We start from the raw sequence: 227,974 nt of genomic DNA on the forward strand, positions 1-227,974 counted from the left end.
CAGCCCCGCCGCGAGCTCGGCGGCGATGCCGCGCAGCCGCCGGTCCTTGAGGTCGAGCCAGCTCTCGTGCGCGGCGGCGGCCGCCTCGCGGGAGCGCAGCAGGCGCTGTTCCGCGTCGGTCGCCTGCCCGGCCAGGAGGTCCCGCCGCCGGGCGGCCTCGAGCCGCTGCCGGGCGGGGGCGAGCTGCCCGGCGAGCTGTTCGGCCCGGGTGACGGCCTCCTGCGCGGCCTCCACCCGCCGCGTATGCGCCTGGCGCGCCGTCTCCCACCCGGCGAGCCACTGCCCGGCCTCCTCGATCGCCTCCTCGTCGGCACGCGCCTGCCGGTCGAGCCCCGCGACCTCGGCGGCCACTTCCCCCGCCCGCCGCTCGGCCCGCCGCGCCGCGCCCAGCGACCCCAACTCCTCCCGCAGCCGCCGCTCCTCGGCGGCGAGCCGCCCGGCGCCCGCACCCGCGAGCCCCGGCATTCCCACCTGCGCCCGGCCCCCCTGCCCCGAGCCCGCGCCTGCCGCCCCGCCGACGGACCGCTCGGCGCCGTCACCCGCAGGGCCGGACGCATCACCCCGCCACCGCGCCCCGCTCACGACGGACTCCGCCCCCGGCTCCTCCCCCACGCTCCGCTGCCCCGCGGCGGACCGCTCGGCGTCCGCCGAAGGCAGGTCCGCTGCCCCGGGTCGCCCGGGGAATCCCCGCGTCGGGGCGTCCGCGCCAGCCGCGTGGCCCGGTCCCGCATCCGGCGACTCAGTGGCCGCCTGCCCGGCGGCAGCGCCCGCCGGCGGACGCCCGGACCCCGCCGCTCCAGTGCGCGGCACCGTCCCGTCGGCGGCGCGGCGCGGGCCCGGGAGCCCGATCTCGCCGGGCGCGGGAACGTCCGCCGAGTCCGCCCCCTGAGGGTCCAGGTCGGGCTCCGCCGCCAGGTGGGTGCGGGCGGTGTGTTCGGCGGTAGCGGCGGTGGTGTGGTCGCGTTCGGCGGCGGCGTGGAGTTCCAGGGCGGGGACGACGGCGTCGGCCGCGCGGGCCTGTTCCAGGCGTGCGCGGGTCAGGTCGTACTCGGCGCGCCGGCGCTCGAGCTCGTCGGCGCGGTGGCGGGCCTCGGCGTGGCGGTGCTGGAGGCGGGCGCGTTCGCGTTCGGCGTCGGCCGCGCGGCGGGCGGCCTGGTGGGCGGATTCCGCGGCCTGGACCGCGGCGAGCGCGATGTCCTGCCGCTCGCGGGCGGTCGTACGGGCGATGGCGGCCCACTCCAGTACGGCGTCGGCCAGCCCCGGCCGACCGGGGGCGAGGTCCGGCAGCGGTTGATCGTCGGGGCCGGGGGCGGGGCCGGCGGCCTGGGACATGCGGTGGGCGAGGGCGAGCAGCCGTTCGTCGCCGCCGACGACCTGCTTCTCCGCGGCGCGCCGCAGCTCGGCGAGGCGTTCCTCGACGGCGGCGAAGCGGCCCGTGTCGAAGAGCTTGCCGAGCAGCTTGCCGCGGGCCATTTCGTCGGCGCGCAGGAAGCGGGCGAAGTCGCCCTGGGGCAACAGCACCACCTGGCAGAACTGCTCCTTGCTCATGCCGAGCAGCTGGGAGATCTCTTCGCCGATCTCCTGGTGCGAGCGGCTGAGCGCCTTCCACTCCCCGGCCCCGGCGAGATATTCGCGCAGCCGGCTCTGCGCCTTCTCGCGCGTGGTGCCGGTGCCGCGCTTCTTGGGGCGCGGCTGTTCGGGGCGCCGGGTGATCTGCAGGCGCCGTCCGCCGACGGTGAGTTCGAGGACGACCTCGGTGGAGGTGTGCGGGTCGGCGTGGTCGCTGCGCAGGGACAGCCCGCTGCCCTGCCGGGCGCCGGGCACCTGGCCGTACAGGCCGTAGCAGACCGCGTCCAGGACGGACGTCTTGCCCGCGCCCGTGGGCCCGTGCAGGAGGAAGAGCCCGGCGGACGAGAGCTCGTCGAAGTCGACCTCCTGGGTGGTGCCGAAGGGGCCGAAGGCGGTCATGGCGAGGCGGTGCAGCCTCATCGGCCCGCCTCCCCCGCGGTCCGGGCGGGCTCGGCCTCGCTGACCCGTACGGTGTCCAGCGCGGCGCCGAGCGCCGCGCGCTCGGCCTCGTCCGGGCCGCGCCCGCCGCGTACATGGGCCACGAAGTCCTCCGCGATCTGCCGGTCGGTGCGGCCGCGCAGCCGCTGTGCGTACGAGGCGAGCGGGTCCTCCGGGGCCCGCTCGGGGTCGAAGACCAGGCTCAGCAGGTGGGGGAAGCGCCGCGTCAGGCGGGGCATCGGCTCGTGGGGGCGCGCGGGGTCAGTGAGGGTCGCCTCGACCCAGGCGTCCTCGTGCCGCTCCAGGTCCGGGTCGGCGAGCAGTTCCTCGATCCGGCCCCGGATCCGGGCCAGCGGCCGGGGCACCGGGCAGTCGACGCGCTCGGCGGCCAGGGCGGCGCCGGGGCCGAGGTCGACGAGCCACATGGACTTGCGGTGCCGGGCCTCGGAGAAGGAGTAGGCGAGCGGCGAACCGGAGTAGCGGACCCGCTCGGTGATGGCCTGGCAGCCGTGGAGGTGCCCGAGGGCCACGTAGTCGACGCCGTCGAAGATCTCGGCGGGGACGGAGTCGACGCCTCCGACGGTGATGTCGCGCTCGCTGTCGCTGGGCGCGCCGCCGGTGACGAAGGCGTGCGCGAGGACGACCGAGCGGGTGCCCGGTGGCCGGGTGGCGAGGTCGGCGCGCACCCGGTCCATGGCGGCGCGCAGCACCGCGGTGTGCCCCGCCGCCTCCGCGCCCAGCGCCTCCCGCACCAGGGCGGGCTCGAGATACGGCAGTCCGTAGAGCGCGACGTCACCGTGGTCGTCGGCGAGGACGACCGGGGTCGCGCACCCCGCGGGGTCGGTGCGCAGATGGATGCCGGCCCGTTCGATCAGCCCGGCGCCGACGCCGAGCCGCCTGGCCGAGTCGTGGTTGCCGGAGATCATGACGGTCGGTACGCCGAGGTCGGCGAGGCGGTGCAGGGCGTCGTCGAAGAGCTCGACGGCGGCGAGCGGCGGCACCGCCCGGTCGTAGACGTCGCCCGCGACGAGCACGGCGTCGACCCGCCGCTCGCGCACGGTCGCGACCAGGTGGTCGATAAACCTCCGCTGTGCCGCGAGCAGGTTCACCCGGTGGAAGGACCGCCCCAGGTGCCAGTCGGATGTGTGCAGAAGTCTCACAGCCTCGCCCCGCCCCGCACGCTCGTTCACCCTTCCCGTCGCAGGCTCCCTGCCGCAGGCTCCCCGCCGGCTCATGTCGCCCAGTCCGTGTCCGGGCCGTCGGCACCGCCCTACCGTAGCCCCCTCGGCCCGCCGACCGACCATCCGCACACCCTACGGAACCCGAAGGCCCGGCCCGCCCTACTTCCAACCGCTGTCAGGGAAGTGCGGCGCCGTGAACGGATGGATCGTCTTGTAGTGATCGATCGTCCATCCCATCACCTTTCGGCCATCATCGAGGGTTTTGACCAGAATCCGCGCATCATCCGGGTTCTTGGCTCCCGGCACCCGGTATTCCTCCGAGTTCGCCCACGGCCGCTCGTGGGGAGCGTGGTCACCGGCGAACACCTTCGGATCGCCGGTGTGCGGGTCGGTCTGCCGGACTCCGTGGCCCGCCCGGATGTCCTCATAGGCCTGGACGAATTTCTTCGGCAGCCCCTGCGGGAGGGGATCCGACAGGCGTCCCGGGGACTTGTCGTAGTCGGGCGCAAGACCGAGCGGGTCGCTCCAGGTGTGGGGGTTGTGGACGTAGGTGGCCGGGTTGGGCGCGGGGGCGAGCCCCAGGGGGTCGGGGCTGGCGTAGCGCGCGGTCTCCGGATCGTAGTAGCGGTGGACGTTGTAGTGCAGCCCGCTTTCGGGGTCGAAGTACTGGCCCGGGAAGCGCAGCGGGGTGTACGCGCTGCTGCCGCGGGGCCAGGTGGTGGTGCCCCACAGGGTGGTGCGGGTGCGCCAGGCGATCGCGCCGCTCTCGTCGACGAGCTCGGACGGGGTGCCCACCAGGTCGGTGACGATGGCGAAGAAGCGCCGGTCGATCTCGCGGTGTCCGGTGGCGTCCGTGATGCGTTCCGACTGGGCAACGGGGTGGAGGCCGTCGTGGTCCCAGGTCATGACGATCCGGTCCGGGCCTCCCGGCACGGTGGTCGTCTGCTCGATCAGGGTGGTGTCGTCCCAGGTGAAATCGGTCCGCTCCAGGACCGTTTCGCCGTCCGCGGCCAGCCGCTGTTTGGCGGTGCGGCGGCCGAGGGGGTCGTAGAGGTAGCGCCACAGCGTGCCGTCGGGGGTGGTGAGGGAGGTCAGCCGGTTCTCGGCGTCCCACTCATAGCGCCAGGTGTCGGGCTTCTTCGACAGCCGGTTCTTCTGCCGCAGGGTGACCCGCCCGGCCGCGTCGTGCTCGTAGCGGACCCGGCCCGCGCGGGTGATGCGGGTGCCGGTGTACGCGCGCTCGCCGGTGGCCTCCGCGCCGGGGTGCGTGGCGGGCCAGGACGCCTGGGTCTGGTTGCCCGCCTCGTCGTAGGCGTAGGTCTCGCTCCAGCGCTGGGCATGGACCGCGGTGACCCGGCCGACGGCGTCCAACTCGAAGGTGCGGCGGCCGCGGAGGGCGTCGTCGACCGCGGCGAGGTGGCCGTCGGCCTGGTAGGTGTACGCGCGGCGCTGGATCGTCCCGGCGGCCGGCCCGGTCAGGGCCTGTTCGGTGAGGCGGCCCTTCACATCCCAGAGCTGGGACAGGGCCAGCCCGCCCCCGATGAGCCGGGTGGTCTCGCGGCCCGTGGCGTCGCGCTCGAAGCCGAGGGCGTGGCCGGAGGCGGTGAGGGTGGTGCGGCGGCCGGCGGCGTCGTAGGCGTAGGTGGTGGTGGCTCCGCCGGGTGTGGTGCGGCGGATGCGGCGGCCCAGCGGATCGTAACGGTGGGTCAGGACGCGCCCGTCCACCATCTCGCATTTCATCTGGCCCAGCCGGTCCCGCTGGAGGACGATCTCCGCGTCCGGTCCGGCGGCCGAGATCAGGCGTCCGACCATGTCATAGCCGTAGCTGGTGGTCCGTCCGGCGGCGTCCTTGGTGACGATGCGGCCGAGCACATCGCGCTCGAAGGCGATGGTCTCGCCCAGCGGTGTGGTGCGCGCGACCAACTGGCCCGCGGCGTCGTGCTCGTAGCGGATCGTACGGTCGTCGAAGTCGGTCTCGGAGATCAGCCGGCCCGCCGGGTCGTACTCATAGCACCAGCTCAGCCCCTGGGGGCCGGTGACCTTGGCCAGCCGCAGCTCGGCGTCGTGCTCGAACTCGTAGCGCGCCCCGCCCGGGCCGGTGCGCGCGGTGAGCAGGTCGAAGTGGGTGTACTCGTACGAGGTCACCCCGCCGCCCGCGTTGACGTGGTGGGTGCAGTTGCCCTCGCCGTCGTATGTCCAGGTCTCCTGGCTGCCGTCGGGGTCGAGCCGGCGCAGCAGCTTGCCCTCGACCGACCACTCCGTCCGGGTCGTCGCGCCGAGCGGGTCGACGACGGCGACCGGGCGGCCGAACGCGTCATGGCGGCAGATCGTGACCGCGCCCAGCGGGTCGGTGATCTCCACGGGCAGGCCGGCCGGGTCGCAGCGCACCCGGGTGGTCTCGCCCAGGGCGTTGCTGACCGAGGTCAGCCGGCCGAAGTCGTCGTAGGTGTAGCGGGTGGTGTGTCCGGCCGGGTCGGTGACGGCGAGTCGGTTGCCGCGCTCGTCGTAGGCGTAGGTCTGCGTGGTCCCGTCCACGCCCGTGATCGAGACGGGGAGGCCCAGGTCGTTGTGGCGGATGGTCGCCCGCTTGCCGTCGGGGCGGGTGACGGCCTCCAGCCGGCCGTGCCCGTCATAGGCGTACGCGGTGCGGTGGCCGAGGGCGTCGGTGTGGGCCAGCACCCGGCCGTGGCGGTCGTATTCGGTGCGGGAATGCGCGCCCAACTGGTCGATCTCGCCGACGACCCGGCAGGAGTCGTCGATCAGGTACTTGAGGGTGTGGCCGGCGGCCGTGGTGACGGTGGTGATCCGATGGCCGGTGCGCTGGTCGACGCCGTGGTAGTCGACGCGGATCGAGACATGGCCTTCGGTGCCGCCCTCCGCGATGCAGCGGTGAAGGTTGTCGTAGACGTAGTCGTAACGCCGGTCGTTGGTGTCGGTCCAGGAGATCACCCGACGCTCGTCGTCGTACTCGAACCGCAGCGGCAGACCGGAGGAGTTGATGACCTCGGTGAGGTTGCCGTCGGTGTAGCCGTAGCGGAGCACCGTCAGATCGGAGCCGTCGGAGGCGGCGCCCGCCAGGCGCAGGGCGGTGATCCGGCCGTCCTGCGTCCTGAATTTCAGGTGGTAGCCCGCCGAGTGCACTATCTCGGTCGGCGTGCCGTCGAAGCCGTAGTGAAAGCTGATCCGGTTGCCGTTGCGGTCGTGGATCTCCTCGATGGGCGCGATGCCGTCGGCGCCGCCCGCGGGCGCCGTGAAGCGGTGGGTGCGGCCGGTGTCGAGATCGGTGACCGTGTAGTCCCCGTCGACCGTGCGCTCCAGGGGCCAGCGCGCGACGCCCGCCTTGGGCAGGGTGGGCAGGTCGGGCGCGGGGTGCGGATAATCCAGCAGCCGCCCGTCCTCGCAGACGAAGACCACGCCCTCCGGGCCGATCTCCAGATGCTGGTCGGCCGTGCTCGACCACGACGGCCCGAACCACCGCCCCACCCGGTACCCCGACTCCACCCGCCGACGGAACTCCAGCGGCAGCACACCCGGCAGGGTGAGGTCCGTCTGCGGCAGGAACATCCGCCCCGTGGCGAAGTCGATCGGGTCCGAACCCTTCGTCTCCTTCGTGCCGTCGGGGGTGCTGCGCTGGTGGGGACCGCCCTCGTCCAGAAGGCCGCGGCCGGGCGGCTTCAGCTCGGAGGCGCGCCTGCCGAGTGTCGCGACCTTCTTGATTCCGCCGAGGCCCTTGGTGCCGATCAGCTCCGGCACCAGCCGGCCGAGACCCTCAGAGGGATCCTTCTTGAAGGTGTCCCACATGTCCCCCAACGTCCCCCACGGGTCGTTGGCCACCCGCACCAGACCGGCGACGGTGCTGTTGAGGTTGGTGACGAACTCCGCCGGGTGCGTGATGTTGTACGGATCCAGCGGGTTGATCTGCCGCGCGAAATTGGCGATACCCGCGGTCCCCTTGACGATCCCGCCGACGAAATGTGAAGCGTCCAGGTTCAGCCCTTCCAGGCCGTCCACCAGCTGCTTGCCGTACGAGGGCTTGTCCGGCGCCTTGTCACGCGCCGTCTCCACCGCCGACTTCGCCGTCGTGTGCGCCTCGTTCCGCTGCCGCCGCGCCTCGCTCAGAATGTCCTGCGCGGCCTGGACATCCGAAGTCCCCGGATCATGGAACCCCCCGGGCTTCTCCGGCAACGTGGAAGGATCACGCTCATCGGCGGGCTTGGCGTTGTACGCCTCCGCCGCCTTGTTGTACGCCGACACCTTGTCGCTGTGCGCCGACCGCGCGTCATCCGACGCCTTCTTGCCCTTCTTGTAGCGCGCGATCGCGTCCTCGGCCTGCTTCTGCGCCCACGCCACCGTCCCGGCGAAACTCTCCAGCGCCCCCGCCGCCTTCTCACACGCGTCCGCCGCCGTGAACCACTTCTTCGGCTCGACCGACACGCTCTCCCGGAACCTGTCCGCCGCCTGACCCTTGAGATGGCCGGCATCCAGCCCCTGCAACCCCTTGCCCACATTGTCGAACGCCGTCTGGAAATCCTTCAGATGGCCCGCCGTGGAACGCAGCTTGTCCGCACTGCCGTGCACCAGCTTCTTGGGGTCCTCGGTCTCACCCAGCTGCATCTCGTCGACATCCGCACCCAGCGCGTTCGCCACCGAGTCGCTCTTGTCACGGACCCAGTCAGCACCGCTCTCCCAGCCGACATCATCCAGCCGGTCCGCCGTCCAGTCCCCCACATCATCGACGACCTCACCGACATCCTCGACCCGGTCCTCGACCCAGTCCTCGACGCCATCCGGTATGAAATCCCCGAGTCCCATAAACGCTTCTCCCCCGATCAGCGGTCGTACCAGCCATGTCCCATGGCTGTCGTGCCTGCTCGCCGAGCGGCCGCGGCCCTCCGCCGCGGCCGCTCGCCACCCGCCCTCTCGCTACTCGCCCGGCTGCTGCGCCTGCTGCTGGGCGCGCTCCTCAGGAGAGGGGCCGAAAGTCTCGTCCAGCTGCTGGTTGAAGGTCTGGTCGTCGATGCCGAGCATGTTGTTCATCATGTCGGTCTGCATGCCGCCCCTGCCCTCGGTGAGCAGGGAGCGTCCAGTGTCCTTCCAGGTCTGCCCCATCTCGTCGCCGGCCCGGTCCCAGGACGCCGCGCTGTAGTCCGGCATGTCCGGGGTGAAGATGTCGCCCCAGCCCTGCTTGGCGACCTCTTCCTCCGACAGGTGCGGATTCCCGGTCGGCGACAGGGCGTTGACCGTGACCTTCAGCGTGTTGCCCCAGTACTGGTCCTCTTCCCACATCAGGCCCGCGGCCAGGCCCAGCCGGTTGGCGATCTCGTTGGCGTCCTGGACGAGCGCCCGGACTCCCCACTCCCAGCGGTCGCAGAACCCCTCGAACGCGTCGGCCAGCCCCTTGCCCCCGGCCTCCATCTTGGACATCGTCATGTCCGAGAACCCGGAACCGTGGAGCGCGCCGGTGTTGTCCCCGACGTCCTTGAGTTCACCGATCGCCGCCCGCAGACCCTTGGTGATCAGGTCCACGGACTCCTTGCCGACATTGAGATCCCCGTCGTTGCTCACTGCCCGGCCCCCTGTGCCCGCTCGTCGCCGTCCCCGATGTCGTCCCCGTTGTCGTCCACATCCACCGCGACCTCGTCCGGGACGATCCCCCGCACCGGCGGGAACATCATCGACCCGTCCTCGTCCGCCACGTCCACCGCGACACCCGCGGGGCGGCCCATCTCCGGAACCATCACATCCAGCAGCCGCGCCCCGAGCACGGCGGCGAACTCCCACTCCTGGCCGGGGTCGGAGCCGCGCGCGGTGGCGAACCGGGCCAGCGCGGACTCGTCGGTGAAGGCGTAGATCCAGCGGATGCCGCCGTATTCGGCCGTCATGAAACCGCCGTCGGCCACCGGCACCAGCACCGCCGTGCGCCGGAACTCGCCGACCATCGCGGCGGGATCACCCGCCCCCGCGCGCACCGCGGCTATGTGCTCAGCCAGTTCCATCGGCGGCCCCCCGTTCCTGGTCCGGTGCCTGTTTCATCAACGGCATCGCTCGTCACGGTACCGTTGCACGGCTCCATGATCACCACTCGCGTCGTCCACTGTTGCAAACCTCGTACAAACGGCGCCCCGCTGGACTAGCAGGCCAAACAGGTCAGCCGCCCGGAGCGTCCTGATACGCCTCGCCGCCCAGCTCAAGGGCGGCGGTGCCCGCGGTGGCGTCCGCCAGCCAGGCACGGAAGGCGTCGATGTCCGCGTCGGGGAGCCCCAGCTCGATCGTCACGGCCTCGGCGTACCGCACGCCGCGCACCGCGCGCCGGGTCGCCCGGAGGTCGTTCTCGAGCCGTCCGGCCCGCTCGTGGCCGACGGTGACGGTCGCCAGCCGGAACCGCTGCCGGGTGACGGTGCCCAGCGCGTCCAGCGCCTCGCCGACCACCCCGCCGTAGGCGCGGATCAGCCCGCCCGCACCGAGCTTCACACCGCCGTAGTAGCGGGTGACGACGGCCACGGCATACCGCATCTCGCGGCGCAGCAGCATCTGGAGCATCGGCACCCCCGCCGTGCCGCCCGGCTCCCCGTCGTCGCTCGCCTTCTGGACGCCGCCGTCGGCGCCGATGACGTACGCGTAGCAGTTGTGGGTGGCGGTGGGGTGCTGCTCGCGGACGCGGCGGATGAAGTCCTGGGCTTCGTGCTCGGTCGCGGCGGGCGCGAGGGAGCACAGGAAGCGCGATTTGCTGATCTCGATCTCGTGCACGCCCTCGCGCGCGACCGTCCGGTACCGCTCCTGCATCGGGCCACCCTACGCTCTCGGCTTCCCGGGGCCGCCGGGGGAATGGCCCAGGGCCCGTGCTCGTTGCCGAACGCAGATGACCATCAGTTCGACCATCCGGCCACAGGAGGCAGGCGTGTACGGCGATCCGGCGGAGATCCGCAAGATCCTGACCGAGCTCGGTGACACCTGGGCGGTGGTGGGGCTGTCCTCGAACCAGGCCCGGGCGGCGTACGGGGTCGCGGGCGTGCTGCGGCGCCATGGCAAGCGGGTGGTCCCCGTGCACCCGAAGGCCGAGACGGTGCACGGCGAGCAGGGGTACCGGTCGCTGTCGGACATCCCCTTCGAGGTGGACGTGGTGGACGTGTTCGTCAACAGCCACCTCGCGGGCGCGGTCGCCGACGAGGCAGTGGCCATCGGGGCCAAGGCGGTGTGGTACCAGCTCGGTGTGGTCGACGAGGCCGCGTACGGGCGCACCCGCGCCGCGGGGCTCGCCATGGTCATGGACCGCTGCCCCGCCATCGAGCTTCCCCGGCTTGCCTGACTCCTCGGGTCCGTCGTCGAAGGGGGCGCCCGGCGGGTCAGACGCCGAGGCCCTCCAGCAGCTCCGCTCCCGGCAGCGCGGCGAGCGCCTTGCCCGGCAGGATGAGCTTGCCGCGGCGGCTGCCGCTGCCGATGAGCACGTACGGGGTGTCGGCGACGGCCGCGTCGACCAGGACCGGCCAGCCGGCGGGCAGGCCGAGGGGCGTGACGCCGCCGAACTCCATGCCGGTCTCCCCGAGCGCCGTCTCCATCGGGGCGAACGAGGCCTTGCGGGCGCCGAGCCGGCGGCGCACCACGCCGTTGACGTCCACCCGGGTGTGGGAGAGGACCACACAGGCGGCGAGGGTGACCTCGCCGCCCCGCTTGCCCGCGACCACCACGCAGTTCGCGGACTGCTCCAGCAGCCAGGCCCCGTAGCTCTCCACGAGCACCGCCGTGTCGGCCTTCTCCGGGTCGGTGTCCACGTACAGCACCTGCTCCACCGGCACGGGGCCGCGCCAGGCGCGCACCGCGTCGGCCACCGGCGCGGTCAGCAGGTCAAGGCATTCGACGGCGGGACGGGGATCGTCGAAGGCGTCCATCGGCGTACTCATGCGGTCAAGTTAACAGGCCGTCCGGCTGCCCAAACGCCGCCGTCACCGCCACTCCCGCCGCCTCTGCCGACCCGCGCCCGCCGCCTCAGCGCGCCGGGGGCACCGAGACGGTCATGGTCATCTCCACCGTCTCCGCCCCGTCGTTGCGGTAGCCGTGGGGGGCGCTCGCCTCGAAGGCCGCAGAGGTGCCGGCCGGCACCCGGTGGCTCTCGTCCCCGACGGTCAGCGTCAGCTCGCCCGCCGTGACGTGCAGCAGCTCGAACGTGCCGGACGGATGCGGGTCCGAGTCGCTGCCGTCGCCCGGCATCAGCCGCCACTCCCACATCTCCAGCGGTCCGGGTGCCTGCGTGCCGACGAGGAGCGAGGTGTAGCTGCCGGCGTCGGTGGACCACATCCGCACCGCCTGGTCGGCGGGGACGAGCTGGACCTGGGGACCGCTCTCGTAGTCGAGCAGGGTGGTGATGCTCACCCCGAGCGCGTCGGCGAGCTTGACCGTGGTGCCCACGCTCGGGTTGGTGCGGGCCTGCTCGATCTGGATGATCATGCCGCGGCTCACCCCGGAGCGGGCCGCGAGGGCGTCCAGGGTGAAGCCGCGCTCATTTCGCCAGCGTTTGAGGTTGCGGGCGAGCGACTGGGTGAGCTGGTCGAGGTCCGTCACGGTCCGTCCGTCCAATATTCTGAATGGCGTAGTCGAACAAACTGAACTACGGTGTGGTGCACTCTGCACTTCTTATGGTCCACCACACTGTACGGCGAGGTCTCACCATGTCCGCACTCTTCGCTCTGGCCACCAGCCTCCTGCTGGGCCTGGCCGACTTCGGCGGAGGGCTCCTCACCCGGCGCATCCCCGCGCTCACCGTGGTCGTCGTCTCACAGGGCATCGCGGTCGTCGCCCTGGGCGCCATCGTCACGGCCAGTGGCGGCTGGGGCGAGGCCGGGCCGCGGCTGTGGTACGCCGTCGCGGCGGGCGTGGTGGGGCCGGTCGGGTTGCTGTGCTTCTACCGGGCGCTGGCGCTCGGCCCGATGGGGGTCGTCTCGCCGATCGGCGCGCTCGGCAGCGTGGCCGTCCCCCTCGGCGTCGGGCTCGCCCTCGGCGAGCGGCCCGGCCTGCTCCAGTTCGCCGGGATCGCGGTCGCGGTGGCCGGCGTCGTGCTGGCGAGCGGGCCGCAGACCGACGGCACGCCCGTACAGCGGCGGACGCTGCTGCTCACCCTGGTCGCGGCGGTCGGCTTCGGTTCGGTCATGTCGCTGATCGCCGCGGCGTCCACCACGCTGACCGGGCTGTTCCTCGCACTGCTCGTCCAGCGGGCGTGCAGCGTCGCGGTCGGCGGCGCCGCGTTGTACGCGTCCGTACGGCGCGGCAACCCGGCGCTCGACCCGGCCGCCGGGGGCGTGCGCGCGCTGTGGGCCGCGCTGCCCACCCTGGCCCTCGTGAGCCTGGCCGATGTGGCGGGCAACGGCACCTACAGCGTGGCCGCCCAGACCGGTCCGGTGACCATCGCCGCGGTGCTCGCCGCCCTCTACCCGGTCGTGACCGCGCTCGCGGCGCGCGCGGTCCTCAGCGAGCGGCTGCGCGCGGTGCAGGCGACCGGCGCCGGGCTGGCGCTGGCGGGGTCGCTGCTGCTCGCGACCGGATGAGCGGGCGCCCAGGTGAGCGTGCGCGTAGGGGCGCCCCGAGACTGAGCGGGAAGAGCGACGGTGGGGCTCCTGGGGCTACGGTGCCTCCGACCGCCGTTCGCGGCGGCGACGGATGAGACCGGGCCGAGACCGGGCCGAGACGAGGGAGTGGGCAGTGACGGAGCAGGCGTTGATCGCGGGCGTGGGCGGCAAGGAGCCGAAGGTCGATCCGGAGGCGTTCGCCGCCCCGACGTCCGTGGTGATCGGCGATGTGACGCTGGGCGCCGGCGCGAGCGTCTGGTATCACGCGGTGCTGCGCGGCGACGCCGAGGCGATCAGCGTGGGGGCCGGGAGCAATATCCAGGACAACTGCACGGTGCACGCCGACCCGGGATTCCCGGCCACCGTCGGCGAGCGGGTGTCGGTGGGCCACAACGCGGTGCTGCACGGCTGTGTCATCGAGGACGATGTGCTCGTCGGCATGGGCGCCACCGTCCTCAACGGCGCCCACGTCGGCGCCGGCTCCCTGATCGCCGCGCAGGCGCTGGTCCCGCAGGGGATGCGGGTGCCGCCGGGCTCGCTGGTCGCGGGGGTGCCCGCGAAGGTCAGGCGGGAGCTGACCGAGGAGGAGCGGGAGGGCATCCGGCTGAACGCGGAGGGTTATACGGAGCTGGCCCGCCACCACCGCGACGCCACGCTGGAGCGTGAGCGGCGGGAGCGGCGGGCCTGAGCGGACGCGGGTCAGCGGACGAATGAAGGTCAGTCGGCGGCCGGGACCGGCTCGGCCGTCTCCGGCCCGGCGCCGGGCGCCGCCTCGGACCCGGCTGCCGGCGCGGCCGCATGGGCCTTCTTCGCGCGCCGCTTCATCACGAGCATCGAGCCGAGACCGAACAGCAGGGCCGCCACGAGACCGAGCCAGGAGAAGCGCTTGAGCCAGTCCTCGGCGACCTTGCCGACCGAGTAGATGACCGCGGTGGTGCCGCCCGCCCAGACGATGCCCCCCAGCACGTTGGCGATGAGGAACTTCCAGTACGGCATCCGCAGCACCCCGGCGAGCGGGCCGGCGAAGATGCGCAGCAGCGCGATGAAGCGGCCCACGAAGACCGCCCACATGCCCCACTTCTGGAAGGACCGCTCGGCGGAAGCCAGGTTCTCGGCGCTGCAGTGCTTGGGGAACTTCCGGCTCAGCCAGGCCAGCAGCGGCTGGCCGCCCTTGTGGCCGATGAGATAGCCGATCGAGTCGCCGATGACCGCCCCCGCGATGGCGGACGCGCCCAGAATGTACGGATTGATGTGGTCTTGAGAGGCCGCCAACAGGCTCGCGCTGACGAGAATGATCTCTCCGGGGAGCGGGATGCCCAGGCTCTCCAGACCGATGACCAGGCCTACCAGCAGATAGATGCTGACCGCCGGTACGGTCTCGAGCCACTGATCGATGTGCAACGCCGATTCCTCCCCATTGCCCGTGCTCTTCCCGCCGTGCGCCGAATCGGCGCACGGCGGGAAGCCTACTCAATCAGCGCGCGGTCGCCACATCCCACATGCCGCACTGATGATCACGGGGGGCGGCACCCGTCACCGCGCTCCCTCCCTGGGAGACGGTCCGCAGCGCCAGTACGGTTCCCGGCGCGGTGTGCTGTTCCGGCATCGCGGGCCCGTCCGGCGCCCGCGGCACCCCGGTCCGCACGAACGACGTCCAGTAGGCGCGCATCTGCCGGGCGAGCGCCCGCTGCTCGGCGTTGAACGGGGCCTCGTGGCCGAAGTGGTGGAAGAGGTACTGCAACTCGTTCACATGGGTCGCGCCGAAGTCGAAGTCGGTGCCCAGGTTGCGCAGCGACTCGAACGGCGGTGAGGTGCGGTCCGCGAACTCATACGCGTAGACGGGCGCGCGCCCCGCCAGGGCCCGGTCCAGGCGCAGCGCCGTACAGGCGAAGGTCGCATCGCCGTGGACGGTGCCGTAGGCGATCGTGGGCGAGGGGAAGTCGCCGACCGGATAGCGCCCCAGCACGCGCGCGCCCTGCTCCGGCCCGAAGACGCCGGTGATCACCTGCGGGTACTGCTCGGCGGTCAGCGGTCTGCCCTGATAGTCGAAGGCGGAGAAGATGAACATCCGCCCTTCGTCGCGGTTGGCCCCGTTCAGCACCGGCACCCGCGCGGAGCGGCCGGTCGCGAACGCCTCGGAGGGTTGGACGGGCAGGAAGTCGCCGCCGGCCACCGGCGCCCAGGGGTAGCGCCCCTGAGCCTCGAGGATCTGCCGTGGGCTCTTGGCGCGCAGGCATGTGGCGGCTGTCGCCGGGTCGTCGCAGCCGAGGGACGCGGCGAAGGCGGTGCCGCTGTCGGCCGCCTCCCGGCGGGTGCTCGCCGCGCAGTCTCCGTAGGCGCCGCTCTGGATGATCGCGGCGCGGAACAGCCCGCGGGCCGGGGGCGAGGCGAGCTGGGTGCACACCGAGCGTCCGCCGGCCGACTCCCCGGCGATGGTGACCCGTGCCGGGTCGCCGCCGAAGCGGGCGATGTTCCGGCGCACCCAGCGCAGGGCGGCCTGCTGGTCGAGCATCCCGAAGTTCCCGGAGGTGCCGTCCGCGGCCTCGCCGTCCAGGGCGGGGACGGAGAGAAAGCCCATGGCGCCGACCCGGTAGTTCACGGTGACGGAGACGATGCCTCCTTCGGCGGAGAAGGTGTCGGGCACCACATCGGATCCGGCCCCGGCGGTCAGCCCGCCGCCGTGGAACCAGACCATCACCGGCGCCCGGCCGGGCCGGGCGCCCGTGGGGGCGTAGACGTTGAGACCCAGGCAGTCCTCGGTATACGTGGGCTGCTCATAGCCCGGGTCCCAGCTGACGCCCTGGACGCAGCGGCCGCCGAAGCGGGTGGCGTCGCGTACGCCCTGCCAGGCGGGCGCGGGCCGCGGGGCCCGCCACCGCAGCTCACCCACCGGCGGTGCCGCGTACGGGATGCCGAGGAACTGCCGGCCCTGGGCGTCGGCGGTGCCCTTGACCCAGCCGGAGTCGGTGCGCACCAACGGGTCCGCGGCCGCCGGCCCGGCGTGTGCGGGCGCCGCGGTAAGCGCGAGGCCTGACACCCAGACGGCCAGCAGCACGGCGGCGCGCCGCGCGCGTTTCAACGCTCTCATCGGCCCTCCCGCTCATCTGCCCGGCAGGGGCACCGCTCGGCGGTCTCAGGGCGGATCCCGCATCCAGGGCAGATACACCTATATATGCGTCCGCACGCTAAGACCGCCTCATGAGCATGTCAATAGCGGCCTGAGTTACCCCTCGGTATCGTTGCTGAGGAAGGGGCGGCCGTAGCAGCCGTCCCCGGCCCCCTTTATGGTTACTGGCCATGTGGCCAGGACAGCAGCCGCCCGGGGGCGAGCAGAACCCGCAAAGCCCGAACCCCTATCAGCAGCCGGGGTATCAACAGCCGAACCCGTACCAGCAGCCGGGTTACCACCAGCCGAATCCCTATCAGCAACCTCAGCAACCTCAGCAACCTCAGCCGGGGCAGCCGCAGGGACAGCCGCAGCCGCAGGCTCAACCGCAGCAGGGACAACAGCCGCAGCAGACGTACGACATGCCCACGCAGGCATGGGGCGCCCCCGCGGTGCAGCCCGGCCCGCCCGAGCCGCCGCGGAAGAAGAACCGCACGACCGTCGTCGCCATCGTCGCGGCGGTGGCGGTGGTCGCGGCCGCCGCGGTGACCGCCGTGCTGGTGATCAACAAGGACGACGGCAAGGGCGACGCGGCGAAGGGCGACAAGAAGCCCTCTGCCGCCGCGTCCTCGTCCAAGGACGCGCCCTCGCAGGGCGGCGGCAGCGGCGGCGAGGACAACCCGCGCGCGAGCGAGACCGTCAAGCCGGTCATACCCGGCTGGAAGACGGTCATCAACCCCAAGCGCCACGACGTCTTCGACGTCCCCGCCGGCTGGTACGTGGCGCCCCCCGACTCCATGAGCTCGTTCTCCAAGGACGGCAAGCCGCTCATCTCGATGACCGGCCCCGCCTATTACAAGGAGGACAACTGCACGGTCAAGGACAAGAAGACGGGCGTCACGCTCTCCAGCCCCCTGGCCGGCACCGGCACCAAGGGCGCCCAGGGCGCCAAGACCCAGGCCGAGGCCGCCAAGAACGAGGCGCTCAACTGGGTCTACGCCGCCTTCGACCAGGACAAGACCGGCACCTTCAAGTACACCAAGCCGAAGAAGTTCACCAGCGACCACGGCATCAAGGGCTACTCCTCCTCGGCCACCGTCACCGGCGTGAAGAAGACCGGCAAGTGCTCGTCGGACGGCAAGTCGTTCACCGTCACCTACACGGATGTCAACGGCGACTTCGCGACCTGGGTCCTCTACGCGGCCAAGGGCGTCAAGGACGAGGTCCCGGACGAGACCATCAAGAAGATCATGAGCACGCTGCGGCCGCTGAAGTCCGGTTCCTGAGCCGGCCCTGCTGCCGAGCCGATCCTGTTCCTGAACCGATCCGGCCGAAATCCGCTTGGCTCCGGGGCCCGCCCCCAGGGATAGTCCGCTGGTGACCATCCCCTCAGCCCCGCGCCGCCCCGCCTGGGCCGGCCGTAACTACACCCTGCTGACCGCCGCCGCCGTCGTGACGGGCCTCGGCAACGCCGGCGCCCTGATCGCGGCGGCGTTCGCGGTCCTGGACGCCGGCGGGGACGGCGGCGACGTCGGCCTCGTCGCCGCGGCCCGCACCATCCCGCTCGTGGTCTTCCTGCTGATCGGCGGCGCGGTCGCGGACCGGCTGCCGCGGCACCGCGTGATGGTCGCGGCCAACACCCTCAACTGCCTGTCCCAGGCAGCCTTCGCCGCGCTCGTGCTGTCCGGCGAGGCACGGCTGTGGCAGATGGCCGTGCTCTCCGCGCTCGGCGGCACCGGGCAGGCGTTCTTCTCCCCCGCCGCCGAGGGCATGCTGCTCTCCAGCGTCGACGGCGAACACGCCGGCCGCGCCTTCGCGTTCTTCCGGATGGGCATGCACGGCTCGCAGATCGGCGGCGCGGCGCTCGGCGGCGCGCTCATCGCGGCCTTCGGCCCCGGCTGGGTCCTGGCCGTCGACGCCGCCGCCTTCGCCCTCGCGGGAGCCCTGCGCGCCTTCCTCCACGTCGGCCAGGTGGCCAGGCGCGAGGGCGGCGGGCTGCTGCGGGATCTGCGCGAGGGCTGGCAGGAGGTGGCCGGCCGGGCCTGGCTGTGGAGCATCGTGGTGCAGTTCTCGGTGGTCAACGCCGTGGTGGCGGCGGCCGAGGCGGTGTACGGGCCGCTGGTCGCCGAGGAACACCTGGGCGGGGCGCGGCCCTGGGGGCTCGCGCTCGCCGCCTATGGCGTCGGCACCGTCCTGGGCGGGCTGCTGATGACGCGCTGGAAGCCGCGGCGGCTGCTGCTGGTCGGCACGGTGTGCGTCTTCCCGTTCGCCCTGCCGTCGGCCGCGCTCGCCGTCCCGCTGCCCATCCCCGCCCTGTGCGCGGTGATGTTCGTCGGCGGCGTCTCCATCGAGGTGTTCGGCGTGTCCTGGATGACCGCGCTGCATCAGGAGATCCCCGAGGACAAGCTGTCGCGGGTCGCCGCGTACGACTGGTTCGGCTCGGTGTCCATGGTCCCCCTCGCCACGGCGCTCACGGGCCCGGCCGAGAGCGCCTTCGGCCGCACCACCGCGCTGTGGGGGTGCTCGGCGCTGATCCTGCTGCTGACCCTGGCCGTGCTTGCGGTGCCGGAGGTACGACAGCTGCGGCGGCGCACCGCCGGGCCCGCCCCCGCCGAGCCCGCCGAGCCCGCCGCGGAGAGGGTCGTTCCCGGCCAGGCGGACGGGCCGGAGCCGGTCAGCCGATACTGAACGCGCCGCCCGGCGGCTCGGGCGAGGGCACCGCGTCCACATCCCGTACGGGCGCGGCCCGTTGGACGAAGCGTTCCAGCGCCGCCCCGTGCTCGACCCGCGCGGGGAAGGCGTCGGCGGCGGTGCGGCGCGCCAGGGCGTCGACCGGCAGTTCGTCATCCGAGGCCACGAGCACCGCGTTGCCGAACCGGCGGCCGCGCAGCACCGCGGGCTCGGCGATCAGGCACAGATGGGCGAAGGCCGTCTGGAGCGTGGCCACTTGGGAGCGGAGGAAGGTGAAGGGCGCGCCGTCGGCCAGATTGGCCGTGTAGCGGCCTCCCGGGCGCAGCGCCCGGGCGGCGGCACGGGCGTACTCGACGGAGGTGAGGTGCGCGGGGACGCGCGAGCCGCCGAAGACGTCGGCCACGATCACGTCGGCGGACGCCTCGGGTGCAGCCTCGAGCGCGGTACGGGCGTCCGCCCGGCGCACCGCGATCCCCGACCCGGCGGGCAGCGGCAGCCGCTCGGCGACCAGCTCCAGCAGCTTGCCGTCGGCCTCGATCACCTCCTGGCGTGAACCGGGGCGGACGGCCGCCACAAAGCGCGGCAGCGTCAGCGCCCCGCCGCCCAGGTGCAGCACGTCCAGCGGGGTGCCGGGGGCGCCGGTGAGCTCCAGGACGTGCGCGAGCCGCCGCGCGTACTCGAACTCCAGGTGGGTCGGGTCGTCCAGGTCGACGTACGACTGGGGGGAGCCGTCCACCGTGAGCAGCCAGGCACGCGGGCGGTCCACGTCGGGCATCAGCTTGGCGGTACCGCGGTCCACGTCCCTGATCACGGGTATCGGCTCGTCCACGCTCACATTGTGCCGCGTGCGGCGCGTGGTCACGGCCGCCCCGGTACGCGTACCGGGGCGGCCGCGCGCTCACGGCTGGTCCGCCACCGCGGTCACCGTGCCCGCGCCCACCGTGCGCCCGCCCTCGCGGATCGCGAAGCCAAGGCCGGACTCCAGCGGCAGCGCGCGCCCGAGCTCGACCTCCATGGCGACGGTGTCACCGGGCCGGGCCACGCCCGTCGCGCCGAGGTCGACGTCGCCGACCACATCGGCCGTACGGATGTAGAACTGCGGGCGGTAGCCGGTGGAGACCGGCGTGCGCCGGCCGCCCTCCGCCGTCGACAGGACGTACACCCGCGCGGTGAAGCGCCGCCGGGGCACCACACTGCCGGGGGCGGCGACCACGTGGCCGCGGCGCACCGCGTCCCGCGCGACGCCCCGCAGCAGCAGCGCCACGTTGTCCCCGGCCTCGGCGAACTCCATCGGTTTGCCGAACGTCTCGACACCCGTGACCACCGTCGTGGTGTCGGCGCCCAGCACCTCCACGCGGTCGCCGACGCGGACCGTGCCGCGCTCGACGGCACCGGTGACGACCGTGCCGCGCCCGGTGATGGTCAGCACGTTCTCCACCGGGAGCAGGAACGGCGCGTCGGTGTAGCGCACCGGCATCGGCACATAGGTGTCGACCGCGTCGAGCAGGGCCTCGATGGAGCCGGTCCAGCGCGGGTCGCCGGCCAGCGCGCGCAGCCCGGAGACCCGTACGACGGGGGTGGCCTCGCCGGGATAGCCGTGCGCGGACAGCAGCTCGCGCACCTCGAGCTCGACGAGGTCGGTGAGCTCCGGGTCGCCCGCGTCGGCCTTGTTGAGGGCGACCACGATGTGGTCCACACCGACCTGACGGGCGAGCAGCACATGCTCGGCGGTCTGCGGCATGACGCCGTCGAGCGCCGAGACGACGAGGACCGCCCCGTCGAGCTGGGCCGCGCCGGTCACCATGTTCTTGATGAAGTCGGCGTGGCCGGGCATGTCGACGTGCGCGTAGTGGCGGGTGTCGGTCTCGTACTCGACGTGCGAGATGTTGATGGTGATGCCGCGCGCCGCCTCCTCCGGCGCCCGGTCGATGCGCTCGAAGGGGACGTACGTGCCGCCGGCGCCGCGCTCGCTGAGCACCTTGGTGATGGCGGCGGTCAACGTGGTCTTGCCGTGGTCGACATGGCCGATGGTGCCGATGTTCAGATGCGGCTTGGTGCGCAGGTAGGCCTGCTTGGACATGCTCCCGTTCCTCCTCGGAACAGCAATGGGCGGTAAGGCGGTAAGGAGGACCCCAGGGCCCGACCGACCCTCCCCTGATGGGGTCCGTCGGAGCTGTCCGAGGAGGGTCAGAGTCGGGCGCCGTCGAGGCAGGCGGATGCGCAGGCTGCGGCGGGGAAAACGATGTGGAGGACGGCAGCCTTCGGCGCGTCCGCGACCGCGGACGTGAGCTCGAAGAAGGGCTGCCGGAACATGACATGGATCGTCGCGTATCGCGGCACGTCCGTCGAATGGTTTTCCGCGGCCTGGGATCCCGTGGCCGGGCTTCCCACGACCAGGCTTCCCGTGGCTTGGATCCCCGCGAGCCGGCCTGGTAGGTCATGCCGGTCGGTTACGCTCCTTCGATGCTCGATGCCGCCGCCCCGCCCGCGCCCGCGCCAGCCGCACCGGCTGTGCACCGCGCCCGCGCGCTGTTCTCGCCACGGTTGCGCCTGTGCCTGCTGGTGGCTCTGCTGGCGGGCGCGGCGGGCGCGGTCTGGGCGTGGCAGCCGCACCGGCTGCTGGCCGAGGGGTGGCCGCCGCAGCTGTCCGGTGGTACGGCCGTGGCGGTGTTCACGCTCGCGTACGGGGGGTGTGCCGCGGCTCTGGTGCCGCGGCCGCTGCTGAACCTGGCGGCCGGCGCGCTGTTCGGGGCGTCCACGGGGCTGGTCGCGGCGGTGGCCGGCACGGTGCTCGGCGCCGGTGTCTCGTTCGGCCTGGGCAGGCTGCTGGGGCAGGACGCGCTGCGGCCGCTGCTGCGCGCCCGCTGGCTGGCGGCGGCCGACCGGCAGCTGAGCCGGCACGGGTTCCGGTCGATGCTGGCGATCCGGCTGTTCCCGGGCGTCCCTTTCGCCGCCGCGAATTACTGCGCCGCCGTGTCGCGGATGGGCTGGCTGCCCTTCCTGTTGGCGACCGGCCTCGGCAGTGTGCCGAACACCGCCGCGTACGCGGTGGCGGGCAGCCACGCCACCACCCCGACCTCGCCGGTGTTCCTGGCCGCGCTGGCGTGTGTCGCGCTGCCCGCCCTCGTGGGCTTCGTGGTGGCCTGGCGCAGGCGGGGCCGGCTCGGCGACACCGCTCCGGAAACCGGCCCGCCGGTGGCCGGAAGACCAGGGTCTTAGTGGGGCTCTTACCCAGGGACGGTACGCTGCCCGACGACCGGCGTTGATCCACAGCGGCCGGTTTCCCGCCGGCCACCCCGCCTGACCCGCCGCTGCGCCGGTCAGTGCATGATCAGCCTTGGATAGCGTAGACGCGATGTCGTGGTTCGAATCATTCATTCTCGGACTGGTCCAGGGGCTGACCGAGTTCCTGCCGATCTCCTCCAGTGCCCATCTGCGGCTGACCGCCGCCTTCGCGGGGTGGCACGACCCCGGCCCGGCCTTCACGGCCATCACCCAGATCGGCACCGAGACCGCTGTGCTGATCTACTTCCGCAAGGACATCGCCAACATCGTCTCGGCCTGGTCCCGCTCGCTCTTCAACAAGGAGTGGCGCGGCAACCATGACGCCCAGATGGGATGGTTGGTGATCGTCGGCTCGATACCGATCGGTGTGCTCGGTGTGACCCTCAAGGACCAGATCGAAGGCCCGTTCCGCGATCTGCGGCTGATCGCCACCACGCTGGTGGTGATGGGCCTCGTCCTGGGCTTCGCGGACCGGCGGGCGGCGCGCGACGAGACCGGCGGCAAGCACCGCGCCCCCGTACAGCGCAAAACACTGCGCGAACTCGGCGTCAGGGACGGCCTGATCTTCGGTGTCTGCCAGGCGATGGCGCTGGTGCCGGGCGTGTCCCGCTCCGGCGCGACGATCAGCGGCGGTCTGCTGATGGGCTACACCCGCGAGGCCGCGGCCCGCTACTCGTTCCTGCTCGCGGTGCCCGCGGTGCTGGCCTCCGGAGCGTACGAGCTGAAGGATGCCTCGGACGGGCATACGGCGTGGGGCCCGACGATCTTCGCGACGGTTATCGCCTTTGTCGTGGGATATGCGGTCATCTCATGGTTTATGAAGTTCATCAGCACCAAGAGCTTCATGCCGTTTGTGATCTACCGGGTGCTGCTGGGCCTGGTGCTGTTCGCGCTCATCGGGTTCGGCGTGCTGAGCGCGCACGCGGCCGAGTCCGCGGGGTGACCGAAAGCGCCTCCCGAGATCGGAGCGGCAGCGGTTCTGCGGGGTTCGATCCCCGCACGCGCGAACGCGTTTCCACCACAAAGAAGTAACCGCAAGCCTGCGCACCGGGAGGCGCGGCGCCTACTCTAGCCGCCCGCGTCGCCGGGGACGATCGGATTACCGATCCGCCCCCGGCGACGCGGGCGGCTTCATGCCCAGGGAGGGGGGTGGGCCGCCGGCCGAGGAGGGAGGGAGTCCGGCGGCCCCTTCGCCCAGGTCTGGCACACCTGAGCGGGCTGTAGGAAGACTCAATCACCACGCCGCCGATCGCGGGAGGGTGTGCGATAGATATATGCATGCACTCTCATCACACGGGGTGTGAATCCGTCACACTCCGTGCGAGCCTTACCCAACGCTGCGCGCCGCCCCGATCACCCGGGCCAGCTCGGTCAGCGAGTCGACGCGCCAGTCCGCCATCGCCGCGTCAGCCGAGTGCGCCCATAGATGCCCCCACGGACCACGCCGGATATGCGCCGCCCGCAGCCCGGCTGCCTTGGCGGGACGGATGTCCAGCGCCGGGTAGTCGCCCACGTACACAGTCTCGTGGGGCGCGGCTCCGGCCAGGTCCACGACCTGGCCGAAGAAGCGGGGATCGGGCTTGGCGACGCCCCACTGAGCGGAGGTGGCGACCTCGTCCACCGGAAGCTCCAGCGCGCGCAGCAGCTCACCCGCGCGCTCCGTCTGGTTCCCGGCCACGACGACCCGGGCCCCGAGCCCCCGCAGCGCGCCCAGGGCCGGCCGTACGTCCGGATACAGATCCGCCTCGTCCAGGCACTCCCCCAGCCCGGCCTCCTCGCGCGCCCGCCACGCGGCCCGGACATCCACCCCCGGCCGCGCGAGCCGGATCGCCTCCGCGTCCTCCCACCCCTGCGCGACCACGGCCCCGACCAGCGCGGACAGCGTATGCCGGGGAACCCCCAGCCAGTCGGCCCACGAGGCCCAGTACCGGTCCTCACGCACCAGAGTCGAGCCGACGTCGAAGACGATCGCCGCCGGCACGGACCCCGCCCTACGAACCACCCGGCCCGCCGAATCCGTCGCCGCCCGCGCCGCCCTCCCAGTCCGCGTACCGGATCCGGGGCCGCTCCAGCACCTCCCCGAGCGTCGCCCACTCGTCCTTGCCCAGCCGGGCCAGCGGACGCAACCTGGTCACCTCGGGGTGCCCGTCGTCCATGACCTGCTCATCGACCGCGGCGTGCACCACCCGGCCGAACACCACGGTGGAATCCCCGAGCCGCACCGTGCTGTGCAGCTCGCACTCCAGCGCCACCGCCGAAGCCGCCACCCGCGGCGGCTTCACCCGCAGACTCGGCTCCCGCGCGATGCCCACCGCCTCGAACTCCCCGACCTCAGGCGGAAAGTCCGTCGCCGTCTCGTTGATCTGCTCAAACAGCTGCTCGGGCGCGAAGTTCACCACGAACTCCCCGGTCTCCTCCACATTGCGCAGCGAGTCCTTGCGCCCCACGGAGGTGAACTGCACGATCGGCGGGGCCACACAGGCGACCGTGAAGAAGGAGTGCGGCGCCAGATTGCAGATCCCGGCGGCCGAGACGGTGGACACCCAGGCGATCGGCCGGGGGACGACCACGGAGGTCAGCAGCTTGTAGAAGGGAGTGCGGCCCACGGCCTCGGGGTCGAATTCGATACGCATACCGCCCAGTATCCGCATATCCGGCGGCCCATCCCAACGACGGCTCGCGGTCTCACCCGGCCCGTGGGGACATCACGGCAGGCCGTGCCCCTAAAGGGTCCACCTGCCGATGCGTTCCGTGTCGACCCCCATGGCATCCATCTGGTACGTCACGGCCGAGATCTTCGCGTCCTTCGGCACCTCGTAGAGCACCCAGCCGGTGATCTGTTTGCCCGCCTGAAGATTCAGCATGTTTGTCAGGGAGTCGCCGACGGTGGGGGACCCGGCTTTGCCGCGGTAGGTCTTTCCGGCCGTGTCGACGACCGTCGACTCGGCGTACCCGCTGTCGTTGTAGGTGCTGTTGCCGGTGTTCACGATCGTGAACTGGACGGTGACCAAGCGGTTTCCGTCGGCTGCCCCGAAGTAGTCGACCGAGGGCTTCGCGTTGTCCACGAACTTCTTCAGCGTGATGTCGGCCCGGTGCGGGCTCGTGTCACCCAGGCCCACTATTCCTTCGAGTGCGAGGGTGTCGCCGAGCTTGCCGACCAACGGGTTCGGGTTGCCGGTCGTGGCCTCCGGCGACTTCTCGCTGCCTGGTTCGGCAGCGCCGCTGGAGCGGGTGTCCTTCGTCGGCCCGCCCTTGCCACCGTCCCCGTCCGAACCCCCACATGCGGTAAGGACTGCGGTGAGTGCGACGACCGCCGCGGCGGCAGCGATGGAACGGTGGTGCATGGAATCCCCCGGGATATTCCGTGAAACCAGGTCAGCGGCGACGTTCCTGATCCTCGTACAGAACAGTGAACCTGGCCATGCTGGTTCTGTAACCAAACGGTGCCAAGCTGAGGCTGTGCGGCCCTGTCGGTTGCTCCGTACCGAAAATGCGGGCGATCGACGTCGACCGGCCCGTGGATCATACGATGTGTCCATGCCACACGAGGAACACGACAAGGCGGTCGCCCTCCCCGACGCGGAGCCGCGGCGCGGCACGCCGCGGCCCGCCGCCTGGGTTCGTATCCTCGCGGTCGTCGCCCTCGTGTCGGCGGCGGTCAATCTGCGGCCCGCCGTCACCAGTCTCGGCCCCGTACTCGAGGAGGCTCGCGACGCCCTCGGGATGAATGCCACCGTCGCCGGGCTGCTCACCTCGGTACCGGCGGTGTGCTTCGCGCTGGTCGGCTTCGGCGCGCCCCGGTTGGCCCGCCGGTACGGCTCCCACGGCGTCATCGCGGCCGGTCTCACGGCGATCACCACCGGTCTGGCCCTGCGCTCCTTCGCTGCGGACACCGTCCTGTTCGTCACGCTGAGCGCCCTCGCGCTCGCCGGGATCGCGGTGGTCAACGTCCTGCTCCCGGTCGTGGTCAAGCAACGCTTCCCGGACCGGGTGGGCGCGATGACCGGCCTGTACGCCATGGCGCTCAACCTCGGCGCCTCGACCGCCGCCGCCGTCACCGTGCCGCTGGCCCGGATGTCCGGGGGCGGCTGGCGGGTGGGGCTGGGTGCCTGGGCGGCCCTGGCCGCCGTCGCCGTACCGGCCTGGGTCGCCCTCGCCCGGGACCGCACCGGATCCGCCGCCCGAACACCGGAGGCCGGGTCCGCGGCGCCGGACTCCCCGCCCGCCGTCCCGCTCACCCGCCAACCGACCGCCTGGGCGCTGGCCGCCTACTTCGGTCTGCAGGCCACCGCCGCGTACGTCATCATCGGCTGGCTGCCGCAGATCTTCCGGGACGCCGGGGTCTCCGCACAGACCGCCGGCCTGCTCTTCGCCGTCACCTCGGTGCTCGGGGTGCCCCTGTCGTTCGTGCTGGCCGCTGTGGCGGGACGGCTGCGTCACCAGAGCGGAATCGCCGCGGCCCTCGGGGTGTTCGGGCTCGCCGGATATGCCGGCCTGTGGGCGGCGCCGGCCTCCGCGCCCTGGCTGTGGGCCGTCCTGCTCGGCGTCGCCAACTGCTCCTTCCCGCTCGCCCTGACCATGATCGGGATGCGGGGCCGGGACAGCGCGACGGTGATCCGGCTGTCCGCCTTCGCGCAGAGCGCCGGCTATCTGCTGTCGGTCCCCGGCCCCATCCTGGTCGGGGCGCTCTACCAGCACAGCGGCGGTTGGCGGGCGCCGCTCGCCTGCATGGCGCTGCTCATGCTGCCGCAGCTCGTGGCGGGTCTGCTCGCGGGCCGCGACCGGCAGATCGGCTGACCTGCTGACGCGGGTGCGCGAGAGCGCCGGGGCCCGGCCCGAGGGCTCCCGTCATCCGGGCCCCGCCGCGCCGGCCCGCTCACGGGCGGCGCGCTCGCGATGGCGGGCCGCGGGATGGTCGGCGGGGACCCTGGCTCGGCCCACACCCTGGAGGCCTTCGCGCAGTGTGGAGCCGTCGTAGGCGTACGGGACACGGCCCCGGGCGCGCAGGAAGAAGAAGTCCTTCTGGCCCGCGGTGCCCTGACGGCGCAGCACGTTGACGTAGACGAAGTGGCTCTGCGGGATCTGAGCGAGGCTGGCGTCGGCGGAAGCGAGCAGGCGGAGGGAGCCGACGCCGCGCGTCCCGCTCGGCGTCGTCAGCGATCACGGACACGGCGCTCACCGCGCTCATCCGGTGGCCGCCAGCAGGGTCGTACGACCGCCGAGGGCGGCGGAAAAGCGGTCGACGACCTGTCGCAGGGCCTCGGCGGAGCCGGGGGCGACGGTGAGTGTGCCGTCGCCGCCCGCCACGATGTCCTTGTCGAGGGTGAACCACCCCTGCGCGATGTGCGCGGCGCCCATGGAGCTGAGCACCGGGCGCAGCGCGTAGTCGATGGCCAGGACGTGGGCCGTGGTGCCGCCGGTGGCCAGCGGGAGCACGGTCTTGCCGTCGAGGGCGTACTGCGGGAGCAGGTCCAGCAGAGCCTTCAACAGGCCGGAGTAGGCGGTCTTGTAGACGGGAGTGCCGATCACGATCCCGTCCGCGCGGGCGAAGAGGGCCGTGGCCCGGGCGATGACGGGGTGCCGGAAGTCGGCTCCGAGCAGCGCTTCGGCGGGGATGGTACGGACGTCCAGCGGGATCACCTCGTGCCCCTGGGCCGCCAGCCGGGCGTCCAGGTGGCGCAGCAGCCGGGCGGTGCGGGAGGTGGCGGCAGCAGTGTCGTCCGCGACTCGATTTCAGCGGATCGGACAGCGCGCGGACACCGCCGCGGCGGGGTACGGGAGCCATGCGCCCCCGTACCCCGTGGCGGTCACTTGTTGGTCTTGGGCAGGCCGGGCGGGTTGATCTCCGACTTCTTGAGGGCCTCGGCCGACAGGCCCCAGCGCTTCAGCACCTTCGCGTAGCTGCCGTTGTCGATGATCTCGTTGAGCGCCGAATTCAACGCCTTGACCAGTCCGTTGTCCTTCTTGGTGGTGGCCGCGATCAGACCCTGGAGGGTGGCGCCGGCGCCGGAGTAGGTGCCGACGATCTCGGTCTGCCCGGCGGAGGCCACATGGTAGGCGGCGGTCGGGTTGGGGCCGAGGAAGAGCTCGATCCGGCCGGAGGCGAGCGCGAGGTAGGTGTCGCTCTGGTTCTGGTAGTACTTGATCTTCACCGGCTTGCGGCCGGCCTTCACGTTCTCCTTGCTCCACTCGACCAGAAGCTTCTCCTGGTTGGTGCCGGTGTCCACGGCGACGGTCCTGCCCGCCACGTCCTTGGGCCCGGTGACCTTCAGGCCGCTGCCCTTCTTCGACTCGAAGGCCAGGTCGTCCTTGCGGTAGGTGGCGAAGTCGTACTTCTCCTTGCGCTCCTCGGTGTCGGTGATGTTGCTGAAGCCGACGTCGTACTTGCCGCTGTCCAGGCCGACGAACATGTTCTCCCAGGAGACGGTGTTGAGGTGCGGCTTGAGGCCCAGCACATTGGCGACCAGATAGGCCAGGTCGGGCTCCACGCCGATCATCGTCTTGTTGTCGGTGGCGTAGAAGGTCAGCGGCGCGGAGGAGTCGGAGGAGTCGACGATCTCCAGCGTGCCTCTCTTGCGTATCTCCGCGGGCACCTGCGCGGCGATGGAGCCGACTTTGGGGGTGGTGACGCGCTTCTGGTCCGCACTCAGGTTGATCTTCGTACGGGTGCCGTTCTTGGCCTTGACCTCGGTCGTGCCGCCGTCCGAGGGGTTGCTGCAGGCGGCGAGGACAAGGGCCGCGGCGAGCGAGAGGACGGCCGTGGCGGAACGGCGGCTGAGGCGGGTGGACACGGGGGGATCTCCTTGCTTCGGGGGAATTTCGGGGAATTTCCGGGGAATGGCGGATGGCCGCAAGAGGGCGTCGGTCACAGGACCTTGGAGAGAAAGGCGCGGGTTCGCTCGTGGCGCGGGGCGTCGAGGACGGCCGTGGGTGTCCCCTGCTCCACGACGACGCCACCGTCCATGAACACCACCGTGTCGGCGACCTCGCGGGCGAAGCCGATCTCGTGGGTCACGACGATCATGGTGGTGCCGGACCGTGCCAGGTCCTTGATCACATCCAGTACCTCGCCGACCAGTTCCGGGTCGAGTGCCGAGGTGGGCTCGTCGAACAGCAGCACCTTGGGTTCCAGGGCCAGCGCGCGGGCGATGGCCACGCGCTGCTGCTGGCCGCCGGACAGCTGCCGGGGGTAGGCGCCCGCCTTGTCGGCGAGCCCGACCCGCTCCAGCAGCCGCGTGGCGCTCGCCACAGCCTCCTTGCGCGGGCGGCGAAGCGCGGAGACCGGGGCCTCGATGAGGTTCTCCTCCACGGTGAGGTGCGGGAAGAGGTTGAAGTCCTGGAAGACGAACCCGATATGGGTGCGCTGCCGCAGAACCTCCCGCTCCTTCAGCTCATGCAGCCGGTTCCCCGATCTGCGGTAGCCGATCAGCTCGCCGTCGATGCTGATCCAGCCGCGGTTGACCTTCTCCAGGTGGTTGATGGTCCGCAGCAGCGTGGACTTCCCGGATCCGGACGGCCCGAGGATCACGGTGACCTCACCGGCGCGCACCTGGAGGTCCACGCCGCGCAACACCTCCAGCGGCCCGAAGCTCTTGTGGACCCCGCGCACCTCCACCATCACCTCACTCATGACCGGCTCCCAGAGGTGCGGCCGGCCGGCGCTGTGCGGCGGCGGCCCGCAGGTTCGCCGCGAAGCGCCGGGCGCGCTGGAGCGGAGTGGGGGGCGGGGTGCGCTCGGCGCCCCGGGCGAAGTGGCGCTCGACGTAGTACTGCGCGATCGAGAGCACGGAGGTCAGGAACACGTACCAGGCGGTGGCGACCATCAACAGCGGAATCACCATGCCGTTGCGCCCGTAGATGACCTTGACCTGGTAGAAGAGCTCGCCGATGGCCATCACGTACACCACCGAGGTGCCCTTGAGCAGGCTGATGATCTCGCTGCCCGCGGTGGGCAGGATGGCCCGCATGGCCTGCGGCAGGACGATCCGCCGGATCTGCCGCAGCTTGGGGATGCCGAGCGCCGCCGCGGCCTCCAGCTGGCCTTGGTCGACCGAGAGGACGCCGCCGCGGACGATCTCCGCGCAGTAGGCCGCCTGGTGGAGCGACAGGCCGATGAGGGCCGCGCCGATGGTCCCGATCAGGTCGTTGCTGCTGACGGACCAGAACACCGGGCCGAAGGGGATGCCGATCCCCAACTCCCGGTACAGAGCGCCGAGGTTGAACCAGAACACCAGCTGGACGATCATCGGGATGGAGCGGAAGATCCAGACGTATGTCCAGGCCACGGTCCGCAGCACGGGGTTGGCCGACAGCCGCATGAACGCCAGCACCGTGCCGAGGGCGAAGCCGAGCAGCATCGAGTAGGCGGTGAGTTGTAGCGTCACCCCCACGGCGGTGACGATGGTCTCGGACAGTACGTATTCGCCGAAGACCTCCCACTGCCATACGGGGTTGGTGGCCAGCCCGTGGAGAAACTGGACGCTGAGGACCAGGACGGCGAGGGCGGCGGCCCAGCGGCCGTAGTGGCGGGTGGGCACGACCTTGAGCGAGGCCAGGTCGTCGTGGTCGGTGCGGGCGTGGTCGATGCTGGCGTGGTCGGTGCGGGGCTCGGTGGCGAGGTGGCTCTCGTGCCGGTTGGTGAGGTGCTTCTCGAACGGGAGCGGGCCGATGGTCTCCGGGTCGGCCTCGGTGTCGAACAGGGGCGTGTAGCCGGTGGCCAGATACAGCCCGCGGGCCTCGGGCTGGCGCGGCCCGGTGGTCAGGTAGATCCGCCGGTAGCGCTGGGTGCTCGCCTCGCGCTCCAGTTCGGCCACGACCCGGCGGGCGAGTCCGCGTCGCCGGTGCGCGGAGTGCGTCCAGATCCGCTTCAGCTCGGCCGTGTTCTCGTCGTACCGGCGGAAGGCGCCGCCCGCGACGGGCTCGCCGTGCTCCAGCAGGAGCAGCAGCACCCCACCGTGCGGCGCGGTGAACTGCTCGTCGGGATAGCGGGAGAGCTCGGTGTGGGCGTCCTTGCCATAACGGGTCGAGTACTCGTCACCCAGCTCGCGCAGCAACGGCTGCACACGCGGGTCGGACACGGGGACCTGGACGACCGTCAGCTCGGGCAGTGCCGGCTCGGACGGCGGCAGCTCGGAGGAGGGCGGTTGCGTGACGAAGGTCATCCCTGCTCCCCCAGGGCCGGTTCCCGCCGGGGGTCGTTGGCGGCGGTGCGGAGGATGTCCACGGACATGGGAGTGCCTTTCGGGGAGGTGGACGGGGAGCGCACACGGATAGCCCGCGGCGGCCCTGGGTTCCGGGCGAAGTGGCGGCGGAACAGGGACATGAGGGAACACGTGGGTGACCCGGACATGACGGTGCCGAGCGTCGGCGTCCGCGCGGGTACGGGCTCACGGCGGCGTCCGCACGCGAGTCAGCGCTCACCTACGGGGACGACGCACGGTGGGAAGGCTCGGACCGCGACGGGTCACAAGCGCAGGCGGACCGCTTCAGCGGTCCGCTGCCGAGTCAGGCGCAACACGCCGCGGACCACACCCGACCGAAGTCGATGTGGCCGCGAGTGACCAAACGCTGCTGGGCAGTCATGGCAATCATTCAGCAGTAGATAGCGCGCCACGTCAACCGCCGGTCGCATACTGGACCGCCGCGATTGCCTTCGTACACCCCCCGTAGGGCCCACGGCTACGGGCGGGGGCCCGCGCCGAGGTCATGGGAGAAGACGGCGGTCTTCAGCGGTCGGCGCCGGTTCTCCCGTCGCTCCCGGTCGTGCTGCCGGACGAAGCCGAGCCGCTGGTAGACCCGTTGGGAGGTGAGGTTGTCCCGGCCGGTGTCCAGGACCAGGGCGCGCACGCCCCAGCCCCGGACCCGCTCGATGGCCTCGGCCAGCAGGGCGCCCGCGACCCCGCGGCCACGGTGCTCGGGCAGTACGGCCAGCAACCGCAGCTCGGCCTCGTCGGGCAGCGCGAGACGTGCGTACGCGGTGCCCGCGCGCAGCAGGCTCGCGGTCCCGATCGGCGTACCACTTCGCTGGTCGACGGCCACCAGCAGATGCCCGGCCGTGGCCCGGCCGCCCGCGTCGCGCAGCAGGGCCAGCCGCTCGGGGCTCGGCGCGCTGTTGCGGGTGCGGAAGCTCTCGACGGTGAGGGCGGCGACCCGCTCGTACTCGTCCGGACGGGCGGTACGGACGGCCACGCCGACCGCCCGGGCGGCGGATGCGCGGGGCGGGCTCGTGGCGGTCACAGTGCCGGCTCGCGGCGCCGGGCCGGTGCGAGGCCGAGGTGTTCGCGCAGCGTGGTGCCGCGGTAATCCGCCCGGAAGACGCCACGCTCCTGGAGTCGCGGGACGACCGTGTCGACGAACTCGTCCAGGCCGGTGGGGGCGAGGTGTCCGGCGAGCATGAATCCGTCGCAGGCATCGCTCTGGACATAGGTGTTGATCTCTTCGGCGACCCGGGCCGGGGTGCCGACGAACGCGTGCCGTCCCGTCATCTCGATGACCAGCTCGCGGATGCCGAGCCGCTTCGCCTCGGCGACCTCCCGCCACCGGCGGGCCAACGCGAGCGGGTCGCGGTGGTGCCGGGCCCGGCCCCGGGTGATCGTGACACCGTCGGCGAGCGGCTCCACGTCGGGCAGTGGCCCCTCGGGGTCGTGGTCCGAGAGGTCTCGCCCCCACACCTGTTCCAGGTGCGCGATCGCTCCCTGCGGGGAGACCTGCTGCAGCCGGATGTGGCGGGCCCGCTCGCGCGCCTCCGCCTCGGTGTCGCCCAGCACGAAGGTGGCCTGGGGAAGGATCTTCAGCTCGTCACGGGCTCGACCGTACGTCGCGAGCCGGTCCTTGACGTCGGCGTAGAAGGCCTGACCTGCCTTCAGCTCGGCGTGGATGGTGTAGATGGCGTCCGCGGTGGCGGCGGCGAACTCCCGCCCGTCGGCGGAGTTCCCGGCCTGGATCAGCACCGGGTGGCCCTGCGGGCCGCGCGGGAGGGTCGGGCGCGCGGTGATGTCGAACTGCGGCCCCTGGTGCCGCACCTCGGCGATGGCGCCGTCCTTGACGAAGACTCCGGCCCCGGCGTCGGCGACCACCGCGTCCTCGGCCCAGGAGTCCCACAGCGCGCGGGCGACCTCGACGGACTCGGCCGCGCGGGTGTAGCGGTCGGCGTGGTCCAGGAAACCACCCCGGCGGAAGTTCTCGCCGGTGAAGGCGTCCGAGGAGGTGACCACGTTCCACGCGGCGCGCCCGCCGGAGAGGTGATCGAGGGTCCCGAACTGCCGGGCCAGCTCGAAGGGTTCATTGAAGGTGGCGTTGATGGTCCCGGCCAGGCCGATGCGATCGGTGACCGCCGCCAGCGCGCTCAGCACCGTCAGGGTGTCGGGCCTGCCGACCACGTCCAAGTCGAAGATCTTCCCGCGGTGTTCGCGCAGCCGCAGCCCCTCGGCGAGGAAGAAGAGGTCGAACTTGCCGCGCTCGGCCGTCTGCGCGAGGTGGCGGAAGGAAGCGAAGTCGATCTGACTTCCCGACCGCGGGTCGCTCCAGACGGTGTGGTTGTTGACTCCGGGGAACGCGGCGCCGAGATGGATCTGCTTGACGGGTTCGCTCATGTGGTGCTCCGGGTGGTGGCGAAACGGGTGGTGGCGTAATGGTTGGCGGAGCGCGGCCGGTGCGCCGGGCTCATACGACGGTGACGGGGTGGCGGACGACCGCGTCGAAGAAGTAGCCCTGGGTGTTGTACGTCGCGCGGTCGGGCTGGGTGCGGCCGGCGGTGTCCGTGGCGCGCGCGAGCAGTTCGGCGGGGCCCGGCGTGGCGGGCCGCCACGGGACGCTCCAGCGCACCCAGCCGTCGCGGCGCGGGGCGTCGTGCCGCCGGGCCCGCCGCCAGGTGGCACCGCCGTCGGTGCTGACCTCCACATCGCGCACTCCCCCGGCGCCGGACCACGACCTGCCCTGTAGGACATACGCGCCGCCGGCCGCGAAGGTCGCCCCGCTCGCCAGCTCGAAGGCGCTCTTGACGGTCTGTCGGGTCAGCGGCGGGCTGCCGCCGTCGGGGTGGGCGGGGCCGAACAGCCGGTAGAAGTCGGTGTTCCAGGGCGAGTAGAGCGGTTCGGCGGACACCTCGATGTCCCCGACCCACTTGATCGAGGCGATGCCCACCCACGAGGGGACCAGCATCCGCACCGGGTGGCCGTGGTCATACGGGAGCGGCTCGCCGTTCATCTCGTAGGCGAGGATCACATCGTCCAGCGCCTTGGCCACGGGCAGCGGGCGCCGCACGCGCCCCAGGCCGACCCCGCCCGTGACGTACTCGTCGTCCAGGCCACGCGGCATCACGTCCACCGCGCCCCGGGTGATCCCGGCCCGCCGCAGCACCTCCGCCAGCCGCGCCCCGCGCCACCGGGCGACCCCGACGGCGCCCAGGGTCCACGCGGTGCCGGAGACGGTCTCGCCCTGCTGCGTGGTGTAGTACGAGCGACCGTTGCCGGCGCACTCGACGAACGCCGAGTGGCTGACCGCGGGCAGCGCGCGCAGGTCGTCGAGACCGAACTCGACCGCCCGGTCGATGCCGGGCGCGCCGCGCAGTCCGCTGCCCCACAGCTTCAGGCGCCATCCCGTGGCGTCGATGACCGGGGTGGAAGTGTGATTGCGGACGAAGAAGCGGTCGGCCGGCGTGTGGTAGCCGGTCTCGCGCAGAGCCTCCCACTTGGTCTCGGCGTTGGTGCCGCGCACCGTGAACCACGCGTCCGGCAGCGGCTTGACGATTCCGGCACTGGTGGCGGCGGCGGCCCGGGACAGCGGAGGGAGGGCGGTGGCCGCCGACGCGGCGGCGAGCAGCGTGAGCAGATGGCGGCGGGACACCCCCTCCGCTCGAGCCTGTCCGGCGAGCCACTGGCGCAGCCTTCGGCGGTCGTAGGAGGCTTCGTCAGGGATACGGGCGGCATGGGGGACATGGGTCATGGGGTCCTGCTTCCTGGGGAGGGGGGAACGGGACGTCGGGCCGCTCAGCGGCGCCGCCACTCCTCGGCCAGCAGTTCGTAGGAGCGCACCCGGTCGGCGTGGCGGTGGGTGATGGTGGTGATGATCAGCTCGTCGGCGCCGGTGGCCTGCCGGAGTTGTTCGAGCTGGTCCGCGACGCGGCGCGGCGAGCCGACGAACTGGGTCTCCACACGGTCGGCGACCAGCGCCCGGTCCTCATCGCTCCAGGGGTGGGCGCGGGCCTGCTCGGGGGTGGGGAACTCGATGGCGCCCTCGCCGGGGACGGCGCGCGCTTCGACGCCCTCCGCGGACCGGTAGTCACCGCGCAGGAGCGCGAGGATGTCGTCGATCTGCTCGCCGTAGTCCTGTGGCCCGGCCCCCGGCTGCCGCATCAGGCGCTGCTGGAGGGCGACCCGTGGCGAGCCGAGCAGGCGCTCGGCGGAGAATCGGGGCGGGATCCTCAGCCCGCCCGGCGTGCGCAGCACGACGGCGGGCGAGGTCCCGGCCACGCCCGGGTTGAGGTGGTGCTCGGCGATCCAGTAGCGGGCGTGGCCGAAGCGCTCGGTCTGCTGGGCGAGGCCGATGGTGTGGCGCAGCGCCTCGGCCGCGGTGGAGCCGGAGGGGATCGGGACGAGGTCGAGGACCGCGAGCGGGATGCCGGGCATGCCAGGGTTGCCTTCCTGATCGACCGTATGGGACGCCGCACCCCGGGGAGGGTTCGGCCGCGGAGGAACAGGTCAGGGGCAACAGAGCGCGCCGGCCACCCGCTTCAGATCGATATGGGGCCGGGAGTACAGCAGGACGCAGCCACGTGGGGCGAGGATCGGGGCGGGCGGGCAGCACACCGGTCGCACCACCGTCACCTCCGCCTTCCAGCCCGGCGGCCTCGGGGCCGCACCGGCATCGCGGTTGCACGGTACGCGAGGCCAAAAATCCGCGCAATCGTCGGACCACCAGTTGGGACCAGCGGCTGGGACCTCCGGCGGATCCCGGTGCCATGAGCCGCCGTCAACCGGCTTCTTGACGGCCTCGCGGAGCACCGCGACACTGTTGACGACGGTCTCGCGACTCGCGAGCCTCGATGATGGGACCGGTGGAGATGCCCTGCACTGTCGGCACAAGCGGGGAAGCCCGGCGGCTTCTCCAGTCGACGCTCCCGCCCCGCCCTCGCTCCCTGACCCGACGCCTGCACATCGACTTGTTGCGCGTCTGCACCGCCTGCAGTCCGGCTGTCTGACCGAGAGCCCGGCCGAGAGCCTGGCCGAGAGTCCGGCCGAGACCGGTCAACGGAGACCGGTCGGCGGCACTCTTCGGAGAGCGCGGTCACCGAGCCCGGGCCGGATGCGACCGGACACCCGGCTTTCCTTCCCTCCCGTTCACCCCCTCCACGCCATTCGCCACCGGCGCCGAACAGGCCACGGGGGTTCCACCACGCATCAGGAGAGCCATGCCCGAGACGATTCCGTACAGTTCGGGCCCGGCGGCGCTGCTCGACCGCCGCCCGCGCCACACCTTCCGCAGCCGCATCGGCGTCGACGTCGCCGGCGGCTTCTATCCGGCGCCCCACCGCTATCAGGTGTTCCTCTCCCAGGGCTGTCCGCGTTCGCTGCGCGTCTCCATCACCTTGGACCTGCTCCAGCTCAACGACTCGGTCACCACCGTCTTCCTCCCCTCTCCGGCCGCCGCCGGGAGCCTGCGCGGGGCGTACGAAGCCACCTGGCACCGCTACGACGGTCCGCTGACCGTGCCCGCGCTGTGCGACCGTTGGAGCGGGCGTGTCGTCAGCAACCACACCCCGGACATCCTCCGCGACATCGCCGACCACTTGAGCGAACCGGGCCGCGCCCACCTCCCCCGGCTGCGCCCGCCGGCCCTCGCCACGGACATCGACGCCATCGGGGAGCTCATCGAGTCGGACCTCACGCCGGCCGGCCGGCGCACGACCTCGCTCGCGGCGCTCGGCCTGCTCGACCGCCGGCTGATGTCGGGGCCGTACGTCCTGGGCGAGAAGTTGACCGCGGCGGATGTGGATCTGTGGGTGGCGCTGGTCCACCCCGACACCGCGGCTCTCCTCTCCCGGTACGACCGGCTTCGCTCCTACGTGCGCCGCCTGGGCGGCCACCCGGCCTTCCGCGGCCGGGCCGCTCGATGATCAGGTCGTCCTGCTCGGGTACGCCGTCGGCCGGCCGCGATCCGTGGCTGGTGCAGGCCGGCGAGGTCCAACGCGGGCAGGAAGCAGAGGTGTCTTCGCTCGAGAACCCTACTGCGCGCCACCGACACTCCGGCGGTCGGCGTTCACACAGGATTCTCCCCGGATTCCGCCGCCCGCCGTGACGCGGCCCCGCCGGGCGGGCGACACTGCCCCGGTCCCCTGCTCCACCCCGGACGCCGAGGAGAGTGGCCGTTCATGTCTTCCCTGGACCGTAGACGATTCATGCAGCTGGCCGGCGGCGGCGCCGCCGCTCTGTCCCTGCTGTCCGACAGCATCGCGCGAGCCGCGGAGATCCCCGCGAACCGCCGCACCGGCAGCCTGCGGGACGTGGAACACATCGTGGTCCTGATGCAGGAGAACCGCTCCTTCGACCACTACTTCGGCACCCTGCGCGGGGTACGGGGATTCGGCGACCCGCACCCCGTGTCCCTCCCCGGCGGCAAGCCGGTGTGGTACCAGCCGGACGGCGCGAAGGACGTGCTGCCCTTCCGGCCCGACGCGAAAGATCTCGGCCTGCAGTTCCTCCAGGGTCTCAACCACGACTGGAACGGCGGCCAGGCCGCCTTCCACCAGGGCGCCTACGACAACTGGGTGCCGGCCAAGACCGCCACCACCATGGCGTACCTCACCCGTGAGGACATCCCGTTCCACTACGCGCTGGCCGACGCCTTCACCATCTGCGACGCGTACCACTGCTCGATCATCGGCTCCACGGACCCCAACCGCTACTACATGTGGACCGGCTACACGGGCAACGACGGCGTCGGCGGCGGTCCGGTCCTCGACAACGCGGAGGCCGGGTACTCCTGGACGACATACCCCGAGCGCCTGGAGAAGGCCGGGATCTCCTGGAAGGTCTACCAGGACGTCGGCGACGGCCTCGACGCCGCGGGCAGCTGGGGCTGGATCGAGGACGCCTACCGGGGCAACTACGGCGACAACTCGCTGCTGTACTTCACGCAGTACCGCGACGCCGCGCCCGGCGACCCGCTCTACGACAAGGCCCGCACCGGCACCGACGCCAAGAAGGGGGACGGCTACTTCGACATCCTGCGGGCCGACGTCAAGGCCGGCAGGCTCCCGCAGGTCTCCTGGATCGCGGCGCCCGAAGCCTTCAGCGAGCACCCCAACTGGCCGCCGAACTACGGCGCCTGGTACCTCGCCCAGGTACTGGACGCGCTGACCTCGAACCCGGAGGTGTGGAGCAAAACCGCGCTGCTCATCACCTACGACGAGAACGACGGCTTCTTCGACCACCTCGTGCCGCCGTACCCGCCGTCCGCCGCGGGGCGTGGGGCGTCGACCGTAGAGACCACCGGGGAGCTGTTCCCGGGCTCCTCCTCGAAGGTCGCGGGCCCCTACGGCCTGGGGCAGCGGGTGCCGATGCTCGTCGTGTCGCCGTGGAGCACCGGCGGCTGGGTCTGCTCCCAGACGTTCGACCACACGTCGATCGTCCGGTTCATCGAGCGGCGCTTCGGGGTAGCCGAGCCGAACATCTCGCCGTGGCGGCGGGCGGTGTGCGGCGACCTGACCGCGGCGTTCGACTTCGCGCGGACCGACGCCCACGTCCCGGCCCTCCCGGACACCAGCGGCTATCTGCCCCCGGACCGCGAGCGCCACCCCGACTACAAGCCCAAGCCCCCGGCGCACGGATCGCTCCCCGGGCAGGAGCCCGGCACCCGCCGCGCCAGGGCGCTGCCGTACGACCTGGCCACCGACGCCACGGCCACCGACGGCGGCCTGCGGATCGGCTTCGCCAACCCGGGCCGGGCGGGCGCGCACTTCCACGTCACCTCCGCCACCGACGCCGACGGCCCCTGGGGCTACACGGTGGAGGCGGGGAAGCGGCTGTCCGGCAGCTGGAGCACCACGGAGCGGGAGCAAGGGGCCTACGACTTCACGGTCCACGGGCCCGGTGGCTTCCTGCGGCGCTTCACGGGCCACACCGCCGCCGGCCGCCGGGGGCCCGAGGTGAGCGCGCGCCACGACCGGAAGACGGGGCTGGTGCGGCTGACCCTCACCAACGAGGGCGCCACGCCCGTGACGCTGACCGTGACCGACGCGTACGGCAAGGCCGCACCGGCCACTTACCGGCTGCGGCCCGGTGCGCACGCCGTCCACACGGCGGACCTGCGGCGCAGTCACCAGTGGTACGACCTGTCCGTCGCGTCCGACCACGACCGGGGCTTCCTGCGCCGTCTGGCCGGCCATGTCGAGACGGGGCGGGCAGGGGTCAGCGACCCCGCGATTCAGGCGGGCTGACGCCTCCGGCCGCCGTGGCGCCCGCGCGTCCGGCCGACGGCTTTCCGTCGGCCGGACGCGCGGCGCAAGGGCGCGGGCGTCAGGCGCGGGCGTCAGGCGCGGGCGGCGTCCATCAGCACCTCGGCCGCCTCGCGGGCCTGGCGGGCCGGTTCGGGGGAGCCGGATATGGCGGCCGTGGTGATCGCGCCCTCGGCCAGCAGGGCGAGGTGGGCGGCCAGCGGGGCGGGCAGGCCCGCGGCGGCGACGAGGCCGGCCACATATCGCTGGAAGGCGTCCTTGTGTGCGCGGGCGGCCGCGGCGACCTCCGGTGCGGTGGCGCCGAGCTCGCCGTAGGAGTTGATGAAGGCGCAGCCCCGGTAGTCGGGCTCGCTGAACCACTCGTACAGCCAGTCGAAGATCGCCGGCACCCGCTCCCCGGGCGGCCCCGGCACCGCCTCGACGTACTGCGCGAGCCCGTGCAGCAGGCGGGCGTCGCGGCGCCGCAGATACGCCTCGACCAGGACGGCCTTGGAGGGGTAGAGCTGGTAGAGCCGCTTGAGGGAGACGCCCGAGGCGGTCCGTACCGCGTCCATGCCGACCGCCTGTACGCCGCGGCCGTAGTAGAGCTCCTCGGCCGCGTCGAGGACCCGCTCCTTCGTCTCTTCGAGATCCACCGTCATCCGCCCTCGCCACGCCGCGCATTACCACCCGAGAACCATCGTTCTCCCACTGTACCTCAGGGCCCCGGCGGCGGGAGGTGCGCATGGACCGGCGGTGGGGGCGCGGGCCCGTCGTACGGCTCCACCTCCACCCGGGCCAGCTGGCCGGTGCAGCCCTGGGCCAGCCGCGAGGTGCCGATGTCACGGGTCAGCGCGTTGGGGTTGCCGTGGACGCAGGTGGCCACCTCGGGGGCGGACGGGTCGAACCACGCGCCGGTGGCCAGATGCACCGCGCCGGGCCGCAGCGCGTCGCTGATCACCACCCCGGCCAGCAGACTGCCCACGGCGCTGCGCACCCGCGCCACATCCCCCGCCCGCAGCCCGCGCGCCGCGGCGTCGGCGGGGTGGAGGCGCACCGGCTCACGCCCGGCGACCTTGGAGGCGGCGCTCAGCGCGCCGTGGTCGAGCTGGCTGTGCAGCCGGGTCGCCGGGTTGTTGGCGATCAGGTGCAGCGGGTAGGCGGCGCCGTCCTCCGGTGCGGGAGGGAGCCAGGTGGGATGGCCGGGGCAGTCGTCATAGCCGTAGGAGGCGATGGTGCGGGAGTACAGCTCGATCCGGCCGCTGGGGGTGGGCAGCGGATGGACGTCCGGGTCGGCGCGGAAGTCGGCGTACAGCGTGTGGTGTTCGCGCCGGCCGCGCAGCGCGATGCGGCCCGCCCGCCAGAAGGCGGCGAAGTCCTCCTGGGGCGCGTACCGGGGGTCGAGCCCGGCCCGCCAGCTCTCATAGAGGTGCTCGAGCCACGCGTGCTCATCGCGGCCCTCGGTGAACGCGGCGCCGACGCCCAGCTCGGCGGCGAGGTCGCCGAGGATCCGGTAGTCGTCGCGGGCCTCCCCCACCGGCTCGGCGATCCTGTGCATGGCGATCAGCGCCGTGTCCTCCTTGGCTCCGCCCATGTCCTCGCGCTCCAGGGTGGTGGTGGCGGGCAGGACGATGTCGGCGTGGCGGGCGGTGGCCGTCCAGTGCGGCTCATGGACCACGACCGTGTCGGGGCGGGCGAAGGCACGGCGCAGCCGGGCCAGGTCCTGGTGGTGGTGGAACGGGTTGCCGCCGGCCCAGTGGACGAGGCGGATGTCCGGGTAGACCAGCCGCTGTCCGTCGAAGTCGCAGGTCCCGCCGGGGTGGAGCAGCAGATCGGCGATTCTGGCGACCGGGATGAAGTCGGCGACCGGGTTGGTGCCCTGGGGCAGGGTCGGCAGCTTGTACGGCAGGCTGCCGGCGCCGATCCCGGCGGTCGCCCCGTAGCCGTGGCCGAAACCGCCGCCGGGCAGGCCGATCTGGCCGAGCAGACAGGCCAGGGCGATGCCCGCCCACAGCGGCTGTTCGCCGCGGTGGGCCCGCTGGAGCGACCAGCTGAGCGAGATCATGGTGCGGTGGCGGGGCAGTTCGCGGGCAAGGGCGGCGACCCGGGCGGCGGGGATGCCGCAGATTTCCTCGGCCCAGCGCGGGGTCTTGGCGGGCGATCCGTCGTGGCCGAGGACATGGCGGCGGAAGGTGTCGAAGCCTTCGCAGTGGCGGCGGCAGAACACCTCGTCGTAGCGGCCCTCGTCGATCAGGACATGGGCGAGCGCCAGCATCAGCGCGGTGTCGGTGCCCGGCACCGGGGCCAGCCACTCCGCGTCCAGCTCCGCCGCCAGATCGTCGCGCAGCGGGCTGACCAGCACGAAGCGGGCGCCCCGGGCGCGGGCCGCGCGCAGCGCCGCCGCGGTGTGGTGGCGGCTGACGCCGCCCGCGTTGACCTGGGAGTTCTTGGCGGGCATCCCGCCGAAGCAGAGGAAGAGGCCGGTGTGCTCGGCGAGCACCGGGAAGGTGGTGGGGGTGGAGATCGGGGCGTCGTCGCCGACGACATGGCGCAGCAGCGTACGGGAGGCGCCCAGGCTGTAGGTGTTGACGGACCGGGTGTAGCCGCCCAGGCAGTTCAGAAACCGGTGGATCTGGCTCTGCGCGTGGTGGAAACGCCCGGCGCTGCCCCAGCCGTACGAGCCGCCGAAGACCGCCCGGTTGCCGTGCTCGGCGCGGACCCGCTCGAACTCACCGGCCAGCAGCGGGATCACGGTGTCCCAGGAGACCGGCACATACGTGTCGGCGCCCCGGGCCGGGTCGGGCCCCGGGCCGCGCTCCAGCCAGCCGCGGCGGATGTGCGGCCGCAGCACCCGGGCGCGGGGGTCCAGGGCGGCGGGGAGGTTGCGCAGCAGCGGCGAGGGGTCGGGGTCGCCGGGGTCGGCGGTCACCTCGAGGCCGCCGCCGGGGCGGGTGGCGGCGGCGAAGGCGCCCCAGTGCGAGCTGTGCGGGCGGGGCGCGTCGGGCGCGAGGGGGACGCCGCGCCCGGCGCGCCCGCTGTGCGGCGGGCTTGTCGTCCCCTCTTCGTTCACGCCCCCGTCACCCCGCCTCGCCGTCGACCGTCCCGAGGCTGAGCATAAGGCGGTTGGCCCAGCCGAAGAACGCCGCGCAGTGCACGAGGTCGACCAGGGCGAGCTCGGAGACCCCCAGCTCGCGCAGCGCCTGAACGTCGGCGTCGGGGGCCGTGGCCGGGACCGGGGCGAGCCCGGCGGCCAGCCGGACGATCAGCTTCCAGCGGCGGCCGAGGACGGCCGTGCTGCCGTGCTTCAGGAGGCGGTCCACCGGTTCCGGGTCGCCGTGCAACTGGGCGGCGCGCCGGGCGTGTACCGAGACGCAGTACACGCAGCCGCTGTGCAGCGAGACCGCGGTGGCGGCCAACTCCCGCTCGGCGCGCGGCAGTCCGCCCTCGGCGGTGAAGGCGGCCAGATCGATCGCGGTCCGTACGGCCAGGATGCCGAGGTCGTGCCCCAGGGTGCGGAAGTACGGCGAGTCGGGGCGCTTGCCCGCCAGCGCGGTGCGGTGCGCCTCGGTCAGCTCCTCCCGGGCCAGCGGGCGTACGGCGGGGCGCCAGGTCAGCACGTCCGTCGTGAACTGAGGGCCGCCGGCCACCGTCGTGGACGGCGCGCCGGGGTCGGTGCCGGTGCCCGACTCGCCGGTGGCCAGCAGTTGCAGCCCGGCGGCCAGCTGCATCTGGTGGTGGGCGAAGGCGGCGGCCTGGGAGAGGGTGACGATCTGCGGGTCCGTGAACCCGGCCGTCCGCAGCGGGTCCAGGCGTGTCTCGGCGGGAGCGCGGGTGAGCTGCCGGGCGTGTGCGACGGCGGCGGCGGTCCGTGGGGGCGCGTGACCGTCCAGCGGAGCGCGGGCGGCGATTCGGTCCGCCAGGCCCGGGCCTTGCGCCGCCTCGGTGAGCAGCGCCCGGTAGTGGGCGACGGCGGGGGCACGGCGGTGGTCGACGGCCACTGCCAGCGCGGCGGCGGCGCGTTCGGCAGCCGACACGCCGGTGCCCGGGGAGGTGTGCGGGTGGAAGAGCTCGTCGTACGCGCGCTGCTCCAGGCCGACGAGCTCGGGGCGCAGCGCGCGCAGCCGGGTCACGTCCGGGGCGGCGCCGGCGAAGTGGTCCAGGACGTCGTGGCCGGCGGCGGTCGGGGTTGCCTGGGGGGTCGCGGTTGCCCGGGTGGTCGGGGTTGCCTGGGGGGTCGCGGTTGCCTGGGGGGTCGCGGTTGCCTGGGGGGTCGCGGTTTCGGGCATGGCGGGACCTCTCATACCGGGCGGTGGGCAGGGGCGGGCATCGCGTCCAGCAGCGCGCGCGTGTGGTCGCTGGCGGGGCGCTCCATGATCTGGTCCCGCTCCCCGACCTCGACGATCCGGCCCTGGTGCAGCACCGCGATCCGCGAGCACATGTGCCGTACGACGGTCAGGTCGTGGGATACGAACAGCATCGCCAGGCCCCGGCTGCGGCGCAGTTCGGTGAGCAGGTTGAGCACCTGCGCCTGTACGGAGACGTCCAGCGCGGAGACCGGTTCGTCGGCAACCAGCAGCCGCGGCTCCAGCGCCAGCGCGCGGGCGATGCCGACGCGCTGGCGCATCCCGCCGGAGAGCTCGTCCGGGTAGGCGTCGGCCAGCGCGGGATCGAGGCCGACCTCGGCGAGCAGAGCGGCGACGCGCTCGCGGCGCTCGGTGCGGGAGAGGCCGGTGTGCAGAGCGAGCGGGGCGCCGACGGTGTGGCCGATGCGGCGGTCGGGGTTGAGCGAGCCGTACGGGTCCTGGAAGACCATCTGGACGGCGGGCGCCCGGCCGCGGCGGCCGGCGGGGCGGGTGATGTCCTCGCCCTCGAAGACGACGCTGCCCTCATCGGGGCGCCGCAGGCCCAGGAGCACGCGGGAGATGGTGCTCTTGCCGGAGCCGGACTCGCCCACCAGGCCGAAGGACTCGCCGGGGGCGATGTCGAAGCTGACGCCGTCCACGGCGCGGAGGGGGGCGCGGCCGATGCGGCCGGGGAAGGTGACGGTGAGGTCGCGCACGCGGAGGAGGGGGGTGGGGGTTTTCTCCCCGCCCCGCCCCTTCCCGACCCATGGGGCTCCGCCCCCCGCGTCCCCGGCGTTGTGGGCCGCTCCCGGGCTCCGCCCGGAGGGGGCCCGGGGCCCCGGTACGTCGGCCCCGGCCGTGTTCTCCGGGGCCTCGGTGTCGTCGGCCGCCGAGTCGCCCGGCGGCGCCTCCCGCGCCGCCGGCACGCGCAGGGTCGGGTCGGACAGGGTCTCTTCGTCCAGGGGGCCCACCAGGGACGCCACCGTTTCGGGGACCGTGGGCAGGCGGCTGCCGGGGGTGTCGTCCATGCGGGGGACGGAGGCGACCAGGGCGCGGGCGTACGGGTGGCGGGCGGCGGTCAGGACCTCGGCGGTGCTGCCCTGTTCGACGACGCGGCCCCGGTACATGACCACGAGGCGCGAGCACATCTGGCCCACCACCCCGAAGTCGTGGGTCACCAGCACCACCGCCATGCCCATCTCCCGCTGAAGCTCGGTGAGCAGTTGCAGGACCTGTGCCTGGACGGTGGCGTCCAGGGCGGTGGTCGGCTCGTCGGCGATGACCAGATCGGGCTCGTTGACCAGCGCGGCGGCGATCATCACGCGCTGCCGCATGCCGCCGGAGAACTGGTGCGGGTAGTCCTTCGCCCGCCGCCCGGCGCGGTCGATGCCGACGCGTTCGAGCAGTTCCACCGCGCGGGTGCGGGCGGCGGCCCGGGACACGTCGTGGTGCAGCCGGTACGCCTCGGCGATCTGGGCGCCGACCGGGCGGTAGGGGTTGAGCGCGTCGAGCGCGTCCTGGAAGATCATCGAGATCCGGCGGCCGCGGATCCGGCGCAGCGCACGCTCGTCGGCGCCGACCAGTTCCTGTCCGTCGAGCCGGACGCTGCCGGTGATCCGCGCCTGCGGCCCGTGCAGGCCCAGGACGGCGAGCCCGGTGGCGCTCTTGCCCGAGCCGGACTCCCCCACCAGGCCGATGGTCTCGCCGGGGCGTATCTGCCAGGACACGTCACGAACGGCCTGGACGCCTGCGCCCGGGAAGGCGACGCTCAGGCCGGACACCTCCAGCAGCGGATTCACCAGTGCCGTCCTCTCAGTTCAGTGGGGGTCAGACCTGTATCAGGTCGCGTCGGGTGTGGGTGAGGAACTCATGGCCGTCCTCGGTGATCACCAGGGTGTCCGAGTGCTGGAGCCCGCCGAAGCTGGGGATGCGCAGGTTCGGCTCGAAGGTGAGCGCCATGCCGGGTTCGAGCACCAGGTCGTCGTGCGGGCCCAGGCTCGGCTGCTCGTGCGGGCCGAGGCCCAGGCCGTGGCCGATACGGCCGGGGAGGTAGTCGCCGTATCCGTGGCGCACATAGCTCTCGCGGGCCGCTTCGTACACCTCGGCGCAGCTCAGGCCGGGCCGCAGAGACGGCTGGACCTCCTCGCGGATGGCCAGCAGCGCCTCGAAGGCGCGCTGCCGCTCGGCGGGGAGCCGGCCCACTGCGACGCTGCGCTCGTTCTCGGCGTGCATGCCGTCGATGGCCGTCCAGATGACGGTCCACTGGATCTCGCCGTCGACCGGGCGGCGGGAGGTGGGCGGCGCGGAGTTCATCGGGACCCGGTCGCCGATCAGGGAGTACGACCACAGGGCGTTGAAGACGCCGCCTTCGAGGTTGCCGAAGTCCATGGCGAGCCGGTCGGGGTAAAGGCTGCTCCACACCTCCTGCATGGTGCGCATGGCCGCCGAGGCGACCTCGACCTCGCTGCGCCGCGCGGCGACCGCCTCCAGCGCCGCGTCCATGCCCGCGTCCGCGATCTCGCTCGCGACGCGCAGCGACTCCAGCTCGGCGGCGTCCTTGACGTAGCGGGCGCGCATCAGCGCCTGGCCGGTGTCGGTGAAAGTGGCGCCGGACAGCGTCTCGGCCAGCTTCCGCTGGTAGTTGTACGGCAGGAACTCGCCCTCGATGCCGATCCTGGCGCCGGTCAGGCCGCGCTCGGCCATCACCTCGGCGAGCACCTGCCACCAGTGGTCGGGGCCGATCTCCTTCGCCCAGCGCCCATAGGGGCGGATGTCGGTGATGGCGGACACCTTGCGGGAGCTGTGGGCGCGCAGCGCGTGCAGCACGAAGACCGGCTCGCCCTCGGCGGGCAGCACGACCAGCACCGGGTGGGAGTAGATCATCGGCGTGTAGCCGGAGAGGTAGAAGGTGTTCTGCGGTTTGACGACGACCATGGCGTCGGCGCCCTCGGCGCGCAGGTTGGCCTGGACGCGGGCCCAGCGGGCGCGGACGGTGTGGGTGTCGGGGGTCATACGGTGGTGGCTCCTTCTCAAGGCTCGGTTCGCCTCACGGTGTTCTTCACGGTCCTGGCCGGGCGGCGCCCCGGTCCGCGCCCGGCGAACCGCTCGCCGAGCAGATTGGCGCCGATCACCAGCGCCACCAGGCACAGGCCCGGCAGCACGGCGACCCACCAGGCGCCCAGCAGCTGGCCCTGTCCCTCGGCCACCATCAGCCCCCAGTCGGCGGCGGGCGCCTGGGCGCCGAGGCCCAGATAGGTGAGGCCGGCCTCCATCAGCACCGCCCGGGACAGGTCGAGGGTGGCGGTCACCGCGACCAGCCCGCGCACGCCGGGCAGCAGGTCGTACAGCAGCACCCGCCAGGTGGGCACGCCCTGGGTGAGGGAGGCCTCGACGTACGCCATGGTGCGCAGGCTGAGCACGCGCGAGCGGACCAGCCGGAAGTAGGCCGGCCAGCCGGTGAGCGCGATCACCAGCACCAGCACGGCGGTGCTCTGCCCGCCGAACGTCAGCACCAGCAGGGCCAGCAGGACCGACGGCAGGGCGAGTTGGATGTCGGCGAGGCGGGAGAGCACCTGGTCGGTCCAGCCGCGGGCGAAGCCGGACACCAGCCCGAGCAGGGTGCCGAAGGCGCCACCGCACACCACGGCGACCACGCCGACCAGCAGCGGGGTGCGGGCGCCGTACAGCAGTCGGCTTACCAGGTCGCGGCCGAGCTGGTCGGTGCCCAGCAGATAGCCGTGCTCGCCGGGCGCGGCGTTGGTGTGCGCCAGGTCCTGGGCGAGGGGGTCGTGCGGGGCGAGCAGCGGGGCGCACACGGCCAGCAGCGCGACGAGCGCGAGCAGCACGGCGCCGACCGCTCCGGCGCCGCCGAGGCGCGGGCGGCGGCCACGGGCCGCGGGCGGTGCCTGCGGTGGCGTCGGCGTCATCAGTTACCCCTTCCCTCGTGGCGGACCCTGGGGTCGAGCACTCCGTAGAGCAGGTCCACGATCAGGTTGACCAGGACGAAGGCGAGGATCAGGAACGTCAGGTCGGCGAGGACCAGCGGATAGTCCTGGTTCTGTAGCGCGGTGACGGCGAGCTGGCCGACGCCGGGCCAGGAGAAGACGCTCTCCACGATCACGGTGCCGCCCAGCAGCGCGCCCGCCTCCAGGCCGAGGACGGTGACGGTGGGCAGCAGCGAGCCGTACGCGGCGTGGCGTACCACCCGGGCTCGGCTCATGCCGAGCGCGGTGCCGGTGCGGGAGTACGGGCGGGCGAGTTCGCCGCGCAGATTGTTGCGGAACACCCGGGCGAGCGGCGGGAGTACGCCGCAGGCGAGGGTGGCCGCAGGCAGCACGATGCTGGTGGCGGTGGTGGCGCCGGAGGTGGGCAGCCAGTGCAGCCGCACTCCGAAGATCCACACCAGCAGGACGCCGATGTAGAAGCCGGGCACCGACTGAGCCAGGAACACCAGCCACATGGGCCACTCGCGGCGCGCCCCGCCGTCTTCGCCCGACCCGGTCCACAGGCCGACGGCCAGGGCGGCCACCGCGGCGGCGGCGAGCGCGACACCGGCCAGCAGCACCGTGGCACCGAGCCGCTGGAGGACCACCTCCATGGCCGGCTGCTGGAAGGTCAGCGAGTCGGGGAAGTGGCCGCGCAGCGCGTCGCCGAAGAAGGAGAGGTACTGCTCGGCGAGCGGCCGGTCGTAGCCGAGGGCGTGGCTGAGCTGCGCCACCTTCTCGGGCGGGGCGCCGATCGGGGCCATCATGACGGCCGGGTCGCCGGAGGAGTGCAGCACGCAGAAGACGGCCGACAGGGCGCCCCAGACCGCCAGCAGCGTCAGGGACAGGCGGCGGGTGAGGAAGCGGATCATCCCGCGGCTCCCTTCCAGGACATGTCGGCGGGGCGGACCCAGTCGTCGGGCCGGGCGCGCCAGTTCAGTTCCTCGGCGGTGGCGTAGACGCCGGGCTGCGGGAACAGGAAGAGCACCGGGGCCTGGTCGCGGGCGCGCCGCGCGGCCCGCGCGTACAGGGCGTCCCGCGCCGCGCGCCCTTCGGTGCGGCGGGCCTCGGTGACGGCGCCGGTGAACTCCTGGTCGTCCCAGTAGGCGTACGGGCTGTCGGAGACGAACAGGCCGTAGAGGCCGCCGGCCGCGAGGGTGGGCCAGGCCTGGGTGATGTACTGCATGTCGGGCATCGCCTTCTCCTGCAGATACTTCTGCATGTAGACGGTGAACGGCACGCTGTCGATCCGGACGCTCACGCCCGCCTCGCTCAGCTGCTGGGCCACCGCCTGGACGACGAGCTCGCCCGCCACGTACTGGCCGCTGGGCACGCGGAGCGTCACCTTCAGCGGGTGGCCCTTGCCGTAGCCGGCCTCGCGCAGCAGCGCCCTGGCCCGGTCGGGGTCGTGGGGGTAGCCGGTCAGGCCGTCGGTGTAGCCGGAGTAGTAGTCGGTCATCAGCTGGCCGGGGCTGGGCCGGACGGTGTTCTTCAGCAGGCTGGCGGTGATGGCCCGCTTGTCCACCGCGTAGTTGACGGCCCGCCGCACCCGTACGTCCCGCATCGGGCCCTTGAGGGTGTTGAGCTTGATGAACGCCATCCGGGTGGTGTCCAGCCGCTGGGTGCGCAGCGCCCGGTCGGCGCGCAGCCGGTCCAGGTCCTGGGGGTCGAGTCCGGCGACGGCGTCGAGTTCGCCGGAGAGCAGGCCGGAGACGCGGGCGGGCTCGGAGGGGGTGATGCGGTAGGTGACGTGCCGGATGGCGGGCTTGCGGCCCCAGTAGTCGGCGCGGGCGCGCAGCTCGACGGTGCCGCCGGGGCTGTAGCCGGTGATCTCGTACGGGCCGGAGCCCATGGCCTGGGTGGCAGGCTGGTGGCGGGCGCTCCACCGGGGGCTCAGCAGGTAAAGGAACGACAGCGCGCCGAGCAGGTCGGCGTCCGGGGTGGTGGTGATGAGGTCGACGGTGTGCCGGTCGACCTTGCGCGCGGCCTTCAGGCTGGGGAAGTTGGAGGTCATGCGCAGCGCGTTGGCGGCGTTCAGCAGCCGTTCGACGTTCCAGACCACCACGTCGGCGTCCAGCGGGCTGCCATCGGCGAAGGCGGCCTTCTCGTGGAGCGCGAAACGCCAGCGGGTGGGTTCGACGCGCCGCCAGGAGGTGGCGGCGTCCGGGCCGATCGTGAGGTCGGGGCGGCGGGTGACCAGCGAGGAGTAGACGCTGGAGAGCACCGACAGATCGGTGCCCACCGAGGTGGTGTTCATCGGGTCGAGGGTGGTGACGGCCGCCGACAGGCCGATGGTGACGCGTGAGGCGCCGGCCCGGCCGCGCGGGGTGTCGCCGGGCAGGCAGCCGGCCAGGGCGGGGGGGAGCGCGAGCCCCGCGCCGAGGCCGAGCGCGCCGCGCCGGGTGAGGCGCCACGGGTTCGGTGCGGGCGGGTGCGGTGCGGGGGCGTTCATATCGTGGCCTCCTGGTGTGCGAAGACCGTGCGGTCGGAGGCGCAGGGGTTGCCGAGGGTGACGTAGAAGGCGCGGTCGGGCAGCACCGCGATCGACGCGTAGGTGGTCTCGGACCCGGCCCCCTCGACCTGGTGGCGGCACAGCGAGTCCTGCGGGTAGCCGTCGTGGTCGGCGAGGAGTCCGGCCAGGGCGCCGGGGGTCAGCCCGCGGGCGGCGTCCAGGGCCCGGCCCGCGGTGTCGGCGCGGTGGTACGAGGAGGAGTTCTCGTCCGGGCCGGGCGCGAGCGGGGCGGTGGCCGGACACTCGTAGTGGTTGGTGAGCACGTAGTGGTCCGCGTCGTCGCGCACGGTCACCCCGGTGGCGGTGGCCTCCAGTGCGAGCCGGCGCTCCGGGTCGGCGAGCGCGATGTTGAGCCCGCTGAGCCTGGGCTGGGCGCGCAGCAGGCCGGCGAACTCCTCGGCGGTGCGGGCCCGGCGCAGCAGGTCGTGGGAGTTGATGAGGATCCATCCGGTGGCCGAGGCCCGCCAGTCGACGTTCGTGCGCTCGCTCCACACACCGGAGGTGGACATCGCGAGCCCTGAGTCGTTGATGCCGCTGCCCGGCCACAGCACGCTGCCCGCGACGGTGACCTCGACCAGGCGCCGCCCGTCGGGGTAGCAGCGGCGCAGCACGACGTGTTCGACGAAGTGGCCCGCCATGTCGCGGGTCTTGGCGAGCAGGGTGCGGCCGGCCGTGGCGCGGTCGCCGGCGGCCACGAGCTGGCTGCACTCCTGGGGGACCCAGCGCAGCACCATGTGGGCGGGCAGGTTGAGGGCGAGGATGTCGTCGAGCGGGGCGTCGGCACCCTCGGCGATGCCGAGCAGTTCGGCCCACTGCCCGGGGTCGGTGCGGCGGACGAAGTCGGCGTTGGCGTCGAGACACTCGCGGTAGCGGCTGACGGACGCCTCGTCGGCGCAGAGCTCGGCGATGTCACGGCGTACGGCGGCGATGTTGGCGGCGATCGCGGCCCGGGCGGCGCGCCCGTGCTGCCGGCCCTGTTCGGCGGGGTCGCCCACCAGGTCGAGGTAGCCGGGGTCGGCCGCGGCGGTGGCCGATCCCGGGGTCAGGCCCCACTCCTGCCAGCGGCCGGGGTGGGCGGCGGGGACGGCGGCGGCTGCGCGGGTCACGGCTGGCTCTCCTCGGTCAGGGGGTGTCCGGCGGGGGTGGCGGGCGCATGCGGTGGGCCCGTTTCCTCCCGGCCGGAAATCTGGTGTGCGCCATGGTTGGCACGGGCCTCCGCCGGGGCGTGCCCGGTCCGTGTGAGGCCGCGCAGCAGCTCCTTGGCGACGCGGTCGGTCTCGTGGAAGAAGTCGGCGTCCGTTCCGGGGCGGGCGCCGATCGCGGTGGTCCAGCGGACCCCTTCCAGCGGCACGCCGACGGCGAACAGCGCGTCGTGCACGGTGCCGTCGGGGCGCCGCACCCGGCCGTCACGGGCGCGGACGTCGAGCGCGCCGGTGGGCAGCGGCGCGGCGCATGGCTCGGCCGCGGGCAGCCGGTGGGCGCGGCCGACGCCGTCGGCGATCAGGCGCCGGACCGCCCCCGGCCCGTCCGCGCCGACGTCGGTGCCCGGCAGCCAGGCGTCGATCACGGCGTCGGGCCGTACCGCGAAGTCCTCGACGACCGCGGAGGTCCCCCGGGTGCCCGGGCGGACCGGGCCGAGCAGGGCGACCACGCCCGCCGCCAGCAGTGCGCGCAACTGGCGGACGCGCAGCGCGGGCGGGCCGCCGGAGACGAAGTTGGCGAATCCGTTGAACCAGCCGAGCACATCGCGCCGGTAGGACTCGCCGCTGAGGTTGCCGGCGGTGATCAGGGTGCGCAGCGCGGGGCGCGCCTGGCGTACGGCGACGGCGAGGGCGGCGCTCGGCGGCAGCCGCGGATCGGTGGCCGCGGCCAGGTCGGCGTCGAGGTGCCGGGCCCACCAGGCGCCCAGTTCCGCGGGGTGGGCGAAGCGGCGGCCGCGCAGCGGCTCGGCGATCGCGTCCAGGTCCAGCCGCAGCGGCTCGGGCACGGCGGCGCCCAGGGCGGCGTCCCGGTCCGGGCCGGGCGGTACGGAGAGGGCGCGGCGCAGGGCCTCGGGGTCGGCCAGTTGGCCGACGTGCAGCGCCAGCACCCGGTCGTACCAGGCGAGTTCGAGGTCGGCGGTCAGCGAGGGCAGCACGTCGGCGCGGAAGTCGAGGCGCTCGCGGGCGGCGAGGGCGGCGACCCGCTCGGGGGTGAGGAAGGCGGTGGGGACTCGGACGCCGGGTGTGTCCACGCGGGCGTGGAAGGGGACGCCGCGCCTGGTGGTGATCCAGATGCGCGGCTCGCGGCCGCTGGGGGTGTAGCCGCGGTCGTCGAAGCGGCCGCCCCGGCCGAGGGTCAACAGGGCCAGGACGTCGAAGGCGTTGAGGCCCCCGCCGCGCAGCAGCACCTCGGCGCCGGGGGCGATGGCGTCGAGGGCGTAGTCGGCGGGGTGGCCGCCGGGCAGGTGGAGCACGTCGGACGGCGGGCCCGGGATGGGGGGACGCGGCGCCTCGAGGTGGCCGGTGGCCAGGACGGCGGCGCGCGCGGTGATCCGGGTGCCGTCGTCGAGCGCGATGTCGTAACCACCGTCGAAAGAGCTCGAAAGGCCCGCAGCGGCCGAAGAGCCGGCCGTTCCCGGGGAGTCCGGCGCGGCGGCCACACTCCGCGCGGCGGCGGTACGGACCTCGATCCGCACCCGGTCTCCGCCGAGGGCCCGTATCCGCTCCAGGGCGTCGACGAGATAGCTGCCGTAGACCCGGCGGGGCGCGTAGTCGCGGTCATCCGCATGCGCGGCGAATTCCGTGGCCGCGGAATCCCGATGGCCCCTCGCGGCGATGTCGCGGAGCCATTCGGAGAACGTCGGCCCGGTGGCGACGGGCGCGTCCAGACGGACCGAGTCGTCGGGGAAGACGGTGTTGTCGGCGACCATCGTGTTCATCAGGAGTTGCGGCGGCTGGCCGCGCCACCACACCCGTCCGGCGCCCGGCGGATACGGGTCGACCAGCGTTACCCGGAGCGCGGGTCCGGTCGCCGGAGCCCGTGCCACCAGCCGTTCCAGCACCGAGACACCGCGCGGGCCGGCCCCGAGCACCACGGCGTCGGCCGTGACACGGGCGGGCCCCGGGGGCGGTGCGGCGGAATCGTTCATAAAGATGTCACATTTCAGGGGCTGTTCGAGAAAGGCGGCAGGCCAGGAAATCTTGCGGGCGGCCCACGCGGGCGTCAAATGGCCGCTTGGGGAATCTCAAATGCTGACTTGGGGGCCGCTGGAAAAACCGAGGAGATCGCGCGCTAATCTGATGCACCAGATTTCCCGCCCGCCGGGAATGGCGCGATGGCCCCTGGCAGTCGGCCGTGCGTCGGCCGCCGCACGGACGCACCTGGTGCATCAGGCCGGCGGCTGTGTGGTCGGTCACAACGGCCGTCGCAACCGCCGTGTCACAGCCGCCGCGCGGCCACGTCGGTCCCCGAGGCCGGCATGAGCCCGACACGAGGGCCCGGCACGAGCCCGCCCCGAGCCCGGAGGAGACGGAAGAACCGCGATGACCGAACCACCGGCCTACCTGCGGGTGGCCCAGGACCTGCGCCGTCAGATCGAGGACGGCCTGCTGCCCGCCGGGGAGCGGCTGCCCTCCCGCGCCCGCCTCGCCGAGAAGTACGGCGTGGGGCCCAATGTCGCGGTGGCCGCGGTGCGGGTGCTGATGGCCGAGGGCCTGGTCTACGGCCGCGCGGGCAGCGGGGTGTACGTACGCGAGCCCGCGGCGCTGCGGCGGATGCTGCGCTCCTGGCACGACGGGAGGCTCAGCGGCACGCCGTATGTGCTGGACCTGCCGGACCACGGCGCGGGGCGGCGCGAGGGCAGCTCCACCACGGTGGCCGCGCCGCCGGGGATCGCCGAGCGGCTGGGGCTCGCGGCGGGCGCGCAGGTGGTGCGCAGCGCGTATGTCTTCTGGACGGGCCGCGACCGCAGCATGGTCTCCACCAGCTGGGAGCCGCTGGAGCTGACCGGCGGGACGCCGGTCGCGCTGCCCGAGGCGGGTCCGCTGGCGGGGCGGGGGGTCGTGGCGCGCATGGCGCATATCGGGCTGCCGGTGGACCGGGCGGTGGAGGCGGTGGTGGCGCGCACGGCCTCGGCGGAGGAGGCGGGGCTGCTGGAGATCGCGGCGGGCTCCGTGGTCGAGGCACTGGAACGCACGTACTACAGCGGCGACCGGGCGGTGGAGACGGCCGACATCGTGGTCGCGGCCGGGCGTTATCAGCTGGTGTACGAGTTTCCGGTGGGTTCCTGAGGGCCTTCGCCGGGTGTTCACCGCCGGTCGGGTATTCACTGGAAGGAACTGGAGAGAGCCGGACGGACAGCCGGTGTCATACTGGAAGATGATTGAAGATGTGAGTATCTGGGCGCTCTTCCGCCGGGGCGCGGCGGTGCGCGCCTGAGCTCATGGCTTCGGCCGGATGTACCAGGCAGCGTGAGATGAACGAACATGAGGCGAACGGACACCGCGCGGGACCAGCCCGTCCGGTCCGACGACCTCTTTGACGAGGCGTCCACGGCCAGAGCCACCATCGATGAGCGGGGCATCGTCACCGGGTGGAGCGAGGGGGCCCGCAGGCTCCTCGGTCACCCGGGCGCGGCGGTGGTGGGCAGGCCCGCTTCCCGGCTGCTCGCCGACGGGGCGGCCGGGGCACTCCCCGGCTCCCTGGCGCGGCTGACCAGGTGGAGCGGGGAGCTGACGCTGCGCCACCGCGACGGCCGTCCCCTACGGGTCGGCCTGCTGGCGCACCACCGGGCGACGGCGGACGGCGGGGCCGAGTGGCTGCTCGTCTCCCCGCTCGACCGGACGGAGCCGGCCGCCACCGACGACGAGCTGATCAGGACCTCCTTCGCCCAGGGGCCGTGCACGATGGCGGTCTTCGACACCCGGCTGCTCCTGCGCTGGGCGAACGCGGACATGGAAGGCGCGTTGGGCCTCGGTCAGGACCAGATGCGCGGGCTGCGCATCTCGGAGATCGTGACCGACGCGCGCGGCGCCGAGGCCGAGCGGCTGATGCGCCTGGTGCTCGAGACGGGCCGGCCGCAGCATCTGCGCCTCCCGCCGACACACGGCAGGGCGGCCTGGTCGTCCTCGCTGGCCCCGCTGCGCGGCGACGACGGCCGGGTGCTGGGCGTGATCCTGGCGGGTCACGATGTCACCGTGCGGTACGAGGCGCAGCGGCGGCTGGCGCGGCTCAACGAGGCCAGTCTCCGGATCGGCTCCACGCTGGACATCGTGCGCACCGCGCAGGAGCTGACCGATGTGGCCGCCCCGGAGTTCGCGGACTTCGCCGTGGTGGATCTGATCCCCTCCGTCCACCCCGGCGGCGACGAGCCGCCCCCCGGCCCGGTGCCCGGCACCGTCGTACTGCGCCGCGTCGCCGCGCAGTCGGCGCTCGAAGGCAAGCCGGACATGGTGGTCGCGCTCGGCGACCTGGCCGTCTACCCGGAGCACTCGCCCGCGGCCGAGTGCCTGGCCGCGGGGCGGGGGGTGCTGGTCAAGGTGACCCCCGAGACCATCGCCCGGTGGGAGCGGGACGATCCCGCGCGGGCCGCGAGGATGCGTGAATACGGCTTCCACTCCACGATCGCCGTCCCCCTGCGCGCCCGCGGAACCACGCTGGGCGTGGCCGCCTTCGCCCGCCACCGGCGCCCGGAGCCGTTCGAGGAGGACGATCTGCTGCTCGCCGAGGAGATCACGGCCAGGGCCGCGGTGTGTATCGACAACGCCCACCGCTACACCCGCCAGCGCGAGGCCGCCCTGACCCTTCAGCGCAGCCTGCTGCCGCAGACCCTGCCGCGCCACGCGGCGGTCGAGACCGCCTGCCGCTATCTGCCCGCCGGGTCGCGGGCGGGGGTCGGGGGCGACTGGTTCGATGTGATCCCGCTGTCCGGCGCCCGGGTCGCGCTGGTGGTGGGCGATGTGGTCGGCCACGGCTTCCAGGCGTCCGCCGCCATGGGCCGGCTGCGGACGGCGGTGCGTACGCTGGCCGATGTCGAACTGCCCCCGGACGAGTTGCTCACCCATCTCGACGACCTCGTCAACCGGCTGTCGGCCGAGGCGGAGGGCGAGCCGGGGGACGCCGGGCGGGCCGCCGGGGACATCGGCGCCACCTGTCTGTACGTGGTGTACGACCCGGTCTCGCGGCGCTGCTGTCTCGCCCGCGCCGGCCATCCGCCGCCCGTGCTGACCCGGCCCGACGGCACCGCCGAATACCTCGACCTGCCCAGCGGGCCGCCGCTGGGCCTGGGCAGCCTGCCCTTCGAGTGCCGCGAGGTGGAGCTGGCGGAGGGCAGCCTTCTGTCCCTCTATACCAACGGACTGATCCAGGTCCCCGACCGCGATGTCGACGAGGCGGTGGACGCGCTGCGCGCGGTGCTCTCCCGGCCCGCCGAGTCCTTGGACGAGCTGTGCGGCACGGTGCTGAGCACGCTGGTCCCCGGCCGCCCCGCCGACGATGTGGCCCTGCTGGTGGCCCGCACCCGGGCGCTGGACGCGTCCCAGGTGGCCACCTGGGACCTGCCCTCGGATCCGGCCGTCGTGGCCCAGGCCCGTAAGGACACCACCGACCAGCTGATGGCCTGGGGCTTGGACGAGGCGGTCTTCACCACCGAACTGGTGGTCAGCGAGCTGGTCACCAACGCCATCCGGCACGCCCGGGGGCCCATCCAGCTGCGCCTGATCCACGACCGCAACCTCATCTGCGAGGTCTCCGACGGCAGCAACACCGCCCCGCATCTGCGCCGGGCGCGCGTGTTCGACGAGGGCGGCCGGGGGCTGCTGCTGGTGGCTCAGCTCGCGCGGCGCTGGGGCACCCGGCACAGCGCCACCGGCAAGACGATCTGGGCCGAGCAGGCCCTGCCGGGCCCGGCCGGGTGAGGGCTGGCCATACAATCGCCGCAGAAACAAAGCCAGTTCGGCCGAGGCGCGCGGCACCCAAGGAGCGAAAGGCCGCATCTCCATGCGTAGTCAAGGATCGCTCGGCACCGGCCCGCTGGCCGGCCTGAGCCCCGCCGAATCGGCCCGCCTCATGGCGGTCATGCGCGAGGCCGCCCTGAGCCGGGGCCGGCTTCCGCTGCCCGCACGCCCGGTGATCGGGCAGTCCTGGGACCGCATGCTGCGCCTGGGCCTGGACCCGGAGCGCGGCAGCGCCCCGCGACTGCTGGGCATCGAGGAGCTGGAGCGGCGGCGGCAGCAGACCCGGCTGGCGGATGTGCTGCCCACCTTGCACAGCGGCCTGCTGGAGGCGGCGGAGGCGGCCGGGCACATCATGATCATCACCGATGGGGACGGCCGGGTGCTGTGGATCGACGGCCACCGCGGGGTGCGCAGGCACGCCGACGGCATCGCGCTCACCGAGGGCGCCCACTGGGCCGAGGACGTCGCCGGCACCAGCGGCATCGGCACCGCGCTGGCCGTCCGGGCGCCCGTACGGGTGCACTCCGCCGAACACTTCGTCCGCGCCTTCCACACCTGGAGCTGCGCCGCGGCCCCGGTCCGCGACCCCCGGGACGGACGGCTGCTGGGCATCGTGGACATCAGCGGCCCGGCCGCCAGCGCCCATCCGACCGTACTGTCCCTGGTCACCGCGACGGCCCGGTGGGCGGAGGGCGAACTGCGCCTGGCCCACAGCCGGGAGCTGGACCGGCTGCGCGCCGTCGCGGCGCCGGTGCTCGCCCGGATCCGGGGCAAGGCGGTCGCGGTCGACCCGCACGGCTGGATCGCCGGTGTCACCGGGGTCACCCCGCGGGACCGCCGGCTGCTGCTGCCCAAGTCGACGTGCGACGGGCCCGTGTGGCTGCCCGCGCTCGGCGCGTGCGCGGTGGAGCCGCTGCCGGGCGGGCATCTGCTGCGGGTCCTCGGCACCGGGGCGGACGAGGCGGGCGAGCTGTACGGGCCGGAGGGCACCGGCCGCGTGGTGCTGGACGTACGCCGCCCGCACGAGTGGTCGCTGACCTTCTCGGGGCCCTCGGGCGCCTGGACCCACCAGCTCAGCGCGCGCCACGCCGAGGTGCTGCTGGTCCTCGCCGCGTCCCCCGGCGGGCGGACGGCGGCGCAGCTGGCCGACGACCTCTTCGGCGACCCGACGCGGACGGTCACCGTGCGCGCCGCCATGTCCCGGCTGCGCCGCAGCTTCGGGGCGGTGCTCGCGCACCGCCCCTACCGCATCGCCGACCAGCTCCGCGTCGACGTACGGAAGCCGGACCACCTCCAGGACCTGCTCCCCTTCAGCGCCGCGCCGGCCGTCGCCCGGCTGCGGGGGGCTGGTTAGCCGCGTCCGGCGACCTCTTCCGGGCGGAGGACGGCCGCGAGCCGGTCGGCGGGCAGCAGGCCCTTCTCCAGGACCAGTTCGGCCACGCCGCGGCCGGTGGCCAGGGCCTCCTGGGCGATGCTGGTGGCGGCGCTGTAGCCGATGTGCGGGTTGAGGGCGGTGACCAGGCCGATGGAGTTCTCCACCGTCGCGCGCAGGTTCTCGGCGTTCGCGGTGATGCCGGAGACGCAGCGCTCGGCGAGCGTCAGGCAGGCCGCGCGCAGATGGGTGATGCTCTCCGACAGGGAGTGCAGGATGATCGGCTCGAAGGCGTTGAGCTGGAGCTGTCCGGCCTCGGCGGCCATGGTGATGGTGACGTCGTTGCCGATCACCTCGAAGGCGACCTGGTTGACCACCTCGGGTATGACCGGGTTGACCTTGCCGGGCATGATGCTGGACCCGGCCTGTACCGGGGGCAGGTTGATCTCGTTCAGCCCGGCGCGCGGGCCGGAGGAGAGCAGCCGCAGGTCGTTGCAGCTCTTGGAGAGCTTGACGGCGATGCGCTTGAGGACGCCCGACAGATGGACGAAGGCGCCGCAGTCCTGTGTGGCCTCGACCAGGTTGGCGGCGGTGACCATGGGCAGGCCGGTGATGGCGGCGAGGTGGCGGCGCGCGGCCTCGGCGTAGCCGGCGGGGGCGTTGAGGCCGGTGCCGATCGCGGTCGCGCCGAGGTTGATCTCGTGGACGAGGCTCTGGGCCTCGAGCAGCCGGCTCTGGTCCTCCTCCAGCATCACCGCGTACGCCGAGAACTCCTGGCCGAGCGTCATCGGCACGGCGTCCTGGAGCTGGGTGCGCCCCATCTTCAGGATGTCCCGGAACTCCTCGGCCTTGGCGGCGAACGCCTCGCGCAGGATCTCCATCGCGGCCAGCAGCCCCTGCACGGCGAAGATGGTGGAGACCTTGACGGCGGTCGGGTAGACGTCGTTGGTGGACTGGCTGAGGTTGACGTCCTCGTTCGGGTGCAGATGGGTGTAGTCGCCCCTGGCGTGGCCGAGGATCTCCAGGGCCCGGTTGGCGATCACCTCGTTGGCGTTCATGTTGGTCGAGGTCCCCGCCCCGCCCTGGATCACATCGACCACGAACTGGTCGTGCAGCCGGCCCTCCCGGATCTCCTGGCAGGCGGCCGCGATGGCGTCGGCCTTGCGCGGCTCCAGCAGCCCCAGGTCCTGATTCGCGCGGGCCGCGGCCTCCTTGACGGCGGCCAGGGCGCCGATGAGGTGCGGGTAGGCCGCGATGGTGGTGCCGGTGATGGGGAAGTTCTCCGTGGCGCGCAGGGTGTGGATGCCCCAGTACGCGTCGGCCGGCACGTCACGGTCGCCCAGCAGGTCGTGTTCTCGGCGGAAGCCGGTGGCAGTCATCGGTGTGCGGTGTCCCTTGGTGAGGCGGGGTGAGGGTTGAGGTGGGGGGTGACGTGGGCCGGAGCGCGTCAGGCGAACCGCCGTGAAAACACTTCCGTGGCGCGCAGGCTACCGACGGGCCGGCCGCCGCCGAGCACCGGGGCCTCGGCGAACTCGGTGAGCAGGTCGGGGTCGACGCCGAGGTGGGCGAGGGCCGCGGCGGTCACCGGCATCCGGGCGCGGTCCCCGCCGTCGGCGATCTTCACGGCGAGCGCCCGCCCGTCGGGCAGCGCGGCCACCTGGACCCCCTCGAAGCCGTCCTTGGCCACGAGGCCGGGCACCGCGCGCATCAGGCGGGCGACGTCCCGCCCGGTCCCGGCGACCATCTCCGGGTACTCGCGCATGGCGGCCGCGACCCGGCCCTCGGGGGTGTCCGCGGGGGCGGCGGCGATCCGCGCGAGGGCGCGGGCCAGCCCGATTGGGGAGACGGCGAACAGGGGCGCGCCGCAGCCGTCGACCGTCACCTGGGCGACGCGCTGCCCGGTCAGGTCCTCGACGGTCTCGGCGATCAGCTGCTGTAGCGGGTGCGCCGGGTCGAGGTAGCCCTCCAGGGGCCAGTCGCACAGCTGGGCGGTGAGCAGCATCGCGGCGTGCTTGCCCGAGCAGTTCTGGGCGAGCCGGGAGGGGCCGTGCCCGGCCCGCAGCCACGCCTCGCGCTCGGGCGCTCCGTAGGGCAGGTCGGGGACGTTGCGCAGCAGGTCCTCGGCCAGCCCGCCGTGCGCGAGGATGCGCCGCGCGCCGGCCAGGTGGCGCTGCTGGCCGGAGTGGCTGGCGGCGGTGAGCGCCAGCAACTCGCCGTCCAGCGGCAGCCCGGCGCGCAGCATGGCGACGGCCTGGACGGGCTTGAGCGCCGAGCGGGGGTAGAACGCGGCGTCGGGGTCGCCCGCCCGGAGGAGCACCTGGCCGTCGGCGGCGAGCACGACGGCGGAGCCGTGGTGGACGCCTTCGACCAGGCCGCCGCGGATCACCTGGACGAGCGGTACGTGACGCACCTCGCGGATCTCGGGCGGCTCGGCGGGCAGGGGGCGGTCCGCGTCGGGACGCATATGGGGGGAGGCGTTCACGGGAGAGGGGGCCACAGGAGAGGGGTTCACGGGAGAGGCGTTCTCAGGAGAGGGGTTCACGGGGGGAGTACTCAAGGTGATGGCCGGGGTGTGGTGCCGTTCGGGGGCGGTCATCGCCGTCCGCTCACCCGGCCCCGTACACCGAACCAGCCGATGACCAGCGCCACCACGATCGCGGGGAGCGCCATGACGGTCAGCCGGCTGGGCCCGCCGTCGGCCCACATCAGGACCAGGACGGAGGCGAGGAAGCCGATGGTGACGATCTCCGTGTAAGGCGAACCGGGGAGCCGGTAGCCGGGGCGGCTGACCAGCCCGGCGCGGGCCTTACGCCAGAAGAGCAGGTGGCACAGCATGATCATGGCCCAGGTGGAGAGGATGCCGATCGCCGCGAAGTTCAGCACGATCTCGAAGGCCTTGCTCGGCACCACGTAGTTCAGGCCCACGCCCAGCACACAGAAGAAGGCGGTGAGCAGGATCCCGCCGTAGGGGACGTGGGTGCGGCTCATGACACCGGTGAACTTGGGCGCGGAGCCCGACATCGCCATCGAGCGCAGGATGCGGCCGGTGGAGTAGAGCCCGGAGTTGAGGCTGGACATGGCGGCGGTGAGCACGACGAGGTTCATCACCCCGCCGGCCGAGGGCACGCCGATGTTGGACAGCACGGTCACGAACGGGCTCTGATCGTGCGAGTAGGAGGTGAACGGCATCAGCATGGAGAGCAGCACCACGGAGCCGACGTAGAAGAGGGCAACGCGCCACATGATGGAGTTGATCGCCCTGGGCATGATCTTCTCGGGGTTCTCGGTCTCCCCCGCCGCCACGCCGACGAGCTCCACGGAGGCGTAGGCGAAGATGACGCCCTGGATGACCAGCAGCATCGGGAGCACGCCGTGCGGGAAGACGCCGCCGTTGTCGAAGATCAGCCCGGGGCCGGGGTCATTCCCGTCGACCGGGTGGCGGGTGACCAGCAGGAAGATGCCGATCGCCATGAAGACGACGAGCGCGCTGACCTTGATGATCGCGAACCAGAACTCCATCTCGCCGAAGAGCTTGACCGAGATGAGGTTGACCGCCAGCACGACGGCGAGCGCGATCAGGGCGATCACCCACTGCGGGATGTCGGTGAACATGCCCCAGTAGTGGGTGTAGGTCGCGACGGCCGTGATGTCGGCGATACCGGTGGTGGCCCAGTTCAGGAAGTACATCCAGCCGGCGACGAAGGCCCCCTTCTCGCCGAGGAACTCGCGGGCGTACGAGACGAAGGCGCCCGAGGAGGGGCGGTACAGCACGAGCTCGCCCAGGGCCCGTACCACGAGGAAGGCGAAGACGCCGCAGACCGCGTAGGCGATGAACAGGGATGGTCCGGCGTCGTTGAGCCGCCCTCCGGCTCCGAGGAAGAGCCCGGTGCCGATGGCGCCACCGATGGCGATCATGTTGACATGCCGGGCCTTGAGGGACTTGCTGTACCCGGCGTCGCCCGCGTCGACATGTGCGGGCGGGGTCTTGGTGGGCTGCTGACGGCGTTCTTCCTGCCGGAGGGACTGCTCGCTCACTCCTGCTGGCCTTCCGTTGCTGTTCTCGTGGGTATCGCGGCAAGGCCTGCCTCGGGGGCGGGCCGCACGATGGTGGTGAGGGTTTTTTCGACGCGCTGGAGGTGATGTGTCATCGCCGCCACCGCGTCGGGCTCCGAGCCGTCGGACAGCGCCTCGACGATCGCCCGGTGTTCTCGGTTCGCCTGCTCGCGCCGGTCGCCGAGTTCGGTGAGGAACGCGGACTGCCGTGCGAGGGCGTCGCGGATTTCCTCGATCACCTTGCGGAATACAGGGTTCCGGGCCGCTTGGGCAATGGCGAGATGGAAAAGTGTGTCCATCGCCACCCAGGCGGTGGTGTCGGTCTCCCGCTCCATCCGCTCCAGCAGATGGTTGAGATGGTCCAGGTCCTCGGCGGTGCGGCGGCCGGCCGCGTACCCGGCGACCGGGATCTCCACGTGCCGACGCACCTCGAGCAGGTCGCTCGCCGTGTAGTCGCCGAAGGTGGGGTCCTCCACCGGGCCGTTGGAGATGACGAAGGTACCCTTGCCGGTGCGCGACACGGTGAGCCCCATGGTTTGCAGGGCCCGCAGCGCCTCCCGGAGCACCGGTCGGCTCACCTCCAGCCGACGGCAGAGCTCCGCCTCGGACGGGAGCTTGTCCCCGACCGCGTATTCGCCCTGTTCAATGGCGTGGCGGAGGTGCGTGAGCACGGCTTCCATGGCACTGACACGACGCGGGATCGACGAGCCCGCCGCGCCTGTCTGGCTGTCTGACAAGTTCACGGGCAGATACTCGGCTGGCCACGGAACCATTGTCAATAGTTCCGCGACAAAGAGAGCCCAACTGCACAAGGTGAGGCTTTTGCCCGGTTTATGCTCTATGTGGAGTTTCTTCTCATGGGCTGGAGGCTCCGGCCGGGACATGGGCGACGGGTGCGTGATCAGGTATGACGCAGCAGCTGACGAAGGCACGTATCACGGCCGTCGACACCCACGACATCCGCTTCCCCACCTCGCGGCGGCTCGACGGCTCGGACGCCATGAACCCCGACCCCGACTACTCGGCCGCCTATGTGACCATTCACACCGATGCCCCGGACGGCCTGGCGGGCCACGGCTTCTGCTTCACCATCGGCCGGGGCAACGAGGTGGCGGTCGCGGCGATCGACGCCCTGCGCCCGCACCTGATCGGCGCGGAGTTCGACGGGACCCCGGCCGACCTGGGCGGCCACTACCGCGCACTGGTCGGCGACAGCCAGCTGCGCTGGCTGGGCCCGGAGAAGGGCGTCACCCACATGGCCATCGGCGCCGTGATGAACGCCCTGTGGGACCTGTGCGCCAAGCGGGCGGGAAAGCCGCTGTGGAAGCTCCTGGCCGACTTCACCCCCGAGCAGCTGGTGGCCCTCGTGGACTTCCGCTACCTCGCCGACGCGCTGACCCCCGACGAGGCGCTGCTGATCCTGCGCCGCGCGGAGCCCGGCAAGGCCGAGCGCGAGGCCCGGCTGCGGGCCGAGGGCTATCCGGCCTACGCCACCTCCCCCGGCTGGCTCGGCTACTCCGACGCCCACCTCGCCTCGGCCGCCCGCCGGGCCGTCGCCGACGGCTTCGCCCAGATCAAGCTGAAGGTCGGCGCCGACCTGGAGGACGACATCCGGCGCTGCCGGATCGCCCGCGAGGTGGTCGGCCCGGACATCCGGATCGCCCTGGACGCCAATCAGCGGTGGGAGCTGGGCGAGGCGGTCGAGTGGACCCGCGCGCTGGCCCGGTTCGACCCGTACTGGATCGAGGAGCCCACCTCCCCCGACGAGATCCTCGGCCTCGCCGCGATCCGCCGTGCCGTTGCACCTGTGAAGGTCGCGGCGGGCGAGCATGCCGCCAACCGGGTGATCTTCAAGCAGCTTCTGCAGGCTCAGGCCCTGGACATCCTGCAACTGGACGCCTGCCGGGTCGGAGGGATTCCCGAGCATCTGGCGATCCTGCTGCTCGCCGCCCAGTTCGGGGTTCCGGTGTGCCCGCACGCGGGGGGCGTCGGGCTCTGCGAGCTGGTGCGGCACCTGGCCATGTTCGACTATGTGGCAGTCTCCGGAACGCTGGAGGACCGCACGATCGAGTACGTCGACCATTTGCACGAGCACTTCACCGATCCCGCGGTGATCGCCCGGGGGCGGTACACGGCCCCCTCCGCCCCCGGGTTCAGCTCCACCCTGCGGCCCGAGTCGCTGCGCGCGTACGCCTACCCCCACGGCGCCGTCTGGCTCGCCGAGCGGGCACAGGGGGTGGCATGAGCGTGTCTTGGCGCGCTGCGCGGGCTGGACTGAGGAGCCGCGCAGCGACGAAGGAGCGAGCAGTGACGAGGGAAGCCCGCGCGTTGGAGCGCGGCGGGACTGAGCGGGACAGGGCAGCGTGAGCACGATGGGCCGGGGGGTACGGAGGGGCGCGGTGCGCCACCGCACCGCCGCCGTCGCGGTTCTCGCCCTGGCCCTGGGCCCGGCCGCCGCGGGCTGCGGCGGCCACCCGGCCGGCGGTCGGGTCGGCGTCATCGTCCCGTTTCTCACCTCGCCGTTCTGGCAGGCCTACAACCACGACATCCCGCGGCAGGCCGCCGAGCAGGGCGTCCGGGTGCTCCCCACGGTGAACTCCAACTCCGACACGGGCAAACAGATCAGCGACATCCAGAACCTGCTGTCCGAGGGCGTCAAGGGCCTGGTGGTCTCGCCCATCGACTCCGCCGCCATCGCCACGGGCCTGCGGGCCGCGCAGCGCGCACACGTCCCGGTGGTCGCGGTCGACGTGGCCCCGCGGAAGGGAAAGGTGGCCATGGTGGTCAGGGCCGACAACCGCGCGTACGGCCGCAAGGCCTGCCAGGTCCTGGGGCGGGCCGTGAAGACGGGCAAGGTGGTGCAGGTCCAGGGCGATCTGGCCTCGGTCAACGGCCGGGACCGCTCGTCCTCGTTCTCCGGGTGCATGGCGCGGCGCTACCCGGCGATCAAGGTGCTGAACATCCCCGCCAGATGGCAGGCGGACAAGGCCGCGGCCGGCCTGGAGGCGCTGTACACCGCCAACCCCGGCATCAAGGGCATCTATCTCCAGGCCGGCGGGGTGTATCTGGCGCCCACCCTGCGGACCCTCCAGCGCCACAACGCGCTGGTCCGCGCCGGCAGCCCCCGGCACATCACGATCGTCTCCAACGACGGCATCCCGCAGGAGCTGACCGCCATCCGCGAGGGCCTCATCGACGCCACCGTCTCCCAGCCCGCCGACCTCTACGCCAAGTACGCCATGTACTACATCAAGCGGGCGATGGCCGGGAAGACCTTCCACCCGGGCCGCACGGGCCACGGCAGCACCATCGTCGAGCTGCCCGGGGGCATCCTCCAGGACCAGCTCCCCGCGCCGCTGGTGACCCGGCGCAACGTCAACGACCCGGCGTTGTGGGGCAACCGCCGATGAACACCGTCCGGCCCCCGCTCGTCGAGGCCCTGGGGATCACCAAGCGGTACGGGCCCACGGTGGCCCTGCTGGACGCGGGGGTCACCGTCGAGGCGGGCGACTCCCACGCCCTCGTCGGCCGCAACGGGGCGGGCAAGTCGACGCTGGTGTCGGTCCTCACCGGGCTGACCCGGCCGGAGCGCGGCACGGTGCGGTACGACGGCGAGCCCGCGCCCGCCTTCGCCGACCGGGCGGCGTGGCGCCGCCGGGTGGCCTGCGTCTACCAGCGGTCGACGACCATCGACGAGCTGTCGGTGGCGGAGAACCTGTTCCTGGGCCGTCAGCCGGTCACCCCGCGCGGCCGGGTGATCAGCCGGCGGCGGATGCGGCTGCAGGCCCGCGCGCTGCTGGACGCGTGGGGCGTGCCGGTGGACGAGACGGCCCGGGCCGGCGGGCTGAGCGTCGAGGACACCAAGCTGGTGGAGATCGCGCGGGCGCTCTCGCTCGGCACCCGCTTCATCGTCCTGGACGAGCCGACGGCCCAGCTCGACTCCCGGGCGACCGGCCGGCTGTTCGCCCATATGCGGCGGCTCCAGGAGGCCGGGGTCACCTTCCTCTACATCTCCCACCACCTGCGGGAGGTGTACGAGGTGTGCCAGGCCGTCACCGTCCTGCGCGACGCCCGCCGGATCGTCACCGCCCCGGTCGGCGAGATGCCCCCGGGGAAGCTGATCGCGGCGATGACCGGCGAGCCCGGCGGCCTGCCGGTCCCGCGCGCCGCACCGCCCCGGCCCTCGGGCCCGGCCGCCCCCGCCGCCGTACGTCTGGAGCACCTCAGCAGCCCGCGCTTCCACGACGTCAGCCTCACCGTCGCGGCCGGTGAGGTGGTCGGCCTGGCCGGGCTGGCCGGCTCCGGCAGCCATCAGCTCGGGGCCGCGCTGGCCGGTCTGCACCGCGCCTCCGGCGGCCGCGCCTGGATCTTCGGCCGCCCGCTGCGCACCGGCAGCGTCCCCGCGGCCCTGGCCGCCGGGGTCGGCTGTCTGCCGCGCGACCGGCACCACGAGGGGCTGGTCCCGCTGCTGTCGGTGGCCGAGAACATCACCATGCCGGTCCGCGGCCTGGGCCCGCTGGGCCTGATCAGGCCCGGGGCGCGGGACGCCGTCGCCCGGCGCGCGATCGCCGACCTCGGCATCGGCACCGAGGGACCCGCCCAGCCGCTGAGCGAGCTGTCCGGCGGCAACCAGCAGAAGGTGGTCCTGGCGCGCGCCCTGGCCACCGACCCCAGGGTGCTGGTGCTCATCGACCCGACGGCCGGGGTGGACGTACGGGCCAAGCGCACCCTGCTCGCGGCGGCGATCCGGGCCAGGGCCGAGGGGCGCGCGGTGCTGGTGGTCTCCGACCAGCTGGAGGATCTGCGCGTCTGCGACCGCGTGCTCGTCATGTTCAACGGCTTCGTCACGGCCGAGTACCCGGCGGGCTGGCGGGATGGCGACCTGCTCGCCGCCGTCGAAGGGGTGACGGCCGGCCATGGCTGACCCGCCCGCTTCCCCGGCCGGCCCGGTCCGCCGTGCCGCCCTGTTCCGGATCCGCGATCTCGCGCTGCTGCCCGCGGTGCTGCTGCTGCTGGTGATCGGCGCGCTGGCCAACGACACCTTCCTGGAGCGGGAGAACCTGATCAACATCCTGGGCGCCTCCTCGGCGCTCGGGCTGCTGGTGCTCGCCGAGGCGATGATCCTGATCAGCGGCCGGATGGACCTGTCCCTGGAGTCCATCGCGGGCCTGGCGCCCGCGCTCGGCTTCCTGGTCGTCATCCCCGCCGCCTCCGGCGGCTTCGGCACCCGCTGGCCCGCCTGGCTGGGGCTGTTGATCATCCCCGTGGCGGGGGCGTTGATCGGCGCGGTCAACGCCGCCCTGATCGTGGGGCTCCGGCTCAACGGCTTCATCGTCACCCTCGCGATGAACATCGTGCTGCGCGGGGTCCTGATCGGCCTGGTCTCCGGCAGGACGCTGTTCGACGCCCCGGCGGCCTTCTTCGCCCTGGGCTCCGAGAACTGGCTGGGCCTGCCGATCTGCGTCTGGGTGAGCGCCGGGTGCTTCGCCGTGGCCGGGTTCGCTCTGCGCTATCACCGCTTCGGCCGCGCGGTGTACGCGGTCGGCGGCAACGCCCCGGCCGCCCGTGCGGCGGGCATCCGGGTAACGCGGGTGGGCTGGGCGGTCCTGATGGCCGGCGGGGCGCTGTCGGCCGTCGCGGGGCTGGTCATCGCCGGACGGGTCGGCGCGGTGGACGCCAACCAGGGCAGCGGCATGATCTTCACCGTCTTCGCGGCCGCGGTGATCGGCGGCATCAGCCTCAGGGGCGGCCGCGGCTCGCTGCTCGGCGCCCTGCTGGGCACGCTGCTGCTGGGGATGCTGGAGAACCTGCTCACCCTCGCCCAGGTGTCGTCCTTCTGGATCCAGGCGATCTACGGCGGCATCATCCTGCTCGCCCTGATCGTGGCCCGCCTCACCACCGGCGAGGCACAGGAGTCATAGTATTAAGGGAAATCTCTCCGCAGATGGGACGGGCGATGACCAGCCCCGAGGGAATCGTTCCAACCGAAGCGCACGTCCCGTTCGACATGGCCGACGCGGCGACCGCGGTGGTCGACGCGGCGGGCACCGTCGTCGGATGGACCACCGCCACGGAGCGCCTCCTCGGCTACCCGGCTGCCGAGGTGTTGAACACGCCTGCCTCGAAGCTGATGGCGGCGGCCGAGGACGCGGCGAAGGCGCGGAGCATCGCGGAGCAGTGCCGCGACCAGGACAGCTGGGGCGGTCTGGTGACGCTGCGGCACCGCTCGGGCCACCAGGTCGAGGTCGGTGTGCGGGTCTCCGGGATCTCCGGGATCTCCGAGTTCTGCGGGCGCGGGTGCTGGCTGATCTCCGCGATCGACCTGTCGAAGATCCCCTCGTGGGCGCTGAGCGGATCGCTGCTGGAGGCGTTCCTCGTCCGCTCGCCGATCGGCATGGCCGTCCTCAGCCCGGACCTGCGGTACGTATGGATGAACGACATGCTGGAGCGCTACGGCGGGGTGCCCCGGGAGCAGCGGCTGGGCCGCCGGATGGCGGAGTCCCTGCCCGGCCTGGACACAAACGCGCTCGAAGCGCAGATGCGGGATGTGCTCGAGACCGGCAAACCGGTGGTCGACTACGAGTACCGGGGCTGGACCATGGCCGATCCGTACCGCGAGCACGCGTACTCGACCTCGTTCTTCCGGCTCGACAACGCCGACGGCCACCCGGTGGGCGTGTGTTACATGGGCATGGACGTGACCGACCGGTGGCGGGCGCGCGAGCGGCTGGCCCTGCTCAGCGAGGCCAGCGCGAAGATCGGCAGCACGCTGGACGTCATGCGAACCGCCCAGGAGCTCGCCGACTTCGCCGTGCCGCGGCTTGCCGACTTCGTGACCGTCGACCTGCTGGAGTCGGTGCTGCGCGGCGAAGAGCCCGAGCCCCTGGCCCGGTCGCAGCGGACGCTGCCCGCGTTCCGGCGGGCGGGGCAGGCCTCCATCCACGAAGGCACGCCCGAGTCCATCGCCGCGCTCGGGGACCTCGTCTCCATCTCCCCGACCTCGCCCTTCGCCTCCTGCTTCTTCTCCGGCGAAGCCCTCCTGGACCCGGCGATGAACGTCTCCGTCACCGCGTGGACCGGCGACAACCCGGACCCGGCCCGGGCCCGGAAGGTCCGCGAGTTCGGGATGCGCTCTTTGATGGTCACGCCGATCCGTGCGCGCGGCACCATCCTGGGCGTGGCCTCGTTCGTCCGCTCCCGCGACCCGGACCCGTTCGAGGAGGACGACCTGGTGCTGGCCGAGGAGTTGGTCGCACGGGCCGCGCTGTGCGTGGACAACGCCCGCCGCTACACCCGCGAGCACACCACGGCCCTGGCCCTCCAGCGGAGCCTGATGCCGCACAACCTGCCCGGCAGCCCGGTCCTGGAGGTGGCGTCGCGCTATCTGCCGACCGACGTCCGCGACGGCGTGGGCGGCGACTGGTTCGACGTGATCCCGCTGTCCGGGGCCCGGGTGGCCCTGGTGGTCGGCGACGTGGTGGGGCACGGCATCAACGCCGCGGCCAGCATGGGCCGGCTGCGTACCGCGGTGCACACGCTCGCGGACATGGACCTGCCGCCGGAGGAACTGCTGGCCCACCTCGACGACCTGGTCATCCGGCTCGGCGAGGAGCGGGTGGGCGAGGAGGACATCGCCGCCGCGCTCATCGGCGCCACCTTCCTGTACGCGATCTACGACCCGGTCACCCGGCGGTGCACCATGGCCCGGGCCGGGCACCCGGCGCCCGCCATCGTGGCTCCGGACGGCGAGGTCACCTTCCCCAGCCTGCCCGCCGGACCGCCGCTGGGCCTGGGGTCGCTGCCCTTCGAGTCGGCCGAACTCGAACTCCCGGAGGGCAGCCTGATCGCCCTCTACACCGACGGCCTCATCGAGACCTGCGACCCGGACATCGATATCGGCCTGGGCCGCCTGAGCAATACCCTCGCCCAGCCCGGGCTGCCCCTGGAGGACCTCTGCTCCGCGGTGGTCGACACCCTCCTCACCCGCCCGCCGTCCGACGACGTCGCCCTGCTTCTGGCCCGTACGCACTCCCTGAGCCCCGGCCATGTCGCCTCCTGGGACCTGCCCACCGACCCGGCCGTGGTCGCCAGCGCCCGCTCCCTGACGGTCCGCCAACTCGCCGAGTGGGGCCTCGATGAGCTGATGATGACCACGGAGCTGGTCGTCAGCGAGCTGGTCACCAACGCCATCCGCCACGCCACCGGACCGATCCGGCTGCGGCTGATCCGGCACGACGTGCTGATCTGCGAGGTCGCCGACGCCAGCAACACCTCGCCGCGGCTGCGCCACGCCCGTACCACCGACGAGGGCGGCCGCGGCCTGTTCCTCGTCGCCCAGCTGACCCGCCGCTGGGGCACCCGCTACGCCGAGGGCGGCAAGCTCATCTGGGCCGAGCAGGACCTTCCGGCTCCGGCATGAGGCGCACCCCGGCGCGCCCGCGCCCTGTTCATGATCGGCTCACTCCCGCACACTGGATGCTGGCCACAGGGAGGGGGCACGGCGTGCGCGAGTCGGTGGGGCGCGGGGGCCGGTCGACGGGCCGGCGGCAGTGCCTGCTCACCTCCCCGTGGACCCGCGGCGCCGCGGCGGTGCTGGCCGGGGCGCTGCCCGCGCTGGCGTTTCCCGAGCCGTCGCTGTGGTGGCTGGCGTACGGGGCGCTGGTGCCGTGGATCCTGCTGGCCCGCTCGGCCCCCACCGGCCGGCGGGCGGCCCTGGACGGCTGGCTGGGCGGGGCGGGGTTTCTGCTGGCGGTGCACCACTGGCTGATGCCGAGCCTGCATGTGTTCATCGTGGTGCTCGCGGCGCTGCTCGGGCTGTTGTGGCTGCCGTGGGGCTGGCTGGTGCGCAGGCTGCTGCACGGCCGGCCGGGGCCGGGCCGGGCGGCGGCGGCCCTGGTGCTGCTGCCCTCCGCGTGGCTGCTGGCCGAGCTCGTACGGTCCTGGCAGTACCTGGGCGGGCCGTGGGGACTGCTGGGGGCGAGCCAGTGGCAGGTGCCGCCCGCGCTGCGGCTGGCGTCGGTGGGCGGGGTGTGGCTGGTCAGCTTCCTGATCGTGGTGGTGAACGTCTCGCTGGCCCTGCTGGCCGCGGTGGCCGGCTCGCGCCGGGTGGCGCTGGCCGGGGTCACGGCGTGTGCCGCGGCGACCGCCGGGGTGTGGAGCTGGGCGCCGGTGCCGGGGCCGGCCGGCACGGTGCGGATCGCGGTGGTGCAGCCGGGGGTCATCAACGTCCCCGGACCGCGCTTCGACCGCGGCGAGCAGCTGACCCGGCAGCTGGCCGGCCGCCACCTCGACCTGGTCGTCTGGGGCGAGAGCAGCGTCGGCCAGGACCTGGCCGCGCGGCCGGACCTGAGCCGGCGGCTGGCCGCGCTGTCCCGGCAGGTCGGCGCGGACCTGCTGGTCAACGTGGACGCGCGGCGCAGCGACCGGCCGGGGATCTACAAGAGCTCGGTGCTGATAGGCCCGCACGGCCCTACCGGTCAGCGGTACGACAAGATGCGGCTGGTGCCGTTCGGCGAATACATCCCGGCCCGGTCGCTGCTGGGCTGGGCCACCTCGGTGGGCAAGGCGGCGCCCGAGGACCGCAGGCGCGGCACGGAGCAGGTCGTGATGCGGCTGCCGGACCGCCTGCGGATCGGACCGCTGGTCTGCTTCGAGTCGGCGTTCCCCGACATGAGCCGCAATCTGGCGCGGGACGGGGCGCAGGTCCTGGTCGTACAGTCCGCGACCTCCACGTTCCAGCACAGCTGGGCGCCCGCACAGCACGCCTCGCTGGCCGCCCTGCGCTCCGCGGAGACCTGGCGGCCGATGGTGCACGCGACCCTGTCCGGGGTGAGCGCGGTCTTCGGGCCGCGCGGCGAGCCGGTGGGCGGGCGGATGGGCACCGACACGAGTGCGGCCATGGTCTACGAGGTGCCGCTGGGCCGGGGCACCAGCCCGTATGTGCGGACCGGGCCGTGGACCGTGTACGGGTCGCTGGCCGCGCTCGCCGCCTTCTGCGCGGTGGAGGGCGTGGGCGCGCTCAGGCGCTCGCGGGGCTCTGGTTCTCCAGCGCGTCCTTGACGACCCGCTCGCACAGCTCGTGGGTGCGCAGCGCGTCCTCCGCGGTCAGCAGGGTGCCCGCGCGCACGGCGTCGAGGAAGGCCTGGGTGATCTGCTCGATGCCGCGCTGCCGGGCGACCGGCACCCAGTCGCCGCGGCGGCGCACGCTGGGCTGGCCCTTGTGGTCGACGATCTCCGCGAGGTTGAGGACCTGCCGCTTGGTGTCTCCCCCGGAGACCTCCAGGATCTCCTCGGTGGAGCCGCTCATCCGGTTCATCGTGCCGAGCGCGGTGAACCCGTCTCCTGACAGTTGCAGGACGACGTGGTGCATCAGGCCGCCGCGGATACGGGCCCGCACGTCGATGTGGTCGACCGGGCCGGGCGCGAGGAAGCGCAGCGTGTCGACGACGTGGATGAAGTCGTCGAGGACGAGGGTGCGCGGATCCTCCGGGAGGCCGACGCGGTTCTTCTGCATCAGGATCAGGTCGCGCGGGTGGTCCAGGCACTGCGCATAGGCGGGGGCGTAGCGCCGGTTGAAGCCGACCATCAGGCTGACCCGGCGGCTCCGGGCGAGGTCGACCAGCCGCTCGCTGTCCGCCGGCTGATAGGCGAGCGGCTTGTCGACGTACGTCGGCACCCCGGCCTCGATGAGCCGGGTGACAAGGGTGGCGTGCGCGGCCGTCGCGGCGTGGACGAAGGCGGCGTCGAGGCCCACCGCGAGGAGTGTGTCCAGGTCGGTGTGGCGGTGGGCCTCGGGGACGCGGTACGCGTCGCCGACCCGCTGAAGGGTGGCGGGGGTGCGGGTGAGGAGGTGCGGCTCGAGCCCGGGCCGGGCCATGAGCACGGGCAGATACGCCTTCTGAGCGATATCCCCGAGCCCGATGCAGCCCACCCTCATGCCGTCTCCCTGGTTCGTCCCGCCCCGGCAGCATACGGGGGCCGGGGCGGGGCGAGTCGGCGTGAGGAGAGCGAGCGGGACGGGCGAGCCGGGGACGCGGCATGACCGGCGGGGACGACGCCGACACGCAGGCCCCGGGCGAGCCCGGGAGGATGGACCCGAAGAAGTCGGCGTGCTCTCGGTGCCCGGGAACCTGGACGCGCTGAGCCGGCTGCTGGCCGACGGTTCCGTGTGGGGACTACCCACGGACCGGATCACGCTGGTGCGACCCCCATACTCGCCGTCTCCCTCCAGCGGTTCTGACACCTGTCCTCACCTCGGCGGGCCCCACCCCGGCGGGCCTCCCTCCACCGCACCACCCAGCCGCAGCGCGAGCCGGTGGATCGCGGCGCGTACGCCGTCGCCGTACGGGCCGTCGACCAGCCCCCGGGCGCTGGCCCGGGCCAGGGCGAGCTGGCCACGGGCCGCCGCCCGTTGGCCGAGCTTCGCGTAGTCGGCCGCGAGGCTGAGGTGGAGGCTCGGGTAGAAGGCGCGCACCTTCGTGGCGGCGGGGCGGCCGTCCGCGCCGGCGATCCGGTCGGCCGCGGCGAGCGCCAGCAGGTCCCACATCAGCTCGTCGGCCGGGTCGTCCTGGGTGTCGGCCAGGTAGTGGGCCAAGGCGCAGCGGTGGAAGGGGTCGCCGCCGTCCCGGAGCTCTCGCCACAGCTCGGCCAGGCGGTTGCGCGCCTCCTCCCGGTCGCCGCCGCGGTGCAGCATGACCGCCTGCCCGATCCTGGTCGGCACCGCGTCGTCCTCGGACGCCTTGCGCCGTGCTCCCGCCATCGCGGCCTCCCGCTGGCCTCCGCTGTTCCGGCACTCCTTCGAAACTAGCCGCCGCCGGCGGCGATCCGGGGCAGCGCGCTCACGCGCTCAGCCCGACGGGGCGTAGCGCTGGGCCAGTTCGGTGACAGCGCGCGCGACCGCCTCGCGCAGCTCGGGCGGGCCGAGTACGTCGGCCTCCGCGCCCAGCCACAGCAGGTCGTGGGTCGCGACGGGCAGCGACTCCACGGGCAGCACCACCCGCACCCGGCCGTCCGCGTCGGGCGGGCCCGCGGCCGCGGCCGCCGCCTCTCCGGACGCGCCGAACTTCATCGGCAGCAGCCGCAGTCCACGCGGGGTGAGCAGCAGTTCGGCCTCGCCCTGGAAGCGCATCTCCTCCAGCCGCCGGGACGACTCCGCCCAGTAGGTGGCCAGGTCGAACCCGGTGGGCCGCTCGAAGGTCTTCTCCAGGACCTCGGCGGTCAGGATCCGCGACACGCGGTAGGTGCGCACGCTCGCCATGCTGTCCGTGCTCGCCACGCGCGCCACCAGGTACCAGATGCCGCCCTTGAGGACCAGGCCCAGCGGGTGGAGCTCCCGCCGCACCTCGCCGCGCCAGCGGCGGTAGTCCACGCGCAGCACCCGCGGCCGCCACACCGCCTCGGCGACCGCGCCGAGGTGGGGCACCTCCTCGGCGTCGCGGAACCAGCCGGGCGCGTCCAGGTGGAAGCGCTCCTGGATGCGCCGGGACCGTTCCCCCAGCTCCGCCGGGAGCGCTGCCCGCAGCTTGAGCTGGGCGGTGGCCAGGTCGGCGCCCAGGCCCAGCTGGGTGGCCGGGCCCGGCATCCCGGCCAGGAAGAGGGAGTCGGCCTCGTCGCCGGTGAGTCCGGTCAGCCGGGTGCGGTAGCCGTCGAGCAGCCGGTAGCCGCCGGCCGGGCCGCGGTCGGCGTACACCGGGATCCCGGACGCGCCGAGCGCCTCGATGTCGCGGTAGACCGTACGGACCGACACCTCCAGCTCCGCGGCGAGCTCCGGCGCGGTCATCCGGCCCCGGTTCTGCAACAGCAGGAGCAGCGAGAGAAGGCGGTCGGCGCGCATGGCTCCCATTGTGCCGCCGTACCTGACAAGGGATGTCAGGTACGGCGGGCAAGGTGCTCCTCACGCCGCGCGGCACGGACCGCGCCGCGGCCTCGGAACCATCGGAAGGAAAACCGCATGACCACGCACGCCACCGGCACGTTCACCTTCGCCAACTGGGACGAGACCACGGTCGGCGAGGCCGGTGACGGCCTCAAACTGGCCCGCGCCACGGTCACCAACAGCTTCTCCGGGACCTTGGAGGCGGAGCGCACCACCTGTGAGTACGCGATCACCTACTTCACCGACAAGACGGGCGTCTGTGCCGGCTACGAGCTGGTGACCGGCGCCCTCGGAGGGCGCGCCGGCAGCTTCGTCTTCGTACAGCACGGCGCCTTCGGCGAGGACGGCAAGATCCACTGCTCGCTGGAGGTGGTGCCCGGCTCCGGCACCGGCGAGCTGGCGGGCCTCACCGGCAAGGGCGGCTTCGTGGCCATGACCGGCCAGTCCACCACCCCGTACAGCTTCGAGTACGACCTGGGCTGAGGCCGGTCACCCCGTGAGGGCGGTCACCCGGCCTGGGCGCCCAGGTTCGGGATCCGCCAGTCGATGGGCGTGTGCCCCTGGGCCTTGACTGCCTCGTCGATCTGGGTGAAGGGGCGGGAGCCGAAGAACTTCTTCGCCGACAGCGGCGAGGGGTGCGCGCCCTTGACCACGGCGTGCCGCTCCTCGTCGATCAGCGGCAGCTTCTTCTGCGCGTAGTTCCCCCACAGCACGAAGACGGCCGGGTCGGGGCGCGAGGCGACGGCGCGGATCACCGCGTCGGTGAACTTCTCCCACCCCTTGCTCTTGTGGGAGTTGGCCTCGCCGCCCCGGACCGTCAGCACCGCGTTGAGCAGCAGCACGCCCTGCCGGGCCCACGGCATCAGATAGCCGTTGTCCGGGACCGGGTGGCCGAGCTCCTCCTTCATCTCCTTGTAGATGTTCCGCAGCGACGGCGGGGTCTTGACGCCGGGGCGCACGGAGAAGCACAGCCCGTGCCCCTGCCCCTCGCCGTGGTACGGGTCCTGCCCGAGGATCAACACCTTCACCTGGTCGTACGGGGTGGCCTCCAGAGCGGCGAAGACCTCCTCACGCGGCGGGTAGACGGGACCCTTGGCCCGCTCCTCCTCGACGAACTCGGTGAGCTCCTTGAAGTAGGGCTTGTCCAGCTCCTCGCCGAGGACGCCGCGCCAGGACTCGGGCAGCATGTCGGTCACGTCAACAACCTCCGGTGTTTGTTCCCTTGACGTGCCCCAGAACCTACCGGTGACCACCGACAACGCCTCAAGCGGCATCCAGCTTCGCCCGCACCTCTCTTCACACAGAAGTCTCAGGTGCCGGACCCGGTCGGATCCGGCACCCGAGACTGTCCTCTGTCCTCGTCGGAGTGCGCGCGAACGCAAGCCCTCAGCGGACTCCGGCATTGAGGAAGATGCCGCCGTCGACCACGAGCGTCTGCCCGGTGATCCAGGCCGCCTGGTCGGAGGTGAGGAAGGCGGCCGCGCCGCCGATGTCCTCGGGCACGCCGAGCCGCCCCAGCGGGTAGACCGCGGCGGCCTCCTCCTCGCGCCCCTCGTACAGCGCGGCGGCGAACTTGGTCTTCACCACGGCCGGGGCGATGGCGTTGACCCGCACCCCGGGCGCGAACTCCTGGGCGAGCTGCGCGGTGAGGTTGATCATGGCAGCCTTGCTCACCCCGTACGCCGCTATGAAGGGCGAGGTCGAAAGGCCGGCGACCGAGGCGATGTTGACGATCGCCCCGCCGTTCTCCTGCTGCCAGGCCTTCCACACCTTCTGGGCGAGGCCGAGCGCCGAGACGACATTGGTCTCGAAGACCTTGCGCAGCACGCCCAGGTCGAGGTCGGCGATCGGCCCGAAGACCGGGTTGGTGCCGGCGTTGTTGACGAGGAAGTCCAGCCGCCCGAACGCCTCCATCGCCCGCTCGACGGCCACCGCCTGGTGCGCCTCGTCGTGGGCCTTGCCGGCCACGCCGATCACCCGGTCGGCGCCGAGCCGCTCCACGGCCTCCTTGAGGGTGTCCTCGTTGCGTCCGGTGATGCACACCCGGTCGCCGCGCGCCACCAGCGCCTCGGCGATGCCGTATCCGATGCCGCGACTGGCGCCCGTGATGAGCGCGGCGCGGCCGCTGTCCGAAGTTCCCGCGGTCATGTGGTCGGTGTCTCCCGTCAGTTGAGCGGGCCGCCGGCCACGTACAGGACCTGGCCGGAGACGAACCCGGCCGCGTCACCGGTGAAGAAGGCGATGGCTCCCGCGATGTCGTCGGGCGTGCCGACCCGGCGCACCGGGATCTGGCTCGCGGCGGCCTCCTGGAACTCCTCGAATCCCATGCCGACGCGCTCGGCCGTGGCGGCGGTCATGTCGGTGGCGATGAAGCCGGGCGCCACGGCGTTGGCGGTGACGCCGAACTTGCCGAGCTCGATGGCCAGGGTCTTGGTGAAGCCCTGGAGGCCGGCCTTGGCGGCGGAGTAGTTGACCTGTCCGCGGTTGCCGAGGGCCGAGCTGCTGGAGAGGTTGACGATCCGGCCGTACTCCGCGTCCACCATGTACTTCTGGCAGGCGCGCGACATCAGGAACGCGCCCCGCAGATGGACGCCGATGACGGTGTCCCAGTCGCTTTCGCTCATCTTGAAGAGCAGGTTGTCGCGGAGCACGCCCGCGTTGTTGACGAGGATCACCGGCGCGCCGAGCTCGTCGGCGACCCGCCCGACCGCGGTCTCCACCTGGGCCGCGTCGGACACGTCGCAGCCCACGGCGATGGCGGTGCCGCCCGCCTCGGTGATCTTCTTCACGGTGTCCGCGCAGGACGCCTCGTCGAGGTCGAGCACGGCGACGGCGCGGCCCTCCTGCGCCAGGCGCACGGCGGTGGCCGCGCCGATGCCGCGGGCGGCGCCCGTCACGATGGCAACGCGCTGCTCGGTGGTGGACATGCGGGTTCTCCTCGCCTCGGTGGGGCCCACCGCCCGGACGACGAAGACGGTGAGCGACCGCTTAGTCGCTTCAGCGTACGAGACGCTAGAAGGCCCACTACGCCATGTCAACGACCCCCTTTTTTTGTGCTCGGCGACCCGAGCACAAAAAAAGGGGGCTCAGCGCACCAGCAGGTCCAGCAGGCGCTCGACCTCCGCCTCGGCGTCACGGGTCAGGCCGGTGTGCACCGGGCCCGGCTGGACGACCGTGGAGCGGGGGGCGACCAGCCAGCGGAAGCGGCGCCCCGCGTCGTCACCGGCGGCCTGCCCGGCCCGCTCCCCGCCGGAACACACGTTCTCCACGGCCGCGAGCGCCGCCCGTACGCCCGCCACGTCCGCCTCGGAGTCCAGCGCGAGCAACCGGGCCTCGTCCAGGTGGGTGCGGGCCGCCACGAAGGACTGGGCCCGGCAGTACACCACGACGCCCGCGTTGATCTGCTCGCCGCGCTCGACCCTCGGGACCACGCGCAGCAGCGCGTACTCGAAGACCTCGCGGCCGTCTGTCCGCCCGCTCACTCCGACGCCTTTCCCTCGACCCAGATCCGCAGCCACTCCGGAGCCCGGGACGGCTTGTCCCCATTCGGCGGCCGCTGGTCGCCGAGGGTGATCCGGTCGCTGATCGTAGCGGCGCGCTCCAGCAGCAGTTCGACATAGCGACGGCGCACCGCGTCCGGGCCGTCGAAGCCGGGCTCGTCGACCAGCCACTCGTCGGGGACGTCGGCCGCGACCTCGGTCAGCAGCTGCTCGGTGATCCGCGGCGCCAGGGCCTCGGCGGCCGCCGCGAGGTCGGGGTCGAAGGGCGCCAGGACGTGGTCGGAGGCGTCGTACGGCTTGGCGGCCACCGCGTCGGCGCCGCGCCAGCTGTGGTGCCAGATCATCGTGGCGCCGTGGTCGATGAGCCACAGCCGGCCGTGCCAGACCAGCATGTTCGGGTTGCGCCAGGACCTGTCGACGTTGCCGATGAGCGCGTCGAACCACACCACATGCCCGGCCTCGGCGCGGCCCACCCCGAAGGCCAGCGGGTCGAAGCCCAGCGAGCCGGGGAGGTAGTCCATCCCGAGGTTGAGCCCGCCGCTGGCCTTGAGCAGGTCCTGGACCTCCTCGTCCGGCTCGGCCAGGCCGATCACCGGGTCCAGCTGGATCCGCACCAGGTCCGGGACGCGCAGCCCGAGGCGGCGGCCCAGCTGCCCGCAGATGACCTCGGCGACCAGGGTCTTACGGCCCTGCCCGGCACCGGTGAACTTCATGACGTAGGTGCCGAGGTCGTCGGCCTCGACGATGCCGGGCAGCGATCCGCCTTCACGCAGCGGTGTGACATACCGGGTGGCGGTGACTTCAGGGAGCATTCGCCCACCCTATTGAGCGGCGCAAACCCTTTTCGTGGCGGCTGAACGCTCGGGGTGCCGCGCACGTATGGTCTTGGAAACGTACCCTCATCAGGAGGCACCACCATGGCGGAACCGGCAACCACCGGGCGAGGCGCCACCACCCGCCGCGCCTTTGTCACCGCGTGCGGAGCGGCCGGGCTCGCTGCCGCGCTCGCGGCGTGCGGCAGCGACGGCGACTCGAGCTCGGCGGAGCCGTCGAAGAGCGGCGGAGCCGGCGACTCGGGCCAGACCGGCGGGGGCGACGGCATGGAGCTGGCGAAGACCTCCGACATCCCCGAGGGCGGCGGAAAGGTCTTCAAGGACCACAAGATCGTGGTGACCCAGCCCAAGGCGGGCGAGTTCAAGGCGTTCTCGTCGGTGTGCCCCCACGCGAATAATCCGGTCGGGGACGTCTCCGGCGGCACGATCAACTGCCCCTTCCACAAGAGCAAGTTCGACATCACCGACGGCAGCGTGAAGAGCGGCCCGTCGCCCAAGCCGCTGCCCCCCGCGGAGATCAAGGTGGAGGGCACCTCGATCCTGATGGGCTGATGACCTGACGGCCATGGGCCTCACCGCGGCCGGGGCCGGCGCCAGCAGGCGATGACCTCCTCGGCCGTGGTGACGGTGGCGACGAGGGCGAGGGTGTTGCGGATCATCGCCGGGGCGTAGTCGACGGGCACCCCGGCGATGGCGTCGGCGGGGACCACGGCCGTGTAGCCGAGGTTGACCGCGTCGAAGACCGCGTTGGGTATCGCCACATTGGCCGACACGCCGGTGATGACGAGGGTGCGGCAGCCCAAATTGCGCAGCAGCGCGTCCACGTCCGTCCCGGCGATCGGCGAGAGGCCGTGCAGCCGCCGCACGATCAGGTCCTCGGGCGCGACCGGGATCGGCTCGGCGATCCGTACCGCCTCGCTGCCGGTCAGCTGCTGGACCGGCAGCCGCTCGGCAGCCCGGAACAGCCGTGCGTTCCGGCTCGCGCCACGCCCGTCGGCGCGCCGCTCGGCCACCGCGTGCAGGACCTGTACGGGCGTGTCGTGCGCCGCCGACACCAGGCGCGCGACCGTGTCGAGCGCGCCCGAGTCACGGGCGGCGGCGGCCAGTTCGGGCAGGGCGCCGTGCGGTCCGACCACGCCGCGCTGGCACTCCACGGTGAGCAGCGCGCAGGTCGCGGGGGTCAGCAGCTCGGACAGGGCTGCGCGGGCGTACGAGGGCATGGTTGGCCTCCTGCGGGCGGCGGGCCGTTTTCCGGCCGCGCGAGGCTAGCGACCATTGCGCATGGAAGGAAGAGGCCCCATCCTGTGCCGCACACACCAGTCACCGGGAGGTGCCGGGACCGATGGCCGTTACCCAGCGGCGAGGCCGCCGCGTCATGATGACCCAGGCAGAGCTGGACTCCTACCTCGCCGAGCAGCGCACCTGCCGGGTGGCGACGGTCTCGACGGACGGGCGGCCGCATATCAGCCCGCTGTGGTTCGGCTGGGACGGCGGCTCGCTGTGGCTGTACTCCCTCACCCGCAGCCGCCGCTGGGCGCAGCTGCTGCGGGATCCACGGGTCGCCGTGGTGGTCGACGACGGGCATGAGTACGGGGAGCTGCGCGGCGTCGAGCTGGCCGGCAGGGTGGCGATCGTCGGTGAGGCACCGCGTGCCGGCGAGCCGTGCCCGGAGCTCGACACGCCCGAGCGGGTGTTCGCGGCCAAGTACTTCGGGCTGTCCGCCATGCCGCACGACGGCCGCCACGCGTGGCTGCGGCTGACGCCCGACACGATCAACTCCTGGGACTTCCGCAAGCTCCCCTAGGACCGTGCGGCACGACGCGGGGCAGCCGGATTCGCCGACTGCCCCGCGTCAGGTCTCGAGAGTAAGAGCAGGACTCACGGGCCCAATGTGTCCCCGGGCATCGGGGTCGTGCGCAGAACCCAGGTGCCGCAGGACGTGATCACCGACCCCGTGCGGCTGCAGGTAATGCCGTGCACGGTCCCCGACGTGGTGATGACGTCGATGAAAATGTCACTGCCCTGGCCGCCGGGGCCGACGTCAATGGACACACCGCAGGCACCCACGGGTACCGCTCCCCCCTCATCGGAGAGGTCGTCCCAGTCGATGATCCCGCCGGGACTGGTCTCGTCTCCCACGTAGGGGATTCCGAAACTGGTGGCTGCGTAGAAGCCCCCGCCGCCGGCGGCTTCCTGACGAACGGTGTCGATTTCGAAGCACCCGTTTTCAACCCCGGGGGGCCTCGGGGGCTTCACCTCACCGGGCTTACCGGGCCGGCCGGGTTTGCCGGGGCCGGGGATGGAGTCGGGGTCAGGGACAGGTTCAGGGTCATCCATGGAGACGGCCCGGTCCGTGGAGACGACGTCCGAAGCCGACTGCGATTTCGCTCCGGGGCCTCGTGCCTCGGCGGGCAGGACGCCCAGTACGCCTACCAGCGAGACGGCGGTCAGTGAGATGATGCCGCCGAACGCCAGTCGTGAATACCGCACTCGCGGCGATGCGGCCCTGCTTTGAGGACGCATTCAGTACTCCCTTGGACTTGAGCCGGGAAATCTCCCGGAAACGTCTTCTTATCCTGAGGAGCCTTCCACCCAAATCCCGGTGTTTATGTGACGAATCATTCGATCAGCCCAATGCGCGACAATGACGCCGCGGCTCAGCCGCCGGACCGCTCCCCCACCTCCCGCAGGACGTCGACCGCCGCCCGGATCGAGGGCCGGCGGTCGGCGTCCGCGCGCCAGATGGCGTAGACATGGCGCCGCATGGTGTGCTGGCGCACCGGCACCACCCGCACCCCCTCGGGCACCACGCCGCGGCCCAGCCGGGGCACCACGGCGACGCCGAGCCCGGCGGCGATCAGCGCGAGCTGGGTGTGGTGCTCCCGCGCGGTGTGGCAGATGCGCGGTTCAAGGCCCTTGCCGCGCAGGGTGATCATCAGCCAGTCGAAGCAGAAGCCTCCCTGAGGCCAGGAGATCCACTCGTCGTCGGCGAACTCCTCCGGGTCCACCGCGTCCCGGTCGGCCAGCGGGTGGCCGGCGGGCATCGCCAGATCCACGGGGTCGTCCAGCAGCGGCGCCTTGACCAGCCCGTCGGGCATCGGCAGCGGCTTGTTGTACCAGTCCAGGACGACGGCGAGGTCGATGTCGCCGCGCACCACCGCGGGCACCGACTCGTCGGGCTCCATCTCCTGTAGCCGGGGGCGCAGCTGGGGGTGGTCGACGCTCAGCTTGGCCAGCGCGGCGGGGAAGATGCCGCGGACGGCGGTGGGGAAGGCGCCCATCATCAGCTCGCCGACCGCCTGGCCGCGCTGCGCCTCGAGGTCGGCCTGGGCGAGCTCGACCTGGGAGAGGATGCGGGCCGCGTGGTCGGCGAGCAGCCGCCCGGCGTCGGTGAGCCGCACGCCGCGGCCGTTCTTGGCGAGCAGTTGCTGCCCGGTCTCGCGCTCCAGTTTGGCCAGCTGCTGGGAGACGGCCGAGGTCGTGACGTGCAGCCCTTCGGCGGCGCCGCTCACGGAGCCGTGGCGGGACACGGCGTACAGCGTACGGAGGCGTTCCAGGTTCAACATGTAAGCGATGCTACGCGATAGCGCGTACGAAATCTCGCTTGTCCTAAGAGGTCGGCAGGCGTCAAGGTAGCGTCATGACCACAGCGACCGCCTCGCGCACCGCCGCCACCAGCCACAACGCGGCCACCACCGCCCCGGCCGCCCCGGCCCGCCGCCCGCTCCTGGACTGGCGGATCCGGTTCGGCGCGCTCACCCTGATCTGGGGCTTCAGCTTTCTGTTCATCAAGGTCGGCACCGAGGCGTTCGCGCCGCTGTACGTCACGTTGGGGCGCATGCTGTTCGGCACCGCCGTCCTGGTCGCGGTCCTGGTGGCGAAGCGGGAACGGCTGCCGCGGGGCGCCCGGGTCTGGGGCCATCTGGCCGTGGCGGCCTTCTTCCTCAACGCCCTGCCGTTCTCGCTGTTCGCGTACGCCGAGCTGACGATCCCCTCCACCCTGGCCGGCATCTGCAACGCGACCTCGCCCCTGTGGGGCATGGTGCTCGCCGTGGTGGCGGCCTCCGACGACCGGCCGAGCCGGCAGCGCGTCGCGGGCCTGGGCATCGGCTTCGCCGGCGTGCTGGTCGTGCTCGGCGTCTGGCAGGGCTTCTCCGGCCAGGACCCGGCGGGCACCGCGATGGCGCTGGCCGCCTCGCTCAGCTACGCGATCGGCTGGCAGTACGTCCGGCGCACACTGAGCGGCTCCGGCCACTCCCACCTGGCGATGTCCGGCGCCCAGCTGCTGATGGGCACGGCTCAGCTGGCGGTCGTGGCCCCGCTGTTCGCCCCGGCCCCGGGCTCCTTCCCGGTGCTGCCGCTGCTGTCGGTGGTCGCGCTGGGCGCGCTCGGCACCGGCTTCGCCTTCCTGGTGCAGTACGGCCTGGTCGAGGAGGTCGGCCCGACCACCGCCATGATGGTGACGTACTTCGTCCCGGTCATCGCGACCGCGGCGGGCGTGGCGATCCTCGGCGAGCACCTCACCTGGAACACTCCGGTCGGCGCGCTGATCGTGCTCGCGGGCGCGGCGCTGACCCAGACGCGGCCGCGCGCCAAGGCCTCTCGGGCCTGAGTGCCGTGACTCGATCGCCTCAGCCATAGCGCCCCGCCGGGGCCGGTCCCGTCGCCGACGCGAGCGCGTCCGCGACGGGACCGATGTCGTCCGTGCCCAGCGATGACACGGTCAGCCGTACCCCCGGCGGCGAGGAGATCCTGAACCGGGCCCCGGGCGCTACCGCCCAGCCGGACTGCAGCAGCCGGGCGACGGCGCCGGTCTCGTCGGGGACCGGCACCCATACGTTCATCCCGCTGCGGCCGTGGGCGGCGATCCCGCGCTCGCGCAGGGCCCGCACCAGCGCGTCGCGCCGCCGGCCGTACGAGGCGGCCACCGCCGCGATGTCCACCGCGCCGGTACGCCACAGCCGCGCCAGCGCGTCCTGCAGCAGATGGCTGACCCAGCCGGGGCCCAGCCGCTGTCGGCCGCGCACCCGGTCCACGGTGACCACGTCGCCGGTCAGCACGGCGACCCGCAGATCGGGTCCGTACGCCTTGGCGGCGGAGCGGACCAGCACCCAGTGCTCCGTCCCACCCGCCAGCGAGTGGAGCGGCAGGTCCACGATGCCGTGCCCGTGGTCGTCCTCGATCAGCAGCGTTCGCGGGTGGCGGTCCAGGGCCGTACGCAGCTCCCGGGCGCGCGCGGCGCTCACCGCCGCGCCGGTCGGGTTCTGCGCCCGGCAGGTGACGATCAGCGCCCGCGCCCCCTTGCGCAGCGCGTCCTCGACCCGCTCCGGCAGCGGCCCGTCGTCGTCGACCGCGACCGGGACGGTGCGCAGCCCCAGGGCGGGGACCAGGTCGAGCAGGCTCCCCCAGCCCGGGTCCTCGACCGCGACCGCGTCGCCGGGCTTCAGGTGGGCGGCGAGCACGCGCTCGATCGCGTCCAGCGAGCCGGAGGTGACGGCGACCGGGCCGCCCGGCACCCCGTCCGCGTCGAGGGCGGCGCGGGCCGCTCGGGCGAGCTCCGGGGAGACCTCGGGCGCGCCGTACAGCGCCGGGCGTTCGGCGTTGCGCGCGGCGGCCGCGGCGAGCGCCTCGCCGAGCGGCGGCAGCAGGGCGGGGTCGGGGTTGCCGTCCCCGAGGTCGCGCACGCCCTCGGGGGCCTCGACGCGGACCAGCTCGCGGGAGGTGGTGGCGGGGCGCGGGCGCACCCGGCTCCCCTTGCGGCCCGCGGTCTCGATCACTCCCCGCTCCCGCAGCGAGCGGTAGGCGGCGGCGACGGTGTTGGGATTGACGCCCAGCTGGGTCGCCAACTCCCGCATGGGCGGCAGCAGTTGGCCGGGGGCCAGGTCACCGGCGCCCACCGCGCGCTCGACGCTCGCGGAGATCTCAGCTGCGCCACGCCCTTCGATCCGATACTCTCCTAGCACAAAACAGATTTTGCACTAGTTCAAAGGAGTTGGCAAATGACCGCCGCGAGCACCACCCCGGACGCCTACCAGCCGACCGACCGGACGGTGCCCACCCGGTCCCGCGAGCGCGCCTCGTACGACCGGGAGCTGGTGCACTCGATACTCGACGAGGGTTACGTCTGCCATCTGGGCTTTGTGCGCGACGGCGCCCCGGTGGTCCTGCCGACGCTGTACGCGCGGGTGGGCGAGCGGCTGTATGTGCACGGCTCGACCGGCTCCCGCCCGCTGCGGATGGCGAGCGGCGCGGACGACCCGGGCTTGCCGGTGTGCCTGACCGTCACCCATGTCGACGGGCTGGTCCTGGCCCGCTCCGCCTTCCACCACTCCCTCAACTACCGCTCGGTCGTGGTGCACGGCGCCGCCCGTCAGGTGACCGACGACACCGAGCGCGCCACGGCCCTCGACGCCCTGGTCGACCACGTCGTGCCCGGCCGGGCCGCCGACTCCCGGCCGGCCAACGCCAAGGAGCTGGCCGCCACCGCCGTACTCCGCCTGGACCTCGCCGAGGTGTCCGCGAAGGTCCGCACCGGCGGCCCGAACGACGACCCCGAGGACCTGGCGCTCCCCTACTGGAGCGGGGTGGTGCCGGTGGCGCGGACCTACGGCACGCCGGTGCCCGCCGACGACCTGGCGGCCGACACGCCGGTGCCCGCCTACCTCACCCGCCTCTGACGAAGCCGGACGCGTCGGCCGCCTCCCCCGCGGAGAGCGGCCGCGCCCCGGCCACCGGCTCGGCCACGGCCGTCTTCGGCGCCGAGGTCTGCGCGATGAACGCCCCCGCCAGCACCACCGCGCCGCCGACGATCTGCGGCAGCGACAGGTGCTCGTCCAGCAGCACCCAGGCCAGCACGGTCGCCACGACCGCCTCCAGGCAGGCGACCACCCCGGCCACCTGAGGCGACAGCCGGCGCACCGAGAGGACCCCGGTGAGGTAGGCGACCACCGTCGCGACCAGGACGACCCACCCGAGCAGCAGCACGGCGGGCACCCGCGCGCCGGCCAGGTCGGCCCGGCCGGCCAGCACCGCCCAGTCCAGATCCCAGGGGCGCGACACGACGGTCAGCGCCACCGTGCCGACGAGCAGCCCATACGCGATGACGCCCAGCGGGTCCGCGGCGTCCTCGCCGTCGCTGCCGTGGTCGGACAGGACGAAGTAGCCGACCTGACAGCAGGCGGCGGCCAGGGCGAGCAGCAGCCCCATGGCGTCGAAGCTCAGCCCCGACCACACCTCGACCACACAGGCCAGCCCGCCGACCGCGAGGACGACCCCCACCGCCGCGGCGCCGCTCACCGGCCGTCGCTGGACGAACCGCACCCAGCCCAGGACCAGTGCCGGGGCCAGATATTCGACAAGGAGCGCGACACCGACCGGGATGCGCGAGAGCGCGCCGAAGTAGCACGCCTGCACCCCGGCGACGGCCAGCAGGCCGAACCCCACCAGCAGGGCGGGGCGGCGGGCGGGCAGACCACGGTGGTTCCAGGCGACCGGGAGCATGATCAAGGCGGCGCCGGCCACCCGTAGCCAGGTGACATGGAGCGGTTCGAGACCCGCCTCGATCAACGGTTTGGCGGCCACCCCCGACCCGCCGAAGGCGAGTGCCGACGTGAGCGCAAGCCCCAGCCCCGCGCCTCTCGTCCGTCCCGGACCCTGCCCCTGAGTGTCGTGCATCGGATCATCATGTCAGCTCGCGACAGGACCGTCATGTCGTTGACTGCTGGCGCAATGCCCCGTCCAGGGCCGCGACCAGCAGTTCCGCATCGACACCCGCCCGCCGCAGCACCTCCACGGCGCGGCACTTGGGGTCGCCTGCGAGAGCAGCGAGGAGGTCGGGCCCGTCGGCCCGGGACGCACCGCGGGCCCGGGCCCGGGCGGCCGCGGCGCCCATGGCCGCCATGGCGGCGGGCGACCAGCCGGACACGCCGCCGACTTGGGTGCCCTGGAGTCCCTGGAAATCCCGGGGGCGCCCCCGGGACCCCGCGCCGGAGTCCTCCACCGAGCCGCTCCACTGGACGCCGTAGCCGATGGCGCGCTGTGCCAGATAGCCGAGCAGCCGCGCGACCTGGGGCGGGCCGCCCATGAACGCGGCCCGCGCCCGGGGGTCCGACTCCAGCAGGGTGTGCAGCAGATGGGCCGTGTCGATCTGCCGGTCGCCGTCCCGGAAGGCCCGTCTGCGCGCCCCCGCGACCACGGCGTCCAACTCCTCGCCGAGCCGGCCCTCGTCACCGGCGCCGACCGGGCCGGTGAGGCCGGTGTCGCGGGTGCCGCCGGCGCCAGAGGTACTTTTTCGCACGCTCTCACCCCATCAGTCCCCGGAGTCCGGAGCATCCACGCCGGGGAGCATGTGGGCCTCCCACGATGGTTGGGCATCGATGGCCGGATCTCCTCCTCACGGAGGAGCCCTCGATCGTTCCTATGTGCCAGTCATCCCGGCCAGTTGCCCCAGACCGGCCGTCCGAGCGGGTCAACGGCCGACCAGGGGGCGCGCGATCATTTCGCGCGCCCCCTGGTGCAACCGTCGCGGGTCCCCCCACGTCCCCCACTCACGACCGCCCCGCACCCCTCCATCCCCGGCGACAGCCAAGGAGTTCAAGGAGTTCGATGACCGACCGGCCGCTGCTCTTCCTGGACATCGACGGTGTACTCAACCCGGTGCTGCCCGCCGACGGGTTCACCGCGTACGACGTGCTCGACTTCACCGTGCTGCTGTCGGCCCGGCACGCCGACTGGCTGCGCGAGCTGTCCGCCGTGTACGAGCTGGTGTGGGCCACGACCTGGGAGCACGACGCCAACCGCCATATCGCGCCACTGCTCGAACTCCCCCAGCTTCCGGTGGTCGAGTTCACCGGCTACCGGGCCCGGCCCGACGACCCCAAGCTGCCGGTCCTCGACCTCTTCGCCGGCCGGAAGTGGGCCCCGATCCTGCGCTTCGCCGAGGGCCGCCCCTTCGCCTGGGTGGACGATGTGATCCCGGAGCGGCTGGTACGCCGGGCGCGGTGGCGCCGCGACCGGCTGCTGTTCCCGGTCGACCCCGCGCATGGGCTCGGCCGCGAGCACATCGACCGGCTCCTGGAGCGCCCGCCCGCGCCGCGCCGCCAGCACCGGCTCCGCCCTCCGGCCCGCTACCGAACGAGAACTGACGGTCCGTCAGTATTGAATGTTCGAGACTCCGGGGCTACGTTGCGCGACACCGCTGAGGCGCCCGGGCCACAGCGCCCGACCTGAGCGATCCGAACGATCCGAGCGATCCGAGAGTCGCGGAATTCCGCGGAAGGGGTGGCCCCATGGCCGAGGTCAACGCCCAGGCGCGTATCGAGGCACCGGCCGAGAAGGTGTGGGCCCAGCTGACGGACTTCACCTCGTGGGGCCAGTGGAACGTCACCCACACCGGCTTCCCGGAGGGCGGCCCCACCACGCTCGAGGTGGGCGCGACGTACCAGGAGAACATGAAGCTGATGGGCTTTCCGGCGGAAGTGGCCTGGACCATCGAGGCCAGCGAGCCCGTCCGGGTGCTCACCACCCGGGGCAAGGGCCCCATGGGGGTGAACCTCGCCATGCGCTATGCGCTGACGCCGGAGGGGGAGGCCACGACGGTCCGCGTCGACGGCGAGTTCACCGGCCCCGCGGTCTCCCTGATGGCCGGGAAGCTCAAGGACTCGGCGACCGCCGCGCTCAACGAGTCGCTGCGCAAGCTCAGCGGACTGGTCACCTGAGGCGCCCTCGCACGCCCCTCGCCCTCCCCTTTCAGTCCTCGCCGCCCCGCTCGTCCTGCTCGGCGAGGATCAGATACAGCCGCTTGCGGGAGTCGTTGATGACCGCGACGGCCTTCTGCCGCTGCTCGGCGGTACCGGTCTTCCAGACCTGCGCGAACGCCTCCATCAGGCCGAAGCCCGCCTGCCGGACCTCCTGCATCGACTCCCAGTCGACGCCGCGCCCGACCTCCTCCCACGGGGCCCGCGATCCGGCCTCGGCCTCGGCGCGGCCCTCGTCCGTGAGGGCGAACAGCCTCTTCCCGCCCTCGCTCTCACTGCTGATCAGCCCCTCGTCCTCGAGCAGCTGCAGCGTCGGATAGACGGAGCCGGGGCTCGGCCGCCAAGCGCCGGAGCTGCGCTCGCCGATCTCCTGGATCATCTCGTAGCCATGCATCGGGCGGTCCCGCAGCAGCGCCAGGATCGAGGCGCGCACATCGCCGCGGCGCGCGCGGCCACGCGGTCCACCCCGGCCGCGGCCGCCGAACGGGGGGCCGAAAGGCGGGCCGAACGGACCGAAGGCCTCGCGCCGCCCCTCGGAGTCGCCACGGCCGCGATGGCCGGGTCCGCGGTGTTCATGTCCATGGTGACGCATATGACGTTCCTTCCATCGTTGATCTTTCGCGATACCTCAACGATATATCGGAACCGATCGCAGGGCAATACCCCGGCCGGGCCACGCCCGGTCCACGCGCTCGCAATTGGCCATCACCCAGGGCCCGGACGGCCCTCTACGGTCGGCGCATGCGCATCCGAATCGTCGACGCCTTCACCGACCGCCCCTTCGCCGGCAACCCGGCCGGGGTCCTCCTCCTGGACACCGACGCGTTCCCCGACGACGACCGGCTCCAGCGGATCGCCACCGAGGTCAACCTCTCCGAAACCGCCTTCGCCCACCCCCTGCCCGAGGGCGTGGAGGCCGACTGGGCGCTGCGCTGGTTCACCCCGGCCACCGAGGCGCGGATGTGCGGCCACGCCACGCTCGCCACCGCCCACGTCGTGCGCACCACGGGCACCGCGACCGGCACGATCCGCTTCGCCACCCTCAGCGGGGTGCTCTCGGCAACAGCCGACGACAGCGGCCTGATCACCCTGGACTTCCCCACCGCGCAGCTGACCGCGCTCGACGTGCCCCAGGGCGCGACCGCCGCCGCCGACGCGCTCGGCACCCGGATCCTGTCCGCCCACCGCACCAGCCCGTACATCGACTACCTCCTCGTGGAGGTGGCCGACGAGACGACCGTGCACACGCTGTCCCCGGACCTCGCCGCGCTCGCACGGACCGGCCACCGCGGCTGCGTGGTGACCGCGGCCGCCGCGGACCCGGCGCGCGGCTACGACTTCGTCTCGCGCTTCTTCGCCCCCGCCGTCGGCATCGACGAGGACCCGGTGACCGGCAGCGCGCACACCGCCCTCGCGCCCTTCTGGTCCACGCGGCTCGGCCGCACGGACCTGACCGGGCTACAGGCGTCCGCCCGCGGCGGGCTGGTCCGTACGGCGCTGCGCGGCGACCGCACCCTGCTGACCGGCGCCGCGGTCACCGTCATCGACGGGGAACTGCTGACCTAGGGTCGGTTCGGCGGTCAGAGCCATGCGTGAGGCGACTCGTACGCGGCAGGTTCGACGCCGCGGCCGGGGCGCGCGGGGGTCAGGCCGTGGGCAGCCAGTCCACCCGACCCGCCAGCAGGGCGTATCCGACGAAGGCCACGATGTCGATCAGGGCGTGCGCGGCGATCAGCGGCCCGACCCGCCCCCAGCGGCGGTAGAGCAGTACGAACACCACGCCCATCGCCACATTGCCGAAGAAGCCGCCGATGCCCTGATAGAGGTGGTAGGAGCCGCGCAGCACCGAGCTCGCCAGCAGCGCGGCCATCGGCGTCCAGCCCAACTGCCCGAGCCTGCGCAGCAGATAGCCGACGACGATCACCTCCTCCAGTACGGAGTTCTGCACGGCGGAAGCGATCAGCACGGGGATCTTCCACCACACGTCGGGCAGCGCCTCGGGCACCACCGTCAGATTGGCCCCGGCCGCCCGCGCGCCCAGGTAGAGCAGCAGCCCCGTGCCACCTATGCCGGCCGCCACCGTGGCGCCCCGGCCCAGGTCGAAGACCGGTCGTCGTCGGTCGAAGCCGATGGCGCGCAGCCCGGCGCCCTCCCGCAACAGCAGATGGGCCACCAGCGCGACCGGCACCAGCGCGGTGGTGATGCCGAAGAGCTGCCAGGCCAGATCCAGCCAGGGCCTGCCCGGCGCCTCCGAGGCGTTGAGCGTGGCCGCCTTGTCCTTCAGCCCGCCGGGCGCGGTCACCGAGCCGATAAAGCTGATCAGCGCCGATACGCCGCTCGCGCCCAGCGACAGCGCCAGGACCAGCAGCGTCTCATGGCGCAGGACGCGTTCCGGGAGCCTGCCCTCCGAAGGGGAAAGCTCCATGTCCCGCGCGTGTGACTGCACCCCTGCCTCCAGTTCCGCTTTTCCGCCTCATAGGTGGACGTGTGCCGCTAGGGTCTCGAAAAGAGTTCCGAAGATCGCGCAACGGTCAGGGGAGGCGCCATCCTGCTGGCGCGCCTCTCTCCTGACAGCTTCATCTTCACAGGAGACGCAGCACATGGGACGCCACAGCCTGCCCGAGGACTCAGTCGGCCCTGTCCACTCACCACGGCAGGACCCTACGGGGTCCCGGTCCGCCGCCCGCCGCCGGGCCGTCGCGATCTCCACCGCGGTCGTGCTCGCCCTGGCCACCGGTGCGGCGCTGGCCCTGCGCGGCGAACTGCTGGGCCCGATGGAGTCCTGCGCGAACGAGGCCGTGCGCATCGGGGTGGCCGCCTCACCGGACATCGCCCCGGCGCTGCGCGCGGTCGCCGAGCGCGCCCGGTCCGCCCACGTCCGGTCCGATGGCCGCTGCCTCGATGTGAAGGTCACCAGCCGGGCGCCCTACGAGGTGGCCGACGCGCTCGGCGACGACAGCCGCGACCCGGGTTTCCAGGTGTGGCTGCCGGACTCCAGCGTGTGGGTCGACCGCGCGGCGTCCTCCCCCAGCAAGCCCGTCCCCCTGGACACGCTCGGCGGCGTCGCGTCCTCACCGGTCGCCGTGGCGGCGACCCCGTCCGCCGCCAAGCGGCTCGGATGGCCGGAGAAGACGTACAGCTGGGCCCGGCTGACCGGGGCCGCGACCGGAGACGAGGATCTGCGGCTCGGGGCCGCGGACCCGGCGCGCAGCGCCACGGGGCTGCTCGCCCTCGCCCGCGTCAACGCCTCGATAGCCAAGGAGAGCGGCGGGTCGGGAAAGGGCGGCGGGGCCGACACGCGGGCCGCCGCCACCGCGAAACTCCTGTCCCAGCGCGTCTCCGACAGCGACGACCAGGTGCTGACCACGCTGCCGCGCGACGGCTCGGGCACGGAGGCGGGGAATCCGCGGCGCAATCAGGCGCTGTTCCTGTCCGAGCAGGCCGCCTACCGCCACAACGCGGCGGCCGCGGGGGCCCCTCGGCTCCAGCTGTTCTACCCCGAGGACGGCGCCGCCGAGCTCGACTATCCGTACACGGTGCTGAACGACGACGCGCTCACCACCGTGCGGGCCCGCGCCGCCACCCGGTTCATGACCTTTCTCTCCGACCCCGGGAACCGCCGGATCCTCGCGCAGCACGGCTTCCGGCCGGCGAGCGGCAAGGCGGTCGAGGCGGTGACCCGTACGGCGGGCGGCAAGGCGCCCCAGCCGTACGCGGCGGTCCCGGCCTCCGGGCCGTCGGGCGCGGAGCTGGACACGGCGCTGGGCATGTGGACGATCACCGTGCAGAGCGCTCGGCTGAACACGGTCGTCGACGCCTCGGCCTCCATGTCGGCCCCGGTGGCCGGTCGGCGCGGCGAATCCCGGATGGCCGTCACCAGGGCGTCCTTGCTGCGGGCGCTGGCGCAGTTCACACCGGAGGACGAGATCGGGCTGTGGGAGTTCTCCCGGCGCCTCGACGGCGCCCGGGACTACCGGGAGCTGGTCCCCACCCGGAGGCTGGGCCTGCGCACCTCGGACGGGTCCACCCAGCGCGACCGGCTGACGGCCGCCTTCGGCGCCCTGGAGCCGGTGCCGGACGGGGCGACCGGGCTGTACGACACGACGCTCGCGGCGTACCGGAAGGCACGCGACGGCTACGCGGAGGGCAAGTTCAACGCCGTCGTGCTGCTCACCGACGGGTCCAACCAGGACGAGGGCAGCATCTCGCGCAAGTCGCTGGTCCAGGAGCTGGGCCGGCTCGCCGACCCGAGCCGCCCGGTGCCGCTGATCGCCATCGCGGTCGGGCCGGACGCCGACCTGTCCGCGTGCGAGGACATCGCGGAGGCGACCGGCGGCTCGGCGCAGCAGGTGGCGGACCCGGCACAGATCGACAGCGTGATCCTCAAGGCGATCGTGTCGGCGAGCCGGGCGGGCGCGGAGAGCTCGGGCTGAGACACGGCCCCCTTTTTTTACGGCTCGGCTCTCCCCCGGCCGTGCCGGTCAGCCGGGGAGTCCGGCCGGCCAGGTGTGGACCGGTTCGCCGGTGCGCATCAGCTCGCAGTAGCGGCGGGTCATCGCCGCGAGCGCGGCGTCCCGCCCGAGCCCGCTCTCCCGGGCCCGGTGGTACGCGGCGGCCTGCCAGGACGCGCCGTTGACCCGCCGCCGGCAGCGCTCCTCGATGATCCCCAGGTAGCGCTCTCGGTCGGCGGGCTCGACACCCCAGGCGTCGAGCCCGGCGGCGGCCAGCGGCAGCAGCTCCTCCTGGACGAGCCGGACGGCGGGGATCCGCACGGTCGAGGAGGAGCGGCCGCCCGGCTTGGGCCACCGCAGGACCGCGTCGATGCCATGGCGGCAGGCCGTGTCGAAGTTGGCCGCCGCGGCCTCGAACGGCAGCCGCTTCCACACCGGGCGCGGCTCCTCGGCGAGCGCCCGCACCAGGCCGTAGTAGAAGGCGGCATTGGCGATGACATCGCTGACGGTGGGCCCGGCGGGCAGCACCCGGTTCTCCACCCTCAGGTGCGGCACGCCGTCGGCGACCGCGTACACGGGGCGGTTCCAGCGGTAGATGGTGCCGTTGTGCAGCACCAGCTCGTTCAGCAGCGGCACCCCGCCGTCGTCCAGCGCCCGCAGCGGGTCCTCGTCCCCCGCGGTCGACAGCAGCGGCGGGAAGAAGCGCAGATTCTCCTCGAAGAGCTCGTACGCGTCGCTGATCCAGCGCTCGCCGAACCAGGTCCGCGGGCGCACGCCCTGGGCCGCGAACTCCGGCGGGCGGACGTCCGTGGCCTGGAGGAACAGCGGTGGACGGGACTCGCGCCACACCTCCCGGCCGAACAGGAAGGGGGAGTTGGCGCCCACCGCGATCTGCGCGGCGGCCACCGCCTGGGCCGCGTTCCACACGGCCGCGAACCGGCCCGGGGTCACCTGTAGGTGCAACTGGACCGAGGTGCAGGCGGCCTCGGGGGCGATCGAGCCGGAGGCGTAGCGGAACCGCTCCTCGCCCTCGACATCGATCAGAAAATCCTCGCCGCGGGCGGCCAGCATCTGTTCGTTGAGAAGTTTGTAGCGGTCGTCGTAGGAGAGGTTCGTGGAGCCCAGGTCGCGGGCGGCAAGGGTCGGAAGAATTCCGATCATAACGATCTCGGAGTCCACTTCCCCCGCCTTGCGATCGGCATATGACAACCCCGTCCGGAGCTCTTCCGCCAACTGGTCGAGAACCCTTCCGTGCAAACGGTGGGGCACGATGTTTACTTCAAGATTGCACTGCCCGAGTTCGGTCTGGAAATCATGGCTGGCGATTCTCTCCAGAACCTCGGTGTTCATCATCCTCGGCATCCCGTCGACCCCCGCGAGATTCAGCTCGATCTCCAGCCCCATGAGATTCTTGGGGCGATCGAAACGCTTCTCGGCCAGGAGCCGGGCCAGCGCCTCGAGGCCCTGCCGGAGCCTCGCGCGCTGCCGCTGCCGCCCGGACGGATCGAACTCTCCGGCTACGACCTTGTCCCCCATCGAAGCGTCCCTTCCTCGAGTGGATCAACGGCCCCCGGCCGCGTACATCACGCTCGATGATGCCCAGCCAATGAGATCGATAACGCCACGCGCGGACCACCCAACCGATAGGCTCTGCACAGCGCCGCATTGCCGTGATGAAAAACACCCACCAGATCAAGCCTACCCGGGTTGGGTTAAAATGCCAGGTCATATCCGTGCATATGACAGAGAATCGGCGAAAATCCCCTCGCCCTGGCGGGCCGGATAAGTGCTTGCCCGCAATGCCGGGGACAGGTACATGAAACACGACGGGAACACTTGTCGTATAAACTCGGCAACCGAGGCAGAGAGACAGCGTCCTGACATCTCGTCAGGCCCCCTCTGACCCGCGTACACCGACAGCGCCATCCGCACCTGGCACGCCAGCGCTCCACCGTGTCTCCGAAGTGAGAGGCGACCCACCATGCCGCTGCACGTCCCCTCGGCTCCAGCGCCTGCTCTGAACAGCATCCGCACGGCCCTTGGCTCTCCCACCGCCGTCCGCACCCCGCTCCTCGGCGCCCTGGACGGGCCCTTCGAGCTCGAACTCCCACTGCCCGTCCACGTCCTGGACGACATCACCGCCCCCGACGGCCCGCCGCGCGCGCGGCTCAGCGGATGGCGGTTCCTGATCCGCGACAGTGAGCGTACGGTGGCCTCCGCCGAGGCGATGCTGACCGCCGACGGCTGGGTCTTCTCACACTTCTCCGAAGGCCCGTATGTGTCCTCGGCCGAACTGGCGCTGAGCCAGGCCGAGTCACTGCCCTCGGTGTACCAGCCACGGCTGCTGTCCATCCCGGAGCTGTACATGCTGACGCTGTGGCTGCGCGGCGACCCGACCGCCGACGCCTCCGAAGGCCATCTCGCCGCGGAAGACCTGCTGGTACCGCTCACCCCGGCCCCGCCGGGCATCGCCGCCCACCGCGCGCACCGCGCGGCGGATCTGCTGCCGGTGCTCACCCTCCGGCTGACGCGGACGCCGCTGCTGGGCTCGTCGGCCTGACGACCCGCGGCACCCGCCCCCACGCCCGAGCGCCCCGTGATCCCAAGGATCACGGGGCGCTCCGCTGCGGGCTCGTAACAGTCCCGTCGCGATGAACCGTCGGCCGTGTGGATGCGTCATTATCTAGCGAGTACCGGTGCCGTGAAATCCATGCGGAAACCGGCCTGTAGGGCAACACTTGGAGCAACCGACCGACTGACCAACGGGGGGCGGCCATGACTGCCGCAGCAAGCCACAGGACACTCACCACACCCCAGCGAGAGATCCCTTCCATGTGCCAGCACCAGCCATCGTGCCCGTCAGCCGACTCCGCCGACCGGGAGGCCGCCCATCTCGTGGCGCACCACCCCGAGCAGGGCTGGAGCCTGCTGTGCAACGGCGTCCTCCTCTTCGAGGACACCGGTGAGCTGCTGCCGGACGGGAAGATCATCGCCCCGCGCCGGGCGCTGGACACCGAGCGCGTCGTCACCGCCGCCTAGGCCCTGCCCAGGCGAATTCTCAGGGGCCGGCCCGGCGCTTCCGCCGCACCGGCCCCGTACCCGACCGGGCCCGCCCGGTCAGCTCTCGTACGACTCCAGCGGCGGGCAGGAACAGACCAGGTTGCGGTCGCCGAAGGCGCCGTCGATCCGCCGCACCGGCGGCCAGTACTTGTCGGCCGGCGACACCCCGGCCGGGAAGGCCGCCTCCGCCCGGGTGTAGGGGTGCTCCCACTCCCCGCTGAGCGCGGCCGCCGTGTGCGGGGCGTTCCGCAGCGGGTTGTCGTCCTGGGGCCACTCCCCGGAGCCGACCTTCTCGATCTCCGCCCGGATGGCGATCATCGCCTCGCAGAACCGGTCCAGCTCCGCCAGGTCCTCGCTCTCCGTCGGCTCGATCATCAGCGTGCCGGCGACCGGGAACGACATCGTGGGCGCGTGGAACCCGTAGTCGACCAGCCGCTTGGCCACATCGTCGACGCTCACGCCGGTCGCCTTGGTGAGCGGCCGCAGATCGACGATGCACTCGTGGGCGACCAGGCCGCCGGGGCCGGTGTAGAGCACCGGGTAGTGCGGCTCCAGGCGCCTGGCGATGTAGTTGGCGCCGAGCACCGCCACCTGGGTGGCCCGGCGCAGCCCCTCGGCGCCCATCAGCCGGACGTACGCCCAGGAGATGGGCAGGATGCCCGCCGAACCCCAGGGCGCGGCCGCGACCGGGCCCACGCCGGTCGCCGGGCCCGCCGCGGGCTGGAGCGGGTGGTTGGGCAGATACGGCGCCAGGTGCTCGCGCACCGCGACCGGGCCCACGCCGGGACCACCGCCGCCGTGCGGGATGCAGAAGGTCTTGTGGAGGTTCAGGTGGGAGACATCGCCGCCGAACCTGCCCGGCCGGGCCAGCCCCACCAGGGCGTTGAGGTTCGCGCCGTCCACGTAGACCTGGCCGCCCGCGTCGTGCACGGCCGCGCAGATCTCGCTGATGTGCTCCTCGAACACGCCGTGTGTGGACGGGTAGGTGACCATCAGGACGGCCAGTTCGTCGCCGTACTGCTCGATCTTGGCGCGCAGGTCGTCGGCGTCCACCTCGCCGTCCTCGCCGGTCCTGACCACGACGACCTTCATGCCCGCCATCACGGCGCTGGCGGCGTTGGTGCCGTGCGCGGAGGACGGGATGAGGCAGACGGTGCGCCGCTCCTCGCCGCCTGCCCGGTGGTAGGCGCGCACGGCCAGCAGCCCGGACAGCTCGCCCTGCGATCCGGCGTTCGGCTGCAGGGAGACCTTGTCGTAGCCGGTGGCCTCGGCCAGCCGCTCCTCCAGCTCGCGGATCAGCGTCAGGTAGCCCTGGGCCTGCTCGACGGGCGCGAAGGGGTGCAGCTCCCCGAACTCCGGCCAGGTGACCGGCTCCATCTCGGTGGTGGCGTTGAGCTTCATGGTGCAGGAGCCGAGCGGGATCATGCCCCGGTCCAGGGCGTAGTCGCGGTCGGCCAGGCGCCGCAGATAGCGCAGCATCGCGGTCTCGGAGCGGTGCCGGTGGAAGACCGGGTGGGTCAGGTACACGTCGCCGCGCAGCAGGTCGGCGGGGAGCGCGTCGGCCGCGGCGGCGTCCAGCTCGTCGATGGCGGGCAGCCCGCCGTCCACGCCGAAGGCCGACCACACGGCGGCGAGCTGGGCGCGGCCGGTGGTCTCGTCGCAGGCGATGCCCACATGGTCGGCGTCGGTCAGCCGCAGGTTGACCCCGGCCTCGCGGGCCGCGGTGACGACCTCGGCGGCCCGGCCCGGGACATACACGGTCAGGGTGTCGAAGAACGCGCCGTGCACGGTCTCCACACCCCCGGCCCGCAGGCCCTCGGCGAGCACGGCCGCGTAGCGGTGGGTGCGCCGGGCGATGGTCTTGAGCCCGTCCGGGCCGTGGTAGACGGCGTACATGCCGGCCATCACGGCGAGCAGGACCTGGGCGGTGCAGATGTTGCTGGTGGCCTTCTCCCGGCGGATGTGCTGCTCGCGGGTCTGCAGGGCCAGGCGGTACGCCTTGTCGCCGTCGGCGTCGACCGAGACGCCCACCAGACGGCCCGGCAGGCTGCGGGCGTAGGCCTCGCGGACGGCCATGAAACCGGCGTGCGGCCCGCCGAAGCCCATCGGCACACCGAACCGCTGGCTGCTGCCGACCGCGATGTCGGCGCCCAGCTCCCCGGGCGAGGTGAGCAGGGTGAGGGCCAGCAGGTCGGCGGCGACGGTGACCACCGCGCCGAGCTCATGGGCCCGCTCGATGACCGGGCGTGGGTCGCGCACCGCGCCGGAGGCGCCCGGGTACTGGAGCAGCACGCCGAACACCCCGCGCTCGGCCACCTCGGCCGGTATGCCCGTCGAGAGGTCGGCGACGACCACCTCGACGCCGGTGGGCTCGGCGCGGGTCTGGATGACCGCGACGGTCTGCGGCAGGGTGTCGGCGTCGATCAGGAACACGCCCTGCTTGACCTTGCCCACCCGCCGCGACAGCGCCATGGCCTCGGCGGCGGCGGTGGCCTCGTCGAGCAGCGAGGCACCGGCGGTCGGCAGCCCGGTGAGGTCGGCCACGACGGTCTGGAAGTTGAGCAGCGCCTCCAGCCGGCCCTGGGAGATCTCCGGCTGATAGGGCGTGTACGCGGTGTACCAGGCGGGGTTCTCCAGCACATTGCGCAGGATCACCGGCGGGGTGAAGGTCCCGTAGTAGCCCAGGCCGATCATCGGGGAGAGCACCTGGTTGCGCTCGGCCAGGCCGCGCAGCTCGGCCAGCACCTCGGCCTCGGTGCGGGCCGGGGGCAGCCCCAGTTCCCCGGCGCTCTTGATGACCTCCGGCACGGCGGCCTGGGTGAGCTCGTCGAGGGAGCCGAAGCCGACCTGCGCGAGCATCTTGGCCTGGGCCTCGGCGTCGGGTCCGATATGGCGCCGCTCGAACGGAGTACCGCGTTCCAGCTCGGTCAGTGAGGTGCGGTTGGCGGTCATCTGCGAGGCCTCCTGGTCTGTACGACCGACGAGGGGCACCACGGTGCGGGTGCCCGAACGGCCTCCCCCTCTGTCATCTCGACCTGAGAGCTTCACCGGGCCCGCGGACTGCGACCCGGCTTTCACCGTCGGTGAGGAGGGGTTCCGGAGCTGTGCTCGCCCGTGGCCCGCCCTGCTTTCCAGAGTGACCTCACCCGCGCGGTACGTGTGCCTGAGAGATTCCGGGGAGGATTTGCTCCTTCGGCGCCTCCGACGACGTCGGCGGAGAGCTCTCCCGCACGGGGTCTGCAGCCACCGTCAGCCTACCAGCGAGCCTGCCGCCAGGGTTTTTGGGCAAGCGCTCGAGTGGACGCGCGCGGCGTTGTGGCTTTTCTTAGATATCACGGGTATTACGGGACAAATCGCCACGTGTGGGAGAGAGTGTGCAGACCGACATCGATCCGCGGACCCTCATCGGCCGCAAGGCCTTCGACCGCGATGGCGCGAAGATCGGCACCGTGGACGAGGTCTACCTCGACGACGCGACCGGCGAGCCGGAATGGGCGGCGGTACGCACCGGCCTGTTCAGCCGGGACGTGTTCGTGCCTCTCGAACCCAGCGAGATCGTCGACGACTCGCTGCGAGTGCCGTACGAGCGGGCGCTCATCAAGGACGCGCCGGACTTCGGGGTCGGCCGCCACCTGTCGCCCGAGCAGGAGCTACAGCTCTACCACCACTACGGCCTGGACGTGACCGGCTGACCTTGGCGCCGCTCCTGGCCCGAACCCCGGTCCTGGCCCGAGCCCTGATCCGGCCGCTGGCCCTGAGCGGCGGCGTCGGTGTCGGTGTCGCTGTCGCTGTCGCTCACAGCGGGCCTGACCAGCGGCAGCGGCTCCGCGGGCTCCAGCGCCTGGTCGTCGACCGCGAAGGTCCGCACCCGGCCCGGCTCCGACCAGGGCTCCTCGAACCGCACGGTCACCCGGCCGACCCCGCTGCCCTGCACCCACCCCGCCCCGTACTCCGCGTGTCGTACATCGGAGCCGGGCAGCCAGCGGCGCGGCCGGCCGGCGTCCTCGCCCTCCTCCTCCAGGCCCGCCGGGGCGGGCTCCGGCGCCCCTCCGGCCTCGCGCGTCCCCTCCGCGGCCTCCTGAGCCTCATGGGCGGCCTGGGCCGCCTGGGCGAACAGATCCTCCTGGGTGTAGTCCGCCAGCCCGCTCACGCCCACTCCCAGCAGCCGCACACCCGCCGTGGTGTCCACGCCTTCCAGCAGCCGCGCCGCGGCCTCCCGCACCACTCCCGGATCGTCCGTCGGCCCGCGCAGCGTCTCGGACCGGGTCAGCGTGGAGAAGTCGTAACGCCGCACCTTGAGCACGACCGTGCGCCCCGAACGGCCGGCCCCGCGCAGCCGCCGCACACACCGGTCGGCGAGCCGCGCCACCTCCACCTGCACCCGCGTGCGGTCGGTGAGGTCGACGTCGTACGTGTCCTCCACCGATACGGACTTGGCGTCCCGCTCGGCGACGACCGGCCGGTCGTCCCGCCCCCAGGCCATGCCGTACAGCGACGCGCCATGGGCCTTGCCCAGCAGCCGCACCAGCTCCTCCTCCCCCGCCTCCCGGGTCTCGGCGACGGTGTGGATCCCGGCCCGGCGCAGCGCCTCCGCGGTGGCCGGGCCCACCCCGGGGAGCGTGCGCACCGGCAGGGGCCCCAGCAGCTCCCGCTCGGTGCCCGGCTCGATGAGCACCAGCCCATCGGGCTTGGCCTGCTCGGAGGCGATCTTGGCAAGCATCTTGGCCCCGGCCAGGCCCACCGAGCCGGTCAGCCCGGTCGCGGCCACGATGTCCGCGCGCAGCCGCTCCCCCACGGCCCGCGCCGCCTCGGACGTGGCCGGGACACCGCCCGCCTCCAGATCCACGAACGCCTCGTCCAGGCTCAGCGGCTCGACCAGCGGGGACAGGGCGGCCAGCAGGGCCATGACCGTGTCACTCACCTGGCGGTACAGGGAGAAGCGGGGGGTGAGATACGCCGCGTTCGGACACAGGCGGCGGGCCTGGGCCATCGCCATGGCCGAGTGGACCCCGAACACCCGCGCCTCGTAGGAGGCCGTGGCCACCACGCCTCGCGGCCCCAGGCCGCCGACGATCACGGGCTTGCCGCGCAGGCTGGGCTTGGCCGCCTGCTCCGCCGCGGCGTAGAAGGCGTCCATGTCCAGATGGAGAATCGTCGGCGCACCCCTCACACCTACAGATGCTGCCGCATGCCACTGACAATCGGGCGAGTGACCATCGGATGGGGCAGTCAGCCGAGGCAGTCCGCGGTCTGCGGCCCGCGGCCCGCAGGCCGCAGACGCCGCCGAGCCCGTCGCATCCCCGCGAGCCGGGCTCCGCGCTCAGCCCGCGGTTGCCGCGCCGCGCTCAGCCCGCGCGGTTGCGGCGCCGCGCGAGCTCGTCGGCGGGGTTGTGCCCCACCAGCGTCTCGCCGGTGTCCACGCGCTCGCCGTGGAGCTGCGCCAGCGCGCTCTCCACGTCCCGCCACACCACGCCCACGGCGATCCCGAAGACGCCCTGGCCGCCCTGGAGGAGCTCGACCACCTCGTCGGGCGACGTGCATTCGTAGACCGTCGCCCCGTCGCTCATCAGCGTCATCTGGGCGAGGTCGTCGAGGCCGCGCGTGCGCAGGTGCTGGACGGCGGCCCGGATGTTCTGCAGGGACACACCGGTGTCCAGCAGCCGCTTGACGATCTTGAGGACGACGACGTCCCGGAAGCTGTAGAGCCGCTGACTGCCCGAGCCGTACGCGGGCCGCACACTCGGCTCCACGAGCCCGGTACGCGCCCAGTAGTCCAGCTGGCGGTAGGTGATGCCGGCGGCCGCACAAGCGGTCGGCCCGCGGTACCCCACCTGCTCGGGCTTCGCCACGGCGCCTTCCCGCGGCGGCGCGGCCTGTGCCGCTACCCGAGCCTTCAATGCCGGTTCGGCCGGTGCGCTCCCGTGGAGCGTGTACGGACCGCCTGCCGCCGTGCCGTCGCCACTGCTTCTCACGCCGACCTCCGTCCTCGACCTGCCTTCTCGACGGTAGGCAGTCACCCGGGGTGCGTCAACGATCGCCACACTCGGCACGCCGAGTGATAATCACCCTAAGGGTGGTTTCCCGTATCCCTCTTCCGGGAAAGGCTACTCGAATGCGCTGGCGAGGACCGGCAGACAGCTCAGCTCACTGTCCGCCGCTCGTTGGCCGCTGATGACTAACTGGCCGCTGATGACTCACTGGCTGCTGGTGCCGAAGTCCTCGGGCGAGATCTGGTCGAGGAACTCGCGGAACTTCTCCACCTCGTCCTCCTGCTCGTCCGGGATGGCGATCCCCGCGTCGTCCAGCACCCCGTCACTGCCGTAGATCGGCGTGCCGGTGCGCAGCGCCAGCGCTATGGCGTCGGACGGCCTGGCACTGACCTCCACGCCGCTGGCGAACACCAGCTCCGCGTAGAACACACCCTCGCGCAGGTCCGTGATCCGGACCTCCGTGAGCTGCTGGCCGACCGCGTCGAGCACGTCCTTGAAAAGGTCGTGGGTCAGCGGGCGCGCCGGAGCCATGCCCTGCTGAGCGAAGGCGATCGCGGTCGCCTCTCCCGGTCCGATCCAAATGGGGAGGTAGCGGTCGCCTCCTACCTCGCGCAGGAGCACGATCGGTTGGTTGGAGGGCATCTCCACCCGGACACCCACGACGTCGAGCTCGTTCACACAGCAACCCTAGGACGTGCCCGGCCGGTTTGGATAGTCGGGACCGCGCCGGTCACCGGGAACCGGCCCGCAGAGCGGACTGGACAAAGGCCGCATGAAGCCGCACGGACAGCTCGGCCAGCTCCCGGGCGCTGGCCTCCGCATAGGCTCTGGTCTGCGGATTTCGGTGTCGCCGCAGGGGTGCGACCACCTGCTCGAGCAGTCCCGCCTCGCGCTCCGCGGCGGCTTTCATGATCCTCAAATGACGTGGTTCCAGACCGAAACGACCCAGGTCCGCGACGAGCCTGGCGACGGTCACCGCCTCGATGTCGTACCCGCCGTCCGCACCCGGGCCGATCAGCCCGAACGACTCCCACTCGGCCAGCCTCCCCTCGTCGATCCCGGTGGCGGCCAGCAGCTCGGCCCGGCCCACCCGGGCGGCCGTGGGGCGCTCCAAGGCGCTCTCCGGCCCTTCCTCGGCCGATCCCTCCGGCAGGGCGCCGGAGGCCGCGGCGGGCAGCTCTGGCCGCTCTCCCCGCTCCAAGGCGTCCAGATGCTCCCGAATGACCTTCAGTGGCAGATAGTGGTCACGCTGCATGCGCAGAACATGGCCGAGCCGCTCCACGTCCTCCGGGCTGAATTTGCGGTAGCCGGAGGGCGCGCGCCGCGGCTCGACCAGGCCCTCGGCCTCCAGGAAACGGATCTTGGAGACGGTGACCTCGGGGAATTCGTCCCGCAGCAGATTCAGTACGGTGCCGATGCTCATCGCCCGGCCGCCCGCGGGGGCGGTGCCGGTGTCGGCACCGCCCGACGGTGTCTGAAGCATGGACCTCCCCTGACGGGTCAGATGCCGAAGCCTCGCTGGCTCGGGTAGAAGACCAGCCGGTACTTGCCGATCTGCACCTCGTCACCGTTGTTCAGGATGGCCGAGTCGATCGCCTCGCGGTTGACATACGTCCCGTTCAGGCTGCCGACGTCCGCGACGGTGAAGGAGCCGTCCTGGCCGCGCCGGAACTCCACATGGCGACGCGAGACCGTCACATCGTCCAGGAAGATGTCGCTCTGCGGATGACGGCCGGCCGTGGTCACATCGCTGTCCAGCAGGAAGCGGCTGCCGGAGTTCGGCCCGCGGCGGACCACCATCAGCGCGGACCCCGGGGGCAGCGCATCGACGGCCGCCTGGGCCTCCGGGGAGAGCGAGGGCAGCGGAGTCTGCCCGGTCACCTCGGAGTCGTACGCCTCCAGCCCGGAGATCGAGATGGTGGAGGTGGTCTCCGAAGCACGCTCGGAGGGCGCCTGGCCCCGCAGCGGCGCGCCACAGTTGGAGCAGAACCGGCTGGCCTCGGCGTTCTGATGGCCGCACCTTTGACATACCGGCAAGCCGAACCCTCCGCCCGTGTTCGCGGTCGATGGCTCCCCGAAACCTATGCGTCCGGATGCGGAGGGGTCAACAGAAGACGCGCCCTGACCACCCGGAATGCCGCCGCCGTCCCGGAACAGCGGACGCTCCTCGCTCACCCCGCTCTCCTCCGCAGCACGCGGGGCGCGGTGGCGGGCGGTGCTGCTGCCGCCGTCCTGGCGCGCGCTCTTGCCGAACAACTTCCCGAACAACTTCACGGGCGATTCCCCTTGACTGAAACAGACCCGCCCGTGGGGCAGGGCAAACCCTCGATGCACACACCAGACGGTCCGGACATCCTCACAACGTCCGTGACCACCAGACAGTTTCCATCACGCGCGACTCTTCCGGTGCGCCGACCCCCCGCGTCCTCATTGTCTCGCCGCGAGACTCCCATACCTAACCACCTCACCGCGATGACGACCGAGCGTAGTCAGGCCGCTTCGCCGACCGCAAGGCGTCGACGACGATCTCCTTCGAGCGCTCGATGGACACGGTGGCCTGCTCCTTCTCCAGACTCTGCACCACTCCGCCCGGAATGTTCAGGGCCGGCTCCAAGTCCTCCGGCTTGCCGATGACCTTGATCACGTACGGCTGCGTCACTTTCCGTCCATCGATTTCCACCGCGCCGCCGACGTCCGCGAAGTACGTGCTCGCGACCACCCGCACCTTGCCGATCTGGATGGCCTCGGCCCCGGCGGCGCGCAGTTCCTGGACCGCGTCGAGCAGCATGTCCGACTCCACAGTGCCCCTCGACACGTCGATCTTCATGGTGATGCCCGGCCCCTCGGCGGCGACGGTGCCCGCGAGCACACCGAGCTGCTGCTCCTTCTGGGCCGTCTGCTTACGGGCCTCCTCGGCCCGGTCCGAGCTGTTCTCCAGCTCGGTCCGCTGGGTCTCCAGCCGCTGTTTCTCGTCCCGCAGCCGCTGGGTGCGGTTGTCCAGCTCGTCGAGGATGCGTACCAGATCCTCCTGCCGGGCGCCGCGCAGCACGCTGTTCTCATTGGTCGAGCGCACCTGGATGGCCAGACCGAGGCCGAGGCCGAACAGCAGGAGCGCGACGATGAGTTGAGCCCGCGTCAGCCGTGGCGGCCACAGGCCCTGCACCAGCCGCTGACGGCCGCTGGACGGCTCCTGGACCGCCTCGGGCTCCCCGCGGCCCTCTGGACCGCCTCCGGGGCTCTCGCCGGGCTCTTCGCCAGGACCCTCGCCCTGCTCATCGGCCGCTGCGGTGCCCCGCCGCTCTTCCGCGGGCTTCTCCCGTCGCACCTCGGGCCTCGTCTCGGGCTTACGGGACTCTTCCGGCTCACCGGACTGTTCTGGCTTACGGGACTGCTCGGGCTTATCCGATTGCTCGAGCTTACGGGGCCGCTCCGGCTCGCGGGGCTGCCGCTGGGGCTCCTCCGGGGTGTCGTCGGTCGTCATCAGCTCACGCCCGGAAGACATGGCGGCGGATGGCGGCGGCGTTGGAGAAGATCCGGATGCCGAGCACGACCACGACGCCGGTGGACAGCTGGGCGCCGACCCCGAGCTTGTCGCCGAGGAAGACGATCAGCGCGGCGACCACCACATTGGACAGGAACGAGACGACGAAGACCTTGTCGTCGAAGATCCCGTCGAGCATCGCCCGGAGACCGCCGAACACCGCGTCGAGCGCGGCGACGACGGCGATGGGCAGGTAGGGCTCGACCACCGTCGGCACCACGGGTTGGACCACAAGTCCGACCACGACTCCCACGATGAGGCCCAATACGGCGATCACGATGTGCCCTTCCCTGTGTCGGTGCCGCCCTTCCCGGCGCCACCGGCTATCGGCTCTGCGGTTCGTACGATCAGACTCGGCGCGGCCGGAAGCCGCACCTCGTCCACGGCGGAAATGCTCGTGCGGATGCCGTAGTTTTCGTGCAGTACATGCAGGTACTGTCCGTCGGCACTGTCCTGGAAGGCCGTGCTCAGCCGCCGTCCGTCCCCCACCGCGAGCACCGTATACGGCGGCACCAGCGGCTTGTTGTCGACCAGTATGGCGTCTCCCGCGGCCCTGATCGCCGACAGGGCCGTCAGCCGCTGTCCGTTGATCGACACGGCCTCCGCGCCGGACTCCCACAGGCCATTGACGACCCGCTGCAGATCACGGTCGCGCACCCGGCCCGTGTCGGAGAAGCCGGTGCTCTCCCGTGGTCCCCCGCCGCCCTGGTCGGCCTCTTTGGCGTCATTGACGACCAGCTTGACCCCGGGGCCCTTCACCTCGGTCGCCCCGGACAGCAGCGCGAGCAGCTCGCCCTTGTCCCCGCCGTGCTTCTCCAGCGCCTGCCGCTGCCGGTCACCGACCTCCTTACGGAGCCTGTCCAGGCTCTTCTGGAGGTCGTCCGCGTTCGAGTTCCCCGACTCGATGCGGTCGATCAGCTTTTCCCGGTCCTTGGCCAGCTTCGGCGCCGATATCCGGGCCTCGTCGGCGCCGATGGTCACAATGCCCGCGGCCAGCACCAGCCCGGCGGCCAGCACCAGCTTGCCGCGCAGGCTGCGCGGCAGACCCCGTCGGCCCTCCTTGCCATGGCGCGCGGCGGCCTCGGCGTACCCCTCGTCGAGACTGTGGTCCATCACATTGGTCAGCAGCGACATGGACGCGTCGAGACGTGGACGAGGGCTCGGCGGAGCTGTGCTCCGAACGGGGGGCTGCTGCGGCATGCCGCACATCGTCGCACGTCGGGGGCGCAGCCGCCGAATGGCCCCACCGGCGCGCCGGAAGCGGGCCGTGGGCGGCTGCGCCCCCGTGTGCTTCCGGGGACTGCCTATGGGCTCTCAGACGCCCCCCACCAGGGGGAACGGGTCAGTGCCCGGCGCTCTCCACCACGGCGGACCACTCATCCAGCAGCGCCTGCGCGGACGCGTCGTCCGGTCCTTCCGCCCACAGATGGGTGACCGCCTCGGCTGGGTCGGGCAGCACCATGACCCAGCGCCCGTCGGCCTCGACCACCCGCACCCCGTCGGTGGTGTCGACTGACCGGTCGCCCGCCGCCTCCACCACGCGGCGCATGACGAGACCCTTGACCGCCCATGGGGTCGCCAGATCCCGGCGCAGGACATGGGCGCGCGGAATGCGGGCGTCGATCTGGCTGAGGGTGAGCTGGGTGCGGGCCACCAGCCCGATGAGGCGTACGAAGGCGGCCGTGCCGTCGAAGACGCTGCTGAACTCGGGAATGATGAAGCCGCCGCGCCCGTCGCCGCCGAAAATGGTGCCTTCGGCCCTGGCGACGCGGGTGAGATCGTCGGCCGCGGTCGTCGTCCACTCCACCTGCGTGCCGTGGTACGCCGCCACCTGTTCGGCGATGCGCGTGGTGGTCACCGGCAGCGCCACCCGTCCGCTGCGGCACTCGGCGGCCACCAGGTCCAGCATGACCAGCAGGGCCCGGTCGTCCTCCACGATGCGCCCGCGCTCGTCCACCAGCGAGAGCCGCTCGCCGACCGGGTCGAAGCGCACACCGAAGGCCGCGCGGGCCGAGGCCACGATCTCACCCAGCCGCACCAAACCCGAGCGGCGCGCCTCCGCCGTCTCGGTCGGACGCGATTCGTTCAGGCCGGGATTGATGGTCAGAGCGTCGACGCCGAGCCGGCCGAGCAGGCTGGGCAGAACAAGTCCGGCGCTGCCGTTGGAGGCGTCCACGACCACCTTGAGGCCGGATTCGGCGATGCCGCTGGTGTCCACGGCACGCAGCAGGGAGCCCGTGTACGAGTCGAAGACGCTCGAGGGGAAGCTGAGGTCGCCGATCTCGCCGGGGAACGCCCGCCGGTACTCCTGACGCGCGTACACCCGGTCCAGCTTCCGCTGCCCGGCGGCGGACAGATCGGCGCCGCGCTCGTCGAAGAACATGATGTCGACGGAGTCGGGAACGCCGGGCGAGGTACGGATCATGATCCCGCCGGCGCTGCCGCGCGCGGTCTGCTGGCGGGCCACGGGCAGCGGCACATTCTCCAGATCCCGCACATCGATGGCGCTGGTCTGCAGGGCCGAGATCACGGCTCGCTTGAGCGCCCGCGCACCACGGGAGTGATCACGCGCGGTGGTGACCGTCGAGCCCTTCTTGAGAGTCGTCGCATAGGCGCCGGCGAGCCGCACGGCGAGCTCCGGGGTGATCTCCACATTCAGGATCCCGGACACGCCGCGGGCCCCGAAGAGATGGGCCTGGCCGCGCGACTCCCAGATGACCGAGGTGTTGACGAAGGCGCCGGCCTCGATTGTCTTGAACGGGTACACCCGGACATTGCCCTGGACGATCGATTCCTCACCGATCAGGCACTCGTCGCCGATGACCGCGCCGTCCTCGATCCGAGCCGCCCGCATGACGTCGGTGTTCTTTCCGATGACGCAGCCGCGCAGATTGGCCTGCTGGCCGACGTACACATTGTCGTGGACCACCGCTCTGTGCAGAAAGGACCCGCTCTTCACGACGACATTGGACCCGACGACGGTGTGCTCGCGGATCTCCGCGTCCGCCTCCACCTTCGCGTAGTCGCCGATGTAGAGCGGACCGCGCAGCACGGCGTCCTGATGCACCTCGGCGCCCTCGGCGACCCACACCCCCGGGGAGATCTCGAAGCCGTCGATTTCGACGTCGACCTTGCCCTCCAGCACATCGGCCTGGGCCTTGACATAACTCTCGTGGGTACCGACGTCCTCCCAATAGCCCTCGGCGACATAGCCGCAAATCAGCTTGCCTTCCTTCATCAGCTGCGGGAAGACATCACCGGACCAGTCGACCGGCACATCGGGCTCGACGTAGTCGAACACCTCCGGCTCCATCACATAGATGCCGGTGTTCACGGTGTCGGAGAAGACCTGCCCCCAGGTGGGCTTCTCCAGGAAGCGCTCGACCCGGCCGCCCTCGTCGACGATGGTGATCCCGAACTCGAGGGGATTGGGCACGCGGGTCAGGCAGACCGTGACCAGCGCCCCCTTCTGCTTGTGGAAATTGATCAGCTCGGTGAGGTCGAAATCCGTCAGGGCATCACCCGAAATCACGAGAAAGGCATCGTCCTTGAGTGCCTCTTCCGCGTTCTTGACGCTGCCGGCGGTGCCGAGTGGCTTTTCCTCATTGGCGTACGTGAGCTCCATGCCGAGCTCCTCGCCGTCACCGAAGTAGTTCTTGACCAGCGACGCGAGGAACTGGACCGTCACCACGGTCTCGCACAGACCATGCCGCTTGAGCAGCCGCAGCACATGCTCCATGATCGGCCGGTTGACCACCGGCAGCAGCGGCTTGGGCATGGTCGAGGTCATCGGGCGCAGGCGAGTACCCTCGCCTCCCGCCATCACGACGGCCTTCATGTCGGAAGCGTCCTCCTTGAAGAGACGACGGTCATGCCGACTGACGCACCCCGATGGCCCACATACCTATCGCATGACGAGCAATCCGCCACTACGGGCCGCTACATCATCAGCGAGCTCAGTCGGCCGCAGCGTCCGCCTTGACGAGTCGGCGGACCTGAACCATGTAGAGGACTCCTGCCCACCAATAGAGCGTTGTACCCCATCCCGCGAACGCCCATCCGAAAATAGCAGCGATTGTGTGAACTGGGCCACTTCCATCACTCAGAAGGAGCAACGGGAAGGCGTACATCAGGTTGAAGGTCGCTGCCTTGCCGAGGAAGTTGACCTGGGGCGGGGGATAGCCATGGCGCCGCAGGATGCCGAGCGGGACCAGCATCACCAACTCACGAGCGAGAAGGACCGCGGTCAGCCAGATCGGCAGGATGTCGCGCCAGGTCAGGCCGACGAGTGTAGACAGAATGTAGAGGCGGTCCGCGGCCGGATCCAGAATCCGGCCAAGGCTGCTGACCTGGTTCCAGCGGCGGGCCAGCTTCCCGTCGAGATAGTCGCTCGCGCCGCTGAGCGCCAGCACGAGCAGGGCCCATTCGTCACTCTTCGGCCCGCCGAACTCGGGCCGCAGGATCAGCCACAGGAAAAGCGGGACGCCGACCAGACGCGCGGCGCTGAGGATGTTCGGGATGGTGAGCACGCGGTCGGTCTGGACGCGTGTCTCCTGGACCTCCACCCGGGAGCCTCCTGTGGGAACGGTGCCGATGGATGCCCCATGACCTTACCGGTAGGGTATGGGGCCCCGGCACGGGGCCCCGGGCACGACAAAAAGCTCCGGGCGGAAACCAATGGTTCCGCCCGGAGCTTTTATCAAAGATTGTTCGGCGGTGTCCTACTCTCCCACAGGGTCCCCCCTGCAGTACCATCGGCGCTGAAAGGCTTAGCTTCCGGGTTCGAAATGTAACCGGGCGTTTCCCTAACGCAATAACCACCGAAACACTATGAAGAAAACAACCAGAACCCTCGCAGGGCTCAATGGTCGTTACTTCAGAACAACACAGTGGACGCGAGCAACTGAGGACAAGCCCTCGGCCTATTAGTACCAGTCAACTCCACCGGTCACCCGGCTTCCATATCTGGCCTATCAACCCAGTCGTCTACTGGGAGCCTTACCCCATCAAGTGGGTGGGAGCCCTCATCTCGAAGCAGGCTTCCCGCTTAGATGCTTTCAGCGGTTATCCCTCCCGAACGTAGCCAACCAGCCATGCCCTTGGCAGGACAACTGGCACACCAGAGGTTCGTCCGTCCCGGTCCTCTCGTACTAGGGACAGCCCTTCTCAAGACTCCTACGCGCACAGCGGATAGGGACCGAACTGTCTCACGACGTTCTAAACCCAGCTCGCGTACCGCTTTAATGGGCGAACAGCCCAACCCTTGGGACCGACTCCAGCCCCAGGATGCGACGAGCCGACATCGAGGTGCCAAACCATCCCGTCGATATGGACTCTTGGGGAAGATCAGCCTGTTATCCCCGGGGTACCTTTTATCCGTTGAGCGACGGCGCTTCCACAAGCCACCGCCGGATCACTAGTCCCGACTTTCGTCCCTGCTCGACCCGTCGGTCTCACAGTCAAGCTCCCTTGTGCACTTACACTCAACACCTGATTGCCAACCAGGCTGAGGGAACCTTTGGGCGCCTCCGTTACTCTTTAGGAGGCAACCGCCCCAGTTAAACTACCCACCAGACACTGTCCCTGATCCGGATCACGGACCCAGGTTAGACATCCAGCACGACCAGAGTGGTATTTCAACAATGACTCCACCATGACTGGCGTCACAGCTTCACAGTCTCCCACCTATCCTACACAAGCCGAACCGAACACCAATATCAAGCTATAGTAAAGGTCCCGGGGTCTTTCCGTCCTGCTGCGCGAAACGAGCATCTTTACTCGTAATGCAATTTCACCGGGCCTATGGTTGAGACAGTCGAGAAGTCGTTACGCCATTCGTGCAGGTCGGAACTTACCCGACAAGGAATTTCGCTACCTTAGGATGGTTATAGTTACCACCGCCGTTTACTGGCGCTTAAGTTCTCAGCTTCGCCACACCGAAATGTGACTAACCGGTCCCCTTAACGTTCCAGCACCGGGCAGGCGTCAGTCCGTATACATCGCCTTACGGCTTCGCACGGACCTGTGTTTTTAGTAAACAGTCGCTTCTCGCTGGTCTCTGCGGCCACCACCAGCTCCGAGCGCAAAGCCCATCACCAGCAATGGCCCCCCTTCTCCCGAAGTTACGGGGGCATTTTGCCGAGTTCCTTAACCATAGTTCACCCGAACGCCTCGGTATTCTCTACCTGACCACCTGAGTCGGTTTAGGGTACGGGCCGCCATGAAACTCGCTAGAGGCTTTTCTCGACAGCATAGGATCATCCACTTCACCACAATCGGCTCGGCATCAGGTCTCACCCCTTATGAGGGACGGATTTACCTACCCCTCGGGCTACACCCTTACCCCGGGACAACCACCGCCCGGGCTGGACTACCTTCCTGCGTCACCCCATCACTCACCTAATACAGGTCTGGTCCGTCGGCTCCACCACTCCCCTTCACCCGAAGGATCCAGGGCGGCTTCACGGACTTAGCATCGCCTGGTTCAGCGCTGGCGCTTCAAAGCGGGTACCGGAATATCAACCGGTTGTCCATCGACTACGCCTGTCGGCCTCGCCTTAGGTCCCGACTTACCCTGGGCAGATCAGCTTGACCCAGGAACCCTTAGTCAATCGGCGCACACGTTTCCCACGTGTGAATCGCTACTCATGCCTGCATTCTCACTCGTGAACCGTCCACAACTCGCTTCCGCGGCTGCTTCACCCGGCACACGACGCTCCCCTACCCATCACAACAGCCGTTAGGCCTTATGCTGCAATGACACGACTTCGGCGGTACGCTTGAGCCCCGCTACATTGTCGGCGCGGAATCACTTGACCAGTGAGCTATTACGCACTCTTTCAAGGATGGCTGCTTCTAAGCCAACCTCCTGGTTGTCTCTGCGACTCCACATCCTTTCCCACTTAGCGCACGCTTAGGGGCCTTAGTCGATGCTCTGGGCTGTTTCCCTCTCGACCATGGAGCTTATCCCCCACAGTCTCACTGCCGCGCTCTCACTTACCGGCATTCGGAGTTTGGCTAAGGTCAGTAACCCGGTAGGGCCCATCGCCTATCCAGTGCTCTACCTCCGGCAAGAAACACACGACGCTGCACCTAAATGCATTTCGGGGAGAACCAGCTATCACGGAGTTTGATTGGCCTTTCACCCCTAACCACAGGTCATCCCCCAGGTTTTCAACCCTGGTGGGTTCGGTCCTCCACGAAGTCTTACCTCCGCTTCAACCTGCCCATGGCTAGATCACTCCGCTTCGGGTCTTGGGCGCGCTACTCAACCGCCCTATTCGGACTCGCTTTCGCTACGGCTACCCCACACGGGTTAACCTCGCAACACACCGCAAACTCGCAGGCTCATTCTTCAAAAGGCACGCAGTCACGACGCAAGAACAAAGTCCTTGCGCGACGCTCCCACGGCTTGTAGGCACACGGTTTCAGGTACTATTTCACTCCGCTCCCGCGGTACTTTTCACCATTCCCTCACGGTACTATCCGCTATCGGTCACCAGGGAATATTTAGGCTTAGCGGGTGGTCCCGCCAGATTCACACGGGATTTCTCGGGCCCCGTGCTACTTGGGAAATACACAAGAGAGCCGTCATGATTTCAGCTACGGGGGTCTTACCCTCTACGCCGGGCCTTTCGCATGCCCTTCGCCTATCACAACGGTTTCTGACTCTCCGACCAGCCGGCAGACTGATCAAGCACACTCCCACAACCCCGTATGCGCAACCCCTGCCGGGTATCACACACATACGGTTTAGCCTCATCCGGTTTCGCTCGCCACTACTCCCGGAATCACGGTTGTTTTCTCTTCCTGCGGGTACTGAGATGTTTCACTTCCCCGCGTTCCCTCCACATACCCTATGTGTTCAGGTATGGGTGACAGCCCATGACGACTGCCGGGTTTCCCCATTCGGACACCCCCGGATCAAAGCTCGGTTGACAGCTCCCCGGGGCCTATCGCGGCCTCCCACGTCCTTCATCGGTTCCTGGTGCCAAGGCATCCACCGTGCGCCCTTAAAAACTTGGCCACAGATGCTCGCGTCCACTGTGCAGTTCTCAAGCAACGACCAGCCACCCGTCACCCACCCACAATCAGGGCAGTTCACCGGGACCGGCGTCAATGAGGAAGCAGGCTCTCGCCCGTGCCCTCAGACACCCAACAGCGTGCCCGACACAACCCGATGATCAAAACCCTGTTCCACGCCCCCGAAGGAGCAGTACTAGAGGCTTTCACACCTGACTGTGCCGAGTAGTCAACGTTCCACCCATGAGCAACCGTGCGAGTCATGCGCTCGCAGTCGGCTATGTGCTCCTTAGAAAGGAGGTGATCCAGCCGCACCTTCCGGTACGGCTACCTTGTTACGACTTCGTCCCAATCGCCAGTCCCACCTTCGACGACTCCCTCCCACAAGGGGTTGGGCCACCGGCTTCGGGTGTTACCGACTTTCGTGACGTGACGGGCGGTGTGTACAAGGCCCGGGAACGTATTCACCGCAGCAATGCTGATCTGCGATTACTAGCGACTCCGACTTCATGGGGTCGAGTTGCAGACCCCAATCCGAACTGAGACCGGCTTTTTGAGATTCGCTCCACCTCACGGTATCGCAGCTCATTGTACCGGCCATTGTAGCACGTGTGCAGCCCAAGACATAAGGGGCATGATGACTTGACGTCGTCCCCACCTTCCTCCGAGTTGACCCCGGCAGTCTCCTGTGAGTCCCCATCACCCCGAAGGGCATGCTGGCAACACAGAACAAGGGTTGCGCTCGTTGCGGGACTTAACCCAACATCTCACGACACGAGCTGACGACAGCCATGCACCACCTGTACACCGACCACAAGGGGGCACCCATCTCTGGATGTTTCCGGCGTATGTCAAGCCTTGGTAAGGTTCTTCGCGTTGCGTCGAATTAAGCCACATGCTCCGCCGCTTGTGCGGGCCCCCGTCAATTCCTTTGAGTTTTAGCCTTGCGGCCGTACTCCCCAGGCGGGGAACTTAATGCGTTAGCTGCGGCGCGGACAACGTGGAATGTCGCCCACACCTAGTTCCCAACGTTTACGGCGTGGACTACCAGGGTATCTAATCCTGTTCGCTCCCCACGCTTTCGCTCCTCAGCGTCAGTATCGGCCCAGAGATCCGCCTTCGCCACCGGTGTTCCTCCTGATATCTGCGCATTTCACCGCTACACCAGGAATTCCGATCTCCCCTACCGAACTCTAGCCTGCCCGTATCGAATGCAGACCCGGGGTTAAGCCCCGGGCTTTCACATCCGACGTGACAAGCCGCCTACGAGCTCTTTACGCCCAATAATTCCGGACAACGCTTGCGCCCTACGTATTACCGCGGCTGCTGGCACGTAGTTAGCCGGCGCTTCTTCTGCAGGTACCGTCACTTTCGCTTCTTCCCTGCTGAAAGAGGTTTACAACCCGAAGGCCGTCATCCCTCACGCGGCGTCGCTGCATCAGGCTTTCGCCCATTGTGCAATATTCCCCACTGCTGCCTCCCGTAGGAGTCTGGGCCGTGTCTCAGTCCCAGTGTGGCCGGTCGCCCTCTCAGGCCGGCTACCCGTCGTCGCCTTGGTAGGCCATCACCCCACCAACAAGCTGATAGGCCGCGGGCTCATCCTGCACCGCCGGAGCTTTCCACCCAGTAAGATGCCTCACCAGGTAATATCCGGTATTAGACCCCGTTTCCAGGGCTTGTCCCAGAGTGCAGGGCAGATTGCCCACGTGTTACTCACCCGTTCGCCACTAATCCCCAGCCGAAGCCGGTTCATCGTTCGACTTGCATGTGTTAAGCACGCCGCCAGCGTTCGTCCTGAGCCAGGATCAAACTCTCCGTGAATGCTTCCGGGCTATCCCGGCAACACCACGAGAGCGGAGCGGAACCGGAGGAATAATCCAGCCCGCTCACAGCGTCCTCGCTGTGTGTTTTCTTCAAAGGAACCTCGTCCGACCAAACCGATCCGGATCGAACCGGCCGATCGTACGGGGTATCAACATATCTGGCGTTGACTTTTGGCACGCTGTTGAGTTCTCAAGGAACGGACGCTTCCTTTGAAACCGTTTCACCGGTTTCTCCGGGCGCTTCCCTTCGGTGTTTCACACGCTATCAGACCGATTTCGTTTCTCCGAATCCGTGCTTTTCGCGGACATGCGAAAGCTGATCCGAAGATCTGTCGTCAGGTGACTGATGGCGCTGCCTCGACCTGGATGTGTCCGCAGTGGACTGCGGCGCTTCATCCGGGGCAGGGGTACGACAGTACAACCCTCGCGCAGCCGTGGCAAATCGATTCGGTGCCCCATAGGTGCCCTTCGGCCTGCACAGCTTGTGCGGAATCCGCAGTTCCTATGACTTACGCTTCTGGGCAGTGCGCTGCCCGGGACGGGCAGTGACAGTGCGTGACGATTTCTCCACCCCCTGGGAGGCTTCCTATGACCACCGTGACCTCCCCGCTCGCCGGGCGTGTGATCGGACTCGCGGCGGTGCCCGATCCGGTGTTCTCCGGGGCGATGGTCGGTCCCGGCACCGCGATCGATCCCGTGCTCGAGCCCTCCGTGGCGGTGGCGCCGGTCGATGGCATCGTCGTCTCGCTCCATCCCCACGCGTTCGTCGTCGTCGACGGGGAGGGGCACGGTGTGCTCACCCACCTCGGTATCGACACCGTTCAGCTGGCCGGCGAGGGGTTCGAGCTGCTGATCAACAAGGGCGACACCGTGCGGCGCGGCGACGCCGTGGTGCGCTGGGACCCCGCGGCCGTGGTGACCGCAGGGAAGTCGCCGGTCTGCCCGGTCGTGGCGCTTGAGGCCACCGCCGAGTCGCTGGCGGACGTCAGTGCGGATGTGGATGTGAAGTCCGGCGACACTCTCTTCAGCTGGGCATGAGCTCAGCGCCGGTCGGAGCCGGTCTGATCGGCCGTTATGGCGAGTAGACAACCACCGCGGCGGGTGATCCCGCCGCATCGAACCGGAGACGGGTGTAATGGAGACAACGCTGCGAGGCGTCGGCGTGAGCCACGGGGTGGCGATCGGCGAGGTCCGGCACATGGGGACCGCGGTTCTGGAGCCGCCGGCGAAGCAGATTCCGTCGGACGAGGCACCGCGCGAGCAGGGACGTGCCCGACAGGCGGTTGAGGCTGTGGCCGCTGATCTGATGGCGCGCGGCAACCTGGCGGGCGGCGAGGCGCAGGCCGTGCTCGAGGCGCAGGCCATGATGGCGCAGGACCCGGAGCTGATGGCCGATGTCGAGCGGCGTATCGCCGTGGGCAGCACCGCCGAGCGCGCGGTGTACGACGCCTTCGCCGCGTACCGGGCGCTGCTGGCCGGGGCAGGTGAGTACCTGGCCGGACGAGTGGCCGATCTGGACGATGTGCGGAACCGGATCGTGGCCCGGCTGCTGGGGGTGCCGATGCCCGGTGTGCCCGACAGCGACCAGCCCTATGTACTGATCGCCCGGGACCTGGCCCCTGCCGACACGGCGCTGCTCGACCCCACCCTGGTGCTCGGGTTCGTGACCGAGGAGGGCGGGCCGACGAGTCACAGCGCGATCCTCGCGCGCGCCTTGGGTGTGCCCGCGGTGGTGGCGCTGCCCGGCGCCGGTGAGCTGGTCGAGGGGACCTTGATCGCCGTCGACGGCAGCACGGGAGAGATCTTCGTGTCCCCGAACGCGGAGAAGCAGGCCGAGCTGGCCCGGGCCGCGGAGGAGCGAAAGGCCGCGCTGGCCGCGTCCTCCGGGCCGGGTGCGACATCGGACGGGCACAAGGTGCCGCTCCTGGCGAACATCGGCGGCCCGGCGGATGTCGCCGCGGCCGTGGAGGCCGGTGCCGAGGGCGTGGGGCTGTTCCGCACGGAGTTCCTCTTCCTCGACGACAGCGCCAAGGCGCCCTCGGAGGAGAAGCAGGTCGAGGCGTACCGCAAGGTGCTGGAGGCCTTCCCCGAGGGCCGGGTCGTGGTGCGGGTCCTGGACGCGGGCGCCGACAAGCCGCTGGACTTCCTCACCCCGGCCGACGAGCCGAACCCGGCACTGGGTGTACGGGGGCTGCGGACCCTGCTCGACCACCCGGATGTGCTGCGGACGCAGCTGACGGCGCTGGCCAAGGCCGCGGCGGGGCTGCCGGTCTATCTGGAGGTCATGGCCCCGATGGTGGCCGACCGGATCGACGCCAAGGCGTTCGCCGACGCGTGCCGGGAGGCGGGGCTGCGGGCCAAGTTCGGCGCGATGGTGGAGATTCCGTCCGCCGCGCTGCGGGCGCGCTCGATCCTCCAGGAGGTGGAGTTCCTGTCGCTGGGCACCAATGACCTGGCGCAGTACACCTTCGCCGCGGACCGCCAGGTCGGCGCTGTGTCGCGGCTGCAGGACCCGTGGCAGCCGGCGCTGCTCGATCTGGTGGCCGCTTCGGCCGAGGCCGCGCGGGCCGAAGGCAAGAGCTGCGGCGTGTGCGGTGAGGCCGCGTCGGATCCGCTGCTCGCGTGCGTGCTGACCGGCCTGGGCGTCACCAGCCTCTCCATGGGCTCCGCGGCGATTCCGTATGTGCGCGCCACGCTGGCCAAGCACACGCTTGCCCAGTGCGAGCGGGCGGCTGCCGCGGCCCGCGCGGCGGACACCGCCGAGGACTCGCGCGTCGCCGCGCAGGCGGTGCTGTCCGGCGAGTGAGCCGGTGATGTGAGGCCTGTCCCCTGGGGGCGTCCCGCCGCGGTCTGCGCGGTGGGGCGCCCCTTGGGCGTCCGTCCCCTGTGGCCCCTGAGCGGCTGTGACAGCTGGGCGTCTGTGCCGGGTGGGTCAATCCCCTTCCGGGTCGGCGGGCTTCGGTTCCTTGGGCCCTCCGTCGTCCGAGCTGTCCGGGGTGTCCGGGCCGGGCAGCGGGATGCCGGGCCGGTACTCGACGCCGTGCTCCGGCGGGACCGGCTCGCCGGTGTCCGCGTCCGTGCAGTACGCGCTGAAGACCTCCGCCTCGCTCAACGGCCGCAGCCAGCCCTGGTGCAGCGACCAGCCGCGGACCGTGTCCGGGGCGCCGGGCACGGTGGTGCGCAGCACGACGCCGCCAGGGCTGTTCGTGGCGATCCCGCACGCCAGCACGGTGCTGAAGATCAGAGCCTCGGTGCTGTCGAGCTCCACCGGCCGCTCCCCCGTCGCTTCCGCGTGCACCACGGCCACGAGCGGGGCACCGCTCGCCGCGACGCTGCACACCACGTGGTGGCTGCCGGGCCCGGCCGCCGTAAGCAGTCGCCGCAGCGCGGCCTGGGCTCGGCGGAACGCGGCGTGGCCCGGGTCGTCCGGGCACCCGCAGCCGCCCGCGCGGGACAGCAGGGCCGTGGCGTACTCCCAGGTGGCCTGCTGCTCGGCCGCGCCGATGAGCCGCTGGAGAAGCTGGTCGAGCGGCTGGCCCTCGTAGGTCACGGTCGGGCCCGCGGCGGCCACCTCGGCCGTGTAGCGGGTGCGGGCGGCGGAGGTGTCGGGGTCGATGCCGGAGTCCGCGCAGAACTCCTCGAACTCGACCGGGTCGAACAACGCGATGGACGTGTGCACGCCCTGTGACGCGAGCATCCGCAGCAGCCCCTCCGTCTGCCGCAGATACGCGGTGTGGTCGTCGAAGGCGAACGACGCGTACCGCCGCATGGCCGCGAAGTCCTCCTCGTCGGCCAGCAGCGCCACGGTGCTGGGCGCTTCTCTGCGCAGCGCGCGCCGCGCGGTGCGCTCCCTCCGGTGCGTGCCGCCTTGTGTGGTGTGCGCCATGACTCCCCCTCAGCGCGGTCGATCAGTGCTCACTCACCGTAACCGGGGGCACTGACAACGCTCCGCCGACGCGGTCTTTGACCAGGTGGCGCTGGGCGCCGCAGACCACGGCGAGGCCCGCACCGAAGCCGAGCCAGCCCAGCGGGCCGGCCGCCATCGCCGCGGTCACCGCCAGCGGACCCGCGCTGCGCTGGGCGGCCTGGGCGAGGCCGTGCACGCCGAGGTACGCGCCTTGCGCGGTGGGTGGGGCGAGGGAGACGGACAGTTCCCAGGACGCGGTGGCGTGCAGCATCTCCGCGACGGTGAACGCGCCGGCGGCGACGATCAGTGCGGCGGTGGCGGCCCACCGCGCGTCGGCGACCGACACGGCCAGCGCGGCCCCGCCGGTCAGGAAAGCCGCGGCCAGGGGCAGGAGGGTGTTGCGGGCGGCGTGCGGGGTGGCCCCGAAGCGTGCGAAGGGGACCTGGAAGAGCACCACGAGCACGTTGTTGAGGACCAGCAGCAGGGGCACCAGCTGGTGCGGGGCGCTCGTGGCGGTCACGGTCCACAGGGCGAGGCCGATCTTGAACACGGAGTCGTCGAGGAAGAGGACGATTTCGCTGGCGGTGTAGGCGAGGTAGCGGCGGTCCCGCCAGGGGTTGGGCGCGCGGGTGGCCGCGGCCGCCCGCGCGGGGTCAGGACCGGGCTCGGGTCCAGGCTCGGGTCCGGGTTCGGTTTCGGGTTCGGTCTGCGGCGCGGACGCGCTGTGGGTGACGACGCGTGAGTGCGACGGCGGCTCCGCGCAGCGCAGGGTGAGCAGGGCGGAGGCGACGAAGGAAACGGCGTCGCCGATCAGGAGCCAGCGGTAGACGGCGACGTTGCCCACGGTGAGCGCCGCGGCCGCCGCGAGCCCGCCGACGGCCCAGCCGCTGTTGGCGACCGTGCGGTTGATGGCCTGGTAGCGGGCGCGGTCGGGGCCCGCGACACGGGTCGCGTACAGCTTGGTGAGGACCGAGGACGCCCGGTCGCCGAGGCTGCCGACGGCCTGGATGACCAGCAGCAGGCGCAGATCCACGGTGGTGAGGAGGGCGAGCGAGGCAGCGGCGCGCACGGCCTGTACGAGGGCCAGGAGCGGGCGCAGCGGGACGCGGTCGGCGAGGAGGCCGCCGAGGGGCGGGCCCGCGATGCCGATGGCGCCGGAGACGGCGAGCAGGAGGCCGATCTCGGCGGTGGTGAGGCCGGCGGCGTAGGTGAAATAGAGGGCGGCCGTGGCCGCCCACAGCCCCGAGCCGACCCGGTCGACGAAGGTGACCAGCAGCATGCGGCGGCCGTCCGTGCCGCCGGGTATGCGCTTGAGCGGATTGGTGAGGCGGCGTTGCCCGGTCACCCTGTTCCCCCCTTGTCTCACGATGTTCCCCCTGTCTCACGGTCTTCCGGTCTTCCCTTGACCCGGCTTTTGTATTGGTACAGAATTTCTTCTGTGGCGACACAATATGAGATCACTGGTGGCACAGCCAAGGGGATTGCCGCGTCGATAGAGCAGGGAGTCGTGGAGGGTGCGCTGCCTCCCGGCACCGTCCTGCCCCCGGTGCGCCGGCTCGCCGAGCGGCTCGGGGTCAGTCCGGGCACCGTCGCGACCACGTACAAGGAGCTGCGGCGGCGCGGGATCGTGGTGACGCAGGGGCGTGGCGGCACGGTGGTCTCGGAGGCGCCCGCGGTCGCCTCGCGCCGGCCGCCGCCGGTGCCCGAGGGCGTACGCGACCTGGCCGGCGGCCATCCCGACCCCGCCTTCCTGCCCACCCTTCCGGCGCCCGTCCAGCTCTCCCCCGGCGCCCGCTCGCACCGCTCACGCCCCCGGCTGGCGGCCCTGGAGGAGCTCACCCGCGCCTGGTACGAGCGCGACGGGGTCCCGTCCGGGCAGGTCACCTTCGCGCACGGCGCGCTCGACTGCGTCGCCCGGCTGCTGTCGGTCGAGCTGCGGCCCGGCGACGCGGTGGCGATGGAGGACCCCGGATACCACCATCTGCTCGACCTCGTCCCCGCGCTCGGGCTGCGGAGCGTGCCGGTGGCGGTGGACGACGAGGGGATGCGGCCGGAGGCGCTGCGGGCGGCGCTGCGGGCCGGGGTGCGCGCGGTGGTGTGCAGCCCGCGGTCGCAGAACCCGTACGGCGGGTGCTTCTCGGCCGAGCGCCGGGACGCGCTGCTGGAGGTGCTGGGCGCCGCCTCGGAGGTGCTGGTGGTGGAGAACGACCACGCCTCCGACGTCGCGGGCGCGCCGCTGTACTCACTGACCGCGGGCGGCCTGCCGCGCTGGGCACAGGTGCGCACGGTCTCCAAGCACCTGGGCACGGACCTGCGGTGGGCCGCGCTCGCCTGCGACCGTACGACGCTGGCGCGCCACGACGGCCGGATGCTGCTGACCTCGGGCTGGGTGAGCCATGTCCTACAGGAGACCGTGGCGCGGCTGATGACCGACCCCGCGACCGAGGATCTGGTCGCCGAGGCGCGGTCGGCCTACGCGCGGCGGCGGGCGGCCCTGGTCGCGGAGTTGACGGGGCGCCGGATCGCCGTGCACGGGGCGAGCGGGCTGAATGTGTGGGTGCCGGTTCGGGACGAGGCGGCGGTGATCAACGGGTTGCGGACGCACGGGTGGTGGGTCGCGGCCGGGGCCCGGTTCCGGCAGGCGTCAGGGCCCGGGGTGCGGATCACCACGGCAGGCCTGGAGGTGGCCGAGGCCGCGCGTCTGGCCGCGGACTTCGCGGCCGTGCTGGACGAGTCGCAGCCGACGTACGGCGGGTGAGGGGTGGGGGCGGTGCCGGTGCGGCCGGAGGCCGACGGCACCCGTACCCACACCAGCGCCCTCACCCGCGGCGGCGTCAGGCACCCGGCCGGGTCGGCCTCTCGCGCGCCAGGCGCTCGTAGAAGCGCAGCAGCTCCACGTCGTCGACCGAGCCCGGGTTGACGGCCTTGTCCAGGGCGGTGCCCTGTAGCAGGCGCTTGACCGGCACCTCGATCCGCTTGCCGGTGAGGGTGTGCGGCACGCCGGGCACCTCGATGATCTCGTCGGGCACATGGCGCGGGGAACACTGTTCGCGGATGGTGCGCTTGATGCGGTCGCACAGCCCCGCGTCGAGGGTGGCGCCCGGAGCGAGGTGGACGAACAGCGGCATCCAGTAGCCGCCGTCGGGCTGTTCGACGCCGATGACGAGGGATTCGCGGATCTCGGGGAGGCGCTCGACGGCCTCGTAGATGTCCGCGGACCCCATCCGTACGCCCTGCCGGTTGAGCGTGGAGTCGGAGCGGCCGTGGATGACGACCGAGCCGCGCGAGGTGAGGGTGATCCAGTCGCCGTGCCGCCAGACCCCGGGGAACATGTCGAAGTAGCTGTCGCGGTAGCGGCTGCCGTCCGGGTCGTTCCAGAAGCGGACCGGCATGGACGGCATGGGTTGGGTGACCACCAGCTCGCCGACCTCGTCGAGCACCGGCTCGCCGCCCGGGTTCCAGGCCTGTAGATCCGTGCCGAGCCCGGGGGCCTGTAGCTCCCCGATGTGGACCGGGAGGGTGGGGACGGCGCCCGCGAAGCAGCTGCACACGTCCGTGCCGCCGCTGACCGAGGCGATCCACATGTCGCCCGGGCCGGCGGCGAACTCGTCGTGGATCCAGCGGAAGCCGTCCGGCGGCAGTGGGGAGCCGGTGGTGGCGACACAGGCGACGCGCGAGAGGTCGAAGTCGCGGGCCGGGTGGACCCCGGCCTTGCGGCAGGCCATGACATAGGCCGCCGAGGTGCCGTAGAGCATGGTCCCGGTGCGTTCGGCGATACGCCACTGGGCGGCGGTGTCCGGGTAGCCGGGGCTGCCGTCGTAGAGGACGACGGTGGTGCCCACCAGCAGGCCCGACACCAGGAAGTTCCACATCATCCAGCCGGTGGAGGTGTACCAGAAGAACCGGTCGCCGGGCCCCAGGTCGCAGTGCAGGCCCAGCTGCTTGAGGTGCTCGATCAGGATGCCGCCCTGGGACTGGACGATCGCCTTGGGCAGTCCGGTGGTGCCCGAGGAGTAGAGCACCCACAGGGGGTGGTCGAACGGCACCTGCTCGAAGACCGGTTCCGCCTCCTCGCGCACGATGGCGTCCCACTCCAGCGCGCCCTCGGGGGCGGGGGTGCCCAGCAGCGGGATGTGGACGACGGCGCGCAGGGTGGGCAGTTCGCGGCGCAGCTCGGCGACCGTCTCGGTGCGGTCGTGTGCCTTGCCGCCGTAGCGGTAGCCGTCCACGGTGAACAGGACCACCGGCTCGACCTGCTGGAAGCGGTCCAGGACGCTGCGCGCGCCGAAGTCGGGGGCGCAGGAGGTCCATACGGCGCCGACGGCGGCGGTGGCCAGGAGCGCGACGACCGCCTGCGGGATGTTGGGGAGGTAGCCGCTGACCCGGTCTCCGGGGCGTACGCCCAGCCGGCGCAGTTCGGCGGCGGCCGCGCCGACCTGGCCGCGCAGCGCGGCCCAGCTGACGGGCCGCGGCTCATGGCTCTCGTCGACGTGGAGCAGCGCGGGTCCGGCGGCGCGGGCGGGGTCCTCGGCGGCGCGCAGCGCGTGTTCGGCGTAGTTGAGGGTGGCGCCGGGGAACCACTGGGCGCCGGGCATGGCGGCGTCGCCGAGCACGGTGTCGTACGGGGCGGCGAAGCGCACCTCGAACCACTCGGCGACCGCCTGCCAGAAGCGTGCGAGCTCCGTGACGGACCAGCGGTGCAGCGCCGCGTAGCTCGCCGCCGGGTCGCCGGGGTCGGGCGCGGGGGCGCCGTGCCGCTCGGCCGCCCAGGTGTGGAAGCGGGTGAGCTGCGCCCGGGCGATCCGCTCGGGGCCCGGCTGCCACAGGGGTCGCGGCAGGTGGTCTGGGTGCGCTGCGGTGGTCATCTGTCGGCTCCCGGCTCCCGGCGGTGCGCGCGGCTACGCGTGGTGTGTCCGTGCAGGACGATGCCATGTGATCGACTTGGGCACCAGGGCCGCCACTCCACATCGGGGGTGGTGGGGATGTGTGGGGACCACGGGTGAACGGCAGTTGAACGCCGCACGCACGGGGCGCCGTCAGTGGCAAGGTGATCATCATGGATGCGCGTGACCTGGTGCGGTCGGTGAAGGTGGTCAGTACGGCGCAGGGGCTCAGGTCGCTGCGCTCGGCGTGGCGGCGGCGGCGTTCCGACGCGGTCGGGCTGCCGCGGCGGGGGCCGGAACGCGCGCGGGTGCCGGGCCTGGTGCGGGGGGCGGACCCGGAGCCGGGGGGTGGGGTGGTGTGGTTCGCGCGGTCCTCGCTGCGGGTGCGGGTGACCGTGGGCGGCGCGGTGTTCTGCGGCTGGGACGGCGCCGAGCCGGAGCCCTCGTACGCGCTGGACGGGCCCTGCCCGGACGCGGACGAGCGGGTGCGGCTCGAGCCGGACACGGACGGCGGCTGGCGGGTGGTCGCCGAGCGGGTGACGGTGACGGTCTCGCGGAACGGGGCGGTGGAGGTGCGCACCCCGGGCGGGGTGGTGCTGCGGCGGGATCTGCCGCCGCGCTGGTGGGAGCCGGCAGGCGGCGACGGGCCGGGCGCGGACACCAAGGGACAAGCCGATGGACAAGCCGATGGACATGCCAAGGTACAAGCCGATGGTCACGGGGCGGGCGGTGACGTCCCGGGCACCGGCGGCGTGGCGGCGCGGTGGGAGCAGCGGTCGCAGGTCGCGGCGGACGCGCGGTTCTTCGGGCTCGGCGGGCGGGCGGCCGGGCCGCGGCTGCGGGACGGCTCGTACCGGCTGTGGAACACCGATCCGGGCGGCAGCTTCGAGCCGGGGGACGACCCTCTGTATCTGACCATTCCGGTGCAGCTGGTGGTGGCGGACGCCGGCACCCATCTGGTGTTCCACGACAACTCGTGGGACGGCACGGTCACCCTGCGGGAGGGCGAGGAGGGCGCGGGGTCCGGGCACGACCGGCCGGGCGGCTGCCGGACACGGATGGAGGGCGGCCCGCTGCGCTACTGGGTGATCGTGGGCACGCCGGCCCGGGTGCTGCAGGGCTGGGCGGCGCTCACGGGCGCTGCCGCGGTGCCGCCGAGCTGGGCGCTGGGCTACCACCACGCCCGCTGGGGGTTCGGCGGCCAGGAGGAGGTGCGGCGGGTGGTCGCGGGCTACCGGGAGCGGGGGCTGCCGCTGTCGGCGCTGCACCTGGACATCGACCACCTCGCCGGGCACCGGGTGTTCACGGTGGACACCGCGCGGTTCCCCGATCTGCCGGGGCTGGCGGCGGAGTTGCGGGAGGGCGGGACACGGCTGGTGTCGATCGTCGATCCGGCGGTGAAGGCGGAGCCGGGCGACGCGGTGTACGACAGCGGCGCGGCGGAGGACGTGTTCGTACGCGACACTCGCGGGCGCGAGGTGCGCGGGGTGGTCTGGCCGGGCGAGGCGGTGTTCCCCGACTTCACCGATCCGCGGGTGCGCAAGTGGTGGGGCGGGCTGTACGCGGAGCGGCTGGGGCAGGGCTTCTCCGGGGTGTGGCACGACATGAACGAGCCGGTCTCCTTCGCGGCCTTCGGCGATCCGACGCTGCCGCGCTCGGCCCGGCACGCGCTGGAGGGCCGGGGCGGCGACCACCGCGAGGCGCACAACGTCTACGGCCTGGAGATGGCGCGGGCCGGCTACGAGGGGCTGCTGGAGCTGCGGCCCGAGGAGCGCCCGTTCCTGTTCTCCCGCTCGGGGTGGGCGGGGCTGCAGCGGTACGGGGGCAGCTGGTCCGGGGACGTGGCGACCGGCTGGCCGGGGCTGCGCGCCTCGCTGTCCCTGGTGCTGGGGCTGGGCCTGTCGGGGGTGCCGTTCTCCGGTCCGGACGTCGGCGGGTTCACCGGCAGCCCGTCCCCCGAGCTGTATCTGCGCTGGTTCCAGCTGGCGTCGTATCTGCCGCTGTTCCGCACCCATTCGGCGATCTGGGCGGGGCGGCGGGAGCCGTGGGAGTTCGGGCCGCGGGTCCTGGAGCACGCGGCGGCCGCGCTGCGCGAACGGCAGCGGCTGCTCCCGTACTTCGTCACGCTGGCGCACGAGGCCCGGCGTACCGGGGCCCCGTACGCGCGCCCGGTGTGGTGGCGCTGGCCCAAGGACCGGGCGCTGCGCGACTGTGAGGACGCCTTTCTGCTGGGGGACGCGCTGCTGGTGGCGCCGGTGCTGGAGGAGGGCGCCGAGCGGCGGTCGGTGCGGCTGCCGCGTGGCCGCTGGTACGACACGGCGACCGGCCGGGCGTACGAGGGACCGGGGCGGGTGGTGCTGGACGCCCCGCTGTCGCGCGTCCCGGTGCTGGCGCGGGCGGGTGCGGTGGTGCCGGTGGCGGGCGCGGACGGCGGGGTGGAGCTGGAGGTGTGGGCTCCGGCGCAGGAACGCGGGCGCGGCGGGACGCTGGTCGTGAACCCGGGCGACGGGTGGGACAAGCCGGAGGTGGTGCGGTTCACCACGCGGCTGCGGGACGGTGAGGTGGTGGTCGAGCGGCAGGGCGCGGCGGAGCCCGGGTACCCGGTGCGGGTGCGCGGTCAGGCGGCCGGGCAGCGGCCGGGCGGGCAGTAGCGGCCGCGGGGCAGTGAGTGACGGGCTGGAGGAGGGCGGCCGGGCCCTCCCGGGGCGTGTTCGAGGCCTGGCGGGTCCCGTTCCTGACCGGCCAGGGCTTGTTCCGGACCCCCACACACTGATATCTGAGGTGGCCATGCCGAGATTCACTGCCGCGCTGCGCGCGCTCGCCCTGCCCTTCGCCGCCCTCCTGGCCGTCTCCGCCTCTCCCGCCCCGGCGCAGGCGCGGGCCGAGCCCAAGGCCCCGAAGGAGTTCGTGGCGCTGAGCGACGTGGACCCGACGATCCTGCAAGAGATCCGCTACTACACCCCGCACAACTTCACCGGCCACCGCGTGGACGGCTACCGCGAGCCGCTGTGTGTCCTGACCCGCCCGGCCGCCGAGGCGCTGCACCAGGCGCAGCGCTCCCTGCTGCGGCGGGGCTACACGCTCAAGGTGTACGACTGCTACCGGCCGCAGCGCGCGGTCAACGACTTCGTCGAGTGGGCGAAGGATCTCGACGACCAGTCGATGAAGGGGGAGTTCTACCCGGACGTCGACAAGACGCGGCTGTTCGAGGACGGTTATATAGCCGAGAAGTCCGGGCACAGCCGGGGCAGCACCATGGATCTGACCATTGTGAAGCTGCCCGCCGTGCCCACCCGTCCGTACGAGCCGGGCGAGAAGCTGGTGCCGTGCTACGCGCCGAAGGGCGAGCGGTTCCCGGACAACTCGGTGGACATGGGCACCGGTTACGACTGTTTCGACACGCTTTCGCACACGCTGGACCCGCGTATCCAGGGTGCGCAGCGAGCGAACCGGCTGCTGCTGAAGGACACGCTGGAGGGTCTGGGCTTTGTGAATCTGGCCGAGGAGTGGTGGCACTACACCTACAAGCCGGAGCTGTTCCCGGACACCTACTTCGACTTCCCCGTCTCGCGCCGGTCGCTGCACGGCCACTGAGACCGCTGGTGCGTCCGCGCCCGGTGGGCGGCACGGCTCACAGCCGTCCGCCCGCCGGGTCGGAGGAGAGCCGCTGCGCCACGTAGACGGGGAGCACGGACAGGGCGATCAGCAGCGCGGCGACCACGTTGACGACGGGGGCCTGGTGGGGCCGGGCCAGGTTTTCGTAGATCCAGATGGGCAGGGTGCTGGTCCCGGGCCCGGCGGTGAAGGTGGTCACCACGATCTCGTCGAAGGACAGCGCGAAGGCGAGCAGCCCGCCCGCGAAGAGCGCCGAGCGGACGGCCGGGAACGTGACGTACCGGAAGGTCTGCCAGGGGCGCGCGCCGAGGTCGGCGGAGGCCTCGGCCATCGAGGGCGCGACGCGGCGCAGCCGTGCCCCGACGTTGTTGAAGACCACGACGACGCAGAAGGTGGCGTGCCCGACGACCACCGTGAAGAGGCCGAAGCCGACGCCGATTGGGTCCAGGACGGTGCGGAAGGCCGCGTTGAGGGCGATGCCGCTGACGATGCCGGGCAGCGCGATGGGCAGCACCAGCAGGAAGGACACGGTGCGCCGCCCGAAGAAGCGGTGGCGGTGGACGGCGAACGCGGCCATGGTGCCGAGCACCAGGGCGATGGCGGTCGCGGCGAGCCCGGCCCGTACGGAGGTGAGCAGCGCCTCCCGCGCGCCCTCGCTGTGCAGCGCGGTGCGCCACCAGCGGCCGGTCAGGCCGCGGGGCGGCCAGCCGAAGGACCGGTCGGAGTTGACGGAGTTGAGCAGGACCAGCAGCAGGGGCGCGTAGACGACGGCGAGCCCGGCGGCGGTGACACAGCCGAGGGCGATACGGGCGGTGCGCGACAGCCGCACGGGCGGTACCTCCTTGAACAGGCTGTTTTTGAACAGGCATGGCGGGCAGGGGCCTCAGAGCGAGTCGAGGGCGCCGGCCCGGCGTACGGCGGCCAGGTAGCAGACGATGAGGACGACGGGCACCGCGGAGAGCGCGGCGGCCATGGGCAGGTCGAGGGTGACCTGCGAGGCGATGACGTTGCCGATCAGCTGGGTCTTGCCGCCGACGATCTGCACGGTGATGTAGTCGCCGAGGCTGAGCGAGAAGGTGAAGACCGACCCGGCCAGCAGCGCGGGGCGCACGGCGGGCAGGACGACCGAGCGCAGCGTGCGCCAGGGCCCGGCGCCGAGGTCGGCGGAGGCCTCCAGCGCCCGTTCGGGGATCCGTTCCAGGGCGCCGTACACCGGCAGGATCATGTAGGGCAGCCAGAGATACGCCAGCACGATGACGACGGCGGTGGTGCCGTATCCCGGTCCGTGCAGCCCGAGCGGTGCCAGGGCCGCGTTGACGACGCCGTCCTGGCCGAGCATGACCCGCCAGGCGTAGGCCTTGACCAGGTAGCCGGCCCATAGCGGGGTGAGGACGGCGACCAGCAGCGGCCGCCGCCACCGGGGGCCCGCGACGCGCGCCATGAAGAAGGCCATGGGCAGGGCGAGGAGAGCGTCGATGAGGGTGACGGCGACCGCGATGGACAGGGTGCGCAGCGCGACGGTGCGGTAGACGGGGGTGGTCAGGAGCTCGTGGAGGTTGTCGGTGTTCCAGGTGTGGACGACGTCCGAGGTGAAGGAGTCGGTGGTCCAGAAGGCGGAGATCAGCAGGACGCCGAGCGAGCCGAGGTAGGCCAGGGTCAGCCACAGCAATGGCGGGCCGAGCAGGGCCGCGAGGCGCAGCCGGGCGGCGGCGCGGGGGCCTGAGGCAGGACCAGGGGTGGGGTGGGTACCTGAGGGTGGGCCGGGGGCGGGGCGGGCCGCGGGGGCTCGCATCTCAGCCCTTGATCTCGGTCCAGGCCCTGGTCCATTGGGCGTAGTCGGTGCAGGTGGTGTTCTTGCGGCCGTCGAGGCACTGCTTGATGGGGGTGGTCCAGAAGTGGACCCGCTGGTAGTAGCTCTCGTCGGCGGCGTGGTAGACGGCGCAGTGGCGGGGGTCCGCGGTCCGGGCGCACGCCTTGGCGTTGGCGGGGGCCTCGCCGAAGTACTCGGCGACCTGGGCGTTGACCTTAGGGGAGACGATCCAGTCGAGCCATTTGTACGCGCAGTTGGGGTGTTCCGCCTTGGTGGAGACCATCCAGGTGTCGGACCAGCCGGTGGCGCCCTCCTTCGGCAGCACGGCCTTCACCGGTGCCTTGTCGGCCTGGGCGAGGTTGGCGATGACCTGCCAGGTGGTGCCGATGACGCTGTCGCCGCCCTTGAAGGCGGTGATCTCCTTCTGGTAGTCGCTCCAGTACTCCCCGACCGCCTTGTGCTGCTTCTTGAGCAGGGCGACGGCGGCGTCGAGCTGGGTGCGGTCCAGGGCGTACGGGTCCTTGATGCCCAGGGACGGCTTGCTCTGCATCAGGTACAGGGCGGCGTCGGCGATGTAGATGGGCGAGTCGTACGCGGTGACGTGCCCGCGGTAGGCGTCGGCGTCGTCGAAGACGGCCCGCCAGGAGTCGGGGGCGGGCTTGACCTTGTCGGTGCGGTACATGAGGAGGTTGGCGCCGCGGCCGTGCGGAATGCCGTACATCTGGCCGTTCTTGGAGTTGAACGGGCGCATCTTGAGGCCCGGGAAGATGTCCTTGTAGTTGGGCACCAGCTTGGTGTTGACGGGGGCAGCGTCGCCGGAGGCGATGAGGCGCAGGGTCGCGTCGCCGGAGGCGGAGACGGTGTCGTACTGCCCGGTCTTCATGAGCGAGACCATCTCGTCGGAGGTCCCCGCGACTTTGGTGTTGACCTGGCAGCCGGTCTTCTTCTCGAAGGGGTGGACCCAGTCGGCCTTCGGGTCGTTGGAGCCGTCCTCCGCGTAGCCCGCCCACGCGATGATGTTGACCTTGCCCTCGCCCTTGCCGAGCCTCTCCGGGGCTTTCGCCCGCTCGCCGCCGTCGTCCGAACCGCAGGCCGTGACGGCCAGCAGCAGGGCGCATACCGCGGCCGCGGACCTCCCCACAGATGTCATCCGCATCTTGGTCCTCCCCTACGACATGGCTGTCCGGGATCTCGCCAGTATCGGCGGGGGGATTCCGCCTCGCCAGAGCGCCTTGAGCCATCTCCAGGTCACCTGCGCCGGCCGGCTCCGCAGATCAACTCGGCACCGGGAAGGCGTCGTCGTCATCCCATAGCAGCCGGATCTCGGCGTCCGGGCGGACGGTGCGCGGCAGGTCGGCGAGGTTCTGCCGGATCACGGTCAGCCGGTCGCCGTCCGGAAGCGCGACGGTGAAGCGGGTGTGCGCCCCGGCGTGCACGATGTCCGCGACGCGCCCGGTCACGGTCCGCTCCCCGTCGGCGGGCGGCTCGGCGAGGCCGGCGAGCCGGATGCGCTCGGGCCGGATGCTGTAGGCGCCGGGGCGGCCCACCACACGGACGGCCGCCGGGCCGCGCAGCAGGTTGGTGGTGCCCATGAAGCCCGCGACAAAGGCGGTGGCGGGGCGTTCGTACACCTCCACGGGCGGGCCGACCTGTTCGATCCGGCCGTCCGAGACCACCGCGACCCGGTCGCTCATGGTCAGCGCCTCCTCCTGGTCGTGGGTGACCAGGAGGAAGGTGATGCCGGTGGTGCGCTGGAGTTCCTTCAGCTCGGTCTGCATCTCCCGCCGCAGGCCGAGGTCGAGCGCGGCGAGGGGTTCGTCGAGCAGCAGCACGGCGGGCCGGTCGACCAGGGCGCGGGCCAGGGCGACGCGCTGCCGCTGGCCGCCGGAGAGCTCGGCGGGGCGGCGCGGCCCGAAGCCGTCCAGACGGACCGTGGCGAGCGCGTCGCGGGCGCGGGCGAGCCGCTCGGCCTTGCGCACGCCGCGCACCGTCAGGGCATAGGCGACGTTCTGCTCGACGCTCATATGCGGGAAGAGGGCGTAGTCCTGGAAGACGGTGCGCACATCGCGGCGGTGGGGCGGCAGGGCGGTGACATCGCGACCGGACAGCTCGACGCGGCCCGTCGTGGGCTGCTCGAAGCCGGCAACCAGGCGCAGCAGGGTGGTCTTGCCGGAGCCGGAGGGGCCGAGGAGGGAGAAGAACTCGCCTTCCGCGAGGGAGAGATCGACGCCGTCGACCGCGCGTACGGAGCCGAAGTCCTTGGTCACGCCTACCAGCCGGACCGCCGCTTCCGTCATGGCCACGCCTGCTCCCTTCCTGTACCGGGGTTACGTGCCCCGCAGCCGCCGTGTCACACTTCTGACGTACCGTCAGCTCCGCTCATCACGGCGTTGGGGAGGCATGGTGCCACGCACCCGTACACCGGTGGTCCCCGGGTGGTTCACCACCGAGGGCGAGGAGTTCCGGCTGCTGGGGACGCGGTGCCGGGCCTGCGGCTCGGTGTTCTTCCCGCGGGAGGACTCCTTCTGCCGCAGCCCCGGCTGCGCGGGCACCGAACTGGACGAGGTACCGCTGTCCCGGCGCGGCCGCGTCTGGTCGTACACCGACGGGCGCTACCGGCCGCCCGCGCCGTACGTCAGCGACCCGGACGCCGAGTGGCAGCCGTACACGCTGATCGCCGTGGAGTTGGCGGCCGAGCGGATGGTGGTGCTCGGGCAGGGCGCGCCCGGGGTGACCCTGGCCGACCTGGCCGTGGGGATGGAGGTCGAGGCCGTGCCCGGGGTGCTGAACGAGGACGCCGAGCACATCTGGACCACCTGGAACTGGCGGCCCGTCAGGCCCGGCCGGGAGGTGCGGCCATGACCGGCGCGGGCGGCGATGTGGCGGTGCTGGGCGCGGGGATGCACCCGTGGGGCAAGTGGGGCCGCGGCTTCGTCGAGTACGGCACGGTGGCCGCGCGCGCCGCGCTCGCCGATGCCGGCCTGGACTGGCCGGCCATCGGGTCCGTGGTCGGCGCGAACACCTTGCGGTGCGGCTACCCCGGGCAGGTGGCGGGCGCGACCTTCGCGCGGGCGCTGGGCTGGCAGGGGGCGCGCGTGACCAGCGTGTACGCGGCCTGCGCCTCCGGTGCGCAGGCCATCAACACCGCCCGCACCCAGATCCTCGCCGGCCTGGCGGACACCGTGCTCGTCATCGGCGCGGACGCGGCGCCCAAGGGATTCTTCGCCCCCGCGGGCGGCGACCGGCCCGACGACCCCGACTGGCTGCGCTTCCGGCTGCTGGGCGCGACCAACCCCGCGTACTTCGCGCTCTGGGCCCGCCGCCGGATGGCCGTATACGGCGACACGCCCGAGGACTTCGCGCGGGTCAAGGTGAAGAACGCGGCCGCGGGAGCCGCCAACCCCCACGCCCGCTACCGCACGGCCGTCAGCGCCGAGGACGTCGCCGCCTCCCCGGTCGTCGCCGACCCGCTGCGCCTGCTGGACATCTGCGCGACCTCCGACGGCGCGGCGGCGCTCGTGCTGAGCAGCGTGGACTTCGCCCGGCGGCAGGGCGTCCGGCAGCCGGTGCGGATCCGCGCGGTCTCCACCGTCACCCCGCGCTTTCCGCGCACCGCGCTGGACCTGCCGGACATCGCGACCGACTCGGCGGCGGCCGCCCTGGACCCGGAGCCCGACACCTTCCGCGCCGCCATCGCGCGGGCGGCGTACGAGGAGGCGGGGCTCGGGCCCGAGGACCTGTCGCTGGCGGAGGTGTACGACCTGTCCACCGCGCTGGAGCTGGAGTGGTACGAGGACCTGGGGCTGTGCGGGGCCGGGGAGGGCGCGAAGCTGCTGCGCGAGGGCGCCACCGCGCTCGGCGGGCGGCTCCCGGTCAACCCGAGCGGTGGCCTCGCGTCCTTCGGCGAGGCGGTCCCGGCGCAGGCCATCGCCCAGGTGTGCGAGCTGACCTGGCAGCTGCGGGGCCTGGCCGGGGAGCGGCAGGTGGACGGGGCGCGGGCCGGAATCACCGCGAACCAGGGGCTGTTCGGGCACGGGTCCTCGGTGATCGCGGTCCGCTGAGCGGTGTGGCGTGTGGCCGTGATCGCGGTCCGCTGAGCCGTGCCCGACTGCCTGAGCCGTGCCCGAGTGCCTTGGCCTGGTCTGAGTGCCTGGGCCGGGTCTGAGCCGTCCCCGGAGCGTGCCGTACGTCAGGCCAGCGACAGGAAGAGCTTCTCCAGCCGCGCTCGCGTGCGCTCCCGCGTCTGCGGCCGGGCGCCGTTCTCCTCGGCGAGACACTGCTGCAGACCGCTGGCGATGATCGCGAAACCCGCCCGGTCCAGCGCCCTGGACGCGGCCGCCAACTGCGTGATCACCTCTTCGCAGTCCCGGCCGTCCTCGATCATTCTGACGACCCCGGCGATCTGCCCCTGGGCCCGGCGCAGCCGGTTCAGCACCGCGGTCAGCTCCTCGGCCGCCAGCGCCAGCTCCAGTTCCGGCTCCACAGCCCCTCCTTCCAGATACCCGGCGGGCGACCTGCCCGGCCGGAGAAGACCCGAGACACACCGCGGCCCGCACCCCGGACGGCGGGGTACGGGCCGTATCGCCGACGCCGGCCTGGCGGCGCCCCTCTAGCGCCGGGCCGCGGAGGCCATCATCGCGTGCTCGACGACCGAGATGAGCACGTCCTTGACGGATTCCCGCTGCCGGGCGTCACACAGGATGACCGGCGTGCCCGGGTCGAGGTCGAGCGCGTCGCGCACCGCGTCCTCCGGGTAGCGGCCGGCGCCCTCGAAGCAGTTGACCGCGACGGTGAAGGCGATGCCGCGCCGCTCGAAGTAGTCGACCGCGGCGAAGCAGTCCTCCAGCCGCCGGGTGTCGGCGAGGACGACGGCACCCAGTGCGCCCGTCGCCAACTCGTCCCACAGGAACCAGAAGCGGTCCTGTCCCGGGGTGCCGAACAGATAGAGCACCAGGTCCTCGCGGAGCGTGATGCGCCCGAAGTCCATGGCCACGGTGGTGGTCGTCTTGGCCTCCACCCCCGCGATGTCGTCGACCGGCCGACCCGCCTCAGTGAGCAGCTCCTCGGTGCGCAACGGCTTGATCTCGCTCACCGCGCCCACCAGAGTCGTCTTGCCCGCGCCGAACCCGCCCGCCACCAGAATTTTCAGCGTGACCGGGTCGACGACATGAGATCGGCCCGGGTCAGAGTGCCCGTAGACCATTGATCACCTCGCGCAGAATCCTCTCGTCCGGCAGTTCCGCCGGAGGTACGGGCCGAGACACTCGGACGAGTGCCGCGTGCAACAGGTCTCCAATGAGCACCCGGACGACGCCGACCGGCAGGTCGAGTTCGGCCGCCAGTTCGGCGACGGACTGAGGGGAGTCCCGGCTCAGCTCGACGATGTCGATGTGCTCCGGGGACAATGTCTGGTCGGCGACGGGCACGTGGGTGACCCTGTCGGCGACGACCACCGCGATGAGGTCGAGCTTTCCCTCGGCGGCGCTGCGGGTGCGGCCCCGTGTCATCGCGTAGGGCCGGACCACCGGTCCCGCCGCGTCGTCGAACCAGCGGGCCGCGCCTTCACCGTCTGCGGTCATCTCCCCCCTCCCCCGTCACCCGCCGGATCGCGGCGCGCTGCCCAGATGCACGCCCACCCGCTTGACCAGCAGCGTCATTTCGTAGGCCACCTGCCCGACGTCCGAGTCGGCGTCGGCGAGCACCGCCAGGCAGCTGCCGTCGCCGGCCGCGGTGACGAACAGGAAGGCGTCGTCGAGCTCGACGATGGTCTGGCGGACCCGCCCGACGTCGAAGTGACGGCCGACTCCCTTGGCGAGGGAGTGGAAGCCCGAGGCCACGGCCGCCAGGTGCTCGCCGTCCTCGCGGGACAGGTCACGGGATCCGCCGGTGGGCAGGCCGTCCCCGGAGAGCACCAGCGCCTTGCGGATACTGCCGACGCGTCCGACCAGTTCGTCGAGCAGCCAGTTCAGCTCGCCCGATGCTCTCGGCGAGACGTTCCGTGCTGCGTGCGGTGCGGTCATCGACCGTCCCCCTCATATGTTGTTCCAGGTGCTGTGTCCGCCCCGCCGTTCCCGGTGGCCGTCTGGCGCCGGCCGCGCTGCCATCCCCGTTGGAGCGAGGCCATGGTGGCCCGCGCCTGTTCGGCGTCGCGCTCGGGGTCGGTCTCGGCAGGGTATCGGTCCGCCTCGGTCTGCGGAGCGGGGTCGTTCTTCAACTGGGGTGCCAAGCTGGCCTGCCGCACCCGCTTGGGGAGACCGGACGCCGACCGCTGGGCCGGCACGGTGCGCTCCGGTCTGGCGGGCTCCCCGTTCCAGGCCGTCGGAGCCTGGTGCTCGGGGGCGGGGGCGGCGGGGCGACCCGCGTTCCAGGACGCGGACCCGCCCTGGCCGTCGGCCGGGCCCGGGCCGTCGCTGCGGCCCTCCCTCTGGGCCCAGGACGGCTGCGCACCGACCTGCGGACGGACCTGCGATTCGCCGCTCTGAGAGCGGGCCGACCGCTCACCGTTCTGGGCGCGGGGCGACTGGCCGCCGCCCTGCTGCGGACGGGCGTGCCGACCGCCGCCCGGGGGGCCCTGCACCGGGCGGCCGTGGTCGGAGACCAGCACCGGCGGGACGCGGCGGGGCAGCGGCGCGGGGCCCTGGTCCCGGGTGCCCGGCGCGCCGTCCCGCGCCTGCTGGTGCTGCGCCTCGGGCACCCGCTGGTGCGGCACGGGCCCGGTGGGCCTGGCGGCCGCGGGCGGCGTCTGCGACAGGCCGCGGGCGCGGAAGATCGCGCCCACTTCGTCGTCGTCCTCGACATCGGCGCCGGCCTGCGCGAGCGGCGCGGCGGACGGCTCGAGTTCGACCGGCCCGTCGACCACCGACACCTTGCGGCCCGCCCGGTCGGAGAAGGCGACCGGCGCCTCCTCGACGGCCTGCAGCCTGCTGTCCGGGCCCATCCTGACGTCGGAGACGCCGCGCTCCCGGCCGCTCTCGTACGTGCCGCTCTCGTACGGGTCGTCAGTCTCCTGGCCCGTCTCGCCGGTGTCGGTGAGCAGGGCCGAGGGGATGAGCACGATCGCGGTGGTGCCGCCGTACGGGGAGGGCTGGAGCGAGACCCGTACGCCCTGCCGCTGGGCGAGCCGGCTGACCACGAACAGGCCGAGCCGGTCGGTGTCGGACAGCTCGAAGTCCGGGGTCTCGGCGAGCCGCTGGTTCGCCTCCAGCAGCGCGTCGGGCGTCATGCCCAGGCCCCGGTCGTGGATCTCCAGCGTGAACCCCTTGGCGACCCGCTCGCCGTGCACCTGGACGGCGGTGTGCGGGGGCGAGAAGACGGTGGCGTTCTCCAGGAGTTCGGCGATGAGGTGGGTGAGGTCACCGACCGCCGGGCCGTTGACCGCGAGCCGCGGCATGCGCCGGACCTCGATCCGCTCGTAGTCCTCGACCTCGGCGACCGCGGCGCGGACGACGTCCATCAGCTGGATCGGCTTGCGCCACTGCCGGGAGGGGGCCGCGCCGGAGAGGATGACCAGACCCTCGGCGTGCCGCCGCATGCGGGTGGTCATATGGTCCAGGCGGAACAGGTCGGCGAGTTCGTCGGTGTCCTCGGTGCGCCGCTCCATCGAGTCCAGCAGGGTCAGCTGGCGGTGCAGCAGCACCTGGCTGCGGCGGGCCAGGTTGACGAAGACGTCGGAGACGCCCTGGCGGAGCTCGGCCTGCTTGACGGCCCCCTCGACGGCGGCGCGCTGCAGGGTGTTGAGGGCCAGACCGACCTGGCCCATCTCGTCCTGGCCGTATTCGAGGCGGGGCGCCTCGGTGTCCACGTCGATCTGCTCGCCCGAGGCCAGGCGGCGCATCACGCTCGGCAGCCGCACGCTGGAGGCCTCCTGGGCGTCCTTGCGCAGCTGGGACAGGTCGCGGATCAGACTACGGCCGATCCGGAACGACACGAAGATCGAGACGATCAGGGCCAGCAGGCCGAGGATGCCGGCGGCGCCGGCCCTGAGCATGACGTCGTTGGCCACCGGGTCGATGCGCTTCTGGAGACGGTCGGTGGCCTCCTTGCCCAGCCGGTCGTAGTCGTTGAGCATCGGCTGGGCGGCGGCCTCCCAGTGCTTCTCGTCCAGGGCCCGGAGCGCGTCGGACGGCTTGCTCGACGCCATGAGCTTGCCCTCGGCCAGGCGCAGGGCGGCGGGGGCGGCGTTGGTGCGCCGGTAGTCCGAGAAGATCTTCTGCTCCGAGGCGGGCAGGATCGGCAGGCTGGTCTCGTACAGCAGGTTGCGCTCGGCAATGAGGTCGGAGATCGCGTGCAGGTCCTCCGGGCTCATCTTGCGCGCCGTCAGCGCCGAGGCATACAGCGCGTCCTCGCGGGAGAGCGCCTCGCGGGCACGGATCATGGCGACCAGCGCACGGCCCTGCTTGTCCAGGTCCGTGTCGGGCACGGCGTGCAGCGAGCTGCGGAAGGTGTAGCAGAGGTCGACGAGTTTGTTGTAATACTCATATGCCGCCGCGCGGTTGGTGCCGCGGTCCTCCACCTTGCGGCGCAGGGCGTCCAGGCCCTCGGCCGCCTTGAGGATGGCGGAAAGCTGATCCTCCGTATCGGAGTTCATCATGTCGCTCACATCGCCGTCGGCGGCGGCGCCGCGGAGAACGGCGATAACCTCGTCGGTCTTGCGCTGCAGCGCGTGGAGCACGGGAAGCGCGTCGGCCTGGCGCGGATCAGCCAGGAGGACGAGGGTCTGCCGGCGCTCCTTCTGAATGGCGTGAACGGCCTCCTCGGCCGGCTGACCGGCCTTGTCGATGATGTCGGAGGCGTCCAGGAGCCGAATCGCCTCACGACTGGTGATCACTGTAGCGAAGGCCCAGATTGCCGTCAGCGAGACAAGTGGCACCAGCAACAGCGCCACGATCTTCCGGCGGATCGATTTCCCGCGAAAGCGCATGGCCTCCCCAACGTCAACCCCGTTATACGGGGGCGGTGTTCGAGTTCTGACAACAAGCGGCGCGAGCCTACTACTGCCCGTTCGACAACTCGAAGGCCTGTCCGCTTGATGCCGGGGACCGGCCACCCTGGCGCCATCATGAGTTGTCCGGTGATGGCCTGACTTACCCCCCGCCGCCCGGCCGCCTTTTGTCGGCCGCGACAGGCTGGAATGAGTCAACCCTTGGCTGGTTTTCCCCTCTCTCCGGGAACCTCCCGCCGCTGTTATTCGTGCACTGAGGGGGCACACTAAGGGGGAATACGACCCATGTCCCGCTTTTTGAAACCGCCGGACTTGGGCAGCCGCTGAAAGGTGTAGGGGCTTCATGGACGCCATGGACAAGGATCGCGACATCCCGCAGCGCGCGGTTCGGCCGCTGTGGACCGAGGAGCCGGCCCGAAGGCGCCGACTGCCCGATCCGGTCCGCACTGCGGCGGTGCGCGCGGTCATCATCGTCGCGGTGACCTTGGTGCAGGCGATGATCGCGGTGCTGAGCACGCTGGCGGGCTCGTGGCTGGCGTTCCCCTCGGTGCTGGCCACCGTGGCCAGCACCGTTCTGGCCACCTGGGGCGTGCTGGACGTATGGGTGACGCGGCAGGTGTGGAACCAGCGTTACGGGGTGGTGTCCCGGCCCAGCAGCACGGCGCGGGAGCTGCGCCGACAGCGCCGCCGGGCCCGGAAGGCGGCCCGGAAGGCGGGGCCGATCAGCTCGCCGCGGGCCGCGGAGCGCGGGCCCGCGCGCGGCGCGGCCGCGTGACGGGTTGGGGCGGTTGACGGGCCGGGGCGGTTGGGGCGGTTGACGGTGCCGGCCCCGGCTACCCGGCCGGGGTCTCCGCCGGGGCCGGGGCATCCGGGCGGCGGTACATCCGGGTCGCCGTGATCTGCCCGTGCACCTGGCCGTCCTCCGGGTCCCGCTCGGGCAGCCCCGGTCGCAGATGTTCCTCGACGCTGATGTACTTCAGCCCCGCGCGCAGGTCCGCGTCATTGCGCAACCGGATGACCAGAGGGAACTCGGCGAGCGCCGTCGTGTCGAACAGGCCCGTGGTGTAGAGCAGTTGGACGCCCAGCGCATCCGCGACCGCCCGCTGTAGCTCCAGCAGATACGTCGCGTTGGCGCGCCCGATCGGGTTGTCGAGGAACAGCGTGCCCGCGTGGCGGTGCCGGTCCCGGCCCCGGTCGTTGCTGCGCAGCGCCGCCATCGTGCAGTACAGGGCGATGGCGGCGGTCAGCAGCTGACCGCCGGAGAACACATCGCCCATCTGCCTGACCGGCACCCGCTCGGCGCGCAGCACCGCGTCCGGCTTGAGGATCTCCACGGCCACGCCGCGCGGCTGGAGCGCCGCGTGCACACCGCGCAGGAGCAGCGACATGCCGTCGCGGCGCAGGTCGGAGTTCTTCCGCACGGCGGAGCGCGTCGCCTCGTCGATGACCTCGCCGAGCCGCTCGGCGAGCGTCGCCTGGTCCGGGTCCTCGAAGCGAATCCGCAGGAACTCCTGCCCCGACCACTCCCCGAGCCCTTCGGGAAGCCGGGAGAGCCGCTGGGCCGACCGCAGCGTCGTCAGCGACGACTCGGCCAGACCGCGCAGCCGGTCCACGATGCTGTCCCGGTTGCGCTCCAACTGGGCCAGCTCGTCGGTCAGCACCCGCAGCCGGGGCGCGAACGCCTCGGCCCAGGCCGCGGCGTGCTCCGGCAGAGCGGAAGCGGGCAGCTCGCGGATCTGCTGCCGGGCGGGGGTGCGCACCTGCTCGTAACGGTTCGCGTTGGCGTGCCGTACGAGCACATCGCTCGCCTCCCGGACGGCGGTCTCGGCCGCCGACAGGTCGCCCGCGCAGCCGCGCAGCGAGCGGCGGGCCTCGGCGGCCGCCTGCCGGGCCTCCGCGAGGCTCCCGGCGTACGCCTCGGGCTGATCGTCTCCGTCGGCGTCCTGGTGGTCGCGGAGCAGGTCCCGCAGCAGCGCGGCGGTCTCCTCGAAGCCGCCCGCCGCGTCCTCGGCGGCGCGGTGGGCGCGCAGCAGCTCGCTGTGGGTGGTGCGGGCGGTCTCCAGCGCGTCCGTACGGGTGCTGAGCTCGACGTTCGCCGTGCGCAGCAGCTCCTTGGCCTGCTCGGCGTCCTGCGGGACCGTCCCCTCCGACAGCTCGGTGTGCGCGTCGCCGTCCGCCGGCGCCAGCCGCTCCGCCTCGCCGCGCAACCGACCGAGCTGCTCGCTCGCCGCCGACGCGCGCGCCTCCAGCATGTGCACCAGCGACTCGGCGCGGGCGGCGGCCGCCTGGCGGGACGGGCCGTCCGCGCCGTCCGTGCTCTCCAGGAGCTGCGCGGCACGGGTGCGGACCTTGTTGGTGAGCCGATCCAGGGAAGCCAGCGCGGCGCTCTCGTCGCTCTCCGCGCGGGCCTGCTCGGCGCGCAGGTCGGCGCCGACCCCGACCTTCTCGTACACCTGCGAGGCCGCGCGATACGCCTCGCGGAGCGCGGGCAGCGAGGCGGTGGGCGGCGCGCCGTCCGCCACGTCGTCGGGCGCGCCCGCGATCTCGGCGCGCTCGGCGCGCAGCGCGCGGGCGGTGCGGTGCGCGTCGTCGGCCGCGCGCTGGGCGGCGCGCCGGTCCTCGTCCGCCGCGCGCGCCCGGTCCACGCACGCGGCGGCCCGCTCCTCGTACTCCGCGGCCTCGTCGGCCAGTTCGCGCAGCCTGCTCTGCCAGGCGGCGCGCTCCCGCAGCCGGAACGCGAGCCCCGCCAGTGCGTCGGCCGCCCGGCGGGCCCGCTGCGCCGCCTCCTGCCGCTCATCGCGCACCCTGGCCGCCTCGCCGGCCGCCTCGTCCGCCTCCACCCTTGCCGTACGAGCCTCCGCCAGCTCCCGCTGCGCGGCGGCTGCCGCCTCGCGAGCCGCCTCGGCCGCCTCCGCCAGCTCCGCGAGCCGCCCGGGCGGGCAGCCCGTACGCCACGCCGACAGCCGCGCCGACAGCGCCCGGTCCCCCGCCAGCCGGGCCGCGAGCGCCCGGATCTCCTCGTCGCGCGCGGTGGCCCGCGCCCGCAGCTCCCGCCGCTCGTCGTCGGCGGCCCGCTCGTCGTGCATCGCCGGGTTCGGCGGCACCAGGAACACCCCGCTGTCCTGCGCCCCGGGCGGCGGCGTCGGCGCGAGCAGCGCGGCCGCCGTCCCGACAGCCACGGCGGAGCGCGGCAGCAGCGACGCCGTGCCGAGCACCTCGCGCGCCCGCGCGTGCGTGTCGGGGTCGGTGATGACCACCCCGTCGACCAGCTCCGGGCGAGCGGCCAGCACCGCGGCGTGGTCGACGGGGTCCACGGCCTGCGCCAGATACCGCCAGCCGGGCAGCGCGGGGATGCCGTGCTCGCCCAGGTACTCCACCGCCGCCAGCACGTCGGGGCTCGGCGGCAGCAGCCCGCCGTCGCCGAGCGCGCCAAGGATCCGCGCGTCGTCGGCCGCGGCCGTACGCAGGTCGAAGAGCTGCCGCTCGGCGGAGGCGACGCTCTCGTCGAGCAACTCCCGCAGCGCGTCGGCGTTCCGATCGAGCTCCTCGGCGCTCAGCGGCCCGTCACCGGCCGACCGCCGCGCGCCGCCCGCGCCCCGGCGCGCGGTGGCCTTGTCGGCCGAGCCCTCACCGCCGCGGGCCGAGTCCTCCCGACGCCCGCCGCTCGCGCCCCGGCGCACGCCGGCCCCAGGCGTGCTCCCGCCACCGGTCGCGTCCCCGGCCTGGCCGACGGAGCCGTCCGTCGCGCCGTCGCCCTGACGGTCCGCCCCGCCGCTCCCATGCTCCGTGGCGCGCTGCCCACCCGTACCCTGCACGCCACCGGCCGTGCCGCCGTCGCCCTCGGCACGGCGAGCCGCGGCGCCCTCCATCTCACGGGCCAGGCCGCCTTCCGGGCTCTCCGCACCGTGGCCCGCGCCGCCGGTCACTTCCCCGGCCTGGCGGGCCGCGCCGCCAGTCGCGCCCCCGGCGCCAGGACGCGCAGCCCCAGGCACGTCGTCAGCCGCGCCGCCCGCCGCGCCCTCGGCCTCACGGGCCCAACCGGCGTCCCCACCGCGCCGAACCGCACCATCCGTCACGCCCTCAGCCGGGCGCCCCACACCGCCCGCCAACCGCTCAGGACCGGCACCCACACCATCCGCCGCACCCCCGGCGCCACGGGTCACCCCTCCGGACGCATCAGCTGCGCCGCGAGCCGTGGTGCCCCCTGCCGCGCTGTCGGCCGTGGCGGCGTCGCCCACTTCGGGGTCCCAGCAGTCCTCGGCCTCGTCGGCGGTCGGTGCGCTCCCGTCGGGGTCTCCGACCGGCGGGGCGTACGGGGCGTCAGCCGCTTGCGTGTCGCTCTCCGTCCCGTCCACGTGGGCGGAGACGCGGCCGGGCGGGTGGGCGTCGGCGCCCAGTGAGCGGGCGGGGCGGCCGGGGCCCGGGGCGCCATGCGCGGAATCCGGCTGCTCCAGCTCGTCGACGCGCATCGTCACCCTCCTCGGCTGCCCGGCCTCGGCCGCCGACGGGCGCCCGGCGCGCGGGGCCGGGACGGACGGGGCGGCCATGGGGAGGCCGAGGAGTTCGACGAGGCGCTGTTCGGAGCCGAGTGACTCCGCCGCGCGGCGCTCCGCGTCGTACGCCGCCACGGCCGCGTTGGACGCGTCGGCCGCGCGGGCGGCGGCGAGTTCGGTGCGGGACTGCTCGGCGGCGGCCGCCTTGGCGGCATCCGCGGTGCGGCGGGCCGCCTCGCGGGCGGCGTCCCAGGCGGCGACGGCGGTCTTCTCGGCGTCGCTGGCGGCGAGGGCGGCGCGGGCCGGGTCGGCGTCGGGGGCGGAGTCGTCCAGCCAGCCGGCGCGCACCGCCTCGGCGGTCTCCTGCTCGACCTCCGCGAGCCGCTGCCGCAGGTGCTCGGTCTCGCTGCGGGCGCGCTGGGCGGACGTGGCTGCCGCCGTGGCGTCGCGGTGGGCGGCCTCGCCCGTCTCCTGGAGGGCGGCGGAGCGCTCTTCCTCCTCGTTGGCCAGGCGTTCACCGTCCTCGGCCGCCGCGTGCAGGGCCCGTACGAGGTCGGCTGCGGCCTTGGCGCGGGCGGCCAGCGCGGGGGCGGCGTCCCGCTCGGCCTCGCGGATCGCGGCGGCGACGCGCGCCGAGCGGTCGGCGGCGGCGCGGTGGCGAAGCACCGTCTCGGCAGCCTGCCACGCGGAGTGCAGCGTGCGGGCGTCGTTGACCTCGCGGCGCTGCGCGGCCGCGCCCTTCTCCGCGGCGGCGAGCGCCAGGGAGGCGTGCCGGTAGGCGAGTTCCGCGGCGACCAGGGAGCTGCGCCCGCGCGCCTCCTCCGCCTCGGTGACGGCGTGGGCCGCGGTGGCGACCTGCTGGGCGAGCTCGGCGGCGCGCTCGCGCTCCTCGGCGCCACGCCCGGACAGCCGCCTCGCGAGCGCGCGGGTGCGGCGCTCGGCGCCCGCGTGCACCCCGCGGGCCTGCTCGCGCCGCTCCGCGGCGTCCGCGATGCGCGACAGCAGGTCCAGCGAACCGGCCGTGAAGTCGCGCTCGGCGGTCAGCTCCGCGCGGCGGCCCAGCTTGTGGGCGAAGCCGTGCACGAGGTCGGCGAGCCCGTCCGTGTCGCGGGTGTCGGTGACGGCGCGCAGCAGCAGATCGGTGAAGTCGGAGTCGTTCTTGACGGCGAAGAGGCCGGCGGCCTCGCCCTCGTCGGCGTTCATCTCCCGCTGGTAGCGGAAGAGTTCGGGGTCGAGTCCGAGCTCGCCGAGGTGCTCGTTCCAGCGCTCGTGGATCTCCACCCAGGACACGTCGAGGTGCGGATAGGCCTTGTCCGCCTCGGTGATGGCGTCGCGGAAGCCCTTCATGGTGCGGCGGCGGCCCCGGGCGGTGGAGGTGCCCTCGACGATGGGCCGCACCGCCGCGGACTCGGCCACCGGCAGGGAGTCGAGGCTCAGGCCCGGCCCGGGGCGGAAGGAGTACCACGCCTCGGCGAACTTCCGCGGGTCGTTGGACACCTGGCGGCCGCGCCACTCGCTGACCTTGCCGACAACGACGGTCTCGCCGGTGACCGTGTGCTGCCACTCCAGCGCGACGTGCCCGCAGTCGTCGGCGAGCAGGAACTTGCGCAGCACGCCGGAGCTGGCGCCGCCCAGGGTGTTGCGGTGGCCGGGCAGCATCACCGAGAAGATCAGCTTGAGCAGGACGGACTTGCCGCCTCCGTTCTCCAGGAAGAGCACGCCTGCGGGCGCGGGACGGCGCGGCGGGCCGACGGGCTCCTCCTCGAAGAACTCCGCCTGGGTGGGGGCGGGGCTGGGCACCGGCTCGCCGACTCCGCGCAGGTCCAGCACGGTGTCGGCATAGCGCGCACCGGCCGGCCCGATGGAGTAGAGGCGGACCCGGGACAGCTCGTACATGGCGGCGGACTCTCGTTGTCGTGAAGGCGGTCGGGAAGTCGGGAACGGAAATCGGGGATGGAAAGGGAAGGGGCGGAAGCCGGGTCGGGTCGTGCCTCGTCAGGGGGCGTGGAAGGGCAGACCCGCGTCGGCGACCAGGTCCAGGTCGTCACCGTCGCGCGGCGGCAACAGTGTCGCGCTGCCGTCGCTCATGGGTACGACGCCCAGTTCGAGCAGCTCGGCCATGGCGGCGCTGCCCGCCATGTCGCGCACCTGTAGCTGGTAGCGGGCGGTCGTGCGGTACGCGCCTCCGGCGTCGTCCCCTGTGCGCTGTAGAAAGCCGGAGTCGACGAGGAAGGCGACGGCCTTGCCGACGATGCCGGTCGTCGAACCGGCGAGCCGCCGCGCGTCCTTGGTGGCGCCGGTGGCGCTGCGCCGCGCGTACACCCGCCAGGCGGCCTCCAGGCCGGGCGCGTCGGTGGTCGGGTCGGTGTTCTCCCCCTGCTCCTCGGCCCGCTCCTCCAGGCGGCGGCAGGCCTGCCGTACGAAGGCGTCGATGCCGTTCACCGTGACCCGGCCGATGTAGCCGTCGTCGGCGAGGTCCTCGGGGCGCGGGAAGGCCATGGCCGCGACGGCGAGATGGGCGAGGCCGTGCAGGAAGCGGTCGGCGGAGTCGGTGGAGGCCCGGCGGGCGTAGTCGCCCATGCGGACGGCGAAGACGGAGTCCTCCGCGGCGGCCAGGGCCATCCCGGCCCGGGTGGAGACCTCGAGCACGATCAGGCCGAGCCCGGCGGCCACGGCGTCGGCCAGCCGCGCGAACGGCGGGTCGTCGCGGTGGCGGCGCAGCAGCTCGGCGTACTCGACGTCACGGGCGGGCAGCAGCTTCGGCTGTAGCCCGAAGGCAACCAGGCGCGCCGCGTCGGCCGCGTCGGCGGGGGTGAGGGGAGCACCTCCCGCCGCGCCCGACACGCTCGACGCGCCGCCCGACGCGCCCGGCGTGCCGTGCGCCGAGGACGTCAGCTCCTGCTGCCCGGCGTCTTGGGGTTCGTACTCGCTCACGGGTGAAGCTCCTTGTGGGCCGCGGCCTGGTCGGGGCCGCGTGTCACGGTGGGTGAGGTGGCGCCGGCCGGCGCCGACCCGGTGGCTCGCCGGCGCGGCGGAGGGTGCCCGGCTCCAGCTCCGGGGCGCGGCGGGGCGGCGGCCGGGCCGCCGCGGCGGCACAACGCGCGCACTACGCCACCTCCGCGCGGTCCGCCGCCATCCCGGCCGCGTCCAGCAGGGCCATGCCCAGTATCAGGTCGGCGCCGCCGAACTCCGGGTCGTCCAGCTCGGTGCCGTCGTCGACGGCGAACAGCAGCCGCTCCTCGCCCTGGCGGTAGGCGGTGCCGACGGGCGGGCTCGCGGCGTGGACGGCCAGCAGGGCGATGAGGTACGGAAGTTCGGGGTCGCGGCGGCGGGCCTCGGCCAGGAGGCCGGAGAGCCGGCGGGGGGCGTCGGCCGGAAGGTCGAGCAGCTGCATGGCGACGCTCAGCTGCTCCTCGCTGAAACGGCTGTCGTCGGGGGTGGCGATCAGGTCCGGCTCGGGCATCTCCGCGCCCAGGTGCTCACGCTCCACGGGCGGGGTCAGAAGCATGTCCACAAGGTCGCCGACGCGCACGGACGTCGGGGTGCGCAGCCCCGTGCCGCGAGCGAAGAAGGCGTCGGTGACGCGGAGGGCGCGGTCCATGGGAAGCGGCAGGACGGGCGCGAGGAGCTGTCCGTACAGGTCGAGTCCGGCGTGCGCGGCCGGTGTGGCGAAGGCCTGGCGGTCCTGCTCGGCGCGGAACAGCGGCCCGGCCTCCAGCAGCCGGGACTGCAGCTGGGTGTGGCGGCGGATGCAGTCCTTGACTATGTCGACGAGCTCGGCGGCGCGGCGCTTGTTCTCGGCGCTCTCCGCCTCGTCGCGGGCCTTGCGGATGTTGGTCAGGATCGCGTTCTCATGGCGGTAGCGGTCGGCGACGTGGTCCAAGGCCTCGCTGATCAGGTCGGGGACCGTGCGCAGCCAGTCGACGGCGCGGACGTTGCGCCGGGTGGCGTCGAGGGTGCGGCGCAGCGTCTCGGAGTACTGCACGGTGCGGTAGCGGGCCTGTTCGGCGGCGAGCTGGGCGTCGGCGAGGCGGCCGCGGCTGACCAGCACCTCCAGCTTCACCTCGGCGGCGATCTGGGCGCTGGTCACGTCCGTGTCGAGCGCGCCGACCAGGACGTTGACCGCCTCGTCGGTGGTGCGCAGATAAACGCTGCCGCCGGGCCCCGGCACCTCCTCGACCAGCTTGAAGTCGTAGTCACGGCGCACATAGACGCCGTCGGGGCCGAACGTGCCGTATACGGCGCGGAAGCCGCGGTCGACACTGCCGACGTTGATCAGGTTTTCCAGCACCCAGCGGGCGACCCGCTCGTGCTCGGCGGTGGGCCGGCCGGGGGCCTGCGCGGCGACGCGGGGCAGCAGCCTGGCCACTATCTGGTCGTGGTCGGCGCCGGTGTCGAAGTCCATGTTGAGCGTGACCAGGTCGATGGCGGCGAGGGCGACCTCCGCCATCGCGTACACCGAGTACTCGCCCGCCAGGCTGCCCTTGCGCGCGTCGAGGTCGTGCAGCGGCGCGGTGCAGGCGAGCGCGCGCAGCCGCCGGGCCAGGCCTTCGTCTGCGGCCGGACCCGGGGCCGGGCGTGCGGCCCCGGCGTACCCGTTGAGCTGGGGCGCGGCGGCTCCAGGCGGTGGAGAAGTCACGACGCACAGATTAGGCGCTCGCACCGACAACGGACGAAACGGCGCGGAGCGGCCGGGCGCGCGGACCGATCCATCAGTCTACGACGCGCCCCGAGCCGCTTTGCGGACCCCTGTCGGCCACTGCGCGGACCCCCGTCAGCCGCCTTGCGGGCCCCCGTCCAGGGCGAGCGCCGCGAAGGTGGCCAGCCAGTGGTCGCCGGTGAAGTCTCCGGAGACCACGTGCGGCAGCCCGGCGGCGAGGTGGTCCTCGGCCGCCGAAACCACGACGGCGCCGCGCGGATCGCCCTCGGGCAGCGCCGCGGCGAGCCGGCGCAGGGCGGCGGCCCTGCTGAGCGAGAGCCCGACGAGATGGCCGATCTGCGGGTCGGCCGGGTCGGAGACGACCGGCGGGGTGAGCAGCGCGGCCGGGGCGCCGCGTTCGAGGCCGGGCAGGAAGCCGTCCAGCCAGGCGGCGAACCCGGCCCGCGGGAGCACCCGGCAGACCGCTTCGGCCTCAACCAGTGCTGGTGAGAGGAAGTCCTGTCCGGAGGGCTCCCAGTGGGCCGGGGCGTCGTGGTCGTCGCCGAACCAGCGGACGATTGCCGCCGCGACCGGCTCGGCGAGTGCCGCCCGCCCGGCCGCGGCGGCGCTGTCCAGGATCAGGCCGAGGGCGAAGGCGCTGTTGGTGTGGACGCCGTGCCGGACCGGGTAGGTGGCCCGCCCGAGCCAGTCGCGCAGCAGCGTCTCGACCGCGGCGGCCGCCGGCTCCAGGGCGGCCGCCCACCGGCTGCCCGCCGGGCCCAGGGCCCGGCATTCGGCGGTCAGCGCCAGCAGCCAGGCCCAGCCGTAGGGCCGCTCGAAGGACGGGTGGGCGCGCAGATAGTCGGCCTCGGCCGCCAGGTGCGCGGCCGTGAGGTGACGGTCGAGCACCTCGGTCACCTCCTCGGCGCGGACCCGGTCGGGGAAGCGGCGCAGCAGCCGGACCAGCAGCCAGTGCATATGCACGGAGGAGTGCCAGTCGTACGAGCCGTAAAAGGCGGGGTGGTGGCGGCGCGGCGGCACCAGGTCCTCGGGGCCGCGCAGCAGATGGGCCGGGGTGTACGGGTAGGGCCGGATCACGTTCGCCGTGGCCACGGCGGCGAACCGGCTGGCGAGTCGGGCGAGTCCGGCGCGTTCCGGGGCCGCGGCGGCCGTCTCGGGCCGGGGCGCCTCGGGCCGCGCCGTATCAGGTCGGGTCGTATCAGGCCGGCCGCTCAATGGGTGGCTCCCTCGGCGACTCGGAGGTCTTCGCGGGTGGTCACGGCCGCGGTGATGATCGCCCGCAGGGCCTGCGCCACCGTGTCGGTGGGCAGCGAGGGCTCGGTCCGGTCCACGACCTGCTCGGGGGCGTACGGGACGTGGACGAATCCGCCGCGCAGGGCGGGTCTGCGGGTGGCGATCAGGTGGGCGAGCCCGTAGAAGACGTGGTTGCACACGAAGGTGCCGGCCGTCTGGGACACGGAGGCGGGAATTCCGGCCGCCCGCACCGCCGCGACGCACGCCTTGACGGGCAGGGCGGCGAAGTAGGCGGCGGGGCCGCCCGCGACGACCGGCTCGTCGATGGGCTGCCGCCCGGCGTTGTCGGGGATACGGGCGTCGTCCACATTGATCGCGACGCGTTCCACGCTGATACCGGTGCGGCCCCCGGACTGCCCCACGCACAGCACCAAGTCGGGGTCGGCCTCGTCCACGGCGGCGGCCAGCTCTTCCAGCGCCGTGCCGAAGACACAGCTCAGCCGGGCGGCGGTGACCTGGATGCCGGGCGGGGGTCCGGCGGCGACCAGCGAGACGGCCCGCCAGGAGGGGTTGACGTCTTCGCCGCCGAAAGGTTCGAAGCCGGTGAGGAGCACGCGGGTTACAGGGGTCACTGGGGTCACTGGCATCACGCGGGCCCCCTCAGAAGGCGAAGAGCGAGATGATGACGATGTTGCAGGCCAGCAGCGCCCCGGCCGTGGGGATCTGGGCCTTGATGGGCCCGTACTGGTCCTTGAGTTCGAGCAGCGCGGCGGGCACGAGGTTGAAGTTGGCGGCCATAGGGGTCACGAGGGTTCCGCAGAAGCCGGCCAACATCCCGACGGCGAGGACGACCGCCGGTTCACCGTGCATCTGCTGAATGAGCACGGGCCAGCCGATGGCGGCGGTCATCACCGGGAACGCGGCGAAGGCGTTGCCCATGATCGTGGTGAACAGGGCCATGCCGACGCAGTAGACGGCCACGGCCACGTACTTCTGGCCGTCCGGCAGCAGCTGTTCGGTGATCTTGCCGACCTGGGTGCCGACCCCGGCCACCTGGAAGATCGAGCCGAGCACGGCCAGCAGTTGGGGCAGCAGCAGCGCCCAGCCCATGGACTCCAGCAGGCCGCGCCCGGCGTGCAGCGGCACGGCGGGGTTGCGCTCGCGGACCACGAGCATGGCGACCACGAGCCCGGCGACGGCGCCGAAGCCGAGACCGAGGACGGTCTCGCTGCCCGGCTCCAGGACCGGTTCGCCGCCGACACGCCAGTGCTTGAGGGCGGAGGCGCAGACCACCGCGACGACCGGGATGGTGAGGGCGGGGATGAACAGCTTGCCCCGCAACCGCGCGGCGAGCGCTGTGCGCTGCTCTGTGGTGGTGGTGCGCGGGGTGCCGCGCCCGGTGCGGCCGAAACCGGCCAGGCAGACCATGACCAGCACGGCGAGGCCCAGCGGCTCGGCCGGTGCCTGCTTCTTCACCACCCAGGTGCTGTAGAGGAAGCATCCGCCCAGCAGGCCCCAGAAGGCCGCGGAGCCAAGGCGCTTGGGGTTGCTGCGGTCGACCGTCATCTGTGCGGCCATGGCGAGGAAGACGGCGCCGACGAGCCAGTAGAACCACTCGACCTTGATCACTTGGCATCCTCCGGGGTGCGGTCGCCGGCCTGGGCGGAGTGGGAGGCCGCGGCCGCCAGGTCGCGGTCCAGGGTGCGGTCCAGGCGCAGCAGCCGGGCGCCGTGGATGAGGAAGGCGCACACGGCGGTGGGGATCGCCCACAGCGCCAGTTGCAGGGGCTCCAGGTGGGTGTCGTAGGTGGTGTTGACGAAGCCGGTGATCAGCAGGATCGAGCCGATGGCGAGAAAGCAGTCCTCGCCGAAGAAAAGGCCGACGGTGTCGGCGCTCGCGGCGTACGAGCGGACGCGCTCGCGCACCTGCTCGGGCAGCGGGCCGTGGCGGCGCTCGGCGGCCCCCTCGGCCATCGGCGCGACCATGGGCCGCACGCTCTGCGCGGGCCCGCCGATGCTGGTGAGGCCGAAGGCCGCGGTGAGCTGACGGAGCCCCAGGTAGAGGGCGAGGAAGCGGCCGGCGGTGAGCTTGCCGAGCCGGCCGATGAGAACGCGGGCCTGCTCCTGGAGGCCGTTGCGCTCCAGGAGGCCGATGACCGGGAGGGTGATGACGAAGATCGTCACCGAGCGGCTGGAGGCGAAGCCGTTGCCGAAGGCCGCGAGGACCTCTTGCGGCGAGAGTTTGCCCAGCAGCCCGGTGACGATGCCGGAGACCCCTACCACCAGCAACGGGTTGCGACGGGTGGCGAATCCGAGGACCACCACCAGGACGCCGAGGAGAACGATCATGCGTCCCGCCTTCCATGAGCAGGACCTCACGGGGGCCGTGAGGAAGAATGCACCGGAGGCTAGGCGATCGTTGAACGATCCGACAAGACTTCGATACGCAGTTGTTCCTCGGCCCCGGGATCGTTTACGACTCGGAAACCCGCTGGGCGTAGGCGTCGGCCAACTGGAGCCGGGAATCCTCGAGATAGGACGCGAGCAGCCGCTCGGCCTCCGAGGCGTCCCCGGACTGCAGCACCTCCAGGATCTGCCGATTGCGGATCAGATACGGCGCATGGAAGCGGCGCGGGTCGTCCATGACGTGAAAGACCAGGCGGAGTTCGGCCAGCACGCCGCGCATCAGCTCGTCGGCGCGCGGGCTGCCCGCGAGCGCCACGATCCCCTGATGAAAGCGGATGTTCGCGGTCGACAGGTCCCGCCAGGCCCGCGCCTGCGCGGCCCGTTCCCCGGCCAGTACGGCCGACTCGACCGCCTCCAGCGGGTACGGCGGCCCCCCGAGGCCGCGTACGGCGCCGCACTCCACCAGCGCGCGCACGCGATAGATGTCGTTCAGGTCGTCCACCGTCACGACGCGTACGAACACGCCGCGGTTGAGCTCGTGCACCAGCAGCCGCTCGTGCGTGAGCAGACGGAACGCCTCCCTCAGGGTGTTGCGCGAGACGCCGAGCGCCCCTTTGACGCTGTCCTCGGACAGCCGGGTGCCGGGCGGGAAGAACCCCTCGGCGATGCGGTCGCGCAGGACGTCCGCGACGCGCTCGGCGGTGCTCGTCCGCCCCAGCAGAGCCCGGTCGCCCTCCAACTCGGCCAGCGCGGACGCCTCCACGAGCTGCCGACCCGCCCCGTTTTTCACCCTTGCTCCCTTTTGTTGCTTCTGAATCCCGTATGGCGAGAAGTCAATCTCAGAACCCCTGTCGAAACAACACTCTTCTTGTCGGATCGTTCAACGATCGCCTAGGTTGTCATGCCATGGCGGACCTCACCATCGATCTCAACGCCGACCTCGGCGAAGGCTTCGGCCGCTGGCAGCTCACCGACGACGACGCCCTGCTGTCCGTCGTCACCAGCGCCAACGTCGCCTGCGGCTTTCACGCCGGCGACCCCTCGACCATGCGCCGGGTGTGCGAGTCGGCCGCCGAGCGCGGTGTGCGCATCGGGGCCCAGGTCTCCTACCGGGACCTGGCGGGCTTCGGCCGCCGCACCATGGACGTGCCGCCGCGTGAGCTGACGGACGAGATCGCCTACCAGATCGGCGCGCTGCGGGTGTTCGCGCGGTCCGCGGGGGCGGACGTGGCCTACGTCAAGCCGCACGGCGCGCTGTACAACCGCTGCGTACACGACCAGGCCCAGGCCGCGGCCGTCGTCGAGGGCATACGGCTGGCCGCCGACGCCCCGCTGCCCGTCCTGGGGCTGCCCGGCTCCCGGCTGCACGAGGCGGCCGGCGCGGCCGGGCTGCCCGTCGTGCGCGAGGGGTTCGCCGACCGCGCCTACACCGCGGCCGGGACGCTGGTCCCCCGCGGCGAGCCCGGCGCCGTCGTCACCGACCCGGACACCGTCGTCAAGCGCTCCCTCACCTTCGCCCGCGACAGGTCGGTGACCTCGATCGACGGCCGGCGGGTCGAGGTGGACATACGGTCCCTGTGCGTACACGGCGACACCCCCGGGGCCGCCGACATCGCCCGCCGGGTCCGGGCCGAACTGGAGGGCGCCGGCGTGCGCGTGGAGCCGTTCGCATGACCGGCTCCGGCGGGCGAGTCCGTGTGCGCGGCCTGCCGGTCGGGGACCACGCGCTGCTCCTGGAAGTGGACAGCGGCGAGGCCGCCCTGGCCCTCCACGCCGAGCTGCTGCGCCGCGCCGAGGCCCGGACGCTGCCCGCGGTGCGGGAGATCGTGCCCGCCGCGCGCACCGTGCTCCTGGACGGGGTGGCCGACCCGCGCCGCCTCGCGGCCGAGGTGGCCCGGTGGGACATCCCCCCACCGGCCGGCGGCTACGGCGCCACCGTCGAGATCGCGGTGCGCTACGACGGCCCGGACCTCGCCGATGTCGCCGAGCTGTGGGGGGTCGCCCCGCAGGAGGTCGCGCGCATCCACTCGGGCACCGAATTCCGGGTCGCCTTCTGCGGTTTCGCCCCCGGCTTCGGCTATCTGACCGGCCTGCCGGAGCGCTGCCACGTACCGCGCCGCGCCACCCCGAGGACCAAGGTTCCAGCCGGCTCGGTCGCCCTCGCGGGCCCGTACACCGGCGTCTACCCGCGCTCCTCCCCCGGCGGCTGGCAGCTGATCGGCACCGCCGACGCCGTGCTGTGGGACACCGCGCGCGCCCCGGCCGCGCTGCTGTCCCCCGGCACACGCGTCCGCTTCGTACCGGAGCGCCCCGCCAAAGAACCGGAAGAAGCGGAACAGCCCATAGGGGTATGGAAACAGCCTGCACGGAAAGAGACTTCCGCATGACGGACAGCGCCTTCGCGGTGGTGCGGGCCGGCGCGCTGACCACCGTCCAGGACCTCGGCCGGGTCGGCCACGCCCACCTCGGCGTGCCGCGCTCCGGGGCGCTCGACGGGCCCGCCCTGCGACTCGCCAACCGCCTGGTGGGCAACCCCGAAGGGACCGCGGCCCTGGAGACCACGCTCACCGGCTGCGCCGTACGGCTCCGCCGCGCCGCGACGGTGGCGGTAACCGGCGCGCCCTGCCCGGTCACCGTCGACGGCCGCCCCGCCGCGTGGGGCGCGCCCGTGCGGGTGCGGGCGGGCGCGCTGGTGGAGGTGGCCGCGGCCACCCACGGCGTGCGCGGCTACCTGGCGTTCGACGGCGGAGTGGAGGCCGAGCGGGTGCTCGGCAGCCGCTCCACGGATCTGCTCTCCGGCCTCGGCCCGCCCCCGCTCACCGACGGCGCGGTGCTACGGCTGGGCGCGCCGTGCGGCCCGGCGCCGGCTTTGGACGCGGCGCCCTGTCCGGGGCCGCCGCGCGAGCTGGTCCTGCCGGTCGCACTCGGCCCGCGCGACGACTGGTTCACCCCCCGGGCGCTGCGCACTCTGGCGACCGGCGAGTTCCGGGTGTCGGCCGCGAGCAACCGCATCGGGCTGCGCACCGAGGGGCCCTCGCTGGAGCGCGCGAGGGACGGCGAACTGCCCAGCGAGGGCATGGTCCTGGGCGCGCTACAGGTCCCGCCGGACGGCCGCCCGGTGCTGTTCCTCGCCGACCACCCCACGACCGGCGGCTACCCCGTCGTCGGCGTCGTCCCCGAGCCCTGTCTCGCCGCGGCCGCCCAGGCCGTCCCCGGCACAGTGGTGCGCTTCACGCCACGCGAAGCCCGGTAGACGCCGGCGCAGGGCGGTACGCCCGGCGTGCCTAAGGCTTATCCCGTAAGTGATTTCCGGGCAGTCTGAAGAAGGCCATGACTTCATCGGATTGTCGTCGTCCTCATGGTGGGCTGCAAGAAGCCCCGTCGAGTCAACCACGGCGAGACTCCGCACCTTCGGGCCGCGAGTCACGTGGCAGCCCGCCGACCACGCATCCAGCCTGGTGGCGCGCCTCTGCTCGACAGATTCCGGACATGCACCGCGACAACCCCGGATGAGACCCGACCCGCGAACGAGCGGCCCAAGGACCACGCCGGAGCGCCGCGACCGCATACCGGACCATCCCTCCAAGACTTACGGGATGGCTCTTAGGGGAGGCCCGCCGTGCGGCCGAGTGTCGCCACGGCCCGGGCGAAGAACTCCTCGCGCGCCTCGACGAGGTTGTTGAACTGGCCGAAGAGCTCAAAGCTGACCAGGCCGAACAGCTGCGCCCAGGCCGCGACGAACTGCGCGAGCACCGCGTCGGGCAGTTCGATCCCCAGAGTCCCGGCCAGGGCCCGGGCGTCGGCCCGCACCGCCTCGGGGACCTCGCTCTCCCCGGGGACTCGCAGGGTGCCCGCGGCGTGCGCGTCGCGGGTGATGGCGAGCAGGGCGAGGCCCACGCGGGAGGCGGGCACGACGGTGGCCTGGGGCGCGGAGTAGCCGGGCACCGGGGAGCCGTAGATCAGCGCGTACTCGTGCGGATGAGCCAGCGCCCACTCCCGTACGGCCCGGCAGACCGCGCTCCATCGCTCGATGGGCTCCTGGCCGTCCGCCTTCGCCAGGGCCTGTTCGGCGGCCGCGCCGATGGCGTCGTACGCGTCCACGATGAGCGCGGTCAGCAGGTCGTCGCGGCTCGGGAAGTAGCGGTAGAGGGCGGACGAGACCATGCCGAGCTCGCGGGCGACGGCGCGCAGCGACAGCTTGGCCGCGCCCTCACCGGCGAGCTGGCGGCGCGCCTCTTCCTTGATGGCGGCGGTCACTTCGGCACGGGCCCGTTCCCTGGCCCCTCGGATCGCACTCATGACGGACAGTCTCTCATCTGATGGAGCACCGGCCAATAACGAGAGCGGCGCTCTTGCCACGACCGCACACCTCGTGCACACTGATCTCAGGCGAGAGCACCGCTCTCGAAACAGAACACGGGAGGCCGTCATGTCGCAGCACCACATCAAGCCCAGCCGGTTCGACGGCGCCATGAACGCCACCATCACCTGGCTCGCCCGGCGCGGGGTGAGCTTCTTCGGCACCGCCGAACTGTCCGTCGTCGGCCGGAAGAGCGGCGAATGGCGGCGTGTGCCGGTCAACCCGCTGTCGCTGAACGGCGAGCGCTATCTGGTCTCCCCCCGCGGCGCCTCCCAGTGGGTGCGCAACATGCGGGCGGCGGGCGGCGGGCGACTGCAGCTCGGGCGCCGCAAGCAGACCTTCACCGCCACCGAGCTGCCGGAGGGCGCGGAGAAGACCGAGGCGCTGCGCGCCTACCTCGACCGCTGGGGCTGGGAAGTGAAGAGCTTCTTCCACGGGGTGACCGCGAAGTCGTCGGACGAGGAGCTGGCGCGGATCTCCCCGCTCCACCCGGTCTTCCGCATCACCACCGCCGACGCCGACGCCACCGTCGCCGAGGCCCCGGCCGCCAGGGCGTGAGCGGCCGACGGCCGGCGGCGGTGACGCCCGGGCGGCAGGCCGTCCGCGGCGCTATCCGCGGTCGAACGCGGTCAGCGCCCGTCGCGCCGCCGGGTGGGTGCGGACGATCTCGGCGAGCGTCGTCGTGCCGCGCGTGATCTTCGTGAACGCCCGCCACGCCGGCCTGAAGCCCGTGAGTGCCGCGTGGAACATCCCGGGGCGGCGCGCGAACACCGAGTACAGCCGCCGCCCGACCCCCATCTCCACCCCGAGCCCCGCCTTGATCGCGAAGGCGTAGTTCAGCGCCTGCCGCCGGGCGTCGACCGCGTCATGGGCCTCGGCGATCCGCACCGCCCACTCCCCCGCGAGCCGCCCCGAGCGCAGCGCGAAGGAGATGCCCTCGCGGGTCCACGGCTCCAGCAGCCCCGCCGCGTCCCCGCACACCAGCACCCGGCCACGGGACAGCGGCGAGTCGTCGGCGCGGCAGCGGGTCAGATGGCCGGAGGAGATGCTCGGCTCGAACCCGGCGAGCCCGAGCCGGGCGATGAAGTCCTCGAGATAGCGCTTGGTCCCGGCGCCCTCGCCACGGGCCGAGATCACGCCGACCGTCAGCGTGTCGCCCTTGGGGAAGACCCAGCCGTAACTGCCGGGCAGCGGGCCCCAGTCGATGAGCACCCGGCCCGACCAGTCCTCGGCCACGGTCGGCGGTACTGGGATCTCCACCTCCAGGCCGAGGTCGACCTGGTCGAGCTTGACCCCGACATGGGCGCCTATCCGGCTGGCGCTGCCGTCCGCGCCGACCACGGCCCGGGCCAGCACGGTCTCGCCGTCCGAGAGCACCACGGCCACCGTGCGCCGGTCGGGCACGGACGGGCCGTGCTGCTCGACGCGCGCCACCGCGGTGCCGGTACGCACCCGGGCGCCCGCGTCCTTGGCGGCCTCGACCAGCCCGGCGTCGAACTCAGGCCGGTTGATCAGCCCGAACAGGGCCTGCTTGGAGCGGCGAGTACGGGTCAGCCGGCCGTTCAGCGAGAACGTCACGGCGTGTACGCGCTCACGCAGCGGGAGTTCGAAGCCGGGCGGCAGCGCCTCACGCGAGGGGCCGATGATGCCGCCGCCGCACGTCTTGTACCGCGGCAGCTCGGCCTTCTCCAGCAGCAGCACCCGACGGCCCGCACAGGCGGCGGCGTAGGCGGCGGAGGCACCCGCCGGGCCCGCCCCCACCACCACGACGTCCCATACCGACTCGTCCGCCGACTCTGCCGGGGAGGCCCCGTTCCGGGCCGCCTTGTCGCTGCTCACGTGTGCTTCCGCTCCCACTCGACCGACCTGATCGCCCTGCGCCGCCACTGCCGCGGGCCACCGTCGCATCCTACGGCTCACCTGGGGGCGACCCCGCTGTGGGATGATCAGCAGCACATCATCAAGCCGTACACACGTGCCATCGCGCGCATCCCACAGGAGCGTCCCCACATGGAGCAGGCACCTCACGCCCGACCCGACGGCCCCGCGGCCGCCGCCCCGGCCGACCGCCGGGCCATCGCCGCCACCGTCGCCGCGCTGCAGCCCCGCGCCAAGGCCGAACTGGCCGAGCTCGTGGCCTTCAAGTCGGTCGCGGACCCCGCGCAGTTCCCCAAGAGCGAGTGCGAGGCCGCCGCGCGGTGGGTCGCCGACGCGCTGCGCGCCGAGGGGTTCACGGACGTGGCGCTGCTGGACACCCCTGACGGCACCCAGTCGGTCTACGGCTTTCTGCCCGGCCCGGCCGGGGCCCCGACGGCGCTGCTCTACGCCCATTACGACGTCCAGCCGCCGCTGGACGAGGCCGCCTGGATCTCCCCGCCCTTCGAGCTGACCGAGCGCGAAGGGCGCTGGTACGGGCGCGGCGCCGCCGACTGCAAAGGTGGCTTGATCATGCACCTCACCGCGCTCCGCGCGCTCAAGGAGCACGGCGGGGTCCCGGTGAACGTCAAGGTGATCGTGGAGGGCTCCGAGGAGCAGGGCACCGGGGGCCTGGAGCGCTACGCGGAGGCGCACCCCGGGCTGCTGGCCGCCGACACGATCGTCATCGGCGACACCGGCAACTTCCGCGGCGGACTGCCCACGGTCACCGCGATGCTGCGCGGCATGGCGCTGCTGCGGGTCCGGGTGGACACCCTGGAAGGCAATCTGCACTCCGGCCAGTTCGGCGGCGCCGCCCCGGACGCGCTCGCCGCGCTGATCCGCATCCTGGACTCGCTGCGGGCCGCGGACGGCTCCACGACCGTGCAGGGCCTGGCGGCGGACGCGACCTGGGACGGGCTCCAGTATCCGGAAGAGGACTTCCGGAAGGACGCCAAGGTGCTGGACGGAGTCCAGCTGATCGGCTCGGGCACGGTCGCCGACCGCATCTGGGCCCGCCCCGCGGTCACCGTCCTGGGCATCGACTGCCCTCCGGTGGTCGGCGCCACCCCGTCGGTGCAGGCGAGCGCGCGGGCGGCGGTGAGCCTGCGAGTGCCGCCGGGGGTGGACGCGGGCCGGGCGGCCGAGCTGCTGACCGCCCACCTGGAGTCCGCCGCGCCGTGGGGCGCGCGGGTCTCCGTCGAGCAGGTCGGCCAGGGCCAGCCGTTCCGCGCGGACACCGCCAGCCCGGCGTACGCGGCGATGGGGCAGGCCCTGAGCGAGGCGTACGACGGGCAGGAGATGGCGATCGCGGGCGCGGGCGGCTCGATCCCGCTGTGCAACACGCTCGCCGCGCTCTACCCGGAGGCGGAGATCCTGCTGATCGGACTGAGCGAGCCGGACGCGCAGATCCACGCCGTCAACGAGAGCGTCTCGCCGGAAGAACTGGAGCGCCTCTCGCTCGCGGAGGCGCTGTTCCTGAGGACGTACGCGGAGAGGGCGGCGGCCGACACGACGCGGTAGCCCCCGCCCCTTCCCGCAGTGCGGCGAGGCAGGCCCCGGCCCTCCCACGCCGCCCCCGCCGGGCGCCTCCTGAGCCGACGCCCCCGCCCGCCCCCTGCCGCAATCGGCCGGGGCGCCGGGCCGGGGCCGGGAGGCCCGGCCCGAGGCAGGCCGGAGCGGCGCGGGGCCGGCTCTCCCCCGGCGCAGGGCCGGCCGAGGCAGGGCCAGCCGAGCCAGCGCCGGCCCGGCTCGGGGCCTGCCCGAGCCGGGCCCGTTCCGGCGGCCGGACCGAGACAGGGTCGGAGCGCCCGGGGCCGGTCCGGCCCTGCCCAAAGCCGCGACCGGCCCTTGCCGGAACCGGCTGAAGCCCAGCTCGGGCCGGACTCATGGCCGTGCCTGCTGCGGAGAACCAGTCCGGCGCAGGCCGGGCCGATCCGACTCGGGCCCGGTCCGGCACCGGGCCGAACCGGGACCGGGCGCCGCCGGACCGGGAGCCGGACCGGGAACCGCCGGACCAAGCACCCGACCGAAGGCAGGGCCAGGAGCCGCCCCGTACCGCAGCGTGGCACGGCGCCGTGCCACGCCCGCTTCCCGCCTCTCGCCTCTCGCCTCCCGGCGTTCAGCCCGTCGGCGTGCCCGCCTCGAGGTACAGGGGGCGCCCCTGCTCGCGGGCCCGCAGGGCCCACCGCAGTCGGCTCAGCCGTACCGGAGGCAACAGCTCAGCGGCCTCCCCCTCCGTGACGAAGCGCCAGCCGCGCAGCTCGGACGCCGGGAGCAGGACCTCGCGGGCCGCCTCGGCGGTCAGCCGCCCGCCGTCGAAGAGCAGCCGCAGGCCGCCGTAGCCGGGCGGGCAGGGCTGCTCCCAGTCGACGACCAGCAGCCGCAGCGGCTCGGCCGGCCGGAGGCCCAGTTCCTCGACCACCTCCCGGACGCCGGCGCGGGTGGGCGGCTCGCCGGGCTCGACGACGCCGCCGGGGAACTCCCAGCCGGGCTTGTACGTGGGGTCGACGAGCAGCACCCGGTCGTTCTCGTCGAAGAGCAGAACCCCGGCCGCCATCGTCTCGGCCCTGGGCTCCGGGGTCTGCACGATGTCGCAGCTGCCGGCGCCCTCGCGGACGGCGTCGGCGATGTGCTCGGCGGTCTGCCGGGGGGTGAGCCCGGTGGTGTCCACGACATACGCGTCGTCGACGAGCCACGGCAGGGCCGAGCGGTAGGGCGCCAGGTGGTCCAGGCACCACTGGCGGACGGATTCGCTGGCGTCCGCATCGCCCGGTATGGCCTCGCGCTCCGCTATTCGCTCGCGCAGTATCGTTTCATCGGTGTGCAGCAGCACATGCCGCACGGGGATGCGCCGGGCCGCGAAGGCGCCGAAGATCTCATCGCGGTACTCCTGCCTCAGGACTGTCATCGGCACCACCAGCGGGCCGCCGACCTCGGCGATCAGCGCCGCGCCGGTGTCCACGACCAGCCGCCGCCAGGACGGCAGGTCCTGGTAGCCGGTCACCTCGTCAAGGCGCTTGCGCGGCAGCATCATCCGCAGGCCGTCGCCGACCAGCTCCGGGTCATAGAACGTGCTGCCGGGCAAGAAGTCCACCAGTTCGCGGGCCGCGGTGGTCTTGCCCGCGCCGAACGCACCGTTCAGCCAGACGATCACATTTCCCCCTAATCCATCGCCCCCTGTCAGTTGCCCGCATCACCCTGTTGCGGAAACGCCCGGGGGCCGGGGAGTGACGGATCGCGCCGCCGCCGGGGGCGGCGGCGCGCGTCCCGCGCACCGCGGCGCGGGCCTTCAGCGCACCGCCGCGTGGAACGTCAGCCCTTGCTCGCGCCGAGGGTGAGACCCGCGATGAAGTGGCGCTGGAGGAGCAGAAAGACCAGCACGGTGGGCAGCGCCACGATCACCGAGCCGGCCGCCAGCAGGTTGTAGTCCGTGAAGAACTGCCCGCGCAGATTGTTGAGCGCGGACGTGATGGGGAGCTTGTCGCCGTCGGAGACGAAGACGAGGGCCCACAGGAAGTCGTTGTACATCCAGGTGAACTGGAGCGTGCCGAGCGCCGCCAGCGCCGGGCGGCACAGCGGCAGGGTGATCCGCCAGTACTGCGTCCACACCCCGGCGCCGTCCACCACCGCCGCCTCCAGGATCTCCAGCGGCAGGGTGCGCATGAAGTTTGCCAGGACGAAGACGCAGAAGCCGATCTGGAAGGCGACCTGGACGCCGATCACCGCCCAGTAGGAGTCGTACATCGTCATCGACTCCGACATCCAGTACGGCAGGTTGATCTTGGTGAAGAGCACATACAGCGGGGTGACGATCACCTGCTGCGGCAGCAGGTTCCCGGCCGTGAAGACCATCAGGAGGATCAGCCCGCCGCGCATCTTCAGCCGGGAGACGGCGAAGGCGACGAAGGAGGCGAAGAAGAGCGTCAGCAGCACCCCGGGCACCGCGATGATGAGCGAGTTGACGAAGTACTTGCTCATGCCCGAGTCGTTGAACGCCTGCTTGTAGTAGTCGAACGACAGATGGCGGGGCAGTGAGAAGTAGCCGTGCTCGGCGGTCTCCTCGTACGGGCGCAGCGAGGCGTAGACGGCCAGCAGCAGCGGGGCGAGGAAGGCGAGCGAGACGGTCATCAAGAAGGCGTGCAGCCCCAGGCGTGCGGGGCGCGTCCGGCGGCGCCCGCCCTGTTTCGGCGCCGCCGGGGCGGGGGTCCGCGCGGGTGCGGTCCGGGTGCTCGTGGTCATCCCTTCTTCTCCCCTCGCAGCTCCTGGACCAGGTAGGTCACGATGAATCCCAGGGACACGGTGAGCAGGACGACGGCGATGGCGGACCCGAAGCCGATGCGGCTGGCCTCACCGATGATGTTGTCCGTGACGAGCACGGAGAGCAGTTCCAGGCCGTTGCGTCCGTGGTTGATGGCGTAGACGATGTCGAAGGCGCGCAAGGCCTCGATGACGGTGATGACGCCGACGATGACGTTGACCGGCCGCAGTGTGGGCAGCACGACCCGGAAGAAGGTCTGCCGCTCGTTGGCCCCGTCGAGGGCGGCGGCCTCCTTGAGGGAGGGGTCCACGGACTTCAGCCCGGCCAGGTAAAGGATCATCACATACCCGGTGTGCCGCCAGGCGGCGGCCAGCAGCACCACCCAGATGTTGAGGTCGGGGTCGCCGAGCCAGTCCACCGGGTCGTCGGTGTTGCCGAGGATGGCGTTGAGCACGCCTTGGTCGCGGGAGAAGACCAGCTGGGCCATGAAGCCGACGATGGCGAGCGAGAGCACCACCGGCATGTAGAGGGTGGACTGGTAGAAGCGGCTGAACCGGACGCCCCTGTCGAGGAGTACGGCCAGCAGCAGCCCGAACGGGGTCGCGACGAACCCCAGGAACGCCAGCCACAGCAGATTGTTGCGGGCGGCCGGCCAGAACGGCGGATAGTCGGTGAACAGGGTGCGGTAGTTGTCGACGCCGACCCAGTGGATGTCGCCGATACCGTCCCAGCTGGTGAAGGACAGGCCGATGGAGGCGAGGGTCGGACCCCAGACGAGGGTGAGGTCGAGCAGTACGGGTATGCCCAGCAGCACGCCGATGACGGCGAGGTCGCGGGTGGTGAACTTCCGCGGGCCCCGCCGCCTGGCACGCCGCGCGGTGGTGTGCGGCACGGCGTGTGTCTCCTAGTTGCTGGTGAAGATGGTCTTCTTCTGGGACTCGATGCTCTTCGTCAGGGAGTCGATGTCGTCCGGGTCGTTGATGAACTGCTGAATGGCCCGGATCATCACCTGGGACGCGAAGTCGGGGCGGGTGTCGCGGTCCATGAACTGCGAGATCTGCTTCGCGTCGGCGATGAGCTTGACGGCCTTCTTCTGAAGCGTGTTGTACGAGGAGGTGGACGCACCCTCGTTGACCGCGATGTTGTTGGGGTCCCGCTTGAGGTAGATCTCCTCGGCGGCCGGAGTGGCGAGGTACTTCAACAGCTCCTTGCCCTGCTTCTGCCGCTTGGACTTCTTGGACAGCAGGAAGCCGTCGATCGGCGCCTCGACCGCGTCCTGGCCGTAGGCGGAGTCGATCTCGGGGAAGGCGAAGAAGTCGAGGTCGTCCCGGTCGGCCTCGGGGAACTGCTGGCCGGGGTGCGGAAGGCCGAAGACGGCCATGCCCGACTTCTTCTGTGCCAGGCTCTGCGCGGCCTCCTGCCAGGTGCGCCCGTTGGCCCCCTTCTGGTGGTACGGCATCAGACCGCGCCACAGGTCGAAGACCTGCTTGACCTTGGGGTCGGTCCAGGACTCCTTTCCACCCATCAAGGAGACGTGGAAGTCATAGCCATTGGCCCGCATATTGAGGTAGTCGAAGGTGCCCATGGCGGGCCAGCCGTCCTTGTCGCCGAAGGCGATCGCGTCCAGGCCGTCCTTGTCCATCCGCTTGGCGAGCGCGCGGTACTCGTCGAAGGTCTTGGGGATCTCGTAGCCGTGCTGCTGGAACACGCTCTTCCGGTAGAAGACGGCCCAGGGGTAGTAGTAATACGGCACGAAGTACTGCTTGCCGTCCTCGCCGGTGGACTGCTGCTTGAGCGCGTCGGAGAAGCCGTCGAAGCCCTTCCAGACGTCGCTGATGTCGGCGAGCAGCCCCTGCTTGGCGAAGAACTGCATGCGGTACCCCGCGAACCACATGAAGACGTCGTCCGGGGTGCCCTTGAGATAGCGGTTGATGTTCTCCTGAAAGGACTCGTGGTTGACGGTGTTGACCTTGACCTTCTTGTCAGATTTCTTCTCGTAGGCGTCGAACACCTCGGCGAACGCCTTGCGCGGTACGGCGTCCGAGGCGTTGGACCCTATCTTCACCTCGTCGCTGGGGCCCCCGCAGGCGGTGAGCAGCGCCGGGAGGGCGACCGCGCCGGCTCCGACCGCGGTACCCCGGAGCAGAGCGCGACGGGAGATCCGATGTTCTGACGATGACTGTGCCACGTGCCCCTCCAAGGAGGTTCAATCAAACACAACCGAACGCGAGTGAGTGGATCTCAGCCCGTCGAGCGGGGCCCAGTCAAGAGTTATGACGAGATATCGAACAACCGTTATCGGTTCTCTTCCAACAGACTCCAACACGGTCTACCGTAAACGACCGCGAGTAACGTGCTTTGACGCAGCGTCACCCCGTCGAGAACGGAGGACCCGCCTCATGCGCCATGTCTCTTCCCTGGCCATCCGCCGAAGAATCATCGGAGGAGTGGCCGCCGCACTGCTGGGTACGACCGGGGCGGCCGGGCTGACCGTCCCGGCCGCCGCCCAGCCCGCGACCCGGCCCGCCGCCCAGCCCGCCGATGCCGTCGCGGACGCGGCACCGGCCGCCGCCGCGCCGGACGGTGGGCTCGCCCTCACTCCCCCGATGGGCTTCAACAACTGGAACTCGACCCACTGCCGGGCCGAGTTCAACGAGGCGATGGTCAAGGACATCGCCGACATCTTCGTCACCAAGGGCCTGAAGGAGGCCGGATACCGCTACGTCAACCTCGACGACTGCTGGGCGCTGCCCCAGCGCGACGCGGACGGCAAGCTGGTCCCGGACCCCGTGCGCTTCCCGAACGGCATCAAGGCCGTCGCCGACTATGTGCACTCCAAGGGGCTGAAGTTCGGCATCTACACCAGCGCCGGCACCAAGACCTGCAACAGCGCCGGCTTCCCCGGCGCCCTGGGCCATGAGCGCTCGGACGCCCAGCAGTTCGCCGACTGGGGCGTGGACTACCTCAAGTACGACAACTGCAATAACCAAGGCGTGGACGCCAAGCAGCGCTATCTGGCCATGCGCGACGCCCTCCGGGCGACCGGCCGCCCCATCGTCTACAGCATCTGTGAATGGGGCCAGAACAAGCCATGGGAGTGGGCCTCGGACATCGGCCAGCTGTGGCGTACCACCGGCGACATCAGCGACAGCTGGGGCAGCATGCTCTCGATTGCCAAGAAGAACCTCCCGCTCGCCCCGTACGCCGGGCCCGGCCACTGGAACGACCCCGACATGCTGGAGGTCGGCAACGGCGGGATGACGCCCACCGAGTACCGCAGCCACTTCTCCCTCTGGTCGATCATGGCGGCGCCGCTGCTCATCGGAACCGACCTGCGCAAGGCAACCCCCGAGACCTACGAGATCCTCGGCAACCGCGAGGTCATCGCCGTCGACCAGGACCGGCTCGGCAAGCAGGGCGAGGTGCTCTCCTCCGAGGGCGGTGGCCGGATCGTCGTCAAGGAGCTCGCGGGCGGCGACCGGGCGGTCGCGCTCTTCAACGAGACCGACCGGCCCCGGCACATCGCCACCACGGCCACCGCGCTCGGCCTGCCGAAGGCGGACGCATACCGGCTGCGCGACCTGTGGCAACACCGGAGCTACAACACCGCGGGAGAGGTGGCGGCCACCGTCCCGGCCCATGGCACCGCGCTGTTCCGCGTCTCGGCCGACCGGCGCTGGGCCGCCTACCCACCCGCCGTGGAACTGGGCACCGACGCGGCCGCGCTGGCCGAGGCCGGGACCACCGCCGAGGTCGCCACGACCGTCACCGACCTCGGCCGCAGCCCCGCCCGCCGGGTCTCGGTCCGCCTCACCGGCCCCGACGGCTGGCGCGTCGAGGCCACCTCCCCGACCAGGGCCGCCACCCTGCCCACCGGCCGAAAGCTGACCACGCGCTGGCGGGTCACCGCGCCCGTCGGCACCCCGGCCGGCGCATACGAACTGAAGGTCTCGGCGGACTATCGCTCCCCGCGGGGCACCCGGGCAGCGGCGGAGCTGCCGGCTCCGGTGCATGTGGTGGTGGCGCCGCCCTCCGGGACCTCGTACGCAAGCGACCTGCCGTGGCTGAGCGCGGTCAACGGCTGGGGTCCGGTGGAGAAGGACACCAGCGTGGGCGAGAACGCGGCGGGTGACGGACATCCGATCACCATCGGCGGCACCGTCCACGCCAAGGGCCTGGGGGTGCATGCGCCGAGCGAGGTGACGTACTACACCGGCGGCCGGTGCACGAGCTTCACGGCCCAGGTCGGCGTGGACGACGAGGAGGACGCCGCCGGGACGGTCGCCTTCGAGGTCTGGGCGGACGGCGAGAAGGTCGCCGCGACGGGGACGCTGACCAACGCCGACCCGGCCACGGCCGTCAAGGCCGCCCTCGGCGGCGCGACGACCGTCCGGCTGGTGACCACCGACGCCGGGGACGACGTGACCAGCGACCACGGGGACTGGGCGGAGGCGGCCTTCAGCTGCTGACGCCGCCGGACGGGCGGAGCCACCGCGCTTCGCTCCGCGACCGACCGGCCCCTCCTCGCTCACCCGTCAGCACACGGGCAGCCCGGGGAGGGGCTGGTCGTTGTCCCCGCCCTTGATGTAGACGTCACTGACGAACACGTTGGTGTGGCCGCTGTCGTCGTCCGTCTTGGCCCACCACACGTTCGTCCACTTGCCGTAGGTCTCCCGGCGGCCCAGGTTCTGCTGGCAGTAGAAGTAGTTCAGGCCCTGGTTGAGAGTGCCGACCGGCTCTCCGGCGGCTGTGTACGACGTGGCGGTGCGCCACACCTCGCAGTTGTACTTCCCGCCGCCGGCGTCACGGCAGACCGGCGAGGGATCGGGATCCGGGGAGCCGCCACCGCCGCCGGCCCCGCTCGCGCCGGCGGAGCCGTCGTGGTCGCCGCCTCCGCCTCCGCCCGAAGGCCCGCCGCTCCCGCCGCCCTTGCCGCCGTCCGAGCCGCCGGACGCGCCATTGCCGCTGCTACCGGGCTCGCCCGAGGCGGACGGGGAACCGGAGCCCGAGGGCTCCGCGGTCTTCTTCCCGCCTTTGTCGCCCTTGTCGCCCTTGCCGTCCTTGCCGTCCTTGCCGCCCGTACTGCCCTTGTCCCCGGTCTTCCCGCCGTCCGGTGTAGCGGAGTGAGAGGGGGACGCCGATGTGTCCTCCTGACGCCCGGCCGCGGCCTTGTCGCCGTCGCCGCCGACGAGCGCGTATGTCACGCCTCCCCCGGCGAGCAGAACGGCGACGACCACGGCCGCGATCAGCGCCTTCTTACGCCCCGGCTGACGACCGGGCCCCGGCGGCACCCCACCGTCCGGAGCCCCGCCGCTCACCAGCGGCTCCTCGGGGGCCTGCGGCGGCCCGAAGCCGGACGGGGCCGAGGACAACAAGGGGGAAGACGGCTGAATGGGCGGCTGAGAGGCGGAAGGCAGCGGGGCAGACGGCTGCGGAACGGAGGGCTGCGGCTCGGCGGACCTCGGGCCGGCGGGCGGGCCCGCGGACGGGTCGCCAGGCCGTGTGTGCGGCGGCGGCGCGGAGCCCAGCACATCCGGCACCGTCGGCGTCCGCCCGACCCACCCCGCGGCGGCCCACGGCTCCTCCCCCGCCGCGACGGCCTCCAGCATCGCCCGCGCCTGGGCCGCGGACGGCCGAGCCGCCGGGTCCTTGTCCATCATCGCGTGCAGGACCGGCGTCAGCGGCCCGGCCCGCCTCGGCTCCGGAAGCGGTTCGGTGACGATCGCCGTCAGCGTCGACCACACCGACGTCCGGCGGAACGGGGACGAGCCCTCCACCGCCGCGTACAGCGTCATGCCGAGCGCCCAGACGTCCGAAGCCGGGCCGGGCTCCTGGCCCTGGGCGCGCTCCGGCGCGAGATAGTCCAGGGAGCCGATCAGCTCGCCGCTACGGGTCAGTTTGGTGGTCGCGTCGTCGCCCGGCGCCTCCATGCTCGCGATGCCGAAGTCGGTGAGGACGACCCGGCCGTCGTGGTCGAGCAGCACATTGCCCGGCTTCACGTCCCGGTGCAGCACGCCGACGTGATGGCCCGCGCCGAGGGCGTCCGCCACCTTCGCGCCGATCGCCGCGGCCTCCAGGGGCTCCACGACGCCCTGCTCGTCTATCACGTCGTCCAGCGACCGGCCGTCAATGAGCTCCATGACGATGACCGGAAGCCCGCTCTCCTCCGTCACGTCGTGCACCGTGATCACACCGGAGTGCCGGATCCGCGCCGCGGCCCGGGCCTCCCGCTGCATCCGGACGCGCAGATCGGCGAGTTCGGGCCCGGAGGAGTCGGTGTAGGCGCGCAGCACCTTGACCGCGACCTCCCGGCCCAGCACCTCGTCGACGGCCTTGCAGACCACGCCCATACCGCCCCGGCCGAGCGTGCCGGTCACGCGGTACCGACCGCCGAGCAGCCTGCCGGTCAGGTCCCCGCTCACGTCCCCCGATGACACCGTGCCTCAGTCCCCCTTGTAAGCCGTGGTCACGCAACAGCTTAGGGGCAAGCACCGACAGTCCCGCTCAACTCGCGGGCGTGCAGGCCCTGTCGGGTCGATGGGAGGTGCCCCTCCGGGGCGCCAGAACCGAGCACTAGGAGAAGGGGCCGAAGCCGTCCACGTGCACCTGCTGGGCGGCCGCGGCGGCGGCGCCGACCAGTCCGGCGTCCGTGCCCATCTGCGCGGGGACCACCTCCAGGCCACCGACGAACGACAGGGTCGCGTAGTCGCGCAGCGCGCGCCGCAGTGGTGTGAAGAGCACGTCCCCGGCGCCCGCCACCCCGCCGCCGACCACGGCCACCTCGATCTCCACGAGCGTCGCGGTGGCCGCGATCCCGGCGGCCAGCGCCTGCGCGGCGCGCTCGAAAGAGGCCCGTGCGACCGGGTCGCCGGCCCGGGCCGAGGCGGCCACGGCCGCCGCGCTGGTGTCGCCGCCGGGGCCGGGGCGCCAGCCGCCCTCCAGGGCCCGTCGGGCGATGTTGGGGCCGCTGGCGATGCGCTCGACACAGCCGCGCGCGCCGCACGGGCACGGGTCGCCGTCGAGGTCCACACTGATGTGGCCGATGTGCCCGGCGTTCCCCGTGGGGCCCGGGTGCAGCCGGCCGTTCAGCACCAGGCCGCCGCCGACGCCCGTGGACACCACCATGCACAGCGCGCCCGTACGCCCGCGCGCCGCGCCCTGCCAGTGCTCGGCCGCCGTCATCGCCACCCCGTCGCCGACCAGCGCGAGCGGCAGTTCGCCGACCGTCTCCCGGACCCCGGCGACCAGGGGGAAGTCTCGCCAGCCGGGGATGTTGACGGGGCTGACGGTGCCGACGGAGGCGTCGACCGGGCCCGCGCTGCCGATTCCGACCGCGGCGACCCGCGACCACTGCGCGGTGCCCGACAGCTCGTCGAGCACCGCCGTGACCTCGCGCATCACGGTCTCCCCGGACTCCTGGGCGGGGGTGGCGCGCCTGGCCCGTACGACCAGCTTGCCACTGCCGTCCACCAGGGCACCCGCGATCTTGGTCCCGCCGATATCCAGTGCGGCGATGAGGTCACGTGGCATATGAGTCGACTCCCCCGGCAGGCCTGAACGTATCGCTGTGAGGCAACAGTCTTCCCTGCCGCTGACAACGTTGTCCAGGGGCTATGCTCGGACACCCTTCCGCACGACGACCAGCGAACGACCAGCGACGGGACAAGCGCACCGTGACCGACACCGCTCCGGGCACCGCCAGCACTTCGCGCCGCTACGGCACCCGGCCCACCATGAAGGACGTCGCCGCGCGCGCCGGGGTCGGTCTGAAGACGGTCTCGCGAGTGGTCAACAGCGAGCCGGGGGTCACACCCGACACCGAACGGCGCGTCCAGGAGGCCATCACCGCGCTCGGCTTCCGTCGCAACGACAGCGCCCGCATCCTGCGCAAGGGCCGCACCGCCAGCATCGGACTGGTCCTCGAAGACCTCGCCGACCCGTTCTACGGGCCCCTCAGCCGCGCCGTCGAGGAGGTCGCCCGCGCGCACGGCGCCCTGCTGATCAACGGTTCGAGCGCCGAGGACCCCGAGCGCGAGCAGGAGCTCGTGCTCGCCCTGTGCGCCCGGCGGGTCGACGGCCTCGTCGTCATCCCGGCCGGGCGCGACCACCGCTACCTGGGCCCGGAGATAGCCGCGGGCGTCGCCACGGTGTTCGTGGACCGCCCGGCGGGCCGTATCGACGCCGACGCCGTGCTCTCCGACAGCTTCGGCGGCGCGCGCGACGGCGTCGCCCACCTGATCGCCCACGGCCACCGCCGCATCGGCTTTCTCGGTGACCAGCCGGGCATCCACACCGCCGAGGAGCGGCTGCGTGGCTACCGGGCGGCGATGGCCGAGGCCGGGCTGCCGGTCGACGACGCGTGGGTGTCCCTCGGCCCCACCGACCCCGAGCGGGTACGGGTGGCGGCCATCACGATGCTGAACGCCCCGGAGCCGGTCACCGCCCTGTTCGCGGGCAACAACCGTGTGACGGTCACCGTCGTACGGGTCCTGGCCGGGCGCCCCGGACCGGTGGCCCTCGTCGGCTTCGACGACTTCGAGCTCGCCGACCTCCTCTCCCCCGGCATCACCGTGATCGCCCAGGACTCGGCCCAGCTCGGCCGCACCGCCGCGGACCTGCTCTTCCGCCGCCTGGACGGGGCGGGGGGCGAGCCTCGGCGGGTCGTACTGCCGACGCGCCTGATCGCCCGCGGCTCCGGCGAGTCGCCGCCGGCCACGTAACCGCCACCCCGGGCCCGGCCCCGGATGGACCATCCGGGTCGCCGCGTCGTCCTTCTGTCGTCAGAGTGGGTCCGACGGCGGTGCCCCGAACAAGTGCGACACGGTGCGGACGGGACGAGGTGAGGCACGATGACCCAGTGCCGGATACGGACGTTCTGCGCGGGAACCCTGGTGGCGGCCACGGTGCTGGTGTCCGCCGGCTGTTCGAACGGCGGTGGCTCATCGTCCCCGGCCTCCCGGGTCTCCAAGGCCGTCGCCTCGGCGACCGCCTCCGCGAAGGCCGAGTTGGACAAGATCAAAAACGGCGTGAACGCCAAGGGCGATGTGAAGGCCGGCACCGTCTCGATCGCCCATGACGGCCACGCCGTCGCACCGATCACCGTGACCAACAAGAAGGACAACGTGGCGAAGTACGCCGTGGAGGTGAACTTCCGCGATGCGAAGGGGAGCCTGCTCGATGTGACCGTTCTGACGGTCTCCTCGGTCCAGCCCCGCTCGTCGAAGAAGGCCACCGCCCGCAGCCACCGCAAGCTCAGCGGTCACCTCACAGCGCAGGTCGGCGCGGCGGTGCGGTACTGACGCAGTGCATACGGTCCGTCAGGCCGCGAGCACCTTGGCCTTGGCGCGCTCGTACTCCTCGGTCGTGATGTCGCCGTGGTTCTTGAGCTCCACCAGCTTGGAGAGCTCCTCGGCATGACCCGTCGCGGCGGTCTCGCGCACGAACTCCTTCAGATCCGCCTCCGCCTTCAGGGCCGCCTTCGCCTCGCGCTCGCCCATCCCGCGGCCCCGTGCGATCAGGTACACGAAGATACCGAGGAAGGGCAGGACGACGACGAAGAAGCACCAGCCCGCCTTGGCCCAACCGCTCATCGAGTCATCCCGGAAGAGATCGCCGATCACGCGGAAGAGCAGTATGAACCACAGGATCCAGAGAAAGACCCAGACAGTGGTCATGAACACGTTCAGCAATGGATAGTCCATCATCCGCCTCCCGTCGGACGCGCCCGGCGAGACCGACGAAGGCTCCCACCAGGGCCGCCTGCTTCAAGCGTACGGCGCGCTCTCGGGTCCGGTCGGCGCAGCACCGGATGCCGTAGGGGCGCGGGCGCGTACGAATGGAGAAAGCGAAGCCGTCTGGAGGAAGCGAAGCCGTCGCGAGCCGGAGGCCGGAGAGGGCAGCCCATGGACCTGCAGATTCTCCCGCTCGCCGTCACCATGATGGCGGGGCCGCAAATCGTGTCCGCCGTCATCCTGGTGACCGTGCCGCGGCCGGTGCGGGTGTCGCTGGCGTTCCTCCTCGGGGTGGCGATCGCGACGGCGGCGGGGGTCACGATCGCCCGGGGGATCTTCGCACTGCTGGGCCAAGTGGTCGCGCCGGGCAGCCCGTCCGAGCGCGGATCGGCCGGGACGGTCGTCCAGATCGTGCTGGTGGCGCTGCTGGTGTTGGCGGCGGTGAAGGCGTACGTGAAGCGGGAGACGGCCGAGCCGCCGAAGTGGCTGGGCTCGCTGATGGAGGCGGGGCCCGGGAAGGCCTTCACCGTCGGCCTCCTGGTCATCCTGGTCATGCCGTCCGACATCATGGTCATGCTGACCGTGGGGGCGTCCCTGGAACAGCACGGCGTGGGTGTGGCGGCGGCGCTGCCGTTCATCGGGCTGACGGTGCTGGTCGCCGCGTTGCCGCTGCTGGTCCTCCTCCTGGCCGGCCGGCGCGCGCGGGAGGCCATGCCTCGCCTCCGCGAGTGGCTGACCTCCCACAGCTGGGTGGTCACCATCGCCACCTGTCTGCTCTTCATCGTGCTCATCCTCACCCCGTAGCGGCCCCGGCTACCGGCTGCCCCGCCCGGTGGGCAGCCGGGGCCGGGCCGCGCGGGTCCTGGCCTCTCGGCCGGTCGCGGCCAGCAGCGCGATCGCCGTGAGCGCGGCCAGCAGAACCAGCACCAGGAGCAGCACCGTCAGTGCGGTGGGGTGGTTCCAGGCGCCGAACGCGCCGGCCGTCGGCAGCAGCACCCCGAAGGTCAGCCCCCGGCGGTGCCGCGCGGCCCAGGTGCCGGCCCGCCCGGTACGCAGCCCGCGGGCCGCGCTCCAGCGCGCGGCGGAGTCGGCCGCGCGGTCGGCGCCCTTCCGCGCCGCGCGGGGCAGTCGGCCGGGTCCCGCCAGGTAGGCGCCCAGCGCGATGACGAGGCCGAGCACCCCCGTGGTGCGGACGGTGATCCACAATCCGCGCAGCAGTGTGTCGCAGACGGCCGCCGCTGCCGCCCGGGACAGCACGCTCGGCGGCAGGTGGTCGAGGTAGTACTGACGGGCGGCGGCCATGCCCGCGGCCAGGGCGAGAGAGGTGACGGCGGTCCCCAGCGCGGCGCGGGCCAGGGCACGGCGGCGCCGACGCGCGAGCAGGACGCCGGATGTGCCGAGCAGCGCGGTCAGCCCGGGCAGCCAGGCGCCGGCCAGGTCCAGCAGGCGCGCCCCGAATCTGACCCGGCCCAGTTGGGCGGAGTGGAACAGGACCATGCGCCGGTCGACGTCGGGGATGGCGCTCGCCGAGGGGAGTCCGGCGTCCAGCAGCTGCCGCTTGACCTTTTCGACGGCCGCGCCCACGTCCAGGGTCACCGTGTCGCCGTCCACCCCGACCGGTCCACGCCCCTCGCCGGTGAGCACATGGACGAGAGCGGAGTGGACGGCCCGGTTGGCGCGGACCCACACCGCGGGGAACTGGTCGCCGCGCACGACATGTGCCGCCACCCTCGTCAACGCCTCGTCGATGGCCGGGTCCAGCTTCGGCCCGAACCCCTCGACCGCGTCGGCTGCCGCCGGCGGCAGCCCCTGGCGGCGCAGCCAGGAAGCGATGTCCGAGGTGAGGTCCCGGCCGCTGCGGCGGGCATCCAGGGCCCGGCGGACGTGCCGCAGCGCGGCGTCCTGGATCGCGGGGTCCTTCGCGAGCGGGGAGACCGTCGCCACGTAGCGGTCGGTGTCGAGGACGACGTCGTGGAGCCACGCTGACACCAGGGACACCGGGACGAGCAGACAGGCGAGCGACATCAGCAACCCCGACGCGGCACTCCTGGCGATCCCCCCGAAACCCCGGCCCCCGCGACGGCGCACCCGGCCACCGCCCGCCCCCGCGGCGGAGTGGTCGTGCGGCGGCTTCGGCGGCTTCGGCGTCGCGGGGCTGCCCGGTGACTCGTCGGGGGCGCCGGTCATGACAACATCTCGCGCCTTCCCCGGCGGCACCGCATCCCGGGTGAGGCGTCAGAGTGAACTCATTGGCGCCAGAGTTCAGCTCGTGGCGGGGGCCCGGCCCGACAGGGTGTTCAGGGTGGCGCGGTCCAGGCCGGTGAGGCGCTCCACCTCCGCGCCGTCCACCGCGCCGCAGTCCAGGCCGCGCAGCAGATAGCCGCTGAGGGCCTTGGCCGTGGCCGGTTCGTCGGCGATGGCGCCGCCCGCGCGGTTGACGTACGCGGCCAGGCGGGCCGCGGCCTGCGGCAGGCCCTCCCGGTAGAAGGCGTAGACGGCGGCGTAACGGGTCGGCAGATGGCCGGGGTGCATGTCCCACCCCTGGTAGTACGCGCGCGTCAATGACCGTCGGACCAGGCGGTGGTGGAGCCGCCAGGCCTCGTGGACCTGCTCGGGCGAGCCGACGGGCAGGACGTTGGTCGAGCCGTCGGAGAGCCTGACGCCGGTGCCGGCGGCGGCGACCTGCATGACGGCCTTGGCGTGGTCGGCGACGGGGTGGTCCATGGACTGGTGGGCGGCGCTGACCCCGCAGGAGGCGCTGTAGTCGAAGGTTCCGTAGTGCAGCCCGGTGGCCCGGCCCCCGGCGGCGTCGATCATACGGGCGACGGTGGCGCGGCCGTCGGGGCCGAGGACGGCCTGGGTGGTCTCGATCTGGATCTCGAAGCCGATCCGGCCCGCGGCCAGGCCGTGCGCCTGCTCGAACGCCTCGCACAGCCGGACCATGGCGGTGACCTGCTCGGCGTAGGTGACCTTCGGCAGGGTGAGGACGAGTCCGCCCGGCAGGCCTCCGGCGTCCAGCAGCCCGGTGAGAAAGATGTCGAGGGTGCGGATGCCGCGGTCGCGGACGGCGGCTTCCATGCACTTCATGCGGATGCCGACGTACGGCGGCGCGGCGCCTTCCGCGACGGCGGCGGCGACCAGGGAGGCCGCGCGGGCGGCCGCGGCGTCCTCCTCGGCGTCGGGGCGCGGGCCGTAGCCGTCCTCGAAGTCGATGCGCAGGTCCTCGATGGGCTCGCGCGCCAGCTTGGCGCGCACCCGCGCGTAAACCGGCTCGGCGAGGTCGTGCTGGATGCCGAGGACGGCGGCCAGCGCGGCGGGGTCGGGGGCGTGTTCGTCGAGCGCGGCGAGGGCCTGGTCGCCCCAGTCGCGGACGGTGCCCGCGGTGAAGAGGTCGGCGGGGACATAGACGGTGTGGACGGGCTGGCGGGTGCCGGGGTCGCCGGGGTAGCGGCGGGCGAGTTCGGCGTCGACGCCGGCGAGGGAGGCGGCGATCCCGTCACGTACGGCGCTGGGAAGGCTGGTCGCGAACGTCTCTTGCTGCCCCATCCGCGCTTCCTCCACCATGCCGCTTCCATCTTTCCGCAGTACGGAATCAATAATCCGTTCAGTGAAGTTATCCGCGGCTCGGCCGCAGGTCAACACCTCCCTGAACACGCGCACGGCCCCCGTGCGCGGCGCATCGTCCGCACACGGGGGCCGTCCGGCGAGGCGTCAGCCCTTGCGGGTCTTGATCTCCTCGGTCAGCTGCGGGACCACCTCGAAGAGGTCGCCGACCACGCCGTAGTCGACGAGGTCGAAGATCGGGGCCTCGGCGTCCTTGTTGATGGCCACGATGGTCTTGGAGGTCTGCATGCCGGCCCGGTGCTGGATCGCACCGGAGATGCCGGTGGCGATGTACAGCTGCGGGGAGACCGACTTGCCGGTCTGGCCCACCTGGTTGGTGTGCGGGTACCAGCCCGCGTCCACCGCGGCGCGCGAGGCGCCCACGGCGGCTCCGAGCGAGTCGGCCAGCGCCTCGACGAGGGGGAAGTTCTCCGCGCCGCCGACGCCGCGGCCGCCGGAGACCACGATCGCGGCCTCGGTCAGCTCGGGGCGCCCGGTGGACTCGCGCGGGGTACGGGCGGTGACCTTGGTGCCGGTGGCCTGGTCCGAGAAGGTCACGGACAGCTCCTCGACGGCGCCGGCGGCCGGGGCGGCTTCCACAGCGGCCGAGTTCGGCTTGACGGTGATGACCGGGGTGCCGTTGCTGACCCGGGACTTGGTGGTGAACGCGGCGGCGAACACCGACTGGGTCGCGATCGGGCCCTCGTCGCCGGCCTCCAGGTCGATGGCGTCGGTGATGATGCCCGAGTCGACCCGGACGGCCAGGCGGGCGGCGATCTCCTTGCCCTCGGCGGAGGACGGGACCAGCACGGCGGCCGGGGAGACGGCCTTGTAGGCGGCCTGGAGCGCGTCCACCTTCGGTACGACGAGGTAGTCGGCGTACTCCGGGGCATCGTGCGTGAGCACCTTCACCGCGCCGTGCTCGGCGAGCGTGGCAGCGGTGTCGGCGGCACCGTTGCCGAGGGCGACGGCCACCGGCTCACCGATTCGGCGGGCCAGGGTCAGCAGCTCGAGGGTGGGCTTGCGGACGGCGCCGTCCACGTGGTCGACATAGACGAGGACTTCAGCCATGGGAATCGATCTCCTGCGGAAAAAGTGCGGGCGGTTGGCGGTGCGTCGGGCGCGGCCGGGTCAGATGAACTTCTGACCCGCCAAGAACTCGGCAAGTTGCTTGCCGCCCTCGCCCTCGTCCTTGACGATCGTGCCCGCGGTGCGGGCCGGGCGCTCCGTGGCGCTGTCGACCGCGGTCCAGGCGCCCTCCAGGCCGACCTCGTCCGCCTCGATCTCCAGGTCCTCGAGGTCCCAGGAGGTCACCGGCTTCTTCTTGGCGGCCATGATGCCCTTGAAGGAGGGGTAGCGGGCCTCGCCCGACTGGTCGGTGACGGACACGACGGCGGGCAGCGAAGCCTCCAGCTGCTCCGAGGCCGTGTCGCCGTCGCGGCGGCCCTTGACCGTGCCGTCCTCGACCGAGACCTCCGACAACAGCGTGACCTGGGGAACTCCGAGGCGCTCCGCCAGCAGCGCGGGCAGCACGCCCATGGTGCCGTCGGTGGAGGCCATGCCACAGACCACGAGGTCGTAGCCGGTCTTCTCGATCGCCTTGGCCAGCACCAGCGAGGTGCCCAGCACGTCCGTGCCGTGCAGGTCGTCGTCCTCGACGTGGACGGCCTTGTCGGCGCCCATGGACAGCGCCTTGCGCAGCGCGTCCTTGGCGTCCTCGGGGCCGACGGTCAGCACGGTGATCTCGGCGTCATCGGCTTCGTCGGAGATCTGGAGGGCCTGCTCGACCGCGTACTCGTCCAGCTCGGAGAGCAGGCCGTCCACGTCGTCGCGGTCGACGGTCAGGTCTTCGGCGAAGTGCCGGTCGCCGGTGGCGTCGGGCACGTACTTCACACAGACAACGATCCTCAAGCTCACGCCGGCTCTCCTACTGCATCGTCTCGTCAAGCTGCCTTGTGCTGGCAGCATAGGCGCCTTCGGGTGCGGATTCCGGCCGGTCGGCGACCGGGGCGGCACCTGCACCGATCAAAATATTACTCGTCAGTACACCCAGCGTGTTCCCCGTAGGCAACCCAGTTGAACTGTGACGTTGCCAACGGGCGCCGGCGGCGGCTCAGACCGCCGCGCCGAGCGCCGCGATCACGTCCGCCCTGCGCGGCTGCCCGGCGGCGCGGCGCACGATGCGCCCCTCGGCGTCGAGCACCAGCACCGTGGGGGTCCGCACGATGCCCAACCCGCGCACGAGGTCCAGCCGCGCCTCGGCGTCGATCTCCACATGCGCCACGCCGTCCACCATCCGGGCGACGTCGGCGAGAATGCGCCGGGTGGCCCGGCAAGGCTGGCAGAACGCGGTCGAGAACTGCACGAGCGTCGCCCGCTCCCCCAGCCTCGCCCCGAGTTCCGCGGCGTCCAGCCGCCCGCCGTAGCCCGCCTCGCCCTGCCCGCTCCGCACCAGCTGCCCCTTCGCTCGCCTCGATCACCTCGATCGTCCCTCGCCGGGTGCAGCGCGGAAGCACCCACGCACATTCCTCTCCGCGCCCCCTTCGGCGTACGCCCGGCCCCGACGTGATGAGGATCTCCCGGCCCCAGCGGTCCGCCCGGTAGGCAGAAAGGCGCGACATGGGGCACCATCTGCCAGAAGCCCGAACCTACGGCCGCGTAACTTCCGTCGGGAGAGCCCTCCCAGGAAAAGAGAAGGGTCCCCCTATGGCAGAGCTCGTCTACCCGCCCGTGATCGGTGCCGCCCGCACCATGTTCAAGGCGCTGGACCTGCGCTTCGACATCAAGGGCACCGAGAACATCCCCAAGCGGGGCGGCGCGGTTCTGGTGAGCAACCACATCGGCTATCTCGACTTCGTCTTCTGCGGGCTGACCGCGCGTCCGGGCAAGCGGCTGGTCCGCTTCATGGCCAAGGAGTCGGTCTTCCGGCACAAGGTCGCAGGGCCGCTGATGCGCGCGATGAAGCACATCCCGGTCGACCGCGCGGCGGGCATGGACGCGTACCGGCACGCGCTGAAGGCGCTGCGCTCGGGCGAAATCATCGGGGTGTTCCCCGAGGCGACGATCTCCGAGTCGTTCACCCTCAAGAACTTCAAGACGGGCGCGGCCCGGCTGGCCCAGGAGGCGGGCGTACCGCTGCTGCCGATGGCGCTGTGGGGCACCCAGCGGCTGTGGACCAAGGGCCACAAGCGGGATCTGGGCCGCAACCACTTCCCGATCACGATGCGGGTGGGCGCGCCCATGGAGGCCGACCCGACCGAGCCGTCGGACACGCTCACCGAGCGGCTGCGCGCCCGGGTGCAGGAGTTGCTGGAGGCGGCGCAGCGGGCGTACCCGGTGCGGCCCAAGAACGCGGACGACACCTGGTGGGTCCCGGCCCACCTCGGCGGCACCGCGCCCACCCCGGCCCAGGCGGCCGGGCTCGACCGCCGCTGAGCGCTCTCCACTCGGGCCCTGTCCGACCGGGGCCGCTCCGCCGGGACCCTGTCCGACCGGCTGTTTTCTCGGCCGGACAGGGCCCGGGAAGGCACTACACCTTGCCCGTCTCCTCCCGGAGCGCGGCGACGAAGCCGTCGACGTCCTCCTGTGTCGTGTCGAAGGAGCACATCCACCGCACATCGCCCGCCGCCTCGTCCCAGAAGTAGAAGCGGTAGCGCTTCCGCAGGCGTTCGGCCACATCGTGCGGCAGCCGGGCGAAGACGGCGTTGGCCTGGACCGGGTGGAGGATCTCCACCCCCTCGACCGTACGGACCCCCTCGGCCAGCCGCTGGGCCATCGCGTTGGCGTGGCGGGCGTTGCGCAGCCACAGGTCGCGGGCGAGCAGCGCCTCCAGCTGTACGGAGACGAACCGCATCTTGGACGCCAGCTGCATGGACAGCTTGCGCAGGTGCTTCATGCCGCGGACGGCGTCCGGGTCGAGGACCACCACGGCCTCGCCGAAGAGCATGCCGTTCTTGGTGCCGCCGAAGGACAGCACGTCCACGCCCACCACATTGGTGAAGGCGCGCATCGGCACATCCAGGGACGCGGCCGCGTTCGCTATCCGGGCCCCGTCGAGGTGGACCTTCATGCCGCGCTCGTGGGCGTGGTCGCAGATGGCGCGGATCTCGTCCACGGTGTAGACGGTGCCCAGCTCGGTGTTCTGGGCGAGGGAGACGACCTGGGGCATGGCCCGGTGCTCGTCGTCCCAGCCGTACGCCTCGCGGTCGATGAGCTCGGGGGTGAGCTTGCCGTCCTCGGTGGGCACGGTGAGCAGCTTCAGCCCGCCCACGCGCTCGGGAGCGCCGCACTCGTCGACGTGGATGTGCGCGGTGTCGGCCGTGATGACCGCGCCCCAGCGGTCGGTGAGCGCCTGGAGGGCGACCACATTGGCACCGGTGCCGTTGAAGACCGGGAAGGTCTGCGCCGTGGCCCCGAAATGGCTGCGCATCACCCGCTGCAGATGCTCGGTGTACTCGTCCTCGCCGTAGGCGACCTGGTGGCCGCCGTTGGCGAGGGCGAGCGCGGCGAGGATCTCCGGATGGGCTCCCGCGTAGTTGTCGCTGGCGAATCCGCGCAGATCGGGGTCGTGGTGGCGGCGGGCGTCGGTACGCCCTGGGTTCACGGCTTGGGGGTCAGCCACAGACGGGTTCCGTTCACTTCCCGGGCGGGCCGGTCCCAGAGTCCGGCGATGGCCTCGGCCAGCTCCTTGACATCCGTGAAGCCCGCGAACTTCGCGTTGGGGCGCTCCGCTCGCATGGCGTCGTGCACCAGCGCCTTGACCACCAGGATGACAGCGGCCGCGGCCGGGCCGCCCTCGTCCCCCAGCTTCCGGAAGGAGTCGGCGAGCGCGAGGGTCCAGGCCTCGGCGGCGGCCTTGGCGGCGGCGTACGCGGCGTTCCCGGCGGTGGGCTGGGAGGCGCCCGCCGCGCTGATCAGGACATAGCGCCCCTTGCCGCTGCGCAGCAGGGCGTCGTGGAAGGCGAGCGAGGTGTGCTGGGCGGTCCTGATCAGCAGGTTGTGCAGGGTGTCCCAGTCGGCGAGCGGGGCGTCGGCGAAGGTCTTGCTGCCGCGCCAGCCGCCGACCAGGTGCACCAGGCCGTCCACCCGGCCGAACTCCTTCTCGGTGCGGTCAGCCCATTCGCGGGCCGCGCGCAGGTCGAGCAGGTCGACGGTGTCGCCGGTGACGGTGGCCCCGCCATGGGCGTAGCGGGCGGCGTCCACGGCTTCGGCCAGCCGGGCGGGGTCCGCGTCGGAAGCGATGACGGTGGCCCCGGCCTCGGCGAGGCGGAGCAGCACGGCGCGGCCCGCGGGGCCCGCCGCGCCGGCCACCGCGACCACGGCTCCGTCCAGGGGCCCCTTGCCGTTCGGCTCGTTCGGCGTGGGGCTCGACGTCAGTGTGGTCATGGTCGTGGCCTCCTCGTGCCCTCCGCTCACCCCGGCCACCGGCTTCACGCCGCCGCCCGTACGTCGCTGTCGGCCGTGATGCCCCTGGTGGAGGCGACCACGTCGCGCAGCTTCTTGGCGAGCGCCTCGTAGAACATGCTGAGCGGGAACTCGTCGGGGAGCACGTCGTCCACCAGCTTGCGCGGCGGCTGGGTGAGGTCAAGGGCGTCGGGGCCCTTGGCCCACACCGAGCCGGGGTGCGGGGCCAGGTAGGACGACACCAGCTCATACGCCTTGAACCAGTGGACGAGCTTGGGGCGGTCGATGCCGTCGCGGTACAGCTTCTCGATCTCGGCGCACAGCTGGTTGGTGACCTGCGGGGCGCGGACCCAGTCGATGTGCAGGGTGTTGTCCGTCCAGCGTACGACGTCGTGCTGGTGCAGGTAGGCGAAGAGCAGCTGGCCGCCGAGCCCGTCGTAGTTGCGTACGCGGTCGCCGGTGACGGGGAACCGGAACATCCGGTCGAAGATCACGGCGTACTGGACGTCGCGGGCCTGCGCGATCCCCTCGGCCTCCAGCTTCACGGCCTCCTTGAAGGCGGTGAGGTCACAGCGCAGCTCCTCCAGGCCGTACATCCAGAACGGCTGGCGCTGCTTGATCATGAACGGGTCGAAGGGCAGGTCGCCATGGCTGTGGGTGCGGTCGTGGACCATGTCCCACAGGGCGAACGCCTCCTGGCAGCGCCGCTGGTCGGCGAGCATGCCCTGGACGTCCTCGGGGAGTTCGACGCGCAGCGCCTGGACGGCGGCCTCGCTCACCCGCCGGAAGCGGGCGGCCTCGCGGTCGCAGAAGATCCCTCCCCAGCTGAAGCGCTCCGGGACCTCGCGGACGGCGATGGTCTCGGGGAAGAGCACCGCGGAGTTGGTGTCGTAGCCAGAGGTGAAGTCCTCGAAGGCCAGGCCGATGTAGAGCGGGTTGTCGTAGCGGGTGCGCTCGAGCTCGGCCAGCCACTCGGGCCACACCACGCGCACCACGAGCGCCTCGAGGTTGCGGTCCGGGTTGCCGTTCTGCGTGTACATCGGGAAGACGACCAGGTGCTGGAGGCCGTCGGCGCGCCCGCGGGCGGGCTGGAAGGCGAGCAGCGAGTCGAGGAAGTCCGGCACCCCGAAGCCGCCCTCGGCCCAGCGGCGCAGGTCGGCGACGAGCGCCCGGTGGTACGCGGCGTCGTGCGGCAGCAGCGGGGCCAGCTCCTCGACCGCCCGCACGACCCGGTCGACGGCGGCCCGGGCCCTGACGCGGGGTGGAGCGCCGTCGGCCTCGAAGTCGATCGAGCCGTCCTTGGACTGCCAGGGCCTGATGGTCTCCACGGCGTCCTTCAGCGCGGGCCAGGACGGGTGCTCTACTACGCAATCCATACGCTCCGCAGGCAGAATGACACCCTCCGCCACCACAGACGAAAGAATTTCCGCCATAGCCACACCTCCACCGAAGAAACTCGCGTAAAGACACCGTATCCATCGATGGTTCTCCGGCTCAAGTGGGGCCACCGGAAATTATCCTGCACCACCCCCTTCGCGCCGATGTTTTTCCTGCGATACACGCCCCCGTAGCCGCCCCGCGCCCATGCCGCGGCCCCGTCTTAACCCCCGCGTCGCGGTTGGCCGTTACGCTGAGCGCCGGTCCGGGCAGCCGCCTCAGCACGACCAGCAGAGCCGACAGAAGAGCGAGACACCGTTGACCTTTCTCACCATCGGACACCGCGGAGTGATGGGCGTCGAGCCGGAGAACACCCTCCGGTCCTTCCTCCGGGCCGAGCATGAGGGCCTGGACGTCATCGAACTGGACCTGCACCTGAGCAAGGACGGCGCGCTCGTGGTGATGCACGACGCCGACGTGGACCGCACGACCGACGGCCAGGGGCCCATCAGCGACTTCACCCTCGCCGAGCTGCACGAGCTCGACGCCGGGCAGGGCGAGCGCATCCCGGTCTTCGAGGAGGTCGTGGACGCCGTGCGGGCGCCCCTCCAGGCGGAGATCAAGGACACCGCGGCCGCACGGGCGCTCGCCGAGGTGATCACCCGCCGCAACCTGCTGGACCGCGTGGACGTGCTCTCCTTCCACGACGAGGCCCTTGCCGAGATCCGTACCCTCCTGCCGACCGCCCGCACCGCGCTCGTCGCCAGCCGCTACGGCCTCGATGTGATCGACCGGGCACGGGCGGTCGACGCCGGGATGCTGGTCCTCAACATCCGCCGGCTCACCCTCGAGCTCGTACAGCGCGCCCACGCGGCCGGCCTCAAGGTCATCGGCTGGACGGTGAACACCCCGGACCACCTGAAGCTCGCCCGCGGCCTCGGCCTGGACGGCGGCACCACCGACTACCCGGAGATCAGGCGAGCGGCCCGCTACACGGCGTGACCGGGCCCATTCCCATTCAGGCGGGCGCCGCCCCCGGCGGCATGACCACGCCCGCTCCCGTCCGGACGAACCTCACCCCAGCGGCTTGACCAGCAGCTCGAACTCGAGACCGGCGCGGCGCGGGATGCCGAAGCGCTCGTCCCCGTACGGGAACGGCGTCATCTCCCCCGTGCGGGCGTAGCCGCGCCGCTCGTACCACGCGATCAGCTCCTCACGGGCCGAGATCACCGTCATGCGCATCTCCCGCGCACCCCACTCGGCCCGCACCCACCGCTCCGCCTCGGCGATGATCACCTTGCCGAGCCCGTCGCCCTGCAGCGCGGGCCGCACCGCGAACATCCCGAAGTAGGCATGGTCACCGCGGTGCTCCAGCTGACAGCAGGCCACCAGCTCGCCACCCTGCTCGACCACCAGCATCCGGCCGTTCTCGCCCTTCACCACGGCCGCGACCCCCTCGGAGTCGGTGCGCTGCCCGCCCAGGATGTCGGCCTCCGTCGTCCAGCCCGCCCTGCTGGAGTCCCCCCGATAGGCCGACTCGAGCAGCGCGACCAGCCCCGGCACATCAGCCTCGGTCGCGGCCCGGAAGGTCGGCTCGGCGGTGGGCCGGGCGGCGTCCACGATCTCCATGACGTCGGATGTCCTTTCCCTGCGATATGCGGCACCGTCCTGCGACGGCAGTCGACCCTAACTCGCCCCCGATGCGTAAGGTCACGTCATGGTGCATGTACTGAGCAGCCGCACCCTGCTGCGGCCAACCGACCCCGAACGCTCCCGTGCCTTCTACGGCGAGGCCCTCGGCCTCGCCGTCTACCGGGAATTCGGCGAAGGCCCCGAGCGCGGGACGGTCTACTTCCTCGGCGGCGGTTTCCTCGAACTCTCCGGCCGCTCCGACACCCCTCCGGCTCCGGGCCTCCAGCTGTGGCTGCAGGTCGCCGACGTCGAAGCGGCCCACGAGGAACTCACGGCGCGCGGTGTCGAGGTGCTGCGCCCACCGGTGAAGGAGCCCTGGGGGCTGATCGAGATGTGGATCACCGACCCGGACGGCGTACGGATCGCGGTCGTGGAGATTCCGGAGGAGCACCCCCTGCGCTACCGGCCGGGGATCTAGGACCGGGACGGGGCCGGCCGGCGCTCACGTCAGGCTCCCGCCTCGTAGCCGCCTCCGGGACCCCTCCCGCATCGGGGGCGACAGGTGTCGTGTCCACCACAGCCACGTATTCTCGGCCGATGGACAACATCGCCGCGCAGTTGGAAGCGGAGGCCACCCCATCGGCGCCCGCCCTCGTCCTGCGCCCCTGGGGCCCGGCGGACGCCGCCGACCTCGTCGAGCTGTGCCAGGACCGCGCCCTGCGCCGCTGGACGAATGCGGCCGTGGACGACGAGGCGGGCGCGGCACGATGGATCCAGGAACAGCAGCGGGGACGGGAGGCGGGGGACCGCTTCAGTTTCGCCGTTGTCGAAACCCAAAGCACCGTGTCCGAGGGGCGGTTGGCGGGCCATGTGGTGCTCAAGAACGTCACGTCCGGCGCGCCCTCGGCCGAGGTCGGTTACTGGACCGCGGCGCACGCGCGCGGCCGGGGAGTGGCTCCCCGTGCGCTGCGGGCGTTGACCGACTGGGCCTTCACCACGTTCGCCGGTGACGGACTGACGCGTCTTGAGCTGCTGCATCAAGTGGACAACGTGGCGTCATGCCGCGTCGCGCACAAGAGCGGGTACGAACTGGCCACGCTGCTGCCGGCGGCACCGCCCGCGTTCCCCCTCGACGGCCATGTGCACGCACGGTCTCGGCCAGCGCAGGTAACCGCGTTCGTCGACGCGACGCGTCGGTGAGCCCAGGAAGATGTCCGGGGCGGCGGGACCGTACGCGACATTGAGGGTGTCGAGCCGGTAATGCCACTCCCCGCCGCAGAGGCCGACGAACCGGTGGTTGATCTGCCACCGCAGCCACTGCCCGGGGGCGAGCCGCACCGAGGGCGGGCGGCGGTGACGGCGCGGCATGCCGAACATCGACACCTGGGGCGGACGGACCCGCAGGAGGCCCCCGTCCTCCTGGAGCGCCACTCCGGGGTCCGGCAGCTCCCGTACGGACGCGCGGGGCTCGAAGGAATCCGCCTCCCGCATCGCGACCTCGTGCACGGACGACGCCAGACCCGGCGGCAGCGGGAACGCGACGGGGGTCGCGTTCCGCCGCGCGGCTTCGGGGCCGCCACGGGAGGACTTGGTCCACTCGGTGCGCACCCACTGAACGACGGCATCCACGACGCCGATCATCGGACACGGGCTCGCTCCGCCGCCACCGGCTTTCCACCACACGTTCCCACGGTGCTGCGAATCCGCGGGAGGATGCCCCTTGCACAGCGGCCCGTACGGCGCAGGAGGCCGTCATAGTGGCGTTCGCATGGTGACCTGGCCGATGACGGCACGCATGAGACGTCGTGCGCGCGCTGCCGCCGTGTCGTCGCCGAGCAGCTGAATCTCCTGATTGGCGGACATGGCGATTCCCGTCAGAAGTGGCAAGAGATCTTCGACATCGAGCGCCGTGCTGATGTCGCCCGCAGCCTGAGCGACCACGATCTGCTCACGCAGGAAGTCCTGCCAGCGGGTCACCCTCTCCTGGAGATAGGTCCGCAACTCGCCCGGTTGCCCGTCCAGCTCGCAGGACGAGGCCGTGACGAAACAGCCGTTCGGGAACGGGCTGTGGGCGAGGTAGCCGCACCACGTATCGATCACCGTGTGCAGGCGGGGCAGGCCCGGATCGGCCGTCAGGCTCGGCGCCACGACGGCTTTGGTGAACATGTCCACCGCCTTGGTCAGGACGGCGAGCTGCAGGTTGGCCCGGGAGCCGAAGGGGCCGACGACCCCGGCTTTGCTCATGCCGAGCGCTTCAGCCAGCGATCCGATGGTCAGTCCGGAGAGTCCCGCACTGGAGGCGTGCGACACGGCGGTGCTGACGATGCGTTCGCGGGTTCGCTGGGCATCACTGGCGGATTTCCTCATGCCCGGAGTTTAGCGAACGGCCGTATGCTAACTTTTGCCGAACGATCGTACGGCAAGACGGGGGTGGACACACATGCGTATCCGGTGGCTGGGGTGGGCCGGAGTGGAACTCGAGGCGCAGGGCGAGAGTTTGGTCATCGACCTGCTCGGCCGGCCCGAGGGGGTCCTGGAGGGAACCCCGCTCTCGGCCCCCCTGCCGAGGGTCACCCCTCCACACGCGGAGGGGGACGTGCTCGCGGGGCTCTGCACGCACCTGCACCGAGACCACACCGATGCAGCCGCGCTCGCCCGGACCCTGCGCCCCGAAGGAAGGGTTCTGCACCCCCAGTCCTTCGGTGGCGACGACCACGAGAACCTATGGACACTCAAGGCCGACGGCGAGCTCACCCAGTGGAATCTGCCCCGTCAGTCGGTGGGGCTGTGGGAGACGACCACGATCGGACCGTTCACCATCGCGGCCGTTCCGGCGGTCGACGCGCTCGGAGATCCTCAGGTGTCCTGGGCGGTCGAGGCGGGAGGCAAGCGCGTGATCCACCTGGGCGACAGCATGTTCCACGGCTACTGGTGGCGCGCGGCCCACCGGTTCGGCCCGTTCGACGCCGTACTGACCCCCATCAACGGACCGGCCGTGTGCTTTCCGCACTGCCAGCCGGCGAGCCCCTATCCGGCCTCGCTCGACGCCGAGCACGCGGCCGTGGCCGCGCGATTGCTGGGAGCGAGGATCGCGGTGCCGATCCATTACGACGGCTTCCACATCGACGGCTTCTACACCACTCAGCCCGATGAACTGTCCCGTTTTCTCGACGCGGCCTCTGCCGAGGCGTACGAGATCCTCACTCCCCGGCAGGGCGAAGACGTGATCATCTAAGAAACCATCCCGCACTATCTGGGAGAGTCATGACAAGTAGGTTCACCGAGTTGGTCGTTGACTGCCACGATCCGGAGAGGCTCGCGGCCTTCTGGTGCGAGGTCCTGGACTTCAAGGTGATCGACCGGAGCGAGGGCAAGGTCGAGATCGGCTCCTGGGTGCCGACCGTCGAGGAGGTCCGGGCCCGCCAGATGCCGCCCACCCTGCTGTTCATCCAGGTGCCCGAGGGCAAGACCGTGAAGAACCGGCTTCACCTCGACGTCAGCCCCATCGACGGCAGCACCGAGGACGAGGTGACCAGATTGCTCGGCCTCGGCGCCACCAAGACGGACGTGGGCCAGGGCTCAGACCGAAACTGGGTGGTCATGGCAGACCCCGAGGGCAACGAGTTCTGCGTCCTGCGCACCCTGGCACCGCAGAACTAGGCCGTGTTATGGCTCGGACATGACGGAGGCGGAATGTCGCCTGCTCATGCCCGCCTACCTCGTGGTTGCCATGGTCGCGTTCATGGTGTGCCGACGTACGAGAAGGCGCACGGGAAGACGGGCCCCCGCAAGTGGGCCCGTCTTCTCACATATACGCCCGCGCCGGGCTCAGTCGATGCACCGCCATGTCTTGGGGCCGATGATGCCGTCGTCGTCGATGTTGCACTCGTGCTGAAGCGACACGGTCGCGTCGTAGGTCTCCTGGCCGAAGATGCCGTCTATCGCGACATGGCGTCCCCATTTGCCGAGCTTGCACTGGGCATGGCGCACCGCGTTCCCCGTGCTGCCCCACCGTATGGTGGGGTGATTCTGGCTCCAGCCCTCGGAGCAGTAGTCCGCCGCACTCGTGGACGCTGCTGCCGTGACCGCTTGAGCCGCAGCCGGGCTCACCACGGCACCAAGCGCGGCCAGGGGCAGGGCGGAGAGCGCCACGGCGACCCTCCGGGTGATGGTCATGGTTTCTCCTGGGACTCGTCGTGCTCAGGATGCCGGACGGTGTCGCAGTGGCGGTGCGGGAGCCGCGGGCCCGTATTCCTGGGCCATCCGGCTCCCTGCGTCGACGAGGTCATCCGACAATCGGCAAACTATCCACCCGTCGCAACAGTGTCGTTAGCAGTGAGCGCCAGCCCTTTGGCTCTGCGCGCCAACCGGCCGTCGCAGGTGCTACGCATACGAATCCAGCCCCGTGAGTTCGCTGGACAGCTCCCAGAGCCGGGCGGCCGCGGCGGGGTCCACGGCCCAGGGCTTGACCCCGCCGGTCAGCATGTCGTCCGTCGTGGCGGGCTCGGCGATGTCGCAGTCCTGGCAGTAGGCCCCGCCGTGGCCGTCCAGCAGGGGCGAGGTGGCGGCCCACACGGCCGTCGCCGCGCCTTGGGCCGGGGTCTTGAAGCCGTCCGCGGGCCTGCCGTCGGCGGTGATCCAGCCTTGGGCGATCTGCTCGTCGCGGGGGATGTGCCGTTGGAGGGGGGTGAGGATGCTGCCCGGGTGGAGGGCGAAGGCGTGCACTCCGCTGTCCGCGCCCAGCGTGTCGAGGTGCAGGGCGAAGAGGGCGTTCGCGGTCTTGGACTGGGCGTAGGCCAGCCACCGGTCGTAGCCCGCGCGGAAGTGGAGGTCGTCCCAGCGGATGCCGGAGAGGAAGTGGCCCGACGAGGCCACGGACACCACCCGCGCCCCGCCGGGGGCCAGCGCCGGGCGGAGTCGGTTGACGAGGGCGAAGTGGCCCAGGTGGTTGATCGCGAAGTGCGCCTCCCAGCCGGCGGGGCCGACGCGGGTCTCGGGGCAGGCCATGACGCCCGCGTTGTTGATGAGGATGTCCAGGGCGCGGCCGGTCTCCAGGAAGCGGTCGGCGAAGGCCCGTACGCTCTCCAGGTCGGACAGCTCCAGCTCCCGCACCTCCGTCCCCGCGATGCCGCGCAGGGCCTCCTCTGCCGTGGCCGGCCTGCGTGCCGGGACGACGACGTGGGCGCCGGCCCGGGCGAGGGCCCGGGTGGTCTCCAGGCCGAGGCCGGAGTAGCCGCCGGTGACCAGGGCGGTCCTGCCCGACAGGTCGATACCGGTGAGTACGTCGTCCGCCGTGCTGTGCGCGCCGAAGCCGCTGCCGATCTTGTGTTGCTCGGTCGTCATGTCCCGGGACGCTAGGACTTGGAGTGCGCGCAAGGTCAAGATCGCGGCTTCGGGCCCGGACACATGGATCGCGCTCCCCCGTTGCCCCCGTGCGCTCCCGTGTGCCGGGCGCTCGCTGGGCAGCCTCCGGGGGATCCGTCCGCCCCGGGAGGTGCGCCGTGCACGGACCGCCGCTCGCCGGCTGGCTGCTGGTCGCGCTGTGCGCGGCCACCGGGTCGTACTGCCTGCTGCGGATGCGCGGCGAGCCGCCCGGCCGGATGCGGCGGGCCGCGGGGGCCGAGGCGCTGATGGGGTGGGGGATGGCGGTGATGGCGGTGCCCGCCGCGGTGCTGGATCCCCGGCCGTGGGGCCCTCCCCTCCTCGCGGCGGTGTTCGCCGTGGCGGCCGTATGGGCGCTGCTGCCCGCGCGGCGCGGCGGCAGGGCGCTGGGGCATCATCTGCACCATGCGGTCGGGGCGTTGGCGATGGTCTACATGGCGCTCGCGATGGCGGTGGACGCCCCGGCGGGGGGCCACGGCCACGCCGGACATGCGGCGCAGGGGCGGATGCCGGGCGGGGTGCCGCCGCTCACGGGTGTACTGCTCGTGTACTTCGCGGTGTATGTGGTGTGGTCGGCGACGCGGCTGGCACCGGCCGGGGCGGACGGCGGGTCCGGCGGTGGTGCGTCCGGCGGGGCGTCCGGCGGCGCGGGCAGCCGGGCGGGCGGCGTCGGTGACCTCGCCTGGTCGCGGCGGCCCGAATTGGCGGACGCGTGCAGGCTGTCCATGGGGATCGGGATGCTGGCCATGCTGCTGACGCTCTGAGCGGGAGGGTCAACACCAGGGGCATTGCTCTCCCATCTCCCCTGGGGTGCACCTGGGGGTAAGCAGAGCCCGGGTCGGCCGTCAGACATGAGTGCCCCTCGCCGACGGGGGATGCGGCGAGGGGCTGCCTCCAGTGTGGCACGGAACAAGCTCCGAAGCGCCCGATCCGGGCGACACACATCACATATATCTACAAACGGAGTCCCGATCACCTCAACGGCCTCCCTGGCCGGCAGCTTCGGGCCGAGAGTGGACCTTCACGGGCGGAGCAAGATCCCCTACGCCCTCTCCCCCGCGACTCCTCGCACCGGACGCCCTCGACCGCCGGTTGGGGGTAGACGCCTCATGAGGCTAAGCCGTCAACCTCATGAGGCTAAGCCGTCAAACGGAGACCGGTCCCTGGCGGTAATCGGCTACTCGCCGCGGATACAGCCTGCGAGGCTGTGGAGGTGACTGAGACGACCCCTTACGACGCCGACCGTGCCCGATTCACCCGCCAGGCGCTGGCACGCCTGGTCCTCTGCGATCACGCCGTGGACGTTGCGGATGGCGCCGCCGGCCTGGTCGCCACCGAGAACGACCCTGACACCGGTCCCGGGGGCCGGGTAAGCCAGGCATTCCAGCTCATCGAGCTCGCAGAGCGCGCTCTGGCCTCGGCCGTGATCTACGAACGCGAACGGGGCAGTTCCTGGGCGGAGATCGCCCAGTACCTGGGAATCGGTCCAGCGGAAGCGGAAGAGCGTTTTGCCGCGTACCTGGACGGCTGGAACACGGCCTTCGACGTTCCCTACCGCCTTGACGAAACCGGCCGCAAGCGCATACCGCAGCTGCCCACGGCGGCGTACGACCCCGCCTGGGCCTGCGAGAAGCTCGACCGTTGGGCCTCCCTCCAGCGCATTGGGATCGACGCCGTGAGCTCCGGTTTGGTCATGGCCGCGCCGGAGGAAGAGTCCCCGTCAGTCACCCCGTAGCGGCGTTCGCTGGAAAAGCGGGTTGTTCTTCACGAAGCGCCGTCCGACGTACTTGCGTTTGCCCGAGGCCCGAGTGATCGGGGCCGCTCGACCGCCTTGGCAAGCTCGTCGACGGCCTTGCAGACTGCGTTCAGCTGGACCAGCAGGGCCTTGGCCTGGATGCCCATGGCCTCCTCCACCGCGGGCAGCCGGCGGGCGGCCTGCTGCCGGAACAGTGTGTGGATCCTTGTGCCGCCATGCCTCCAGAGCCGCCGGGTAGTACTCGCGCAGTAGCGAGCGGAGCTGGTTGGCGATCTGCTGCCGGTTCCGGACGGCGTCCTGGTGGGCGCGGGCGAGGACAGCGATGGTCTGGGCAAGGTCGCTGTCGGCGGGCAGGGGCCGGTGCATCGGCATGTCCGTGCGGATGATGTTCGCCAGCACCAGGGCGTCGCCGCGGTCAGACTTCTTGCGGGAGACGCCGTGCCGGTCGCGGTAGCGGGAGGCCGCCATCGGGTTGATCGCGAAGACCTGCCGGGCCCCAGTCCGCAGGGTAGCGACCAGCAGGCGCGGCTGGTCTCGATGGCCACCGGCATCGGCGTCTCGGGGCTGTCGCCGTGATCGGCCATCAGGTCCAGCAGCAGCTCGTAGCCGTCCAGATCATCGTTGACCAGGAACTTGGCCAACAGCTTGCCGCTGTTGTCGGTGATCGCGACGTCGTGGTGGGGTCGGCGGGGAGCGCGGTACTGGGATTCCTCCCAGCCCGTCTCTCCACGCCGCCCTCCCGAACCGGACGGGCGAGTTGGCCCCGCATCCGGCTCTCCACAAGCCCCGTTGAGCAGTTGCCTTCCTCAGATCGTGCTGGGCCGGGGCGACGGGAAAGTCGTTCCCCTGGGCCGGTATCGCGTGGTGACTACCGAGCCCGGGTTGAACAGGACGACTTCGCCGTCGTGCGGCCACCATCCGCCGTCGCAGTAGCGGCGACGGAGCTCTGATCGCGGCCAGGAGCGCCACCTCTTCACGCCTGAGGCCGGCCACACGCCGGCGCTGCCCGTCCTCGGGCAGCCCCGCCTCGGCAGGAGTGACCTCGGCACGCCGGGCTTTGAGAAACTCTCCCAGCTCGTTCAGACGCGGTTTGCGGCTCATGGCCTCCAGCATCGGACCCACGTGCCTGACAGCGACGCAGCCGATGGTGCGCCGCGGCGTCGCGTTCGTGTCCGACGCCGAGCCGCCCTACGTGCCCGGCACGGAGGCGGCAGGCGTCATCGAGCAGATCGGTCCGGGGGTGCAGAGCGATCTCAGCGTCGGGGACCGGGTCGTGGCGGTCGCCGTGGTCTCGGGAACGCACGGCGCCTACGCGGAGCACCTGGTCGTTCCCGCCGAGTCGGTCGTCCGTGCTCCCCGGGGCGCCAGCGACGCCGAGGCCGCCACGCCGGCGATGAACGGCCTGACCGCCCGGATGGCGCTGGACCCGCTCCAGCTGCCGGCGGGTGCGACCGTGGCGGTGACCGGGGCGGCCGGCGCGGTCGGCGGCTACGCCGTGCAGCTAGCCAAGGCGGACGGCCTGCGGGTGATCGCCGATGCCGCGCCGACCGGTGCCGGGATCGCACGGGGCGGGCGGCAGCGGCCGGAGCCACGTGAGGGCGCGGCAGACACGCCGTCGATGCCCTGGTGCTGCGGCGCTCATCCGTCCTGTTGGCTGCGGGATGTCGGCCTTCCGGTGGGCCGGTCGGCTTCGGTGGCGGCCCAGGCGGCCAGGAGCTGAAGGGTGTCGTGATCGGGTGTGCCGGGGGCGGCGCTGTAGGCGGTGAAGGTCAGGCCGGGCTGGGCGGGCAGTTCCATGGCGTCGAAGTCGAGGGTGATCACGCCGATGGCGGGGTGGCGGAAGGACTTGCGGCCGGTGTGGTGAAGGCGGACGTTGTGCTTGGCCCAGGCGGTGCGGAACTCCTCGCTGCGGGTGACGAGTTCGCCGATCAGGCCGGTCAGCTCACTGTCGTGCGGGGCGCGCCCGGCCTCGGTGCGCAGCAGGGCGACGGTGGTGTTCACGGACTCCTCCCAGCGTGGGAAGAAGTCCCGGCCCCCTGGCAGGAGGAACTGGGAGTGGGCGATGTTGGCCGTCTGCGCGCTCGGGTCGGGGAAGAGGGGCGCGTACAGGGCGCGGCCGAGGGTGTTGGTGGCGAGGATGTCCAGGCGGCCGTTGCGGATGAAGGCCGGCGAGTCGGTCATCGAGTGCAGCACGCGCAGGACGCTGTCCGGGAGCGGACCGCGGGCGCGCCGGGCGCGGCGCGCGGGGCGCTTGGCGGCAGCGCGGGCCAGGTCGAAGAGGTGGGCGCGTTCGGCGTCGTCCAATTGGAGGGCGCCCGCGACGGCGTCGAGGACTTCCTCGGAGGCGCCGGCGATGTGGCCGCGCTCCAGGCGGACGTAGTAGTCGCTGCTGACCCCGGCGAGCAGGGCGACCTCTTCGCGCCGCAGGCCGGGCACGCGCCGGTTGCCGCCGAAGGCGGGCAGCCCGGCCTGCTGCGGGGTGATCTTGGCGCGGCGGGAGGCCAGGAACTCGCGGATGTCGCTCTCGGTACTCACGCCTTCCAGGCTAGGCCGGACGGTCCCTATGTGGGGGGTTCTGTCAGTACCTGTAACAGCAGACCCTTCCTCACCACTATGAGCTGCGATTTCCTCGATACCGGCAGCCGCTGACGCCTTCGGAAGCGGCCCGGCCCACAGGGTGGGGCGGCTGCCGGGAGGCCGCCCCGCCTCACAGCGGGTCATGGCCGGTCCCCCTCGTTTCGATCAATTCGATCAAGGAGTCGCCCCTCATGCCGAAGCAGTCCGTACCCCCGGATTTGGCCGAGATCGCGCCGAAGCTCGTCGAGGTCACCAACGAGGTCCTCTTCGGTGACATCTGGGAGCGTCCCGGACTGTCGCCGCGCGACCGGAGTCTGGTGACGGTGACCGCATTGGCCGCCCTCTACCGCGGCGAGCAGCTCGGCTACCACCTGGGCGTCGCTCTCGACAACGGCCTGAGTGTGCAGGAGCTGTCCGAGGCGATCACGCACCTGGCCTTCTACGCGGGCTGGCCCAACGCCATGTCGGCGATCACCCAGCTGAAGAAGATCGCCGACGAGCGCAGCGCCTGACCGCCCGGCGCCGCCACCGGTACCGAACCCTTCCCTTCCGATCCGATCCGATCCAATCCGATCAAGGAAAGCTGTCGTGGAACACACCACTGAGACCCCCACCGCCAAGGCTCCGGCCGAGCGTTTCACCGGCGACGTCTACCTCAACCCGATCGAGACGCCCTCCGGCCCGGCCCGCCTGGCCTCCGCCCTGGTGCGTTTCACTCCCGGGGCCCGCACCAACTGGCACTCCCACGCCAAGGGCCAGGTCCTGTACATCACCGACGGCGTCGGCCTGGTCGGCACCCGCGACGGCCACGTGGTGCGCGTGAGCGCGGGCGGGACCGTGAAGTGCCCGGCGGGCGAGGAGCACTGGCACGGGGCCACCGACACCACCCTGATGGCCCACATCGCCATGGTCGTCGGCGACGAAAGCGGCGACGGCACCACCTGGCTGGAGCCGGTCACCGACGAGCAGTACACGGCAGCCCTCGCCACCGTCGGCCGCTGACCCCGAAGGCGCGGCCGACCCGCCCGACCGCCCTCGCCGGCCACGCCGGCGGTGCGGTCCCACCCCCACGACGATCAGAAAGAGCTGAGTCCCATGCGGGCAGCATTCATGTACGAAGCCGGCGATGTCCGCGTCGAGGACGCCCCGGACCCCACCATCGAGCGGCCCACCGACGCCATCGTGCGCGTCGTGCGCTCCTGTGTGTGCGGCAGCGACCTGCACCCCTACCACTCCCTGACCGCCGCCGACGGGCCCGTCCCCATGGGGCACGAGTTCCTGGGGGTGGTGGAGGAGACCGGCTCCGACGTGTCCGGTCTCAGCCGCGGTGACCTGGTGGTGTCCCCGTTCGCGTTCGCCGACAACACCTGCGAGTTCTGCCGCGAGGGCCTGCACACCTCCTGCCCCAACGGCGGCTTCTTCGCCAACGGTGTGGGCGGTGCCCAGGCCGAGGCCGTCCGTGTCCCCCAGGCCGGGGGCACCCTGGTCAAGCTGCCGAAGGGCGTCGACGACAAGCTGCTGCCCTCGCTGCTGACCCTGGCCGACGTGTACGGCACCGGCTACCACGCCGCCAAGCAGGCCCACGTCAAGCCCGGTGACAGCGTCACCGTCATCGGTGACGGCGCGGTCGGCCTGCTCGCCGTCCTGTCGGCCAAGCAGCTCGGCGCGGAGCGGATCATCCTGATGGGCCGGCACAAGGCGCGCACCGACCTCGGTGTCGCCTTCGGCGCCACCGACGTCATCGCCGAGCGCGGCGAGGAAGGCATCGCCAAGGTCCGCGAGCTGACCGGCGGCCACGGCACCCGTGCCGTGCTGGAGGCCGTCGGCCACATGCCCGCCTACGAGATGGCCGTCGGTTCGGTCCGTCCCGGCGGAGTGATCAGCCGGGTGGGCGTGCCGCAGTACGAGGACGCGCCGGTCGGCTTCACCAGCCTGTTCGGGCCGAACGTCACGCTCACCGGCGGGCCTGCCCCGGTGCGGGCCTACCTCGAACAGCTGCTGCCCGCCGTCCTGGACGGCAGTGTCGACCCGGGGCGCGTCTTCGACCGCACCCTCTCCCTGGAGCAGCTGCCCGACGCCTACCGGGCCATGGACCGGCGCGAGGCCCTCAAGGTCCTCATCACCCCCTGACCCCGAGGCGGGCCGGACACCGGGGCGGGCCCGTGGTCCGGCTGCCGCCCGGACGCAGACCGAGGAGACCGGGCTGTCTGCCGGTCACCGGTGCCGGATTCGGATCGGGGATGTCCCGGCAAGGGTGGTGAGGGCGTCATCGGGCCGGCACGACAGTGATCTCCACGTCCGGGCATACCGCTGACGCACAGGGGCGATCTCGCCGGGCGCCAGGCCGCCCCGGCGACCGTGGCGTACGTCACTTCCGGCCGCAGGACCGTACCTGCCCCGACATCGCACTCATAAGGTAACGGCCATGATGGTCCCGCTCGCGCTGATGGGCCTCGGCGCTCTGGCGGCGGCAATGGCGCCCCGCCTGCTGGCCCGGTCCGACTGGGCCGACCGCGAACCTGTGCTCGCCCTGTGGGTGTGGCAGTGCGTGGTGGTCGCCGTGTTGCTGTGCTGCGGGCTGACCATGGCGCTGACCGCGGCGGCCGCCTCGCAGGCCGTGCGCGGGAATGTCTTCGCCCCCGCGCCCCAGGGCGTGGTGGAGGCGTACGCGCTGTCCGCGTACGGGCCCTGGGCCGCCCCCGTCGCCGTCGCCCTGGCCTGCGGGGCCGTGTGGACGGCGGTGATGCTGACGCGGGAGATCGGCCGGGCGCGGGCGCGGCGCAAGCAGCGGCGGGCCGAACTGCTCGACCAGTGCCCGGCGTTGCCCGGCGAGGAACCCACCGGGGACCGTCTGGTGGTGCTGGAGGGCGAGCGGCCCGAGGCTTGGTGGCTGCCGGGCACTCCGCCCCGGCTGGTCATCACCACGGCGGCGCTGCGCCGCCTCAAGGGCCGTCGGCTGGACGCCGTGCTGGCGCATGAGCAGGGGCATGCGCGGGCCCGCCACCACTGGCTGCTGCACTGTTCGTCCGCGCTGGCGACGGGCTTTCCGCAGGTGCCGGTGTTCGCGGCCTTCCGCGACCAGGTGCACCGGCTGGTGGAGCTGGCCGCCGACGACTCCGCCTCACGCCGCTTCGGGCGGCTGACGACCGCGCTCGCGCTGGTCGAACTGAACGAGCACCGCGGGGTGTTCGGGCCCGTCCCGGCCCAACTCGCGGAGGTCCCTCGGCGGGTGGACCGGCTGCTCGCCCCTGCCGCGCGACTCTCGCCCGGGCGCCGGTGGCGGCTGACGGCCGCGGCGGCACTGGTCCCCGTCGTGCCGCTCGTGGTCACGCTGGTCCCGGCGCTGCGGGTGCTGGGCTGAGCCGGGCGGAATCCATCGCCAGGCCGGAGGCCGCACGGCCACAGTCGCGGGCTGTCACTCGCGGCGCGGCCGCCCGCGACGAGCCGGGGACCTGGGACACCGGGGCCGGGGCGCTCGAGCACGGCGAGTCCTTCGAGGCGGCCGTGGCGCATGAGGTCCGTGAGGAGTACACCGCGGAGGCCCGCAAAGTCGAGACCGCCGGGGTCCGCAACATCCCGCGCGGCGATCGTGGACCCGGCCCGTGTCGCCATCGGCGAGCCGCACAAGCTCGACGCGCTCGGCTGGTTCACCATGGATGACCTGCCCGCCCCGCGCCATTCGCAACTGGCGGAGACTCTCCCCCCTCTTCCGCGCCCGGGCCCGGCAGCAGCCCTGGCCGCCCCGCGCGCCGGCCGGTGCGCGATCATCGACTCATGCACGCCTCGAAACTCCATGCCGCACGCGTCGCCGCCGTACTCGTCGTACTGTTCGTGATTCTGCTGGTGCTGGTCGTGGCCGCGTGGAGACCACTGGAGGACGCGGACCAGGACATCGCCGAAGCCCTCAACCGGACGGCGGTGACGCACCACGGCTGGACCGAGGCGAACAAAGTGCTGACCGACTGGGTGTGGGACCCCTGGACGATGCGTGCGGGGATGGCGCTGCTCGCCGGGTGGCTGCTGTGGCGCGGGGAGCGGCTGCTCGCGCTGTGGGTCGTGGCCACCACCGCCATGGGGACCGCGCTACAACAGGGCGTCAAGGCGGCGGTCGGCCGGGAGCGCCCGCACTGGCGGAACCCGGTGGACTCGGCGCACTACGCGGCCTTCCCGTCCGGCCACGCGCTCACGGCCACCGTCGCGTTCGGGCTGCTGCTCTGGGTGATGGCGCGGTGCGGGGCGCGGGCGGTGTGGCTGAGGGCCGCGGCGCTGCTGGCCGTGGTGTCCGTGGCCGGCGTGGGGTTCACCCGTGTGTATCTGGGGGTGCACTGGCCCACCGATGTGGTGGGCGGCTGGCTGCTGGGCGCCGCCCTGGTGTACGCGGCGGCGGCCGCGTACCCGTACCCGCCGGAGCGGAAGGACGAGTCGGTGGGGGAATCGCCCGGTACGCCCCGGTGAGGGGGCGCGCCTGGAACGATGGGGGCATGACGATCAAGGGTGCGCTCTTTGACTTCTCCGGGACCCTCTTCCGTATCGAGCCGACCGAGGCCTGGCTGCGGGCCGTGCTCGACGCATCGGGCACGGCCGTGCCGGAGGAGGACATTCCGCGGTACGCGCGGCAGCTGGAGGACGCGGGGGCGCTGCCGGGCGGTGCCCCGCCGCAAGCCGTACCGCCGCAGCTGACCGAGGTGTGGGGCTGTCGGGACCGCAGCGCCGAGGAACACCGTGCCGCCTACACCGGGCTGGCCCGCGAGGTGCCGCTGCCCCGCCCGGAGCTGTACGACGCGCTGTACGACCGCCAAATGGAGCCGGCCGCCTGGCGGCCGTACCCCGACGCGGCCGAGGTGCTGGGCGAGCTGCGGCGGCGCGGGGTGCGGATCGCGGTGGTCAGCAACATCGGCTGGGATCTGCGGCCGGTGTTCCGGGCGCACGGGCTGAACGAGCTCGTGGACGCCTACGTGCTCTCGTACGAGCACGGCATCCAGAAGCCGGACCCCCGGCTGTTCCGGGTGGCGTGCGACGCGCTCGGGCTGGCCCCGGTCGACGCCGTGATGGTAGGGGACGACCGGCGGGCGGACGCGGGGGCGGCGCGGCTGGGGTGCCGGGTGCATCTGGTGGACCATCTGCCGGTGGAGCGGCGGCCTGACGGGCTGCGGCCGGTGCTGGACCTCACAGGCGCGGCCGAAACGCCATGACAACGCCGCGACAACGATGTGACGTCCGGTCACGGAGACAGCGAAACCGTCGATTTCGGGCGATCCCCCGCGTCGCCCGAAATCGACGGATCATCGGGGCCGCCCAGGGCAGGGTGGCGGACAACCCGAGACCGCACTGAGTATATTGGCCAAGAGCCAGTCAACGCAGGAGTTACAGCATGTCCCCCCGCAGCGCTTCGGTCAATGAGCAGTTGCGCCGCCGGTCCCAGGAGCGTCTGCTTCAGGCGACGGTCGAGCTGATCGGCGAGCGCGGCTATGAGGCGACGACACTCGCCGATATCGCCGACCGGGCGGGGGCCGCCCGCGGCCTGGTCTCCTACTACTTCCCCGGCAAGCGGCAGTTGTTGCAGACGGCCGTGCACCGGCTGATGCATCTGGAGCTGGCCAAGGGGCTCGAACGCGAACCGCGGCCGGACGGCGAGGACGCGGGCCGCGAGTGGCTGGCGCGGGCGATCGACGCGATCCTGGGGCTCGCCGTGGAGCGTCCGCGGCTGATGCGGACGCATATGGCGGGCATCCTGACGGCCGAGGGGTTCATCCAGTGCCCCGAGCAGCAGCGGCTGGCCGCGCTGCTTCGCGAGACGATGGTCCGGTACGGATCGCCGGAGCCGGACGCCGACTACGTGCTGCTACGCGCGCAGCTGATGGGCGCGGTGGTCGCGGTGTTGCTGCCGGGTGCTCCGGTGCCGGTCGAGCGGCTGCGGGCCGAGCTCTTCAACCGCTATGAGCTGGACTGGGCGTTGGGCGCCCCGCCGGGCGCGGAGGCGGGCACCGGGGCCTCGGCGGACGACGCGACAGACGGCGGAACAGCCAGCGGAACAGCCGACCGAACAGACGACGAAGCAGCCCGCGGAACGGACGGAGACGGGGCAGTCTCCCCGGGCGGCCAGAAGCCGCCCGGGGCGGACGGTCAGCGGTAGTCGGGCTGCGTCTGCACGTTCAGCTCGCGCAGCCGCACCGACCGGGCGCCGTCGGTGCGCCGGTCGTCGATCTTCAGGACGTCGAAGCCCTTGGCGATGTCGTTCGAGTAGATGTAGCCGTTGTAGTAGTACGCGGACCAGGAGCCGCCGCCGACCGGCGTGTCGGCGGAGATGGGACCGCGCTCGAAGTAGCCGATCTCCTTCGGGTGCCGCGAGTCGGTGAACTCCCAGATGGACACGCCGCCCTGGTACCACGCCTGGACCATGATGTCGCGGCCCTTGACCGGGATCAGCGAGCCGTTGTGGGCGACGCAGTTCTCGGTGTTCGCCTGGTAGCGCGGGATCTTGTAGTAGTTCCGGAAGACCAGCTTGCGGTGGTCGCCCTTGCCGACGATGTCGTAGATGCCGTCGGCGCCGTGGTCCGGGCCGACCTCGGCGTTGCAGGTCGCGGCCCCGCCGCCGCCGAGTTCGTCGGTGAACACGACCTTGTTGCCGCGCTCGTTGAAGGTCGCCGAGTGCCAGAAGGCGAAGTTGACGTTGTCCTCGACACGGTCGATGACCCGTGGCCTGGCGGGATCGGCGATGTCCAGCAGGATGCCGTCACCCATGCAGGCGCCGGCCGCCAGCTTCAGCTTGGGGAAGCTGGTGATGTCGTGGCAGCCGGTCGTCTTGGAGACACCCGGGTTGGTGGGCTCGCCCGGGTTGCCGCCGTCCGGGAAGAGCACCGGGAAGTCGACGACGGCCGACTTCTCGGGCGTGCGGCGCGGCACCTTGATGACGGAGATCCCGTCGTGCGGCGGTCGGCAGTCCGGGAACGTGGCGTCCGGGGAGTACGAGGAGACGTAGACGTAGACGTTGTCCCGCTCGGGCACCAGGGTGTGGGTGTGCGAGCCGCAGGAGGTCTCGATGGCGGCGACGTACTTCGGCTCGGTCTTGTCAGTGATGTCGAAGACCTTCATGCCCTCCCAGGACGACTTCTCCGTGGCGGGCTGCGTGGTGCTGTTGCAGGAGTTGTCGCTGCGCGAGGAGTCCGTGGAGAGGAAGAGCAGGTTCCCGGAGACGCTGATGTCGTTCTGCGAGCCCGGGCACAGCACCTGGCTGACGGTCTTCGGCTCCTTCGGGTTGCTGATGTCGTAGATGACGAAGCCGTCGTAGTTGCCCGCGAAGGCGTACTTGCCCTGGAAGGCCAGGTCCGAATTGGTGCCCTTGAGTGCCTGCTTGGGGATGTTCGTCAGATGGCTGACGTTGTCGCTGTGGACGATCTCGTCCACACCCGGTATCTCGCCGTCCTTGATGGCCGCCTTGACGTCATCGGCCTGCCCCTTGGACACCCGTTCACTCTTCGGGGTCGCTCCGGGGTCGGGCGTCGCGGCCGCCGGGCTCGCGGCGAACAGCGAGGCGAGGAGGCCGAAGGCGGCCACGGCGGTACCGAGGCGCCGGGGTCGCAACGAGGATCTGTGGCGCACCTGGAGTCTGTGCCACGGCTTCAACTGCGTCCTCCCTTCTTTCCCGTTCGGGGTTGAACGATGCGTGGATGTGGGCCCTGGGCAGTATCGCTCGTTCCATGTACACCTCAACAGTCGGCAATGAATATGTAACGAAGTTTCCTTGCAGGGATCAGCCACTTACGTGCTAATACGGTCAGCACAGCTCGCAAACGTCTCTGGAGGTCAGGGTGTTGATCCGGCGTACGACCACGACCGCCCGTGCCGCACGCGCCGCCTCGCTCGCGGTCGCGGCGGTGACCGCGGCCCTGGCGCTGGTCCTCACCGGCTGCGAGGCCGAAGGCGGCGACAAGGCCAACAGCAAGGCCAAGGACCCCGGGCCTTCGGTGATCGCGCCGGGGAAGCCCGGGGAGGCCGCGAAGAAGCTGACGGCCGAGGAGGCGGCGAAGGCGAAGGACGACGACTCCCCCAACTCGGCCGACTTCAGCTACGTACGCATGATGATCGAGCACCACCGGCAGGCCCTGGTGATGACGGCCCTGGCCCCCGACCGCGCGAAGTCGTCGAAGATCAAACGACTCGCCGAGCGCATCTCCGCCGGGCAGAAGCCGGAGATCGAGGCGATGAAGGGCTGGCTGCGGACGAACAGCGGCACTGACGGTGGTACTGACAGCGGTGCTGATGGCGGCGCTGACCGCGATACAGGCGGCGATACGACGGGCCACCAAGGCGGGCACCACCAAGGCTCCATGCCCGGTATGGCCACCCAGAAGCAGCTGGATCAGCTGCGCGCAGCCGACGGAGCCGACTTCGACAAGCTCTTCCTCAAGCTGATGATCACCCATCACTCCGGCGCGATCTCCATGGCCACGGACGTCCTGGCCCAGGGCAACAACGTCAAGGTGGAGGAGATGGCCGACGACGTCATCGCGCAGCAGGGCGCCGAGATCCGGCGGATGCAGCAGCTCGGATAGCTCACGGCGGGCCCGGCGCCACCCCCGGGGCCCGGGCGCCGGCCTCCGGCCCGGAACGTCAGCCTCCGGCCCCGGCCGTCACCCGGGAGCCTGTCACCGGCGCGTAGTGCCGGACCGGAGCCCCCCTCGGGTGCGATGCTGGAGACATCCTGCGGAAGGAGCTCCGCCGTGCTTCGCGTAGCAGTCGTCGGATCCGGGCCGAGCGGGGTCTACGCCGCCCAGGCGCTCGTCCAGCAGCAGGCCGTGCCCGATGTGGCCGTGGATGTGCTGGACCGGCTGCCGTGCCCGTACGGCCTGGTGCGCTACGGGGTCGCCCCGGACCACGAGAAGATCAAGTCGCTTCAGAACACCCTCCGCACGGTCCTGGAGCACCCCCGGGTCAGCTTCCTGGGCAATGTGCCGGTGGGGCCGGCGCCGCTGGCGCCCGAGCGGCTGCTCGGGCTGTACCACGCCGTCGTGTACTGCGTCGGGGCGGCGACCGACCGCCGGCTCGGCATCCCCGGGGAGGAGCTGCCGGGCAGCTTCTCCGCCACCGAGTTCGTCTCCTGGTACAGCGCCCACCCCGACTCGGCGATCGACGCCTTCGCACTGGGCGCGCGCTCCGCCGTGGTCATCGGGGTCGGCAATGTCGCGGTCGACGTGGCGCGGGTGCTCGCCCGCGGGGCGGAGGAGCTGCGCCCCACCGACGTGCCGCACGCCGCCCTCGGCGTGCTCGCCGACAGCCGGGTGAGCGACGTGCACATGATCGGCAGGCGCGGTCCGTCGCAGGCCAAGTTCACCACCAAGGAGCTGCGCGAACTCGGCGCGCTCACCGGCGCCGATGTGCTGGTGCGGCCCGAGGAGCTGGCGATGGACCCGGCGTTCGCGGACCCGTCGCGGCTGCCGGGGCCCAGCCGGCGCAATATGGAGGTGCTGCGCGACTGGGTGCGCCGGGAGCCCGTCGGCCGGCCGCGCCGGATCCACCTTCGTTTCTTCCTGCGTCCGGCGGCGCTGCTCGGCGAGGGCGCCGTACGGGCGGTGCGGTTCGAGCGGACCGCGCCGGACGGGATGGGCGGGGTCGCCGGGACCGGCGACTTCGAGGACGTGCCGGCGCAGCTGGTCCTGCGGTCGGTCGGCTACCGGGGCGTACCGCTGCCCGGGCTGCCGTTCGCCGCGGACAGCGGGACGGTCCCGCACGAACAGGGGCGGGTGGTGCGCGGCGGCGCGCCTTCGCCCGGCGAGTACGTCGCGGGGTGGATCAAGCGGGGCCCGACCGGGGTCATCGGGACCAACAGGTCGTGCGCCAAGGAGACCATCGCCTCCCTCCTGTCCGACGCGGCCGCCCTCGCCTCACGCCCGGTGGCCGAGGACTCGCGGGCGGCGCTGCGCGCGATGGGCCTGGAGCCGGTGGAGTGGCCCGGCTGGCTGCGGATCGAGGCGGCTGAGTCGGCGCTCGGGCGGACGCTGGGGCGGTCGCGGGTGAAGATCCCGGACTGGCCCGGGCTGCTGACCGCGGCCCGCGACGCTCAGGGCTGAGCGCCGGCCGGGCTGCAGTGCGTGGGGCTTTGCCCTCCTCCATCGCCAGGGCCCCCGGTCCGGGGGTGGGCGGTGCTGTGCTGGCTTGGTTATCGCTCAGCACGCCAAATGCCGTACCAGCTGTGGGTGGGCGGGGAATCGCCCGGCGGCGATTCCCTGTTCGCGGCGGTCACCCCGATGGTGCTGATCGGCACCGGAGGCGGCGGGCTGCCGGCGATCTACGGTTCGGTGCTTGTCGCGGGCCTCGCGATGATCCTGCTCGCACCGGTCTTCGGGCGGCTGCTGCGCTTCCTCCCGCCGCTGGTGACCGGCACGGTGATCCTCGTCATCGGTCTGTCGCTGCTGCCGGTGGCGGGCAACTGGGCGGCGGGTGGCCAGGGTTCGGCGGACTTCGGGGCGCCGAAGAATCTGGGTCTGGCCGCCGGGGTGCTGATCACCGTTTTGGCCGTGCAGCGCTTCGCCCCCGGTTTTCTGGGCCGGGTCGCGGTGCTGGTCGGCATCGTGGCCGGGACGGCGGCGGCCGTGCCGCTCGGCTTCACCGACTTCTCGGGGGTGGGCGACTCCGACTGGGTCGGCGTCTCCACGCCCTTCCACTTCGGCGCCCCGACCTTCGAGGCGGCGGCCGTGGCCTCGATGCTGCTGGGCGGGGTCTTCAACACCTTCCCGTACACCGCCTTCGCCCAGAACGTCGGCCTGGGGGGATGACGCGGGTGCACAGCCGGTGGGTCGTGGCCGCGGCGGGCGGGATTCTGGTGCTGCTGGGCCTGGAGCCCAAGCTGGGCGCGCTGGTCGCGGCGGTCCCGGCGCCGGTGCCGGCCGGGGCCGGGCGGGCCTCAGCCCCGGTCGCCGACGACGCCCGGGTCCTGGCGGGCGGCGGCGAGCAGGACGCTGTCGAGCAGCCCGGGGAACAGCGCGTCCAGGTCCTCGCGGCGCAGCGCGTTCATCTTGGCGGTGCCGCGGTAGATCTGGCTGATCACACCGCTCTCCCGGAGCACCCGGAAATGGTGGGTGCTGGTGGACTTGCTCACCGGCAGGTCGATGTCCGAACAGCTCAGCCCGCGGGCCTCCGTCGCCAGGGCCCGCACCACCCGCAGCCGCATCCCGTCGGACAGCGCGTGCAGCACATCCTCGAGGCGGATGGCGGCACGCGCGGGGTGCTCGAGCAAGCGGGCGGTCGGCTGTTCTGGGGCGGGGGTCTGCGTCTGCACGGCTGCTCCTCGGTGCCTCGTTAGCAGGCCCCATTGTACGAAATGCTTCGTAGTTTGACACCTGGCGTACTACGAGGTTTATCGTACGAGCACCCCCGTGGACGACGCGAGACGGAGCCTGCCATGAGCGCACTGTTCGAACCCTGCACCCTGCGGTCGCTGACCATTCCCAACCGGATCTGGATGTCGCCCATGTGCCAGTACTCCGCGGAGGCCACCGGCCCGGACACCGGCGTGCCCGGCGACTGGCACTTCTCGCACTACACCTCGCGGGCCGCCGGCGGCACCGGCCTGATCCTGGTCGAGGCCACCGCCGTCAGCCCCGAGGGCCGGATCAGCCCGGCCGACCTGGGCCTGTGGAACGACACCCAGACCAAGGCCTTCCGCCGGATCACCGCCTTCCTCAAGGAGCACGGCACCACGCCGGGCATTCAGCTGGCCCACGCCGGACGCAAGGCCTCGACCGACCGGCCGTGGCTGGGCGGCGCGCCCGTGGCCGAGGACCGGGGTGGCTGGCAGCCGGTCGGGCCCAGCCCGGTGCCCTTCGACGAGGGCCACCCGGTGCCGGAGGAGCTGACGGCCGAACAGATCCACGAGGTCGTCGGCCAGTTCGTGGACGCGGCGCGGCGCGCGCTGGCCGCCGGGTTCGAGGTCGCCGAGATCCACGGCGCGCACGGCTATCTGATCGGCGAGTTCCTCTCGCCGCACAGCAACCACCGGACCGACGAGTACGGCGGCTCGTTCGAGAACCGGACGCGCTTCGCGCTCGAGGTCGTGGACGCCGTACGCGCGGTGTGGCCGGACGAACTGCCGCTGTTCTTCCGGATCTCGGCGACCGACTGGCTGACCGAGGACGACTCGGACGAGCGCCAGGGCTGGACCGCCGGGGAGACCGTACGGTTCGCACGGGAACTCGCCGCGCACGGCGTGGACCTGCTGGACGTCTCCAGCGGAGGCAACGCGCCGCGAGTGCGGATCCCGACCGGCCCGGGCTACCAGGTGCCGTTCGCCGCGCGTGTCAGGGCGGAGACCGGGCTGCCGGTCGCCGCGGTCGGCCTGATCACCGACCCGGAGCAGGCCGAGAAGATCCTCTCCAACGGCGAGGCGGACGCCGTGCTGCTCGGCCGTGAGCTGCTGCGCGACCCGTACTGGGCGCGGCGCGCGGCGCGCGAGCTGGGCGCGGTCGCCACGGTCCCGCGGCAGTACGGCCGGGCCGTCTGAGCTGCGGTGACGTGGTTGGGCGGGCCGTTGTCAGTGGTGGGGTGCAGACTCTGTGATGCTGGCTCTGTGATGCCGGACACATCGCAAGGAGTGATACGCCATGGATGACGTCCTGCTCGCCATCGGCACCCGCAAGGGGCTGTTCCTCGGACGCCGCCGGGGCGGGGGCTGGGACCTGACCGGTCCCCACTTCCCGATGCAGGCTGTGTACTCCGTCGGCATCGACACCCGTCGCGCCGTGCCCCGGCTGCTGGCCGGGGCGGACAGCTCGCACTGGGGCCCGTCGGTCTTCCGCTCCGACGACCTCGGGCGCACCTGGCACGAGCCGCCCGCGCCCGCGGTGCGGTTCCCGGAGGGGACCGACACCTCGCTGGAGCGGGTGTGGCAGCTGCACCCGGCCGGGCCCGCCGCGCCCGACGTGGTGTACGCGGGTACCCAGCCGGGCGCCCTCTTCCGGTCCGACGACGGCGGGGAGACCTTCGCGTTCGTACGGAGCCTGTGGGAGCACCCGCAGCGGCCTGAGTGGGGCGCGGGCTTCGGCGGGCAGGCGGTCCACACGGTCGTCACCGACCCCCGCGACGCGGACGTGGTGCTGGCGGCCGTGTCCTCGGGCGGGGTGTACCGGTCCGCGGACGGCGGGGCGAGCTGGGCCCCGTCCAACACCGGGCTGAAGGCGGAGTTCCTGCCCGACCAGTACCCGGAGTTCGGCCAGTGCGTGCACAAGATCGCGCCGGACGCGGTGGACCCCGACCGGCTGTACCTCCAGAACCACGGCGGGGTGTACCGCAGCGACGACGCCGGGGCGACCTGGTCGGAGATCGGCAAGGGGCTGCCGGCCGACTTCGGATTCGCGGTCGCCGCCCACCCCCGGCGCGGCGGGGTGGCCTATGTGTTCCCGGTCAGCGACGGCTCGGACCGCTATCCGCCCGGCTACCGCTGCCGGGTCTTCCGCACCGAGGACGCGGGGGCGTCGTGGTCCGAGCTGTCCGCCGGGCTGCCGGAGGCGAACCACTACGGGGTGGTGCTGCGGGACGCGCTGCGCACGGACGACGCCGACCCGGCGGGTGTCTACTTCGGCAACCGCAACGGCGAGGTGTACGCGAGCGCGGACGAGGGGGACAGCTGGCGGCTGGTCGCCGAGCACCTTCCGGACGTGCTGTGCGTGCGGGCGACGGTGGTGGGGTGAGGCGGTGGGGTGAGGCGGTGGGGTGAGGCGGTGGGGTGAGGGGCGTGCTCGGGTGAGATGGCGCACGGCCACGCGCCGAACCACTAGAGTGCCGACGTGGCTGCACGACCCTTGAACGAAATCGTAGAAGCAGGCTGGGCCAAGGCACTTGAGCCGGTCGAAAGAGGCATCGCCGCGATGGGCGACTTCCTCCGGGCCGAGATAGCGGCGGGGCGCACCTATCTTCCGGCCGGACAGAATGTGCTGCGCGCTTTCCAGCAGCCCTTCGACGAGGTGCGGGTCCTGATCGTCGGCCAGGATCCCTATCCGACGCCGGGCCATGCCGTGGGGCTGAGCTTCTCGGTGGCCCCGGAAGTGCGCCCGCTGCCCGGCAGCCTGGAGAACATCTACCGCGAGCTGCACACCGACCTCGGCCTGCCTCGCCCGTCCAACGGCGATCTGACCCCGTGGACCGCGCAGGGGGTGCTGCTGCTCAACAAGGCTCTGACCACCGCGCCGCGCAAGCCCGCCGCACACCGCGGCAAGGGCTGGGAGGAGGTCACCGAGCAGGCCATCCGGGCGCTGGCCGCGCGCGGCCGCCCCCTGGTGTCCATCCTGTGGGGCCGCGACGCCCGGAATGTTCGGCCGCTGCTCGGCAGCCTGCCCGCCGTCGAATCCGCGCATCCCTCCCCCATGTCCGCCGACCGTGGCTTCTTCGGCTCGCGTCCGTTCAGCCGAGCCAATGAGCTTCTCGTACAGCAAGGGGCCCAGCCGGTGGACTGGCGCCTTCCCTGACGGCTTCCTTCCTGGTGAGCGGCAGGTAGTCTGCCCGCCATGACGACACATCCGAACACCCCTGCGGGCTGGTACGCCGACCCGCAGGGCACGCCCAACCTGCTGCGCTGGTGGGACGGCGCACAGTGGACCGAGCACACCCACCCGGGCCAGCCGGGGCAGGTCCCGCAGCAGCAGGCGCCGGTCGCCGACCCGGCGAAGATCCAGCATCAGGTGCAGCAGCAGGCGGGCGTCGCCCCGGTCTACGCCGGCAGCGGCACGCTCTTCAGCGAGCCGGTGCTGGTGGTGAACCAGAAGGCCAAGCTGATCGAGCTCACCAACGAGTACAGCGTCTTCGACCAGCATGGGCGCACCGTCGGGTCGGTGGTCCAGGTCGGTCAGAGCACCCTCAAGAAGGTGGCTCGGTTCGTCTCGAGCCTCGACCAGTTCATGACCCACAAGCTCGAGATCCGCGACGCTCAGGGGCAGCCGCATCTGGTGCTCACCCGCCCGGCGAAGTTCATCAAGTCCAAGGTGTTGGTGACGCGCCCGGACGGCCAGCCGGTCGGCGAGATCGTGCAGCAGAACGCCATCGGCAAGATCAACTTCGCCATTCAGGTCAACGGCCAGCAGATCGGCGCCATCAAGGCGGAGAACTGGCGGGCCTGGAACTTCGCCATCGTCGACCACACCGAGACCGAGATCGCCCGGATCACCAAGACCTGGGAAGGTCTGGCGAAGACGATGTTCACCACCGCGGACAACTACGTCCTCCAGATCCACCGCCAGCTGCCCGACCCGCTGCTGAGCCTTGTCGTGGCCACCGCGCTGACCGTGGACACGGCGCTCAAGCAGGACGCGCGCGGATTCGGCTGAGCCGGTGCGCGACCGTGCGGAGCAGGGATTCGTACTCGGCATCGACTCGGGCGGCTCCGGCGTCCGAGTCGCGCTCGCCCGCGCCGACGCGCGCGCCGACGCCCCGTCCGAGAGCGGCGGCGACGACGGCGAGGAGGAGTGGGACGGCAGCTGGGGTGACGGCCCGGCGAACGGCCTGACCTGGTCCTCGCCCACGCCCGCCGTGGTCGGCGAACGGGGCATCGACGCGGACAGCCTGCTCGCCCGGGTGCTCCCCGCCGCCGACGCGCTGCTGCGCGAGGCGGGGGCGGACCGTGTGGCGGCGGTGTGTGTCGGCGCCGCGGGCATGGCCTCGCTCGGCGACGATCTGCGCGCCAAGCTGCCGGAGGCGCTGGCGAGTTCGGTCGGCGCCCGGCGGCTGGCCCTGGCGGCCGACGGGGTGACCGCCTACGCCGGCGCCCTCGGCCAGCGACCCGGCGCGGTGGTCGCGGCCGGCACGGGCCTGATCGCCCTGGGCGCCCTGCCGGGCAGTACGGCGAAGACGGACAGCGCGGACAGCGCGGACGGTGACGCCGGAGAGGAAAGAGCGGACCGTTCGACTGCCGGTGCCCGCGGCGGCTGGCGTCGTGCCGACGGCTGGGGCCATCTCCTCGGCGACTGCGGCGGCGGGGCCTGGATCGGCCGGGCCGGTCTCGAAGCGGCGATGCGCGCGTACGACGGGCGCGAGGGCGGCTCACGGCCGCTGCTGGCCCGCCTGGAGGCGGTCTTCGGCCCGGCGGGCGAGCTGCCGGGGAAGCTGTATCCGCGCCCCGACCGGCCCGCCGTGCTGGCCTCGTTCGCGCCCGAGGTCGGGCGGTGCGCGGAGCGGGACCCGGTCGCGGCCGCGATCCTGCGGGACGCCGCACGGCACATCGCGCAGGCCGCGGAGGCGGTCTGCCCGGATGCCGAGGGGCGCGTGGTGGCACTCACCGGCGGCCTCTTCCGCATGGGCGCCCCCCTGCTCGTACCGCTCCGCGCCGAGTTGGCCGAGCGGCTGCCGAACGCCCGTGTGACCGAGGCGGCCGGGGATCCGCTGACCGGGGCGGTGCGCATCGCCGCGGCGCTGGCCACGGACTCGCTGCGGCTGCCGCAGGACGCGGCGCTGCTGCGCGTCATGGACGTCGGCCCAGTCTCACCGAAGCCTTGAGCCTGCCATCGCCCGGCGTCAAGCCAAACAGCGTCAAAGCAAACAGTGTCGAACAACACGACTCGGCAAATGGGGACAGATGACCCCGCGTCGCACCCTCCCGAACAGCCGATCACAACAAGCGACTAACATGCGGCGCCATGAGCTCCCCCACTGGGCCCGCGTCCGGCCTGCCTGTACGAATGCCACGTCCCCGCCAGCCCGGACGGCACCGCCGACCGGAGCCCGCAGCCGCCCCTGTCGGCGCCCCTCCCCTGGTACTGGCCGTCCCGGGCTCCCCTGACGACGCCACCCGGAGCCTGGCCGAAGAGGTCGTGAGCATCGCCCGCTCCGAGCTGCCCGGTCTCGACGCCCAGATCGGTTACGTGGACTGGGCCGGCAACGGGGAAGGCGCCGACGAGGACTTCCCGGCGCTGGAGGCCGTGCTCACCCGCGCCGCCCAGGAGCGCGGCGAGCGCGCCCGCCGGGCCGCCGCGGCCGCCAAGGCCGAAGCGGAGGCGCTCGGCGAGGAGGGCGCGGCCGCGGCCGCCGAACCCACCGTCACGGACGAGACCGCCTCCGCCGTCGTCGTGCCGCTGCTCGCCGGGCCGGACAACGCGCTGCTGCGCCGGATACGCCAGGCCGTCAAGCACAGCGGCTCCGCCGCCGAACTCACCGACGTCCTCGGCCCGCACCCGCTCCTCGCCGAGGCCCTGCACGTACGGCTGTCGGAGGCGGGCCTCGCCCGCGCCGACCGCGCCCGCCTCTTCACGGTCGCGACCGCCGCGGACGGGATCATCCTGGCCACGGTCGGCGGCGCCGAGGCGGCCCAGGCCGGTGGCATCACCGGCATGCTGCTCTCCGCGCGCCTGGCCGTACCGGTGATGGCCGCCGCGCTGGACGAGGACGGAGCCGTCGTCCGCGTCGCCGAGCAACTGCGCTCGGCAGGCTCCTCCCGGCTCGCCCTCGCCCCCTACCTCATCGGCCCCGAGGTCGCCGCCGACCTCCCCGCGGCCGCCGCCGAAGAGGCGGAGTGCGCGGCGGCGGAGCCGCTCGGCGCGTACCCGGCCGTGGGCAAGCTGGTGCTGGCGAAGTACGCGACGGTTCTGGGCATCAAGCTCCAGCCGAACCCGGCCATGCGCTGACGCTGCGCGCTGCGCCGACCCGTACGGAGCCGCGGCGGCCCCCACCGCCGGGGCCGCCACCCGCCCCCGTACGGCCCGGGCCGTCGGCCGGCCTCGCCCCGTACGGCCCGACCCCGTCGGCCTGAGGCCTCGCACCCCGTACGGCCCGACCCCGTCGGCCTGCGCCCGGCACCTGGACCGCGCGGCCCGTGCAGCCAGGGCCCGTCGCAGTCGTCGCACCCCCAACGGCCCGACCCCGCCAGCCCTGCCCGGGCCCCTTGAAGCCCACGCCGCGCCCGTACGGCGCATGCCCGTCGACAGACGTCGCGCCGGTACGGCTCGGGCGGTCGGTCGCCTGTTCAGGCGAAGATCACGCACGAGGCCGCGGGGGCGTCGAGTGAGCCCGCGCGGGTCGGCACGCCCGACGACGGGTCGATCCGGAACCACGTCACGTCGCCGGAGCGCTCGTTCGCGGCGTAGAGGTGGCGGCCCGAGGGGGCGAGGGTCAGGTCGCGGGGCCAGTGGCCGCCGCAGGGAGTGGTGGTGACCAGCGTCATCGTGTCGCCGGACGCGTCGAGGGCGAGGGTCGCGACGCTGTCGTGACCGCGGTTGGCGACCCACACGAAGCGGCCGTCCGCCGACACGACGATTTCCGAGGGGAAGTTGGGGACGTCCGTGCCGCTGGGCAGGACACGTACCTCGCCGAGCGCGTCGAGGGTGCCGGACGCCGCGTCCCAGCGGCACACCGTGGCCGTCGAGTCCAGTTCGTTGATGACGTAGGCGCGCTTGCCGCGGGGGTGGAAGGCGAGGTGGCGCGGGCCGCTGCCGGGGCGCAGCCGGGCCTCGCGGTGGACGCGCAGGGGCACGTCCCGCGCATCCTTCGCATCGCCCGTGCCCGTGCCCCTACCCGTGCCCGTGCCCAGCGTGTCCGTCGAGCCCACCGCGTACACCCACACCGAGTCCGTCCCCAGGTCGACCGCCAGCACCCACCGCCCCGACGGGTCCGGCACGACGGCGTGCGCGTGTGGGCCCTCCTGTCGGGCGGCGTCGGGGCCGCGGCCCTCGTGGCGCAGCACCGTCGGCGGTGCGGCGAGCGCGCCGTCGTCCCGGACCGGGAGCGCGGTGACGGTCCCGGAGCCGTAGTTGGCGGTGAGGAGATGCCCGGCGGCGAGCGCGAGGTGTGTCGGGGCAGCGCCGTGCACGGGTACGGGTGTGCCGAGCGGGGCGGGTGGCTGGGTGGGGTCGGCGACGCGGAAGGCGGCGGCCGCGCCGTCGTCCGTCTCGCTCACCGCGTAGAGGGTCTCGCCGCCGGGGGCGAGCGCGAGGTAGGAGGGGTTGGGCACGGTGTCCGTGCTGTGCAGGGCGCTCAGCGCGCCCGTCTCCGCGTCCACGGACGCGACCGTGACGCCTGCGCCGCCCTCCGAGGTGAACGAGCCGATGTACGCCCGCTGGCCACTGCCTGTTGTGCTCACCGCACTGCCCTTCCGCCGACTTACGGTTGCGGGGCGGGCCACAGGGGCTGAGGCGCCCCGGAGGCGAACCGAGCCCCGAGAACGGTAACGCAGCGGTCTAGACCAACCCCCGTACATGCGCCCGCTCGCGCGCGTCACGCCCCCCGCGAGCGGCGCCTCCGGGCCGTGCGGATGGGCGAGGGCGGGTGGCGCGGCTCGGCGCCCGGGACCTGTGGGTGCGCAGCAGCGGGGCGATCTGACCGGGCCGCCTACGCCTGGGCCACGAAATCGAACTGACGCCCCGGCGTCTGCCCGTCCGTCACCCAATGGCATGATGCGCTCGCCCGCGAAATTCCGAGGAGATGGAGGGCATATGAGGAGATTAGGGGGACCCGCGGTGCGTCGCTGGGGAGCGGCCGTCATCGCATCCACGGCGGCCTTGTCGGTCGTGCTGCCCGTGTCGAGCGCCCAGGCCGCCGGTGGTCCGTCGGGTATCAGCGCCAAGGGCGCGTATCTGCTGGACAACGGCGCCAACCAGCAGCTGTGGGCCAAGGCGGCCGACACCAAGCGCCCGATGGCGAGCACCACGAAGCTCATGACCGCGATCGTGGTGCTGGACACCAGGGGGGTGAATCTCGGCAAGAAGGTCACCGTCAAGCAGTCGTACATCGACTACACCGCCCGGGTCGGCGGTAGCAAGGCGGACCTGAAGAAGGGCGACAAGCTCACCGTCAAGCAGCTGCTGTACGGCCTGATGCTGCCGTCCGGCTGCGACGCCGCCATGGCGCTCGCCGACACGTTCGGCACGGGTGACACCACGGCCAAGCGCACCAAGTCGTTCATCGCGCAGATGAACAAGAAGGCGTCCGCGCTGGGGATGACCAAGTCCCACTACGACACCTTCGACGGCATCTCGGACGGGGGGCAGAACTACACCACGCCCCGCGACATGGCCAAGCTCGCCCGGCACGCGCTGGGCAACGCCACCCTCGCCACGGTCGTCAAGTCCGTCGACACCATCCAGAAGGCCCCGGCGGCCAACGGCAGGACCAGGTCGTACTACTGGAACAACACCAACCGGCTGCTGGGTTCGTACAGCGGCGCGATCGGCATCAAGACGGGCACCGGCACCGCGCCCGGCAGGTGCCTCGTCTTCGCCGCCAAGCGCAACGGACGCACGGTGGTGGGCGTGATACTCAACGCCCCGAAGCGGTACCCGGACGCGAAGAAGATGCTCGACTGGGCGTTCAACAGCAGCACCACGGTGAAATGGCGCCAGCTCCCCGAGGGCGCGCAGCAGGACTGAGCCTCTCCGGTTCCGTCCCGTAGCGCCTGACAGCCCGCGACGCCCCGCCCGGACCGGTTCCGGGCGGGGCGTCGTGCCGTTCCCCGGCGTCCGTGTCGGGACCGGTCCCCGCCCCGCCTGCCTACGGTGACCGGCATGCGGATCACCTGGAATCATGTCGTCGGCCTTCTCGCGATCTCGGTTCTCGCGCTCCTGATCACGCTGTCCGGGCCTTGGGCAGGCGGGCGGGGCGCCGAGGCCGGTGCCGCGTCGCCCCCGGCGTCGCCGACGTCCTGGGGAACCTCGGTGCCGTTGGCGTCCTCGGCGTCCGCCCGGTCGGAGGCGGCCGCGCGCTGCACCCGGCGCGCCGCCGCCCCCGAGGACGCGGCGCGCTCGGCGCGGCCGGGCGATGTGGTCTGCTTCGACGGCGACCTCTCCCGGCGCCGGCTGGTCATCACCGAGGGCGGGACACCACGGCACCCGATCGTCTACTCCGGCGGCGGGGACACCGTGAACGGGATCACGGTCGAGGCCGACGACGTGGTCGTCGAGGGTTTCCGGGCGGTCCGTCCCCAGGCGCCGGGGATCGAGCTGACCGGCGACCGGATCACGCTGCGGAACAACACCGTGATCCGTCCGAAGGGCGGGGACGGCGACGGCATCCGCTTCTTCGGCGACGACCTCACCATCGTGCACAACACGGTGCGCGACACCGACAACAGCGGCGGCCGCCACGCCGACTGCATGCAGACGTTCGCCGGCGACACCCCGCCCAGCCACCGGGTGCGCATCGAGGGCAACCGCTGTGAACAGGTGGACAACATGTGCCTCATGGCCGAGGGGCCCAACGACGGCGAGGGCGATGGGAGGGGCACCACCTCGGACTTCGTCATCAAGGACAACTTCTGCGAGACGCTGCGCGCTTCGCAGGCCCTGATGTTCGAGGATGTCCAGAACGCGACCATCACCGGAAACACCTTCGCCGCGCCCACCCACCACGCCGTCGGGCTCGCCATCCACTCCACCGGAGCCCATGTCGGCGGCAACACGCTGCACGCCGGGATCCGCTACGAGGTCGGCATCGACGCCTCGTCCCGGCGGGGTTACGAGGGCCCGGAGCCCGGCGGAGAGCCGTAACAGCCCCGGGGAGGGGAGGAGCGGGCGGGGGACGCGATCCACGGGGGTGGCCGCGTCCCCCGCCTCGCCGTACGCGCCCCTCCCGGCCTCCTGGCCTCCACACTTGCGGGGGTTTTGTAAGTGCGCCCGAATCGCCGTGTGCCCAACCCCTCACGCAGTAAGTTCGGTGTGCGCCCGGGAAAGGGGCGGATCCGGTCTTGTGTGAGGGGAAGTGTCCGAAGTGCGCCCGGGCGAGATGGTCGGCAAGTACCGGCTCACAAAGGGGCCGGTCGGGGGAGGCCGAGGTGTGGTCTGGTTCGCTGTCGAGCCGGAGCTGGACCAACGCGTCGTCCTGAAACGGGCCAAGGTCGAGGACAACAGCCAGGCCGCCTACGAGGAGTTGGTGGCCGAGGCCCGCGCGCTGGTGAAATTCGACGACCATCCGAACGTGGTCACCCTGTACGGCGTCGAACGCACCGGCTGGGGGCCGAAGACCACCTTCTGGCTGGTCATGCAGCATGTGACCGGCGGCAGCCTCGACGGTTCGGTCCGGCTGCCCGTGAAGCTCGCGGCGCATATCGGCGCGCAGATCGCGAACGCGTTGGTGGCGCTGCACGACAAGGGCATCGTGCACTGCGATATCAAACCGCACAACGTCGTGATCACCGAGGACGGGGTGGCCAAGCTGGCCGACTTCGGCGCCGCCTACCGCATCGAGGGCAGCGAGACGGTCTCCCCGAGCCGCCCGCTCAGCCTCACCCCCGCCTACGCCGCCCCCGAGGTTTTCAAGGGGTCGCCGGAGCGGGCGTCTGATGTGGCCTCGCTCGGGGCCACCGTGTACGCGCTGGTCATGGGGGAGGCGCCGCCGCGCGGCCCCGGGCGCACGTTCCGGACCGAGGCGCTGGACGACGAGTTCGGGCCATTGCGCGAGGTGCTCACCGCGATGCTCCAGCCCGAGACAGGACGGCGGCCCAGCGCGGCGGAGGCGCTGCGGGCGCTGCGGGAGGTCGCGGGGCCGGAGGAGCAGCTGCCCCAGGTTCCCGTCGACAAGGTGACCAAGCGACTTACACCTTTCGAGGACGCGGAGGAGGTCTCGAAACAGGGGTCGCCCCGGCGCCGACCGCTGCTCATCGGGGGCGCGGCCGCCTCGGTGATGGCGGCCGCCGTCACGGCGGCGATGCTGTGGCCGAACGATCCGCCTCTGAAGAAGCCGTCCCCGCCCCACGGCAGCTCCTCCTCGGCGACCGGTCAGCCGACGGCGACGTCGGCCGGCGGCTTCGGCCTCGGGGACCCCCGCACGGTCGATCCGTGCGCGCTGCTGAAGACCGGCGCGTTCGAGCGGTTCGCACACGCCGCCCAACTGGACCCGCAATACGGCAATTACGATCGCTGCGACGTCGTGCTGAGCTCGGACGAGGACGAGATCGTCGATGTGATGGTGGACCTCAACAGCGACGATCCGCCGAGCGCCACGGCGGCGCAGACCTCGGGGAGGGTCGGCGTCGTACCGGAGCCCGCCGAGAGCAGGCAGTGCGGTCGTCAACTCGTGCTGTCCGGTGCGCGCGACACCGTCATCAGGATCACGGCGGAGCTGATCGACGACGCCAAGGCACCGCTGTGCGACATCGCCGACGCCGCCGTCGAGCACGCGGTCACCGTGCTCAACCGGGGCGAGGTCCCCCGCCGCTCGCCGAAGCTCCCGGCCGACTCGCTGGCCCAGCAGGACGCCTGCGGGCTGCTCGACGCCCGCACGCTGGAGGTCGTCCCGGGCATCGACGCCCGCGACCCGGACGTCGGTTTCGGCCGATGGACGTGCGACTGGGAGAGCACCACCAACGACATGACGGTGCGGCTGGTGTTCGACCAGGGCATCCTCTCGCCCCCGGACAACAGCCGGTTCACCGAGCTCGCCGGGCACGACGCCGTCGTGATGCCGGAGTACGAGGGCGATGGCACCTGCACCGTCGATGTGTTCCACCACCCCCATCAGAGCCACGACGACGGGCCGACCGAGCGGCTGCGCCTGGCGATCGGCGGGGCACGGGACAAGGACCGGGCCTGCGAGACGGCGACCGACCTCGCCCGCTCGGCCACCGCCGGGCTGCCGGTCACCTGACCCGAGCCCGAGCGGGAGGGGTCCCGCAGCCGGTGGCGCACAGTGGACCCTGCTCAGCACGACTCAAGGAGGCCAGCGATGCACAGCCACCGCCCCGAGACCCTGGCGCGCGGCGCCGAATCCGCCCGTCCCGGCACGCTCCACGCGCGCTCGGTCGTCGCCGACATCAGCGTCCCGCCGGTGCCCGGCCGCGTCGTGCGGTTCGGGCGCGGCGGCCGGCCCGATGTGGATCTGTCCATGGCCGAGGGCGATCTGCGGGTGAGCCGCCGCCACGGCGAGCTGACGTACCGCGAGGGCAAGTGGTGGCTGCGGAACACCGGGCAGCAGTTGGTCCGGCTGCCGCGCGGCCGGATGATGCACTCGAGCTCGGGTCCGATCCCCCTGGAGACGGGGTACACACCGCTGTTCGTCAGGGGCTCGGGCTACCGTGAGCACCTGGTCGAGCTGTATGTGACGGACCACGACGAGCGGGGCTCCGGGGCGCGGCAGCAGGACGTCACCCTGCCGCCCAAGCGGTGGCCGCTCGACGACGACGAGCGGCTGCTGCTGGTCGTGCTCGGCCAGCACTATCTGCTCTACGAGGAGTGCCCACGGCCCCTGTCGTACCGGCAGGCGGCCGTGGAACTGGCCTATGTGTGCGGCGAGGGCGTCTGGGGCGAGCGCCGGATCGAGCGCAAGGTGGGGGCGGTGCGCCGCCGGATCGAGCGCGGCGGGGAGTTCCCGTACTCGGTGCTGCGCGAGGACGACGGCGCGGGGCCGAGCGACCACAACCTGCTGCACAACCTGCTGCGGGGGCTCGTCGAGTCGACGACCCTGGTGCCGCCGGATCTCGAACTGCTGGACGGCGATCTCGACGACTGAGCTCCCCCAGCTGTCGCTGGGGCGGCACCCCCCTGATCGTTAAACCCCAGCGATCCCACGATCATCCGATCTGATGAGTCGCCTCCGCCGTCCGGCTCCTCGCCGCTCAACGCCCCCTAGCGTGCTGGGTGTTCGCCATGAACCCCCGATTCCCCCGCACGCAAAGGAGACACGGCTGATGTCGGTAGACGCGGCCAGCGAAGCGCAGCCGGATCGGCAGGAGCAGCTCAGCCTCGGCACCGCCGCCGCACGCAACCTCGCCACCACCACCAAGTCCGTTCCGCAGATGCAGGGGATCAGCTCCCGCTGGCTGCTCAAGGTGCTCCCCTGGGTGCAGACCGACGGCGGGGTGTACCGGGTCAACCGGCGCCTCACCTACACCGTCGGGGACGGCCGCATCGAGTTTGTGAAGACCGGTTCGCGCGTGCAGGTCATTCCGCGTGAGCTCGGCGAGCTCGCGGTGTTGCGCGGCTTCGAGGACGTGGGCGTGCTGACGGCGCTCGCCGACCGCTTCGTCCAGCGGGACTTCGAGGCCGGTGAGGTGCTGGTGGAGGAGGGCACCGCCGCCGATCACATCTATCTGATCGCGCACGGCAAGGTCCAGAAGACCGGCAACGGCCCGTACGGCGAGCCGACCCGCCTCGGCGTGCTGGGCGACGGCGACCGGTTCGGCGAGCAGAGCCTGCTCAGCGCCGATTCGACCTGGGAGTACACCGCCAAGGCCGCCACCGGCGGCACCCTGCTCGCGCTGCCCCGGCGGGAGTTCACCTCGATCCTGGACGGCTCGCCCGCCCTCCAGGCGCATGTCGCGGGGTTCGCCGCGCTCCCCCAGCAGCGGCAGAACAAGCGCGGCGAGGCCGAGATCACGGTGGCCTCCGGCCACGCCGGCGAGGTCGACCTGCCCGGCACCTTCGTCGACTACGAGCTCCATCCGCGCGAGTACGAGCTCAGCGTCGCCCAGACCGTGCTGCGCGTGCACACCCGGGTGGCGGACCTCTACAACAAGCCGATGAACCAGACCGAGCAGCAGCTGCGGCTGACCATCGAGGCCCTGCGTGAGCGGCAGGAGCACGAGATGATCAACAACCGCGAGTTCGGCCTGCTGCACAACGCCGAGTACGCCCAGCGGATCCAGACCCACTCCGGCCCGCCGACCCCGGACGACCTCGACGAGCTGCTGAGCCGCCGCCGCGGCTCCCGGTTCTTCTTCGCCCACCCGCGCACCATCGCCGCCATCGGCCGCGAGCTGAACTCCCGCGGCCTCTACCCCGACCATGTCGATCTGAACGGAAACAAGGTGCCCGCCTGGCGCGGGGTGCCCATCCTGCCCTGCAACAAGATCCCCATCACCAAGGAGCGCACCAGCTCCATCATCGTCATGCGTACCGGAGAGGACGACCAGGGTGTCGTCGGGCTGCACCAGACGGGGCTGCCCGACGAGTACGAGCCCGGCCTGTCCGTGCGGTTCATGGGCATCGACGAGAAGGCGCTGATCTCCTACCTCGTCACGGCCTACTACTCCGCGGCCGTCCTGGTCCCGGACGCGCTCGGCGTCCTGGAGAACGTCGAGATCTCCCACGGGCGCGACTAGGGCCTGTTGCGAAGGTCCCGAACACGACGAGAGGTGAGGTGAGAGGCGCGGATGTCACAGCCCTTCGAACTGCCGGACTTCTACGAGCCGTACCCGGCCCGGCTGAATCCCCATCTGGCGGCGGCCCGCGAACACTCCAAGCGGTGGGCCCGCGAGATGGAGATGATCGAGGGGTCGGGTGTCTGGGACGAGGCCGACTTCGACTCCCATGACTACGCCCTGCTCTGCGCCTACACCCATCCGGACGCGCCGGCCGAGGTACTGGCCACGGTGACCGACTGGTACGTCTGGGTTTTCTTCTTCGACGACCACTTCCTGGAGAGCTTCAAGCGCAGTCAGGACATGGCCGGCGCCAAGTCTTATCTCGACCGGCTGCGGGCCTTCATGCCGGTGCACACCGGCGGCCGGGCCCCCGGAGAGCCGGCGAACGCGGTGGAGCGGGGTCTTGCCGACCTGTGGGCCCGTACGACACCGGCCATGTCCCGGGGCTGGCGCCGGCGGTTCGCCGAGGCCACCCGCCATCTGCTCGAAGAGAGCATGTGGGAGCTGTCCAACATACGCGAGGGCCGGATCGCCAACCCCCTGGAGTACATCGAGATGCGCCGCAAGGTCGGCGGCGCCCCCTGGTCCGCCGGGCTCGTGGAGTACGCGGCGGGTGCCGAGGTGCCCGAGGGCGTCGCGGCGAGCCGTCCGCTGCTGGTGCTTCGGGACGCCTTCGCCGACGCCGTGCATCTGCGCAACGACCTCTTCTCCTACCAGCGCGAGGTGGAGGACGAGGGGGAGCTCTCCAATGGGGTGCTGGTCTTCGAGCGGTTCCTCGGCTGCGACACCCAGGCGGCCGCCGAGGCCGTCAACGACCTGATCACCTCGCGGCTACAGCAGTTCGAGCACACCGTGTTCACCGAGCTGCCACCGCTGTTCATGGAGTCCGGCCTGGACCCGCGGTCCTGCGCCGACGTCCTCACCTACGCCAAGGGGCTACAGGACTGGCAGTCGGGCGGGCATGAGTGGCATATGCGCTCCAGCCGCTATATGAACGGCGGCGGGGCCGGCGACCCCGGTGGCCCGGCGCCGGGCGGCCCGCTGGGCCTGGGCACCTCGGCGGCCCGTATCGCCACCTCGCTGGCGGCCACCCTGCCCTTCCGGCTCAGGAGCCATGCGCATCCGCCGCGCCGGGTGGTCGGGCAGGTGCGGATTCCGGATCTCCATATGCCCTACCCGGCGCGGCTGAGCCCCCATCTGGACCGCTCCCGGAAGCACATCATGGAGTGGGGGTGGCGGACGGGCATGCTGGATGTGCCGCCCGGCCTCCCCGGCTTCGGGGTCTGGGACGAGCACAAGCTGAGGGCCTTCGACTTCGCGCTGGCCGCCGCCGGCGTCCACCCGGACGCCACCCCCGAGGAGCTGGATCTGACCACGGGCTGGCTGACCTGGGGTACGTACGCGGACGACTACTACCCCGTGGTCTTCGGGCGCACCTTCGACCTGGTCGGCGCCAGGGTGTGCAATGAGCGGCTGTCGGCCTTCATGCCGGTGGACTCCACCGCCGTCCCCACCCCGGTGAACGCGCTGGAGCGGGGCCTTGCCGACCTCTGGTCGCGTACGGCGGGGCCGATGACGGTGGACGCGCGCCGCGCCTTCCGCGCCACCGTCGAGGAGATGACCGGCAGCTGGATCTGGGAGCTGGGGGGCGAGATGGAGCACCGCGTCCCCGACCCGGTCGACTACATCGAGATGCGCCGCAAGACCTTCGGGGCGGACCTGACCATGGCCCTGTCCCGGCTGTCCCACGGCCGGACGCTGCCGGCCGAGGTGCGCCGGGCCCGGCCGGTCCAGGCCATGGAGCACGCGGTCGGGGACTACGCGGGGCTGCAGAACGACCTCCACTCCTTCCGCAAGGAGGTCGAGTTCTCGGGCGAGATCCACAACTGTGTGCTGGTCGTCCAGGACTTCTTCGGCTGCGGCACCTCCGAGGCCCTGCACATCGTCGCCGACCTGGTCAACTCCCGGATGCGCGAGTTCGAGCGGATCGTCTCCACCGAACTGCCCGCGCTGGTCGAGGACCTGGCGCTCGACGCCACGGTCCGAGCCACGCTCGACGGTTACACGCGCGAGCTGCAGAACTATATGTCCGGGGTCCTCGCCTGGCACCGGCAGACCCGCCGCTATGCGGAGTCCGAGCTGCGCCGCCCCGTGAGCCTGCCGCCGCGCACCTCGTACGGCCCCACGGGCCTGGGCACCGCGGCCGCCCGCCTCGCCACGGCGCTCGGCGGCGCCCGGGCGACGTAGCCGCCCGGCCCCGATAGCCAGGGAAGATCCGAGGTCTCGTCCGCCTGGCGGCCTTTCGTCCGGGTATCGGACCGTCTCCAGCCCTTGTCCATCCGATGTTTATCGTGCGCGAGGGGTTCCGGTTCCCTTCCGGGGACTGCATCATGCCGAAGGGTTCAGAGTGTCGAACTGGAGGCATGTACGTGACCACGTCTGCGATGTCACCCACACCGTCCAGAAGAACGGTCCTCGGCGGCGCCCTCGCCGCCTCCGCCGGTGCCGCCGGGCTCGCCGCGGCGCCCGCCGCGTACGCCGCCGAACCCGCCGCGCCGAGCGCCCGCGACCCATGGGCGGACGTCCTCGACGACGCCGACATGGTGTGGCAGAAGATGCCGACGACCTGGTACGAGGGTCCCTTCCTCGGCAACGCCCGCCTCGGCTCCGGCATCTACGCGGAACCGGGCGGCGCGAACGCCATCCGCTTCAACGTCCAGCACAGCGAGGTCCAGGACCACCGCCCCGAGTTCGGCTCGCTGTTCGGCCTGGCCCGGCTGCCCATCGGCTGGTTCACACTGGAACCCGTCGGCACCATCACCGCCGTCGACTGGCGGCTGCGGCTGCGCGACGCCGAGCTGACCGGCACCGTCACCACCGACAAGGGCACCCTCACGCTGCGCGCCCTGGTCCACAACTCCCGCTCCCTGATGGCCGTCGAGGTCACCCCGAGCGCCGGTGAGACCGCCTTCCGCTGGGTCTTCCACCCGGCCGAGGCGATCAGCCCGCGGGTCGCGTTCAAGCCGATCCCGGACGGCTACACCGGCAACCCCCCGGCCGTCGTGGCGGAGCGCGAGGGCGTGCACACCGCGGTCCAGTCCCTGCTGGCGGGCGGGCAGCATGTGACGGCCTGGCGGGAGCGCAAGGCCCCGGGGCGGCGGACCCTGTATGCGACGGTGGCGCACTCCTTCCCGCGGACCACCGCCCTGGGCCGCGCGCTGAAGGCCGTACGGTCGGCCTCCGCGCTCTCCTACGACACGCTCGCGGACACCCACCGCCCCTGGTGGCACGCCTACTACCGCAAGAGCTTCCTGTCCCTCCCCGACGCGCGGCTACAGCGCTTCTACTGGATCCAGCTCTACAAGGTCGCCGCGGCCGCGCGCGCCGACGCGCCCGTGATGGCCACCTGCGGGCCGTGGCTGGAGTCCACCCCCTGGCCCAACACCTGGTGGAACCTCAATGTGCAGCTGGAGTACTGGCTGATCCACGGCTCCAACCACCTGGAGCTCGACGCGGTGACCCGGGCGCTCGGCGAGTTCCGCGACAACCTCTCCAACCAGCTCGACACCCCGTACCGCAAGGACTCGGCGGGCATCCCGCGCACCACCGACCCCCAGCTGGTCAACGGCGGCGACGCCGCGAACGGCGGCTACGCCGTCGGCATCCCCGGCCAGGACCCGCCCACCCCCGAGGTCGGCAACCTCACCTGGGCGCTGCACAACGTCTGGCTCAGCTACCGCCACACCATGGACACCGCGATCCTGCGCGACGTCCTCTTCCCCCTGCTGCGCAAGGCCATCAACTACTACCTCCACTTCCTCACCCCTGGCAGCGACGGCAAGCTGCATCTGCCCGCCACCTTCTCGCCCGAGTACGGCGTGAACGCCCCGGACTGCAACTACGACCTGATGCTGCTGCGCTGGGGCTGCACCACCCTGCTGGAGTCGGCGAAGACCCTGGGCGTCGACGACAGGCTGGCGCCGCGCTGGCGGGAGGTGCTCGCCAAGCTCACCCCGTACCCGGTCGACGAGAACGGCTACATGATCGGCGCCGGGGTCCCCTTCGCCAAGTCCCACCGCCACTACTCGCATCTGCTCGCCGTCTACCCGCTGTACGAGGTGACCTGGGAGGACCCGGCACACCGCGAGCTGATCGAGACCTCGCTCAACCACTGGGTCGGCTTCGAGGGCGCGCTCCAGGGCTACACCTTCACCGGGGCCGCCTCCATGTCCGCCCAGATGGGGCGGGGCGAGGAGGCGCTGAAGTACCTGGGCGAGCTGATGCGCCGCTTCATCCAGGCCAACACCATGTACAAGGAGTCCGGCCCGGTCATCGAGACCCCGCTGTCGGCCGCCCAGTCGCTGCACGACATGGTGTGCCAGAGCTGGGGCGGGGTGATCCGCGTCTTCCCCGCGCTGCCCGAAGCCTGGCGCGAGCTGGTCGTGCACGACTTCCGTACGCAGGGCGCGTTCCTGCTGAGCGCGGCGCGCGAGGGCGGGGCCACCCGCTGGGTGCGGCTGCGCAGCGAGGCGGGCGCGCCCTGCGTCGTACGCCACTCCCTGGGCGGGGACATCGAGGTGCGCGACGGGCACGGGCGGCGCCTGCGGTACGAGCCCGCGGGCGACGGCACCATCCGGATCCGGCTGGCCCGCGGCCAGGAGGCGGTCATCACCGCGCGCGGTGACCGGCCCGATATGAACGTGCGGCCGGTCCGGCCCAACGAGGCGGCGCCGCGCTGGGGGATGCCGGCCTCCTGAGGCGGGGTCCGGAGGAGCGTACGGAGGGGAATACGGAGGGGCGGACCGGCTGTCCGCGCGCACGGGAGTGGCGTGCGGGCGGCCGTTCCGGATACCCATGTCCCATGAGATTCATCAGCGATCTTGACCGACGGCTGTTCGCGCGGGTCGCGGCCGGCCGGCTGCGCGGCGCCCACCCCCTGCTGCCGGGGCTCACCCACGCCGCCAACCACGGCCGGCTGTGGTTCGGCACGGCCGGGGTGCTCGCCACCGTCGGCGGCCGGACCGCGCGGCGGGCCGCGCTGCGGGGCGTCGGGGCGCTCGCCGCCGCCTCGTTCGCGACCAACACCGTGGTCAAGTGGACCGTGGACCGCCGCCGTCCGGTCATCGACGGCGTGCCGCTGATCCGCCGGCTGACCAAGCAGCCGTGGTCGAGCTCCTTCCCCTCCGGGCACTCGGCCTCCGCGGCCGCCTTCGCCACCGGGGTCGCCCTGGAGTCCACCGGGTACGGGATCCTCGTCGCCCCGCTCGCCGCCGCGGTGGCCTTCTCCCGGGTGTACGTCGGCGTGCACTACCCCAGCGACGTCCTCGCGGGGCTCGCCCTGGGCGTCGGCGCCGCCGCGCTCACCTGCCGCTGGTGGCCGCCGCGGCCGCAGACCCCGGCGCGGGCCCGGCCGCGGGTCTCGGCCCCGGCGCTGCCCCAGGGCGACGGGCTGGTGGTGGTCGTCAACCGCCAGGCCGGCATCGGTGTCACGGGGGCCGCGCTGACCCCCGCCGAGCAGCTGCGCGCGCTGCTGCCCGCCGCGGAAATCCTGGAGTGCGAGCCGGAGAAGGACCTGGGGGCGCTGCTGGACCGGGCCGCCCGGCGCGCCACCGAGCGGGGCGGGGCGCTGGGGATCTGCGGCGGGGACGGCAGCGTCAACGCGGCGGCCGCGCTGGCCGCCGAGCGCGGGCTGCCGCTGGCCGTCTTCCCCGGCGGCACCTTCGACCACTTCGCCCTGGACGTGGGGGTGCCCGCCATCGAGGACACGGTGCACGCCGTGACCGAGGGCGACGCCGTCGCCGTGGACCTGGCCCGCGTCACCCCGCTCCCGGGCGACGGGCCGGACGGCCACTTCGTCAACACCTTCAGCCTGGGGATGTATCCCGAGCTGGTGCGGGCCCGCGAGAGCATGGAGGGCCGGCTCGGCAAGTGGCCGGCCGCCGCGGTCGCGCTCGCCCGCGTGCTGCGCGCCGCCACACCCATGGAGATCGAGGTGAACGGCCGCAGGCGGCGGCTGTGGGTGCTGTTCGTCGGCAACTGCCGCTACTCCCCCGAGGGTTTCGCCCCGGCGTACCGCGAACGGCTCGACGACGGGCTGCTGGACGTCCGGGCCGTGGACGGGGACCAGCCGCTGGCCCGCACCCGGCTGCTGGCCGCGGCCCTCACCGGCACGCTGGGGCGGTCCCGGGTGGTGGCGACCCGGCGGCTGCGCCGGCTGAACCTGTCGGGCCTGCACGGGGTGGACGTCCGCGCCTACGACGGCGAGGTCGCCCCGTTCCCCGCCGAGGCGTTGGTGCTCGAGAAGCGGCCCGGTGCCCTGACCGTCTACCGCCCGGCCGCGCCCCAGAACGAGCTGGCGCAGCGCGCCCGTACGGCGGCCGCGACGGCGCGCTTCCGGCGGGCCGTACTGCGCCGGTAGTACGCACAATGGGGGCTCAGGGACGACGACGCGGCGGGCGAAACACGTCATCGTGAGGGACATGGACGACGACCGACCGGCCCTGGGGGCCCTGACGTGACCTCCCTGGCTCTCTCCGTGCTCCTGGCCCTGGTCTCGGCGGTCTGCTACGCCGCCGGCGCCATACTCCAGGAGCACGTCGCGGCGACGACGCCGCCCCGCCCGTACGCAGCGCTGCGCCGCGGCCGCTGGTGGACCGCGGTGGTGCTCAACGGGACCGGTGCGGTCCTCCATGTGGTGGCGCTGGCGTACGGGCCGCTGAGCGTGGTGCAGCCGCTGGGCGCGCTGACCATCGTCTTCGCGCTGCCGATGGCCGCGGTGTTCGTGCGGCGCCCGGTCGGCGCGGCCGGGTGGCGGGGCGCGGTGCTGGCCACCGCGGGGCTGGCCGGGCTGCTCTCGCTGAGCGGTTCGTCGGGGGCCACGGCGCTGGCGGAGCACGACCGGATCGCGGTGGCCGTGGTCACGGTGAGCGTGATCGCCGTGCTGGCCCTGGCCGCGCGCTGGTCGCGCCGCCCCGGTGTGCGCAGCGTGCTGCTGGCCGCGGCCGCGGGGACCGCCTTCGGCGTCTCGTCGGTGTTCACCAAGAACGTCGCCGTGGAGCTGGAGTGGGAGAAGCTGGAGTTCGGCGGGTGGGCCTCGGCGCTGCCCAGCCTGGCGATGATCGGGCTGCTGGCCGGGGCCGGGGTGCTGCTGTCCCAGGCGTCCTACCGGGGCGCGGGGCTCGCCGCCCCGCTGGCGACGGCGACCGTGGTCAACCCCGTGGTCGCCACGGCCATCGGCGTCGCCGCGCTGGGCGAGCACTTCCGCCACGGCACGCCCGGCACCCTGCTGGCCCTGGTGGCGGCGCTGGTCGCGGGCACCGGTCTGGTCATGCTGACCGTGCACGGTGTGGAGGCGTCGGCGCAGGCGGCGGACCCGGCCGGGGCAGAGGGCGCCCCGCGGCCCGGCGAGACGGACTCGGCGCGCGAGACGGACCCGGCGGGCGGGACAGACGGCACGGACGGGACGGGCGAGGGACCCGAGCCGCGGGAGCCGGACGACGAGACCGGCGGCCCCGGCGCGGGCGCCGCCCGCCCGCGCCGACTCCCCCGTATCCCCCGCCCGGCACGCGGCGCCGACGACCGCCTGCCGCCCGACCGCCGCTCCCCCGGCCGCCGCTCACGCGACCAGCGGCGGTCCGCCCGCGGCGAGGCCGTCCTCCAGGACCAGCGTTAGGGGTTCATCGCAT

The 227,974-nt window shown here is 72.2% G+C and carries 195 protein-coding genes, 3 rRNA genes, 4 pseudogenes and 2 riboswitches (1 of these 204 cut by a window edge); of the genes and pseudogenes, 83 read left to right on the top strand and 119 right to left on the bottom strand.

What is annotated here, in order from left to right:
* The 6 genes from ACWY4P_RS04520 to ACWY4P_RS04545 form a co-directional block, all read right to left on the bottom strand.
* A protein-coding gene (locus ACWY4P_RS04520; RefSeq protein ID WP_456208801.1) for an AAA family ATPase crosses the window boundary here: on the bottom strand, positions 1-1,989 show its 5' portion. The gene continues 1,494 nt to the left of window position 1, outside the view; only the first 1,989 of its 3,483 coding nucleotides appear in the window; it begins with the start codon at positions 1,987-1,989; the stop codon falls past the left edge of the window.
* Positions 1,986-3,167: an exonuclease SbcCD subunit D gene (locus ACWY4P_RS04525; RefSeq protein WP_456208802.1), complete on the bottom strand. Its 1,182-nt coding sequence runs from the start codon at positions 3,165-3,167 to the stop codon at positions 1,986-1,988. Before ACWY4P_RS04525 ends, ACWY4P_RS04520 begins: the two co-directional genes overlap by 4 nt.
* A gap of 180 nt (positions 3,168-3,347) precedes the next feature.
* The gene (locus ACWY4P_RS04530; RefSeq protein ID WP_456208803.1) at positions 3,348-8,000 is read right to left on the bottom strand and encodes a putative T7SS-secreted protein; all 4,653 of its coding nucleotides are present in this window, start codon (positions 7,998-8,000) and stop codon (positions 3,348-3,350) included.
* A gap of 111 nt (positions 8,001-8,111) precedes the next feature.
* The gene (locus tag ACWY4P_RS04535; protein ID WP_456208804.1) at positions 8,112-8,753 is read right to left on the bottom strand and encodes a hypothetical protein; all 642 of its coding nucleotides are present in this window, start codon (positions 8,751-8,753) and stop codon (positions 8,112-8,114) included.
* Positions 8,750-9,184, bottom strand: a complete 435-nt coding sequence (locus ACWY4P_RS04540; protein WP_456208805.1) for an SseB family protein — start codon at positions 9,182-9,184, stop codon at positions 8,750-8,752. The genes ACWY4P_RS04535 and ACWY4P_RS04540 overlap by 4 nt, the downstream gene beginning before the upstream one ends.
* A 151-nt stretch (positions 9,185-9,335) precedes the next feature.
* Positions 9,336-9,971: a YigZ family protein gene (locus ACWY4P_RS04545; RefSeq protein WP_456208806.1), complete on the bottom strand. Its 636-nt coding sequence runs from the start codon at positions 9,969-9,971 to the stop codon at positions 9,336-9,338.
* 115 nt (positions 9,972-10,086) lie between these two features.
* Here ACWY4P_RS04545 and ACWY4P_RS04550 point away from each other — a divergent pair, with 115 nt between their 5' ends.
* Positions 10,087-10,494, top strand: a complete 408-nt coding sequence (locus ACWY4P_RS04550; RefSeq protein WP_456212811.1) for a CoA-binding protein — start codon at positions 10,087-10,089, stop codon at positions 10,492-10,494.
* Between the two features lie 37 nt (positions 10,495-10,531).
* Here the strand turns inward: ACWY4P_RS04550 and ACWY4P_RS04555 are convergent, their stop codons facing one another.
* Both ACWY4P_RS04555 and ACWY4P_RS04560 read right to left on the bottom strand, forming a co-directional pair.
* Positions 10,532-11,086, bottom strand: coding sequence for a YbaK/EbsC family protein (locus ACWY4P_RS04555; protein WP_456208807.1), 555 nt, complete (start codon positions 11,084-11,086; stop codon positions 10,532-10,534).
* A gap of 85 nt (positions 11,087-11,171) precedes the next feature.
* On the bottom strand, positions 11,172-11,744 hold the full coding sequence (locus ACWY4P_RS04560; RefSeq protein WP_456208808.1) for a helix-turn-helix domain-containing protein: 573 nt from the start codon (positions 11,742-11,744) through the stop codon (positions 11,172-11,174).
* Between the two features lie 107 nt (positions 11,745-11,851).
* Here ACWY4P_RS04560 and ACWY4P_RS04565 point away from each other — a divergent pair, with 107 nt between their 5' ends.
* Positions 11,852-12,724 (top strand): EamA family transporter, encoded by an 873-nt coding sequence (locus tag ACWY4P_RS04565; protein WP_456208809.1) that lies wholly within the window; start codon positions 11,852-11,854, stop codon positions 12,722-12,724.
* A gap of 154 nt (positions 12,725-12,878) precedes the next feature.
* Entirely contained in the window at positions 12,879-13,433 is a 555-nt protein-coding gene (locus tag ACWY4P_RS04570) for a gamma carbonic anhydrase family protein (RefSeq protein ID WP_456208810.1), read from the top strand.
* Between the two features lie 29 nt (positions 13,434-13,462).
* On the opposite strand, the gene ACWY4P_RS04575 is transcribed toward ACWY4P_RS04570, so the two are convergent.
* Both ACWY4P_RS04575 and ACWY4P_RS04580 read right to left on the bottom strand, forming a co-directional pair.
* Complete coding sequence (locus tag ACWY4P_RS04575) at positions 13,463-14,146, bottom strand: DedA family protein (RefSeq protein ID WP_456208812.1); 684 nt, start codon at positions 14,144-14,146, stop codon at positions 13,463-13,465.
* Between the two features lie 73 nt (positions 14,147-14,219).
* Positions 14,220-15,833 carry a carboxylesterase/lipase family protein gene (locus tag ACWY4P_RS04580; protein ID WP_456208813.1) on the bottom strand — a complete coding sequence of 538 codons (1,614 nt, stop codon included), beginning with the start codon at positions 15,831-15,833 and terminating at the stop codon, positions 14,220-14,222.
* 440 nt (positions 15,834-16,273) lie between these two features.
* On the opposite strand from ACWY4P_RS04580, the gene ACWY4P_RS04585 reads away from it, so the two are divergent.
* Complete coding sequence (locus tag ACWY4P_RS04585; protein WP_456208814.1) at positions 16,274-17,137, top strand: hypothetical protein; 864 nt, start codon at positions 16,274-16,276, stop codon at positions 17,135-17,137.
* 91 nt (positions 17,138-17,228) lie between these two features.
* Complete coding sequence (locus ACWY4P_RS04590; RefSeq protein WP_456208815.1) at positions 17,229-18,539, top strand: MFS transporter; 1,311 nt, start codon at positions 17,229-17,231, stop codon at positions 18,537-18,539.
* Here the strand turns inward: ACWY4P_RS04590 and ACWY4P_RS04595 are convergent.
* The 3 genes from ACWY4P_RS04595 to ACWY4P_RS04605 all read right to left on the bottom strand — a co-directional run bounded on the left by ACWY4P_RS04595 (position 18,526) and on the right by ACWY4P_RS04605 (position 20,855).
* Entirely contained in the window at positions 18,526-19,371 is an 846-nt protein-coding gene (locus ACWY4P_RS04595; protein WP_456208817.1) for a spermidine synthase, read from the bottom strand. The two genes, ACWY4P_RS04590 and ACWY4P_RS04595, sit on opposite strands and share 14 nt — an antisense overlap.
* Before the next feature lie 69 nt (positions 19,372-19,440).
* Positions 19,441-20,622: an elongation factor Tu gene (gene tuf / locus ACWY4P_RS04600; RefSeq protein ID WP_456208818.1), complete on the bottom strand. Its 1,182-nt coding sequence runs from the start codon at positions 20,620-20,622 to the stop codon at positions 19,441-19,443.
* A 107-nt stretch (positions 20,623-20,729) separates the two neighbouring features.
* Complete coding sequence (locus tag ACWY4P_RS04605; protein WP_456208819.1) at positions 20,730-20,855, bottom strand: hypothetical protein; 126 nt, start codon at positions 20,853-20,855, stop codon at positions 20,730-20,732.
* A 150-nt stretch (positions 20,856-21,005) separates the two neighbouring features.
* Here ACWY4P_RS04605 and ACWY4P_RS04610 point away from each other — a divergent pair, with 150 nt between their 5' ends.
* Both ACWY4P_RS04610 and ACWY4P_RS04615 read left to right on the top strand, forming a co-directional pair.
* On the top strand, positions 21,006-21,761 hold the full coding sequence (locus ACWY4P_RS04610) for a TVP38/TMEM64 family protein (RefSeq protein WP_456208820.1): 756 nt from the start codon (positions 21,006-21,008) through the stop codon (positions 21,759-21,761).
* A 136-nt stretch (positions 21,762-21,897) separates the two neighbouring features.
* Complete coding sequence (locus ACWY4P_RS04615; RefSeq protein WP_456208821.1) at positions 21,898-22,770, top strand: undecaprenyl-diphosphate phosphatase; 873 nt, start codon at positions 21,898-21,900, stop codon at positions 22,768-22,770.
* Positions 22,771-23,154: 384 nt separating this feature from the next.
* Here the strand turns inward: ACWY4P_RS04615 and ACWY4P_RS04620 are convergent, their stop codons facing one another.
* The 3 genes from ACWY4P_RS04620 to ACWY4P_RS04630 all read right to left on the bottom strand — a co-directional run bounded on the left by ACWY4P_RS04620 (position 23,155) and on the right by ACWY4P_RS04630 (position 25,171).
* The gene (locus tag ACWY4P_RS04620; RefSeq protein ID WP_456208823.1) at positions 23,155-23,808 is read right to left on the bottom strand and encodes an HAD family hydrolase; all 654 of its coding nucleotides are present in this window, start codon (positions 23,806-23,808) and stop codon (positions 23,155-23,157) included.
* A gap of 10 nt (positions 23,809-23,818) precedes the next feature.
* Entirely contained in the window at positions 23,819-24,460 is a 642-nt protein-coding gene (locus ACWY4P_RS04625) for a flavin reductase family protein (RefSeq protein ID WP_456208824.1), read from the bottom strand.
* A gap of 90 nt (positions 24,461-24,550) precedes the next feature.
* Positions 24,551-25,171, bottom strand: a complete 621-nt coding sequence (locus ACWY4P_RS04630; protein WP_456208825.1) for a DUF4352 domain-containing protein — start codon at positions 25,169-25,171, stop codon at positions 24,551-24,553.
* Between the two features lie 193 nt (positions 25,172-25,364).
* Between ACWY4P_RS04630 and ACWY4P_RS04635 the strand changes: the two genes are divergently transcribed.
* Positions 25,365-26,624, top strand: coding sequence for a CynX/NimT family MFS transporter (locus tag ACWY4P_RS04635; RefSeq protein WP_456208826.1), 1,260 nt, complete (start codon positions 25,365-25,367; stop codon positions 26,622-26,624).
* Between the two features lie 51 nt (positions 26,625-26,675).
* On the opposite strand, the gene ACWY4P_RS04640 is transcribed toward ACWY4P_RS04635, so the two are convergent.
* From ACWY4P_RS04640 to ACWY4P_RS04690, 11 genes and pseudogenes are all read right to left on the bottom strand, one after another.
* The gene (locus tag ACWY4P_RS04640) at positions 26,676-26,879 is read right to left on the bottom strand and encodes a hypothetical protein (protein WP_456208827.1); all 204 of its coding nucleotides are present in this window, start codon (positions 26,877-26,879) and stop codon (positions 26,676-26,678) included.
* A 132-nt stretch (positions 26,880-27,011) separates the two neighbouring features.
* Positions 27,012-27,512, bottom strand: a complete 501-nt coding sequence (gene ssuE / locus ACWY4P_RS04645) for an NADPH-dependent FMN reductase (protein WP_456212812.1) — start codon at positions 27,510-27,512, stop codon at positions 27,012-27,014.
* A 122-nt stretch (positions 27,513-27,634) separates the two neighbouring features.
* Positions 27,635-28,618, bottom strand: coding sequence for an ABC transporter substrate-binding protein (locus tag ACWY4P_RS04650; protein WP_456208828.1), 984 nt, complete (start codon positions 28,616-28,618; stop codon positions 27,635-27,637).
* A gap of 74 nt (positions 28,619-28,692) precedes the next feature.
* A complete protein-coding gene (locus ACWY4P_RS04655; RefSeq protein ID WP_456208830.1) occupies positions 28,693-29,457 on the bottom strand; it encodes an amino acid ABC transporter ATP-binding protein in 765 nt (254 codons plus the stop codon).
* Positions 29,450-30,412 carry an amino acid ABC transporter permease gene (locus tag ACWY4P_RS04660; RefSeq protein ID WP_456212813.1) on the bottom strand — a complete coding sequence of 321 codons (963 nt, stop codon included), beginning with the start codon at positions 30,410-30,412 and terminating at the stop codon, positions 29,450-29,452. Before ACWY4P_RS04660 ends, ACWY4P_RS04655 begins: the two co-directional genes overlap by 8 nt.
* 159 nt (positions 30,413-30,571) lie before the next feature.
* Positions 30,572-30,988 (bottom strand): annotated as a pseudogene (locus ACWY4P_RS04665) (GNAT family N-acetyltransferase); the annotation flags it as partial.
* A 517-nt stretch (positions 30,989-31,505) separates the two neighbouring features.
* A complete protein-coding gene (locus ACWY4P_RS04670; protein WP_456208831.1) occupies positions 31,506-32,063 on the bottom strand; it encodes a GNAT family N-acetyltransferase in 558 nt (185 codons plus the stop codon).
* Positions 32,060-33,418 (bottom strand): NtaA/DmoA family FMN-dependent monooxygenase, encoded by a 1,359-nt coding sequence (locus tag ACWY4P_RS04675; RefSeq protein WP_456208832.1) that lies wholly within the window; start codon positions 33,416-33,418, stop codon positions 32,060-32,062. The genes ACWY4P_RS04670 and ACWY4P_RS04675 overlap by 4 nt, the downstream gene beginning before the upstream one ends.
* 70 nt (positions 33,419-33,488) lie before the next feature.
* On the bottom strand, positions 33,489-34,769 hold the full coding sequence (locus ACWY4P_RS04680; RefSeq protein ID WP_456208833.1) for a sulfite oxidase: 1,281 nt from the start codon (positions 34,767-34,769) through the stop codon (positions 33,489-33,491).
* A gap of 44 nt (positions 34,770-34,813) precedes the next feature.
* A complete protein-coding gene (locus ACWY4P_RS04685) occupies positions 34,814-35,452 on the bottom strand; it encodes a hypothetical protein (RefSeq protein ID WP_456208834.1) in 639 nt (212 codons plus the stop codon).
* Positions 35,453-35,524: 72 nt separating this feature from the next.
* The gene (locus ACWY4P_RS04690) at positions 35,525-35,827 is read right to left on the bottom strand and encodes a putative leader peptide (RefSeq protein ID WP_456208835.1); all 303 of its coding nucleotides are present in this window, start codon (positions 35,825-35,827) and stop codon (positions 35,525-35,527) included.
* Positions 35,828-36,234: 407 nt separating this feature from the next.
* Here ACWY4P_RS04690 and ACWY4P_RS04695 point away from each other — a divergent pair, with 407 nt between their 5' ends.
* Both ACWY4P_RS04695 and ACWY4P_RS04700 read left to right on the top strand, forming a co-directional pair.
* A complete protein-coding gene (locus tag ACWY4P_RS04695) occupies positions 36,235-36,939 on the top strand; it encodes a glutathione S-transferase C-terminal domain-containing protein (RefSeq protein ID WP_456208836.1) in 705 nt (234 codons plus the stop codon).
* Between the two features lie 255 nt (positions 36,940-37,194).
* Positions 37,195-39,261 carry a phosphocholine-specific phospholipase C gene (locus ACWY4P_RS04700; protein WP_456208837.1) on the top strand — a complete coding sequence of 689 codons (2,067 nt, stop codon included), beginning with the start codon at positions 37,195-37,197 and terminating at the stop codon, positions 39,259-39,261.
* A 92-nt stretch (positions 39,262-39,353) separates the two neighbouring features.
* On the opposite strand, the gene ACWY4P_RS04705 is transcribed toward ACWY4P_RS04700, so the two are convergent.
* Genes ACWY4P_RS04705 through ACWY4P_RS04750 form a run of 10 tightly spaced genes read right to left on the bottom strand, consistent with a single transcriptional unit; the run spans position 39,354 to position 53,226 of the window.
* Positions 39,354-39,920: a TetR/AcrR family transcriptional regulator gene (locus ACWY4P_RS04705; protein ID WP_456208838.1), complete on the bottom strand. Its 567-nt coding sequence runs from the start codon at positions 39,918-39,920 to the stop codon at positions 39,354-39,356.
* A gap of 56 nt (positions 39,921-39,976) precedes the next feature.
* Complete coding sequence (locus ACWY4P_RS04710; RefSeq protein ID WP_456208839.1) at positions 39,977-42,328, bottom strand: molybdopterin-dependent oxidoreductase; 2,352 nt, start codon at positions 42,326-42,328, stop codon at positions 39,977-39,979.
* 7 nt (positions 42,329-42,335) lie between these two features.
* The gene (locus ACWY4P_RS04715) at positions 42,336-43,544 is read right to left on the bottom strand and encodes a peroxidase-related enzyme (RefSeq protein WP_456208840.1); all 1,209 of its coding nucleotides are present in this window, start codon (positions 43,542-43,544) and stop codon (positions 42,336-42,338) included.
* Positions 43,545-43,555: 11 nt separating this feature from the next.
* On the bottom strand, positions 43,556-45,400 hold the full coding sequence (locus ACWY4P_RS04720) for a dipeptide ABC transporter ATP-binding protein (RefSeq protein ID WP_456208841.1): 1,845 nt from the start codon (positions 45,398-45,400) through the stop codon (positions 43,556-43,558).
* 28 nt (positions 45,401-45,428) lie between these two features.
* Complete coding sequence (locus tag ACWY4P_RS04725; RefSeq protein ID WP_456208842.1) at positions 45,429-46,613, bottom strand: M24 family metallopeptidase; 1,185 nt, start codon at positions 46,611-46,613, stop codon at positions 45,429-45,431.
* Positions 46,614-46,630: 17 nt separating this feature from the next.
* Positions 46,631-47,527, bottom strand: coding sequence for an ABC transporter permease (locus ACWY4P_RS04730; protein ID WP_456208843.1), 897 nt, complete (start codon positions 47,525-47,527; stop codon positions 46,631-46,633).
* On the bottom strand, positions 47,527-48,456 hold the full coding sequence (locus ACWY4P_RS04735; protein ID WP_456208844.1) for an ABC transporter permease: 930 nt from the start codon (positions 48,454-48,456) through the stop codon (positions 47,527-47,529). The genes ACWY4P_RS04730 and ACWY4P_RS04735 overlap by 1 nt, the downstream gene beginning before the upstream one ends.
* Complete coding sequence (locus tag ACWY4P_RS04740) at positions 48,453-50,036, bottom strand: ABC transporter substrate-binding protein (RefSeq protein ID WP_456208845.1); 1,584 nt, start codon at positions 50,034-50,036, stop codon at positions 48,453-48,455. Before ACWY4P_RS04740 ends, ACWY4P_RS04735 begins: the two co-directional genes overlap by 4 nt.
* Positions 50,033-51,202 carry a C45 family autoproteolytic acyltransferase/hydolase gene (locus tag ACWY4P_RS04745; protein ID WP_456208846.1) on the bottom strand — a complete coding sequence of 390 codons (1,170 nt, stop codon included), beginning with the start codon at positions 51,200-51,202 and terminating at the stop codon, positions 50,033-50,035. Before ACWY4P_RS04745 ends, ACWY4P_RS04740 begins: the two co-directional genes overlap by 4 nt.
* On the bottom strand, positions 51,199-53,226 hold the full coding sequence (locus tag ACWY4P_RS04750; protein WP_456208847.1) for an FAD/NAD(P)-binding protein: 2,028 nt from the start codon (positions 53,224-53,226) through the stop codon (positions 51,199-51,201). Before ACWY4P_RS04750 ends, ACWY4P_RS04745 begins: the two co-directional genes overlap by 4 nt.
* Before the next feature lie 394 nt (positions 53,227-53,620).
* On the opposite strand from ACWY4P_RS04750, the gene ACWY4P_RS04755 reads away from it, so the two are divergent.
* The 3 genes from ACWY4P_RS04755 to ACWY4P_RS04765 all read left to right on the top strand — a co-directional run bounded on the left by ACWY4P_RS04755 (position 53,621) and on the right by ACWY4P_RS04765 (position 58,385).
* On the top strand, positions 53,621-54,367 hold the full coding sequence (locus tag ACWY4P_RS04755; RefSeq protein ID WP_456208848.1) for a GntR family transcriptional regulator: 747 nt from the start codon (positions 53,621-53,623) through the stop codon (positions 54,365-54,367).
* Between the two features lie 195 nt (positions 54,368-54,562).
* Positions 54,563-56,992: a SpoIIE family protein phosphatase gene (locus ACWY4P_RS04760; protein ID WP_456208849.1), complete on the top strand. Its 2,430-nt coding sequence runs from the start codon at positions 54,563-54,565 to the stop codon at positions 56,990-56,992.
* An 82-nt stretch (positions 56,993-57,074) separates the two neighbouring features.
* Positions 57,075-58,385, top strand: coding sequence for a GAF domain-containing protein (locus ACWY4P_RS04765; RefSeq protein ID WP_456208850.1), 1,311 nt, complete (start codon positions 57,075-57,077; stop codon positions 58,383-58,385).
* On the opposite strand, the gene aspA is transcribed toward ACWY4P_RS04765, so the two are convergent.
* From aspA to ACWY4P_RS04785, 4 genes are all read right to left on the bottom strand, one after another.
* Complete coding sequence (gene aspA, locus ACWY4P_RS04770; protein WP_456208851.1) at positions 58,382-59,782, bottom strand: aspartate ammonia-lyase; 1,401 nt, start codon at positions 59,780-59,782, stop codon at positions 58,382-58,384. The genes ACWY4P_RS04765 and aspA overlap by 4 nt on opposite strands.
* 68 nt (positions 59,783-59,850) lie before the next feature.
* Positions 59,851-60,867: an asparaginase gene (locus ACWY4P_RS04775; protein ID WP_456212814.1), complete on the bottom strand. Its 1,017-nt coding sequence runs from the start codon at positions 60,865-60,867 to the stop codon at positions 59,851-59,853.
* Between the two features lie 128 nt (positions 60,868-60,995).
* On the bottom strand, positions 60,996-62,438 hold the full coding sequence (locus ACWY4P_RS04780) for an amino acid permease (RefSeq protein WP_456208852.1): 1,443 nt from the start codon (positions 62,436-62,438) through the stop codon (positions 60,996-60,998).
* Complete coding sequence (locus ACWY4P_RS04785; RefSeq protein WP_456212815.1) at positions 62,435-63,199, bottom strand: FadR/GntR family transcriptional regulator; 765 nt, start codon at positions 63,197-63,199, stop codon at positions 62,435-62,437. The genes ACWY4P_RS04780 and ACWY4P_RS04785 overlap by 4 nt, the downstream gene beginning before the upstream one ends.
* A 164-nt stretch (positions 63,200-63,363) precedes the next feature.
* On the opposite strand from ACWY4P_RS04785, the gene ACWY4P_RS04790 reads away from it, so the two are divergent.
* The 6 genes from ACWY4P_RS04790 (at position 63,364) to lnt (ending at position 72,515) form a co-directional block, all read left to right on the top strand.
* On the top strand, positions 63,364-64,701 hold the full coding sequence (locus ACWY4P_RS04790; protein ID WP_456208853.1) for an enolase C-terminal domain-like protein: 1,338 nt from the start codon (positions 63,364-63,366) through the stop codon (positions 64,699-64,701).
* A gap of 127 nt (positions 64,702-64,828) precedes the next feature.
* Positions 64,829-65,866 carry a sugar ABC transporter substrate-binding protein gene (locus ACWY4P_RS04795; RefSeq protein ID WP_456212816.1) on the top strand — a complete coding sequence of 346 codons (1,038 nt, stop codon included), beginning with the start codon at positions 64,829-64,831 and terminating at the stop codon, positions 65,864-65,866.
* A complete protein-coding gene (locus ACWY4P_RS04800; RefSeq protein WP_456208854.1) occupies positions 65,863-67,380 on the top strand; it encodes a sugar ABC transporter ATP-binding protein in 1,518 nt (505 codons plus the stop codon). Before ACWY4P_RS04795 ends, ACWY4P_RS04800 begins: the two co-directional genes overlap by 4 nt.
* The gene (locus tag ACWY4P_RS04805) at positions 67,373-68,377 is read left to right on the top strand and encodes an ABC transporter permease (RefSeq protein WP_456208855.1); all 1,005 of its coding nucleotides are present in this window, start codon (positions 67,373-67,375) and stop codon (positions 68,375-68,377) included. The genes ACWY4P_RS04800 and ACWY4P_RS04805 overlap by 8 nt, the downstream gene beginning before the upstream one ends.
* A 35-nt stretch (positions 68,378-68,412) precedes the next feature.
* Positions 68,413-70,875: a SpoIIE family protein phosphatase gene (locus tag ACWY4P_RS04810; RefSeq protein ID WP_456208856.1), complete on the top strand. Its 2,463-nt coding sequence runs from the start codon at positions 68,413-68,415 to the stop codon at positions 70,873-70,875.
* Between the two features lie 56 nt (positions 70,876-70,931).
* The gene (gene lnt / locus ACWY4P_RS04815; protein ID WP_456208857.1) at positions 70,932-72,515 is read left to right on the top strand and encodes an apolipoprotein N-acyltransferase; all 1,584 of its coding nucleotides are present in this window, start codon (positions 70,932-70,934) and stop codon (positions 72,513-72,515) included.
* Here lnt and ACWY4P_RS04820 read toward each other — a convergent pair.
* The 3 genes from ACWY4P_RS04820 to ACWY4P_RS04830 form a co-directional block, all read right to left on the bottom strand.
* On the bottom strand, positions 72,475-73,392 hold the full coding sequence (locus tag ACWY4P_RS04820) for a Gfo/Idh/MocA family protein (protein WP_456208858.1): 918 nt from the start codon (positions 73,390-73,392) through the stop codon (positions 72,475-72,477). The genes lnt and ACWY4P_RS04820 overlap by 41 nt on opposite strands.
* A gap of 312 nt (positions 73,393-73,704) precedes the next feature.
* Complete coding sequence (locus ACWY4P_RS04825) at positions 73,705-74,214, bottom strand: hypothetical protein (RefSeq protein ID WP_456208859.1); 510 nt, start codon at positions 74,212-74,214, stop codon at positions 73,705-73,707.
* Positions 74,215-74,301: 87 nt separating this feature from the next.
* The gene (locus tag ACWY4P_RS04830; RefSeq protein ID WP_456208860.1) at positions 74,302-75,288 is read right to left on the bottom strand and encodes a helix-turn-helix transcriptional regulator; all 987 of its coding nucleotides are present in this window, start codon (positions 75,286-75,288) and stop codon (positions 74,302-74,304) included.
* A 117-nt stretch (positions 75,289-75,405) separates the two neighbouring features.
* On the opposite strand from ACWY4P_RS04830, the gene ACWY4P_RS04835 reads away from it, so the two are divergent.
* Complete coding sequence (locus ACWY4P_RS04835) at positions 75,406-75,813, top strand: DUF3224 domain-containing protein (RefSeq protein WP_456208861.1); 408 nt, start codon at positions 75,406-75,408, stop codon at positions 75,811-75,813.
* Between the two features lie 23 nt (positions 75,814-75,836).
* On the opposite strand, the gene ung is transcribed toward ACWY4P_RS04835, so the two are convergent.
* The 5 genes from ung to ACWY4P_RS04860 all read right to left on the bottom strand — a co-directional run bounded on the left by ung (position 75,837) and on the right by ACWY4P_RS04860 (position 79,642).
* Positions 75,837-76,517 carry a uracil-DNA glycosylase gene (gene ung / locus ACWY4P_RS04840; RefSeq protein ID WP_456212817.1) on the bottom strand — a complete coding sequence of 227 codons (681 nt, stop codon included), beginning with the start codon at positions 76,515-76,517 and terminating at the stop codon, positions 75,837-75,839.
* Between the two features lie 199 nt (positions 76,518-76,716).
* Positions 76,717-77,478 carry an SDR family oxidoreductase gene (locus ACWY4P_RS04845; protein ID WP_456208862.1) on the bottom strand — a complete coding sequence of 254 codons (762 nt, stop codon included), beginning with the start codon at positions 77,476-77,478 and terminating at the stop codon, positions 76,717-76,719.
* A 17-nt stretch (positions 77,479-77,495) separates the two neighbouring features.
* The gene (fabG, locus tag ACWY4P_RS04850) at positions 77,496-78,257 is read right to left on the bottom strand and encodes a 3-oxoacyl-ACP reductase FabG (RefSeq protein WP_456208863.1); all 762 of its coding nucleotides are present in this window, start codon (positions 78,255-78,257) and stop codon (positions 77,496-77,498) included.
* Between the two features lie 159 nt (positions 78,258-78,416).
* Positions 78,417-78,812, bottom strand: a complete 396-nt coding sequence (locus tag ACWY4P_RS04855; RefSeq protein WP_456208865.1) for a DUF3037 domain-containing protein — start codon at positions 78,810-78,812, stop codon at positions 78,417-78,419.
* Positions 78,809-79,642, bottom strand: coding sequence for a HipA family kinase (locus tag ACWY4P_RS04860; protein WP_456208866.1), 834 nt, complete (start codon positions 79,640-79,642; stop codon positions 78,809-78,811). Before ACWY4P_RS04860 ends, ACWY4P_RS04855 begins: the two co-directional genes overlap by 4 nt.
* A 105-nt stretch (positions 79,643-79,747) precedes the next feature.
* Here ACWY4P_RS04860 and ACWY4P_RS04865 point away from each other — a divergent pair, with 105 nt between their 5' ends.
* Positions 79,748-80,215, top strand: coding sequence for a Rieske (2Fe-2S) protein (locus tag ACWY4P_RS04865; protein ID WP_456208868.1), 468 nt, complete (start codon positions 79,748-79,750; stop codon positions 80,213-80,215).
* 20 nt (positions 80,216-80,235) lie between these two features.
* Here ACWY4P_RS04865 and ACWY4P_RS04870 read toward each other — a convergent pair whose 3' ends face one another.
* Entirely contained in the window at positions 80,236-80,883 is a 648-nt protein-coding gene (locus tag ACWY4P_RS04870; protein WP_456208869.1) for an isochorismatase family protein, read from the bottom strand.
* A gap of 122 nt (positions 80,884-81,005) precedes the next feature.
* On the opposite strand from ACWY4P_RS04870, the gene ACWY4P_RS04875 reads away from it, so the two are divergent.
* On the top strand, positions 81,006-81,467 hold the full coding sequence (locus ACWY4P_RS04875) for a pyridoxamine 5'-phosphate oxidase family protein (protein WP_456208871.1): 462 nt from the start codon (positions 81,006-81,008) through the stop codon (positions 81,465-81,467).
* A gap of 74 nt (positions 81,468-81,541) precedes the next feature.
* Here ACWY4P_RS04875 and ACWY4P_RS04880 read toward each other — a convergent pair whose 3' ends face one another.
* A complete protein-coding gene (locus tag ACWY4P_RS04880) occupies positions 81,542-82,186 on the bottom strand; it encodes a hypothetical protein (protein ID WP_456208873.1) in 645 nt (214 codons plus the stop codon).
* A 134-nt stretch (positions 82,187-82,320) separates the two neighbouring features.
* On the bottom strand, positions 82,321-83,229 hold the full coding sequence (locus ACWY4P_RS04885) for a LysR family transcriptional regulator (protein ID WP_456208875.1): 909 nt from the start codon (positions 83,227-83,229) through the stop codon (positions 82,321-82,323).
* Positions 83,230-83,303: 74 nt separating this feature from the next.
* Here ACWY4P_RS04885 and ACWY4P_RS04890 point away from each other — a divergent pair, with 74 nt between their 5' ends.
* Entirely contained in the window at positions 83,304-84,275 is a 972-nt protein-coding gene (locus ACWY4P_RS04890) for a DMT family transporter (protein ID WP_456208876.1), read from the top strand.
* 19 nt (positions 84,276-84,294) lie between these two features.
* On the opposite strand, the gene ACWY4P_RS04895 is transcribed toward ACWY4P_RS04890, so the two are convergent.
* Positions 84,295-85,626 (bottom strand): aminotransferase class I/II-fold pyridoxal phosphate-dependent enzyme, encoded by a 1,332-nt coding sequence (locus ACWY4P_RS04895; RefSeq protein WP_456208878.1) that lies wholly within the window; start codon positions 85,624-85,626, stop codon positions 84,295-84,297.
* A gap of 36 nt (positions 85,627-85,662) precedes the next feature.
* Here ACWY4P_RS04895 and ACWY4P_RS04900 point away from each other — a divergent pair, with 36 nt between their 5' ends.
* The gene (locus ACWY4P_RS04900) at positions 85,663-86,340 is read left to right on the top strand and encodes a pyridoxamine 5'-phosphate oxidase family protein (RefSeq protein WP_456208880.1); all 678 of its coding nucleotides are present in this window, start codon (positions 85,663-85,665) and stop codon (positions 86,338-86,340) included.
* Here the strand turns inward: ACWY4P_RS04900 and ACWY4P_RS04905 are convergent.
* Together ACWY4P_RS04905 and ACWY4P_RS04910 are read right to left on the bottom strand one after the other, a co-directional pair.
* Positions 86,327-87,337: an EamA family transporter gene (locus tag ACWY4P_RS04905; protein WP_456208882.1), complete on the bottom strand. Its 1,011-nt coding sequence runs from the start codon at positions 87,335-87,337 to the stop codon at positions 86,327-86,329. The two genes, ACWY4P_RS04900 and ACWY4P_RS04905, sit on opposite strands and share 14 nt — an antisense overlap.
* Before the next feature lie 31 nt (positions 87,338-87,368).
* The gene (locus ACWY4P_RS04910) at positions 87,369-87,959 is read right to left on the bottom strand and encodes a Clp protease N-terminal domain-containing protein (RefSeq protein WP_456208883.1); all 591 of its coding nucleotides are present in this window, start codon (positions 87,957-87,959) and stop codon (positions 87,369-87,371) included.
* A 308-nt stretch (positions 87,960-88,267) separates the two neighbouring features.
* Between ACWY4P_RS04910 and ACWY4P_RS04915 the strand changes: the two genes are divergently transcribed.
* Both ACWY4P_RS04915 and ACWY4P_RS04920 read left to right on the top strand, forming a co-directional pair.
* Positions 88,268-88,891: an HAD domain-containing protein gene (locus ACWY4P_RS04915; protein WP_456208885.1), complete on the top strand. Its 624-nt coding sequence runs from the start codon at positions 88,268-88,270 to the stop codon at positions 88,889-88,891.
* A 59-nt stretch (positions 88,892-88,950) separates the two neighbouring features.
* Entirely contained in the window at positions 88,951-89,379 is a 429-nt protein-coding gene (locus ACWY4P_RS04920) for a type II toxin-antitoxin system Rv0910 family toxin (protein WP_456208887.1), read from the top strand.
* A gap of 31 nt (positions 89,380-89,410) precedes the next feature.
* Here the strand turns inward: ACWY4P_RS04920 and ACWY4P_RS04925 are convergent, their stop codons facing one another.
* A complete protein-coding gene (locus ACWY4P_RS04925; protein WP_456208889.1) occupies positions 89,411-90,010 on the bottom strand; it encodes a PadR family transcriptional regulator in 600 nt (199 codons plus the stop codon).
* 149 nt (positions 90,011-90,159) lie between these two features.
* Here ACWY4P_RS04925 and ACWY4P_RS04930 point away from each other — a divergent pair, with 149 nt between their 5' ends.
* On the top strand, positions 90,160-90,984 hold the full coding sequence (locus ACWY4P_RS04930; RefSeq protein WP_456208891.1) for a PhzF family phenazine biosynthesis protein: 825 nt from the start codon (positions 90,160-90,162) through the stop codon (positions 90,982-90,984).
* A gap of 79 nt (positions 90,985-91,063) precedes the next feature.
* Here ACWY4P_RS04930 and ACWY4P_RS04935 read toward each other — a convergent pair whose 3' ends face one another.
* The gene (locus ACWY4P_RS04935) at positions 91,064-91,843 is read right to left on the bottom strand and encodes a CPBP family intramembrane glutamic endopeptidase (protein ID WP_456208892.1); all 780 of its coding nucleotides are present in this window, start codon (positions 91,841-91,843) and stop codon (positions 91,064-91,066) included.
* Between the two features lie 175 nt (positions 91,844-92,018).
* On the opposite strand from ACWY4P_RS04935, the gene ACWY4P_RS04940 reads away from it, so the two are divergent.
* Positions 92,019-93,851 (top strand): substrate-binding domain-containing protein, encoded by a 1,833-nt coding sequence (locus tag ACWY4P_RS04940; RefSeq protein ID WP_456208894.1) that lies wholly within the window; start codon positions 92,019-92,021, stop codon positions 93,849-93,851.
* Positions 93,852-93,899: 48 nt separating this feature from the next.
* Here the strand turns inward: ACWY4P_RS04940 and ACWY4P_RS04945 are convergent, their stop codons facing one another.
* Positions 93,900-95,405, bottom strand: coding sequence for a glutamate--cysteine ligase (locus ACWY4P_RS04945; RefSeq protein ID WP_456208896.1), 1,506 nt, complete (start codon positions 95,403-95,405; stop codon positions 93,900-93,902).
* A gap of 445 nt (positions 95,406-95,850) precedes the next feature.
* On the opposite strand from ACWY4P_RS04945, the gene ACWY4P_RS04950 reads away from it, so the two are divergent.
* Positions 95,851-96,429 carry a hypothetical protein gene (locus ACWY4P_RS04950; protein ID WP_456208898.1) on the top strand — a complete coding sequence of 193 codons (579 nt, stop codon included), beginning with the start codon at positions 95,851-95,853 and terminating at the stop codon, positions 96,427-96,429.
* A gap of 272 nt (positions 96,430-96,701) precedes the next feature.
* Complete coding sequence (locus ACWY4P_RS04955; RefSeq protein ID WP_456212818.1) at positions 96,702-96,908, top strand: DUF5999 family protein; 207 nt, start codon at positions 96,702-96,704, stop codon at positions 96,906-96,908.
* A 78-nt stretch (positions 96,909-96,986) separates the two neighbouring features.
* Here the strand turns inward: ACWY4P_RS04955 and gcvP are convergent, their stop codons facing one another.
* Complete coding sequence (gene gcvP / locus ACWY4P_RS04960) at positions 96,987-99,881, bottom strand: aminomethyl-transferring glycine dehydrogenase (RefSeq protein WP_456208900.1); 2,895 nt, start codon at positions 99,879-99,881, stop codon at positions 96,987-96,989.
* A 60-nt stretch (positions 99,882-99,941) separates the two neighbouring features.
* Positions 99,942-100,070: riboswitch (glycine riboswitch) on the bottom strand.
* A riboswitch (glycine riboswitch) is annotated at positions 100,071-100,168 on the bottom strand.
* A 135-nt stretch (positions 100,169-100,303) separates the two neighbouring features.
* Here gcvP and ACWY4P_RS04965 point away from each other — a divergent pair.
* Positions 100,304-100,621, top strand: a complete 318-nt coding sequence (locus ACWY4P_RS04965; RefSeq protein ID WP_456208902.1) for a PRC-barrel domain-containing protein — start codon at positions 100,304-100,306, stop codon at positions 100,619-100,621.
* Here ACWY4P_RS04965 and ACWY4P_RS04970 read toward each other — a convergent pair.
* The 13 genes from ACWY4P_RS04970 to ACWY4P_RS05030 all read right to left on the bottom strand — a co-directional run bounded on the left by ACWY4P_RS04970 (position 100,597) and on the right by ACWY4P_RS05030 (position 116,303).
* Positions 100,597-102,099, bottom strand: a complete 1,503-nt coding sequence (locus ACWY4P_RS04970; protein ID WP_456208903.1) for a DNA polymerase IV — start codon at positions 102,097-102,099, stop codon at positions 100,597-100,599. The two genes, ACWY4P_RS04965 and ACWY4P_RS04970, sit on opposite strands and share 25 nt — an antisense overlap.
* Positions 102,100-102,274: 175 nt before the next feature.
* Entirely contained in the window at positions 102,275-102,901 is a 627-nt protein-coding gene (locus ACWY4P_RS04975) for a MerR family transcriptional regulator (protein WP_456208904.1), read from the bottom strand.
* A 222-nt stretch (positions 102,902-103,123) separates the two neighbouring features.
* A complete protein-coding gene (locus tag ACWY4P_RS04980; RefSeq protein WP_014181304.1) occupies positions 103,124-103,597 on the bottom strand; it encodes a bifunctional nuclease family protein in 474 nt (157 codons plus the stop codon).
* 52 nt (positions 103,598-103,649) lie between these two features.
* Positions 103,650-104,402: a transcriptional regulator FtsR gene (gene ftsR / locus ACWY4P_RS04985; RefSeq protein ID WP_456208905.1), complete on the bottom strand. Its 753-nt coding sequence runs from the start codon at positions 104,400-104,402 to the stop codon at positions 103,650-103,652.
* Between the two features lie 17 nt (positions 104,403-104,419).
* Positions 104,420-105,253 carry an FHA domain-containing protein gene (locus ACWY4P_RS04990; RefSeq protein ID WP_456208906.1) on the bottom strand — a complete coding sequence of 278 codons (834 nt, stop codon included), beginning with the start codon at positions 105,251-105,253 and terminating at the stop codon, positions 104,420-104,422.
* A 130-nt stretch (positions 105,254-105,383) separates the two neighbouring features.
* Positions 105,384-106,421 carry a DUF881 domain-containing protein gene (locus ACWY4P_RS04995; protein ID WP_456208907.1) on the bottom strand — a complete coding sequence of 346 codons (1,038 nt, stop codon included), beginning with the start codon at positions 106,419-106,421 and terminating at the stop codon, positions 105,384-105,386.
* Positions 106,405-106,737, bottom strand: a complete 333-nt coding sequence (locus ACWY4P_RS05000; RefSeq protein WP_456208908.1) for a small basic family protein — start codon at positions 106,735-106,737, stop codon at positions 106,405-106,407. The genes ACWY4P_RS04995 and ACWY4P_RS05000 overlap by 17 nt, the downstream gene beginning before the upstream one ends.
* Positions 106,734-107,660: a DUF881 domain-containing protein gene (locus ACWY4P_RS05005; protein WP_456208909.1), complete on the bottom strand. Its 927-nt coding sequence runs from the start codon at positions 107,658-107,660 to the stop codon at positions 106,734-106,736. Before ACWY4P_RS05005 ends, ACWY4P_RS05000 begins: the two co-directional genes overlap by 4 nt.
* A 142-nt stretch (positions 107,661-107,802) precedes the next feature.
* Complete coding sequence (locus tag ACWY4P_RS05010; RefSeq protein WP_456208910.1) at positions 107,803-110,298, bottom strand: sugar phosphate nucleotidyltransferase; 2,496 nt, start codon at positions 110,296-110,298, stop codon at positions 107,803-107,805.
* 118 nt (positions 110,299-110,416) lie between these two features.
* The gene (locus tag ACWY4P_RS05015) at positions 110,417-111,025 is read right to left on the bottom strand and encodes a CDP-alcohol phosphatidyltransferase family protein (RefSeq protein ID WP_456208911.1); all 609 of its coding nucleotides are present in this window, start codon (positions 111,023-111,025) and stop codon (positions 110,417-110,419) included.
* A 143-nt stretch (positions 111,026-111,168) separates the two neighbouring features.
* Positions 111,169-111,285, bottom strand: a 5S ribosomal RNA gene (gene rrf / locus ACWY4P_RS05020).
* Positions 111,286-111,365: 80 nt separating this feature from the next.
* Positions 111,366-114,486 (bottom strand): 23S ribosomal RNA (locus tag ACWY4P_RS05025).
* Positions 114,487-114,775: 289 nt separating this feature from the next.
* A 16S ribosomal RNA gene (locus tag ACWY4P_RS05030) occupies positions 114,776-116,303 on the bottom strand.
* Together the 16S, 23S and 5S rRNA genes form the textbook arrangement of a ribosomal RNA operon.
* Positions 116,304-116,893: 590 nt before the next feature.
* Between ACWY4P_RS05030 and ACWY4P_RS05035 the strand changes: the two genes are divergently transcribed.
* The gene (locus ACWY4P_RS05035; RefSeq protein ID WP_456208912.1) at positions 116,894-117,343 is read left to right on the top strand and encodes a PTS sugar transporter subunit IIA; all 450 of its coding nucleotides are present in this window, start codon (positions 116,894-116,896) and stop codon (positions 117,341-117,343) included.
* 97 nt (positions 117,344-117,440) lie between these two features.
* The gene (gene ptsP / locus ACWY4P_RS05040; RefSeq protein ID WP_456208913.1) at positions 117,441-119,111 is read left to right on the top strand and encodes a phosphoenolpyruvate--protein phosphotransferase; all 1,671 of its coding nucleotides are present in this window, start codon (positions 117,441-117,443) and stop codon (positions 119,109-119,111) included.
* A gap of 126 nt (positions 119,112-119,237) precedes the next feature.
* Here the strand turns inward: ptsP and ACWY4P_RS05045 are convergent, their stop codons facing one another.
* Entirely contained in the window at positions 119,238-120,191 is a 954-nt protein-coding gene (locus ACWY4P_RS05045; protein ID WP_456208914.1) for a hypothetical protein, read from the bottom strand.
* 22 nt (positions 120,192-120,213) lie between these two features.
* Complete coding sequence (locus ACWY4P_RS05050) at positions 120,214-121,557, bottom strand: MFS transporter (RefSeq protein ID WP_456208915.1); 1,344 nt, start codon at positions 121,555-121,557, stop codon at positions 120,214-120,216.
* 93 nt (positions 121,558-121,650) lie between these two features.
* Between ACWY4P_RS05050 and ACWY4P_RS05055 the strand changes: the two genes are divergently transcribed.
* Positions 121,651-122,970, top strand: a complete 1,320-nt coding sequence (locus ACWY4P_RS05055) for an aminotransferase class I/II-fold pyridoxal phosphate-dependent enzyme (RefSeq protein ID WP_456208916.1) — start codon at positions 121,651-121,653, stop codon at positions 122,968-122,970.
* 76 nt (positions 122,971-123,046) lie between these two features.
* On the opposite strand, the gene ACWY4P_RS05060 is transcribed toward ACWY4P_RS05055, so the two are convergent.
* Positions 123,047-125,077, bottom strand: coding sequence for an acetoacetate--CoA ligase (locus tag ACWY4P_RS05060; RefSeq protein WP_456208917.1), 2,031 nt, complete (start codon positions 125,075-125,077; stop codon positions 123,047-123,049).
* Between the two features lie 191 nt (positions 125,078-125,268).
* Between ACWY4P_RS05060 and ACWY4P_RS05065 the strand changes: the two genes are divergently transcribed.
* Positions 125,269-127,746, top strand: a complete 2,478-nt coding sequence (locus tag ACWY4P_RS05065) for a glycoside hydrolase family 31 protein (protein WP_456208918.1) — start codon at positions 125,269-125,271, stop codon at positions 127,744-127,746.
* Between the two features lie 136 nt (positions 127,747-127,882).
* Positions 127,883-128,689, top strand: coding sequence for a M15 family metallopeptidase (locus ACWY4P_RS05070; protein WP_456208919.1), 807 nt, complete (start codon positions 127,883-127,885; stop codon positions 128,687-128,689).
* Positions 128,690-128,726: 37 nt separating this feature from the next.
* Here the strand turns inward: ACWY4P_RS05070 and ACWY4P_RS05075 are convergent, their stop codons facing one another.
* The 4 genes from ACWY4P_RS05075 to ACWY4P_RS05090 form a co-directional block, all read right to left on the bottom strand.
* A complete protein-coding gene (locus tag ACWY4P_RS05075) occupies positions 128,727-129,539 on the bottom strand; it encodes an ABC transporter permease (protein ID WP_456208920.1) in 813 nt (270 codons plus the stop codon).
* 54 nt (positions 129,540-129,593) lie between these two features.
* Positions 129,594-130,502 carry an ABC transporter permease gene (locus tag ACWY4P_RS05080; RefSeq protein ID WP_456208921.1) on the bottom strand — a complete coding sequence of 303 codons (909 nt, stop codon included), beginning with the start codon at positions 130,500-130,502 and terminating at the stop codon, positions 129,594-129,596.
* A 1-nt stretch (position 130,503) separates the two neighbouring features.
* Positions 130,504-131,676 carry an ABC transporter substrate-binding protein gene (locus tag ACWY4P_RS05085; protein WP_456208922.1) on the bottom strand — a complete coding sequence of 391 codons (1,173 nt, stop codon included), beginning with the start codon at positions 131,674-131,676 and terminating at the stop codon, positions 130,504-130,506.
* A gap of 118 nt (positions 131,677-131,794) precedes the next feature.
* The gene (locus ACWY4P_RS05090; RefSeq protein ID WP_456212819.1) at positions 131,795-132,817 is read right to left on the bottom strand and encodes an ABC transporter ATP-binding protein; all 1,023 of its coding nucleotides are present in this window, start codon (positions 132,815-132,817) and stop codon (positions 131,795-131,797) included.
* A 106-nt stretch (positions 132,818-132,923) separates the two neighbouring features.
* Here ACWY4P_RS05090 and ACWY4P_RS05095 point away from each other — a divergent pair, with 106 nt between their 5' ends.
* Together ACWY4P_RS05095 and ACWY4P_RS05100 are read left to right on the top strand one after the other, a co-directional pair.
* Entirely contained in the window at positions 132,924-133,382 is a 459-nt protein-coding gene (locus ACWY4P_RS05095; RefSeq protein ID WP_456212820.1) for a Zn-ribbon domain-containing OB-fold protein, read from the top strand.
* Entirely contained in the window at positions 133,379-134,581 is a 1,203-nt protein-coding gene (locus ACWY4P_RS05100) for a lipid-transfer protein (RefSeq protein WP_456208923.1), read from the top strand. The genes ACWY4P_RS05095 and ACWY4P_RS05100 overlap by 4 nt, the downstream gene beginning before the upstream one ends.
* Before the next feature lie 128 nt (positions 134,582-134,709).
* On the opposite strand, the gene ACWY4P_RS05105 is transcribed toward ACWY4P_RS05100, so the two are convergent.
* From ACWY4P_RS05105 to ACWY4P_RS05125, 5 genes are all read right to left on the bottom strand, one after another.
* On the bottom strand, positions 134,710-134,991 hold the full coding sequence (locus tag ACWY4P_RS05105; protein WP_456212821.1) for a metal-sensitive transcriptional regulator: 282 nt from the start codon (positions 134,989-134,991) through the stop codon (positions 134,710-134,712).
* 138 nt (positions 134,992-135,129) lie between these two features.
* Positions 135,130-135,723, bottom strand: a complete 594-nt coding sequence (locus tag ACWY4P_RS05110; protein ID WP_456208924.1) for a GTP-binding protein — start codon at positions 135,721-135,723, stop codon at positions 135,130-135,132.
* On the bottom strand, positions 135,704-136,099 hold the full coding sequence (locus ACWY4P_RS05115) for a DUF742 domain-containing protein (protein WP_456208925.1): 396 nt from the start codon (positions 136,097-136,099) through the stop codon (positions 135,704-135,706). The genes ACWY4P_RS05110 and ACWY4P_RS05115 overlap by 20 nt, the downstream gene beginning before the upstream one ends.
* 15 nt (positions 136,100-136,114) lie before the next feature.
* The gene (locus tag ACWY4P_RS05120) at positions 136,115-136,540 is read right to left on the bottom strand and encodes a roadblock/LC7 domain-containing protein (protein ID WP_456208926.1); all 426 of its coding nucleotides are present in this window, start codon (positions 136,538-136,540) and stop codon (positions 136,115-136,117) included.
* Positions 136,537-139,440: a nitrate- and nitrite sensing domain-containing protein gene (locus ACWY4P_RS05125; protein WP_456208927.1), complete on the bottom strand. Its 2,904-nt coding sequence runs from the start codon at positions 139,438-139,440 to the stop codon at positions 136,537-136,539. The genes ACWY4P_RS05120 and ACWY4P_RS05125 overlap by 4 nt, the downstream gene beginning before the upstream one ends.
* 364 nt (positions 139,441-139,804) lie before the next feature.
* Between ACWY4P_RS05125 and ACWY4P_RS05130 the strand changes: the two genes are divergently transcribed.
* Positions 139,805-140,236, top strand: coding sequence for a hypothetical protein (locus tag ACWY4P_RS05130; protein ID WP_456208928.1), 432 nt, complete (start codon positions 139,805-139,807; stop codon positions 140,234-140,236).
* A gap of 58 nt (positions 140,237-140,294) precedes the next feature.
* Here ACWY4P_RS05130 and ACWY4P_RS05135 read toward each other — a convergent pair whose 3' ends face one another.
* From ACWY4P_RS05135 to ACWY4P_RS05170, 8 genes are all read right to left on the bottom strand, one after another.
* Positions 140,295-145,850 (bottom strand): hypothetical protein, encoded by a 5,556-nt coding sequence (locus ACWY4P_RS05135; RefSeq protein ID WP_456208929.1) that lies wholly within the window; start codon positions 145,848-145,850, stop codon positions 140,295-140,297.
* A gap of 99 nt (positions 145,851-145,949) precedes the next feature.
* Positions 145,950-146,798 carry a hypothetical protein gene (locus tag ACWY4P_RS05140; RefSeq protein WP_456212822.1) on the bottom strand — a complete coding sequence of 283 codons (849 nt, stop codon included), beginning with the start codon at positions 146,796-146,798 and terminating at the stop codon, positions 145,950-145,952.
* A gap of 262 nt (positions 146,799-147,060) precedes the next feature.
* Complete coding sequence (locus ACWY4P_RS05145) at positions 147,061-148,593, bottom strand: hypothetical protein (protein WP_456208930.1); 1,533 nt, start codon at positions 148,591-148,593, stop codon at positions 147,061-147,063.
* A gap of 135 nt (positions 148,594-148,728) precedes the next feature.
* Complete coding sequence (locus ACWY4P_RS05150; RefSeq protein WP_456212823.1) at positions 148,729-149,706, bottom strand: DUF2891 domain-containing protein; 978 nt, start codon at positions 149,704-149,706, stop codon at positions 148,729-148,731.
* Between the two features lie 119 nt (positions 149,707-149,825).
* On the bottom strand, positions 149,826-150,494 hold the full coding sequence (pcp, locus tag ACWY4P_RS05155; protein WP_456208931.1) for a pyroglutamyl-peptidase I: 669 nt from the start codon (positions 150,492-150,494) through the stop codon (positions 149,826-149,828).
* A gap of 13 nt (positions 150,495-150,507) precedes the next feature.
* On the bottom strand, positions 150,508-151,476 hold the full coding sequence (locus tag ACWY4P_RS05160) for a DUF979 domain-containing protein (RefSeq protein WP_456208932.1): 969 nt from the start codon (positions 151,474-151,476) through the stop codon (positions 150,508-150,510).
* Entirely contained in the window at positions 151,473-152,195 is a 723-nt protein-coding gene (locus tag ACWY4P_RS05165) for a DUF969 domain-containing protein (RefSeq protein ID WP_456208933.1), read from the bottom strand. The genes ACWY4P_RS05160 and ACWY4P_RS05165 overlap by 4 nt, the downstream gene beginning before the upstream one ends.
* 124 nt (positions 152,196-152,319) lie before the next feature.
* Positions 152,320-153,042, bottom strand: coding sequence for a GntR family transcriptional regulator (locus ACWY4P_RS05170; RefSeq protein WP_456208934.1), 723 nt, complete (start codon positions 153,040-153,042; stop codon positions 152,320-152,322).
* A 116-nt stretch (positions 153,043-153,158) separates the two neighbouring features.
* Here ACWY4P_RS05170 and ACWY4P_RS05175 point away from each other — a divergent pair, with 116 nt between their 5' ends.
* The 3 genes from ACWY4P_RS05175 to ACWY4P_RS05185 are packed head-to-tail and all read left to right on the top strand — an operon-like array spanning position 153,159 to position 155,505.
* Positions 153,159-153,926 carry a LamB/YcsF family protein gene (locus tag ACWY4P_RS05175; RefSeq protein ID WP_456208935.1) on the top strand — a complete coding sequence of 256 codons (768 nt, stop codon included), beginning with the start codon at positions 153,159-153,161 and terminating at the stop codon, positions 153,924-153,926.
* The gene (gene pxpB / locus ACWY4P_RS05180) at positions 153,923-154,639 is read left to right on the top strand and encodes a 5-oxoprolinase subunit PxpB (RefSeq protein ID WP_456208936.1); all 717 of its coding nucleotides are present in this window, start codon (positions 153,923-153,925) and stop codon (positions 154,637-154,639) included. The genes ACWY4P_RS05175 and pxpB overlap by 4 nt, the downstream gene beginning before the upstream one ends.
* Positions 154,636-155,505, top strand: coding sequence for a 5-oxoprolinase subunit C family protein (locus tag ACWY4P_RS05185; protein ID WP_456208937.1), 870 nt, complete (start codon positions 154,636-154,638; stop codon positions 155,503-155,505). The genes pxpB and ACWY4P_RS05185 overlap by 4 nt, the downstream gene beginning before the upstream one ends.
* Before the next feature lie 350 nt (positions 155,506-155,855).
* On the opposite strand, the gene ACWY4P_RS05190 is transcribed toward ACWY4P_RS05185, so the two are convergent.
* Positions 155,856-156,551 carry a TetR/AcrR family transcriptional regulator gene (locus ACWY4P_RS05190; RefSeq protein ID WP_456208938.1) on the bottom strand — a complete coding sequence of 232 codons (696 nt, stop codon included), beginning with the start codon at positions 156,549-156,551 and terminating at the stop codon, positions 155,856-155,858.
* A gap of 130 nt (positions 156,552-156,681) precedes the next feature.
* Between ACWY4P_RS05190 and ACWY4P_RS05195 the strand changes: the two genes are divergently transcribed.
* Positions 156,682-157,170 (top strand): nitroreductase family deazaflavin-dependent oxidoreductase, encoded by a 489-nt coding sequence (locus tag ACWY4P_RS05195; RefSeq protein ID WP_456208939.1) that lies wholly within the window; start codon positions 156,682-156,684, stop codon positions 157,168-157,170.
* A gap of 51 nt (positions 157,171-157,221) precedes the next feature.
* On the opposite strand, the gene ACWY4P_RS05200 is transcribed toward ACWY4P_RS05195, so the two are convergent.
* Complete coding sequence (locus ACWY4P_RS05200) at positions 157,222-158,451, bottom strand: geranylgeranyl reductase family protein (RefSeq protein ID WP_456208940.1); 1,230 nt, start codon at positions 158,449-158,451, stop codon at positions 157,222-157,224.
* A 171-nt stretch (positions 158,452-158,622) separates the two neighbouring features.
* Here ACWY4P_RS05200 and ACWY4P_RS05205 point away from each other — a divergent pair, with 171 nt between their 5' ends.
* The gene (locus ACWY4P_RS05205) at positions 158,623-160,050 is read left to right on the top strand and encodes a M20/M25/M40 family metallo-hydrolase (protein ID WP_456208941.1); all 1,428 of its coding nucleotides are present in this window, start codon (positions 158,623-158,625) and stop codon (positions 160,048-160,050) included.
* A 598-nt stretch (positions 160,051-160,648) separates the two neighbouring features.
* Here ACWY4P_RS05205 and ACWY4P_RS05210 read toward each other — a convergent pair.
* The 4 genes from ACWY4P_RS05210 to ACWY4P_RS05225 form a co-directional block, all read right to left on the bottom strand.
* Positions 160,649-161,683, bottom strand: coding sequence for an NUDIX hydrolase (locus ACWY4P_RS05210; protein WP_456208942.1), 1,035 nt, complete (start codon positions 161,681-161,683; stop codon positions 160,649-160,651).
* Positions 161,684-161,841: 158 nt separating this feature from the next.
* Positions 161,842-162,768 carry a carbohydrate ABC transporter permease gene (locus tag ACWY4P_RS05215; RefSeq protein ID WP_456208943.1) on the bottom strand — a complete coding sequence of 309 codons (927 nt, stop codon included), beginning with the start codon at positions 162,766-162,768 and terminating at the stop codon, positions 161,842-161,844.
* The gene (locus tag ACWY4P_RS05220) at positions 162,765-163,679 is read right to left on the bottom strand and encodes a carbohydrate ABC transporter permease (RefSeq protein WP_456208944.1); all 915 of its coding nucleotides are present in this window, start codon (positions 163,677-163,679) and stop codon (positions 162,765-162,767) included. The genes ACWY4P_RS05215 and ACWY4P_RS05220 overlap by 4 nt, the downstream gene beginning before the upstream one ends.
* A gap of 12 nt (positions 163,680-163,691) precedes the next feature.
* Positions 163,692-164,948, bottom strand: a complete 1,257-nt coding sequence (locus tag ACWY4P_RS05225; protein ID WP_456212824.1) for an ABC transporter substrate-binding protein — start codon at positions 164,946-164,948, stop codon at positions 163,692-163,694.
* Positions 164,949-165,186: 238 nt separating this feature from the next.
* Here ACWY4P_RS05225 and ACWY4P_RS05230 point away from each other — a divergent pair, with 238 nt between their 5' ends.
* On the top strand, positions 165,187-167,256 hold the full coding sequence (locus ACWY4P_RS05230) for an NPCBM/NEW2 domain-containing protein (RefSeq protein ID WP_456208945.1): 2,070 nt from the start codon (positions 165,187-165,189) through the stop codon (positions 167,254-167,256).
* A 66-nt stretch (positions 167,257-167,322) separates the two neighbouring features.
* Here ACWY4P_RS05230 and ACWY4P_RS05235 read toward each other — a convergent pair whose 3' ends face one another.
* Complete coding sequence (locus ACWY4P_RS05235) at positions 167,323-169,224, bottom strand: protein kinase domain-containing protein (RefSeq protein WP_456208946.1); 1,902 nt, start codon at positions 169,222-169,224, stop codon at positions 167,323-167,325.
* A 136-nt stretch (positions 169,225-169,360) separates the two neighbouring features.
* Entirely contained in the window at positions 169,361-170,317 is a 957-nt protein-coding gene (locus tag ACWY4P_RS05240; protein WP_456208947.1) for an ROK family protein, read from the bottom strand.
* Positions 170,318-170,460: 143 nt separating this feature from the next.
* On the opposite strand from ACWY4P_RS05240, the gene ACWY4P_RS05245 reads away from it, so the two are divergent.
* Complete coding sequence (locus tag ACWY4P_RS05245; RefSeq protein ID WP_456208948.1) at positions 170,461-171,507, top strand: LacI family DNA-binding transcriptional regulator; 1,047 nt, start codon at positions 170,461-170,463, stop codon at positions 171,505-171,507.
* Between the two features lie 129 nt (positions 171,508-171,636).
* Positions 171,637-172,086, top strand: coding sequence for a hypothetical protein (locus ACWY4P_RS05250; RefSeq protein ID WP_456208949.1), 450 nt, complete (start codon positions 171,637-171,639; stop codon positions 172,084-172,086).
* An 18-nt stretch (positions 172,087-172,104) separates the two neighbouring features.
* Here the strand turns inward: ACWY4P_RS05250 and ACWY4P_RS05255 are convergent, their stop codons facing one another.
* Positions 172,105-172,488, bottom strand: coding sequence for an SHOCT domain-containing protein (locus tag ACWY4P_RS05255; protein ID WP_456212825.1), 384 nt, complete (start codon positions 172,486-172,488; stop codon positions 172,105-172,107).
* Between the two features lie 201 nt (positions 172,489-172,689).
* On the opposite strand from ACWY4P_RS05255, the gene ACWY4P_RS05260 reads away from it, so the two are divergent.
* Entirely contained in the window at positions 172,690-173,322 is a 633-nt protein-coding gene (locus ACWY4P_RS05260; protein ID WP_456208950.1) for a GAP family protein, read from the top strand.
* Between the two features lie 9 nt (positions 173,323-173,331).
* Here ACWY4P_RS05260 and ACWY4P_RS05265 read toward each other — a convergent pair whose 3' ends face one another.
* The 5 genes from ACWY4P_RS05265 to ACWY4P_RS05285 all read right to left on the bottom strand — a co-directional run bounded on the left by ACWY4P_RS05265 (position 173,332) and on the right by ACWY4P_RS05285 (position 178,573).
* A complete protein-coding gene (locus tag ACWY4P_RS05265) occupies positions 173,332-174,705 on the bottom strand; it encodes a hypothetical protein (RefSeq protein WP_456208951.1) in 1,374 nt (457 codons plus the stop codon).
* A gap of 75 nt (positions 174,706-174,780) precedes the next feature.
* Positions 174,781-176,064 carry a DUF6986 family protein gene (locus ACWY4P_RS05270; RefSeq protein WP_456208952.1) on the bottom strand — a complete coding sequence of 428 codons (1,284 nt, stop codon included), beginning with the start codon at positions 176,062-176,064 and terminating at the stop codon, positions 174,781-174,783.
* A 165-nt stretch (positions 176,065-176,229) separates the two neighbouring features.
* Positions 176,230-177,192 (bottom strand): electron transfer flavoprotein subunit alpha/FixB family protein, encoded by a 963-nt coding sequence (locus tag ACWY4P_RS05275; RefSeq protein ID WP_456208953.1) that lies wholly within the window; start codon positions 177,190-177,192, stop codon positions 176,230-176,232.
* Between the two features lie 60 nt (positions 177,193-177,252).
* Positions 177,253-178,038 carry an electron transfer flavoprotein subunit beta/FixA family protein gene (locus tag ACWY4P_RS05280; RefSeq protein ID WP_456208954.1) on the bottom strand — a complete coding sequence of 262 codons (786 nt, stop codon included), beginning with the start codon at positions 178,036-178,038 and terminating at the stop codon, positions 177,253-177,255.
* A gap of 196 nt (positions 178,039-178,234) precedes the next feature.
* Positions 178,235-178,573, bottom strand: a complete 339-nt coding sequence (locus ACWY4P_RS05285; protein ID WP_456208955.1) for a TlpA family protein disulfide reductase — start codon at positions 178,571-178,573, stop codon at positions 178,235-178,237.
* A 254-nt stretch (positions 178,574-178,827) separates the two neighbouring features.
* Between ACWY4P_RS05285 and ACWY4P_RS05290 the strand changes: the two genes are divergently transcribed.
* The gene (locus tag ACWY4P_RS05290) at positions 178,828-179,556 is read left to right on the top strand and encodes a lysophospholipid acyltransferase family protein (RefSeq protein WP_456208956.1); all 729 of its coding nucleotides are present in this window, start codon (positions 178,828-178,830) and stop codon (positions 179,554-179,556) included.
* Positions 179,557-179,650: 94 nt separating this feature from the next.
* Here the strand turns inward: ACWY4P_RS05290 and ACWY4P_RS05295 are convergent, their stop codons facing one another.
* From ACWY4P_RS05295 to ACWY4P_RS05305, 3 genes are read right to left on the bottom strand one after another with little or no spacing between them, the layout of a single operon-like run.
* Positions 179,651-180,724, bottom strand: a complete 1,074-nt coding sequence (locus tag ACWY4P_RS05295; RefSeq protein ID WP_456208957.1) for a threonine aldolase family protein — start codon at positions 180,722-180,724, stop codon at positions 179,651-179,653.
* Positions 180,721-181,506: an SDR family NAD(P)-dependent oxidoreductase gene (locus tag ACWY4P_RS05300; RefSeq protein WP_456208958.1), complete on the bottom strand. Its 786-nt coding sequence runs from the start codon at positions 181,504-181,506 to the stop codon at positions 180,721-180,723. The genes ACWY4P_RS05295 and ACWY4P_RS05300 overlap by 4 nt, the downstream gene beginning before the upstream one ends.
* A 44-nt stretch (positions 181,507-181,550) precedes the next feature.
* On the bottom strand, positions 181,551-182,957 hold the full coding sequence (locus tag ACWY4P_RS05305; protein WP_456208959.1) for a DUF6421 family protein: 1,407 nt from the start codon (positions 182,955-182,957) through the stop codon (positions 181,551-181,553).
* Positions 182,958-183,219: 262 nt separating this feature from the next.
* Between ACWY4P_RS05305 and ACWY4P_RS05310 the strand changes: the two genes are divergently transcribed.
* Positions 183,220-183,903, top strand: coding sequence for a glycerophosphodiester phosphodiesterase (locus ACWY4P_RS05310; protein ID WP_456208960.1), 684 nt, complete (start codon positions 183,220-183,222; stop codon positions 183,901-183,903).
* A 72-nt stretch (positions 183,904-183,975) separates the two neighbouring features.
* On the opposite strand, the gene ACWY4P_RS05315 is transcribed toward ACWY4P_RS05310, so the two are convergent.
* On the bottom strand, positions 183,976-184,530 hold the full coding sequence (locus tag ACWY4P_RS05315) for a GNAT family N-acetyltransferase (RefSeq protein ID WP_456208961.1): 555 nt from the start codon (positions 184,528-184,530) through the stop codon (positions 183,976-183,978).
* Positions 184,531-184,618: 88 nt separating this feature from the next.
* Here ACWY4P_RS05315 and ACWY4P_RS05320 point away from each other — a divergent pair, with 88 nt between their 5' ends.
* Both ACWY4P_RS05320 and ACWY4P_RS05325 read left to right on the top strand, forming a co-directional pair.
* Positions 184,619-185,011: a VOC family protein gene (locus ACWY4P_RS05320; RefSeq protein ID WP_456208962.1), complete on the top strand. Its 393-nt coding sequence runs from the start codon at positions 184,619-184,621 to the stop codon at positions 185,009-185,011.
* Between the two features lie 119 nt (positions 185,012-185,130).
* Complete coding sequence (locus ACWY4P_RS05325) at positions 185,131-185,733, top strand: GNAT family N-acetyltransferase (RefSeq protein WP_456208963.1); 603 nt, start codon at positions 185,131-185,133, stop codon at positions 185,731-185,733.
* 552 nt (positions 185,734-186,285) lie between these two features.
* Here the strand turns inward: ACWY4P_RS05325 and ACWY4P_RS05330 are convergent.
* Positions 186,286-186,900: a TetR/AcrR family transcriptional regulator gene (locus tag ACWY4P_RS05330; protein ID WP_456208964.1), complete on the bottom strand. Its 615-nt coding sequence runs from the start codon at positions 186,898-186,900 to the stop codon at positions 186,286-186,288.
* A 73-nt stretch (positions 186,901-186,973) separates the two neighbouring features.
* On the opposite strand from ACWY4P_RS05330, the gene ACWY4P_RS05335 reads away from it, so the two are divergent.
* Complete coding sequence (locus ACWY4P_RS05335) at positions 186,974-187,768, top strand: MBL fold metallo-hydrolase (protein ID WP_456208965.1); 795 nt, start codon at positions 186,974-186,976, stop codon at positions 187,766-187,768.
* 29 nt (positions 187,769-187,797) lie between these two features.
* Positions 187,798-188,193 (top strand): VOC family protein, encoded by a 396-nt coding sequence (locus ACWY4P_RS05340; RefSeq protein ID WP_456208966.1) that lies wholly within the window; start codon positions 187,798-187,800, stop codon positions 188,191-188,193.
* Positions 188,194-188,361: 168 nt separating this feature from the next.
* Here ACWY4P_RS05340 and ACWY4P_RS05345 read toward each other — a convergent pair whose 3' ends face one another.
* On the bottom strand, positions 188,362-188,709 hold the full coding sequence (locus ACWY4P_RS05345) for a peptidoglycan-binding domain-containing protein (protein WP_456208967.1): 348 nt from the start codon (positions 188,707-188,709) through the stop codon (positions 188,362-188,364).
* A 207-nt stretch (positions 188,710-188,916) separates the two neighbouring features.
* Positions 188,917-189,876, bottom strand: a complete 960-nt coding sequence (locus tag ACWY4P_RS05350) for an SDR family NAD(P)-dependent oxidoreductase (protein WP_456208968.1) — start codon at positions 189,874-189,876, stop codon at positions 188,917-188,919.
* A 158-nt stretch (positions 189,877-190,034) separates the two neighbouring features.
* On the opposite strand from ACWY4P_RS05350, the gene ACWY4P_RS05355 reads away from it, so the two are divergent.
* Together ACWY4P_RS05355 and ACWY4P_RS05360 are read left to right on the top strand one after the other, a co-directional pair.
* On the top strand, positions 190,035-190,679 hold the full coding sequence (locus ACWY4P_RS05355; RefSeq protein ID WP_456208969.1) for a DUF5134 domain-containing protein: 645 nt from the start codon (positions 190,035-190,037) through the stop codon (positions 190,677-190,679).
* Between the two features lie 449 nt (positions 190,680-191,128).
* Positions 191,129-191,650, top strand: a complete 522-nt coding sequence (locus ACWY4P_RS05360) for a hypothetical protein (protein WP_456208970.1) — start codon at positions 191,129-191,131, stop codon at positions 191,648-191,650.
* Between the two features lie 15 nt (positions 191,651-191,665).
* On the opposite strand, the pseudogene ACWY4P_RS05365 reads toward ACWY4P_RS05360, so the two are convergent.
* A pseudogene (locus ACWY4P_RS05365) lies at positions 191,666-192,336 on the bottom strand (IS110 family transposase); the annotation flags it as partial.
* A 283-nt stretch (positions 192,337-192,619) separates the two neighbouring features.
* Positions 192,620-192,772: pseudogene (locus tag ACWY4P_RS05370) on the bottom strand (transcriptional regulator); the annotation flags it as partial.
* Between ACWY4P_RS05370 and ACWY4P_RS05375 the strand changes: the two are divergent.
* Positions 192,771-193,391 (top strand): alcohol dehydrogenase catalytic domain-containing protein, encoded by a 621-nt coding sequence (locus ACWY4P_RS05375; protein WP_456208971.1) that lies wholly within the window; start codon positions 192,771-192,773, stop codon positions 193,389-193,391. The pseudogene ACWY4P_RS05370 and the gene ACWY4P_RS05375 sit on opposite strands and share 2 nt — an antisense overlap.
* Here the strand turns inward: ACWY4P_RS05375 and ACWY4P_RS05380 are convergent.
* A complete protein-coding gene (locus tag ACWY4P_RS05380; RefSeq protein WP_456208972.1) occupies positions 193,310-194,206 on the bottom strand; it encodes a helix-turn-helix transcriptional regulator in 897 nt (298 codons plus the stop codon). The two genes, ACWY4P_RS05375 and ACWY4P_RS05380, sit on opposite strands and share 82 nt — an antisense overlap.
* A 233-nt stretch (positions 194,207-194,439) precedes the next feature.
* Here ACWY4P_RS05380 and ACWY4P_RS05385 point away from each other — a divergent pair, with 233 nt between their 5' ends.
* The 8 genes from ACWY4P_RS05385 to ACWY4P_RS05420 all read left to right on the top strand — a co-directional run bounded on the left by ACWY4P_RS05385 (position 194,440) and on the right by ACWY4P_RS05420 (position 200,381).
* The gene (locus tag ACWY4P_RS05385; RefSeq protein WP_456208973.1) at positions 194,440-194,760 is read left to right on the top strand and encodes a carboxymuconolactone decarboxylase family protein; all 321 of its coding nucleotides are present in this window, start codon (positions 194,440-194,442) and stop codon (positions 194,758-194,760) included.
* 76 nt (positions 194,761-194,836) lie between these two features.
* Entirely contained in the window at positions 194,837-195,250 is a 414-nt protein-coding gene (locus ACWY4P_RS05390; protein ID WP_456208974.1) for a (R)-mandelonitrile lyase, read from the top strand.
* Positions 195,251-195,343: 93 nt separating this feature from the next.
* Positions 195,344-196,378: a zinc-dependent alcohol dehydrogenase family protein gene (locus ACWY4P_RS05395; RefSeq protein WP_456208975.1), complete on the top strand. Its 1,035-nt coding sequence runs from the start codon at positions 195,344-195,346 to the stop codon at positions 196,376-196,378.
* Between the two features lie 295 nt (positions 196,379-196,673).
* Positions 196,674-197,609, top strand: coding sequence for a M56 family metallopeptidase (locus tag ACWY4P_RS05400; protein ID WP_456208976.1), 936 nt, complete (start codon positions 196,674-196,676; stop codon positions 197,607-197,609).
* Entirely contained in the window at positions 197,525-197,908 is a 384-nt protein-coding gene (locus tag ACWY4P_RS05405; protein ID WP_456208977.1) for an NUDIX domain-containing protein, read from the top strand. The genes ACWY4P_RS05400 and ACWY4P_RS05405 overlap by 85 nt, the downstream gene beginning before the upstream one ends.
* Positions 197,909-198,022: 114 nt before the next feature.
* Positions 198,023-198,703 (top strand): phosphatase PAP2 family protein, encoded by a 681-nt coding sequence (locus ACWY4P_RS05410; protein WP_456208978.1) that lies wholly within the window; start codon positions 198,023-198,025, stop codon positions 198,701-198,703.
* A 26-nt stretch (positions 198,704-198,729) separates the two neighbouring features.
* A complete protein-coding gene (locus ACWY4P_RS05415) occupies positions 198,730-199,440 on the top strand; it encodes an HAD family hydrolase (RefSeq protein ID WP_456208979.1) in 711 nt (236 codons plus the stop codon).
* A gap of 179 nt (positions 199,441-199,619) precedes the next feature.
* Complete coding sequence (locus ACWY4P_RS05420; protein WP_456208980.1) at positions 199,620-200,381, top strand: TetR/AcrR family transcriptional regulator; 762 nt, start codon at positions 199,620-199,622, stop codon at positions 200,379-200,381.
* Here the strand turns inward: ACWY4P_RS05420 and ACWY4P_RS05425 are convergent.
* Positions 200,372-201,847 carry an LVIVD repeat-containing protein gene (locus ACWY4P_RS05425; RefSeq protein ID WP_456208981.1) on the bottom strand — a complete coding sequence of 492 codons (1,476 nt, stop codon included), beginning with the start codon at positions 201,845-201,847 and terminating at the stop codon, positions 200,372-200,374. The genes ACWY4P_RS05420 and ACWY4P_RS05425 overlap by 10 nt on opposite strands.
* Positions 201,848-202,059: 212 nt before the next feature.
* Here ACWY4P_RS05425 and ACWY4P_RS05430 point away from each other — a divergent pair, with 212 nt between their 5' ends.
* The 3 genes and pseudogenes from ACWY4P_RS05430 to ACWY4P_RS05440 form a co-directional block, all read left to right on the top strand.
* Positions 202,060-202,800 carry a DUF305 domain-containing protein gene (locus ACWY4P_RS05430; protein ID WP_456208982.1) on the top strand — a complete coding sequence of 247 codons (741 nt, stop codon included), beginning with the start codon at positions 202,060-202,062 and terminating at the stop codon, positions 202,798-202,800.
* A gap of 168 nt (positions 202,801-202,968) precedes the next feature.
* A complete protein-coding gene (locus ACWY4P_RS05435; RefSeq protein WP_456208983.1) occupies positions 202,969-204,315 on the top strand; it encodes an FAD-dependent oxidoreductase in 1,347 nt (448 codons plus the stop codon).
* A gap of 159 nt (positions 204,316-204,474) precedes the next feature.
* Positions 204,475-205,142: pseudogene (locus tag ACWY4P_RS05440) on the top strand (solute carrier family 23 protein); the annotation flags it as partial.
* Positions 205,143-205,148: 6 nt separating this feature from the next.
* On the opposite strand, the gene ACWY4P_RS05445 reads toward ACWY4P_RS05440, so the two are convergent.
* Positions 205,149-205,523 carry an ArsR/SmtB family transcription factor gene (locus ACWY4P_RS05445; protein ID WP_456212826.1) on the bottom strand — a complete coding sequence of 125 codons (375 nt, stop codon included), beginning with the start codon at positions 205,521-205,523 and terminating at the stop codon, positions 205,149-205,151.
* A 123-nt stretch (positions 205,524-205,646) separates the two neighbouring features.
* On the opposite strand from ACWY4P_RS05445, the gene ACWY4P_RS05450 reads away from it, so the two are divergent.
* The 6 genes from ACWY4P_RS05450 (at position 205,647) to ACWY4P_RS05475 (ending at position 211,848) form a co-directional block, all read left to right on the top strand.
* Entirely contained in the window at positions 205,647-206,744 is a 1,098-nt protein-coding gene (locus tag ACWY4P_RS05450) for an NADH:flavin oxidoreductase/NADH oxidase (protein ID WP_456208984.1), read from the top strand.
* Between the two features lie 100 nt (positions 206,745-206,844).
* Positions 206,845-207,930, top strand: coding sequence for a WD40/YVTN/BNR-like repeat-containing protein (locus tag ACWY4P_RS05455; RefSeq protein WP_456208985.1), 1,086 nt, complete (start codon positions 206,845-206,847; stop codon positions 207,928-207,930).
* A gap of 96 nt (positions 207,931-208,026) precedes the next feature.
* On the top strand, positions 208,027-208,704 hold the full coding sequence (locus ACWY4P_RS05460; RefSeq protein ID WP_456208986.1) for a uracil-DNA glycosylase: 678 nt from the start codon (positions 208,027-208,029) through the stop codon (positions 208,702-208,704).
* Between the two features lie 39 nt (positions 208,705-208,743).
* Positions 208,744-209,559 (top strand): phospholipid scramblase-related protein, encoded by an 816-nt coding sequence (locus tag ACWY4P_RS05465; protein WP_456208987.1) that lies wholly within the window; start codon positions 208,744-208,746, stop codon positions 209,557-209,559.
* A gap of 4 nt (positions 209,560-209,563) precedes the next feature.
* Entirely contained in the window at positions 209,564-210,724 is a 1,161-nt protein-coding gene (locus ACWY4P_RS05470) for an N-acetylglucosamine kinase (protein WP_456208988.1), read from the top strand.
* A gap of 140 nt (positions 210,725-210,864) precedes the next feature.
* Positions 210,865-211,848 (top strand): hypothetical protein, encoded by a 984-nt coding sequence (locus tag ACWY4P_RS05475; RefSeq protein ID WP_456208989.1) that lies wholly within the window; start codon positions 210,865-210,867, stop codon positions 211,846-211,848.
* 338 nt (positions 211,849-212,186) lie between these two features.
* Here ACWY4P_RS05475 and ACWY4P_RS05480 read toward each other — a convergent pair whose 3' ends face one another.
* Complete coding sequence (locus ACWY4P_RS05480) at positions 212,187-213,299, bottom strand: lactonase family protein (RefSeq protein ID WP_456208990.1); 1,113 nt, start codon at positions 213,297-213,299, stop codon at positions 212,187-212,189.
* 352 nt (positions 213,300-213,651) lie between these two features.
* Here ACWY4P_RS05480 and ACWY4P_RS05485 point away from each other — a divergent pair, with 352 nt between their 5' ends.
* From ACWY4P_RS05485 to ACWY4P_RS05525, 9 genes are all read left to right on the top strand, one after another.
* Positions 213,652-214,584: a D-alanyl-D-alanine carboxypeptidase family protein gene (locus ACWY4P_RS05485; RefSeq protein WP_456208991.1), complete on the top strand. Its 933-nt coding sequence runs from the start codon at positions 213,652-213,654 to the stop codon at positions 214,582-214,584.
* A gap of 135 nt (positions 214,585-214,719) precedes the next feature.
* Entirely contained in the window at positions 214,720-215,700 is a 981-nt protein-coding gene (locus ACWY4P_RS05490) for a right-handed parallel beta-helix repeat-containing protein (protein WP_456208992.1), read from the top strand.
* A gap of 286 nt (positions 215,701-215,986) precedes the next feature.
* Positions 215,987-217,795, top strand: a complete 1,809-nt coding sequence (locus ACWY4P_RS05495) for a serine/threonine-protein kinase (RefSeq protein WP_456208993.1) — start codon at positions 215,987-215,989, stop codon at positions 217,793-217,795.
* A gap of 78 nt (positions 217,796-217,873) precedes the next feature.
* A complete protein-coding gene (locus ACWY4P_RS05500) occupies positions 217,874-218,656 on the top strand; it encodes an FHA domain-containing protein (RefSeq protein ID WP_456208994.1) in 783 nt (260 codons plus the stop codon).
* Positions 218,657-218,834: 178 nt separating this feature from the next.
* Positions 218,835-220,247 carry a family 2B encapsulin nanocompartment shell protein gene (locus ACWY4P_RS05505; RefSeq protein WP_456208995.1) on the top strand — a complete coding sequence of 471 codons (1,413 nt, stop codon included), beginning with the start codon at positions 218,835-218,837 and terminating at the stop codon, positions 220,245-220,247.
* A 51-nt stretch (positions 220,248-220,298) separates the two neighbouring features.
* Positions 220,299-222,536 carry a family 2 encapsulin nanocompartment cargo protein terpene cyclase gene (locus tag ACWY4P_RS05510; RefSeq protein WP_456208996.1) on the top strand — a complete coding sequence of 746 codons (2,238 nt, stop codon included), beginning with the start codon at positions 220,299-220,301 and terminating at the stop codon, positions 222,534-222,536.
* A 197-nt stretch (positions 222,537-222,733) separates the two neighbouring features.
* A complete protein-coding gene (locus ACWY4P_RS05515) occupies positions 222,734-225,046 on the top strand; it encodes a glycosyl hydrolase family 95 catalytic domain-containing protein (RefSeq protein WP_456212827.1) in 2,313 nt (770 codons plus the stop codon).
* A gap of 104 nt (positions 225,047-225,150) precedes the next feature.
* The gene (locus ACWY4P_RS05520) at positions 225,151-226,707 is read left to right on the top strand and encodes a phosphatase PAP2 family protein (RefSeq protein WP_456208997.1); all 1,557 of its coding nucleotides are present in this window, start codon (positions 225,151-225,153) and stop codon (positions 226,705-226,707) included.
* A 96-nt stretch (positions 226,708-226,803) separates the two neighbouring features.
* A complete protein-coding gene (locus tag ACWY4P_RS05525; RefSeq protein WP_456208998.1) occupies positions 226,804-227,961 on the top strand; it encodes a DMT family transporter in 1,158 nt (385 codons plus the stop codon).
* The last annotated feature ends 13 nt before the right edge of the window (positions 227,962-227,974 follow it).

Source organism: Streptomyces sp. LZ34, from assembly GCF_053890475.1.

Bases quoted from the DNA above. Each gene is read 5' to 3' on its own strand.
- ACWY4P_RS04775 (WP_456212814.1), bottom strand. From the start codon at position 60,867: ATGCGTCCCGACGCGGACCGCCCCCTGCCCGCCGAGCCGCCCGAGATC.
- ACWY4P_RS04810 (WP_456208856.1), top strand. From the start codon at position 68,413: ATGACCAGCCCCGAGGGAATCGTTCCAACCGAAGCGCACGTCCCGTTC.
- ACWY4P_RS04705 (WP_456208838.1), bottom strand. From the start codon at position 39,920: ATGACGGTGGATCTCGAAGAGACGAAGGAGCGGGTCCTCGACGCGGCC.
- ACWY4P_RS04730 (WP_456208843.1), bottom strand. From the start codon at position 47,527: ATGACGCCGACGCCACCGCAGGCACCGCCCGCGGCCCGTGGCCGCCGC.
- ACWY4P_RS04875 (WP_456208871.1), top strand. From the start codon at position 81,006: ATGGCCGTTACCCAGCGGCGAGGCCGCCGCGTCATGATGACCCAGGCA.
- ACWY4P_RS04675 (WP_456208832.1), bottom strand. From the start codon at position 33,418: ATGAGCGAACCCGTCAAGCAGATCCATCTCGGCGCCGCGTTCCCCGGA.
- ACWY4P_RS05215 (WP_456208943.1), bottom strand. From the start codon at position 162,768: ATGACCACGAGCACCCGGACCGCACCCGCGCGGACCCCCGCCCCGGCG.
- ACWY4P_RS05205 (WP_456208941.1), top strand. From the start codon at position 158,623: ATGGAGCAGGCACCTCACGCCCGACCCGACGGCCCCGCGGCCGCCGCC.
- ACWY4P_RS05085 (WP_456208922.1), bottom strand. From the start codon at position 131,676: ATGCGGATGACATCTGTGGGGAGGTCCGCGGCCGCGGTATGCGCCCTG.
- ACWY4P_RS05240 (WP_456208947.1), bottom strand. From the start codon at position 170,317: ATGCCACGTGACCTCATCGCCGCACTGGATATCGGCGGGACCAAGATC.
- ACWY4P_RS05010 (WP_456208910.1), bottom strand. From the start codon at position 110,298: ATGAAGGCCGTCGTGATGGCGGGAGGCGAGGGTACTCGCCTGCGCCCG.
- ACWY4P_RS04605 (WP_456208819.1), bottom strand. From the start codon at position 20,855: ATGTTCCGGCAGCCCTTCTTCGAGCTCACGTCCGCGGTCGCGGACGCG.
- ACWY4P_RS05135 (WP_456208929.1), bottom strand. From the start codon at position 145,850: ATGTACGAGCTGTCCCGGGTCCGCCTCTACTCCATCGGGCCGGCCGGT.
- ACWY4P_RS04625 (WP_456208824.1), bottom strand. From the start codon at position 24,460: ATGCGTATCGAATTCGACCCCGAGGCCGTGGGCCGCACTCCCTTCTAC.
- aspA (WP_456208851.1), bottom strand. From the start codon at position 59,782: ATGACTGCCACCGGCTTCCGCCGAGAACACGACCTGCTGGGCGACCGT.
- fabG (WP_456208863.1), bottom strand. From the start codon at position 78,257: ATGTCCACCACCGAGCAGCGCGTTGCCATCGTGACGGGCGCCGCCCGC.
- ung (WP_456212817.1), bottom strand. From the start codon at position 76,517: ATGCTGCCCGAGTCCTGGCGCGGCGTCCTCGGCGAGGAGCTGGACAAG.
- ACWY4P_RS05165 (WP_456208933.1), bottom strand. From the start codon at position 152,195: ATGATCGTTCTCCTCGGCGTCCTGGTGGTGGTCCTCGGATTCGCCACC.
- pxpB (WP_456208936.1), top strand. From the start codon at position 153,923: ATGACCGGCTCCGGCGGGCGAGTCCGTGTGCGCGGCCTGCCGGTCGGG.
- ACWY4P_RS04530 (WP_456208803.1), bottom strand. From the start codon at position 8,000: ATGGGACTCGGGGATTTCATACCGGATGGCGTCGAGGACTGGGTCGAG.
- ACWY4P_RS04955 (WP_456212818.1), top strand. From the start codon at position 96,702: ATGTGCCAGCACCAGCCATCGTGCCCGTCAGCCGACTCCGCCGACCGG.
- ACWY4P_RS04540 (WP_456208805.1), bottom strand. From the start codon at position 9,184: ATGGAACTGGCTGAGCACATAGCCGCGGTGCGCGCGGGGGCGGGTGAT.
- ACWY4P_RS05045 (WP_456208914.1), bottom strand. From the start codon at position 120,191: ATGGCGCACACCACACAAGGCGGCACGCACCGGAGGGAGCGCACCGCG.
- ACWY4P_RS05510 (WP_456208996.1), top strand. From the start codon at position 220,299: ATGTCACAGCCCTTCGAACTGCCGGACTTCTACGAGCCGTACCCGGCC.
- ACWY4P_RS04845 (WP_456208862.1), bottom strand. From the start codon at position 77,478: ATGACCGCGGGAACTTCGGACAGCGGCCGCGCCGCGCTCATCACGGGC.
- ACWY4P_RS04820 (WP_456208858.1), bottom strand. From the start codon at position 73,392: ATGAGGGTGGGCTGCATCGGGCTCGGGGATATCGCTCAGAAGGCGTAT.
- ACWY4P_RS05120 (WP_456208926.1), bottom strand. From the start codon at position 136,540: ATGACCGCACCGCACGCAGCACGGAACGTCTCGCCGAGAGCATCGGGC.
- ACWY4P_RS04870 (WP_456208869.1), bottom strand. From the start codon at position 80,883: ATGCCCTCGTACGCCCGCGCAGCCCTGTCCGAGCTGCTGACCCCCGCG.
- ACWY4P_RS05485 (WP_456208991.1), top strand. From the start codon at position 213,652: ATGAGGAGATTAGGGGGACCCGCGGTGCGTCGCTGGGGAGCGGCCGTC.
- ACWY4P_RS04700 (WP_456208837.1), top strand. From the start codon at position 37,195: ATGTCTTCCCTGGACCGTAGACGATTCATGCAGCTGGCCGGCGGCGGC.
- ACWY4P_RS04865 (WP_456208868.1), top strand. From the start codon at position 79,748: ATGGCGGAACCGGCAACCACCGGGCGAGGCGCCACCACCCGCCGCGCC.
- ACWY4P_RS05420 (WP_456208980.1), top strand. From the start codon at position 199,620: ATGTCCCCCCGCAGCGCTTCGGTCAATGAGCAGTTGCGCCGCCGGTCC.
- ACWY4P_RS04995 (WP_456208907.1), bottom strand. From the start codon at position 106,421: ATGTCTTCCGGGCGTGAGCTGATGACGACCGACGACACCCCGGAGGAG.
- gcvP (WP_456208900.1), bottom strand. From the start codon at position 99,881: ATGACCGCCAACCGCACCTCACTGACCGAGCTGGAACGCGGTACTCCG.
- ACWY4P_RS04580 (WP_456208813.1), bottom strand. From the start codon at position 15,833: ATGAGAGCGTTGAAACGCGCGCGGCGCGCCGCCGTGCTGCTGGCCGTC.
- ACWY4P_RS04695 (WP_456208836.1), top strand. From the start codon at position 36,235: ATGCCCGAGACGATTCCGTACAGTTCGGGCCCGGCGGCGCTGCTCGAC.
- ACWY4P_RS05345 (WP_456208967.1), bottom strand. From the start codon at position 188,709: ATGACCATCACCCGGAGGGTCGCCGTGGCGCTCTCCGCCCTGCCCCTG.
- ACWY4P_RS05450 (WP_456208984.1), top strand. From the start codon at position 205,647: ATGAGCGCACTGTTCGAACCCTGCACCCTGCGGTCGCTGACCATTCCC.
- ACWY4P_RS04800 (WP_456208854.1), top strand. From the start codon at position 65,863: ATGAACACCGTCCGGCCCCCGCTCGTCGAGGCCCTGGGGATCACCAAG.
- ACWY4P_RS05255 (WP_456212825.1), bottom strand. From the start codon at position 172,488: ATGGACTATCCATTGCTGAACGTGTTCATGACCACTGTCTGGGTCTTT.
- ACWY4P_RS04900 (WP_456208880.1), top strand. From the start codon at position 85,663: ATGACCGCCGCGAGCACCACCCCGGACGCCTACCAGCCGACCGACCGG.
- ACWY4P_RS04835 (WP_456208861.1), top strand. From the start codon at position 75,406: ATGACCACGCACGCCACCGGCACGTTCACCTTCGCCAACTGGGACGAG.
- ACWY4P_RS05340 (WP_456208966.1), top strand. From the start codon at position 187,798: ATGACAAGTAGGTTCACCGAGTTGGTCGTTGACTGCCACGATCCGGAG.
- ACWY4P_RS05400 (WP_456208976.1), top strand. From the start codon at position 196,674: ATGATGGTCCCGCTCGCGCTGATGGGCCTCGGCGCTCTGGCGGCGGCA.
- ACWY4P_RS05005 (WP_456208909.1), bottom strand. From the start codon at position 107,660: ATGCCGCAGCAGCCCCCCGTTCGGAGCACAGCTCCGCCGAGCCCTCGT.
- ACWY4P_RS05395 (WP_456208975.1), top strand. From the start codon at position 195,344: ATGCGGGCAGCATTCATGTACGAAGCCGGCGATGTCCGCGTCGAGGAC.
- ACWY4P_RS04915 (WP_456208885.1), top strand. From the start codon at position 88,268: ATGACCGACCGGCCGCTGCTCTTCCTGGACATCGACGGTGTACTCAAC.
- ACWY4P_RS05100 (WP_456208923.1), top strand. From the start codon at position 133,379: ATGACCGGCGCGGGCGGCGATGTGGCGGTGCTGGGCGCGGGGATGCAC.
- ACWY4P_RS05325 (WP_456208963.1), top strand. From the start codon at position 185,131: ATGGACAACATCGCCGCGCAGTTGGAAGCGGAGGCCACCCCATCGGCG.
- ACWY4P_RS04830 (WP_456208860.1), bottom strand. From the start codon at position 75,288: ATGCGCGCCGACCGCCTTCTCTCGCTGCTCCTGCTGTTGCAGAACCGG.
- ACWY4P_RS04935 (WP_456208892.1), bottom strand. From the start codon at position 91,843: ATGGAGCTTTCCCCTTCGGAGGGCAGGCTCCCGGAACGCGTCCTGCGC.
- ACWY4P_RS04725 (WP_456208842.1), bottom strand. From the start codon at position 46,613: ATGACCCCCGACACCCACACCGTCCGCGCCCGCTGGGCCCGCGTCCAG.
- ACWY4P_RS05315 (WP_456208961.1), bottom strand. From the start codon at position 184,530: ATGGAGATCGTGGACGCCGCCCGGCCCACCGCCGAGCCGACCTTCCGG.
- ACWY4P_RS05090 (WP_456212819.1), bottom strand. From the start codon at position 132,817: ATGACGGAAGCGGCGGTCCGGCTGGTAGGCGTGACCAAGGACTTCGGC.
- ACWY4P_RS04760 (WP_456208849.1), top strand. From the start codon at position 54,563: ATGAGGCGAACGGACACCGCGCGGGACCAGCCCGTCCGGTCCGACGAC.
- ACWY4P_RS04805 (WP_456208855.1), top strand. From the start codon at position 67,373: ATGGCTGACCCGCCCGCTTCCCCGGCCGGCCCGGTCCGCCGTGCCGCC.
- ACWY4P_RS05080 (WP_456208921.1), bottom strand. From the start codon at position 130,502: ATGCGAGCCCCCGCGGCCCGCCCCGCCCCCGGCCCACCCTCAGGTACC.
- ACWY4P_RS05270 (WP_456208952.1), bottom strand. From the start codon at position 176,064: ATGGGGCAGCAAGAGACGTTCGCGACCAGCCTTCCCAGCGCCGTACGT.
- ACWY4P_RS05190 (WP_456208938.1), bottom strand. From the start codon at position 156,551: ATGAGTGCGATCCGAGGGGCCAGGGAACGGGCCCGTGCCGAAGTGACC.
- ACWY4P_RS04615 (WP_456208821.1), top strand. From the start codon at position 21,898: ATGTCGTGGTTCGAATCATTCATTCTCGGACTGGTCCAGGGGCTGACC.
- ACWY4P_RS04585 (WP_456208814.1), top strand. From the start codon at position 16,274: ATGCCCACGCAGGCATGGGGCGCCCCCGCGGTGCAGCCCGGCCCGCCC.
- ACWY4P_RS04715 (WP_456208840.1), bottom strand. From the start codon at position 43,544: ATGCCCGAAACCGCGACCCCCCAGGCAACCGCGACCCCCCAGGCAACC.
- ACWY4P_RS05230 (WP_456208945.1), top strand. From the start codon at position 165,187: ATGCGCCATGTCTCTTCCCTGGCCATCCGCCGAAGAATCATCGGAGGA.
- ACWY4P_RS05350 (WP_456208968.1), bottom strand. From the start codon at position 189,876: ATGACGACCGAGCAACACAAGATCGGCAGCGGCTTCGGCGCGCACAGC.
- ACWY4P_RS04635 (WP_456208826.1), top strand. From the start codon at position 25,365: ATGCCACACGAGGAACACGACAAGGCGGTCGCCCTCCCCGACGCGGAG.
- ACWY4P_RS04945 (WP_456208896.1), bottom strand. From the start codon at position 95,405: ATGGGGGACAAGGTCGTAGCCGGAGAGTTCGATCCGTCCGGGCGGCAG.
- lnt (WP_456208857.1), top strand. From the start codon at position 70,932: ATGCTGGCCACAGGGAGGGGGCACGGCGTGCGCGAGTCGGTGGGGCGC.
- ACWY4P_RS05505 (WP_456208995.1), top strand. From the start codon at position 218,835: ATGTCGGTAGACGCGGCCAGCGAAGCGCAGCCGGATCGGCAGGAGCAG.
- ACWY4P_RS04905 (WP_456208882.1), bottom strand. From the start codon at position 87,337: ATGCACGACACTCAGGGGCAGGGTCCGGGACGGACGAGAGGCGCGGGG.
- ACWY4P_RS05305 (WP_456208959.1), bottom strand. From the start codon at position 182,957: ATGGCGGAAATTCTTTCGTCTGTGGTGGCGGAGGGTGTCATTCTGCCT.
- ACWY4P_RS05475 (WP_456208989.1), top strand. From the start codon at position 210,865: ATGAGCTCCCCCACTGGGCCCGCGTCCGGCCTGCCTGTACGAATGCCA.
- ACWY4P_RS04920 (WP_456208887.1), top strand. From the start codon at position 88,951: ATGGCCGAGGTCAACGCCCAGGCGCGTATCGAGGCACCGGCCGAGAAG.
- ACWY4P_RS04795 (WP_456212816.1), top strand. From the start codon at position 64,829: ATGGGCCGGGGGGTACGGAGGGGCGCGGTGCGCCACCGCACCGCCGCC.
- pcp (WP_456208931.1), bottom strand. From the start codon at position 150,494: ATGCCAGTGACCCCAGTGACCCCTGTAACCCGCGTGCTCCTCACCGGC.
- ACWY4P_RS05455 (WP_456208985.1), top strand. From the start codon at position 206,845: ATGGATGACGTCCTGCTCGCCATCGGCACCCGCAAGGGGCTGTTCCTC.
- ACWY4P_RS04890 (WP_456208876.1), top strand. From the start codon at position 83,304: ATGACCACAGCGACCGCCTCGCGCACCGCCGCCACCAGCCACAACGCG.
- ACWY4P_RS05195 (WP_456208939.1), top strand. From the start codon at position 156,682: ATGTCGCAGCACCACATCAAGCCCAGCCGGTTCGACGGCGCCATGAAC.
- ACWY4P_RS04735 (WP_456208844.1), bottom strand. From the start codon at position 48,456: ATGATCCGCTTCCTCACCCGCCGCCTGTCCCTGACGCTGCTGGCGGTC.
- ACWY4P_RS04555 (WP_456208807.1), bottom strand. From the start codon at position 11,086: ATGAGTACGCCGATGGACGCCTTCGACGATCCCCGTCCCGCCGTCGAA.
- ACWY4P_RS04925 (WP_456208889.1), bottom strand. From the start codon at position 90,010: ATGCGTCACCATGGACATGAACACCGCGGACCCGGCCATCGCGGCCGT.
- ACWY4P_RS05065 (WP_456208918.1), top strand. From the start codon at position 125,269: ATGGATGCGCGTGACCTGGTGCGGTCGGTGAAGGTGGTCAGTACGGCG.
- ACWY4P_RS05185 (WP_456208937.1), top strand. From the start codon at position 154,636: ATGACGGACAGCGCCTTCGCGGTGGTGCGGGCCGGCGCGCTGACCACC.
- ACWY4P_RS05375 (WP_456208971.1), top strand. From the start codon at position 192,771: ATGGCCTCCAGCATCGGACCCACGTGCCTGACAGCGACGCAGCCGATG.
- ACWY4P_RS04750 (WP_456208847.1), bottom strand. From the start codon at position 53,226: ATGAACGATTCCGCCGCACCGCCCCCGGGGCCCGCCCGTGTCACGGCC.
- ACWY4P_RS05110 (WP_456208924.1), bottom strand. From the start codon at position 135,723: ATGGTCTACGGGCACTCTGACCCGGGCCGATCTCATGTCGTCGACCCG.
- ACWY4P_RS04685 (WP_456208834.1), bottom strand. From the start codon at position 35,452: ATGCCCGGCATCCCGCTCGCGGTCCTCGACCTCGTCCCGATCCCCTCC.
- ACWY4P_RS05410 (WP_456208978.1), top strand. From the start codon at position 198,023: ATGCACGCCTCGAAACTCCATGCCGCACGCGTCGCCGCCGTACTCGTC.
- ACWY4P_RS04860 (WP_456208866.1), bottom strand. From the start codon at position 79,642: ATGCTCCCTGAAGTCACCGCCACCCGGTATGTCACACCGCTGCGTGAA.
- ACWY4P_RS05515 (WP_456212827.1), top strand. From the start codon at position 222,734: ATGTCACCCACACCGTCCAGAAGAACGGTCCTCGGCGGCGCCCTCGCC.
- ACWY4P_RS05465 (WP_456208987.1), top strand. From the start codon at position 208,744: ATGACGACACATCCGAACACCCCTGCGGGCTGGTACGCCGACCCGCAG.
- ACWY4P_RS05415 (WP_456208979.1), top strand. From the start codon at position 198,730: ATGACGATCAAGGGTGCGCTCTTTGACTTCTCCGGGACCCTCTTCCGT.
- ACWY4P_RS04610 (WP_456208820.1), top strand. From the start codon at position 21,006: ATGCTCGATGCCGCCGCCCCGCCCGCGCCCGCGCCAGCCGCACCGGCT.
- ftsR (WP_456208905.1), bottom strand. From the start codon at position 104,402: ATGCTTCAGACACCGTCGGGCGGTGCCGACACCGGCACCGCCCCCGCG.
- ACWY4P_RS05125 (WP_456208927.1), bottom strand. From the start codon at position 139,440: ATGCGCTTTCGCGGGAAATCGATCCGCCGGAAGATCGTGGCGCTGTTG.
- ACWY4P_RS05520 (WP_456208997.1), top strand. From the start codon at position 225,151: ATGAGATTCATCAGCGATCTTGACCGACGGCTGTTCGCGCGGGTCGCG.
- ACWY4P_RS05275 (WP_456208953.1), bottom strand. From the start codon at position 177,192: ATGGCTGAAGTCCTCGTCTATGTCGACCACGTGGACGGCGCCGTCCGC.
- ACWY4P_RS05260 (WP_456208950.1), top strand. From the start codon at position 172,690: ATGGACCTGCAGATTCTCCCGCTCGCCGTCACCATGATGGCGGGGCCG.
- ACWY4P_RS05070 (WP_456208919.1), top strand. From the start codon at position 127,883: ATGCCGAGATTCACTGCCGCGCTGCGCGCGCTCGCCCTGCCCTTCGCC.
- ACWY4P_RS04885 (WP_456208875.1), bottom strand. From the start codon at position 83,229: ATGTTGAACCTGGAACGCCTCCGTACGCTGTACGCCGTGTCCCGCCAC.
- ACWY4P_RS05175 (WP_456208935.1), top strand. From the start codon at position 153,159: ATGGCGGACCTCACCATCGATCTCAACGCCGACCTCGGCGAAGGCTTC.
- ACWY4P_RS05060 (WP_456208917.1), bottom strand. From the start codon at position 125,077: ATGACCACCGCAGCGCACCCAGACCACCTGCCGCGACCCCTGTGGCAG.
- ACWY4P_RS05335 (WP_456208965.1), top strand. From the start codon at position 186,974: ATGCGTATCCGGTGGCTGGGGTGGGCCGGAGTGGAACTCGAGGCGCAG.
- ACWY4P_RS04755 (WP_456208848.1), top strand. From the start codon at position 53,621: ATGACCGAACCACCGGCCTACCTGCGGGTGGCCCAGGACCTGCGCCGT.
- ACWY4P_RS04565 (WP_456208809.1), top strand. From the start codon at position 11,852: ATGTCCGCACTCTTCGCTCTGGCCACCAGCCTCCTGCTGGGCCTGGCC.
- tuf (WP_456208818.1), bottom strand. From the start codon at position 20,622: ATGTCCAAGCAGGCCTACCTGCGCACCAAGCCGCATCTGAACATCGGC.
- ACWY4P_RS04630 (WP_456208825.1), bottom strand. From the start codon at position 25,171: ATGCACCACCGTTCCATCGCTGCCGCCGCGGCGGTCGTCGCACTCACC.
- ACWY4P_RS05490 (WP_456208992.1), top strand. From the start codon at position 214,720: ATGCGGATCACCTGGAATCATGTCGTCGGCCTTCTCGCGATCTCGGTT.
- ACWY4P_RS05115 (WP_456208925.1), bottom strand. From the start codon at position 136,099: ATGACCGCAGACGGTGAAGGCGCGGCCCGCTGGTTCGACGACGCGGCG.
- ACWY4P_RS04765 (WP_456208850.1), top strand. From the start codon at position 57,075: ATGCGTAGTCAAGGATCGCTCGGCACCGGCCCGCTGGCCGGCCTGAGC.
- ACWY4P_RS05035 (WP_456208912.1), top strand. From the start codon at position 116,894: ATGACCACCGTGACCTCCCCGCTCGCCGGGCGTGTGATCGGACTCGCG.
- ACWY4P_RS05300 (WP_456208958.1), bottom strand. From the start codon at position 181,506: ATGACCACACTGACGTCGAGCCCCACGCCGAACGAGCCGAACGGCAAG.
- ACWY4P_RS05130 (WP_456208928.1), top strand. From the start codon at position 139,805: ATGGACGCCATGGACAAGGATCGCGACATCCCGCAGCGCGCGGTTCGG.
- ptsP (WP_456208913.1), top strand. From the start codon at position 117,441: ATGGAGACAACGCTGCGAGGCGTCGGCGTGAGCCACGGGGTGGCGATC.
- ACWY4P_RS04790 (WP_456208853.1), top strand. From the start codon at position 63,364: ATGACGCAGCAGCTGACGAAGGCACGTATCACGGCCGTCGACACCCAC.
- ACWY4P_RS05290 (WP_456208956.1), top strand. From the start codon at position 178,828: ATGGCAGAGCTCGTCTACCCGCCCGTGATCGGTGCCGCCCGCACCATG.
- ACWY4P_RS04740 (WP_456208845.1), bottom strand. From the start codon at position 50,036: ATGAACGCCCCCGCACCGCACCCGCCCGCACCGAACCCGTGGCGCCTC.
- ACWY4P_RS05250 (WP_456208949.1), top strand. From the start codon at position 171,637: ATGACCCAGTGCCGGATACGGACGTTCTGCGCGGGAACCCTGGTGGCG.
- ACWY4P_RS04825 (WP_456208859.1), bottom strand. From the start codon at position 74,214: ATGGCGGGAGCACGGCGCAAGGCGTCCGAGGACGACGCGGTGCCGACC.
- ACWY4P_RS04680 (WP_456208833.1), bottom strand. From the start codon at position 34,769: ATGACCCATGTCCCCCATGCCGCCCGTATCCCTGACGAAGCCTCCTAC.
- ACWY4P_RS05320 (WP_456208962.1), top strand. From the start codon at position 184,619: ATGGTGCATGTACTGAGCAGCCGCACCCTGCTGCGGCCAACCGACCCC.
- ACWY4P_RS04930 (WP_456208891.1), top strand. From the start codon at position 90,160: ATGCGCATCCGAATCGTCGACGCCTTCACCGACCGCCCCTTCGCCGGC.
- ACWY4P_RS05500 (WP_456208994.1), top strand. From the start codon at position 217,874: ATGCACAGCCACCGCCCCGAGACCCTGGCGCGCGGCGCCGAATCCGCC.
- ACWY4P_RS04545 (WP_456208806.1), bottom strand. From the start codon at position 9,971: ATGCAGGAGCGGTACCGGACGGTCGCGCGCGAGGGCGTGCACGAGATC.
- ACWY4P_RS05265 (WP_456208951.1), bottom strand. From the start codon at position 174,705: ATGACCGGCGCCCCCGACGAGTCACCGGGCAGCCCCGCGACGCCGAAG.
- ACWY4P_RS05330 (WP_456208964.1), bottom strand. From the start codon at position 186,900: ATGAGGAAATCCGCCAGTGATGCCCAGCGAACCCGCGAACGCATCGTC.
- ACWY4P_RS04880 (WP_456208873.1), bottom strand. From the start codon at position 82,186: ATGCGTCCTCAAAGCAGGGCCGCATCGCCGCGAGTGCGGTATTCACGA.
- ACWY4P_RS04655 (WP_456208830.1), bottom strand. From the start codon at position 29,457: ATGAGTGAGGTGATGGTGGAGGTGCGCGGGGTCCACAAGAGCTTCGGG.
- ACWY4P_RS05385 (WP_456208973.1), top strand. From the start codon at position 194,440: ATGCCGAAGCAGTCCGTACCCCCGGATTTGGCCGAGATCGCGCCGAAG.
- ACWY4P_RS04940 (WP_456208894.1), top strand. From the start codon at position 92,019: ATGGGACGCCACAGCCTGCCCGAGGACTCAGTCGGCCCTGTCCACTCA.
- ACWY4P_RS04950 (WP_456208898.1), top strand. From the start codon at position 95,851: ATGCCGCTGCACGTCCCCTCGGCTCCAGCGCCTGCTCTGAACAGCATC.